Source organism: Bacillus sp. FSL K6-2861, from assembly GCF_038630725.1.
GTDB classification, from domain to species: Bacteria; Bacillota; Bacilli; order Bacillales; family Bacillaceae; genus Bacillus; species Bacillus velezensis.
The window spans coordinates 3,829,655-4,060,340 of record NZ_CP152037.1; the positions used below are offsets into that span (position 1 = coordinate 3,829,655).

The following is a 230,686-nucleotide window of genomic DNA, read 5'->3' on the forward strand; positions in this document are numbered from 1 at the left end:
GAACGATTTCTCCTTCGACTTTCATATGTGTGTCCCGCCAAAAGCCGACATCTTGGTCTTTGCCGATATACTCCTTGCCGACATTCAGCCCGCCGACAAAACCGACTTTCCCGTCAACGATGACGATCTTGCGGTGATTTCTGAAATTGAATTTTTGGTTGAAAAAACCGTATTTCAGCGGCAGAAACGGGACGATGTTCACACCCGCGCGTTTCAGTTTTTTAATATCTTTTCCGGCCAGCTTCAGGCTGCCGGCCGCGTCGAACAAAAACCGCACTTCCACGCCTTGACGCGCCTTTTCCATCATAATGTCCATCATCTTGTGCCCGAGCATGTCTGATTTGAACATGTAATACTCAATATGTATAAATGACGCGGCCTCCCGGAGCGCCTCAAACAGCTCCGGAAATGTTTCGTCCCCGTTTTTGAGCACCTTCAGCCTGCTTTTTGTATTAATATTCATATGGGACGCCTTGATTGAATATTGAAAGAAACGCTTCTGATTTCCTTTCAGCCCGGACAGGTCGGGAGTTTGTTCCATATCAAATATCGTTCTCAGCTTTTCCCGGTTGTATGTCCGTTTCGACCTGAACAGCTTGCCTTTTTCATAAAGCTGGCCGGAAAAAAGGTAAAATAAGTACCCGGCGATCGGAAAAAACACAAGAATATGAATCCATAACAGCGTGTGCTGCGAGGTGCGGTTTTCAAGAATTAACGAATAGATGCTGAACAAAATAATGCTTGCATAGCAAAGCACCCCTCCGTAAAACTCAAGCCTGGAAACCGGAAAAAACCATATGACATATGCTCCGATAAGCATCATATATAAAAAGCAAAATTCCAGTCTCCTTTTCAGCATCCCGACTCTCTCCCATCTGATCCGATATCTCTGTATACCCTCTGTTTTCCGGCTTGTAAACATATGAAAAAGCCTCTCCGCACGAGCGGAAAGGCTTATGATGAAGCTTCCTGTGATTGGCCGGGTGTGATGTTCTGAAGCAATGCCGGATTGAGCGAGCAGCTGCCTTTGATTTTATTTTTGAAGATGCCGATGATCAGACCGGTGACCGCTATCGACACTAAGGAGAAGAGCCCTTTCAGCAGCCCGACGGAAAAAATGCCGGCCAGCACGACGCCAAAATCGAAGAGGAAATTAACGGCACCCGGATTCCATCCGCAGCGCTTTTGCAGAAATAAAGCGAGGATATTGGCGCCGCCGAGCGATGCCTGATGATAAAACATGAGCGACAGGCCGAACCCGATCAGCGCCCCGCCGCAAATCGCCCCGGCAAGCGGTGAAACAGAGACCGGCGGCAGCCAGTGATCCGCGCCGGTAAACAGAGTCAGTACTGTGACTGCAAAAACGGTGGATAGAGTGAATTTGATTCCCATTCTGATGAGAGAAAATATATAAAACGGGATATTGATCAGAAAGAAGATAATCGCAAACGAGGAATGAAACAAGTATGACAGGCTTAGTGACAGTCCCGCTGTGCCGCCGGTTAATACTTGAGAATGTCTGAGTGTCAGGACGCCGGCGCTTGTCATCAGACAGGCGGCTAAAATGAGGAAAATCCGCTTCATTCTTCACTCTCCTTTTGTTGCTGTTATTTCCAAATAAAACATAACAGGAATCCCGCCGCCCAGCCATTACCTTGGCAGAAAATATCTTATGTTTTTATTTTTTCACCATAAAAAATCCCCCTCTCTTGCAGGGGGGATTTTTACGTGCGTTTCCGATAGACAACATAGCTGCGGGTCAAATACTTGAGGGGCAGGCTGAACACGTGAACCAATCTTGTAAACGGCCAAAGGATAAAAACGACGTACCCTATGATGATATGAAACTTAAACCATAGCGGGACACTCTCCATCAAAGAAGCGTCAGGCCGGAACAAAACAATTTCCCTGAACCAAGGCCCGACTGTTGCCCTGTAATCAAATCCTTTCGAGTCAATGTTGAGAAATGTGGCCGCAACGCCCGACAGCATCATGAACAGCAGCAGAATAAGCGTCAGGATATCCGATGGCGAGCTGGTTTTGCGGATTCTTTTGTCAAACAGCCTTCTGTATGTCAGGATGACAAGTCCGGCACATGCCGCGATCCCCGCCGGCAGGCCTGCGCCGATCGCCATTTTATGATACATATGCTCGGAAATGCCAAGAGAAGCATACACGCCTTCCGGGATCAAAATTCCCATGATATGTCCGCCGACAACGCATAGCAGTCCCCAGTGAAAAAGTGTGCTGCCAGCGGCGAGTTTTTTCTTTTCTAACAGCTCGCTTGATTTCGCCGTCCAGCCGAATTGGTCATGCTGATAGCGGTAAATATGCCCGCCGATAAAGATCGTCAATACAATGTATGGCATAACGCCCCACAGGATCTGCCCGCTCATGCCTGAACAGCCCCTTCTTCAGTGCTTGCATGTACACCGATGTTTTCCAGTGCGGCCTGCAGCACGTGCAGCAGCTCAGCATAGATGCTGTTATTTTTTTCGAGGCGGGAAGCCAGCTCCCTCACGTTGGACAGGTATTTTTCAAACACGCTTCTCGCCGCTTCAATCTCCGCAACCGCGGCGAATTCCAGCATCAGCGGCAGGTAATCAGGCAGTTCTTTCTCTGTCGGCAGGAAACCGGATTGCTGGTAGGTGTTTTTTAAATGCAGCAATTCAATGCCGCGCTCCCTTTGTTCGCCTGAGTTAAAGTAGGTGACGTACATATTCGTTTTTTTTCCGAAATCGAACGTATACACATAGTGTTCAATCAGCGCTTGCGGAGAAAAGCCGGCTGCCGCCTCTAAAAAGTGCAGCAATTTCTCCCGGATTTGCTGATTGGTGATGTCATGGATAAGAGCCTTCCAATCGGGAATCTCGGCTCTCCACTCTTCATCCGGATAAGAGAGAAGAACGGAAAGAGCGGAGAACGTCATTTGCCGGTCTGTGGTGTTCATGTTATTACACCTCATTTATGAAAAATTAGAAACAAGAGCCCGGGCCGCCTGAAAATGATAAGCCGCAGCTCCCTTGTTCAGCATATAAATCTGACACTTCTTCTCGATGGCTGCTCGGGATCACAAAACGGTCATCATATTTGGCGATTGCCAGCAGCCGATACATGTCTTTAATTTGCTGTTCTGTTAAGCCGACACTGGAGATCAGTTCCGGGTCGATTGATTTATTCGTCTGGATCGCTCTCATATACTGGCGCATGACAGACATTTTCTTTAACGTTGATCGAATATGATCCGTATCCCCCGCCGTTAACAGCTGCGCCAAATAGTCAATCGGAATTCTCATTTGGTCGATAGCCGGAAAAATCGCTTCCGCCGTTTGCCGGCTTCCTTTTCCTTCAAAGAGATTCATAATCGGGCTGAGCGGCGGAATGTACCAAACCATCGGCAGCGTACGGTACTCAGGGTGAAGCGGAAGCGCAATCTTCCAGTCAATGATCATTTTATAGATCGGCGATTGCTGCGCCGCTTCTATCCATTCAGCCGGGATGCCTTGTTCTTTTGCCAGTTTGGCAATCTCAGGATCATTCGGATCAAGAAAAACGTCCAGTTGGGAATGGTAGAGATCCTTTTCATTTTCAACCGATGCCGCTTCCTCCACTTTGTCCGCGTCATACAGCATGACGCCGAGATAGCGGATTCTGCCGACACACGTTTCGGAGCAGATGGTCGGCAGCCCCGCCTCCAAGCGCGGAAAGCAGAGTGTGCATTTTTCCGCTTTGTTCGTTTGCCAGTTAAAATAGACTTTTTTATAAGGACAGGATGAGACGCAATATCTCCATGAACGGCATGCGTTTTGATCCACAAGCACAATGCCGTCCTCCTCACGTTTGTACATGGCGCCGGACGGGCAGGAGGAGACGCACGCCGGATTAATGCAGTGCTCACAAATACGCGGAAGATACATCATAAAGACTTCATCGAATTCTGTTTTGATCGATTCCTCCATCTTTTGCACGTTTGGATCTTCAAGCCCTGTAATGTGGCCGCCAGCGAGATCATCCTCCCAGTTCGGGCCCCATTCGATATTCATGAAATCCCCCGTTAAGGACGATTTCGGCCGCGCCACCGGCTGGTGCTTTTTTTGCGGGCTGTTTGTTAATGTTTCATAATCATAGTTCCAAGGTTCATAGTAGTCATCAATCGTCGGCTGATTCGGATTATAGAAAAGGCCTGCAAGCCGGTTTGTTTTCGGGCCTGATTTCAGTTCAAGCTTTCCTTTTTTCAACGTCCAGCCGCCTTTATATTTGTCCTGGTCCTCCCATTGCTTCGGGTAGCCGATGCCGGGCTTTGTTTCTACATTATTAAAATACATATATTCCGCACCGGAACGGTTTGTCCACGTGTTTTTGCAGGTGACGCTGCACGTGTGGCAGCCGATGCATTTATCCAAATTCATGACCATCCCGATCTGCGCTTTAATCTTCAAGCCAATCGACCTCCTTCAGCTTGCGGATGACGACATTCAGATCGCGCTGATTCCCCGTCGGACCGTAATAGTTAAAGCCGTAACTGAGCTGTGCATAGCCCCCGATCATCTGGGTCGGCTTGACGTGAATCCTTGTCGGGCTGTTATGGGTGCCTCCGCGGTTATTCGTCAGTTTTGTGCCGGGCACATTGATGTGGCGGTCCTGGGCATGGTGCATAAACGCCATTCCTTTAGGAATCCGGTGAGACAAAACCGCTCTCGCGACGACAACGCCGTTTCGGTTAAAGCATTCAATCCAATCGTTGTCTTTGATATCCGTATCCGCAGCATCATCTTTATTCATCCACACGGTCGGCCCGCCGCGGAACAGCGTCAGCATCGGCAGAGAATCAAAATACATGCTGTGGACGGACCATTTATTATGCGGCGTCAAATAATTAAGAACGATTTCTTTGCCCTCTTGATCAGGCCGCTTGCTTAGGAACGGACGGTGCTGGAGGATCGGTTTAAATGTCGCCATCGTTTCACCGAATTCCATCATCAGTTCATGATCGACATAATAGGATTGTCTGCCTGTCAGCGTCCGCCACGGAATTAATTTTTCCACATTCGTCGTAAACGGCGAGTACCTGCGCCCTCCTTTTTCTGAACCGGTAAAGGCCGGAGAGGTGATGACCGTTTTCGGCTGGGCTGTAATTTGCTCGAACGTAAAGCATTCTTCCTCGCGCTCTTCCGCCAGGTCTTTCAGCTCCAGATTGGTAATGTTTTCAAGTGATTCCCATGCTTTCACGGCGACTTTTCCATTTGAGGTGGACGACAGGGTTAAAATCGCTTCCGCCGCCTGCTTCGCTTCACTTATATTCGGACATCCTTTGGCAACGCTGTTTGAATCGGTTTCTCCCAGTCTCTGTTTGAGTGATTCATATTCATCCGCAATCGACCAGCTCATCCCTTTTGTTCCGCTCGGTTTTAAAGCCGTATGAGGGCCGAGCGCGGTCATTTTATGAAAAATGTGTTTGTAATCCCGTTCAACGACATGGATGTTCGGCATCGTTTTTCCCGGAATGGCTTCACATTCGCCTTTGCTCCAGTCATTGATTTTGCCGAATGGCTGCGCCAATTCCTGCATGGTGTCGTGGAGGAGCGGCGTTGCGACTACCTCTTTTACCGGCTCCATATCGACTTCTTCCGCCAGATCGGAAACGGCTTTTGACAGCGCCTTAAAAATATCCCAGTCTGACTTCGATTCCCACGGCGCCGAGATGGCCGGAGCAAATGGATGAATAAACGGATGCATATCCGTACTGCTGAGATCGTGTTTTTCATACCATGTCGCCGCCGGCAGCACGATATCGGAATACAGCGCCGTACCCGCCATTCGAAAATCAAGATTGATTAACAAGTCGAGCTTGCCTTCCGGCGCCTGCTCCCGCCATTTGATTTCTTCAGGGCGGATGCTGTCGCTGTCGTCATTCATCAGACCGTTCGTCGTCCCCAGCAGATGCTTGAGAAAATATTCATGCCCTTTCCCTGAGCTTGAGATCAGATTTGCCCGCCATACGAAGAGATTCCTTGGGAAATTCACTTCATTGTCAGGGTCTTCAATCGCGAATTTCAGTTTTTTCTCTTGAAGCCGTGAGGCCACGTACGCACCTACGTCTTCAGGTGTCGCCGCCCCCGCTTTCTCAGCTTCTTTGTACAGATCAATGCCGTTTTGATTGAATGTCGGGTAAGACGGAAGCCACCCTAATCGCGCCGCCAGCACATTGTAATCGGCGTGATGCCTGTAGCGGGATGACGCGGCGATCGGTGAAGCCAAGTCACTGATCGGCTGGTCTTCATAACGCCACTGGTCTGTCGCAAAGTAGAAAAACGAGGTGCCGTTTTGAAGTTTAGGCACGCCTTCCCAGTCCTTTGCGGTTGCAATCGTCTGCCACCCTTCAGCCGGACGGAGCTTTTCCTGCCCCACGTAATGGGCCCAGCCTCCGCCGTTTACGCCTTGGGCGCCTACGAGTAAAACAAGATTTAACACCGCACGGTAAATTGTGTCGGAGTTGAACCAGTGGTTGATCCCCGCCCCTACGATAATCATGGATCTGCCGTCTGTATCAATCGCATTTTGGGCAAACTCCCTGGCAATCTGTATAACGGCTTCTCTTTTAATTCCCGTAATCTTTTCCTGCCAGGCAGGTGTGAACGGACGGGGATCATCATAAGATGCGGCTGATTGTCCGCCGATGCCCCGGTTCACGCCGTAGTTGGCCAATATCAAGTCAAACACGGTCGTGACGTACGTCTCCTCACCATTCAGATCCAATTTTTTAATAGGAAGATTCCGCTCCAGCACTTTGTTTCCGTCATTTGAAAAATACGGAATGCGCACCATGCCGATTTCGTCCTCTATTCCGAGCACGGAGAGACGGGGCTCAATCTGTTCCCCGGTGTCTTCGTCGATCATGTGCAGATTCCATTTCTGCTGCCCGTCCCAGCGGGAGCCCATTGTTCCTTGCGGTATGGCAAACGCACCTGTCTGTTCATTCCAGACCGCCGGCTTCCACTGATCATTTTTTGTCTGCCGCCCGATGTCTTTCGCATGCAGAAACCGTCCCGCTGTGTATACGCCATTTTCTTTTGACAGAGTGACGAAGAATGGAAAATCGGTGTATTGCTTCGCGTACTCAATAAAACGTTCAGTTTCTTGGTTCACGTAAAATTCCTGCAAAATGACGTGCCCCATCGCCATCGCAAGCGCCCCGTCAGTCCCCTGCCGGATGCTCAGCCAGTCATCCGCGAATTTAGAGGATTCCGCAAAATCGGGACTGACCGAAATGACCTTGGCGCCTTTATAGCGGGCTTCCGCCAGAAAATGCGCATCAGGCGTTCTCGTTAACGGCACGTTGGAGCCCCATGTGATGATATAGCCTGAATTGTACCAATCACTGCTTTCCGGAACGTCCGTCTGGTCGCCCCAAATTTGCGGGGACGCCGGCGGAAGATCCGCATACCAGTCATAAAAACTGAGCATTGGGCCGCCGATTAAAGACATGAATCGCGAACCTGATGCGTGGCTGATCATGGACATCGCCGGGATCGGAGAAAAACCGACATTCCGGTCAGGCCCGTATTTCATCACTGTATACAGCAGAGAGGCCGAAATCAGCTTCAGCACCTCCGGCCATTCCGCGCGGACAAAGCCGCCTTTCCCTCTTGCCTGTTTATAGGACTTCGCTTTTTCAGGGTTTTCGACGATCGATTTCCAGGCATCCAGCGGATTTTGATGCGTCTGCAATGCTTCCCGCCACAAATTGATCAGCACACCTCGCACATATGGATATTTCACACGGAGCGGGCTGTAGATGTACCAAGAAAAACTGGCCCCCCGCGGGCAGCCTCTCGGTTCGAAATCAGGCATATCCGGGCCTGTTGATGGATAATTCAAGTTTTGTCCTTCCCACGTGACAATTCCGTTTTTCACATAAATATTCCAGCTGCAAGAACCCGTGCAGTTGACGCCGTGGGTGGAGCGAACGACTTTGTCGTACTGCCATCTGTTTCTGTATACATTCTCCCAATCACGATCTTCGCTTGTCGTTTGGCTATGGTTATTTGAATGATGTTCGATAGGAGAAAAATAGTTTAATCTCCTGAGCAACGGACTCATTTTCTTTTTCTTCATGATCGTTCACTCCTTCCGAGTCAGGTGATGCTATGTACACTATAAACAGAGACGGCGCGTTTTCTTGTGAACTATGTCACACACTCTGCTTTTTTCACAAAACGTTCACACTGAGCAGCAGGAAGGATTTTCAAACGATATGGGGACGCCCGGCGTCATCAAAAAACCGGTTCTGTTTAAGAACCGGGTTCGGCGTTTTCATCCCGTGATGTATGCAGGTACCGCAAAAACAACTGATAGGAACAGAAGACATTTTGCTGAAGCATCGCCAAAAAGTTCATTTGCAGCCGCGGATGGTAAGACATCATTTGCTTAAATACGGAATATGGAATATGAAGTACCAGAATATCCGGTGAGGCATTGACTGAGATAAAAGGCGATAAATAGAGCCCGCCTTTTTCATCAATCGGAAACACATCGCCTTTTTCCCACAGCGCAACGGTTTGCGACCCTTCAGGGAGCCTGCTGTCCGTAAAACGGATATTGCCTTTTAATACAATATAAACGGATTGTGAATGAAGAAAGGATGGAGATTGGTCAGATGAGCCGCGGATAAACGTCCCGTTTTTCAGCAAGGTTTCGACAATGGACAGAGGCACTTCATTAAACATAGGAAGTTGTTTCAGAAATAATAAATAGTCACACTGATTCATAGGAAAGCCTCCTGTGCTAAGGATAGCTTTAGTGTAGCCCGATTGAGCCTGCACGGCAGTGATGTATTTCACAGCTTGTATGATAAAAGTCACTTATCAGGAGAGTGTATGTACTTATAATGAAATAAAAAGGAGGGTTTCGATGAAGGCGATGATTCCGAAGCAGCACGGCGCATGGGCGATGCTGCTGATTCCATTTTTACTCGGCATGATCAAGGGAGGCCCGGTTTTCTGGCATATTCCGCTCTTTCTGGGCTGGCTGTTCCTTTACTTGACGGTTTATCCCGTTTCGCTCGCTTTGAAAAAAAAACAGCTTCAGCCCTATCAAAAGTGGATATGGTATTACGGTTTTCCGGCCTGCTGCTTTTTGATCATTTCTGTCTATCATAGGCCGCAGCTCGTCTGGATCGGCGTTTTTTTATTGCCGCTGTTTCTCATACATACACATTATGCCCGCCGAAAAAACGAACGGGCGCTCACGAATGATATTGCGGGTGTTCTGTTCTTTTGTTCAGGCGGGCTTGCGAGCTGCTGGCTGGGAACGGGAACCCTTGACAGCTGGGCTTGGTTTCTATTCTTGCAATCCGCTTTATTTTTTGTCGGGAGTTCTTTTTATGTGAAATCGGTCATACGGGAGAGAAAAAACAGAAGGTTTGCATACTGGTCGTGGGGATATCACCTCTTGCTCCCCTTTTTATCGGCTCTTCTCGGGGCAGGATGGGCGTTTCTCGCTTTTATCCCAAGCAGTCTGCGGGCCTGGTTTTTTCACGGAAGAGACTGGCCGGTGAAAACGATCGGCATTCTGGAAATCGTAAATGCCGGCTTCTTTTTCGCCGTCATGTGTATATGTATCACAAGCTGAAAAACAAGGACACCGGCTGCCCTTGTTTTTTTCAGTCAATATTGCAGATCTCCAGCGGACAATTTTCACACTCGATCTCGAATCGTAAATAGTCCCGCTTGTGCAAAATAATTTTTCCGGTTTCGTCTATCGAAATAACCCCTTGTTTGCGGAGGTCTCCCAGCATGCGGTTGACACTCTCCCTTGCCGCCGCGCAAAACTTAGCCAAATCCTGATTTGTCAGCACAATGTTAATCAGAATCCCGTCGTTTCGCACTACCCCGTAGCTGTTTGATAAGCGGATAAGAGTAGAATAGAGCGCCCCCTTTTTGCCGTGAAGAAGCAGGTCCCTGATCTTGGACTGGATTTTTCGAAGATGGGTGCTCATCCATTTCATAAATTCAAACGTCAAAACACCGTTTTGGATCAATTCCTTTTCCAGCTTGTTTTTATTAATGACGAGCACCTCGCCATCCTCTAACACTTTCGCACTGAGCATATATCTCGGCTCATCTGTGAATAGCGTCAATTCCCCGACAATATCGTTTTTTTGGCAGATTCTAAGCGTCAGGTCTTTTCCGTCAGACGTCAGTTTGCCGATTTCAATGAGTCCTGACTGAATCAGATAAAGCTCTTTTGCATCCATTCCTTCTTGAAACAAATAAGTATGTTTTTTCATTTTCCTTTTCGTACTGATCGATTCCAGCAATTCATGCAGTTCGCGGGAAAGAAGTTCTTTATCAGATTTTCGGACAGAGAGAATATTCATGAGCTCACCTCGAAGAAAGTCACGTTGCGTATGTATATTGTAACGTGACTTGATTTGCACTCACCCAGAAAAAACTAACAATCTTGTGAATGGATCATTATGAATTGAGGCTCTGACTGTTTCTCTCCGTATGTGTTTTCATTCTTTCCTGCCAATACATCCAGATCACAAGAACAAAGCTGGCTAACGCGACCTCTGAAAGCGCCATAAACCCGATCGCGTATTGGCCTGTTGCCTGAAATACACTTGCCAGAATCAGCGGAGGGAAAAAACCGCCCAGTCCGCCCATGGCAGACACAATCCCGTTGGCAATCCCCGCTTGCTTCGAAAAATAGAAAGGCACCAGTTTAAATACCGTCCCGTTTCCAATCCCTGAGCAGACTGCCACCGTCAGCGATCCGAACGCATAAAGGCCGATCGTCGGGGAGAATGACAGCATGACCCCTGACAGCGTAAGCCCTGCGAAAACGAACATCAGAATGCGGAGCGGGCTCAGTTTATCTGCAAGAAACCCTCCCACAGGCCTGAGCAGCGTAGAGACCGCAATAAAGCCGGCCGTCCGCAGACCGGCGTCCGCAGGGCTCAGCCCAAAATGCTCAACCAAAAAATTCGGAAGATAGATGGTAAAGGCGACAAAGGCGCCGAACGTAATAAAATAAAACAGGCTCAACATCCACAGCACATGATTTCGGTAAACGGCTTTCATTTGTGTCTTTATGGAAATTTTGACTTTCTTCTCATGCCGGTCGCCAAGCAAAACGTGCAGTAATGCGAAAACAGCCAGCAAAACAAGATACAACTGCACGGTTGCTTTCCATCCCGCGGCTTGAGCGATAACCGGCGCCGCAAAGGTAGTAACGGCGGTCCCGATGTTTCCGGCACCGTAAATCCCATTGACGACACCGTGCTTTTCTTTCGGATAATATTTCGGGAGGGACGTCACTCCGATGGAGAATACCGCTCCCCCGATCCCTAAGAAAAAGCCGCCCGCGATTAAATCAAATAAAGAATCCGCGATACTGATCCAAAATACAGGAAACAAAAGCAGGATGAAGCTGATCATAAACATCAGCCGCGCGCCATACCTGTTCGTTAAATATCCTAAAGGAATACGGAGAAGCGATCCGAGAATAACGGGAATCGCCGTCACCAATGAAATTTCGCCTTTGCTTAAATGAATATCTGATGTCATTTGAGAAATGAGCGATGAAATCAGCACCCACACCATAAACCCTGCCACTAAGCTTAATGACTGCAACGATAATTGAATATGTTGACGATTGATCATTCGGCTTGCCCCTTTCACTGATTCAATATCAGTCTTATCATACAAAAACTCAGTGTGCGGGATTGTGAATTACATCACACGCTTTATATACAAAAAAAGAACAAAGCCCGAAGACTTTGTCCTTTGATCATCATTACATTTTTTCCGGAGCGGATACGCCGATCAGCTGAAGCGCATTGTTCAGCGTAATTTGCGTCGCCTTCATTAAAGCGAGACGCGCGCGGCTCTTCTCTTTATTTTCCGGATCGATGACTTTCTCCGCATTGTAGAAGCTGTGCAGAGCGGAAGCCAGATCATAAATATAGTTTGTGACACGGTGAGGAATGCGTTTTTCCGCCGCTTCTGCCACTGCCTCAGGGAAGCCGCCGATCGTTTTCAGCAGGTCATATTCTTTTTCTGATTGAATATGGCTGAAATCAAGATCTGCCGCCGGTTTAAGTCCCTGCTCCTCCCCTTGGCGAAGCATGCTGCAAATACGTGCATGTGCGTATTGTGCATAATACACAGGGTTTTCGTTAGATGTGGATACAGCAAGATCCAAGTCAAAATCCATGTGCGTATCAGCGCTGCGCATCGCGAAGAAATAACGCACGGCATCCAAGCCGACTTCTTCAATCAAGTCGCGCATCGTTACGGCTTTCCCCGTACGTTTGCTCATCTTCATTTTTTCGCCGTTTTTGTATAAATGAACGAGCTGAATGATCTCAACTTCCAATGTGCCTTTCTTGTAACCGAGCGCTTCAATTGCCGCTTTCATACGCGGAATATACCCGTGGTGATCCGCGCCCCATACATTGATGAGTTTGTCGAATCCGCGGTCAAGTTTGTCTTTATGGTATGCGATATCCGGCAGCAAATAAGTGTATGAGCCGTCTTTTTTGATCAGCACACGGTCTTTATCGTCGCCGAACGTTGTGGAGCGGAACCATGTCGCGCCGTCCTCTTCGTATACATGGCCCTTTTCGCGAAGCGCCTCAAGCGCCTGATCAATTTTTCCGTTTTCGTACAGTGACGTTTCAGAATACCATACGTCAAACGGCACGCGGAAATTTTCCAGGTCGGAGCGAAGTTTATCAAGCTCGTACTTTAAGCCGTATTCACGGAAAAACGCCTGACGTTCGCTCTCCTCTTCGTGTACGAAACGGTCGCCGAAATCTTCGGCAAGCTTTTTCCCGATGGCGATAATATCCTCGCCGCGGTAGCCGTCTTCCGGCATCGGTTTCTCGAGACCGAGCGCTTCAAAATAACGGACTTCAACGGAAAGCGCCAGGTTGTTAATCTGGTTGCCCGCATCATTAATATAGTATTCGCGGCTCACATCATAGCCCGCTTTAGAAAGCACGCTGCACAGCGCGTCACCTACCGCCGCGCCGCGCGCATGGCCTAAGTGAAGATCTCCCGTCGGGTTGGCTGATACGAATTCGACCTGAATCTTTTCGCCTTGTCCGATGTTTGTCTCTCCGTAATGTTCACCCGCTTCAAGCACGGACGGAATCAGTTTTGTTAAGTAGCTGTTGTTCATGTAAAAGTTGATAAAGCCAGGTCCCGCAATATCCATCTTTTCAATGGAAGCTTTGCCTTTATCAAATGATGCCACGATCTCCTCAGCGATTTGGCGCGGCGCTTTTTTTGCGATTCTCGCCAGCTGCATCGCCATGTTTGTGGAATAATCACCGTGTGTTTTTTCTTTCGGCGTTTCTAACAGTACGCTTGGAATCTGGCTTTCGTCCGCCAGGCCCGCTTTCAGAACGGCCGCTTTGATTTCTTCCTTCAGCACGTCCTTCATTTGTTCCGCAATGTTCATGCGTGAGTTCCTCCCTCATACGTGATCGTCATATTATGTAAATGCTGCTGCCCGTCTCCGACATGCATGTCATATGCGATGCTGATTCGGCCTTTTTCTTCACCGAGATCAGATTGAATCGATTTTGTGCTTGTTTCCAGCTCAAGCTCACCAAATGACATTTTATATTTCGCAATTGTGGAAGCTCCCGTTATGAAACGCTGATTCATTTTAACAGCGCCTGACCTCATGATCAGGACTTCGCCTTCGCTCACCTTCACAATCGTTTTTACTTTGCCTAGGTCGTGTTCTTCATAATAAGATAGATACACTTTATGTTGTTTTACATAGTAAAATCCGGTAGTACGGAATTCGATGACTTCATCATTTCCGTCATCCTCGATCACAGACTTCACATGGAGTGTTATCGGTGTCTCTTGCTTCATTTTGACACGTCCTTTTCATCATTCCACTTTGACTTGAATAGTATAATCATTCAGCTTGTAAACTTCAACTGCTTCTATCTTACCATCATTGCTCATTAGATTTGAAGATAAACCTCATAAAAAGCAGTTCCTTATGAGAAGAGAAAATCATATCACTATGTCACCCAATCCGTAAAAAACATGACAGCAGCTTTTCAGAAACTCACACAGTCTCATCGAAGCTGCTGCGACTTCCAGCAACATAGATTGTGCAGCAGAAATGCCAACGATGTCAAAGCGCTGCGTGACAGCTATAAAAACGTCCGCCAAACACACGTGATGGCTGCTGTATTATGCCAAGTCATCATATTCGGCTGCGTGTTCGAAATCGTCAAAGCCGTCCCTTTCCGCTTTCACACGCCCCTTGCCGTATCAATGGGACTCGCGGTGTTACTGATTTTGTATTTATTGTATTTTATGCGGACGTACTTGCTGCAGCTTTTCCAGCATGTCAGCCTGTTCAGAAAAGTGTTTGCGGGAGCGCTGGCAGCAGCAGGGATTTGGTGGATGCTCAGCTTCTCTATAAGTGAACTTCTGTTTCTGATTATCCTGGGTGCCATCCAACAAATCGGATCATTTATTTATAAACGACTTTTTTATCGCAGCTCTGCTTCTCTCAACCTGTGAAATAAGCTACATCGCAATCGCTGACGGACCAGTCCCAACCGGAATCACCGTCATGGCTGTATAATCACTCGTGCGGTACACGGTTACGGTATTGTCGTCGGGCTGTGCTGCATAAATGTACTGATTATCAGGTGTTACGGCGAGGTCAAAGGCGCCGGGCAGAGACACGTTTGCAATGATCCTCTGTCCAGCCGTATTAACTACGTATAAGTTATTAATGAGAAACGGTTCACTATATGGCTCTAGAAAATAAGCCCTAGTGCTATCGCGAGAAAATACAATCGTCCTCAGCGTTTCAAATAAACGGTTGAAGTCGCCTCCCCTGCTTAATGGTGACAAACTGATCTCCGTTACACCTTTCGGCAGCAGCTCACCATTCAACACATACGCAAAATTTCCAGCGTAAGGAGTGGCAATTAAACTGGGAAATTCAAATGTATCTATGATACTTTCTACCAACTGCCCAGTATTTACATCATATTTATCAACCGACCAACTGCTTCCATTAGCGGTATAGACATACTGTCCATTCGGATCAAGAGCAAAGTCTAAAGCGCCGGGTATCGGAATGACATCAATGACCGATTGAGAGGCCATGTTGATCATATATATAGATCCGGCGGCCATCACGTACGCGAACTCATCTGTTGAATCAAATTTAACCTTTCTCGGCCCTCCTCCAACAGTGATGGTATTTATGATGGTTAATGTTTTATTATCTAGCACTGAGACAAGGTTGGTATTCCCATGGAGGACATACGTGAAAGCTTTATCGAAAGTAACGCCTAGATTAGTTGGCACGTCAGAAAAAGGGATTGTTTTTACAACAGTGTTTAAATCTGAATCAATAACCGAAACCGTGCTGTCTCCTGAATTGGCTGTAAACACATACGATTGAGGGTCTGGCGGTGGCGGTAAAACAAGCGTCCCGGTCACCGTAAGCGGACTGCCGTAGAAAGGCGGTACAATGAGAAGATCTTCCACTGTTATTTGACTGAAATCAGGACAGCGGCCAGACTGCGCTGCATAATAAACAACTTGATCAATCTCTTCAGTATGAATCACAGAAACAGACCCGTCCCCTTGTCCATATTGATTTCGTACAGGCGACACACTGACAAGAAGCGTAACGGTCCCTTTTACTCTCACGGCATATCGAACACCGATATCTTCTGGTTCCGGCCCAGTCTGGATTAAGCAAGGCTCACTGATACATAATAAATGATCAGTACTCCATGTAACTGTCGCAGCTGCTTCGGCAGAATCAATGGTGAACCCCTCGGGAATGTCAATCGGCACTTGAAACGGCGCTTCTCTGCTAATTTCCTCATCACAAAAACAGAAACAATTTTCCTGTAAAGCAGACAGATCATTCTTTTTCATGAATTCACGTCCTTTTAGAAATGCACAGCATGCAGTTGGTTAAATCACAATATCTCCCGGTGAAACCCCAAGAGATATCACAGTTTCCACAGAATAATCATCCGTGTTGTAAACAGTGATGTTCTGCTCTAAAAAATGAGCAGCATACAGAAATTCGCCATTCGGAGTAAACGCAAAGTCTCTTGCCGATTGCGGAACATTTCCTATAACGCCTGCACCATTCGGACTGACAGCATATAAATTGCCAGTGAAGCTGTCATGTAAATACACCTCTGATCCACTCGTAAACATTACATATTGGCCATCAGGCTCCAGCTCTTGGGTAATGCTGATCGTAAACGTATTTAAGTCAATAACCGTCAAATAATTGAATAAGAATTCTTGTTCTAACACATACGCATACCTCTCCAGAGAATCTGTTTCTATGGATGATACGATAAGATCTCGTTCAATCGTTCCTGTGACTTCACCGGTGAATAGGTCCACTTTTTGCACTAAACCAAAATCAAGAACATAGGCGAATAACCCATTGGGATCAATTGCAAAATCAAATCCTTCCACAGGAATCGACCTATCCACAGTTAACGTATCAATTCCAATCACATAAATCGCAGTATCGCCGAGAACATAAGCAAACTCATGATTTGGGATACATTTTATCGATCCAGGCGGCTGATCCAGCAGTATGGATGCTGTCACTGTTAAAGTGTCATAATCGATGACAGAAATCACATTATTGTTGAAGTGCAAAACAAACACAGCACTTTTATCCGGAGTTATTTCAATACCTGTCGGCCGGTACGGTAGAGCAATCGTTGTCACAACAGTATGAGTGTTTGTATTAATCACAGAAACTGATTGATCATTTGGATTCGCTGTAAACGCATAAACGGGTTCCGGCTCAGGAACAAACACAATCGTGCCCGTCACCGATAAAGGACTGCCATAGAACGGCGGAACGACAACAAGGTTCTCGATCGTAATGTCACTGACATCCGGGCAATCATCGGGTTCATCAGAATAATAGACGACTTGGTCAATCTCTGCATTGCGGATGACAGAAACAGACCCGTTCCCTTGTCCATATTGATTTCGCACTGGTGAGACACTGACGAGAAGCGTAACAGTTCCCTGCAGGCGCACTGCGAATTGAACACCGATTTCATCAGGCTCTGGCCCCGTCTCAATGAAACAGCGTTCAATGACACAAGAAAGGCCGTCTGCATTCCACGTCACGCCTGCAACAGCTTCAGCCGGATCAACGACAAACCCCTCAGGCAATTCAATCGGCGCTTGAAACATCGCTTCACGGCTTGCTTCTTCCTCGCAAAAACATAAACATTCTTCTTGTGCGGCTCCTGCTTTTTCTTTAAAGGAAAGCTTGTTATTTCTCATATCTTCACTTCCTTTTCAGACATACACTGCTCACGCAGATACAACAGAATATGGGAAGGTGTATTTGTTTGCTTGTACAAATTGTGGGGATAATAGTGGATTTTTGAAATGATATCCGCAGACATGCGGTTTTAACGAAAGAAAACATTGCGGTATTTTTGCGCTATCCTTCCGAATGAAAATGATAAAATATGTCATATACATAACGTGGAAGGGAGGGATTCGGAATAGTGGCGAGTGTTTTATCATCTTCAGCGGTTGGAGAAAAAATCAACGAATGGTATATGTACATTCGAAGGTTCAGCATCCCGGACGCCGAGTACTTGCGGAGAGAAATCAAAGAAGAACTTGCAGGTCTGGAAGATGATCAGGATCTTCATCTATACTATTCTCTCATGGAATTCCGCCATAATCTGATGCTCGAATACCTCGAACCGCTGGAATCGCAGCGGATAGAAGAACAGCCGAGACTATCGGATCTGCTCGCGGATATTGATAAAAAGCAGGCCCGGCTGACCGGACGTCTTGATTATTATTTTAATTTTTTCCGGGGGATGTATGAGCTGGAATGCCGTGAATATCTTTCAGCGATTCAGTTTTTTAAGAAAGCTGAATATAAGCTTGATTTTGTCAAAGATTGTATCGAGAAAGCTGAATTTTATTTTAAGATGTCAGAGTCCTACTATTATATGAAACAGACTTATTTTTCTATGGATTATGCCCGGCAGGCTTATAAAATTTATCATAAGCAGGAGGCATATAATATAAGGGTGCTTCAGTGCCATTCATTGTTCGCTACCAACTTTCTTGACTTAAAGCAATATGATGAAGCAATTCAGCATTTTAAAAAGGCTTATGCCATGGCAGAGGCAGAACAGCAGCCTCAATTAATGGGCCGGACTCTATATAATATCGGACTTTGTTTTAACAGCCAAGAAAATTACAAACCAGCCATTGACTACATAAAACGGGCAATAGCTGTTTTTGAAGATGGGAACATCATCACTTCTCTCCCGCAAGCCTATTTCTTAATCACACAAATACATTATAAAATCGGAAATATGGCCATAGCCAGACAATATCATGACAAAGGGGTATCTTATGCAGAGGAGGCAGAAGATTCCTTATATATAGTGGAGTATGAATTTTTGGAATCTTTGTATGTCGGTGAGCCTGATGAAGAAGCAATCATGGAATGTTTTGACTTTCTCAGAGATAAATCGATGTATGCTGATCTTGAAGATTTTGCCTTAGATGTGGCAAAATATTATCATGAAAGAGAAAATTTCGAGAAGGCTTCCGCATATTTTTTAAAGGTGGAAGAAACAAGACAGCAGATTCAAGGAGGTGTGAAGTTGTATGAAATTGAAGTATAAATTAGCACTTACTTGCTTGGCAATAAGCACTGTTTTTGTTTCAGCCGACATCGCAAGTGCACCGAAACATCAATTTGAAGTTGCTCAGCGCGGAATGATTTAAATGATGATTACTTTTAGGCTTGCAGGTTAAACTGCAAGCCGTTTTTTATATAAACAACTAATTTGCAAAAACAAAAATCATACCTTAAAATTCAAATGTGTAAAAAGTATTTGACACACATACATATATTATTTAAAATAAATATATATAAATTTGAAAATTTAAAATAAAAACAAAAATATTTAAGGAGGGTTTTAGTGGATAACAATATTAAAAAACTTAGAACAGCAGCTGATATTTCACAAAATGATCTGGCTAAGCTCTGCAATGTGACCAGGCAAACCATCAATGCAATTGAAAATAATAAATATGACCCGACATTAAGTCTGGCTTTTTCGATAGCTCACGCATTAAATACGGGAATAGATAAAGTATTCAACTATAACGCCAAAAAAAAGTAAGGGAGCGGTTCTTATGAAGAAAATGGATGAGATGCAAAAACACCAATCGGGTATAGCCGCCAGAATAGCATTTAGTTTTTATACTGTCGCTTTACTGATATGGTCATTAATAGATTATTTTAAAAACGGAAATACAGGATGGCAATTTCCAATACTTTTAATAGGCTGCGCGCTCTATTTATGGATTCAAGTTTATCATAATCGAAAAACAAGGTAACAATTCCAATACACTTCCGGAGGATTATACAGCAATGTACGAATATAAGTTCATAAAAGTAGAAGTAAACCGATGGAAAGGAAATCCTAAAGAAGACTATAAAGAAATTATTGAAAAGTATTCGCAGCAAGGATGGAAGCTGGTTCAAATATTTGCTCCTCCTATTTCAGGTTATGGGGCAGCCGATTATTTTGATATTATTCTTGAAAAAAAAGTATAAATGTTTCAGTACAAAGAAAGCCGGATCATACATATGGTCCGGCTTTCTTTGTACTGAAATAAGTCAGCAAATACCTTAACGGATTTCACCTCTTAAATATTTTTTCGGAAATCCGCAATTCAAATAGCTTCCAATATATTTTATTATTTAACTTGCTGGGGATATTGAAAAAATTGGAGGAAAAAATGAGTCTACTTTTAAAAACACAAAATAGTAAAGCGATTTTTACATTAGTAGCATCAGGAATCATTGTTCTCGCTCTTTTCAGTATAAAACATAATCATTTAAGCATGGATGTCATCGATATTTTAAACAGAGCTGGAATAATAGCTCCTAGTTGGATTGTCAGTGCTATCACCGCAACGGGTTCAGTCCTGGCTATCATTACTGTTTTAGGATCTCTTGGTGCAGGCTTGCCTTTAGCCGTTTTAGAACAATTGGCTGCAGCAAGTACAGCAGCAGCTTAACATAAAACATTAAATTCAATATCCCTGGCAGTCCCTTAAACGAATGGATGAAAATACTTTGTTTAAAAAGAACGTTTTAGTCAAATTGTACATACTCTGTCTGATCTTATTTTTAATTGCTTTATTTACAGCATATTTTTATACAGATCCCGCTTCAAATGTAAATAATCTAAATCGAAATATCCGTCCGGATTTTTTTCAGATTTTCTTTAATAATATTAAAGTAGCGAGTCTGCTTGTTTTTTTAGGCCCGTTGACGCTGTCACTCGGCACGATTGCAGTTTTAATTATTAATGGATTCATTTTAGGAAATGCCATAGGAAACATCAAAGACAATTTAAACCTTTTACTGCTTGTTATACCCCATGGAATAATTGAAGTCCCGGTATTGCTTCTTGCAGCTTCTGTAGGAATGAAATTAACTTTGGATTTATTACTCCTCAAAATAAATTTAAAATTCACTTTTAAATATATTGGTATTATATTTCTCGGTTTAATGATAGCAGCTATGTTAGAAACATTTCTTACACCTATCTTTATAAAAGGAGTCTCTTAGGATTATGCAAATTGAATTATCTTCATTTAAGGACCGAAACATTAATTTTTTGTCCTCATTTTTGTTTTATATTATCGGGTTAGCTTTTTATTTAAGTTCCCTATTACCTTTTATGAAAAGTTTAATTCCCAAAAACATCCCTATACAAGTTGTTGAGCAAGTAAAACATTTAGATTATATCATTGCGATAGCCGCACTGTTTCTTTTAATGTTCGGGGTGATTTTTGAAGGATTTGTATTATTTCTCATTATAAATTTTCTTGGCGCTCAAATTAAGATTAAAACCTTTTATTCTCTATTTATGTTTTCTAACATCCCGGTCGCAATTAAGTTTTTTCTTATATCATTCAAAAACATTTTCGCAGAACATCCAAACACTAGTTTATTTTTCACAAGTAATCATTTGATTTTTTCTATCTTTGATTTGTTCAATATTGCATACTTATTTCTTTTGTTTATTCTTCTGAAATGGAGAACAAATTTGAACTACCTGACAATCTCAGTTTTTATTTTTACGGCATTCCTGTATAGAATGTTTTTTTAGCATATATAAATAAACCCCCTCAATAGGGGTTTTTCTTTCATTTCGTTCACTGTATACAATTCCTTTTATATGCTTCCGAAACAATACCGACTCTAGTACTCACATTCCACTTTTTACAGAGACCGGCTATGATATATTCGACATTACGCTGCGAGTAGTTTAATGACTTAGCGATCTCTTTATTAGGTTTTTCAGCAATTATCAGTTTAATTACTGAAATTTCAATCTTTTTTAATTCCAATTCATTTTCTACTGCTGTTTTCATTCTAACTTCCTTTCTAAAAATGTATTTACTAAATAATACCCTATTATATAATTTTTATCAATAACATCAATTATTAATGGTAAAATAATATGTTGCTTTTACTAACTTCTAAGTAGTTTATATACAATATAAAAATCCCCCGCGTGTTTCAAGCGGGGGAAATTCTTTTATTTCACAAACCCAAGCAGCATTTCACGAATCATCTTGCTTGCCGTGTTTGCGGTTTGTTCTGAGTGGTCATAGACCGGCGCGACTTCTACGAGGTCAGCGCCTTTTACGCTGACTTCTGAGCGCGCGATTTCATGGATGGACGCGAGCAATTCTTTAGACGTGATGCCTCCTGCGTCAACCGTGCCCGTTCCCGGCGCATGAGCGGGATCAAGAACGTCGATATCGATCGTGACATAAACAGGGCGTCCCGCAAGCTGCGGCAGCACTTTTTTCAGCGGCTCGAGCACTTCAAACTTAGAAATGTGCATGCCGTTTTCTTTCGCCCATTCAAATTCTTCCTTCATTCCGGAGCGGATGCCGAATGAAAATACGTTTTGCGGCCCGATGAGCTCGGCCGCTTTGCGGATCGGAGTAGAGTGGGAAAGCGGTTCGCCTTCATAATCCGTGCGCAGGTCGGTGTGCGCGTCAAAATGAATGATGGCAAGGTCCGGAAATTTCTTATACATGGCTTTTATGACAGGCCATGATACAAGGTGCTCCCCTCCCATGCCGAGCGGGAACTTTCCTTTTTCTAAAATGCTGTCCACGTATTCTTCAATCATATCAAGGCTTCTTTGCGGATTGCCGAACGGAAGCGGAATGTCGCCGGCGTCAAAGAAATTCAAATCAGCCAAGTCACGGTCGAGATACGGGCTGTATTCTTCAAGACCGATAGACACCTCGCGGATTCTCCCCGGGCCGAAACGCGAACCCGGACGGTAGCTGACCGTCCAATCCATCGGCATGCCGTAAAGGATAGCGTCCGCCTCTTTCCAGTCGGGGCGGCTTGCGATAAATACTTTTCCTGAATATGCTTCATCAAACCTCATGATAAAACCCTCGCTTTCCTGTAAAAAAGCGCAAGATTCGCTCCTGCGCCGTACGTTTTTATTTGATTAAGTCGCTCACAAATTTCGGAAGAACAAATGCCGCTTTGTGAAGCTCTTTCGTGTAATATTTCGTGTCGATGTCAAAGAAACGGCTGTCCTCCACTTCAAGCGGATCGTACTTTTTAGAACCGATCGTAAATGTCCACAGGCCGCTCGGGTACGTCGGGATATTAGCCGTATACAGGCGGGTGATCGGGAAGATTTCTTTCACGTCACGCTGAACGTTTGTAATCAGTTCCGGTGTAAACCACGGGTTGTCCGTCTGCGCGACGAAGATGCCGTCTTCTTTTAACGCCTTGGAAATTCCGGCATAGAAGCCTTTTGAGAACAGATTGACGGCCGGTCCGACCGGTTCTGTTGAATCAACCATGATGACGTCATACTCATTCTCTGATTTCGCGATGTGCATGAAACCGTCATCGACTCTCACGTCGACGCGCGGATCATCAAGCTTGCCCGCAATGGACGGAAGGAATTTTTTAGAGTATTCAATAACCTTGCCGTCAATGTCGACCAGCGTCGCTTTTTTTACGCTTGGGTGCTTCAGAATCTCTCTGATGACACCGCCGTCTCCGCCGCCGACAACGAGGACGTTTTCCGGATTCGGGTGCGTAAATAACGGGACGTGCGCAACCATTTCATGATAGACAAATTCGTCTTTTTCAGAAGTCATGACCATTCCGTCTAAGAACAGCATGTTGCCGAATTCTTCTGTCTCCACCATTTCCAGATGCTGAAATTCCGTCTGTTCCGTATGTAATGTTTGATTCACCTTTAATGTAATGCCGAAATTCTTCGTCTGCTTCTCCGTATACCAAAGCTCGCTCAATTGTCATCTCCCTTTCAAGGCTTATTTCATTTATTGTAAGCGTCTGTATCGCTTTTATTCCGGTTAAAATCTCATTTTCACCTAAGGAAAAAGTATAGAGGATGGAGGGGAAAAAGTAAAGAAGTGTCCGGTTTGATATGTTTAAAAAACCCCCTTTTTTCACATAATAATAGAATCATGAAAAAGGGGGTCCCCAAAAGTGGATAAAGTATCTGGAAAACAGCTCAGAATCACATTCAAAATCATCCGCGCCTGCATCTTTCTGACACTGATCGGCGGAATGCTGGCCGGCGTCTGCTTCACATCCGTTCTTCTTGCAGCGAAATGGCAGGGGGCCCCCTCCGTCCGGGTTCCTCAGTCTACGATTCTTTATGCAAATGACGGCTCAAAGCTAGGTGAGACCGATTTCGGGGAAAAGCGCTACTGGGTCCGGTTAAAAGATATCAATCCGATAGCGGTGCAGGCCGCCATTGCGGTGGAGGATCAAAACTTTTACAATCACCACGGTTTTGATTACCGGCGGATGGCCGCCGCCGCGCTGGCTGACATAAAGGCAATGGCCAAGGTTCAGGGCGCAAGCACCATCACCCAGCAATACGCGAGAAATCTCTACCTTGAGCATGATAAGACATGGAAACGAAAATGGAACGAAGCATTTTACACGATCCGCCTTGAACAGAACTATTCTAAAAACGAGATTTTAGAAGGTTATGTAAATACGATATATTACGGCCACGGCGCATATGGAATTGAAGCCGCCTCGCGCCTGTATTTCGGCAAACACGCCAAAGATCTGAACGATGCGGAAGCCGTGCTTTTGGCGGGCATACCGAAAGGCCCGTCCGGCTATTCGCCATATGTCAGCGAAAAGAAGGCCAAACAGCGCCAGGAAATCATTCTCCGACTGATGATCGGCCAAAAAATGATCTCAAAAGAAAAGGCGGAAAGGCTTAAGAAAACGCCGCTTGCCTATCAGCCGCTGAAAAACAGGACCGCAGCGAAAACGGCGCCTTATTTTTACGATGATGCGATGAAAGAACTCGAGAAAAAGCTCGGCATGACGCGCGAACAGCTCGCAACGAGCGGATTGCGTGTTTATACGACGCTTGATAAGCGCATGCAGCGGATTGCGGAAAACACTGTGGCACATACGATCCGTACCGGCTCTGACATTCAGGTCGGCTTTTCCGCGATTGATCCGGCAACAGGGCGCGTGCTTGCGCTTCTCGGCGGACGTGACTACGAAAAAAGCCCGTTTGACCGGGCGACACAGGCGAAACGGCAGCCGGCTTCCACGATCAAGCCGCTTTTGTACTACAAAGCGATTCAAAGCGGCTTTACACCGGTCACGCTGATGAAAAGCGAAGCCACAGAGTTCAAGATTGACGACAACGGAGATACTTATTCTCCAAGCAATTACAACGGCTACTACGCCAATAAACCGATTACGCTGCTTCAGGCGCTTGCATTATCAGACAACATTTATGCGGTGAAGACCCATCTCTTTCTCGGCATGAATAAGCTCGTGTCGGCGGCAAAGGAATTCGGCATCAGCGAACATTTAAAGCCTCTTCCGTCTCTGGCGCTCGGAACTGAACCCGTGCGCCCGATTGAGATGGTTAATGCCTACGCGATGCTCGCAAACGGGGGAAAACAAATCACCCCTTCCTTTATCACAAAAGTGACGGATACCGCCGGCAACGTCTTGTATGAACAGCCGCGCGGACATCAGCAGACGCTTGATAAAAAAGCCGCTTTTGTGACGGCGAGCATGATGACGGGCATGTTTGATCAGGATTTAAACGGCTATACTTCCGTCACGGGACGCACCATTTCGGACCGGCTGACCCGAACCTATGGCGGTAAATCAGGCACGACAAGCGCAGACAGCTGGATGATCGGCTTTAACCCTGCTCTTGCCGCCGGTGTATGGACAGGTTATGACAAAAGCAGCACGATTGATTCAGTAGAAGAAAAAAGCTATGCGAAGACGATTTGGGCGGACTTTATGGAGAAGGCGCTCGAAGGAGAACCGGAAATAGCGCTTAAACCGCCGAAGGGCGTCACGGGCGTCTATATCGATCCCGCTTCCGGCTACACTTCGGGACCCGGCTGCGCCGCAAAGCATTATACGTATTTCATCGCAGGCACTGAGCCCGCGGATGTGTGCTACGGACCGGAACCTTCTAAAAAAGAAAAGGAACACGCCCCCGCCCGCAAAGAAGCTCCGCGCAAAAAGTGGTGGGATAAGTGGCTCGGCAAAAAAGACTGAGCCCGGTGCATTGCGCGCCGGGCTTTAATCCGCGTCTTCCTCAAGCACCCACGGGAGCAAGAGTGAAAAGTCGAGATGGATAATAGGGTCAGGAAAACCCTTCGGTATAAAAAATGTTGTACTCGGCAATGAAAACGAAAAGCGGATATCTCCCGCCCTCTCGATATGAAACTTTGGCCAGCCTTCCCTAAGCCTGCCGACAATCGGATAGCTGCCCGCATAATGATGCAGGCCGTTTTCCTTTCCATGCTCCCCCAAGTCGTGACAGACAGCCGGACGAATCCCAAACTGCGTAAACAATCTTGTTTTCTCGGCGGGAAGGAGATTCACCGCCTCGGAAAAGTTCCGGCAGCTCCCGCAATCGCAAGGATCAGGCCATGATTTTTCGTATTGTTTTCTCGTTTCCGCCGCATCTGCTTCAATGACCCATGGCCCGATGTCAAAGACGGTGAACATGATGAAACCTCCGCGTAAACATGAAAAACCCCGAGTCTTGGTTCGGCTCGGGACTTTCCATGTCCTGATTCTGTATCAACAGTTTACTCAGTACAATTGCAAAATAGTGCAAATATTTATAAAGTTCACAAAAAGTTCACAAATTATTTTTCTTCCGGAAGCAGACCTGTTTTCAATTCATCGGATGAACGTTCCCAGAGCCCTTGGTCATGCTTCTGCAGAAATTCAGCAAGCACCTGCTTTGAGCTGGCGTCCATTTTGTCCACGATAATGCAGCGTTTCATTGATTTATCCATTAAATTCACATGCTCCGGCAATGACTTATAGCCTCTGCGGATACTTCTGTCCACGGTCATTTCACAAGCCGTCACACCCGCGTAATAAGGGCCTTCTTCTTTTCTGTCGATGGTGACCCACACGAGCCAGTACGGTTTTCCGTTCGGCACTTCATCTTTGTTCGGCAGGAATTTGATGCCTTTTTCAACGACACTGCGGGCATGCATGGCGCCGATGTCAACGAAGGCTTCCTTCTCTTCCACATCGACAAATACCGGAGAAATATTGTCAAGGCTCAGCGCCCCGGCGCCAAAACCGCCATGTCCGTCGGTCGGATCACTTTTAATAATATTAAATCCGATTGTTTTCTTCTTTTTTTCTTCCATGAAAATACCCTCCTACAAAAGCGGTTGAAATATAATGGCAAATACCTTGAGAATCCAGTCTCTCCCCTCGCTTAACAGCGGCCACACGACATAGGAGCCGACCGGTGTCACAAACAGCACGAGAAACACGATAATCCCGTAGCTCTCAAACTGAGTCATTTTGGCGCGCACCCGCGGCGGCACGAGATCCTCAATAATCCGGTAGCCGTCAAGCGGAGGAAGCGGCAGCAGGTTGAATAAACACAGCGCGAGATTCAGCTGAATCCAAATAGAGAAAAAGCGGTCAAGCCCCATGCTGAATGCAGAAAGCAGCTCCATTCCGTAAGCATGCATCAACACTAGCAAAAAGAAACCGATAAAGGCAAGAAGCAGGTTGCTTACAGGCCCGGCGACGGAAACCAGCACTCCCGCCAGCCGCGGTCTTTTAAAGGCGCGGCGGTTCACCGGCACCGGACGGGCCCAGCCGAAACCCGCGACCAAAATTAGAATCGTTCCGAAAACATCAAGATGTTTAATCGGATTGAGCGTTAATCTGCCCTGTCTCGCCGCGGTATCGTCTCCGAACCGATACGCGACATACGCGTGCGCCAGTTCATGCATCGTAAATGCCACAATCAGCGTAATCACGACATAGGGCATAAGCTCCAGCGGATAATATAAAAATCTGTCCAAATGTAAAAATCCCCTTTTTTAAAAAATGCAAGATTGTCCTTCATTCAGTATACTATAAGTGACCTCTCTTCCAAAGAGAGGAAACGATAAAGGAGGATCAGCACCATGCCGCTCGTAACCGTTAAAATGCTTGAAGGCCGCACAGATGAACAAAAACGGAATCTGGTTGAAAAAGTGACAGAAGCCGTAAAAGAAACGACAGGCGCAGCCGAAGAAAAGATCATTGTCATGATTGAAGAAATGAGAAAGGATCATTACGCCGTCGCCGGCAAACGGATCAGCGATACGGAGTAATCCTTGATAATGGCCGGCGCTGCTATGTCAGGCCGGCTTATTTCATTACTTTTTCAACGAGGCTGAAAAAGGTATTCTTTTCTTCTTCTGTTAATGCCTCGAACAGCTCGTCAATGAGCATCTGCCGGTTTTCAATCATTTGCATGGCCGCCATTTTCCCCGATTCGGAAAGCGTCATCCATACCGTGCGTCGGTCTTCGTTATTTCTCGACCTTTCCACGAAACCCTCTTTTTCTAAGTGATTCAGAGCGGTTGTCGTGGCTGAAGGCGATAATGTGACTTCCTGCAATATATCTTTAATCGTGCACGTGCCGTGCCGGTAAATAATCCTGAGAATAAATCCTCTGATATTGTTTATACTCTTCGGAATTGTCGCCTCATCAAGCTTTTTCGTGCTCTTTAAATATTTCGTGAGCGCGTAATCCAGTACATTTGCTTGCAATATATCGTACTCCATGCAGAAACTCCCCATTTCAAGATGCATCCATCATCATTTGATTGTTTTTTATTACATTTTACTGATACCTCGCGGGGAAAGTCAAAATTTCGGCCGGAAAGCCCGCAACTTTTATCCTGCCCTATACAGACTATTATCTCCTGCTTTTTCACCCATCCCTTTTATGCAATGCTGGTTTTATAGACATGATTCAGGTAAAATCATTAAGGGTGACTGCGTTTGACGGAAAGGATAATCTGATCGGATGCGGCAGACAATATGACTGGAAAAGAAACGGAACAGACGGGGAAACAGAACACAGGATTGTCGATTACACAGAAGATGTGACACGGGTAAAAGCCAAAGAGCCCCTCTTGGCTTTTGCTTTTGGATGGAGGGATGCGTGTTGCGGAATATCCTACAAAAAAAAGACATCACCCAGCTGCTTGAACAAAGCAGAAACAGGCAGACTGCCAAAACGATGGGTGGATTTGATTTAACATTACTGGGCATCGGCGCCGTCATCGGGACGGGCGTCATGGTTCTTACAGGCATTACGGCCGCGAAAAACGCCGGACCTTCCGTAATCTTTTCTTTTATCATTGCAGCCGTTGTCTGCAGCCTTGCAGCATTATGTTACGCCGAAATCGCTTCTGTTCTCCCGGTTTACGGAAGCGCCTATATTTACTCTTATACCACCATGGGAGAAATTGTCGGCCATTTAATGGGCTGGACGCTCTTATCCGTTTATATGGTGACGGCGTCGGCGGTGGCAAGCGGCTGGTCAAGTTATTTTAATAATCTGTTAGCCGAAATCGGCATGCCTTTGCCGGACAGTCTGCTGCACGTGCCGAGCCAGGGGGGCATCGTCAACCTTCCTGCCATCATCATTACTCTATTAATTGCCGTCGTTCTGTCACGCGGCTCTAAAGAGAGCAAAACCTTTAATAATATAATGGTTCTCGTAAAAATCGGAATTGTTTTGCTGTTTATCATCACAGGAAGCTTTTTTGTAAAGCCGGGCAATTGGCATCCTTTTATGCCTTTTGGAATCAAAGGCGTCATTACGGGGGCTTCTGCCGTCTTTTTTGCGTTTCTCGGATTTGACGCGATTTCCGCTTCTGCTGAAGAAGTCAAAAAACCGCAGCGCAACCTGCCGATTGGTATTATCGGTTCACTGGTGATCTGTACATTGGTATACGTCATCGTCTGTCTCGTCATGACGGGGATGGTTCCGTATTCACAGCTTAATGTGCCGGAAGCCATGTCTTATGTGCTGCAGTCTGTCGGACAAAACGCGGTGGCGGGCGTTATCGCTGCCGGTGCGGTGATCGGACTGATGGCCGTCGTTCTCGCCCATACATATGCGGCGACCCGTATATCTTTTGCGATGGCAAGAGACGGAATGCTGCCGAAAGTCTTTACCATTGTCGGAAAGAAATCGGGAGCGCCGATCTTTAATACGTGGCTGATCGGACTGATCAGCGCCTGCATCGCGGGTTTTGTTGATCTGAAAGAGCTGTCAGATCTCTCAAACATCGGCGCATTATTGACATTCGCCATGGTCAGTCTGTCCGTGCTGATTCTGCGCCGCACCCATAAGGATCTGCCACGGGGATTTAAAGTGCCTTTTGTACCCGTACTGCCGATTTTGGCCATTATCTGCTGTTTGTTTTTAATGGTCAATCTGCCGCTGAAAACGTGGTTTTATTTTGCCGTCTGGCTGATCATCGGCGTGATCGTTTACTTTTTATATTCGTACAAGCACAGCAAATTGAGACAATAAACAAAACCAGGCCCGCTTTATGTGCGGCCTGGTTTTTTCATCAAAAAAGACGAAAGCCATCGCCTTTAACAAATGTGTTTCAGCTCTTCTATGTAGTGAAGCGCCTCATCATATTCTTCATCCGTATATTTCTGTTTGCTTTTTATCGTAAACACTTTCTCTTTCTTTTCCTCAGCTTCAAGGCCGTCAAAATACAAAATCGTAGACACCAGCTCCAAAAACCGGGATGAGCGGCTGTTGACGCTGTCGATGTACTTCTTCATATCCGGCATCGTAAGCTCCGCATGATGTAAAAACTCGGCTCCCGTCTCCGTCAGCGAGTACCGGTATTGAAAGTAGCCGCCCTTTTTTTCCTTCACCTCATCCAGAAACCCAAGATTGCACAGCTCTTCAATTCGAAGCGTCAGTTCTTCGGAATACGGGCCGTAAAAATGAAAATCATATTTTTCGTAGAAAGGATACTGCATTTTCTTCGCGATATAAATGATTTTCTGCAGCTTTTTCCGCCCGATGATTTCTCCAGAATCCGAGAACACCTTCATCAGTTTTGCATGTTCTTTCAACAAATTCCCGACATCTCCTTTTCCTTCTTTACCAAAATCCTTCTATGTCAGTCCCAGCAGCTGCCGGATTTTTAATTTTGCTTCAGGGTTTTCTGAATCGTCACAAATGAGGTCCATCGGATAGTAGAGCTTATGGTCCGTCCGGCGTTTGCCCGAAATGGATTCGACAATGGCGGACTGCCTGGACAGCTCTTTGATCTGGCCGTTCTGCGTTAACAGATGAATCGGCAGACGCTCCTCCTCTTCACCCGGCCGGTAAAAATCATACGGCAGATCCGATGAAGAATCGACCACTAAATAATAATTGGGATCAATTCCCGCCTCTTTAAACAGAGCGGTCAGTTCAAAATAAGCCGACATTTCCTCATTGGGGTTAAATTCGGCGTATTGAAACAGCTGGCGGTTAATGAAGCGGCGGCACAAGTCGGACAGAATCGGGTCCTCTTCTTCTTCCCAAGCCTGGAAATAATATAAAATGATGGCTTCATCAAGCTTCAGATAATCCGCAAGCGTCAGCTTCCCTTCAAAAATGGAATAAAAATGAACGGGAGCATGAGTGAAGATATACCCTTCTTCATGGAGCTGCTTCGCACGGTGGAGAATTTTCGTCAAAATGACTTCAGCGCTTCTCGTCACGGGATGAAAATACACCTGCCAGTACATTTGATAGCGGCTCATAATATAGTCTTCGACGGCGTGCATGCCGCTTTGCTTAATGACGATTTGGTCCTCTCGCGGACGCATCACCCTTAAAATCCGTTCCATATCAAAATGTCCGTAGCTGACGCCCGTATAGTATGCGTCCCGCTGAAGGTAATCCATCCTGTCGGCGTCAATCTGGCTCGAAATCAGGCTGACCACCTGTTTGTTTTTATATGTTTTGGCAATGACTTCGGCAACATCCTGCGGAAATCCCGGTCCCGCCTTTCTGAGAACCTGATTCACCTCGGTGTCGCCGAGAATGATTTCCCTCGTATAGTCTTCATGATCCAGATGAAAAACCTTTTCAAAGGAATGCGAAAACGGCCCATGTCCCAAATCGTGCAAAAGCGCGGCGCTGAGACAGAGTTCGCGTTCATTGTCATCCCATTCAGGACGCCCTTTAAAAACATCATCAACCATTCGTCTGACAATCTCATAGACGCCGAGAGAATGGTTAAAACGGCTGTGTTCCGCGCCGTGAAACGTCAAATACGTCGTACCGAGCTGTTTGATCCGGCGCAGCCGCTGAAATTCACGGGTGCCGATCAAATCCCAGATCAGCTTGTCCCGCACATGAACATAGCGGTGAACGGGATCTTTAAACACTTTTTCTTCTGATAATTTTCCGTTTGGATACGCCATCGTCATTCCCTCTTTTTTTTAGCCGTGATTCTATTATATCGGCTCTGTAATTTGAAAACATCCTTGAATTTGTCCGGCGTTTTGTTCCAGTTTTCCGACATTGATTTTTTGAAGCAAAAAAGCCTGACCCATCGGGCGAGGCTGTCGTAAAATACACATTTACTTTTTGATCTTCTTTTTCACTTTCTCAATCAGCTCATCCTCAGTCGGCGCCGACAGCGGGCGGTTGTTTACGAAAGCAAACGATTTTTTGCGTCCGGGCCCGCAATATGACTGACATCCGACCTCCACTTTTGCATCCGGGTCAGCTTCTTTCAAACGCGGCAGCAAAGTCTTAATATTGGTGGCCTGGCAATCATCACACACTCGGAATTCATTAGCCATGATGTACGCTTCCCTTCATTCAATGTTCCTCTATGTTAAATCTTAATTTTAAAAACGAAAAAAATCACATCACATCTCATTGTACAAGGATTCATCTTATCCTGCAAGGCTCTGCGTATCTCTCATTCTTTCAGCCAATTTGTATAAATATTTTCCAATCTGGACATTCTAATACCATCAAAGATATTGGGGGTTGAGAACATTGACAAAACAAAGACAGGACGCCTGGTCGGAGGAAAATGACCTGCTGCTTGCGGAAACCGTGCTTCGGCACGTTCGGGAAGGAAGCACGCAGCTGAACGCCTTTGAAGAGGTAGGCGATAAATTAAACAGAACGTCGGCAGCGTGCGGTTTCAGATGGAATGCCGTCGTCCGCCATCAATACGAAAAAGCGCTTCAGCTCGCCAAAAAACAGCGCAAACAGCGGATGCGCGCGCTCGGAAACGGCCAGCCGGCCAAGAAGAAACTATTATATCAGCCGCCTGCACCGGATGCGGACATCATGCAGGAAACCGCAGCCGAAGAGACGGTTCAAACGGAAGCGCCAAAAGAGGATCGGCAAGCCGTCATGTCCGGCGAACATATGCCTTATGTCGATGAAAGCTTCAAGGAAGAGTTAGCTAGTTTATCACATTTGCTGGCGCCTCAGCAGCCGAGCCAAAAGGCGGAGCTCACAATGGCAGACGTCATTCAATTTCTGAAGAGCTATGAAGGCAGCGGAAAGCAAACTTCCGCCCTGCAAATGGAAAATGACCGTTTAAAACGGGAAAACCAAGAACTTCAGTCTAAAACCGAGCAGCTGGAAGCGGCCGTCGAAAAGCTTGAAAAAGATCAAAAAACCATTCAGGAAGACTACGAAACCTTGGTGAAAATTATGAACAGAGCCAGAAAACTAGTTTTATTTGAAGACGACGAACATGCCTCTCCGTCCTTTAAAATGGACCGGAACGGCAATTTAGAAAAAATGGCCGAATAACGGAAAAACCCCTTTCCTTGTCATGGAAAAAGGGGTTTTTGCCATTTGTCAATGACGCGCATCCTGATCTATATTAATGTAAACATTGTTCAGGAGGCCTTCTTCCCGCAAGGGCTGCGCATCTCGGTCCCCGCCCGCACATAAGCATAAAGATTCAATTCCTCATCCCAAATGGTTCTTGGGAATTATTGATCGATTAGCTACTGTGCAATACACTGTATAGAGAATACAATTATTAGATATGATGGGAATGATAGTAAATGAGTAGCCAATTACGAAAAGGAGCGTTGGAACTTTGTGTGTTGTCCCTGCTTCTTTATGAAGATTTATATGGTTATGAATTAATCAAGATCATAAGTGAAACGTTCCCTGTATCGGAGGGCACCATCTACCCCATATTACGAAGACTTACAAAAAACAACTATTTAAAAACGTATACAGCAGCTTCCGATCAAGGCCCGTCACGCAAATATTACAAGGTAACAGAAGAAGGCGCCTTTTATCATCAAACATTAAAATCGGAATGGCTTGACCTGTCCGAAAAAGTGAACAGCATCATTAAGGAGGGAAAATGAATGTGTAAAGACCAATATTTAAAACATCTCCGGCGGGAAATAAAAGATCTGCCGGAACTTGAGCAAAAAGAGATACTCGCCGATATCGGCGAAATATTCCAAATGGGCGGCGCTGAAGGAAAAAGCGATGAACAAATCGCCGACAATTTAGGAAACCCCAAAACACTTGCGCGCGCCTTAAAAGCGGATATTTTCATCAGTGATGCCGAGGAGCAGAAAACATGGCGCTCCTTTTTCAAAGCATTCGGCCTGATGCTGGGGATGGGCATGTTCAACTTCATGTTTATGCTGACACCATTTCTTTTTGCCTCTGTTGCGGTGTTAAGTTTGATGGCGATCGGCCTGATGCTGATGACCGGATCATTCTTTCTCCTCGTAAAAGTGCCGATTGTAACAGCCATTTTTAACGGATGTATGGTTCTTGGAGCGGGTATGGCGGTGTTTATGGCCGGATTTGATCTTTCGAAACTGATATTCCGCATCTTTTTGCGCTATTTCAAATGGAATGTCAGCGTTGTAAGGAGGGAAACCATTGAATCGAAAAATGTGGTATAGCATTGCTCTCATTTTAATCGCTGCCGGCCTGATCGGAAGCATGTTCTTCGGTTTTGACGGCTTTTACCCTAAATAATAAGGAAGGTGTGCAAATATCATGACTGAACCAGCCCTGATATTAAAAGATGTCTCTAAAACAATCAATCATACCCCTATTGTACAGTCAATTTCTTTCGATGTGAGAAAAGGCGAGATTTTCGGCCTTTTAGGGCCGAACGGCTCAGGAAAAACCACTATTTTCAGAATGATCGTACAGCTTATTAAAAAAACAGAAGGAGCCATTTCATTCAGAGGCAGACCGGACAGCGACTTTGAATATTTTATGAGACATATCGGGGTTATCATTGAAGGCCCGGATATGTATCCGAATATGACCGCTTTGCAAAACCTAAAATATTTTACTAAACTGCGCAGCACCTCGCTGCGAACGGATGACCTTATGAATACCCTTGCAAAAGTCGGACTAGAGCAGGCTGCCCGCAAAAAAGTGAAACATTTCTCATTAGGCATGAAACAGCGCTTGGGGCTCGCTTATTCTCTTCTTCACAATCCCGGATTATTAATTCTGGATGAACCGATGAACGGCCTCGATCCTAAAGGAATGAAAGAATTGCGCACCATTCTTTCCGATTTATCGAAGCAAGGGGTTTCCATTTTATTATCAAGCCATTTATTGTCGGAAATGGAGGAGATTTGCGATAGGGTTGCCTATATTAAAAAGGGACGGATTTTAGGAATTGAAGACATGAAGAACAGACATGACCTTGGTCAGAAAAAGCTGTTTACCGTCACGGTCGATCATCCGGCAAGGGCGAAAGAAATATTAGAGCAGGACGGTATTCTTCAAGTACAGCAAAAAGACAGCCGCATCATTGAATTGGAAGCGGAAGAAGATACCATCCCGTATGTCATTAAATCTTTGGCAGAGAAAGAGATTCTGATTTCCCGCGTTTCTGCAAGAACTTTGTCATTGGAAGAGAAATACATGATGATTACAGATCAGGAGGACGCGGTATGAGCATATTTCATCTGGCGCAGAATGAATTCATAAAAATAACCCGAAAAAAAGGCACACTTTTATCTCTTTTTTTCCTGTTTCTCATCGTTTTGCTGGCCGGCCTTATTATGAATCATGAGTTAGATGCTTCCTCGGATAACAATTGGAAAGAACGGCTTCTCGCCGAAAAAAAACAGGAAGAAATTGATAAACCCGCTGAAACAACAGGCGTTTATTATTCTGCTGATGTTAAGAATAAAGACTATTATTTGGAGCATAACATCAACCCTTATGAATGGAACGGCTGGAGGTTTTTCGGCACGGTTACTTCAAACGGGCTTGAGATTTTCGTCAGCTTGACCGCGATTTTAACCGTCAGCGGGGTTGTTTCTAAAGAGTTTGCCCTTGGGACGATTAAATTTATCGCTACAAGCCCGAACCGAAGATGGCGGATTTTAACATCGAAATTTCTGGCCTCCCTTCTGTTTACCGGTATGATTTACTTATTTTACTGTGTGAGCTGTTTGCTGATCGGCGGCGTGTTATTCGGTTTTTCCAATGCTTCATATCCGCTCGTCTATACTCATTTAAATGACAGTCTGTATACCATCAGTTCAATCAAAGCATCCGGAATCATTTTGCTTTTGCGTTTCATATCAATTATTAGCATTGTCACCATTGCGTTCACTTTGTCAGTATTGTGCAAAAGCCAGGCGCTCTCCCTTTGCTTATCCATTTTACTGCTGTTTGCCGGCAGTATATTGGGCGGAACTGATTTGCTTGCCCAATTTACGTGGTATAAATTTACGCTCTTTCCGCATTTAAACCTCGTTGCTTATGTAAATAAAAGCGCGGGTGATGCGATTTCAACGTTAAACATCCCCTATTCCGTGACAGTTATAGCGATCTACTTTCTTATTTGTTTATTGATTTCTTTTTCCGTCTTTCAAAAGAGAGACATTACAGCATAGACAGAGAGGCGGCGGCATAATGAGCGGACGGCAGGAAATACTGACGGTCCAGCAATTTGCCGCTGACCGCCCCTCGATCCATCGCTAATGGATTCAAATAACCGAAGCTCCCGCTGCTTCGCTGCTGAAAGCGTAGAAATTCCCGCCCTTCCCGTATAAAAAGCGCCTCATCGAATCGGAGAAATTTCATAATGGCAGTGTATTTTGCAACGGCGTCAATGTGATACTTTCTGCACTCGGCTAACATTAAACCTGAAAAAGCAAAGTCTGATGTTTTGTACCATTCCGTGAGAAAAGGCTGCAATTCATTCATTTGCAAATAAGTGACGGCATAAAGGGCATCCGCCTGTTCTTGCTGGATGCTGCCCGGTGCCATGAGCAAATCGGCCTCACGTTTCATCCCGGTTTCTAAGAACACGATTAGTTCTTCCGGAGTCACCGCCCCAAAATAAGCCCCTAACACCATGAGGATCATAGAGGAGGGCTCTGATTTCAGTTCCTCTTGTAAACCGCGGACCATTTGTTCAAGTCCGTTATGAAAAAAGATGCTTTTTGCGGCATCTATCCTGCGGTACACATGATACGCATACGCGAACAGGACCGGATGGCATTCGTGTGTTTTTTCTCCGAAATAACGGTCTAGGAATAGAATAACTTCTTCTGTATCCTTTCTGCTTTCAAAACGATGACATGCCGCTAAACCGCAAAACAGGTGCATGAGATCATCTGCTTCCATTTCTTCCGGCTGCAGCTGAATGTTCTTCCAAAAACCCAGCAGCCATTCTTCTGTTTTTTTTATATTAAAATGTTCCTTGACTATCTGCATGTTCCACACTCCAGATTCAGGATCTCAATCGCCGGCAGAAGAGCCGGAGCACAATGAATGGATGGATTCTCGTTATTTATATGATGAAGAGCCGCTTGACAGCCATAAAAAAATGGATCGATACATGATTGGATAAATAACATATTGCACAGCTGTTTCATTTTTCGGCTGCCGAGACAAAACACAAGCCATTTTTGAATGGACGCCTTCAAGCCGGGATGAAGCAGATGCTCTCCCTCATTCAAATGAAGAAGACAGTACTCGACAAACTCCAGCTCGTTTTCAGCTGTTCTTTTCCATGCGTCATGGAGCAAAGGCTGAAACATCGAATTCTTGTAAAAGCGCACTTTTTCATGGTCAGTTGACATTCCCAGCTCGCTCAGCAAACCGACGAATTCGGCGTATTTAAAATAAGGCCATTCTTTTTTTATAAGATAGCCGTTTTGCAATCCGTGACGTATGACCTGATCATCCGAATCCATTCCCTGCTTCTTTTTATAAGCTTTTGCCGTTAAATAGATATGAATCAACTCATTGACAATGGCCGTGTTACAGTGAAACAGATCTTCCCAGCATGACTTATCAACGAAAGCGGAGGCAATCCTTTCAGTATGTTCTTTTACAGCGGAAGAATGGCTCGTCTTCCTGTAGTACTTGCAGAAGCCGGCAAACAGCTGAATGCTCTTTTGATCCGGAAGCGATTGTTCAGCAAAAGATAATAAAAATTGATCTGTCTCTTCAGCTAATCTATTCAAGTTAATCGTTCCTTTCTGCTCTAAGACAGGCATGCGCGGCACCAGCGGCGACAAGTGTTGTATGATAGCAATGTTTGAACACATCTTCTCTTCGCTGTTCACCTGTCAAACCGGGTTTATGTTGATAGGTGATGCTCGGGACATTCCCCTCTTTCATTCGGCCCTGATAGATTTTATTCCAGGCTGCTTCATAGAGCGGTTTATGGTTGTCCTTATCCATGTTGATATGTAAAAAAGAGCTGCACATCAATAATTCACTGGTAATATCTAAATTCTCAAGACAGATATAGATCCCGAGAAATTTCAGGACCTTTTCTTTTAAGGACGGCAGATGATACTCTTTATCCGTAAGCGAAGAACATCCCATGTCTGTTATATAAAAAATCGTATGAGTGATGCTGTACGCATCATGATCCGTCATATATGTATTTGGGATATCCTGACCAGCTGCTGTGTAGTGATATAAGTCAGAAAAATCCGTTATTTCCGAGGTTACGCCTGCTCTTTGCAGACTGTACTTCAGATCCATTTTCCGAAAGGGAACTTTAGCAAGGCTGCAATCAAAACGCGCTGCCGTGAATTTTTCCAGCTCCCATATCACCGAAGCCCGTGACGGATGATCAGTCAAGGTAAGAAATTCACCCGCAATAGCCAATCCGGCGAGACCGTCCGGATCAAAATGAATAAATTCTTCAAGCTGATCATTACGGAGCCTTTCTGTAATAAACTCCGTTAAAACAGCAACTTCCTTATCATCTGCCTGATTTCTGATCAGGTAATTGGTAAGAAAAATGAGTTCTATAAATGTTTTAAGGCGCCACCTGAAATCATTTGCTACTTTATGATTCATATCGAAATAATGGATATTTTTAACAATCCATGACAGTGCTCCCCGCTTAATTTCTGTTATATACTCTTGTGTCACACTCTCACCGCCTCGTCTCAGATGTGTAGGCTCCAAACAGTGATTATCCTACTTTTGAGCGGCTAAATCAGAGAAATTCAAATTCGGGTTTTGATTGTCTTCTTGGCTCGGCACTACAAGCACCCAGCCGCTCCAAGCGAAAGAATTGCCTGATTGTTCCGCATCTCCGGCTAACAAATGTGTCGGGATCGTGATTCTTTTTTCTTCTTTTATTTTTTTAAAGTTCATATCTCCATCTCCTTCAGTTTATAGAATTATTTGGAACCTACATAAATATATTAATCAAATAAGGTATATAATGTAAACTAGTTTTCATATAACACTTCTTTTTTCACTATAACTAAATAGTATATAATTACCAAAAACAAAAAAAGCCCGGACTTAGTCCAAGCTTTCCTGCGTGCCGAACACCTTCTCATTCCGTTCCAGCATTCGGGTCAGATTTTTTTCAAATACCATTTCCTCTTCCGGCGATAACCCGGCTGCATACAGACGTCCGCTGAGTTCCTTCAGTTCAGTCAAAAGCGCCAGCATTAAGTCTTGCACGGTAATGTCCGTTTGCAGCAATTCGCTTAATGAAGCCATCGTTTCGGGCCGGATATCGGGATATACGCCTTTTGTATCGTTGCTTTTGTCTTTTAAAGCGGCTTGATAGAAACGTCTGATCAGATCGGCGCGTTCGCTTCCGCTTTTATCGGCGCAGAGGTAAATCTGAACCGCGGTTCCGCCCCGCAGGCGTCTTTGTGAGATTCCCGCGAATTTTCGTCCGCCGATGCTGAGATCATAGCTGCCCGGACAGTACGATCCTTTAATTTCATATGCTTCAATTTCGGCATGGTGCGGACGCAGCACCCGCCGCACCAGCTCTGTCATCGCCTCGTAGCCTCTGTCGATGTCGATGCCTTTTTTCTCGTCTTCAAAAATAAGCGAGATATTCAATACGCCTTCGTCCAGTACGACGGCGAGGCCTCCGGAATTGCGGACAATGACACGGTAGCCTTCGTCCTCCAGCAATTTCACGCCGTCCTCTAAAAACGGCAGGCGCGTGTCCTGAATGCCGAGCACGATCGTCCGGTGGTGCACCCAAGAGCGTGCCGTCGCAGGCGATTCCCCTTTGCCTACGGAGGCGCACAGCGTATCATCCATTGCGAATGACTGCTTCGCATCAAAATAAGGGCCGAGGCTGGATTGGTCAATGATTCTCCAGCTCGGCTGCATCAGTAAATCAATCGGTTGCTTTCCCATCTATATTAAATCCCTTTCGTCATAGGCTTTCCATGCATTTATTATATCACTCCGCTTGTGATGATTGAAATTGGCTTTTCAATAGAGCGATGAAGATTTCTTTGTTTTTTGTGTTCTCCATAATGGAAGATTGGATGATAGACAGTTTCCGTTTTAAGGAGAACCCTTTTACCTCAAGCACGGAAATGCTGCCGTGAAGCAGATCCTTTTGCAGCACGCTTTTTGACAGAACGGAAAGACCCATTCCGCTGATCACGGCTTCTTTGACGCCCTGGTTGCTGCTGATCGTCATCATGGATTTCGGCCGCAGTCCGTTTGATTGAAGGACATGGTCTAAATATTCCCTCGTTCCCGAACCCTTCTCCCTCGTCACCCACGCTTGATTTTGCAATTCTGCAGCCGGGATGTTTTTTCTGCCGGCGAGCGGGTGTCCGTTCGGTGCGGCAATGCACAATTCATCCTCCATAAACGGCTGAATGTCCAGCTCGTTTTTCCCCGTATGCCCTTCAATTAATCCGATATCGGCTTGAAGCATCCGAACCGCTTCGCTGACCTCCTCCGTGTTTCCGATCATGACGTCCAGGTTCAGCTCGGGATACTCGTTATGAAGCTTTGCGAGAAGCGGCGGCAGAATATATTCGCCGATGGTAAAGCTCGCGGCGATTTTGAGCTTCCCTTTGACATAATGATGATGGGCGTAAATTTCGGATTTCGCCTGTTCGTACAAAAAGACCATCTGCTTGGCGCGCTGATAGAGAATGTCCCCCGTCGGCGTAGTCGTAAAGTGCTTCGGAGAGCGGTTCAGCAAGGCGGTTTGAAATTCTTTCTCCAGGTTTTTAATGTGAAGGCTGACGCTCGGCTGAGAAATCATCAGCTTCTGCGCCGCCTTTGTAAAGTTTTTTTCTTCCACGACGGCAATGAATGTTTTCAGTTCCCCATAATACAAAAAGCATCGCCCCTAATCATTATTTTTCCTAATCGTTTAGATCATATAAATATATTTTACTAATGATTAAGACCGCAGTAAAGTGGAGTTATCAAGATAATGGGAAGTGACTGAGATGAAGATGGTAAAAGGTGTTTCAGTTACCGCAGGAATTGCGTTTGCGGCTTTCTATGTCAGCCGCCTGCCGTTTTTGCATATGTTCGGAATGCTTGTCCTTGCAATGCTGATCGGCATGCTCTGGCGCGCCGTATTCGGACAGCGGGCGGCATTAGAGCCGGGGATCGCGTTCTCAAGCAAATACTTGCTGAAAGCAGGCATCATCCTGCTTGGCATGAGACTGAATCTGGCGGATATCTATCATGCGGGCTGGCACGTATTTGCAATTGCCGTCTGCTGTATGATGTTTGCGGGTGCCGTTGTATACGGACTGTCCCGGCTGTTCCGTATAGATCAGACACTCAGCACGCTGACAGCCTGCGGCACAGCGATCTGCGGAGCGGCTGCCATTGCCGCGATCGCGCCGCAGATCAGATCAAATGAAAATGCAGCCGCCATCAGCGCGGCCGCCGTTTCGTTATTAGGAACCGTTTTTACTGTTGTATATTCTCTTGCTTATCATGGATTGGGCTTTTCTCCTGCGGCTTACGGAGCCTTTTGCGGGGCAACGCTTCACGAGGTGGCGCATGCGGCGGCGGCCGGCAGCGCCGGAGGAAAAGCAGCCGTCGAGATGGCGGTGATCGTCAAACTGACCCGGGTCGCGCTGCTCGTCCCGGCCGCATTCATGCTCGGAATGCGGGCGCGCCGCAGCGGAAAGTCAAAGACGGCTTCTGCCGCTTCGCTCCCCATCCCTTGGTTTATCTTCGGATTTCTCGGAATGAGCGCCATCCATACATCAGGCGTTATTTCAGCTTCGTTTTCCGCGTTTCTTGTTCAAGTGTCTTATGTTTTAATCGGCATGGCGATGGCGGGTCTCGGTTTGAAAGTCCATATATCGGCGTTTCGTCATAACGGCTGGCGGGCGCTCGCAGCAGGCTTGATCGGTTCTCTCTGTTTGTCCCTGTTCGGCTGGGCCGCAGTGACGTTTTTTCTATAAAAAAAAGCCGGCCCTCGTAAAGGCCGGCTTTTGCGGATTACAGCGCTTGAGCAGCCGTAATTAACGCAAGATTGTAGACGTCTTCCGCATTACATCCTCTGGAAAGATCGTTTACAGGCATATTTAATCCTTGCAGAATCGGTCCGACCGCTTCAAAGCCGCCTAAGCGCTGAGCGATTTTGTAGCCGATGTTTCCTGCTTCAAGGCTTGGGAATACAAATACATTCGCGTCTCCTTTAATGTCGGAGTCCGGCGCTTTTTTCTCCGCGACAGATGGCACAAATGCAGCGTCGAATTGGAATTCGCCGTCAAGCGTAAGCTCAGGCGCTTTTTCCTTCGCAATTTTCACGGCTTCAGCCACTTTGTCCGTCTCGTCTGATTTCGCCGATCCTTTTGTAGAGAAGCTGAGCATGGCAACGCGCGGGTCAATGTCAAACATTTGAGCCGTATTGGCGCTTTCAATGGCGATTTCGGCAAGGTCCTGGCTGTCAGGAGCAATGTTGATCGCGCAATCAGCGAACACATACTGCTCGTCACCGCGGGCCATGATGAAGACGCCTGATGTTTTTTTCACGCCTTCTTTTGTTTTGATGATTTGCAGTGCAGGGCGCACCGTATCAGCAGTAGAATGTGCAGCTCCGCTGACAAGTCCGTCTGCGAGACCTTTGTACACAAGCATCGTGCCGAAATAGTTTTCGTCCAGCAAAGCTTTGCGGGCCTGTTCTTCCGTCGCTTTGCCTTTGCGGCGTTCTACGAAAGCCTGAACGAGTTCTTCCATGCCTTCATATGTATGCGGGTCAAAAATGTCCACGCCGTCAAGCGTAAGATTTAATTCTTTCGCTTTTGCTTGAATGTCTTCTTTATTGCCGACTACGATCGGCTTTAATACCTTGTTGCCCGCCAAGTTGTTGACCGCAACCAGGATACGTTCGTCCAACCCTTCAGGAAATACGATTTTCACATCTTTTCCTGCGACTTTTTCTTGTACTTTTGTAAATAAATCTGCCACGATATACCCTCCTCTATGTTGACAAAAAACGCTTACTTTTACAGCATACTCTTCTTCCAGCTAAATTCAAATAACCAACTTCCATTATAGCGCTTTCAAAAAGAAATCTTATTTTTCTAACTAATTTAATTGACCGTTTGTTCACGGCATAGTTTCTGACACAAGGCTTCGGATTATTCAAGGTTTCTCCACAGCCGAAACGGTTAAACTGTGATATAGTGAAGGCATCAATGTAATGAAAAGATATAGGAGTGAAGATACATGAGTGAGCAGCAAAAAACGAACGAAGCCGCCCAAACGCTTGACGGCTGGTACGCGCTTCACGATTTCCGCACAATGGACTGGACGTCATGGAAGATGTTATCCAGCGATGAGCGCCTGTCGATTATTCACGAATTTACGGGACTGCTTGAAAAATGGGGCGTCGCCCAAAAAGAAGGCAAAGGCTCGCAAACCATCTACAGCATCGTCGGACAGAAAGCTGATTTTATGCTGATGATTCTTCGCCCGACAATGGAAGAGCTGAACGAAATCGAGCTTGAATTTAACAAATCAAAGCTTGCTGAATTTACAATCCCGGCTTATTCATACGTGTCGGTGGTTGAGCTGAGCAACTACCTCGCAAGCGGAGAAGGCGATCCGTATGAAAATCCGCATGTCCGCGCCCGCCTGTATCCTGAGCTGCCGGAAGCGAAATACGTCTGCTTCTACCCGATGGATAAAAGAAGAAGCGGCAATGACAACTGGTACATGCTTTCTATGGATGAACGCAGAAACCTGATGAAAAGCCACGGCTTGATCGGACGGAGCTATGCCGGCAAAGTCAAACAGATTATCACGGGATCTGTCGGTTTTGACGATTACGAATGGGGCGTCACGCTCTTCAGCGATGATGTGCTTCAGTTCAAAAAACTTGTGTACGAAATGCGCTTTGATGAAGTCAGCGCGCGCTACGGCGAATTCGGTTCATTTTTTGTCGGAAATCGCTTGTCTCTCGACACGCTTCCGAAGTTTTTGCACGTGTAACAACCACCCGCCTGTCCGGCGGGTTTTTTCTTTTTCAGAATTTAAATAAAATTTGCTATTTTTATCATTTTTTTTTACGATGTAAAGGAGATTCCATTTTGGTAAAGGGGTGCAGACAGTTGTCAAAACGAACCGCGTTTATTATGGGAGCCAGTCAGGGGATCGGCAAAGCGATCGCTCTGAAACTGGCGGACAATGGCTTTCATACCGTCATTAATTCACGAGTTCCCGAAAATATCGAATCGGTAAAAGAAGAGATCCTCGCCAAACATCCGGATGCGGGCGTCACCGTTCTGGCCGGGGATATGTCGGACCAGAAAACAAGAGCCGGCATTTTTGAAGAGATCAGATCACAATGCGGACGGCTTGATGTATTGATCAACAACATTCCGGGCGGCTCGCCGGATACCTTTGAAAACTGCGATATAGAGGATATGACAAATACCTTTACGAATAAAACGATCGCCTATATCGACTCTATGAAAACGGCCGCAGCAATCATGAAACAGCACGAATTCGGCAGAATCATTAATATCGTCGGAAACCTATGGAAAGAACCCGGCGCCAATATGTTTACCAACAGCATGATGAACGCCGCTTTAATTAATGCCAGCAAAAACATCGCCATTCAGCTTGCGCCTTTTCACATTACTGTCAACTGTCTGAATCCCGGGTTTATCGCCACAGACCGTTATCACCAATTCGTGAAGAATGTCATGAAGCAAAACGGCATTTCTAAAGCGGAAGCGGAAGAACGGATTGCATCAGGCGTCCCGATGAAGCGTGTCGGAACTGCGGAAGAAACCGCGGCGCTGGCTGCCTTTCTTGCCTCTGAAGAAGCCTCCTATATTACCGGACAGCAAGTATCAGCCGACGGCGGCAGCATGAAAAGCATATAATAAAAACATCCCGCTCTCAGCGGGATGTTTCTTGTAATGAAGGAAAGGATAAACCGAGCTTTTGAATCCGCAGCACGAATTCCCTTAAATCGCCCTGCTTGGCCACCATTGATATTCTGACATAACGCTTTCCGCCGCTGCCGAAAATCTCGCCGGGCGTCACGACAACATGGGCATGCTCCAGCAGATAGTCCGAAAACTGGTGTGAAGACTCGAATTCATTCGGAATTTCAGCCCATACATAAAAAGTCCCTTTCGGTTTTTCAATGCTCCAGCCTAATTCCTTTTCACATAACGCCGTGAAAAAGTCAATCCGTTCTTTATATGTGCGCTTCAGACGCTCGGTATGCTCAGGATTTCCTGACAGCGCCGCCGCTGCCGCCTGCTGAAGGCCGCCGAACATGCCGACGAAGACGTGATCCTGAAACTCATTGACCGCCTGAATGATTTTCTCATTCCCCACGGCAAATGCCATTCTCCAGCCTGCCATATTGAAGGTTTTCGAAAATGAATAAAGCTCCGCGCCGACCGTTTTCGCTTCTTTCGCCTGAAGAAAGCTGGCCGGGTTCTGATCAAATTCGAACGCGCCGTATGCAAAATCGTGAATAAGGTGGATGTCATGTTTTTTTGCAAACGCAGCCGCTTTTTCATAAAACGCCTGATCTGCAGTCGCGCCCGTCGGGTTATTCGGGTAATTCAAAAACATCAGCTTGGCTTTTTTCAGGACGGCGGGATCAATCCGCTCAAAATCCGGCAGATAGCCGTTTTCCGGATGAAGCGGCATCTCATGCAGCTCCGCTCTGGCCATTGTAATGCCCGATAAATACTCAGGGTAGCCGGGGTTCGGGACTAAGGCGATATCGCCGGGATTCAGCAGGCATTGCGTCAAAACGTACAAACCAGCTTTCCCTCCGCCGAACAGCGCGACTTCTGTCTCCGGATTGACCGATACCCCGTACTCTCTCTCATAAAATTCCGCGATGGCTCCTTTCAGAAACGGATAGCCTCTGAACGGGCCGTATCCGTGATACGAAGGATTCAGCGCAGCCTCCCGCAATGTTTCAACGATATGCGGCGGTGTGGGGAGATCGGGATTCCCCTGCCCGAGGTTAATGATCTGGGCTCCCGTTTTCTCCATCTCTTTTACCTTTTGAAAAACGAGCGAAAATTCCTGTTTCGGAAGTGTCTTGATGACGTCGGACGGTATGATTTCCATCTGAAAGGCTCCTTATAAATGAATTTGCTCTGATTCGTTATTCCGTTCTGAAAAGGATTTATTGACCAGTTTTGTATGCAGAAACAGCCCGCTGACCAAAAGGACGATAAACGCCATGATGACTGTCGCGTCTACAATGTTGATCAGCATGGAACCGACGGCGATGCACAATCCGATGGAGGCCTCCGCCACCGAAAAAATCCGGCCCTGAATCTGGTTCGCCGCGTTCTCCTGAACTTTGACCTTCGCCAGCACCTCACCGTATTCCATTGCGATAAAGAAAAGAATGGCGGCAATGACTGACACGGCGAAAATCGGGGTAAACAAAAACAGCGCAAGCGAGACGATCGATAACACTGTAAAATACACCAGCCCTTTATTGTTGTTAAAGCCCCATTTGCTGACAAGAGCGGCGCCGATAAAGCCGCCGAAGCCGATACAGAACGTCAGGATGAAATTGCCGATTTCACCGTCCCCTAAAAAGCGGCTGACAATCGGGAAATAGCTGTAGACGACACCCCACAAAAGCGCCATCGTAATCATCGTGAACATGGCGTTTAACACAAAAGCATTTGTTTTGATTTCCTTCAGGCCTTCTTTAAACGACTGAAAAGCTTCTCTCACGTTTTCTGACTGAATCGGCACGTATTGAAGCTTAATGCGGCTGATGAAAAACGCGGAGACAAGATAGGTCACCCCGTTAAACGCGACGGCAAGCTCCACAGAACCGCCTAACAGAAAAAGTCCGCCGGCTGCAGCGCCGACAATAATCGAAATCGTCGTGGCTTTTGCAAACAAAGTGTTGATATTTTTAATATCCGCTTCTAAAGACGACATGACCGCGAGACGTGCCGGGTTAAAAAACACGCCGCTTCCGTAAGAAACAAACAGCAGCGCCAGAAAAAGCAGCGGATATTCGCCTTTCGGGAGAAATGTCAGCCCCAAAAAGATGACACCTCTGATCACATCCGTCCACAGCATGATTTTCACCCTGTCGAGCCGGTCCACGAGCACGCCTAAAAACGGCTGAAACACCATCGGAATGCTGCGGACCGCGATAACGCCGGACGTCACCCAGTAGTCATGATAGTATGTAGACAAAATGAGCAGAGCCGGGAGAACGCAATAGTCTCCCATAAACGAAAGCGCCTGCCCGAAAAGCAAATACTTCGAGTTCGGTTTCAGCTGTTTCATACCGGTAACGCATACTTTGCAGTCAGCTTCGCCTGCTGCTGAATTTGTTTGATTGATTCGGCCACGTCACCCGAATTGCTTCCTTTCAGTTCGAACGCCGCAATGCTGTTGAACGCTTCGAACAGCCGCAGATCCACGGATGTACCCGCCTCGGCCGCCGAGAAAGAAATGATTTCGGTGTCTCCCTTTAAGACGCCGTCCGGAATGTCAATGCTTTCAATGACGAAATCGACAGCCGTCTCAGGCAGCTGGCCGTTTTCTTTGAAATGCTGAGGATACAAGTGGCAGTCGGCGACATAGCATGGCTCCTGCTCCAATAATCCTTTCGGCAGATCGGCTTCTTTTCCGAAACAGAGAACATCCAATAACAGCTGCGCCATATCGACGCCGAAGACCTTTTTAATATTCGGAATCATGTTCCAGCCCGCAAATCGTGCCGCTGATTCAATCAGTCCGGCTTCCCGGTTTTTCATTAATTTAATCTCTGTATGGGTTGCGCAGTTTTCGAGGCCGAGTCCTTCATTCGCCTTTTTGGCTGCTTCGACGATTTTCCGCTTCGCGTCATCATCCAGGATGGACGGCGTAATATGCGATGTCTCCGTGAATCCGATTTGCGGTGTTTTATCATGAATCGCGACAGGGAAGTATTCTCCGTCGGCCATGATGCCTTCTATGCTGATATAGTCGGAATAACCGCTTGTTTCGTACCAGTCGTCATACTCGCCCTGCAAAAATTCTTCCGCGATAAACGGCGCTTCAAACGTGACAGCTTTCGGTACGTTAATCGACTTCAGGTATTCATTGACTCTGTTAAATTCGGCTTCTGCCGTTTCCCTCTCTTTGATGAGCGTCACGCCGATGGAGCTCGCCAGATATGTAGGCTTCAGAATGAGCGGCGTTCCGATTTCCTGAAGCGCGGCGCGGAAATCTTCCAGCGTCGTCACCCGTTTGTTTTTGATAGACTTGACGCCGGCCCGGTTGAAGGCGGCTCTCATTTTGTTTTTATCTCTGGCATTTTCAGCGGCCTGTACGCCCGCTCCCCGCAGGCCGAGACGTTCACACGCTTTTGCCATCGGAGCGATAAACAGTTCATTGTTGGTCGTAATGGCGTCAACCGCGAACATGCCGGCCACCTTGACGATTTCTTCGACTACTTCTTCCTCAGGTTTGTCATGATCTTCATGAGCCCAGTAAATCGAATCGGGATGCTCAAAATCAGCCAGACTCTTAAAATAGTCTTTATCTTTTATGACCGCGACCGAGTATTTTTCAATTAATGCCGCATGAGAGGCTGTAATTGCAAAAGGTCTCGGAATAAAGCTGACGAGGTTGTATTTTTCGGCTGCGCTTTTGTAAAACATATGCGGCGGGCATCCCCCAAGGTCAGCGATAACCAATACTGTTTTTCTCTCCATATGTAAACACTCCTTCTCTATTGTGCGGTGTATCCACCGTCTGCGGTGATCGCGCTTCCGGTCATATAGCTTGATAAATCCGACGCGAGAAACAGCATGACGTTCGCTATTTCTTCAGGCTTGCCGAGTCTCAGCAGCGGATTGACTTTCGCTTTTTCTTTTTTGATTTCTTCAAGCGTGCCTTCGTTGTTTTCAAGGAACGACTTTTCATTCAAAGGTGTATCAATGATTCCCGGGCACACGCAATTGACGCGGATGTTGTGTTTGGCGTAATCGACGGCCATCGAACGCGTCAGCTGCAATACGCCGCCTTTAGAGGCGTTATATGCGGGAATGTCGGGCCATGCAACGACTCCTCCGACGGAGCACGTATTAATGATGTTGCCCTTGCCGCTTTTGAGCATATACTTGAGCGCGTGCTTGCTCATAAGAAACATGCCCGTCAGATTGACGTTGAGCACCTTGTTCCAATCGCTCAGCTCCATCTCATGAATCGGGGCGACAATTTCGATGCCGGCGTTATTGATTAACACGTCCAATCCGCCGAACTTGTCCGCCGCTGACCGGATGGCGTTTTGACATGCCGGCTCATCTGTAATATCCGTCTGCACAAAATGCAGCCTGTCATTGTTTTCTTTCCTGATCATCGCTTCTCCCTGCGCCTCATCAATATCCGCGACGACCACATTCGCCTGCTGATTCAGAAACGCCTGAACCGCGGCATAACCGATGCCTGATGCGCCCCCTGTGATGAGGACGGTTTTATCCGTCAGGTTCATGACTCTTTCGCCTCTAATTTTTTCGCTTTTGCTCTGTTATAGCGCGGAGGGAAAAAGATATTGACTGATTTTGAATCTTTTTCAAATCTGTTGATGGCGCCGTGATCTTCTCTCGGATCGCAGAAATAAGCTGTGCCGAATGTCATATCCACTTTGCAGCCTTCAATGGTCATATCATAGCCGCCGCCGATGCAGATGCCGATCTGTTCATTGCGGTGTTTATGGAACGGCATTTCTCCCCCGTTGCCCGGAATGTTGGCAAGCATGATTTCCACCCAGTCTTCCACGAAGAACGTGACTTCCATACCGGGCAATAAGTCTCTCGTTTTAAAAATATTCAAAAAATAATCTTCAGGGCTTGTGTAGGTCTCACCGGCTTTCAGGCGTTTAATATCAATGGCGATCACTTCTTGATCCGTCTCATTTCTTGCTCCGTGAGGCACATTAGGAGGCGCGATATAGGCTGATTCCAGCGCTGTCATCTTTCTTGTGACATCTCCGACAGTCATGGACAGCTCGCCGGAAACGACAAGGCCGATTTGGACTTCCTTATGCTGATGCGGTTCCACGTTTGTATGCGGCGGAACGTAAGAAAGCAGAACTTCCGTATCTCCTCTGACGGACGAATATTGTCTTACTCCGTTATCCCATTCTATTAATTTAGGCGTCGGGAAATAAAGTTCCTGCAAATCTTGTTCAGTTTTCATCATGAATCTCTCCTTTTCCGAATAATGACCAGCTCATGGGAATGCTTTTAAATGTTTTGACAAAGTGAAGGCCGTACTTTTGTCTGGCCAGCTCATTTGTCAGCGCGATGTCGGACAAACCGTCCTTCACTCTTTTCGCGGCTGCGCTCGTTGAGTTCACCAGATCAAACGTGACATCTTTACGGGTAAAATACTTAATCAAATTGATAGGAGACGGGTGGGATACGATGACAGTCTGATCAAGCATGTCATCCGTATATTCAAAACCGGGCCGGACAGCCAGGCCGTACATCGGGGTGTCGCACCTGAAAATTTGCAGAAGCTGCAGATCCGGTCTCATGTAGAAGTGCTTAATGCCGTCATACGCGTGAGGCACAATTGTGTATTCCAGCGGACTTTGAAGCGTTTTTTCAATGCACGATTCAAATGTATCATGCAGTGATAATTTGCTGTTCACCCCTTGGAGAAGGGTAAAATTGGTGATGAAGTTTTTTGCTGCGTACTCACTGCTTGTCCCTTCAGGACCGAGCGTGTTGATCGTAATCAGTTTAGATATTGAATAAGCCTTGCTTTTCGTTTGAATGCTATTATCCAATATAATCATGAGCACCAACCAATCTGTTAAATTTTAAGTAAATATTATCCATAGACGTTCAAGCTGTCAATATTATTTGAAAATATTGATAATTATTCCTATATATTAAAAAACACCTTAAGATATAAGGTGTTAAAAATTAACATTTGCAAAATTATAGAAACTTTATTTTACCGATACAATGATTGGTCGGCCTGATGCTCATATTTCCCATACCTTCTGTATGCGAAAACGCTGAGGACAAAGCCGATGAGGGTGACGGCCGCACAAATAAATCCGACAGCTGCATATCCGTATCCGACATAGACCGGACCCATGACAGCAGAACCCAAGGTGACGGCCAAATTGGACGCCAGGCTGTAAAATGCCATGATTTTGCCCCGGCGGCTCTGTGAGCAATCACTTAAAATGGTGCTGAGCAAGGTCACCGTCAGGCTTTGCATCAATCCCCAGACGAATAACCCGATGACCAAAAACGGCATTGATGACGGCGCATAGGCGAGACAGGAAAGCCATATGCTGATCACGGCCAATGCCGCCATCAAAGAGCGCATTTTCCCCGCCTTATCTGCGATTTTTCCGGTGAACACGCTCATGGAAAAACCGATTCCGTACACCATGATCAGCAGCCCTGAAGCTGTATTCCCCCCCGGCAGCACGCGGTGAAGATATGTGCCGAGAAAGGAATACATGCCGTAAAAACCGATCATGTTGCAAAAAGTGATCGTGAGGTATACAGGGACACGGGGCACCTTCAGCGCATCCCGGAAAGTGCCTGCCTGCCGTCCGTTTTCCTCTTCTGTTTTATCCCCATCCGTCGTGCTGCGGCGCGCCTCAATGAAAATGAGCGAAGCAACGAGGACAGACATGAGGGCGAAAATCCAAAACGTCCACCGCCAATTTAAAACGCCGCCGATAAAAGAGCCGATCGGAACGCCGAAAATCAAAGCGAGCGACCAGCTTGACACGATCAGACCCATCACCTTGCCGCGGTACGCATAAGGCACACGGTCGCCGACCACCGCATAAGCTGTCGGCACAAACGCACCCGCCGCAAGCCCGGAAAGCGCCCTGCCCAGAAAGAAGAAAAAGAGATTGTGCGCCAGCGCGCAGATCACCGTGCCGGCCGTAAATATAAGGAGCCCCGTCATCAGGCTGAGTTCCCGGGAATATTTATCTCCCAGCGGAACGAGAAGCGGCGCGCCGATAAAAATCATCAATCCGTAAATACTGATGGAAAGCGCCAGCACACTGACATCCGAGCTGAAAGCCCGCGCTAAATCCGGAAGCAGCGGAGAAATCACCAGCTCTTCAGAACCGGCGGCAAATACGCCTAATGTCAAAGCAAGCGCGAGACAGATCGGAAATCGGCGTTTCGTTTCGATGTGATCGGTTTGTTTGCTGTTCATGCTCTTTGAACACCTCTTCCGTAAAACTTTTCTACCTTTTGTTGTTTTATAGTTTAGCATCCTTATATTTCATTTTACATTTCACATGAAAACTAATTCCAATTTTTTATTTACATTCAGATTTTAAATAAAATATTTAGTTTGTATTCAATAAATGATATAAAATACGCCGTCCGGTTATGCTATAGTGATAGAATCATTTGTTAAGGTGGGGGTCATGGAATGAATAACGCTGATTCAAAGGCCGCCCGCGCAGGCCTCGGCATGGTACTGATTCTCGGGACGCTCGCTTCATTCGGGCCGCTTTCGCTCGATATGTATCTGCCCGCTTTGCCTGAAGTGGCGGCCGATCTTCATACGACAGCGTCACTTGCGCAGCTGAGCCTGACGTTTTGTCTTTTGGGGCTGGCGGTCGGGCAGATCGTTGTCGGGCCGTTCAGTGATATGATCGGGCGCCGGAAGCCGCTCATTCTGTCATTGCTGCTTTATACGCTGTCTTCTTTATTATGCGCCTTCAGCCCTTCTGTTTCGTTTTTAATTGTCATGAGGTTTATTCAAGGATTCACCGGGGCGGCCGGAATCGTCATCGCACGGGCGTCCGCACGCGATATGTATTCCGGAAAAGAATTGACGGCTTTTTTCTCATTACTGATGCTCGTCAATGGGGCGGCACCGATTTTAGCGCCGATTACAGGGGGATTTATCCTTCAGTTTGCCGGCTGGAAAATCGTATTTGTCGTGCTGGCGGTGATCGGCTGTATCATTACTGCCGCCGTGCTTACGGCGTTGCCTGAATCACTCCCGCCGGAAAAGCGGACAAGCGGCGGACTCCGGGAGACGCTGATGACGTTTCGGGGCCTGCTTGGCGACCGGATGTTTATGGGATTTGCGCTCAGCCAGGCATTTGTGATGACCGGCATGTTCGCATATATTGCCGGGTCGCCGTTTGTACTGCAAAACATCTACGGCGTATCGGCGCAAATGTTCAGCCTGCTGTTCGCCGTAAACGGTGCGGGAATCATATGCGCCACCCAAATCACCGGACGGATGGCCAAAACACATGATGAACGGAAGCTGTTTGTCTCCGGGCTGTTGATCGCCGTCATCGGAAGCATCGCTTTGCTTTTATCACTTGCGTTTGGTTTAGGCCTGACGGCGGTCTGCATTTCTTTATTCATCATTGTTTCTTCTGTCGGGATCGTCACGACGACGGGATTTTCTCTGGCTATGCAGAAACAGGAGAAAGGCGCGGGAAGCGCTGCGGCTCTTCTCGGACTCCTGCCCTTTATCGGCGGTGCGGCTGCCGCTCCCCTTGTCGGGATTGCCGGAGAAGAAAATGCCTGGCCGATGGCCGTCAGCATTTTCGGTTTTGAGTTCTTTGCCGTTCTATCCTATGTGCTGTCGGCCAAACGAAAAACAAAGTAAAGCCCGCCGCTTTTTGCGGAGGGCTTTTTTTCTTATCCGGCAGCGCCTTTTTTCGAAGAAGCCGGCTCACGATTCAGGCGTTTTTTAATACCGAAGTGATAATACGCGTAACAGATGATCATCAGCGGGACGCCGCAGTACAGACCGATACGCTGGTCGGGGATAAAGATGAGACTGATTAAGATAAGACCGTAAACCGAAAATCCGAGAATCGGCACGATCGGATAAAGAGGCGTTTTAAATGCCAGGTCTTTCAGATTTCCTCCTTCAGCGAGAAAGCGTCTCCGGAAAACGAATTGTGAAGCGCAGATTGACATCCACGCGACGACGGTAATCATACCGGAGATGGAAATGAGCCACACATACACCGTTTCAGCCGCGAATACACTTGTCAGCAGGGATAAACCGGAGATAGCGATGGTGATGGAAAGAGCTTTCAGAGGCACGCCTTTTTTCGTCAGTTTCGTTAAGGAAGCGGGACCCATCTTAGTTTTTGATAGGGACCACATCATTCTGGACGAAGCGTACAGCCCGGAATTCGCCACCGACAGCATGGCGGTCAGGATGACAAAGTTCATGATATCAGCCGCATAGGGAACGCCGATTTTATCCAGCACAGCCACAAACGGGCTTTCGATGACGCCTGCCGTTTGGTACGGCAAAATGGACACGAGAACAAACATCGCCAGCACGAAGAAAAACAGCGTCCGCCATATGACGTTTCGGATTGAGCGGGGAAGCGTCTTTTCCGGATTTTCGCTTTCTCCCGAGGCGATTCCGACCAGCTCGGTGCCCTGGAATGAAAAATTCACCATGACAAGGGTAAACAGCACGGCTTGGGCACCGTTCGGGAAAAGCCCTTTGTCCGTCGTAAAGTTTGACAGATACGGAGCCGTCTGCCCGCCGTTAAAACCGACAAAGCCGAATACCGCAGCGCAGCCGAGAATAATAAACAATACAATGGCCATGACCTTAATGCTGGAAAACCAAAATTCCATTTCCGCAAAACTCCGCGCAGACAGCGCGTTAATGGAAAAAATGACGACGCCGAATACAAGGCACCACACCCAAATCGGAACGGCCGGAAACCACCGCTGCATTAAAATCCCCGCCGACGTCAGTTCAAGCCCCACTGTATTGGCCCAGCTGAATGCGTACATCCATCCGATCGTAAAACCCGTCGACGGCCCGAGAAACTTTGCCGCATACGCCTGAAATGATCCTGCGACCGGCATGGCGACCGCGAGCTCCCCCAAACAAAGCATCACCAAATACATTAAAAATCCGCCGATCACATAAGCCAATATCGCGCCGATCGGTCCCGCTTCACTGATCGTAAAACCGGAGCCCAGAAAAAGCCCCGTCCCGATCACGCCGCCGAGGGCGATCATAAACAAATGCCGGCCCTTCATCGTGCGCTGCAATTCAGTTTGATTGGTATCTCCCTGCATATACATCCCCCTTATTCTGTTATGTCAGCCATTTGTGCGTATGTCTAATCGGTAGCTGTGCAAAAGGTGCATTGTTGTCTGTTGAATGAGTTCCGGCAGCACATGGAATGTGTACGGCTTGTACACGCGTTCCGTCCATTTATGGCCGTCCTTTCCGTATACCCCTATATTGACCGACGGAATATTCAATTCCCTGATTTCTTTAAAAGGAATCGTCCCGATGACATCCCAGCCCGGAAAATTATCGGTAAAGGCGGAGACCTCCTCGTCTGTTTCATGCAGCGATAAAAAGCTTCCGTCCGCTAAATAAGGGAAAAACTTTTTAAAGGCGAATGTTTCTCCGGTTGACGCCGCTGTTTTATCGACCGCTTCTTGAATGACATGCTGCAAAAGCCGGTCCCGTGTGCTCTCTTCTTTCAGATAATTGTGCGGAAGGTAAGGCGGCGCATAGAAAATAATGACCTTGGCTCCCTGCTCAGGATCGAGTTTTTGCAGTTCCTCGACGGCTTTAAAGCATCTCATCCGCAGTTCAAGATGTTCATATGTTTTAAATGCCTGCCCGATACACTGTGCAGGGTCTATCCCGCGGCTTCTCAGCCTTTTCAGGTAATCTTCCAGACTGTACACTTGAACGTTCCATGACATCTCTTTTTTCGGCAGGCTCGTTCTCTCACAGTATTCGTCGTAATAATCAGATAATTTTCGTTCTGTCTCTTTGCAGGCTTCGTCAGCCACGGCGGTCAGCTGATCCATGACTTCTTTGGCGGTTTTCTCGTAAATAAAATAATTAAAATAGACATAGCTGCTGACGGCGGTCTGCACGTTATACGCTTCCTTGTTGTCACGCTGGTAGAGGCAGGTCGGCGGAAGCACAAGCTCCCCTTCAATGTTTTCCGCCATATGAATATTGTTGTGAATTCTTCTGGTGATTTCTGACGCGATCAAATTCGGGTCGATGCCGGACAGCGTATCACCGACATGCACCTCCCGCCCGTAAATCGCAAAGCAAGGCAAAAGCTTCCCTGCCGCGCCCGTGTAGATGTACCTTGTCGTGTCACCCTCATACAGCGGGGTGATAAAATCGTTATTAATCGCTGCTAAATAACGAAGCTGCTTTTCTTGTTTCAGCCGTTTTAATTCAGAAATGCTGGTTAAAATGCCGGAATGCTGACTTTCTTCATCCGGGTTTGCCATGAACAGAATATGGCCCGGCAGCTGATCACGCCGTTCAGAAAAGTGAAGCAGATTGGCGAGATGAACGGCAATACCGCTCTGCATATCAACCGAACCCCTTCCGAACATCCACTCGCCTGAGCGGGCGTCCCGCTGCACATCCCGATCAAATTCATAGTTTGAGAAATACTCCGCGAGACGGTCGGAATCAAAAGCGATATCTTTTAAAGGGCCGAAATCCTCGATGCCGACCGTATCAAGATGAGCGTGATAAATGACCGTATTCAGGCTTTCGCCGTTTCCCTCAATAAATGCGAAAATATTTTTGCGGCCGTAAGGGTCCTCAGGAATCGCCTGCTCCCACACATGTGACGGATTCTCTTGAAAGTAGGGAAAGCTCTTGATCATATCTTTGATATAGTCGGCTTTTTTTCCTTCTCCCAATGTGCCGTTGATGCTGTTTAACGCCACCAGTGATTTTGTAATGGCTTCTATTTTCTCCTCCGGAAGCATTTTGCTGAGCTGCTGATACATGTTCCATCCTCCTTACCCTCATATAGAGAAAATAGCGCGACTCTCTTTTTCATCGCGCTATTTCCGAAAGATTAATAGGCTTCAGACGTTGTTTTTGCCTGCATATGAAGAATCAGATAGTCAGGTCCTCCGGCTTTTGAATCGGTTCCTGACATATTGAAGCCGCCGAACGGCTGGTATCCGACAATCGCTCCCGTACATCCGCGGTTGAAGTATAGATTCCCGACGTGAAAATCTTCGCGGGCGCGTTCAATGTGCGCGCGGGTTTTCGATAACAGAGCGCCCGTCAGTCCGTAATCGGTATTATTGGCAATCTCAAGCATATGGTCGAAATCACGGGCTTTTGAGATCGCGACGACCGGCCCGAAAATTTCCTCCTGCATCAGGCGGGCGTTTTCATCAACATCCGCAAAAATGGTCGGCTGAATAAAGTATCCTTTTGAATCATCACCTTCGCCTCCCGTCAGGAGTTTTCCTTCTGTTTTGCCGATTTCGATATAACTCATGACTTTATTATAAGATGCTTCGTGGATGACTGGCCCCATGTATGTATCAAAATCTTCCGGACTTCCGACGGTGAGTGATTTTGTTAAAGCGACGGCTTTTTCAACAACTTCATCATAGACGTCCTGATGGATGACCGCACGGGAACCGGCTGAACATTTTTGGCCTGAGAATCCGAAGGCGGAATACACGATTGAGGAAGCGGCAAGATCAAGATCAGCATCTCTGTCTACAAGCACCGTATCTTTCCCTCCCATTTCGGCAATGACCCGTTTCAGCCACTTTTGGCCCGGCTGTACTTTTGCGGCGCGTTCATAAATACGGCATCCAACCGCGCGGGAACCTGTAAACGACACAAATCTCGTCTTCGGATGCTCAACCAGATAGTCGCCGATTTCTCCTCCGTCGCCCGGTATGAATTGGAGCACGCCGTCCGGCAGGCCCGCTTCTTTCATCACTTCAACGAATTTCGCCGCCACGACAGGCGCCGCATCCGCCGGTTTCAGCAGTATCGTGTTGCCTGTTACGATGGCTGCCGCCGCCGTTCCCGCCATGATCGCAAGCGGGAAGTTGAATGGAGAAATGACGATTCCCACCCCAAGCGGCTCATAGTGATACTGATTATATTCTCCGTCACGGCTCTTTACAGGAGAACCGTCTTTCAGTTTCAGCATCTGACGGGCGTAATACTCTAAAAAGTCGATCGCTTCCGCCGTATCCGCATCCGCTTCCTTCCACGGTTTTCCCGCTTCTTTCACTAGATACGCGGAGAATTCGTGCTTTCTTCTGCGGATGATCGCCGCCGCTTTAAACAGCACATTCGCGCGGTGTTCCGGCCGTACTTTTTTCCATGTTTGAAATGCCTGCAGCGCAGCCTGCATGGCCTTTTCCGCAAGTTCTTTTCCGGCGGCCGATACAGAACCGATCACTTCTTTTTTATCTGCCGGATTGACGGAAATGATCTTTTTATCCGTTTCAATCGCTTCACCGTTGATAATAAGCGGATAATGCTTGCCGAGCTGTGAATTCACATAAGCCAGCGCTTCCTGAAACGATTGTTTATTTGTCTCTTCCTGAAAATTTGTAAATGGTTCGTGTGCGTATGAAACTGTCATTAGAATTCCTCCCCGTATTTTGTAATGTGTGCTCACGCTTTATGATGATGCAAGAAGCATACCAGCATAGCAATTTGTGATAAAAATAAGAAAATCTTTGCCGAAAGCGGACGAAGCTTGTCCGAATCTGTCAGCTGTAATCTGAAAACGCAAAGAAATTTTGCGATCCGCTATATAACTGATGCAAAATCTCTTTGCGGATAACACTTATACCCAGCCGCGGAACCGGGCCGCTTCAGCCGACTTTCTGATGCCCGTCATATAGGCGGCTAAACGCATATCGACTTTGTGGGTATGCGCTGTCTGATAAATGGATTCAAACGAATTCACCATGACGCTGCGCAGTTTTCCGGCGACTTCCTCCTCAGACCAGTAAAAGCCTTGATTATTTTGCACCCATTCAAAATAAGACACCGTCACGCCGCCGGCGCTTGCCAAAATATCCGGCACGAGAAGCACGCCTCTTTCATTCAGAATTTTCGTGGCATCTATCGTTGTCGGGCCGTTTGCCGCCTCCACAATGATTGAGGCTTTAATGTGATGGGCGTTTTCAGCCGTAATCTGATTGGAGATTGCGGCGGGCACGAGAATATCACAGTCCTTTTCCAGCAGCTCCCTGTTCGTTATGACATCCGAGAAGAGATTCGTCACCGTGCCGAAGCTGTCCCGCTTATCCAGCAGGTAATCAATGTCAAGGCCGTCAGGGTCATACAAAGCGCCGTGGGCGTCTGAGATGCCGATCACCTTGGCACCGGCGTCATGCATAAATTTAGCGAGAAAGCTCCCCGCATTTCCGAACCCCTGAATGATGATCCGCGCATTTTCCAATGGAATCCCTTTTTTCTTAACGGCTTCCTCAATACAAATCGTGACGCCTTGCGCGGTCGCCGTCTCCCGCCCCTGTGAACCGCCGAGAACGATCGGTTTGCCCGTAATGAATCCCGGTGAATCAAATTCTCTCAGGCGGCTGTATTCGTCCATCATCCATGCCATAATCTGCGAGTTGGTATATACGTCGGGAGCCGGAATATCCTTTGTCGGACCGACGATCTGGCTGATCGCACGCACATATCCGCGGCTCAGCCGTTCCAGCTCTCCGAATGACATCGTCCGCGGATCACAGATGATGCCGCCTTTTCCGCCCCCGTAAGGAAGATTTGTGATGCCGCATTTTAAAGTCATCCAGATGGAAAGCGCCTTAACCTCTTCTTCACTGACTTCCGGATGAAACCGCACGCCCCCTTTTGTCGGGCCGACTGCGTCATTATGCTGTGAGCGGTAGCCCGTGAAAACCTGTACTGAGCCATTGTCCATTTTGACAGGGATGCGGACGGTTAAAAGCCGCATCGGCTCTTTCATCAGTTCATACATATTGTCAGGATAGCCCAGTTTGCGCAGGGCTTCTTTTATGATCGATTGTGTTGACAAGAACAAATTAAGAACTTCTTTTTCTTCATCTTTCTGATTGCTTTTAGAAAGCGGGTTGGCTGACATGTTTTATCACCTCATCGTATTTTACGTGTAAGCTTCAATTACCGGCAGAACAAAATGTAAGCGCTTTTACACCAAAACCCATCAATCCCTTTCACATTGTCGTTACGCCCTTTTTATATGCAAGATTCATGCCAGGTTTTTTGCGCATAAAAAAAGAGGCTGTTGTCAGCCTCTTTCATCCTGGATTAACGCGGGTCAATAACCAGCTTTGTTTCGGCATAAAGACTGCCGGCCCCCAAACCGTTTACGTAATCGCCTTTAATTGTATACGCGCCCGCGCGCGGAAGGTTTTTACGCACCAGGACGAGATTGTATTCAGACGCGCCCAATAAGTCAAGGGTAAGCGGAAGTCTGACCGTTTTTCCGTAGTTGAGAATTTGCGTTTCTTTCAGTGTTCTTCCGTTTACAGAGTCCCTCACAGTGGCGTTGAACCCGTCAGGAAATTGAAATTCAACGGCGCCGACGGCAAGCAGCGCATTCGGCTTGTATGTGACTTCAATATCAGACGTCGCGTATTCTTTCGTACTATTGACGGTTTTCGCTTCAATAACGGCAGATTGGGCGTTCGCATGAAAAGATGGCAAGAACACAGATGAAAATACCGCAGCACTGATGAGAAAGGCCGAAAATGATTTTCTTTTTAACATCATGAATTCCTCCAGATCATATGGGATTCAGAGCGTCCTCTGCCGGAAAAGCGTGTCTGATGATTCCATTCGCGAATTGGGTTTCTCTTTTCCTGAGAATAATCTACCACCTTTATCCATGGAAGTAAATTATTTTTTGGAATATTCTATCATTTATTTTTCACGAGATGAATCAGCACAAAAAACGAAGACATCCGCTGTCTTCGTCTTGTGCGCTATCGGTGAGCCGTCTGCCAGTCAAATCCGATGGTGTCATCATTCCACGGGATTCTTTTTTCGTCAGGCTGATCCGGATTGTAGGACATTGTCGTGAAATAAATAATGGTCAGCGGGGTTTCACCCAGCACTCTGTACCCGTGTGCGACGCCTTTGGGAATGAGAAGGAGCATCGGATTGTCTTCTCCCATGTAGTAGACATCCGTTTCTCCCTTGGTTGCAGACTCTTCGCGAAGGTCATGCAGCACGACCTGGGCGTGGCCCGTCGGAAAAAACCATAGGTCATCCTGTTTCTCATGATAGTGAAACGCTTTAATGACGCCGGGATAGCTTTTGGACCAGGAAGCCTGCCCGAAACGCTCTAAGAGATGTTCATCGTCACGGACGAGTTCTGAGAAAAAACCCCGGTCATCGCTGTGTTTGATCAGCTTTTTGATTTTTACGCCTTCGATCACTTGCACTGTCCCTCCCTTTGTAAATAATCATGCAGCGCTTCCCGCCAATGCCTCATGCCGAGCCCCTGCCGTTCAATCGACTCAAGACTCAACACCGAGTAAGCGGGGCGCGGCGTCTCATTTCCGTATTCCTCCGTCGTGACGGGCAACACGGCGGCGGTTCTGCCGCTTTCTTCAAAAATAGCCTTGGCAAATTCATACCAGCTGCACACTCCGCTGTTTGCGGCGTGGTATAAGCCCGGCGGCCTGTCAAACAGACCGATCACCGTTTCGGCTAAATCTTTTGTGTACGTCGGCGCCCCGACTTGATCGTTAACGACACGCACCTGATCATGTGTATCCGCAAGTTTCAGCATCGTATTGACAAAGTTGTGCCCGCCGCTGCCGTACACCCACGATGTTCTGATAATGGTGTGGTTTTTCCCCGTTAACCGGATCAGTTCTTCGCCGAGTTTTTTGCTTTTTCCGTAAATCGTGCCCGGATCTGCGGGATCATCGGTCTGGTATGGCCGTGTTCCTTTGCCGCTGAAGACGTAATCGGTGCTGATGTGAATGAATTTCGCGCCGGTGTTTTCAGCCTCAAGCGCGGCATAATAAGCGCCGATTCCGTTTATTAAATACGCTTTGTCGAGCTCCGTTTCACATTTGTCAACGGAGGTGTATGCCGCCGTATTGACGACGATATCCGGCTTGTAATGGCTGAACGAGTGCCGCACCGAACGCTGGTCAGATATGTTCATCATCGCTTTTGTCAAGGCGATCACTTCATACCCTTCCTGCTTCAGCTGGCGGCATAACTCCCGCCCCAGCTGGCCGGCCGCTCCGGTTACTAATACCTTCGTCAATCGGATCCCCTTCTTTCCGATTAGTCTTGGCTGTCTGTATACCAGCGAATGGTTCTTCTCATTCCTTCTTCAAATGTGACGTCCTGCCGCCATCCCAGCTCATTTTTCAGCTTTGAAGCATTGATGGCGTAACGGCGGTCATGCCCTTTTCTGTCTTCGACATGAGCAAACCGTTCCTCGACACCGAGCTCCTTCATGATAAATGACGCAAGCTCTTTATTCGTCCGTTCATTTCCTCCGCCGATATTGTAAATGTCACCGAGTGTTCCTTTTTCCAGCACGAGCTTAATGGCGCGGCAATGATCTTCGGCAAACAGCCAGTCTCTGATCTGCATCCCGTCGCCGTACAGCGGAACCGGCGTGCCGTTTACGGCATGCCTGATAATGGTCGGAATCATTTTCTCGTGATGCTGGTACGGCCCGTAATTGTTGCTGCATCTCGTAATGATGGCTGGAAGCTTATGGGTTCTCACATAAGACATGACGAGCAGGTCTGAGCTTGCCTTGCTGGCCGAATACGGGTTGTTCGGAGAAAGCGGCGTCGTCTCCGTAAAAGCGGGATCATCCGGCGCCAAATCTCCGTACACCTCATCTGTGGAAATGTGAATCAGCCTGCCGGCTTTTCCCTGTAACACCGCGTCCGCCAGTCGGTATGTGCCCATCACATTTGTTGTGATGAACGGCTCTGCCTGATTTATGCTTCTGTCCACATGGGATTCAGCCGCAAAATGAATGACAGCGTCATACATTTGGGAAAAGACTTTGTCAATGTCCTCTTTTTCAGAAATGTCACCTTTGATAAAACGGAAACGGCCGTTCTTTTTTAAGGCTTCTATTTCAAGCGGCCTGCTTGCATACGTGAGATTATCCAGGACGGTAATCTGCGCGTCCGTTTCTTTCAGCATCATCTTTGTAAAGGTAAGGCCGATAAATCCGGCGCCCCCTGTAATTAAATATGATTTTGGCATGATTAATGCTCCTGTCCTTTCTGTAATGCCTGATGCGCCAGGCTTCCGGCGAGGTAGAGCGATTCATGCGTGCCCGCATCCACCCACCAGCCCGTTAACACATCATACGTCAGCTCACTGTGTTCAATGTATAAATTATTGACATCCGTAATTTCCAGTTCGCCGCGTTTTGAAGGGGAAATTTGTTCAATATAGGAAAACACTTCTGCGTCGTACATGTAGATCCCTGTGACGCATAGTCTGGTCGGCGGCTGCTCCGGCTTTTCAATGATCGACTTGATCCGTTTGTTTTTCTCATCAATCTCGGCGATGCCGAAGCGCTCCGGATCGTCCACTTCTTTCAGCAGCACTTTCGCTCCTTTTCCCTGCTTTGCGAAACGCTCCGTATAAGGTTTTAATGAATCTTCAAAAATATTATCTCCCAAAAGCAGAACGAACGGATCGCGCCCGGTAAACCGCTTTGCGTATGATAAACCGTCGGATATGCCGGAGGCGGCTGGCTGAACCTGATATGTGATTGAGACGCCGAGCTCTTCTCCGTTTTCGAGAAGTTTATGAAATTGAGGAATATATTCTTTTTGCGTAATCAGCAAGATATCTGTAATCCCCGCTTCTTCCAGCTTCATGATCGACCAGTAAATCATCGGATATGGACCGACAGGGAGTAAATGCTTATTGACCGCTTTTGTCAGCGGCATAAGGCGTGAGCCGGTGCCTCCGGCTAAGATAACACCTTTCACATGAACACTTCCTTACGTGTGGTTTTATCACAAATCATAAAGAATCGCCGCCGCCCGTTTGATGCCCCTGCCGTCAACCAGCGGCTTTCCGTTTTGATGAAGTCCGGTCCGCATCGGATAATCAGCGGCCATGTCAGACATATGCCGTGCGAGAACGTCCGCTGATATGCATTCACCAAGGCCGAGATGAACGGCGGCCCCCCGTGCGGCGAATTTTTCCGCCGTCTCAGTTTGATGCTCCACTTGAGAAAGTACGATGCAGGGCACACCTGTACAAATGGTTTCATATAAAGTGATCCCGCCGGACACGACGGCCATATCAGCCCTCGAAAGAAGCGCGGCCATGTCATTTGTCTGCCTTACCAGCTCGGCATAAGGCATTTGTGTAAGATGCGCGCGCACGTCGTCAGCATGAGGCGCGGCGCCGCCCATGACGATGATCACTCGTTTTCGCTGAATGTCGGGGATGCGGCGGCATGCTTCCATCACTTTAAAGACAAGGTTCTTCGGGTCGCTTCCTCCTAATGAAACCAATATGGTCCGGCATTCTTTTCTCAGCTGATAAAGCTGTTTGGCTTTTTCAAAACCCGGATGAAGAATCATATAATCCGGGCCTTCATATACCGCGGCGCTGCCCATTTGGACCGTCCGGCTTTTCAGCCCTCCGTAAATGCCGTTTATAACGGCATCGCATAAATGAATGACATGTTCCCGTTTTTCTTCAAATAAGACGATGCGTGCCGATGAATGCTTTTTGACTTCCTCTAACCAGTCACACGGCATATCGAGCAGATCGAATATGAGAAGGTCAGGAGCCTGCCTGTTTATTTCCCGGACAATAAATTCCTTCTGTCCCTTGTCAGGCTTGATGATCACTTCCCATTGATCAGATGACAGATAAGAAGAAGCCTCTTTATTTGTGCAGAACGTTATTGAGCAATTGTTCTTAATGGCACCGGCAAGCAGCTTCATCCGCACCGCGTGCCCCATGCCGATGTCACGGCCCCCGTCCGCGAAAATCAAAACCCGCATGCTAATCAGCCTCTTTTTGCCGGATCATTTGATTAATGGCCCTGAGCTCCGGATCACTATTCAGCAGATGGATCAATTCTCTTGCCGGAATATCAGGACGCGAGCCCGCTTTTACGTACAGCTCGCGGGCCAGCCTGTAGTCCTCTTCTGTATCGACGGTCATCCGCAAGTGAGGAGCCCGGAGTTCCTGCGGGGGCTCAGGAAAGAGAAGCCGGTACCTCTCAGGAGATTCTCTTATTAAAAGCGTGACATGTTCCTGGTATTTGTCCGCCAGCGTTTTGTCGGCATTGATCTCCGTTAAAAGTCGCGCGCTTACCGCCTCGCCGCCGATGCCAAGCGGTGTACCGCAGATATACGTGTAGTCCGCGTGCTGATCTAAATGCGATTGAATCAGAAAATCAAGCAGCGAAGGGTCGACAAACGGGTTATCCCCCGTCAGTCTGACTGCGATGTCCGGTTTTACTCGTTCGATGACTTGTGCAAACCGGTCAAGCACGCGCTGCTCGCTACCGCGGTGCACACGGTAGTTCTTGCTGAGGCAGTGCGCAGACAGAATGTCGTCGGTCTTGCTGTCAGACGCGGCGACGATCAGATTATCCCGCGATTGATCATAATACGCGCTTTGCCGAACCCTTTTGACAATCATATCGAGAATCGTATACCCGCCGATCGGTTTCAGCACTTTGCCGGGAAGACGCCCGCTTCCCATCCGCGCCTGAATGATAAACAAAATGTCAGTCATCATATGGGCTGCCTTTCGTCAAAAGGTCATCCCAAGTGATGCCCGTGTCAGCGGGGATATCCCTGACCGCACGCGTCCCGTCAGTTAAAAGTTCAAAATATCTCGGGTGGAGCCCCTGCGGTTTTTGGCCGGGACGAAGGACGGCAAGGTTTTCCGCCGTAAAACATTCGCCTTTTTGAATCGGCGCTGTTGAAAAAATGCCTCTGTAAGCGAACCTTCTGATATCTCCTTCAATCGGTGTCGTGGTTTTATGGGAGCTTCCCGACAGCACTTCCGGCACCGAAGCGTGATGCCCCTGCCGCAGCTCCGCTTCAACTGAGCGGATCGCCGCAACCATTTGTTTTAATTCATCCGGATTGAGGGCGAAGGAGTGATCAGCACCGGGCAGGTTTTTATCGATCGTAAAATGCTTTTCAATCAGTTTCGCTCCGAGCCTGACCGCCGCGCACGGCACATCATACGGATGGGCGCTGTGATCGGAGAAACCGATCACTGCATCCGGGAATGCGGCGGCAAGCATGGGAATGACGCTCAGATTGCTGTATTCAGGCGGCGCGGGATATTTCGCTACACAATGCATGATCGCAATTTCTTTGTTCCCCTCGCCGGTAATGGTTTGATAAGCCTCCTGAATATCTGAAATATCAGCGCCCGCGGTGGAAAAAATAATCGGGGTCTTCAGCCCCGCGACATATTTCAATAACGGCAGATGGTTCAGCTCGTAGGAGGCGATTTTAAAGGCTGAAGGCGAAGTCGCATACAGTAAGTCGGCAGAGCCTTCGTCACAGACCGTGCTTAAAAAAAGCACGCCTTTTTTCTTACAATATTCAAGCAGCGGTTCGATCCACTCAGCGGGCATTTCCATTGATTGCACTAAAGAAAATATCGAGACGTCTTTTCCCGCAGCGGTTTTGTACAAGCCGGGGTCTTTCTGATACATTTTGTCAGCCTGAAACATTTGGAACTTGACCGCGTCCGCGCCGGCCTCACTGGCCGCATCTATCAATTCAAACGCCTGGCTCAGTTTTCCGTCATGATTAATTCCGGCTTCGGCGATGATGAATACGGGCGAACCTTCGCCGATTGACTTCGTTCCGATTTGGCATGATGCCATCAGTCCGCCTCCTTCCCGGGCCACACATGATAGTAGTAATAGGACGCATCCGCTTTAAATCCCATTCTTTCATACAGGCGGATGGCTCTTACATTGTGGAGCTGCGTTCCCGCTGATACAGTCTTATGCTGAAAGCGCAATGATTGTTCAATAATGTGCGCCGCTAAATGGAATCCCGCTCCTTTCCCTTCAAAGCCCGGCTTTACCGCCATCAGATCAAGGACGAATTCATCGCCTTTAGACAGCCCCTGAATAAAGCCCACGGTCTCTCCCTTATATGTGGCGGCGAATTGTAACGAAGCTCTGCCTTCCGCGTTATTCCGCGCCCACTCTTCAAACAGGCGGTTTGCACTTTCATAGCTGAGGCGGGGATCTTGGTAATACCTGCTTTTTGTAAAGGCGTCGCGGGCCAGCCGGCTGATCGCTTCCGTGTCGCCGGGTCCGGCTTCTGTAATCTCAAACGGCGGTGTGCTGTTATATACACGCACAGGACTGACGAGCTTGAGCAGACTCCCTACAAAATAAGCGTTCGGAAGCTGCTGAACGACCTGCATCGCGCCGATATCTTCAGCCGGTATTTTAATAAATATAAAATCAGTGCCTGCCGCCCGCCTTGCCGCGTAAAATTCCTGAAACAGCCTTTTAAGCTGACCGGCGCTGTTTGCGGCTGCAAGCTTCACATTGATGATATTTTTTCGGAACAATTGACTTTCCCACGAAGAGTTTTCATATAAAATTACGCCTTGAAGGCTGTTTTCTTCCAATAAACAGAGCGACGATTCATAGGCTTCCGGCTGAATGCCCTTCTGATGCAGGAAGGTATGAATCATGTCCTGCGCAAGATTTTCCCTCAGTCTGTACACCTAATCAGCCCCTTTGACGATATCCGTAACGGCTGCAATGACGTATTCAACGTCGTCATCTGTCATTGACGGATAAAGAGGGAGTGACACGGTGCGGTGATAATACGCTGCAGCGGCCGGAAAGTCAGTTTCCTTATACCCGTACGTTTTTTGATAATACGGATGGAACGGAACCGGAATAAAATGAACACTTGTGCCGATATTATATTGGTCTTTTAAAGCGGAAATCAGATCGTTCCGGCTGACCCCGGCCTCCTGCTCCTCTATTTGAAGAACATACAGATGCCATGCATGCCGCCCGTCATCACTGACATGCGGGATGGTCAGCCCTTTCATGTGTCTGAAGGCGTCCTGGTAGCGGCTCGCAATGTCGGCTCTTCTTTGCTGCATGCTGTCAATCCGTTTCAGCTGATGAAGCCCAAGCGCTGCCTGAAGATCATACATATTCATTTTATAGCCGGGCGTTTCGACCTCGTAGTACCAGCTTCCGTTTGAAGAATAGCGGTTCCACGCGCCTTTGCTCATGCCGTGAAGGCTGAGCACCCTGATTTGATCGGCAAGCCCGTCATCGTCCGTCGTCAGCATGCCGCCTTCACCGGTTGCCAGGTTTTTTGTCGCGTAGAAGCTGAATGCCGTCGCATCACCGATTGATCCGATCATTTTCTGTTTGTACGTGGTATACACGGCATGTGCGGCATCCTCTAAGACAAATAACTGATGCTTTTCGGCAATGGCCAGAATCTGATCCATATCACACGACTGGCCGGCGAAATGAACGGGTACAATCGCTTTTGTCCGCGGGGTGACGGCCGCCTCAATTTTTTCAGAGTCCGCATTCAGCGAAAGCGGATCGATGTCAACAAACACCGGAACGGCGCCTGTGTGCACGATTGTATTGGCCGTTGAACTGAACGTCACGGCAGACGTGATGACCTCGTCGCCGGGACCGATCCCTTTCGCTTTCAGGGCCAAAAACAAAGCGGCGGTACATGAGTTCAGCGCGATCGCGTGCTTTGCCCCCGTCCAGGCGGCAAAGGCTTTTTCAAACGCCTCTACTTTCGGTCCCTTTGAAAGCCAGCCCGATTCAAGCGTATCAATAACCTCCTGAATTTCGTCCTTCCCGATCATGGGCAATGAATAGGGAAGAAAAGCTGATCTTTTTTGCACCATTTTCTTTGCGCTCCTATCTTTTTTATGAAGGGTCAACCCGTCTGAAGCTGACTCCGGTTTTTTCCTGAAGCACTTGGCATAAAGCGGCAAGCGAATCCTGAACCGGGTAGTTCGCGGCGACAAAAGCACGGCGCGCCTGTTCCGCTTTTTGATATTCTGCGGGGCTTTCGCATATCCGGATTAATTCCTGAGCGAGTGCCTGCGGGTCCTCAAAGACAAATTCTCCAAGTGAGTGATAATAAGGGTATCTGCGGGTTCCCGCTGATTTTCCGATCAGCACGGGCTTTTGAAACAGCATCGCTTCAAGACCGACCGTTGATGTCTGTGTCACCGCAGCGTCAACATACGGGAGAATATCATACAGCTCCATCTCTTTTTTGATGATTTTGCCTGCTTTATATTTCCGCAGCACCTGATTGTAAGCATCCAGCTTGTTTTTGCCGATTTCCCACGGATGCGGTTTAATAATGAGCTGCATGTTCTTTTGGCCGGCAAGCTCTTCAAGCACTCCCGTATAAAATTCATCAGAAAACGGCTGCGTGGCGATCAGCGCCGTCCGCTGTGACGGGAGAAAAGAAAGTTTGCGGTAAAACGTGTCCTGATCTATCGGCTCTCTTGAGAAAATCTCGTCGAAACGGGGATGCCCCGTGATGATGATTTGTTCATCCCTGCAGCCTTTTGCTTTATACCACTCCGCTTCATAAGCCCCGAATACGGCCTGATAGTCCGTAAATACGGGCAGAAACGCTTCATCTCCCATGAGCGCTCCGTGCTGCAGACAGATGCTGACGGCGTTTTTTTTCGAGCACGTCAGCGCCAGCACACGGCTGTAAATATCCTCCGTCGTGCCGACTACAACGGCGGAAATCTTTTCGGCCGTAAACAAAATATCAATGGCGTCAATCGCTTCAATAAATAACGGGATGTCTTTATACAAACGTTCCTGAAATTCTCTGTTTCCGAAAGCGGGATGGCTGTGAAGCTCTTTCAAAATGGAATGGGCTTTTTCAATATAAGGGACGGGGTTCCCTTTTTGCCCCATTCCCGTCAGCTCCAATTTGCAGATAACGGGCAGCCCGTAATGGTCAGGCAGACTCCATCTGGCCAGTACTGCTGTTTTTGCCGGGTCAAACTGCCGGTAGTTTCCCTCGGTGAACCGAAGATGATCGAAATGCAGAATGACCTTTCCGTTTACCGGTTTCTCATCTGTTTTCTTAATGTTTTGCCTTTTTTGATCATAATATGGCTGTATACCGGCTTCAGGAATATGCTGATCAGCCGGACCGAAAAGCTCTGGGTTCTGCTCCATGCTCTCCCGAAGCGCCGGACTGATATATTGATAAAAATTACTGATCAATGCGAGCGGGATGTCTTTGTAGCGAAGTGACTGAAAAAGGTCAATATACTGCCGGTACAGCACCCAATAGTTCGCTAAGTATGCCGACAAGCCCTCACCCCTTTCCAAGCTTTTTTAATGATTCCCTCAGCTCCCGGCACGTGGTCTGCTGCGGAAGGCTGTTCACAAACTCGTTTTTCTCCGCCGCGAAAAGCTGATAATGGATGGATTGATCGGTAATATAATTGATATCAAGCTCCTCAGAAATCGGGTAAAACGGATAAAAATGATTCACTCTCCAGAAGAAACGGGCGTCACCAATCCGGTAAAACGCCGGGCTTTCATCCCAATAGGAACCGAATGCCGATTTGACCTGTTCCAGCACGGAAAACCGGTGCATGACCGAACAATGGTCAATGGCGCACGGCGCGTTCCACACGATCCGTTCGGCGGGCCTGGCCGTCTCCTTCACCGTCTCTTTCCGCTGATTCAGATGATAGGTTTTGGAACTTGAATACACGACGGCTTTTTCCGGGTCTTCATCAAGCTCTTTCACCATTTTCTCAAGCCGTTCCGGCACATACGTGTTGTCGTCGGTCGCATACGTCACGTACTCGCCCTCCGCCATTTCTATTGCCTGATTAATCAAGGCGGCGTAGCGTGTTTTTTCCGTTCTTTCTTTGACGCCCGATACATCGCTTTGATAAAACCGGATGCGGTCATCCGTGAGAAAAGGACGTATTTCCGCCAATGTCGCTTCATTTGAGTTGTCATCCATAATGAACAGCTCAAAGTCCGTAAACGTCTGAGACAAAATACTTTTAATAGAGCGGGCCACATAGTCACTTTTGTTATAGCTCGTCATGATCACTGACACTTTAGGCAACTCGTCACCCCCTTTTCGCACCTGAAACTACCGCTATCATATGTTCCTTATGCGGAAGATGCGCTAGGAATACAGACTATTATGTGAAAAGTCAGCATTGCGCACACAAAAAAAGCCGGCTCTGATGTCCGGACTTATTGGAGCGTATTTTCTTTTTTCGCATAAATCTTTCTTTGGGCTCATATGGTGGAATAGATAAAAACAGCAGCCGCTCTGTCGGCTGTCTGATACTTGTCAGGAGGTTTCAGCATCAAGAGGTTTTCATCAAAGGAGGAACAATATGAAACCGAAAAAGAATCAATATCAGCAAATGCAAGGGATGGGGATGGGAATGGATATGCAAGGATACCAGCCGCAGCTCGGGCCTAATCCTTATCCGCAGCCTCAGGGCCAAGGATCACAAATGATGCCGATGCAGCAGCAAATGACAATGCCGATGCAGCAAGGCCAGCAGAGCTTCGGCGGGGGGTTCCCCGGCCAGCCGCAGCAGCAGGGCGGCGGCAGCTTTCAGATTCCGTCAGGTCCATCATCGTCACAAAACGTTCCCGGCATGCTGCCGATTGAAGAGTCATACATTGAAAATATTCTGCGGTTGAACCGGGGCAAAACGGCGACGATTTATATGACATTTGAAAACAGCAAAGAATGGAATTCAAAGATTTTCCGCGGTGTGATTCAGGCGGCGGGACGTGACCATATCATCATCAGCGATCCGAAAACGGGCACCCGCTATCTGCTTCTGACCATTTACCTTGATTACATCACGTTTGATGAGGAAATCGCTTATACTTATCCGTACTCCATGTCTTCTTATTCTCCGAGATAAATCAAAAAGCCAATCGCTCACTTGACAGAGGATTGGCTTTTTTTCTTTATAAATATTTGACGGCCGCGACGATAATCATAATCCAAGAGATGATAAACGCCACGCCGCCGAGCGGTGTAATCGCGCCTAGAATGGAAATCTGCGTCACGCTCAATACGTACAGGCTTCCTGAAAACAGAACGATGCCCGCAAACATCAGCCAGCCCGCAACAGAAACACTGCCTGCGCCAGAAAGCTTTTCGGCCAAAAACGCGACAGCCAGAAGACCGAGCGCGTGATACATATGATATTGCACACCTGTGTGCCACACCTGTAAATATTTATCGGGGATTTTCCCTTCAAGCCCATGCGCGCCGAAAGCGCCCAGCGCCACGGCCAATAAAGCGTTAATCGCACCAAGAATAATAAACACTTTCATCTATTTTTCTCCCGCCTTTTCGTTAAAGTTTCCAATTCAATCATAACCCAACATCGGCAAAATTCAACGTCCGTCATCCGATGACACGAGATTGTCGGATTTTTTCTTTTTGATAAGCTGGATTCGGTCAATCGCTATCGCCAGCAGCGTCCCGAGCACAAGGCCGTTGCTTAAGAGCGAAATCAGGATCGGGTGCATCCCTGATAACGCGCTCTCCGGCACAAACATTACGCCGACCCCCGTCAGGAGCGCCAGACCGATAATGGAGCGGATTCGTTTTTGCTCCGCTTTCTCATAAGAGTCAAACTCCGTAAAGGCAAGACCCGCCATCGTGGAAAAAACGACGAAGTTTACCGCAAAGCCGACCGGTGAGGGCAGACTCGCAAACGCATTCATAAATAGCGGGATCATACTGATGATCATGACAAATACACTTCCCAAAAGAAACGGCTTTTTCGAAGGAAGCTTCGTCGTCTCAATAAAACCGGCCGCCCCTGAAATCGGCACAGGCGCAATGCCCCCTGACAGTCCGCTCAAAAGGTGGCTGATCGAAGCCGCAAACCCTGCCGGACGCTCACGCCGCTTCCCGACGGTGCCGCCGAATTTTTTCACCGCCGCTTCTACAACCCGGATGCTCGCGAGCATGTTGACAATCAAAAGCACGGTAATGAAGAGTGACGTAATGATCAGGCCGCTGTCAAACACGGGTTTTCCAAACGGAAAAAGAGACGGCAGCTGAATCACGCGGTCCGGTATTTGAATCGGTTTGGCAGCGCCGAAGACGGCGAATAAGATCCATCCGCCGGCAAGCGAAAGGAGAATCGCATACTGTCTTAAGAACGTAACATTCGATCGGGACATGATGAACATCGCCGCCGTCACAACCATGGCGAGCCCGAATACAAGGCCGTCGACGCTGTTTTTTAAATAGCCGATGCCCAAAAGGCCTTTCACAATCGGCTGACTCAGCTGCATGACCAACAGTAGCAGATACACACCGGTCACAACCGGCGTAAACAGCACGGCCAGCCGTTCAATCACTTTAAAAAGGCTGAACAAAAAGAAAAAGACAGCGCTTAATAACAGCGCCCCCTGCAGCGCCCGCAGCGTCTCGCCGAATGTCGCGAACACCGTGCCAGTCAGTCCGCCGTAAATCGTGTATACGCCCCACCATAAGCCTGCCGGGCTTTCATTAATCGGCAGACGATGTCCCTGGAGACATTGGATGACCGCGGCGACGCCAAGCACAAAAAATGTGCTCTGAATCAATGCGGCAGAATCGGCATGGTTCAAGTGAAATGATTGTGCGATGGCGACAGGAACTACAATCGCAGCCGCAATCATAAATGCCGTCCATTGCAAACCCCCGAGTATCAGTTTCAAGTCAATCAACCTCTCCTGTTAAAAATCGAAAATGGAATCCCCGTTTCCGTCTTCCTCACGTTCGTCTTTCGCTTTTTTCTGATATTGGTTCAGCCCGGCGCTGCCCATCATTTTTTCAAGCAGCAGCGGATCTGTCGAAGGAGACGCGGAAGGTTTCGGCGCCGCTTTCGGAATCGGATTCTGCACAGGCGCCGGAGCGGTGTGCGTCTGAGTGCCGAGCACGACATCACACAGAGAGCGGATGGCGGCCGCGTGCATTTTGACCTCCTCGGTGCGGGTCGCCGTTTTCGCCTGCCTCAGTTCTTCTTCCATCTTCTGAATCAAAGCAGAGATATGTATGTTCATGAGTAAATCCTCCAGCAGTAATTTGTCTTCTTCCTGCATTTTATCAAATTTCTGAGCGAATCGCAGAATTGAGTTTGTTATTTTTTCTGACGGCATACCGCCCGGAACGCCAAAAAAGGCGCTTTCCGCCGGGCGGAAGCGCCTCAAAAAAACCGTTTATTGCGGCAGGTCGGGGATGCACCAATCGATGGGCTGCTCCCCCATTTTTTCAAGGGCGGCGTTTGTACGGGAAAACGGTCTGCTCCCGAAAAAACCGTTCCTTGCCGAAAACGGGCTCGGATGAGTCGATTCAATAATAATGTGTTTCGATGTGTCAATGCGCTCTTTTTTCATCTGCGCGTGACGCCCCCATAGGATAAAGACAATCGGCTTCTCTCTTTCATTCACCACATCAATGATGCGGTCAGTGAGCCGCTCCCATCCCTTGCCTTTGTGGGAATTGGCCTGACCGCGGCGAACCGTAAGCACTGTGTTTAACAAAAGCACTCCCTGCTTCGCCCAGCTGACGAGCGATCCGTGGTTCGGTACGGAGCAGCCGATATCGTCCTGAAGCTCTATGAAAATATTTTTCAAAGACGGCGGCTGTCTGACCCCGGGCTGAACGGAAAAACTAAGCCCGTGCGCCTGTCCTGGCCCGTGATACGGGTCCTGTCCGAGAATGACTGCTTTTACATCCTCATAGGGCGTATAATGCAAGGCGTTAAAAATATCATGGCTGTCAGGATAAATCGTTTGGCTGCTGTATTCTTGTTTCAGCATCTCTCTCAGCTCTTGATAATACGGTTTGTCAAATTCATCTTTCAGCTGATTCCACCAGCTGTCTTTTAAAAGCTGTTTCAAACTGTCCGTCCCCCTTATGAACTGTGCAGTCTTGAATGGACGGGCTTTCCGTCCCACACAATGTCAGTCGGCGCCTCCCGCCTCTTCATGTCCGGCTCTTCAAGAAGAACCGCGAAGTTTTTCGTCGGGAGTTCTCCAAGCCCGTGCTTTTCGCTTAACCGGTCTAAGTACCGCTTCCGTTTGCCGCCGAGATCCGCGGACTGATTGCCGCCTCCCTCAAAAAACGCATATATGACGCTCGCGCAAGGAACACGCTTCACACGGTGCTGTTTCGCGGCGCGCAAATAAAAGTCCCAGTCCCAATAATTATGGACATCCGGATCAAAATACCCTAACGTGTCATGCAGAGAACGCCTGTACATGCTGCCTGACGGAACGTACGTGGAAAATACCCGCATATCCGCATAATCCGCCGTATAGGCGAACGGCTTTCGTGACACCGGGTATCTCGTGCCGCCCCGTTCTTCAAATGACACAATTTCCGCGTCAGAATGGACAAAATCCGCATCAGCAAGTGCAGCCGCCATTCTTTCCAAATGGCCCGGCGTAATGAAATCATCATCATCGCACAGCATGATACAATCACCCGACGCTTTTTTCACACCTGCGTTCCGAGCTTCCACATGTCCGGCATTCTGTTCTAAATCAATAATCTGAATCGGCAGATCGCTGTACAGCTGCTTCGCTTGTTCGACCGATTCCCCGGCATCATTTACAATGATCACTTCATAAGGCTTTATGGTCTGCATGGAAATCGACTCCAGCAGCTCACACAAAGCCGGAATCCGATTATACGTGACTATGACAATTGATATATTCATGATCCGCTCCTTCTGCTTTTTCTCATGTTCTATTAAAACATAAAGCGGCGGAGAGATCAGGGGGGATTTTTGATTTCGGCCCATTCAGAAACAAATCCAGGTCATGCCCGCCAGCAAAACGAGAATGATCAGAAGGTCTCCCCAAACAGTGCAGACCGCCTTGGCATTAAGTCTGCCCGCCTCCATGGCGTTCCAAAGTTTTGATTGATAAACAGGCACCAACACCATCGCATAGCATGTGCACAAACAGACGAAAGCCGGCGGGACAAGCGCACATCCATCCTCATCCCAATCATGAATCAGTTCCGGTATACTCACCCCGCTGTCAATGTACAAGTATAATATACCCGCCAGCGGAATGAGCGAACTGATCTGCAGCTCGAAAAGTTTCACTTTCCACTCCCGTGCAAATGAAACAGCCCAAAGCCACCCCAGCGCATAAAATAAGAGAAGGAACAAAATCCCGAAAACAGCAAAAAAAGCGTCTTGCAGCGTGTTCATTACCATAATAAAAAGACTCACAACAGGCAATACGAGAAGCAAGCTGAAAACGGTAAACACGGTAACGGCTATTTGGGCGCACGCGCCGTATATCCACGAACCCAGTCTCATTTCATCACTCCTATATAGAAATTCTATGTATATAGTGAAAAAAATCAGGCAAGTCTCTGCCTGCCTGCGTAAAAACCCAATTTTCCGCAAAACGGAAAACAGACCGTCACAACGGCGCATACTGCCGCAAAACTCGGTGTGACCGCCGAAGGAAACAGCCCAGCCGGAACCAGATTGAACAAAAAGACAAACATAAAACATAGATTCGGCACCATTGAAGCCCATACCGTCCGCTCAGCAAGCTTTTTGCCGCCAGCCCCGAACTCTTTGCCAGCTTGATAGCCGATTTGGAACCAATACAGCACATAACCGATCATGATCAGCCATACTGACACGGAAATCCCTTTCCACAGCGCGTCAACAGCGGGATGAATTCTCCACGCGTGCATCATCGTAATCATCGCCCCCATCACAAAAAGACCGCAGTTGCAGAACAGATAAAAGAGCATAAAAGTCCGCGCGGGCACCGCCGAAGCTTTTTGAAAAGCAGAGATAATCTCAGACGGAGTCCCCACTTCCCGCAGAATAAGCGCCATCGCTTCGCTTTCGGTTTTGCCTTTTTCCAGATGATCACAAATGGCATGATGAATATGGCTTTCGATTTCCTTTAATAATTCACGGCTTCCGGCCTTGCCTTCCAGCCCTTTTCTGATTTCCTGCACATAAAGGTCCTTATCCATTCTGCCCGCCCCGCTTCAGCATCCGGTCCATCAAAGCAGAGAACAGATTCCATTCCTTCGTCCGTTCGGCTAGAATGGTTTTTCCTTCATCGGTGATCCGGTAATATTTTCGGTCCGGCCCTTTGGTCTGCTTTTCCCAGTAAGAAGAAATATAGCTTTGGCGTTCAAGCTTATGAAGCGATGGGTACAGCGTGCCTTCCTTCATTTGCAGTTCATTCCCGCTTCTTTTCTCCATTTCTTTCACAAGTTCATACCCGTACATGGGCCGTTCATTCAGGAGCGTCAGCACCAGAATGACCGTGCTTCCCTTTACAAGCTCCCTGTTGAGCATTTATTTTCTCACCCTTACCTAGTAATCTTATGTAGGTATTGTACGCACATCCCCTGCGGCTGTCAAATCATTCCTCCAAGCCTTCCGTATTGTGATTGGGAGAAAATCTAACTATAATGAGATATAAAACACTGATGGAGGCCATTGATATGTCAATGCACAAAGCACTTACTATTGCCGGTTCTGATTCCAGCGGCGGCGCGGGAATTCAGGCCGATTTAAAAACATTTCAAGAAAAAAACGTATACGGAATGACGGCTTTGACCGTGATCGTAGCGATGGACCCGGAGAACAGCTGGGATCATCAAGTATTTCCGATCGATGCCGATACGATTCGCGCACAGCTGGCGACGATTGTTGACGGAATCGGCGTAGACGCCATGAAAACGGGAATGCTCCCTACCGTGGAGATCATAGAGCTTGCGGCGAAAACGATTAAAGAAAAACAGCTGAAGAATGTCGTTATCGATCCTGTCATGGTCTGCAAAGGAGCGAACGAAGTGCTGTATCCGGAGCATGCCGAAGCGCTTCGCACCCAATTGGCGCCTCTGGCAACCGTCATCACGCCAAACCTGTTTGAAGCAAGCCAGCTGAGCGGTATGGATGAATTAAAAACGGTGGAAGACATGAAAGAAGCGGCCAAGAAAATTCACGAACTCGGCGCGAAATATGTATTGATTACAGGCGGAGGCAAATTGAAACATGAAAAAGCGATCGACGTGCTGTATGACGGAAAAACCGCGGAAGTATTAGAAAGCGAAATGATTGATACACCTTACACGCACGGAGCCGGATGCACATTCTCCGCCGCCGTGACGGCAGAACTGGCCAAAGGCGCTGAAGTGAAGGAAGCCATCTATGCGGCAAAAGAATTTATCACTGCGGCAATCAAAGAATCCTTCCCGCTGAACCAATACATCGGACCGACTAAACATTCGGCGATGCGTCTTAGCGGAAAATAAAATAAATATCCCCCTCATTACCCGAGGGGGATTATTTCATTTTTTTCGCGGATGACCGCAAAAACATCTCAATAGACTGCACAAACAGCGCATATTCCTTCATCTGTTCATATGTATGCATCAGCCGAGCACTCCATTCATTGTGCGGCTCAGCTCTCTTGAGCATGCGATTGAGCTGAAGCAATACTTCTTTATATTCTTCCCGCTTATCTTCCACTTGCTCTGCGGCTTTGACAAGTAAACATTTCGGCGTCATCTTCTGATTTTTCAAAACTGAGAAAACAACTCCTTTTATTCCTGGAATCATAGTCTTTCGTTTGAAGAATAGCACAGATGGCATAGGTTTCACATAAGAAAAAAGAACGATTTTCTACAAAAGTGTCCAAATTGAGCCATTTATTTCCGTTTTCCCTGCCGAAGTGACGGTTACGTCATCATTTCCCGGGAAAGGAAAATATCTGGCGCTGAATACCTCTTCTCCATCATTCAAAAACAATTCGATGGAGGATGAATCCAGAAAGAGCTGCACGGAATGCACCTCGCCGATAGCGCAGCTTCTCTTTTCTTTTTCTTCTCCGCTGAAAGCGGTGCGCTCCAGCACAGCCAGCCCCTCTTCCTGATGAAATACAAACCGGGCCGCACCCCGAATTGAGATTTCAAAACCGGATTCGCAAGTAATGTCTTCCAGCAGCACTTCAGCCCGGGACGCATCTTTCACCGGGAGGCTTACAGACGAACAATTCAATTGAAGCCGGCGCTTTTGTTCATCCGTGCGGCGTGATTTCATTTCCGAGAGCGGGCGCTGTATGATTCTGCCGTTGGACAGTGACAGCTGTCTCGGCATCGTTAAGCAGTGAATCCAGTGATACGCATGTGTCGGATGTTTGTCCTCATGCTGATCCGGAACGCCCATCCACGCAAACAGAATCCTCCGTCCCTTATCATCTTCCAGCGTCTGCGCCGCATAAAAATCAAATCCTCTGTCAAGCTCCGTAAATTCACCGTGCTTAAACTCTGGCGGCTCTGTATGCAGCCTGCCGAGGAAATAGCCCGCCTGGTGGCTGTTATGATATTTTATCCCGTCGGCTTCAAGCCCCTGCGGACATACGAGCAGCACGTCGATTCCGTCAAGGGAAAACAGGTCGGGACATTCCCACATATAGCCCAATGACCCGAGACCGCCGGAGTCCGCCCCCGCAATCGCACCGAGAAACGTCCAATCCGTCAAGTTCTCTGATGTGAACAATACAGCGCTTCCGGTGAGCTTTTCTGTCTGCGCGCCGAGCACCATGTAATACGCTCCGTCTTTCTTCCAAACCTTCGGATCACGGAAATGAGCGGTATAGCCTTCCGGGAGACGCGCGACGACTCCTTTTTTTTTAAATACGATCCCGTCTTCGGATACGGCGAGGCATTGATACGTTTCCCGATTGCCTTCTCCGTCACGGACATTGCCTGTGTACATCAGGCAGAGCCGCCCGTCTTTTTCGATGGCGCTTCCGGAATAACAGCCGTTTTTGTCATACCACTCACCCGGCGCAAGCGCGATTTCTTCCTCTTTCCACTCAACGAAATCCTTCGTCGTCACATGCGCCCAAAATTTCGCGCCGTGCCCCGTATGAAATGGCTGCCATTGAAAAAACAAGTGATATACGCCGTTCCATTGGATTACGCCGTTCGGATCATTTAAAAGCCCGACCGGCGGCATAATATGGTAGTTCTGGCGGTATGGATCTGACGCGGCTGTTTCCCCCCGCTTCTTTTTCGCTTCCTCAGCCTGCAGGCGCAGCTCTTGATCCGGTGTCCTCATTTGACGGCCTCCTTTTCTTTAGCTCCCATAATGTAAGCGGCAATAAACGCTGAGACAGAGGCGATGCCCATTCCGATCAGATAGTTTATAAGATTTCCTAAACCGAGCGGAGCCGTGATGGCAATCATCGGAATTCCGGTCAGACCGTAGGCATTGGCGGCGACACCGGTCACCACGACATAGGCTCCTCCCAGCGCTCCGCCGATCATTCCCGCGATAAACGGCTTGCGGTACCTTAGATTCACACCGAAAATGACTGGTTCGGTTACGCCGAGAAAAGCGGAAAATGCGGCCGGCAGAGCGATTTCTTTCATTTTCGCTTTTTTCGTCAGGAAAAATACAGCCAGTCCCGCCGCGCCCTGAGCGACATTCGCCATCGACCAGATAGGAAGGATATAGTTTCTGCCTAAATCAGCGATGAGGCCGGCCTCAATCGCATGAAAGCTGTGATGCACACCGGTAAGCACAATAAGCGGATAAAGACCGCCGAAAAGCAGTCCGGCAACAATGCCCGCATGATCATACACATATGTCAGCGAGACGGTAATGCCTGATCCGATCGTCCTGCCAAGCGGACCGATTGCGATAAAGGTGATAAATCCTGTGACAATCACCGTGACAAACGGCGTGACCAATAAATCGAATGCGTGAGGCACAATTTTTCTCGTGCCCTTTTCCACTTTGCTCATAATGTAAACGGCTAACAGTACGGGGATGACCGTCCCTTGGTAGCCGAGCAGCGCAATGTCGAAGCCGAAGAGCTGCATAAAATCAGGCGATGCATCCGCAAGCCCCCACGGATTCAAAAGCGCCGGATGGATCATAATTCCCCCGAGCACGGCACCGAGATAGGCATTACCGCCAAATTCCTTCGCCGCGCTGAACCCGATGAATACGGGCAGGAAGATAAATGCCGCGCTTGAAAACATGTCTAAAAGCTTAAACAGCGATGATTGTTCAGACACCCAGTGAAAAGCCTTCATCATGCCGAGCAGCCCCATTAAAAGTCCGCTTGCCACGATAGCCGGAATGATGGGAACGAATATGTTAGACAGTGTCTTCGCAAATCTTGCGGCCGGATTCAGCTTTTTTTTCGCTGCGTCCTGATGTGTCTCACGATCCTCCCGCCCCAAATCGGCTTCTTTTGAAAAAGCGTCATACACTTTATTCACGAGGCCGGTGCCGAATATAATCTGATATTGCCCCGAGCTGCTGAAAGCCCCTTTTACGCCTTCTATTTCTTCAATGCCGGCCTGGCTGATCTTCTGTTCATCTTGAATGACGAGCCTGAGCCGCGTCGCGCAATGTGTCGCGCTGATGATATTTGATTCCCCTCCGATATGTTTGATAAGCTGTTTTGCCGTTTCTTGATAATTCATGATGTATCCCCCTTTCTAAAATCAAAAAAGACCTAAAATTCGCCAACGAAAAAGGTCAGCATGATCCCTTTTTCATGTACGCAAATTTTAGGTCTTGCCTGCATTACCAGTCACAATCCCGCCGGATTCAGTTTTTTAATGCGCTTTCATTTTATTTCATGATAGCGCTTTCGTCAATATGTTTTCAAAAAAAAGTCTGTTTCTCGAAACAGACGCGTTATTCCGGGTTTTTTTGCAGACGCTGGACATGCAGCGTAATATAGCCGGCCTCGGATTCCGGCAGTTCCAAATCATATTCAGTTCTTAAAAACGCCGCCAGCTCAAGCGCACACCGATAAGCAAACGGATACTTTTTTTGGATGAAATAAAGCATCTCCTCGTCCATGGAATGGAGTGCTTCATTTGAGTCCAACCGGCTGACCGCATACCGTAAGTGCGTGACGAGGCGCTGATAGGAAATACTGTCTTCATCCACCTTCTGTTCGAAAAAGGATTCGATCTTTTCGATCATTTCTTTGATCATGGTTGTATGCTTCATCGCCGAATACATGCTTTTGGCATCCGCCTTGGCAGTGTGGATATGAAGCGCGATATACCCCGCCTCATCATCAGGCAATGATATACCGAGGGTTTGTTTCACGTGTTCAACCGCCCAGCGGCCGATCTCATATTCTTTTTTATAAAGCGCCTTAATTTCATGAAGCAATCGGTTATGCACCTGAAGGCCGTTTTGAATCCTTTCGATCGCAAAGGATAAATGGTCCGCCAGCGCAATGTGGATGTGATCGCTCAAAGGTGCCGCAAGCTCTCCCTCCGCATGGCTGATGATATCTTCAGCCGCCTCTATATGCTCTTCGGGAAGCGTTTCTAACACTTGTTTGAACTTTTCATTTTCGTCGTGCACGACAAATATTTTTTCAATTTTATGTTTTTGAATCACATCATTTTTTCTCTTTTGAAAAGCGATTCCGGGACCCATTACGATCTTTTCCCGTCCGTCTTCTTTTATTAACGCCGCATTGTTATTTAATACTTTGTCTATTCTCAAGAGGCTCGCTCCCGTTCTTATGTTTAGTGGGATTGTACCCTCTTTTTCATATGATGTAAAGGTGCCGGACCCGCGCGCTCCCGTTTCGGCAATTCTTTGCGGACAGGCATCCATCGGTTTTTATCCAGCCCGCCGCAGGCCGATTTCGTTTCATCGGTCAAATCCGCCGATCGGACACGGCTCACAAACGAAAAAGCCCCAGCCGTCCGCTTCGCTTTCTTATAATAAGCCGCTTGGTTTCCGTACACGGCGGCTAATGGATATCTTCCGTTACCCGGCGCCATCCAGTTCATCAGAAAGACCATCCACACCCGTAAAGATACTAGCAAACGTTTCATTGCAAATCATCCCTCCGCTTCTTTTTGACAGACAGCTTGTTCGCAGGCCTGTTTTTCTCTCCGCTTTAACGGAAAAGGCGGCCGATCCTTCTCCGCTAAAAACTAGCGGGTCTAGCAACCCTATGACTCTATGATAGACGCGGCCGGGCGAATTGTTTGTCACAATATGAGTGAAAAAACAAACTAGTTTTCAGAAGTTTTGTTGAAAGCTGATGGAAATGACCTGAAAAATGGAAAAGCCGATAAAAAAGTTATACACACCTTATCCCTTGGTTAAGCACAGCTTAAACACAGGGTATATCCACATATCCACAAACTCGATCTATATTTTGTATAGGAACACTCGTTCCCAACAATATATATACACAAATTTATTCAGTTATACACAGGATTCTGTGTATAACTCCCTCCTTATTCACAGACCAATTTCCATAAATGAGTCATATGTCACAAGGATTATTTTGAATTTTCAAGAAATATATACTAGATTTCTAATTTAGATAAAGAAAAAGGGGGAAACACGATTGAAAAAAGGAATCATCCGTTATCTGCTTCCGGCTTTTGTCTTATCCTTTACCTTATCCACAAGTTCACAGGCTGCGCCGGCTTCAAAACCGCAAACTCCTGATCTTGAAAAGGCTGAGGTGTTCGGTGACATTGATATGACCACCGGCAAACAAACGACAGTCATCGTGGAGCTGAAGGAAAAGTCACTGGCGGAAGCAAAGGAACTCGGCAAAGCACAGACAAAAAGCAAGCTGAAAAGCGAACGCGCAAAAGTGAAAAAGAAAGCGCTCAAAACTATTAAACACGGAAAAATCAACAGGGAATATGAGCAAGTGTTTTCCGGCTTCTCCATGAAACTCCCGGCAAATGAAATCCCCAAACTGCTGAGTGATCAGGATGTCAAAGCGGTTTATCCGAATGTCACCTATCATACCGATCAGCTCAAAGATAAAGACATCACCCTATCTAAGGATGCCGTGTCTCCGCAGATGGATGACAGCGCGCCTTATATAGGGGCAAATGACGCGTGGAAGCTCGGCTATACGGGTAAAGGCGTCAAGGTTGCCATTATTGACACCGGTGTCGAATATAAACACCCTGACTTAAAGAAAAATTTCGGACAATATAAAGGATACGATTTTGTGGATAACGATTACGATCCTGAAGAAACGCCGTCCGGTGATCCAAGAGGCGCGTCGACTGACCACGGAACCCATGTCGCGGGCACGGTAGCGGCAAACGGAACGATCAAAGGCGTCGCGCCGGATGCTACACTCCTTGCCTACCGTGTGCTCGGTCCGGGCGGAAGCGGAACAACGGAGAACGTCATCGCCGGCATCGAACGCGCCGTACAGGACGGAGCGGATATCATGAACCTTTCTCTCGGCAATTCTGTGAATAACCCAGACTGGGCGACAAGCACGGCGCTTGACTGGGCTATGTCAGAAGGCGTCACGGCCGTTACATCAAACGGAAACAGCGGGCCGAACAATTGGACCGTCGGCTCTCCGGGAACGTCCAGAGAAGCCATCTCCGTCGGAGCGACCCAGCTGCCGCTGAACGAGTACGCCGTGTCCTTCGGTTCCTATTCCTCAGCGAAAGTAATGGGCTACAACAAAGAAGATGACATAAAAGCACTGAATAAAAAAGAAACAGAGCTCATAGAGGCGGGTATCGGCGAGCAAAAGGATTTTGAAGGCAAAGATCTGAAGGGAAAAGTCGCTGTCGTCAAACGGGGCAGCATCGCCTTTGTGGATAAAGCAGACAACGCCAAAAAAGCGGGCGCGATAGGTATGGTTGTGTATAACAATGCCCCGGGAGAAATTGAAGCCAACGTACCGGGCATGTCCGTGCCGACGATTAAGCTTTCATCAGAAGACGGCGAAACACTCGTCAGCCAATTAAAAGCGGGCGGCACAAAAGCGACATTCAATTTATCCGTGGCTAAATCGCTCACTGAACAAATGGCAGACTTTTCGTCACGCGGTCCGGTTATGGACACGTGGATGATTAAACCCGACGTCTCCGCTCCCGGCGTAAACATCGTCAGCACCATTCCGACCCATGATCCGGCCGACCCGTACGGCTACGGATCGAAGCAGGGAACGAGCATGGCTTCCCCGCATGTAGCCGGCGCAGCTGCCGTCATCAAGCAGGCCAAACCGAAATGGAGCCCGGAACAAATAAAAGCCGCTCTCATGAACACGGCCGAAACCTTAACGGACGCGGACGGTGACGTATACCCGCATAATGCGCAAGGCGCCGGAAGCATCAGAATCATGAAAGCGATCAAAGCAGACTCCCTTGTCACCCCGGGAAGTTATTCTTACGGAACGTTTATGAAAGACAAAGGCAATGAAACGAAAAAAGAAACCTTTACGATTGAAAACCAATCGTCCATCAGAAAATCATATCAGCTCGAGTACTCTTTCAACGGCACGGGCATTACCGTTTCGGGCACAGACCGGGTCGTGATCCCCGCTCATCAAACCGGAAAGGTCAATGCGAAAGTAAAGGTCAATGCCAAAAAAGTAAAGGCAGGCACCTATGAGGGAACCGTCACAGTGCGAGAAGGCGGAAAAACAGTCGCAAAAGTGCCGACGCTGCTGATTGTAAAAGAGCCGGACTATCCGCGCGTGACGTCAATCGACGTGCAGGACGGCACAACGCAGGGAACCTACCAAATTGAAACCTATCTTCCGGCGGGAGCCGAAGAGCTTGCCTTCCTTGTATATGACAGCAATCTTGACTTTGTCGGCCAAGCCGGCATCTACAAAAAGCAGGATAAAGGCTATCAATATTTCGACTGGAACGGCAAAGTCAATGGTGACAGCGCACTGCCGGCAGGAGAATATTATATGCTGGCCTATGCCGCGAACAAAGGGAAATCAAGCCAGGTGCTGACTGAAAAACCTTTTATCATTGAATAACCGAACAACCCTGCTGGAGCATCAGCAGGGTTTCTTTCTGATCATTCGGCAAAAGCTTCACGAAGCAGCCGGTATGACTGAAGTTTATCTTCAAAATGATGAGTAATGGTTACAGCCATCACTTCTTCCGTTCCGTATGCTTTACTGAGAGCCAGAATCTGTTCTTTCACTTGCGGCTTCGTTCCGATGATCATTCGATTCCGATTATCGGCAATTCGTCTTTGTTCATACGGTGTATACGTATTTCCGCGGACGGTTTCGTAAGACGGTACGCCGTGAAGCGGAATCCCCTGTTCACCCGCAAGCAGCGTATAATCCATGACGGCCGCGAGTTCCTCCGCTTTCTCCTCCGTGTCCGAGCACAGCACAAACACAGCCACGGCCGTTTTTGGTTCTTTTCCTAATGCGGAAGGTTTAAATCTGCGCTTATATTGTGCTGTCGTGCTTTCTCCGCCTTCTCCATTAATAAAATGGGCAAACATATAGCCTGCTCCCATTTCTGCGCTCAGAAGCGCGCTTTCCCCCGAAGAACCGAGAAGCCAGACTTCCGGCGCCGTCTTAATAAGGGGTGATGCGGTCAGATTCGGAAAACGGTGATTGTCATCAGCTGTATCATGCAAATACATCGCCAGCTCACGAAGCTGCTGCGGATATTGATCAGCATTCCGCTTCCCGCCGTCATTCAGCGCCCATGATGCGATCGGCATTCCGCCCGGCGCCCGTCCCAATCCGAGATCGATTCTGCCCGGCGTCAACCCTTCAAGCACGCGGAAATTCTCCGCCACCTTATATGCGCTGTAATGCGGAAGCATGACACCGCCCGAGCCTACACGAATCTCATTCGTTTTCGCCGCAATATGGCTGATCAGCACTTCAGGGCTTGAACCCGCCAACCGCTCTGAAAAATGATGCTCTGACACCCAAAACCTCTTATATCCGAGCTTTTCCGCCTCCTGCGCCAGTCTTACTGTATTCCGCAGCGCGCTTTCCGCGGAACTCCCTTCTGATACAGGAGATTGATCTAATATGCTTAATGAAATCATCACTGTCACCTCATCAACATCGTACCACTGCTAAGCCGTTTTTTCTTTCTGTATGCTTATAAGCATCCCTGATGATAAACATATATATACCTTGTTCCATTTTGTCGAAATATGTTACACGTGAAACATAAAAACCTCTCCCGGTCAGGAGAGGTTTTTTCTTAATTCTTTTGAAAACCTTTATCTTTTACATATTGATTTAAATAGGTTCTCGGTTTTTGTTTCATGAACTGCAGGATTTGATCAGACCACGTTTCAACCCGCTTGCCGTTTGTCCGTTTATCATAATAAGCGGAAATGGTTTCATCATATTCCTTCATATAACTGCGGAAGTGTTCTTCATTCGTATCGTACGTGTTTTCATGATATACGGCTTGTTTCGGCAGGCGCGGCTTTTGACCGGACGGATGAGCGGGATGACCGACTACCAAGCCGAACAGCGGCAGCACATGGTCAGGTGTACCAAGCACTTCTGTCACCTGATCAAGTTCATTTCGAATGCCTCCGATATAACAAATGCCAAGTCCCATTGATTCCGCGGCAACACTTACGTTTTGTGCGGCAAGTGCGGCATCAATGACGCTGACCATAAACATTTCCGTATTCTCAAGAAGCTCGGTAATATTTTCGCCTTTTTCCTCAGCAAGTTTTTTATGGCGGTACAAATCAGCGCAAAACACAAACAAGTGCCCGTTATTCTCGACATAAGGCTGGTTTCCGGCCAGTGCCGCCAGCTTCCGCTTTTTCTCCTTATCGGTTACGCCGATGATGGAGTAAGCCTGCACGTAACTGGACGTTGACGCCGCCTGGGCGCTTTTCACTAATGTATCTATCTCTTCTGCTGTCAGAAGCTCGTCAGTAAATGATCGGATCGACCGATGATTAAGTATGGTTTCGATGGTATTGTTCATATAAAAGCCTCCTTCTCTCTATATCATATCCGAAAGGGAATCATGTCAAAAGCGAAATGCTCTAAACAAAAAAAGACAGCCCGAAAAACGAGCCGTCTCACATTAAGAATTGAACAAGTAGCTTTTATATTTCGTCAGCTGCACACTTGCGTTATATACGATCCCGAAGCTGATTAATGTAGAAAGCACCGAGCTCCCCCCATAGCTGACAAACAGCAGCGGAATACCGGTAACCGGCATAATGCCGATATTCATCCCGATGTTCTGGAAGGTGTGAATCACGATAAGTGCAGTAAATCCTACGCAAAAAAACGCACCAAATCGGTTAAACGCATGCAAGCGGTCAATCAGCACCACAAGTCTGTAAATTAAAAAGAAAAACATGACAACCGCAATGGCGCAGCCTAAAAATCCAAAACTTTCACCCAAAATCGCAAAGATAAAGTCGGTCTGTCCCTCAGGTACGTACACCTTCAGATTATGAATGCCGTTTCCGGTAATGCCGCCCGATCCGATCGCCATAACGGCCTGATCCACCTGCCAGCTTTTATCGCTCTCTGCCTGAGTCGTTGCCGCACTGGAGTCAGACATCCACGATGTAATCCGGTTAATTTGATAATCCGCAATGCCGATTGAATTCGCCACATGGGGAAATTCAATCACGAGAACTAAGAAAAGGCCAAGCACAAGTGCTGCCGAACCGCCGATAATGGTGATCAGCTTCCAGTTTACACCTGACATAAACACCATCACCATAACGATAAACAGACAGATCGCACCCGTTCCGGCATCCTGTAAAACGATCAGCCCGATCGGAATGACCGTCCATGCCGCAATTTTCAAAAGCAGATTGACATCTTCCCGAAGTGATCTTTGATCTTTCGGGCCCGCCTTCGATATAATGGACGCGACCATCATCATAATTCCTATTTTCGTAAACTCAGAGGGCTGGAGGGTAAAGCTGCCGATTTTAAACCAGCTCTTCGCTCCGTTTTTAATCGGCGCGATGGATTCCGGCGCCACACGTAAAAGGAGCAGCGACAGCACGCCGGCAATTAACACGTACAGACTCAGTTTTTCAAGCTGCTCTAAATCAAAATACATGATACTGACCATGAGACCGGCTCCGATGACATAAAAGACGATCTGTCTCATCCAGGCATCACTTCCGTACTGCCCGAACTGTCCGGCCGCATAAATCGCCGCAACACTAATTATTAAAAACACACCAAATATAAAAATCAAATCCCCCTGATAATAGGGATTTTGCTGTTTCTTATATCGACTCATTCTATCCCGCCTTACATTTTCATCGGAAGTCACTATTGTTTATTATACATGAACACCGTTCAAGAAAACATGATGAGGTTGCTTCCTTTTTATTTTTTACGGTTTGGGGACTACACGACATATGACGTGTCAGAAAAGGAAATGTTTCGGTCATGATGAAACTTTTCCGATAAAAAACCCCTTCTCGTCAGAAAAGGGGTTTCAGCCTATGTTTAACGTCATAAACAAGCTGTTCGGGTCCTCTTTATAATGTGCAAACGGATCACAATATTGAAACCCGGCTTTTTCATACAGGCGTCTGGCGGGGAGAAAAGCCTCCATAGAACCGGTTTCCAAGCTGATCCGCTGATAGCCCCGCCGCCTTGCTTCTTCAATCATATGGCGGAGGATCCGGTTGGCTGCACCTTTTCTGACATGATGCCGAGAGGTTTTCATTGATTTGATCTCACCGTGCCGGCTGTTTAGCTCCTTTAAGGCACCGCAGCCGAGCAGGATGCCGTTTTCCCTCGCACTCCAAAACGTAACGTCAGGCTGACGCAGCCGGTCCGCATTGAGCGCATGTATACTTTCCGGAGGAGAATGCATGGTCATGCTCTTCAGATGATCCTGCAAAAGCGCAATGACATCCGGCGCTGTGACATCTTCTTTCCTTACGTCCACTTCAAACCACCCTTGCTGTGCATGTTTCTTTGACCATAGCAAAGGTTCACAGCCTGCGCCATTCCATTGTCCGGAAATGTGACAGGGTATTTGGCCTTTCCGGTTTCTTGTACCTATCCAAAAATGAGGCAATAGTTGCAATACATTTCTCGAAAAAGCGGTATCAAAAATTGGAAAACATGGTATAATAATTGTAACAAAATGTTCAAAAAACGACCACAAAACAGACACATTTCATTCTCTGTATTTCATTTTGGAAACGCTCCCATAAAATGAAAGGAGACATGTAAGATGGACATGTTTTTTGCTTATTTACTGGTCGCAAGCGCAACACCCCTCTTTATCTGGCTGGATAACAAAAAAGTCGCTCTTTCGGCCATACCGCCAATTATTCTCATGTGGGTTTTCTTCTACTTTTACGCAACCAGCAGCCTATCCCCTCTCGGCCACACACTCATGATCATCCTGTTTGCCGTCAACGTCATCGTTGCCCATATCGCTGCCTTTATCATTTACGGCCTTCCGCGCTTGCGCCGGAGAAGAAGCCAATAAAGGCACAAAAAACCCTCTTCGCCTGAACGAAGAGGGTTTCTTTTTATTCCTGATGTTCGGAATGATGCTTCGCACCGCCAGGAGGGTTTCCATCCATATGGTCACCGTGATGGTAGTGCGCCGCAAAGATCCAGATGGAACCAAGGATGATAACAATCGCTCCGAAAAATCCGAAGAGCGTGTTTCCGACTTGAATTCCGCCGTTTTCGCTTTCTGTCATGTGCATGAACATGAGAAGCTGAAGACCGGCTTGGATAAATGCGAATCCGAAAATGATCCAGAGTTTTGCTGATGGGCTTAATTCCGTATATACTGCAACCCAAAGGGCCAGCAGGGTCAGAATAATAGACAACGCAAAACCTACGATATGCTTCCACGGAAAGTGGCTGTGTTCAGCAGATTTGTTTGCCATATTATAGTCCCCCCAATCCGATGAGATAGACGCCTGTAAAGATGAAGATCCAAACAACGTCTAAGAAGTGCCAGTATAAACTTGAGATAAAGATTTTTGAAGACGTCTGCGGCGTTAATCCGCGTTTCTTCAATTGCAGTAAGATGCCGGCAATCCAGAAGATACCGATCGTTACGTGCGTTCCGTGCGTTCCCAGAAGGACGAAGAATCCAGACCAGAAAGCACTTGTACCGAGAGATGCTCCTTCATGTACATAGTGGATGAACTCGTTAAGCTCACATCCGACGAAGCCCGCGCCGAGAAGAAGCGTAATGATCGTCCAAATGACGACGCCTTTTAAACTTCCGCGACGCATTTCATGAACAGCGATCCCGCAGGTGAAACTGCTGATCAGAAGCAGGAATGTCATGATCATGACAAGCTTCACTTCAAATAATTCAGCCGGTAAGACTCCTCCTGCTGTTCTTCTTTGAAGAACGAAGAAGGTTGCAAATAGTGTTGAGAACAACACAATCTCTGCCCCTAAAAAGATCCAAAACCCGAGAATATTGAGTCTGCCGGTTTCAGATTGATATTCCATAGGCGCGTTAGAATTGCCGTGTTCTGCATGTTCCATAAATCACGCCTCCTTTATTCGGAAATCTTTCTTTCCGTCTCTTTTATTTCTTCAACAGGTATATAGTAGCCATTGTCATATTCAAATGAACGAAGCACCATGCAAAGCAGAATGCCGATCAAGCCGACAATGCCCATCCAGAACCATTCAAATACAAGTCCGAAGCCTGCAATACCGAACGCCACTGACATAATAAGCGGTCTTCCGGAGTTGTGCGGCATATGGATTTTCTTGAACTTGCTTTCCGGATGAATATCCGTTTTGTCTTCTTTCAATTGCAGGTACGCATCTTGAGATTTCACTTCAGGAAGCACCGCAAAGTTGTAATGCGGCGGAATCGCAGATGAAGTCGCCCACTCAAGCGTACGTCCCACGCCCCATGAATCTCCGCTGATCTCGCGAGTAGAGTAGCGGAAGCTGTAGTAGATGTTGTAGCAAAGGATTAAGAATCCGACACCCATCATGAAGGCTCCGACAGTTGAAATAAAGTTTAATGCAGTCCATCCGTCATTCGGTCCGTAAGTGTAAATACGGCGAGGCATACCTTGCAGCCCCAAGAAGTATTGAGGGAAGAAACATACATTAAATCCGATCATAAAGATCCAGAAGAACCATTTTCCGATTCTTTCGTTCAGCTTGTGGCCGAACATTTTCGGATACCAGAAAATAAATCCTGCGAAACATGCAAATACCGTACCCGCGATCAGCACATAGTGGAAGTGAGATACGAGGAAGTACGTATTATGGTATTGATAATCGGCTGCAGCCATCGCAAGCATAACCCCTGTTACCCCGCCGACAACGAAGTTCGGGATGAACGCGAGCGCCCACAGCATCGGTGTTGTAAAACTGATCCGGCCTTTATACATCGTAAAGAGCCAGTTAAAGATTTTAACCCCGGTCGGAACCGAAATCGCCATCGTTGTAATCGAGAAGAAAGAGTTAACAGACGCACTGTTCCCCATTGTGAAGAAGTGGTGAGTCCATACAAGGAAACTCAGGACGGAAATGGCGATAATTGAGCCGACCATCGCTTTGTAACCGAATAACTGCTTTCTTGCAAACGCTGAAATAATTTCAGAGAAAATACCGAATGCCGGTAAGATAACGATATATACTTCAGGGTGTCCCCAAATCCAGAACAAGTTAGCCCAGAGCATCGGCATACCGCCGGCTTCCAGCGTGAAAAAGTGAGCGCCGAACAAACGGTCAAATGATAACAGCGCCAATGCCACTGTCAAAACAGGGAAGGCGAATACGATAATAACCATTGTAATCAGCGTCGTCCATGTGAACATCGGCATACGCATCAGCGTCATGCCTTTCGTACGCATTTTCAGGATCGTCACCATAAAGTTGATACCCGTCATCAGCGTACCGATACCGGCAATCTGAAGACCGAGCAGGTAGAAGTTCTCACCAGGCCCGGGACTCATGTCGTTGCTTGCCAGCGGCATGTAACTCGTCCAGCCTGCGTTCGGAGAACCTCCGATAACGAAAGAAATATTGAAAAGCATCGCACCTACGAAGAACGTCCAGAAACTCAGGTTGTTCAAGTAAGGGAATGCTACGTCGCGCGCACCGATCTGCAAAGGTACGACAACGTTGATCAGACCGATTAAAAACGGCATCGCCATGAAGATAATCATGATCGTACCGTGAGTCGTAAAGATCTCATTATAGTGGTTTGAGTCTAAAAAACTGTTATTAGGAAGCGCTAACTGGGCGCGCATCATCAAGCCGTCGACCCCGCCGCGGAACAGCATGATAACAGCAGAGATAATGTACATGATTCCAAGTTTCTTATGGTCTACAGACGTAAGCCATTCAGACCAGAGCCACTTCCACTTTTTGAAGTATGTGAGTACAACGATGATAGCAATAGTGGAAAGCGCAATGGAAACTTGTGCGCCCAGAATTAATGGGTCACCTGTTACAAAAAATTCATCCCATCTCAATTTCATTCGGGCTTCCTCCTTTCTTGTTCAATTTCAATCTTGTTTATCGTCGGATACTTTAAATTCGTTTTTCTTTACATTTTCCCACGGATCTGTTTTAGAGTGCGGTGATACGGCTTTGTAGCCAAGGCGTTTGCGCGCCTCCATCGCATATTCGGCATCTTGGCCGTGGTCAACGTATTTTAAGTGTGTAGAAGAGAACGTTAATTTACCGACATTCTCCGGAAGCATCAGTTCGTCATACTTCTCTTTCGTCAGCTTTGGAGAATCGCTTTGGGCTTTTTTCACCCAGCTGTTAAAGTCTTTTTGCGTAACAGCTTTTACGTTGAATTTCTGGTCGGCAAAGTGTTCGCCGGTGAAGTTCGCGTTGCGGCCTTCATATGTTCCCACTTTGTCAGCCTGTAAGTATTGATCCATCAGCATTCCCGCCATCGCGTATTTTTGTCCCCCAAGCTGAGGAATCCATAGCGATGCCATTGAATCGGCTGAAGAAATTTTAAATAAAACCGGACGGTCTACAGGAATGTTCAGGTAGTTAACCGTCTCAATATCCTGCTCTGGGTAGCTGAATACCCATTTCCAGTCTACCGAAGTAGCATAAACAACAAGAGGCTCTTTATCCTTTGTCGCTTCAGGCGCTTTTTCTAACGAATATATCGTCTGTACGGTAGGCACAGAAAGTGCAATAACAATTAAAATTGGGATCACTGTCCAGACTACTTCTAAGAACGTGTTGCCGTGCATCTCGGGCTTGTAATTTCCGCTGTCTTTGCCTTTGCGGTCGCGGTATTTCACTAAAATGATTGTAAATAGTACGAAAACGACGCCGACAATGAACAGCATAAATCCGATTGACAAGAGAATCAGATCTTTCTGCTGGTCTGCTACAGGTCCTTTCGGATCTAAAACGGAAATGTCGCTGCATCCGCCCAGTACGAAAACAACAGCCAACATCGCTAATAAAAGTAACGGTTTAAATGCTCTGAACAAGAAGATCACCATCCTTCCTATTGATGTAGTGAATCTGAAATGTACTTTCTCAAAATCTTTTCTCTATCTACCTTGTTATGCTATCAAAATCTGCCCTTATTAGCTTTATTTTTTTCTAAAGTTCATCTTTTTTTCGACCTAATGTCACAAAATCGTCAAAAAATGCATGAACTTTTTCCACTTGCGCAAACCAAACATAAAAAGTTTTAGATCATTTAGCATATATAGAGAAAAAAGATAGTGAGAACGAATAATACCAAATAAAGGTTTACCATAATAAAAAACGCTGGTCAACAAAAAGTTTCATTTTGTTAAACATTCTACAAAAGAAATATTTTTTCCTTTGCTCACACCTTTTCACACGGTTTCCATTTTAACGCAACGCATTATGAAAAAAAAGACCGGAACGCGCCTTGATATGTTCATTATAAAAAACGCATTCATATGTTTAATATGGACAAAACGAAGGAAACATATAGGCATAAATAATAAAAAATAGGAAGTGATATTTATGGGTTTTATCGTATCTCTGATTGTCGCTATTATTATCGGCTGGATCGGAAGTTTATTTGTAAAAGGCAGTATGCCCGGAGGAATCATCGGGTCAATGATAGCCGGTCTGATCGGCGCATGGATCGGGCACGGACTGCTCGGCACATGGGGTCCTCACCTTGCCGGCTTTGCCATCATTCCGGCAATCATCGGAGCTGCGATCGTGGTATTCTTATTCAGCCTGATCGCCAGAAGCAGAGGATAAAAAAAAGCCTCGTCCCTTATGGGATGAGGCTTTTTTCCGGTAGAGCGCCCAAATGGCGGATAAGGCGCCGGAAAGCCGCTCTGCCTTCTTCTGTCTGTTTAAAGACGCCGGCATGCTCCAGTATCCGCGCAAAGGCATGGCCGATTTCCTCTTTCAGAATCTGTTCCGCGTTTTCTTTCGTTACCTTCCGCTTATGCAGCACACTGAGCGCCCAATCTTTATGCTTTGCCGCAGAAGGGTCTGCCGTTAAGACCGCTTCCGGGTCCGGTGAGCACAGCGCTTCAGCCGTGTATTTCATTTCTTGTTCAAGGCGGCCCGGCAGAATCGCAAGCCCCATTACCTCAATCAGTCCGATATTTTCTTTTTTCAGGTGATGAACTTCCTGATGGGGATGAAAAATTCCCAGCGGATGCTCATCAGAGGTGCGGTTATTTCTGAGGACGAGATCTAATTCGAATAAACCGTTTCTCCGCCGGGCAATCGGCGTAATTGTATTGTGCGGTGTTTCTCCTGAACAGGCGAGGAGATCAGCCGCCTCATCGGAATAACCGCGCCATGCCCGCAGGATGGCATCCGCCGCGCCGGAAAGCTCAGACGCGCTCTCGCTTTGCAGGCGGATGACCGACATCGGCCACTTCACAATTCCCAACACCGTTTTCGGATAGTCAGGCAGCTTGTACCGGCTTTCTGTCTCCGCCCGCGCCATCGGGAATTCATAATTGCCCCCCTGAAAATGGTCGTGGCTTAAAATACTGCCGCCGACAATCGGCAGATCAGCATTGGAACCGAGAAAATAATGAGGATACTGGCTGACGAACGACAGCAGCCGGTCAAACGTTTTTTTGCTGATCTTCATCGGTTCGTGCCGGTCTTTCAAAACGATGCAATGCTCCCGGTAATACACATACGGAGAAAATTGCAGAAACCACTGCTCATCGCCGAGAATTACCGGAATGACACGAAGGTTTTGACGCGCCGGGTGATCCGGTCTCCCCTCGTACCCGACATTTTCTTTACAAAGAACACATCTCGGATAATCGGATTGAGACTGCTCTTTGGCAGCGGCAATTGCTTTCGGATCTTTTTCCGGTTTTGAAAGGTTGATCGTGATGTCCAGCTTTCCGTAAGCCGTCTCAGCCGTCCACCCGACATTCCGCTGTATTCTATCCGAACGGATATAATACACATCCTCTGAAAATCGGTAAAACGCCTTTGTCGCCTGCTCCGGCCCGTGCACCGCCTTTGTTTCTTCAAAACGACGGACAATCTCGGACGGCTGCGGGGCAAAGCAGCCCATGATCTTCGCGCTCAGCAGGTCGCGATAGGTGTCTGTATCGGCTGCAATCCGGCCCGTTTCTGCCGCCCATTCATAAATCGGGGCCAATATGTCCGGCAATGATGCCGCCGATTCATTTTCTTTCTGTTCTGAAACCTCCGGATGGGTGATATGCAAAGCTTCATATAAACGGTTTCTTGTATATTCAATATCAAGATAGGAAATCAGCTCTTTTTGCAATCCGTACCGGATTAAACGTTCCACGTGCCGCTCAATTGCCATCGTCATCCCCCTTTAGTTCTCTCGCTCCGGCTCCGACATCCGCCGTGTAAAAGTCAGCTTTTCTCCCTGTCTTTTCCTCATAGCGGGCCCCTGCCGTTTCAATAAAATCCGAAACCGCATCGTCCTTGACGATACTGACCGTACAGCCGCCGAAACCGGCTCCCGTCATCCTTGATCCGATCACCCCGCCGTGGCGCCAGGCCGCTTCAGCCAGTGTATCCAGCTCATGACTCGTCACCTCGTAGTCATCGCGTAAAGAGAGATGCGAATCCCTCATTAATTCACCGATATGATGAAGCTGATTGTTACTGAACATGTCGGCGGCCTCTATTGTGCGGTGATTTTCATAGACGGCGTGTTTCGCTCGGCGTCTGTTCACTTCATTCTGAATCAGCTCCGCATGGGCGTCAAAAGCGGAAGGGGTCAGATCTCCCAGTGATTGAACGGAAAGATGCTTCTGAAGATCACAAAGCCCTTCCCCGCACTCCTTGAGCCTCGTATTATAGCCTGAGTCTGCAAGCGTTCGTTTTTTATTGGTATTTGCAATAACGATCGACAGCCCCGACAGCCCGAGTTTTGTATATTCAAAGCTGAGCGTCCCGCAATTCAGCAGAATCGCATGATGTTTCTTTCCCATTCCGATGGCGAATTGATCCATCATTCCGCAGCTGACGCCGATAAAGGAATTTTCTGCCGTCTGAGCGAGCTTCACCAAGTCGAGCATATCCGCCTCAAGCTCATGGCATTCCTTGAGAATGACCGCCGTGACAAGTTCAATCGAAGCCGAAAATGACAGCCCCGCGCCGTTCGGGATGTTTCCCCAGAACACAATATCGAAGCCGTGCGGAAGGGAAAAACCGCTGCCGAGACATTCCGCCATGACCCCTTTCGGATAATTGGCCCACCCGTCCTCTTTTTGATAACGGATATCATCGAGACTGCATTCCTTTATGCCTGCCTCTTTAAAATTATGAGAGTACATTCTGACGAGCCTGTCCCCTCTCTCCCGGACGGCTGCATATGTACCGATCGTCAGCGCGCACGGAAAGACGTGGCCCCCGTTATAATCCGTATGCTCTCCGATGAGATTCACTCTGCCAGGCGCAAAGAAAATGCGCAGGTCCTCCGATTCCCCGAATACATCAGCAAACGCTTTCTTTATTTTGTGCTTCATACGCATCCCCTTTCACCATTACACTTTCCCCCGGGGCGCGGAAAGAAACCGTTATGACACGCCCTCTTCTTTCGCTTTTCTGAAGACAATCCACTTGCTGGCCGCATAGTTGACGACTACGATAATGACGTTATCGGCGATTTTCGCCAACGTTTCGTTCATATGAAATTGACTGACCAGAAGAATCATCATGGCGAGATCGATGGCGAGAGACAATACCCGCACGCTGAAAAAGGCCGTCAATTCTTTCATCAGACTCCGCATCCCCGCGGTCTTTTGCTGAAATACATACAGTTTATTCGTAACATAAGCAAATAGAACGGACAGAATCCAAGCAGCGACGGTCGCCGCCTTGTAATCCATCTCAAATGCCGACGTCAGAATGTAAAAACTGACGATATTCACGATGGTCGTGAATATCCCCATAATGATATACATCATAATTTCTCTGTAGCGCATGGCAGTTCCTCGCTTTCTGAAAGACTTTTCTAAACCTTTTGTCAAATCAAGAAGAACGTTACCCTGATTTTCTGCCGCTGACAAAAACATAGAGCGCTTCAAACATGCTGCGGAAAGTAACCGGCCTTCCGAGCACATTGGATTGCTTAATCATCCCGTCGATGAGCGCGCACATCATTTTAGCGGTATGCTCGGTATCTATATGGTCTTCTATTAAATTTCTCGATTTGAGCCAATTTATGTACATGGTGCTTTCTTCTATCCATAACTTATAAAGACGGATATAAGCTTCATATTCACTGACGACTTTGTAATTGGGCATATGAACGGCAAAAGACACAACATTCCAGGCAGGCTTGCTGTTTACAAACCGCATCAACAGGCTGGCCGCGCTTACCGCAGCTTCACAAAGCGTCAACGGCCGCGCTGTTTGCTTTTCTAATTCGTCGAGATAGCCAGTGATAATCCTTTTTTTAATCTGACGCCTGTCTAACAAATGCTTCAGAAAATCTTCCTTACTTTCAAAATGAACGTAAAACGCGCCTTTGCTGAAACCCGCCGCTTTACTGATGTCATCGATTGAGACTGAATCGTAAGCTCTTTCAATCAGGAGATGAAGGCCTGCGTCAATAAAACTTTCAAATGTTTCTTCTCTCTTAATTTGAAATTTGTTTTTTTTCATTTTTTACCCCAGCTGTTTGATCATTCACTTTATCTTACACCGAATCATTCTTTTGCGGTATTTTTTATGCAAAAAGAATATGCTAGTCGACGCTTTGAGGGTAAATATTAATAGGTCATATGATTTATTTTTATTTGCATACTATCCAGTCAGTATTTATTTGTTTATTATTATATGTAAGAATTCTTGAAGGATTTTGGTTATTTCAGTCATTTTCTTAGGGAATAGGTAGGTGAATTCATCTTCAATTTGGGATTACCGGCCAACTATGTGTGATATTTGTTATACATTGGCTGCTGTAGTTGGGCAAATCAATTTTTCAATTGGAGGTTCTTATGAAAACTCATGTAATGAAAGATATAGATCAAGATTGGCAATTGTTAATTCAAGAGGCTAGAATCATGGGTTTGCACATTGACGATGTGAGGCGCTTCTTAAATACTGAAAAAGCGGTGAAGAAAAAAACACCAATGAAAAACACCATCCGCCAGCGGTAAGATTACAGGCGGATCCTTTTACTATATGACCTGCCACAGTCCGCCCGCACCCGAGTTTTCAAAGGAACATCCGCAATAAGAGGGGAATCAGAGAACAAACCGTATACCGGATAACCATTCCCGTCCGCATTCCGCAATTGAACAGCCAAACATGGTGATATGAGATCCCCCCGCTGCATATCTTGTGTATATGCCCATTTATGAGGTGATACACAGATGGATACGAATCCCTATTATGATGAAAAACAACAGAACTACTACGAAGGCCTGAATCCTTATTTATTGAACAAAATAGACGAAAACTGGCGGACAGTGCTTGATGTCGGCTGCGGCACAGGCAATTTAGGAGCGGCGATCGAAGACCGCGGAATAACGGTTTACGGCATTGAAGCGTATCCCGAAGCCGCAAAAAAGGCGGAAAGCAAATTGAGCCACGTGCTTTGCGGCGACATTGAATCCGCCATTCTTCCGTACGATTCAGAGCAATTCGACTGCATGCTGTTCGGAGACGTTCTGGAGCATCTTGTCGACCCGTGGTCCGTGCTGAAAAAGCTTCGTCCTTATGTAAAAAAAGACGGCACGGTGCTTGCATGCATACCGAATGTCGGCCACATCTCAGTGGTGCTGGAGCTTTTAGCCGGCAAATGGACTTACAGTGACGCCGGATTAATGGATCAGACCCACCTGCGTTTTTTTACCCGTGAAGAGACGCTTTCATTATTTAAAGCCGCCGGCTATGAGGTGAAACGCATTGAGGCGATCCGCGTTGATCACCCCTCTTATCACAAAGCCATCGCATCATTGCACGAAGTATGCGTACAGCTTGGCATAAGGCATGACTTTATGACAGAAGCATCGGCGTATCAATATGTGATTGAGGCCGAGAGGAGCATGTAATGGATTCACATTCATTTCTGTTTGTCGTCTGTGTGAATGACGAGCCGCTCTACTCCCGGTGCAAGAGCCATATCATGCAGCTTACCGTCCCCCCTTCATACTCCGTTGATATCATGCCGATATACGATTCAGCAAGCATGGCCTCGTCCTACAACAAAGCGCTGAGACATCCCTCCAAATATAAAATTTATCTGCATCAGGATACCTTTATCATTCATCAGCATTTCCTTCATGACATGCTTCATATCTTTCAATCTCATCAGGAGCTCGGCCTTCTCGGTGTCGCCGGCTGCAAAACCCTGCCGCCGAACGGCATTTGGTGGGAAAGCGGACAGCGGATGGGAAAAGTGATTGAATACCGGGGGAATGCTTATCACCCCTTGGACTTTGAGCACGGTGATGAAGACGGCCTGTTTATGCCCGCTGCCGCCATTGACGGCTTGTTAATGGCGGCTCAATATGACGTGGAGTGGCGGGAGGATTTGTTTCGCGGCTTTCATTTTTACGACACATCACAGTCGCTTGAATTTCAAAAACACGGATATCAAGTCGGCGTCGCCTGCCAAAAAGACCCTTGGTGCCTTCATTTTTGCGGCGACTCATTTGACGCCGCGGCATATGAAGCGGACAGACAAACATTTGTCAAACACTATATGGCAAAGCCCTCTCGCTGATCGAGAGGGCTTTTTTCGGGTTAACGTTTATTCAGTTTCCGCTCAATGATTTGTTCAAAGGTTTCCTTTCCCGCCGCGCCAGGGATTCTCTCATCGCCGATGATAAACGTCGGCACTGCCGTAATGCCGGCTTCCTCATAAGCATGGCGGAGCGCTTCCCGCTGTACGTGTCTGTACGCTCTTGTCTCAAGCGCCTCTTTGAAGGCAGCGCCGTCAAGTCCTGCTTCTTCCGCAAGCTTTGTCAGCACGCCAACGTCACCGATATTTTGTTCTTCCTGAAAGAACGCCTGAAAAACGCGTGTATGGTATTCGCTTCCTTTCCCATGTTCCTTTGCGAAATGAAAGCCTTCAAATGCCAAATCCGTGTAAGGATGCGGTGATACGCGGGGGAATGTGATTTCAACGCCTAACGACTGCGCCATCGGCTCAATGGAGTTTTTCCACATCTGCTGCTTGGCGGGATCATTCACCGGATCAAGTTTCGGCGAGGGGCTCGGACGCAATTCAAACGGCATCCATTCCACCTGTACGTCCTTGTCCTTGATTGCTTCTTCAAACGCCGCTTTGCCGACAAAGCAAAACGGACATACATAATCAGAATATACTTTAATCTGCAGTGTCATTGTAAGTCTCCTTTCCTTTTCATTTTAAGTTGTAACACATATAGTTACAAGTGTTTTTTTTAAAACACCCTCCATATGGAAGGTGTCACGATTCCAGCAGCCTTTGGGCGATATATTCTCCTTTTTTACAGCCGCCGGGACAGGCGAATAAGGAAGAGCCGATCGTTTGTGTGTATTCATTCAGCGCATCCTTTGCCGCCAAAGCCTTCAGCATCGGGACAAATTGGCGGTCCGGGTCTTTTTGAAAGCAGATAAACAGCAGGCCTGCGTCAACATAGCCCGTCTTCTGATCAATTCCGTCCGTATAGGAAAATGCCCGGCGCAGAATCTGTCTGCCGGTTGATTTTGCCACGCTGACATGCGAGTCGGCGGGAATTTGATTCAGCTTCACGGGATCGGTTTCCTTTTTTTGTCCGAAAGGCGCGCCCGAGCTTTTCACCCGCCCGAACGTGTCCTCGTGCTCCTTCAAGGATGAACGGTCCCATATATCTAAAAACATCTTAATTTTCCTAAATGCCATGTACGTGCCGCCCGTCATCCAGTCAGGCTCTCCTGATTGAACCCAAACGATCGAATTCATCAGGTTTTCATCCTTCGTGCTTTGGTTGCCGGTGCCGTCTTTAAACCCGAAGAGGTTGCGCGGTGTTTCTCCGTTTTTCCCGCCGCTTAAGAAACCTTTATTGAGAAAGCGGACTTCGCACACCCCCGATGCCTGTTTCATCAGGTTGCGCACCGCGTGAAACGCCGTTTGTTCATTATCCGCGCAGACCTGTATGACGATATCACCGCCGCCTTGTTTCTTATCGAGCTTGTCGTTAGGCATCGGCGGAATATCGGCGAGGTGCTTCGGTTTTTTATCTTTCAGTCCGAAGCGGTCCTTCCCGTCTTTCTCGAAAAACCCGGGGCCGAGGCCGAAGGTAACGGTCAAATTCGCCGGTGCCAGATCCTGCGACTCCCCGGTATCCTGCGGAGGCATATAGTTATTTTTCTGTTCGCCCGACGGGACGGCGCCTGAAGTCAGCAGCTGCGTCAGGCTTGTCCATTGTTTGAAAAGGGAGATGACATCGGCTTTGTCGCTTGACATGACATCAAGCGCTGCAAAATACACATACGTCTGATGCGCCGTTGTGATTCCTGCTTGGTGCTTTCCGTAAAAAGGAACGATTTGATCACGATCACTTTTTTTCATCATTCTTCTTTGAAGCGGTGGCCGCCGGTTTGAAGAGCGGCGCGAGTCCTCCGAGGCCGCTCGCTCCGACAGCGACAGCGGCGCCCGCGACGGCGCCCCACTTCAGGACATCCCGTCTGTGGATCTGTTTTTCCTTGTTTTGTTCATCGCTCATGCTGTGTCTTAACTCCTTTTAAAGCACACCGGCAATCTTCGACATGGTTTCAGAAAGGGCCGTCAGCTTCGTGCTTATCTCTCTGATTTGATCTGTACTTAATGTATCACAAGACGTATACGATTGATCGCACGTTTTGTATTTCGACATCAAAACTTCAAATTCGCTGAATTCCGCATCAAGTTTTTCCGTGACGTCGAAATGATCTCTCACTGCGCGCTTTTCACTGTTTCGCCGAGGGCTTTTGAGCCCTCGGCGCCGGCGGTGATTGGTTCAGGCGTCACTTTGAGAGAAGCGATAGAGCCGTCAAACGTTCCGGTCGATATTGCAAGCTGATTGTCCTGTTCTTGACATACGGCTTATATTCTCCAAGTCCGTCACTGCCTTTTTGCGCACACAGAAAAAGGGCCGCCCTATCGGGACAGCCCTGCTTTGGAGCGCTGAATTTCCTCTGAAAACTTCCGCGCCGCCGCTTTTGGATCTTCGGCTTGGCTGATGGCGCTGATCATGCTGACGCCGTCTGCACCCGCTTCAATGACGGGCGCCGCGTTGTCAGCCGTAATGCCGCCGATTCCTACAATCGGAATGGTGATGCCCTGACGTCGCACCTCTTCAATCAATGTAACGCCCTGCACGGCTTCAGCATCTTTTTTTGTTTCGGTCGGATAGACCGGGCCCATTCCGACGTAATCGGCTCCGGCTTCTTCCGCCCGCTTCACCTCGGAGACGTTATGTGCTGACACACCGAGTATCATATCGCCGATTGCCGCTCTCGTTTCTTCGGCGTCTGCGTCATCCTGCCCGATATGCACTCCGTCCGCCTCAAGGCGCAAGGCCAATTCGACATCATCATTAATGATGAAAGGAATCCCGGCCTGCCTGCAGACATCCTGCACCTGCTTCGCGAACAGGACACGTTCCTCCCCTGTTAAAGAACCGCTCCCCTTTTCCCGAAATTGAAAAAGCGTAGCGCCGCCCTCAATGGCTTTTTTCACCACGGAAACGGGGTCTGCGCTTGTATTGTTTGATCCCATAATAAAATAAACCGATAACATATCCTTCATCATTTCCCGAGAAATACGCGTCATTTTTCTGTCACCCTTTCAATTGCAGCAAGCTCGGCCGCTTCTTGTTCTGAGATGCTTGCCAGCTTGTTTAAAAGCTCAATCTGGAAGCTGCCCGGCCCCTTATGGGAGGTGTCCAAAGCGGCAAGCTGAGCGGCGCTTCCGTATACAGAAACGGCTGAAACGGCCGCTTGCAGAACGTCCTGCCCCGCTGCGCAGAAGGCTCCGATTACAGACGTCAGCAGGCATCCCGTCCCCGTCACCTTCGTCAGCAGTTTATCACCGTTATGTACGGCGTATGTGTCGGTGCCGTCGGAGATAACGTCGGTTTTTCCGGTAATCGCAATGACCGTCTTCAGCCCGCTTGCAGCCGTCTTAGCGAGCTGAACCACATCTCCTCCGGCTTCCCCCGCATCCACGCCTTTTATCTTCCAATCAGGGGCGCCGGCAATATTGGCGATTTCCGCGGCATTTCCGCGAATGACGGACAAGCGGACCTCCTGTATGATCTTGCGGGCTGATGCCGTCCGAAACGGCGTGGCGCCGGCGCCTACCGGATCAAAAATGACCGGAACACCGTTTTCATTGGCCGATTTTCCGGCTGCGATCATAGCTTCAACCGACGCCGAACTGAGGGTTCCTATATTCAGGACGAGCGCTCCTGCGATTTTCGCCATGTCGGCTGCCTCCTCAATTGCATAAGCCATAACGGGCGATGCGCCGAGCGCGAGCAGTCCGTTAGCGGTGAAGTTCGTGACGACATTATTGGTGATACTGTGAACGAGCGGGTTTTGATCCCGCACTTTACTCAAGTGTTGAGCTGCGGTTTGTGCGTCCATGCTTAATCATCCTTTTTTCTCTTTTTCGGATTCCATAAATACGATTTCGTATGCTCCAGCCAGGCTCTGGCGGCAAAGGACATATAGCGGTCTTTCCGCCAAATGATGGCTAAATGCCACGGAATAACCGGATGAACGAGCGGAATGGTTCTGACTTTGTCAGGATCAAGACCGCGGCAGATTCTTTCCGGCAAGAGGCCGATACCGAGATTGGCGGATACCATTTCGCTGATAAAGTCCCACTGTGACGTTTCATAAATGACGTGAGGCCTGAATCCGGCTTTCACGCATTCCGTCATAATTCGATTATGAAGGACAAAATCCTCCCTGAAAAATATGAACGGCTCTTCTTTCAATTCGTGAAGACTGCATTCTTTCTCGTCAGCGAGCCGATGTGACGGATGGACGACGAGCATAAGGGTTTCCTTGACGATTGTGAACGTATGAAAAATTTCTTCATTCGCGGGAAGCACGACGACCCCGATATCAAGCGAGCCGTCCTCCACCCCTTGCTGCACTTTAATAGAGCCGTCCTCAACAAGCTGAAACGTCACATCGGGATATGTGACGCGAAAGTCACCGAGCACTCTCGGAAAAAAGCCGGACCCGATCATCGGCGGAAGACCGATGCGGACGTGCCCTTTCTTCACTTCCATAATATCGTTCAGCTCTGACGTCAGGTTTTGGAATGACTTTGTAATTTCCTGCGCCTGCACATACATGCTCTGCCCGGCGTCAGTCAGTTCAACTTGCCGGCCATTGCGGTAAAACAGCTTAATGCCGAGCTCCGTCTCCAGGTTTTTAATCATTTTTGAGATTGTCGGCTGTGAAACATACAGAGACTGTGAGGCCTTCGTAAAGCTTTTCAAACGGGCAACTTCCAAAAAATACGTTAAGTGCCGAATATCCATTACATTTCATCCTTTCTATAGACAAAAGGAATACACATTATTCTTTATATGTATTTTACCTATAGCAAAACCTTCTGTACAATATAAATATAAGGGAGGCATCATTATGAAAAAATTGCTGCTTACCGTTATTCAAATCGCTCTGCTGTTTATATTTGCGCGTCTGATCAATTGGGTCACGGCGGCTCTTCATATAAATATTCCCGGCAGTATAATCGGGATTGTGATTCTTTTCACATTATTGCATTTCAAGATTATCAAACTTGAATGGATTGAGCTTGGCGCAGCATGGCTCCTCGGTGAGCTGCTGCTGTTTTTCATCCCGTCTGCCGTCGGAGTGATTGAATACGGAGATATTATGTCTAAATTCGGCGTAAGCATTTTACTTGTCGTCGTCATCAGCACATTTGTCGTGATGGTTTCAACAGGTACGCTTACACAGCTGATAGCAAAAAGAAAGGAGAAAAAACAAACGTGTTCATCGGAATCATAAGTTTATTCTTAACTGTCTTAGTATATTTGGGCGCGAAAAAACTCTACATTCGTTTTCCGCGGGTCTATACGTCGCCGCTTCTGATTACGCCCGCTGTTTTGGTCGTACTGCTGCTTCTTGTCAATGTCCCGTATCAGACATACAATCTCGGCGGCGGACTGCTGACCGATATGCTTCAGCCGGCAACAGTGGCGTTCGCCATCCCGCTTTATAAATATTTCCCGATTTTAAAGAAATACGCCGTGGAAATTATTTTGAACGTAGCTGTCGGTTCATGTATCGCCATTCTGTCAACGGCCTTTATCGCGAAATGGTTCCATCTCGGCAGCAGCTTAGTCGACAGTCTCGTGCCGCGATCCGTGACGACGCCGATTGCCATGAACGTTTCAGAAATGATCGGCGGGATGCCGGCCGTTACAGCGGTTTTCGTCATTTTAACGGCTTTATTGGGAACGATCATCGGGCCGATGGTCATCCGCTATTTCCGCATTGATAACGAAATTGCCCGGGGCGTGCTGCTCGGAACTAGCGCGCACGGAGCGGGAACATCTAAAGCATTTGAGCTCAGCTCCGTATCAGGAACGATCTCAAGCGTGTCCATGATTCTCGCCGCAATTATGACGCTGTGCGCGGCCCCGATTTTGCTTTCGTTTATGTCATAAAAGACTGCTCCTTACAGAGCGGTCTTTTTTTATTTTCCACGCAGATTGATTTGTCTGTCCTTCATAAAAAGACGAAAACACGATATGATAAGATATGAAGTGAAAAGACTGAAGAACGGATGTGTCATATGAACGGCCAGCAGCGAAGCAGCATCAGAAAAGGACTTGAAGTCGATATCGTCCTGAAAGCCGATCAGCGTTCAGGAAAGCTGACAAGAGGAATCGTGAAGGATATTTTGACGAACTCAAGCTTCCACCCGCGCGGCATTAAGGTCCGCCTTGAAGACGGGCGAATCGGCCGGGTGCAGCACATTATTGAATAGAAAAGAGCCGGAGCTTCACGCCCGGCTTTTTTTCTTTAATTTTAGCAATGAAATCCTCATATGTTCTCCCTTTATATACAAAAAATCTTTAACCAACTATTGACTTTTACGTTGCGTAATACTTTAGAGTAGCCATTAAGGAGGCGGCAAACGTGATGGGTATGAAAGTAAAAGAAGTAGCTGAACTGATTGGAGTAAGCATACGTACTCTCCATCATTACGATCAAATTGGATTATTGACTCCTCAGGAAACGACCGATTCCGGTTATCGGCTTTATTCTGAAGAGAATCTTGAACAGCTGCAGCAGGTACTATTTTTCAAGGAGCTCGATTTCTCCTTAAAAGAGATTAAAGAAATCATTAATAGTCCTTCATTTAACCGAAGGGAGGCATTAATTTTACAAAAGAAAATGTTGATTGAGAAACGGAATAGAGTCGATAAAATGATTGAAACCATCGATAAATCAATCAAACATTTGATGGGAGAGATTTGCATGACGAACAAAGAGCGGTTTGAGGGAATGAACTTCAATCATAATCTTTATGAACAAGAAGCTCGCAAACGGTGGGGTGATCAACCTGTCGATAAGGTAAATATTAGATTGAAAAACATGACTGATGGTGAGCAAAAAGATTTATCTCATAAGTGGACTGCAATGTTCAATAAATTTGCACTCCTTATTAACCAATCTCCCAAGTCCCCAGACGTACAAAAAGCTATCAAAGAGTGGTTTGATTTTCTCAATGAAAATTTTGGTGAATATTCTTTTGATGCCTTTTACGGATTAGGTCAACTCTATATTGAAGATAAACGCTTCACTAAGAACATCGACCAGTATGGTGAAGGGTTGGCGAAGCTCATGAGTGACGCCATTACAATTTATATAGATCATCAAAAAAAGGGTGGTACCCATTAAAATCATTATCGAGGATACAATCCGGCAATACGAAACGTTATTTTCAATGATTGAAAATAGAGAAGATTATTATCGGTATTCAATGATGAAACCTTTTGAAGATATGTGGAAAAAGATTAATGTTCCCTTAAAGGCAAAGCAGCCTAACGGATATGATGTAATCATGGCTGCAAATATGCTGGGCTATCTGAGCATATTTGATACGGAAACCGGAAGAAAAGCATTAGAGAAACTAAAAGAAATTCAAGCTCTTCAAATTGCATATGGCACTTTAACTCATTGTGTAGAATTTATCCAGCAAAACCGCTTAAAAATAAATGCTGATGAAATAAGGTTTGGGATGTATCTGGCCAATCAAAAAAAGCTTGAGTTACATAGAGGGTATTGTGGATTCGGAGGAATTCCGGGATTTATTCAAGTTTCAATATTCCCCAATTCTTATAACATACCGAGACTGCCTGCTGTAATCGCACATGAATTTCATCATAATATTCGTTTTTCGTATTTCAATTGGGATTATGGGAACGTAACGGTTGGTGATTACTTAATTATAGAGGGGTTGGCAGAATCGTTTGCCAAAGAACTTTACGGAGAAGCTCTGTTAGGTCCCTGGGTTACTTCTTTTGAAAAAGAAGACTTAGAATACTCAAAAGAAATCATCAAAGACTCATTAAATATGAAAGGATTTGCTGAGGTCAGCAGTTACATGTTTGGTGACACCTTTGCAGCCGAACAAGGTTATCAGCCTGTCGGCTTATCACCGTTTGCAGGTTATGCGGTTGGCTACCAAGCGGTGCAATCCTTCATGAAAGCCAACAATGTGGGGATTAGTGAGGCCACTTTACTTAGCACAGATGAGATACTAAGTAATAGCGGGTTGTTTCTTTAAGATATGAAGATTATTTTATCCCGTATTAACGCGATGAAAGAGGGTTTTCTTTTCCCCTCTTTCCACGCTATAAATGATCATTCTATTTTTTCCGCAAGAAAACAACCTTCAAATAGTTCCCTTCTTTAAACGCGGGAATCGTTTTGAAATCTTCCGGAAGCGTGTATTCTTCCAAAATGTCGTAACGCTCATTTGTTTCTTTAAAGGCGGTCTCTATAAAGCCTTTAAATTTCTTCATATTGAAGGCGCTGCTGTTTGTCGAAGCGACGATGATGCCGTTTTTTGCGGTGATGGCGATCGTTTCCTTCAGCAGATTTTTATAATCTTTCGCCGCGCTGAACGTCCGTTTTTTTGTGCGGGCGAAAGAAGGCGGATCAAGGATGATGAGGTCAAACTCCAGCCCTTTTTTCTCCGCATAGCCGAAGTATTTGAAAACATCCATGACTTTAATGTCATGCGCCTCATAATCAATTCCGTTGGCGCTGAACTGTTCAATCGTTTTTGCGAGACTGCGGTTGGCGACATCGACGCTGGTCGTTTTCTCAGCTCCGCCAAGCGCCGCCGCAACGGAAAATGCCCCTGTATAAGAGAACGTATTCAGCACCCGTCTGCCATTTGCATACTTGTCCCGAATCGCTTTGCGCACATGACGCTGGTCTAAGAAAATGCCCGTCATCGCCCCGTCGTTTAAATCCACCGCGTACCGTATGCCGTTTTCTAGAACAATGACCGGAAAATCTCCTCTTTCGCCTTTGACAAAATCGTCGTCTTCCACGTATTGCCCGGCAGTATCGAATCGTTTCTTTTCATAGATCGCTTTATAAGAAAGCTCCAGTCCGTCAATCGCCTCAATCATGCTGTCCTTATAAGCGTAAATGCCTTTACTGTACCATTGAATCAGCAGATAACCGTCATAAAAGTCAATCGTGACGCCGCCGATGCCGTCGCCCTCACCGTTGAACAGCCGGAACGCCGTCGTGTCGGGCGCCTTAAACAGATGAGCTCTCGCTTCAGCCGCTTTTTTCAGCTTGTCCAGAAAGAAACGTCCGTCGATCCGTTCATCTCTCGCGCGGGACAGCACCCAGCCGACTCCTTTATTCTGCAAACCGTAATAGCCTTTTCCGATAAACTCACCCTTCTCGGATGTCACATCAAAAAGATCGCCCTCTGTTAAATGAGCCGAGCTTCCGGACAGAGCGTCTTTTTCAATCAGGGGGAATCCTTTTTTCAGCTTTCCGGCAAATGTATCTTTCACTGTAAGTAGCTTCATTGTGCATTCCTCTTTCGTTTTGCTTTCTCTTATCGTACCATAAAACATGATCAACACCGCATTGTCCCGAAAAATTCAAAACAGGGGGAAAACCATGACAGCCAAAAGAATCGACCATACAGGCATTATGGTCAAAGATATTGAAACATCCATCGCCTTTTATCAAGACGTTCTCGGTATGCAGTTAAAGGATCGTATCACTCATACGAACGGCATTATTGAACTTGCCTTTCTCGGCTTTCAGGAAGGGCCGGAGACAGAAATTGAGCTGATCCAGGGCTACAGCAGCGAGCTTCCCGCAGAAGGAAAAGTCCATCATGTCGCTTTATTAACTGAAGATATCGCGGCGGAGTTCACGCATGCGAAGCGTCAGGGCGCCGTATTTATCGATGAAGAAATCACGACGCTTCCGAACGGGTACCGCTACTTTTACATTGAAGGACCTGACGGCGAATGGATCGAATTTTTCCAGCGTTAAAAAAACGGGCGAAAGCGCCCGTTTTTTTTATGTTTCTTCAGTGACGTTTTGTTCCGCCGCCCGTTCCTCTCTCCATTTTTGAAGATCCCAAATTCGGAAAAACGGATAATAGATGATAAATGTAATCAGGAGATTGATCAGCTGCATGACCGAACCGGAGATTTTCCCGCCCGTCGCCAAATAACCGGAAATCAGCGGCGGCATCGTCCACGGCACGGCGATTCCCGCCGGTTTTGCCACCATCCCCGTGCTCATCCCGATGTACGTCGCCGTAATGGTCAAGAGCGGCGCAATGATAAAGGGCACGATTAACAGCGGATTCATGACGAGCGGCATCCCGAAAATAATCGGTTCGTTAATGTTAAAAATCGCGGGCCCGATGCCGAGACGGCCGAGCTGTTTCATCTGTTTGCTTCTGGAGCGCACAAGCATGGTCAGCACAAGGGCAAGCGTCGCTCCGCTTCCGCCGACATTAATCCATATTTGAAAGAACTGTGTCGTAAAAATGCTCGGCAGCGCTTCTCCCGCCTGAAAAGCCAAACGGTTGGCGTCCATCGCCCCGTACCAGATCGGCGACATGACGCCGCCGATAATGGACGCGCCGTGTATGCCGCACGACCAAAGCAGCATTTGCACGAATTCGGCGATAAGACTTCCGCCGAGACTCCCGCCCAAAATAGACAGCGGGGTGCCCAGCAGATCGCCTACGACATTGTGGAGGCTTTTAAAAGGAGTTATTTCAATAAACAGACGGGCCAGCCATACAAGCGTAATAATAATGAAACCGGGGATGAGCGCAACGAACGATTTGCTGACCGCAGGCGGCACTCCGTCAGGCATTTTAATGACGATATTTCTTTGTATGATAAACCGGTACACTTCCGTAGACAGCATTGCAATGATCATCGCGACAAACAGACCTTTGCTTCCGAGCAGCGAAATCGGAATGCCGCCTCCCACCATAATCTCTGTTGCCGAGCCGTCAGGAATAAACGGAATCTGATACGGCGTCGCCAATAAAAAGGCGGCAAGGGCAATGGCTCCCGACGACAGGGCATCCACCTCATAGCTTTCCGCAAGCCGGTAGGCAATCCCAAAGGCGGCGACAAGCGCCATAATGTCAAAGGACGCATTCACGGGATACCCGAGCTTTTCAACCCAATTTTCACCGAAAAGACCAGCCATAAAATCGGCATAACCGGGAATCGGAAGACTCGTCAGAATCAGAAAAACCGATCCGATGATGATAAGCGGCATAGTCAAAATAATGCCGTCCCGCAAAGCTCTTAAGTGCCTTTGGCCGGCGACTTTTCCGGCGACAGGCATGATTTTTTCTTCCATGACCCGATTGAACGTACTCATTTATCAAAAACCCCCTTTTTGAGTTCATTGCGCAGATGTCTTAAAGCATTTTCTCCATCATATTTTGGAAACGCTTACATTTGCATACAGAAATTTTCCTTATCCCTCAGGAAAAAAAGAATTCCGCACTGCCGATATATAAAGAAAAAGGGGGAATTGCAATGTATCACACCCTGAAACCGATAATGGCCGCGGCCTTGTGCGCCGGCCTGTTCTCCGCCGCGGCGCCCGCGCACGCCGAGACGCACGACCGGGACGTTATCGTGGTGTACAAAAATCAAAACGGCAAGGAATCCGCCATAGACAGCGGAGCGGATGTGGAACAGACCTATCAGCATCTCCCGGCAGTCGCCGTGTCAGCCGATTCACAAACGGTGAAAGACCTGAAACAGGACCCTGACATCTTATATGTAGAAGACAATGTATCCTTTCAGGCAGCAGGCGGTTCTGATATCCGCCCGTTATCAGCGGCCCAAAGCAGCAGTGACGCGCTGCCGCAATGGGATATAGAACCGACTCAGGTCAAGCAGGCGTGGAAAGAAGGCTTGACGGGAAAAAAGGTGAAAGTGGCTGTCATTGACAGCGGCATTTACCCTCATGATGACCTTTCCATTGCCGGAGGCTATTCCGCAGTCAGCTATACTTCTTCATACAAAGATGACAACGGACACGGGACGCATGTCGCCGGAATCATTGCGGCAAAACATGATGGATACGGCATTGACGGCATCGCGCCGGATGTCCGGTTATATGCGGTTAAAGCATTAGACAGAAAGGGTGCAGGGGATCTTAAAAGCCTTCTTAAAGCGATCGACTGGTCGATCGCCAATAAAATGGACATCATCAATATGAGCCTCGGAACTAACGCAGACAGCAAAATTCTTCACGACGCCGTAGACAAAGCATACAAAAAAGGAATCGTGATCGTAGCCGCCGCAGGAAACGACGGCAACAAAAAACCCGTCAATTATCCGGGTGCCTACAGCAGCGTAACGGCAGTCTCAGCGTCAACTGAAAAAAACGGGCTCGCGGCTTTTTCCACGACCGGAAAACAAATTGAGTTTGCCGCACCCGGCACCAATATTACGAGCACGTATCTGAATCAAATGTACGCCACGGCTGACGGCACATCTCAAGCCGCGCCCCACGTCACCGGCATGTTCGCGCTGCTCAGGCAGAAATATCCCGAGGAAACAAATACACAGCTCCGGCAGCAGATGCAGCAAAACGTCAAAGATCTGGGCGCTCCCGGACGTGACAACCGATTCGGGTACGGCCTGGTGCAATATCACGTAAAGCAAAAGAGCTTTGCCGAACGGGCCGTAATAAAAGCGGAAAAGACGAAAAAACAGGCAGATATCAATCAAGCAAAAACGGCCGTCAGCAAGCTGTCCAAGTCAAAGGGAAAAACCGCTCTCGAGTCCCGGATCAATAAAGTTCAGACGGCAAGAAATGTGACGGACGCAAGAGACAAAGTCCGGACTGCCGAAAAACAAAAGAAAAAAACCGCCGTTAATGCCGCACAAAGCGCCATTCGCAAATTACCGGCCGGTTCAGAGAAAAAAGGGCTGCAAAAGCGGCTGAACGCTGTCAACTCAAGCCTTTTGAAAACAGCTGAAGCCAGCGTCAAACAGGCGGAAAAAAAGACCTCCGAGGCCAGCACCGCAAAAGCCCAAAAAGCAGTCAGCGAAATCCAGCCGGGAAAAGAAAAAACCGCTCTGGAAAAACGGCTTGAGAGGATAAAAGATAAACTCAACCGGCAGCAGGCTAGAGACAAAGTAAAAACGGCTGAAAAAACCAAGACGAAAAAAGCAAAATCAGCGGCGCAAACGGCAGTCAGCCGATTGCAGCCGTCTGCCGAAAAGACCGGCCTGCAAAAACGCGTGCGTGCGATTCGGGTGAAATAGCAAAAAAACGCTTATGAGCCGGATAACGGCTTCACAAGCGTTTCATCACACCTGCCTATTGGTTCATGGCCGGGCGGTCGATCGTGTTCCATTTCGTAAAGGACATATATCGGAAATAATGATCACGATACGGGTGCGAGGTGCCTGTATTCCAAGGCTTGTCGCTGCCGCAGAAATGGACGATGGCCGGTTCGGCACGTGTTTCTCTGTAACGTATACGGTCGATCAGTTCAGGAGGCGTTTTCTCATTCATGATAATATGCGTCTGCGCGTTCCAGCGCGGATGCAGTTCATGCCATTGATCATATAAGATCGCGTTAAGCGCGTCCTGATCATGAAACACGAGAAAATCCTCCGAGCTGTTTTCGTTGATAAAATCAATCACCTTTTCGGAAATATTTTGTTTTCTCCAAGGTTCGAAATCTATAATCATAATGCCGGAATTAAAATACTTGGCAGTTTCGCTGATATTCATTTTTTTCAGCCTTTCATGCTGTCCGGCGTCTTCTACCGCCGCAACTATTGCCGGGGAAATATCCAAATCCCATAAAGCCGAAATATCTTCCATCACAATTGCATCGCAATCAATGTAAATCATCCGTTTTACGGACTCATCCTTTATTAAATCAGGGATGGAAATGCGGTAATAAGCCGCTTTTGTAATGTGGCTGCTTTCGACTGCATGCTTGTATTGATCAGCGTCTACTTCTAAAAATTCAAGCGGCGTCCCGAATGACATCGCGGTCTGTTCAAGCTTGTCCTTGTTTTCGGCAGTAATTCCGCCGTCGATTACATATAATTTCGCATCCCTTGTTTTATCCATATTCATCAATAAAGAAGCGAACATCCCACCCAAATGACGAGCATAATGATCATCGGCACATGATACGATATGCATTGTTTCATTCTTTCCCACTGATATTCATCTCCCTTTTTGTTGTACAAATGTCTTTCCCTTTTTTTAAAAAGTAAACCTCGATCTTACACATTCTTTCTGCGGGAATGTGCTGTTTACGATTTGATATCTATTGCATTCTCTGTTAAAATTCATTTCATAGCTAATGATTCTGACAATAATAAGGAGCATGACGCCATTGACGAATCGCAACGATGCCGGATCAGACAATAAGAAGCCGAACAGGCCTTTTTCCGATCTATCCGGCCGAAACAAAGAGGCGGCCTATATTGCCGCTGCACTCTATCGGTCCGCCCAGCAGCTCCGTGTAAAAATGGAGAAAGAGGTGCTGTCGGCACACAAATTATCATGGACGGCGTTTTCTATCCTGTATGACCTTTGTGAATGGGAAACGCTTGATACAAGAAGGATAGCCGCTCTATCCGGAATTACCGCGGCGACGGCGAGCAATGTCCTGAAGACTTTGGAGAAGAAGGGCTTATGCAGCAGACAAACGAACAAAAGAGACCGCAGGCTTGTATTCGTCAATATTACCGATGAGGGCAGAAAGGTTATTGAAGACCTTTACCCCGACTTTCATCAGGGGGAAATTGAACTGACGGCCTGTCTGGATAAACAGGAACAAAAAACGCTGTCCGCCCTGCTGCAAAAAATCGCTGACAATTTCATAACATAGCAGCTATGACGGGAATCAGTAACGGATTGTCTCCCTGTTTCAGAGAGCCGGCGGATGGTGCAAGCCGGCACAAAGACAAACGTGAATTACCTCCCTGAGCTTTCTTTGTGAACTTCAGTAGCAAAGAACGGGAAACCGTTATTCGAATGAGCGGAAGACGTCGTCTTCAATCAGGGTGGTACCGCGTGCATACAGCCACGTCCCTTTTGGGATGCGGCTTTTTTGTTTGGCTAAAAAAAGGAGGATGTAAAAGATGGAATCAATCACTTTAACGAATGATCAGGAAAAAGAAGTGCAAAGGCAGCTGGATTTGTACATGACCGGCGCCGCGGACGTCATACCGCCTGAAGAATTGAGAAATAAAATCGCCAAATCAGTGGCATCCGGCAAGCCGCTGAACATTAAACTCGGCCTTGATCCGTCCGCACCCGACGTCCACTTGGGCCATACCGTCGTGTTAAACAAACTGCGCCAATTTCAAGAAAACGGCCATATTATACAGCTTGTTATCGGGGATTTTACCGGAAAAATCGGTGATCCGACGGGGAAGTCGCAAGCCAGAAAACAGCTGACTGATGAAGAAGTCCAACACAATGCCAAAACCTATTTTGAACAGTTTGGCAAGGTGCTGGATCAAGACAAAGTTGAACTTCACTGCAACTCAAAATGGCTGAAGACATTGAATCTGGAAGATGTGATTGAATTAGCGGGGAAAATTACTGTCGCCCGTCTGATGGAGCGCGACGACTTTGAGGAGCGCATCGCCATGAAAAAACCGATCTCACTTCACGAATTCTTTTACCCGCTGATGCAGGGTTACGATTCTGTCGTTCTCGAAAGCGATATCGAACTCGGCGGTACGGACCAGCATTTTAACGTGCTGATGGGCCGCCATTTCCAAGAACGCTACAAAAAAGAAAAGCAGGTCGTCATCCTCATGCCGCTTTTGGAGGGTCTTGACGGAGTTGAAAAAATGTCTAAATCAAAAAACAACTACATCGGTATTGACGAGCATCCGAACGACATGTACGGCAAAACGATGTCATTGCCGGACAGCCTGATGAAAACATATATTCATTTAGCGACAGACTTAGAGCCTGCGGAGAAAAAACAGATGGAGAAGGATTTGGAATCAGGAAAGCTTCATCCGAGAGATGCCAAAATGATCTTAGCGGGTACAATCGTCAGAATGTACCACGGCAGGAAAGCGGCGGATGCGGCAGAACAGCATTTCAAGCGTGTCTTCCAGCAAAACAGCCTGCCTGAAGATATGAAAACCGTCATATGGGACGGAGAAAAGACCGTGCCCCTTATTGAGCTGCTCGTCACGATTGGACTCTTTTCTTCAAAAAGCGAAGCACGCCGTATGATTCAAAACGGCGGAGTCAAAGTGAACGGGGAGAAAACGGATGCCCTTCATACCGTCATTACCGCAGAAGACGGCATGACGATTCAGGTGGGCAAGCGAAAATTTGTACAGCTGCGCGTAAACGGATAAATAAACAGCCGGACTGCACATAAAAGCGGTCCGGCTGGTTGTGATGCGTCAATCGTTTAATCGACTTCTTTCTTAATCCCAAGCATCTTTTCGTCTAAATAATGGGCGATGTCCGCCGCTTCCTTCAGCTCGTCGGTCAGATGCTTTGGGACTTCGTTATTTAATTTGTAATAAATTTTATGTTCAAGGCTCGCCCAAAAATCCATGGCAATGGTGCGGATTTGAATTTCCGCCTTCACATATTCCACACGATTCGTCAAATAAACGGGAATTTCAATAATCAAATGCAGGCTGCGGTAGCCGTTCGGCTTCGGGTGTTTGATATAATCCTTCACCTTTACGATCTTCAGGTCCTTATGCTGCTTCAAAACCTCAGCGACATTATAAATATCGGAAATAAAGGAACAGATAATCCTGACACCCGCAATATCATGAATATGCTCTTTCATTTCCTGCGTCGTCACATCACAGCCTTTGCGCATCAGTTTATTGACGATACTCTCGAAACTTTTTACGCGTGATTTTGTATGCTCGATCGGGTTATGCCCGTGAATCAGATTATATTCCTGGCTGATGATAGAAAACTTCGTATCCAGCTCATCTAAAGCGAATTTATAAACTAATAATTCATTTTTCCAATCTTCCATGACCGTTTTCAAATCATCCATATGGGCTGTTGACAAGTCCATTTTTTTCATCTCCTTGCTTTGCTGTCCGTATATAAGACGGATCAGTCCGCGGTCAGGTTCTTTACAAAATCGTGAAGATTATGTCATAAAAAAAAGCAAATGCCGGTTATGGCATTTGCCTTTTCATTTGATCAGCGGAAATAACTGATCAGGAGTCCGATGGAAAGCAGGAATCCGAAAAATGTATTGGTTTGCGCCGTTGATTTCATCGCAATAATCATGTTCATCGGCATTTCGTTTTTCACAAAGCCTTTCACGGCCTGAACGGGTTTCGGCACGCTCAGGAAGACCAGGAACAGCCACGGGCTTGTGTAACCCATGATGACAAGACCGATGATCCAGATGTAAGCGATGGCAAAAGATGCGGCCAGTATCATGACGGCCCCTCTATGCCCCATCAAAATGGCCAGGGTTTTACGTCCGCCCTTTTTATCTTCCTCAATATCACGGATATTGTTGGACAGATTAATGGCTCCGACCAAGATGGCGATCGGGATGGAAATCAAAATGCTCTGTTCATTAATTCTGCCTGTCTGAATGAAGAAAGAAATAAGGACAAATACAGAGCCCATGCAAATGCCGGAGAACAGTTCCCCGAACGGTGTATACGCAATCGGCAACGGGCCGCCCGTATACAGATAGCCGATCAGCATGCCGGCAAGGCCGATAGCCGCAAGCCACCAGCTGCTGCTCATGCAGATATAAACACCGAGCACGAGGGCAATCGCATAAGAGCCGAGCGCCAGCTGCAGAATTGTTTTCGGCTTCATGCCGTGGCGGACGATCGCTCCGCCGATACCGACGGAATCCTCCGTATCTAAACCGCGTTTAAAATCGTAATATTCATTGAATAAGTTCGTGGCGATCTGGATCCAAAGGCAGGAAAACAGCATGGCCAAAAACAGCAGGAAATCAACCTTTACGTAAAACATCGCCAATACGGTGCCGAGAAGTACGGGCACAAACGATGCCGTCAATGTATGAGGGCGGGTTAGCTGCCACAAAATGCGGCCCATGCTTTCTTTCTCGGGCGTCTTTTGGCTGCCCCCCATATTGTTTTGATTCATTTTCCTCTTCCTTTCTATTAAAAGGCTTTCACAGTCAGCCGATAACAGTAGTGTTGAATTGGGGTTTTCACGTTTTCTGCTACCTTATCTATCATAATAATTTCTTCCTCATTTCACAAGATGCGGCGCTTTATCGGCTATCCTGCCGGAAACGGCTTTTCGCCCTTCTCCATTGGGGTTCGGCACAAGCCTGCTTAAGAAAAAGCCGCCAAAATTTTTTTACCTCGTTTATATTTACGATAAGTTAAAAATCCCGCCTGAACAGCGCCTTTTTAGTATGATCATTTGCCAATTTATACATGCGTGTTTTCCATCCTTTTGTTTCTCATTCATTTTTAAGGAAATTTTAAGCTTAGGATATTAGACATATTTTGAAACTTTTTGTTAATCTAATCGTCATATACTGGTGTAATTATTGAATACGCGGGGAAGGAATTTTGAATATGATGCAAAAATTAAAACGTGCTTATGAAAATACATTGATCAAATGGACGTTTCATACGGGCTTTTATTTTCTGATATTAGTATTGCTCTTTTGGATGTATGGATTTCATACAGCGAATACCGGCACTTATATTTACAACGATTTCTAATCGGGGAGGATAACTATGAAACTACTTGATGCTATAAAAACATACGCAGACGCCAAGCCGCAGGCCGAAGCGTTTCGTTCCTTAGATCATTCCCTCACTTACGGGGAATTATGGGATTTGTCGGAGCGGGTTGCGTCCGGCATTCAAAAACATACAGCTGACGGTTCGAAAGCGCCTGTCCTGGTTTACGGACATATGGAGCCGAATATGATCGTTTCTTTCTTAGGAAGCGTCAAAGCGGGCCGCCCTTACATCCCTGTCGATGTTTCCATTCCGGCGGAGCGGATCGTCAAAATCATTGAAAGCTCAGGCGCAGAGCTGCTTATCAGCGTATCGGGCGATGCAGTCGATACGGGAAGCAATCTGATTAAAACCGTTACGCCCGAAGAGCTTGCAGCTGACGGAGATGCAGACCTCAGCCGTGAGAACTGGGTAAAAGAGCTGGACACGTTTTACATTATTTACACGTCCGGCAGCACGGGAAATCCGAAGGGCGTGCAGATATCGGCTGATAACCTGCAAAGCTTTACTGACTGGATCTGCAGGGATTTTCCTGTGGGCGAGGGTAAGACTTTCTTAAACCAAGCTCCGTTTTCTTTTGATTTATCTGTCATGGACATTTTCCCGTCGCTTCAAACGGGAGGTACGCTGCACTGCGTAACGAAAGACAAAATCAATAAACCGAAAGTACTATTTGAAGAGCTGGAGAAATCCAAACTGAACGTCTGGACATCGACGCCGTCTTTCGTCCAAATGTGTCTGATGGACCCCGGCTTTACGCAGGAGCTCCTGCCTGAGGCAGAAGTATTTATGTTTTGCGGAGAAGCGCTTCCGGCTGCCGTGGCACAGGAGCTGTTAAACCGTTTTCCGAAGGCCCGCGTATTCAATACATACGGCCCGACTGAAACAACGGTTGCCGTCACCTCCGTTGAAATTACGCAGCAGATCATCGATGAAAATGAATCCCTGCCCGTCGGTTTTGCAAAACCCGATATGGATATCTTCATCATGGATGAAAACGGGAATAAGCTTCCGGACGGAGAAAAAGGGGAAATCATCATCGCGGGCCCGAGCGTAAGCAAAGGCTATCTCGGAGAACCTTCTCTGACGGAAAAAGCGTTTTTCCCGATCGACGGCCAGTGGGCATATCACACGGGTGATGCCGGTTATGTTCAGGATGGTCAGATTTTCTGCCAAGGACGCCTTGATTTCCAGATTAAGCTTCACGGCTACCGCATGGAGCTGGAGGAAATCGAAGTACATGTAAGGCAGTCTCAATATGTGCGCACGGCGGTTGTCATCCCGTATCAGCCTAACGGACCTGTCGAATATTTAATTGCCGCCATCGTGCCTGAAAAACATGATTTTGAAAAAGAATTCCAGCTGACAAGCGCCATTAAGAAAGAACTGGCCGCTTCGCTTCCGGCCTACATGATTCCGAGAAAATTCATTTATCAGGATCACATTCAAATGACTGCGAACGGAAAAATCGACCGTAAACGCATTGGCGAAGAGGTTCTTGTATGACGCCTTACAGCTCGTTTTTCTTCTTTATCTTACTTGGAATCCTTCTTTTGCCGACGATTATTTTAGGGCTGAACGGCAAGAGATTCCAAGGATACAACATGTTTATATCCATCATCGTATTGGCTTTGATTTTCGCGCATGATCTGCACGGCGTGATCGCACTATGTATCTTTACACTGTGGCAGGTGCTTTTAATCAGGGGTTATCTCGCTTACAGACTGAAAGCCAACAGCGGCTTTGTCTTCAGTATGGCCGTGATCGCGTCCATTTTACCCCTGTTTTTATCTAAATTATGGCCGTTTTTCTTTCCGCCGGCGCCTCATCACCCGGTTCATAACCTGATCAGTTTCTTAGGAATTTCTTATTTGACATTTAAAGGCGTCCAGCTGATCATGGAAACGAGAGACGGACTGATTAAAGAAAAAATGCCGCTTCACCGCCTTTTGTACTTTATTATGTTTTTCCCGACCATTTCTTCCGGTCCGATCGACAGATACCGCAGATTTGCCAAGGACGAACAGAAAGTATGGACAAAGGGAGAATACGCTGATTTACTGTATACCGGCATTCATAAAATTTTTATCGGTTTCTTATACAAATTCATTATCGGATATGCGATTAACACGTATTTCATTATGAATCTGTCTCATATCACCCACAGCAAACTGTGGGGTAATGTGCTGTACATGTACGGATACAGCTTGTACCTGTTTTTTGATTTTGCGGGTTACACGATGTTTGCCGTCGGTGTAAGCTATATCATGGGTATCAAATCTCCGGAAAACTTTAATAAGCCGTTTATCAGCAAAAACATTAAAGACTTCTGGAACCGCTGGCACATGTCCTTATCCTTCTGGTTCAGAGACTACGTATTTATGCGCTTTGTTTTCTGGATGACAAAGAAAAAATGGATAAAGAACCGGATGGCCGTCTCGAACATCGGGTATTTCCTGCTGTTCATGCTGATGGGCGTCTGGCACGGACTCGCTCTGCAATATATTGTATACGGCCTGTACCACGCCGTATTAATGACCGGGTATAACTTTTTTGAGAAATGGAATAAGAAATACAAGTGGCTGCCCGCCAATCGTTTTACGGCCTTTTTAGCCATCGTCATCACATTCCATTTCGTATGTTTCGGATTTTATATTTTCTCAGGAAAACCATTTCATCACTAAAGGAGATTGAAAACACATGGAATTTAAACAGGAAGTATTAGACGTATTAGCTGAAGTTTGTCAGGAGGACGCTGTGAAAGAAAATCCTGATATTGAAATCTTTGAAGAAGGACTGCTTGATTCTTTCGGAACTGTAGAACTGCTGGTCGCCATCGAAAACCGCTTCGGCATTACAGTGCCGATCACTGAATTTGACCGTGACGAGTGGAATACGCCAAACAACATTGTAAACAAACTGACTGAGTTGAAGTAAATGAAAAAGCGTTTCTTTGGACCAATTATTTTAGCGTTCGTCCTGTTTGTCGGAGCTATCGCAGTTCCGGCTTCATGGCTTACGCGCTTCATTCCTGAAAAACGTGTCGAAGAGTCGGCGGCAGCCTTAAATCCGAATATGTTCCAGGGGCTCTATCTTCAAAACAAAATGTTCGAAGACTCGAAGTATCTGCCGATTTTCGGTTCTTCCGAGCTTTCAAGACTGGATGAGTTTCACCCGTCCAACTATTTCCAAGTGAACAACCAAGGCTTTACGCCTTATCTTGTCGGAAAAGGCGGGGACCAATCCTTGATACACGCCGTGAACTTTGCGGCGCATTATCAGCAGCTGAAAGGCAAAAAGCTGGTATTCATTGTTTCTCCGCAATGGTTTATCAAAAAAGGTTCTGATGAACAGCACTTTGCGCCGAATTTTTCATCACTTCAGGCATTGGATTTAGCATTTAATAACCAGATTGATCCCGCGGTCAAAAAGAACATGATGAAGCGCATGCTCCGTTTTAAAGTCGTTCAGCATGATGCCGTCCTTTCTGAATTGTACAAGGGAATGGTCAACGGACAATCATGGAAAGTGAAAGCGGTCATGCCGGCCGCCAAAGCTTATTATTCTCTGCTTGAGAAAAAAGATCTTTATTATTCAATGGGAGAAAACAAGGGCCCTGAACGGACGATCTCTGAAAACCTGAAAGGGAAATCGTGGTCAGAGTTAAAAACAGCCGCCGCTCAATTAGGAGAACGGAGCTCCAAGTCCAATCCTTTCTATATCGATGATGCTTCTTATAAAAAGATTAAGAAGAAAGTAAAGAGAGTGAAAGGAATCAACAAAGGAAGAACATACGCCAAATCAGTCGAATATCACGACTTTGAGGATATGCTGGACATTCTGAAAGATGCCGGCGCTGAACCGATGTTCGTGGTTATTCCGGTCAACGGAAAATGGTATGACTACACCGGCTTCCCGAAAAAAGGCCGGACTGATTACTACAAAAAAGTCACTAAGCAAATTAAAGCGAAGGGCTTTCAGGTTGCCGACTTATCCGGGCACGAATATGATCCGTACTTTATGAAAGACACCATCCATATCGCCTGGAAGGGCTGGGTGTACGTCGATAAAGCAATGGAGCAGTTTTACAAAACCGGCAAGGTGACGGTTCACTGAGCACGGTGATGACAGAATACGTAAAAACGAACACGCAGGGGGCATTCTCTCCCCTGCTTTTTATGTGATTTGATTTTTTCACAAATTTGAGGAAAACTATTGCGAATATTTGTTGAAGGTATACAATAGAATATAAATTATTTTCAAATAAGTTTGACAATAACACCAATAGGGAGACAGAACATTATGAAACAAGATATTCGTGTTGAATTGACTTCAGCCAAAAAACCGAAACCGGACCCCCATGACCTTGCATTCGGCAGAATTTTCACCGACCATATGTTTGTTATGGATTACGACGCCGATCAAGGCTGGTATGATCCGAGAATTATCCCTTATCAGTCCATCTCAATGGATCCTGCGGCCATGGTTTATCATTACGGCCAAACCGTTTTTGAAGGGCTTAAAGCGTATGTAACGAAGGATCAGGAAGTGCTTCTGTTCAGACCGGAGAAAAATATGGAGCGCCTGAACCAGTCAAATGACCGCCTTTGCATCCCGCTCATTGATGAAGAGCTTGTTCTTGAAGGCCTGAAACAGCTCGTAGCCATCGACAAAGACTGGATTCCGAAAGCGGAAGGCACTTCCCTTTATATCCGTCCGTTTATCATTGCGACTGAGCCTTTCCTCGGTGTAGCGGCATCCCATACGTACAAGCTGTTTATCATTCTTTCCCCGGTCGGCTCTTATTACAAAGAAGGCATTAAACCGGTAAAAATCGCCGTGGAAAACGAATTCGTGCGCGCCGTCAAAGGCGGCACCGGAAACGCGAAAACCGCCGGCAACTACGCATCAAGCCTGAAAGCGCAGCAGGTTGCGGAAGAGAAGGGATTTTCCCAGGTTTTATGGCTTGACGGCATTGAGAAAAAATACATCGAAGAAGTCGGCAGCATGAACATCTTCTTCAAAATCAGCGGCGAAATCGTGACGCCGGAGCTGAACGGAAGCATTCTTGAAGGAATTACGAGAAATTCCGTCATCACCCTTCTCAAACATTGGGGACTGACTGTGTCTGAGCGGAAGATTTCGATTGATGAAATCATCCAGGCGCATCGTGACGGCCGATTGGAAGAAACATTCGGAACCGGTACGGCGGCGGTCATTTCTCCGGTCGGCGAACTGATCTGGAATGATGAAAGTCTTGTCATTGGCAGCGGTGAAACCGGAGAGATCTCGAAGAAATTGTATGATACCATTACAGGCATTCAAAAAGGCGCGGAAGCCGACGTGTTCGGCTGGACGACGGAAGTCGCCTCACTAAGCGAATCAAAATAAGCAAAAAACCCGGAAGCGAATCCGGGTTTTTTTACTGCTCCTATGCTTCAATCGACTTAAAGAAATGAGGCAGATGTTCTTTGTGGGCCTCAAGCATTTCATCCAGAATGGCCTTTGCCACGGAGTCTGACGGGACGAGAGGATTGATCGTCATCGCAAGTAGCGCCGTTTGATAATCTCCCGTGACGGCTGCTTCAGCGGCGACACGCTCAAATGATTTGATTTGCTGGACGAGTCCGCGGACAGACACCGGCAGATCACCGACGGCGATCGGTTTCGGACCGTCTTTCGTCATGACACAGTTCACTTCGACCGCTGAGTCATTCGGAATGCTGGCGATCGCGCCGTTGTTTATCGTATTGACGGGCTGGATATCATGTTTGTCGTTATAGATGGAGCTGATCAGGTTGCAGGCCGCGTCACTGTAGTACGCTCCGCCCCGTTTTTCAAGCTGCGGCGGTTTGATGGCGAGATTCGGATCTTTGTACAGTTCGAACAGTTCTTTCTCAACCTTCTGTACGACCTCGGCGCGTGTGCCCTCCGTCTGTGACGCTTCTATTTCATGCTCGAGCATTTCTTTCGTTTTGAAATAATAGCGGTGGTAGCCGCAAGGAATCAGATCGAGCGCCTTCAGGAATTCAGGCTCCCATTCCGCCCCTGAAATATTTTTCATCGTCATGGCGTTTTCCGGATCTCCCATGGCTTCAATGACTTGATCTTTCACGCTGACGCCGTCTAAGAAAACATCTAATCCGAAGACCATGTGATTCAGCCCGGCAAATTGCACTTCGATCCGGCTGACATCCACGTCCAATGCTTTTGCGACGCCCATTTTAATGCCGATCGGCACATTGCAGAGGCCGACGACTTTTGTGAGATTCGAGTAGCGGAGCAAGGCCTCGGTAACCATGCCGGCAGGGTTTGTGAAATTCACGAGCCATGCATTCGGACAAAGCTCTTCGATGTCTTTCGCGATTTCCAGAATAACCGGGATGGTGCGCAGCCCTTTGAATAAACCGCCCGGACCGTTTGTCTCCTGGCCGATTACGCCGTATTTTAACGGAATCCGTTCATCTTTGGCGCGGGCCTCAAGAAGGCCGACGCGGAATTGAGTCGTTACGAAATCCGCATCCTTCAAGGCTTCTCTCCGGTCAAGCGTCAGGTGAATCTCTATCGGAACACCCGCTTTTTCGACCATGCGTTTTGCAAGCGTGCCGACGATATTGAGTTTTTTCTCGCCTTCGGGAATGTCGACGAGCCATAATTCTCTGACAGGCAGTTCCTCATAGCGTTTAATGATGCCTTCCACAAGCTCCGGTGTATAGCTTGAGCCTCCGCCGATCGTTACAATTTTAATTCCTTTTGTCATATTTTCGCTCCCCCTTGCAGACTCACTTTTTCGTAAATCTCAACTAACTCAGCGGCCAAGTCTTTCACGGTCATGGCATTCATTAAATGATCTTGCGCATGCACCATTAAAAGCGTCATGTCTGTTTTTTCTCCGCCGGCTTCATTTTGGATCAGTTCTGTCTGATAATGATGGGCTTCCGTCAGTTCCCTTGCGGCTTCCTGAAGCTTTTCTTCCGCCATGGCTCTGTCCCCCCGCTTTGCGGCGGCAATGGCTTCCATTGATGCGCTTCTGCCGTTGCCGCCATGCAGGATGATCTGAAAAATGGTCTGTTCCATTTTTTCATTCATGTGTTTCACTCCCTTTCTCTACAGCACGGCTTTTTCGTCTCCCTGTACGGCTGGCGCCTGCGATTGTTCAAGTTCGTTTTCTTCTTTCAGCTTTTGCGAATCCCACATTCTGAAGAACGGATAGTACACGATAAAGGCTGTGATGATGTTAATCGCCTGCATGACAGCCCCTGATATTTTTCCGCCCGTGGCAAGATAGCCGGAGAAAATCGGCGGCATCGTCCATGGGACGGCAATGCCGGCAGGTTTGGCGACGAGGCCAGTGCTCATGCCGATATAGGTAAGGACCAGTGTGACAAGCGGTGTGATAATGAACGGAATGAGAAGCATCGGGTTCATGACGATCGGCATTCCGAAAATAATCGGCTCATTAATATTAAAGACGGCCGGCCCGATGGCGAGTTTCCCAAGCTGCTTCATCTGCTTGCTTCGCGAACGGAGAAACATGGTGACCACGAGCGCCAGTGTCGCGCCGCTTCCGCCGATGTTGATCCAGATTTCAAAAAACTGCTGGGTGAAAATATTCGGAAGCGCATCGCCCGCCTGAAACGCAATCCGGTTGGCATCCATCGCTCCGAACCAGATCGGCGCCATGACGCCGCCGACTATGTTCGCCCCGTGTAATCCGCACGCCCACAAGAGCATTTGAACCGCTTCGGCTATCAGGCTTCCGCCGAGACTTCCCCCAAGAATCGAGAGCGGTGTCCCCAGTACAACGCTTACAATGTTATGAAGGCTTTCAAACGGCGTCGCTTCGACAATTAAACGCGCGCCCCAGATCAGAAAGATGACCGCAAAGCCGGGAATTAAAGCGACAAATGATTTGCTGACCGCCGGAGGCACGCCGTCCGGCATTTTGAAGACGAAATTCCGCTGGATGATCAGGCGGTAAATTTCCGTCGACAGCATGGCGATGATCATCGCGACAAACAGCCCTTTGCTTCCCATGAGAGACAGCGGGATGCCGCCGCCCACCATGATTTCCTCTTTGGCGCCGGAAGGCAGAAACGGAACTTTGTACGGCGTTGCCAAGAGAAACGCCGCCAAAGATATCGCACCGGCCGATAATGCATCCACCCCGTATTTTTCGGCCAGGCGGTAGGCGATTCCGAAAGCGGCGACAAGACCCATGATTTCAAAGGTCGCATCAACCGGATATTGCAGTTTTTGAGACCAGGCGCTTCCGAACGTTTTTGCCATGAAATCCGCATATCCCGGAATCGGCAGGTTGCCGATGATCAGAAAAAACGAACCGATGATGATAAGCGGCATGGTGAGGATGATCCCGTCACGCAATGCTTGCAGATGCCGCTGGGAGGCAATTTTTCCGGCAATGGGCATGACTTTCTCTTCTAAAAACTGGTTCACCTTATTCACACGGCCCGCCCCTTTCTACGATGCGTTTCCGAGCTGTTCCGCTGATTTCAGAACCTCCGCTCCGTTGCATGTGCCGTAATGGACGGTATTGATGACTTCAACCGGCACTCCTTTTGATTCACCCAATTTTTTCAGCTGCGGAAGCAAATAACGGACTTGAGGCCCAAGCAGCAATACGTCCGCTTTATCAATATGCTGGTTGACTGAATCGCCTGACACCGCCCAGATTTTATATTCTTTTCCTTGTTCCTGTGCGCTTTTTTCCATCTTGGTGACGAGTAAGCTTGTTGACATCCCTGCTGCACAAACGAGTAATATATTCATGTAAAAGACCTCCTGAAAGTTTGATATTTTGTATGTCTCGTTGTTAGTACCATCATATTATGAAATCGCTTTCATAACTACTCAGGCTTTTTCCGCTGTTAACGGAAAAAAGGTGTATCCAGGTCTTTCTCTGATCGTTTGTCTCTGAATACTCGTAAAACCTCCTGATAGGTTGTGCATTTTAAGAGACGGCTTACCGCGGCCGGATCATCTAACATGCCGCCGAGCCATTTGTACATATGCTGGAGGTCGGCTTTGCTTTCTTTCTCGACGCAGAGCAGGCAGACAAATTGGACACGCTTATCCGCCCAGTCAATCGGCTTCTTCAGCGTGCATACCGCCCAAAACGTCGTGTCTGTCTGCGGAACGAGCGGGTGCGGAATCGCCGTAAGATTGCCGAAACTCGTAGGAGAAATCGCTTCCCTTTCAAAAATAGAATCGGTCAGAGAATCAGAAGCGAGGCCGGCTTCTGCAACCTGCTGTCCGAGAAAACGGATGACGTCCTCCTTCGTCTCCAGATCCTGCTGCAAAAATACCAGCTCCGGTTTCAGAAAGTTCAATTGTTCCCGCTTTTCTTCCAGCATGGCGTCGATTTTTGTAAAATCCCCGCCGCCCAACAGCGTATGAACCTTTAATACGGGAACGGGCAGGTCTTTTTTGATCGGAACTGTGCTGACCACAAAATCAATCGACTCAAAGGAAAGCTGGTCAAGGCTGCAGTAATCAGCCGTTCCGACGATTTCAAGACGCTTTGCGAACCGGGAACGGAGCTTTTCTCTTAAAAGCTGTGCGCTGCCGGCGCCGGACGCACAGACAATCAGACAGCGCTTAGGCGGCCGTTCCGTCTTTCTCCTTTCGATGGCGGCTCCGAAATGAAGCGCCAAATATCCGATCTCATTCTCATGAATATCAATGCCGGTTTGCTCCTTGATCACGATTCCCGCAATCACTCCCGCTTCAAATGCGAGCGGATAATTTTCCTTTATGGCGGAGAGCATCGGGTTTCTCAGGTTCATTCCGTACCGGTTTCGGTTAATCGCCGGCTTGATGTGGAGCGCAAGACCCGCTTTCAGCTCATTGTCGTCCGTGATTCCGAGCTTCAGCTCCCGCTCAATGGCTTCAATCATGGCCTCCGTCAAACGGCTGGTTTCCCCGTCTATCAGCCTTGTAAGCTCTTTTCCTTCCAATTGTGACTGGGTCATGCGCTTTGTCCCGAGCAGGTGAATGGCGATATAGGCGGTTTCCTGTTCGGGAAAGGTGACCGAAAGCGCCGATTCAAGCTCTTTTACGATGGCTTCCGCTGACTGATATTCTGTTTCAAGCTTAATATCATGAAGATCTTCCGGAATGAGAGATACATAGTTTTCTGTCCGGATTCGTTTGCAGGCAATGGCGATATGGATGATGAGATTGTTCAGGCCGAAGAAAGAAAGCGGGATCTTATGGTTTCGAACCTGCTTCATAATGGCTGTGCGGATCACATGAATGTCGTCTTTCGGCAGAATACCGGCCTTTTCACTCAGGAGATCAGGCTCAGGCTCGCGGTCGTCCACTAAGTATTCCGCCATACAATAACGGAGGCGGAGCTCTTCGCCGCGCAGCTTAAAGCCGTAGTTCGGCCTTGTTTCCAAAATGATGTCATAGGGGCGGAGCCGTTTTTTGACTTCTTTTAAATCAGATTGAAGTGTGGATTTACTGATGAACAGTTCTTCCGCCAAGTCATCCAGCTTGAGGTAGCCGTCGGCCAGAAGCATTCTTTTCATAAGGTAATCTATCCGTTCATCGGGAAAAATCGGCACGGTGCTGTTCTGCTGGAAATTGTCCTGAAGCCAGTTTTTAAACGGCTGCTCATTCCGGATCAGCAGCTTATAGCCGCTCCCTCTGACAGATTGAATGGATGCGCCGTGTTTTTCTACAATGGTTTGCAGTTCCTTTATGTCATTGCGGACCGTCCGCGTCGTTACCTTTACATTTGCAGCGATGACTGAGCTTGTAACCGGTGTTTCAGCAGCTAAAAGCAAGCGCAGAAGTTCACGAAGCCGCCCATGAAGCATGAGAAAAACCTCCTATCAGATCAGATGCAGACGTGAAAAATGGGCAAAAAGAATGAGGAAGGGGTAAATGTATGTAAATTCTATAATGGGGAGGATTTCAAGTCAATGCGGCAATCCGATGCCAAGCCCGTAAAAAAACAGCCGGATCAGCCGGCTGTTCGGGATGCGGACATGCGGTTCCGCTTAGATGCCTTCCGTTCTTTTATGATTTTTCTGATGATCGGATAGATGACGGGCGCCCATTTGATAATCGTTTTGAAAAATTTTTTCAATGTCTGAATCCCCTTTCTTTTACCTTGTCTTTCCCCTGTTATCAGCGTTTATAAACATGGTCAGCGTGAGACATACCGGTTCCCTGTCACCCAATAGCGCCACGGATAATCCCGGGCTTCTCCGCTGTTGTCAATCCCGATTCTCGGGCCTGTTGATATATGCTCAGGCGTAAAGCCCTCCGTAATATACAGCGGCGGTTCCGTGATCATGCCGCCGTAGTCGTTCATTGAAATGCCCATCGCCTTCGTCAGTTTTCCCGGGCCGTTTGTCCACTCTCTCGGGGGTCTGCCCGGTCTCCTGCTCTCCATCAGGAACTGTCCTTCATGAGGCTCCGCCGCCCTGATTAACACGGCCTGCGGAATGCCGATGTCCGCGGCGACGACGTTCATTAATGTATGAGTGTGCATGACGTATGTATAAATGCGGCCCGCCTCATGGAACATAATTTCCGTCCGTTTCGTGCGCCGGTTGCCGAAGCTGTGCGCCGCCCGGTCTTCCGCTCCCATATAAGCTTCCGTTTCCACGATAAAACCTGAAGCCGTTCCCTCATCCGTCTCCTTCACCAATAGACAGCCGAGCAATAAAGGGGCAAGCTCCACTGACGGTCTCTGGTAAAATTCAATCGGCAAAGGCTTTTGTTCTCCCGCCATTTGCCTCCCTCCTTTCTGAATATAGCGATTTCCTCTTTCACGTTTTTCACTTCTTTTTTACAATATAAACATGAGAGAAAAAAAGGACATCATTGTTGAACGCTCTATTGCGTTTTGAAAATCGGCTCGGTATAATGTGATGGTTCAAATGAAAATGATTCTCATATTCAATAAATACCGGATAATGATCATAAAAGTAGGTGAATTGATTTTTGAGCGATTCTGTCACGTCCGCAAACCGTCTGATCAGCATCTTAAAAAACGGGGTTTTCTTCCTGATCGCGGTGATCGGGCTGCTTGTATCTATTTTTTTCGCCGTCTCATTCGGCGCGAAAGACATTACTTTACATACGGTTTGGTCGGCTGTTGCTGATTACAATCCGAATATAACAGGCCAGCAGATCATTCATGAATTGCGTCTTCCGAGGGTGCTCGGGGCGGCCGTTACAGGAGCCGCTTTTGCCGCAGCCGGCGCCCTCATGCAGGGTGTCACGAGAAACCCGCTTGCCGATTCGGGTGTCTTAGGCGTAAACGCGGGCGCCATGTTTGTTGTTGCGCTCAGTTTTGCTTTTTTCCCTCATTTGTCATACGCCCTGCTGATGGTGATGTCATTTTTGGGAGCATTGGCAAGCACCGGCTTGATTTTCTTTATCAGTGCGGCGGGAAAAGGCAGCATGACACCTTTAAAAGTGACGCTTGCCGGGGCGGTCGTGGCCGCTCTTTTACATTCACTCAGTACCGGTGTGGCGATTTATTACGATTTAAGCCAGGATTTGGCCTTCTGGTACGCCGGCGGGGTGTCAGGGATCAAGTGGGCTCATCTACAAGTCCTTGTTCCCGTGATTGCGGTCTTCATCATTCTCGCGACATTCATGGGCCGGTCCGTCACCCTTCTCTCAATGGGAAATGACGTGGCGGCGAATTTAGGGGTGAACACGGCTCTGACGCGTGCCGCCGGATTAATGATCGCCGTCGTTCTTGCCGGTGTGTCTGTTTCCGCTGCCGGCGCGATCGGCTTCGTCGGGCTGGTCATTCCCCATATCGCGCGAAAGATCGTCGGCGTTACGTACAGGCTGATTATTCCGATGTCCGCGTTACTCGGCGCGATTCTATTGATTTTGGCTGATCTGGCCTCACGCACGGTCAGTCCTCCGAGAGAATTGGCGATAGGCATCATGGTCGCACTTGTCGGTGTCCCTTTCTTTCTTTATATTGCCCGCAAGGAAGGGAGAGACTTATAAATGAAAGTGCAGAAAGAAACAAAAAAAGCGGCGGCGGCAGGAATCATTCTGCTGGTCATCGCCGTTTGCATTATTCTGATCGGGCTGCATACGGGCTCATTCCGGCTTTCTCCTCTCACGGTGGGAAAAACGCTGTTCGGATACGGCACGTTTCAAAGCACAACCGTTTTATTCGATTACCGGCTTCCCCGGATTCTGGTGACGATGCTGGCCGGCATCGGTTTAGGAGTGTCGGGCGCTATTCTGCAGGGTGTATCCCGAAATCCGCTTGCCGATCCGGGCATTCTCGGACTGCATGCCGGCGCTTCCTTCGGTTTGATGATGTATATCACGTTCTTTCATTCCCTGGAGGCGCAGGCGTCGATGTTCATCCCGCTGTTTACGTTTGCGGGCGGAACACTCGCGGCCCTGCTGATCGTAGTGCTTACGTACGACAGGCTGAACGGTTTTTTAACGATCCGCATGCTGTTAGTCGGGATCGCCGTTTCCGCGGGCTTCAGCGCCGTTACATTGTTTATGTCGCTGCGCCTGAATGAAGAAACTTATACATTCGCTTCCCGCTGGCTGGTGGGAAACGTCTGGGGCAGGGATTGGATTCACGTGTGGTCGCTATTGCCCTGGATCGGCATTCTCGCACCGCTTGCATGGCTTAACGCCCGCTCTTTGAATATTTTAATGCTCGGTGACCAGGCAGCCGCGGGGCTCGGCGCACACGTGCAGAGAAAAAGGATCATGCTGATCGCCATAGCGGTCGGCTTGTCCTGCGCGAGCGTCGCGATGGCCGGCGGAATCGGCTTTATCGGTTTTGCCGCCCCTCACTTGGCAAGACGGCTCGTCGGCACCATGCATCAGCATATTATCCCGATTGCGGGATTAATCGGACTTGTCATTCTTGTCGCGGCAGACACCATCGGCCGGTCTTTGTTTCAGCCGAACGCCATTCCGGCCGGCGTGGTTGCGGCAGCCATCGGCGCGCCGTATTTTCTCTATCTCGTCATGAAAATCAAATCATAAAACAAGGAGTATTCCCATGAAAAAAATAATTGCGCTCGTCAGTTTCATGTGTATTTTCTTATTGGCTGCCTGCCAATCCGATTCAACACAGCCAGAGTCAAAAAAGAAATCAGGCGATCATAAAATCGCTTCGATGTCCATTCACCTGACAAATGATCTGCTGGCTCTCGGCGTTACACCTGCCGGTTCCGTCGTGGGCGGAGAATTAAAAGATTTTCTCCCTCATGTGAAAAATCAGCTGAAAGACACGAAAAAACTCGGACCTGCCTCAGACCCGGATATGGAAGCTTTACTTGAGCTGAATCCAGACAACATTTATCTTGATAAAGAATTTGCGGGAAAAGATGTGTCAAAATACAAGAAAATCGGAAACACACACGTTTTCGACCTTGATAAAGGCACTTGGCGCGATCATTTAAAAGACATCGGAAAAATCGTCAACCGTGAAAAAGAAGCGAACACATTTATTCAAGATTACGAAGATGAAACAAAACAAGTCAGATCCATGATGAATAAGGAATTAGGGAAAAACGCCAAAGTCATGGCGATCCGCGTGAACGCAAAAGAGCTTCGCGTCTTCAGCACACGCCGCCCGATGGGACCGATTCTGTTTGACGATCTGAAGCTGAAACCGGCTGACGGCATTAAAGAAATGAACACCTCCCGCCCTTATGAAGTCATTTCTCAAGAAGTGCTGCCTGATTACAACGCAGATGCGATTTTCGTCGTCGTTAACAGAGACGACAAGTCACAGCAAGCCTATAAAGAATTGCAAAAAAGCGCTGTATGGAAAGGGCTGAAGGCCGTGAAAGCAAACCACGTCTATAAAATTGCCGATCAGCCTTGGCTTGATTATTCAGCACTGGGAAATAAATTAGCAATGGATGAAGCGAAAAAACTGTTCCAAAAATAAACACGAGCCGGTTTTGCAAAAAGTGCAAGGCCGGCTTTTTTATATTGTCGTTTACTTATATAAACATCTGCTTATATAATAGTGTAAAAAAGGAGTGAGCGCATGGAACGGAGGCATCATGCTTTAAGTTCCGAAGGGATCAGCCAGTGCCTCAAACTTCTAAGCGACCCGACGAGGCTTTTGATGCTGAAGCTTCTGAAGGATAAGGAATATTGTGTCTGCGAGCTGACGGCTATTTTTGATATAAGTCAGCCCGGCATCAGCCAGCACTTGCGGAAATTAAAGAACGCCGGCCTTGTGCGGGAAAGACGCGAGGGTCAGTGGCGGTACTATGCCATTCATCCGTCCGGTCCGGAATACGCGCTGGTTTGCTCGATTCTGCAGCAGATAGATGAAAAGGACGAAGTTTTACAGACATTGCGGCAAAAAGAAGTCACTGTTACATGCCGGTAAGGGGGATATATTCTTGGGAGTTGCGGTTTTATCAGCGCTGATTTTTGTGCTGACACTTGTGTTTGTCATATGGCAGCCGAAACATATATCAATCGGCTGGTCTGCCTGCGGCGGGGCGGTCCTCGCTTTGATCGCCGGAGCAGTCAGCCTGCACGATATCGCGGAAGTGACGGGAATCGTCTGGAATGCGACACTTGCCTTTATCGCCATTATTATCATTTCATTGATTCTTGACAGTATCGGTTTTTTTGAGTGGGCCGCGCTGCATATGGCCATGGCGGCCAAGGGCAGCGGGCTGCGGATGTTTCTCTATGTGTCGGTCTTAGGGGCTGTTGTCTCCGCCCTGTTTGCCAATGACGGAGCGGCGCTCATTTTGACCCCGATCGTACTGGCGATGGTGCGGGCTTTGAATTTACCTGAAAAGCTGGTTTTTCCTTTTATTATCGCCGGAGGATTCATCGCCGACACCACCTCGCTCCCGCTCGTTGTAAGCAATTTGGTCAATATTGTATCCGCCGATTACTTTCATATCGGATACATTGAATATGCATCACGCATGCTGGTGCCCAACCTTTTTTCTCTGGCGGCAAGCATTTTGGTGTTGTATCTCTATTTCAGAAAAAACATTCCGAAACGGTATGACACCGGTCTTGTGAAACATCCGGCATCCGCAATTAAGGATGAACGCCTTTTCCGGTTATCGTGGGCTGTGCTGGCCGTTTTATTGATCGGATATTTCGTCAGCGAACTGCTGTCGATACCCGTTTCCTTCGTTGCCGGCTCCATCGCGGTCATTTTTCTCATTCTGGCGCAGCGAAGCCCCGCCGTCCCTGCGAAACAAGTCATCAAGGACGCCCCGTGGGCCATCGTGTTTTTTTCTGTCGGCATGTATGTTGTCGTGTACGGCTTGCGGAATGCCGGACTGACGGATCTTCTTTCTCAGCTTATACAGAAAGCGGCGGATCACGGTTTGTTTGCGGGCACACTCGGAATGGGGTTTATCGCGGCGATCCTCTCCTCCGTTATGAATAACCTGCCGACGGTGATGATTGACGCCATAGCCATCAGCGGAACGGACACTCACGGGCTGATGAGAGAAGCATTGATTTACGCGAATGTTATCGGTTCGGACCTCGGGCCGAAGATCACGCCGATCGGGTCGCTGGCGACGTTGTTATGGCTCCACGTGCTGAGCCGGAAAAACGTGAAAATTTCCTGGGGAATGTATTTCAAGACAGGTCTGATATTAACCATTCCGACGTTATTCATCACCCTGATCGGACTTTATTTATGGCTGTTATGGCTCGCTTGAGATGAAAAACCTTTTAAGTTGAATCTTAAAAGGTTTTTTTGTGTCAAAAATCCGAAAAGTAAAACTTTATATTTTAAAAGTATAGACATTTAGTTTCAAAAGATTATAATATTCATGAAAACGGTTTAACTTTATGAAAGAAGGGATTCCTCATGAAAAGAATTTTATTAGCCTGCAGCTCAGGCATGTCCACCAGCCTTCTTGTTACGAAAATGCAGAATTACGCCCGCTCCATCGGTGAGGAAGCCGAGATTTGGGCAGTCGGACAGGATAAAGCAAAAGAAGCGATGAAAGATGCAGACGTCGTACTGATCGGCCCGCAGATGAGTTTTTTAAAAGGTGAGCTTCAGAAAGAGGCGGACCCGCTTCACATCACCGTTGATGTGATTGATATGATGGCATACGGCATGGGAGATGGCAAAAAAGCATACGAACAGGCCGTTGCCTTGATTGAGAACAAATAAAGGAGGCGATAAGCATGGAAACGTACACGGATGAACAGATCAGTTTTCAGCTGATTCTTCACAGCGGCAATGCCCGCAGCAATATTATTCAATCGATACGCGCATATAAAGACGGCCGGACAGATGAGTCAGACACCTTTCTGACAAAGGCTGAAGAAGAACTGGGGAAAGCGCACGACATCCATTTTCAGATGATTCAAAAAGAAGCCGGCGGCGCCAAAACGGATGTCTCTCTGCTTTTTATGCATGCTGAAGACCACTTAATGTCAGCGCTTTCAATGAAAGAGCTCGTCAAAGAAATGCTCGACTTATTTCAATCAAAGAATTTATAAAAAGCCGGGGGTGAAGACGTGTTTGAGAAAATCAGCCAATTCCTTGTTCCGATCGCGGGCAAATTAAACAATAACCGCTACTTGCAAGTCTTACGGGATGCTTTTATGCTGGCGTTTCCGCTGACCATTTTCGGTTCGGTGTTCGTCGTGCTGACGAACCTGCCGTTTTTAAACAAAATCATGAGCAGCTCCGCCCTGTCTGTCTTTCAATCCGGGTTTGGCGGCGCTTCGACGGCGACGATGGGGATTATGTCCATTTTTGTCGTCTTCGGGATCGGCTATTACCTTTCCAAAAGCTACGAAGTGGAGGCCGTATTCGGCGGAGCGATCGCATTGGTTTCTTTTCTGCTGCTCACCCCGTTCGTTTTAGAGCCGGAAACGGGCAAAGCGGTCGCAGGCGTCATTCCGGTTGACCGGCTTGGAGCAAAAGGGATGTTTCTCGGCATGATGACCGCGTTTTTGTCAGGTGAAATCTACAGAAGAATCGTTCAGAGAAACTTAACGATTAAGATGCCTGCCGGTGTTCCTCCGGCTGTTGCTAAATCGTTCGCCGCATTGATTCCGGCTTTTATCACGCTTACCGTCTTCCTCTTGATCAATGCGGCTGTCACCCAAATCTTTCACACCAATCTGCATGATGTCATTTATCATACGGTTCAAGCACCGCTTGTCGGACTTGGAAGCGGCATCATTCCTACATTAATCGCTGTTTTCTTTATTCAGATTTTATGGTTTTTCGGACTTCACGGACAAATCATTATCAATTCCGTGATGGACCCGATTTGGAATACATTACAGGTCGAAAATTTGGCAGCGTATACAGCGGGAAAAGAGATTCCCCATATTATTTCTAAGCCGTTTATGGAGATTTACACCGTCGGAATGGGCGGAACCGGAATGACATTGGCCATAGTGATCGCCATCTTGCTTTTTATGAAAAGCAAACAGATGAAACAGATATCCAAACTCGGTCTCGCGCCAGGCATTTTCAACGTCAATGAGCCGGTTATTTTCGGTTTGCCGATCGTGATGAACCCGATCATTATCATTCCGTGGGTGATCGCGCCGATGGTTGTCACCCTCGTCACCTACCTGGCCATGTCGGCGGGGATCGTGCCCCCTCCTACCGGCGTGACCGTGCCTTGGACCGTCCCCCTTTTCATTAACGGGATTATGGCGACCAATTCCGTCATGGGCGGCATTATGCAGCTGGTCAACCTCTGTATTGTGTTTGTCATCTGGTTCCCGTTTCTTAAAGCGCTGGACAAATTAAACATGGCAAAGGAAAAAGAAGCTGAGACCGAGCAGCATGCCCGGGATGACAGCATGAGTATGTAATCAAAATCGCAGTAAGGGAGAGAAATCAATTGACTGAATCAAATATTCAATATCGTTTTCCGGAAGGATTCTGGTGGGGGTCTTCCGCCTCCGCCACCCAAACAGAAGGCGCCGCTGACAGAGACGGAAAAAGCCAAAACATATGGGATTACTGGTATGAAAAAGAGCCGAGCCGTTTTTTTAACGGCGTCGGCCCCGGCGACACGTCACGTTTTTACGATCAATACAAGGAGGATATCCGGCTGATGAAAGAAATCGGCCATAACTCCTTCCGGCTGTCTATTTCCTGGTCAAGATTGATTCCGGACGGAACCGGCGAGGTCAATCAGAAAGCGGTCGCGTTTTATCAGGACGTCATCGATGAAATGCTTGCCCATCGCATTGAGCCGTTTGTCAATTTGTTTCACTTTGACATGCCGCTCGCCCTTCAGCGTAAGGGGGGCTGGGTCAGCCGGAACACCGTTGACGCGTTTGAACATTACGCCAAAACCTGCTTTTCGCTATTCGGTGACAAGGTGAAAAAATGGTTCACTCACAACGAGCCGATTGTGCCGATTGAAGGCGGCTATTTATATGATTTTCACTACCCGAATCACGTTAATTTTCAAGAAGCGGTGCAGGCCGGCTTCCATACCCTGCTGTCGAATGCAAGGGCTGTCAAAGCCTACAGAGAATTGAAACAGGACGGACAAATCGGAATCATTCTGAATCTGACGCCTTCTTATCCGAGAAGCTCACATCCAGAAGATGTCAAAGCGTCCCGGATTGCCGACGCCTTTTTCAACCGCTCATTTTTAGATCCCGCCGTAAAGGGCGAATTTCCTGAGGAGCTTGTCGAGATTCTCAAGGCGGAAGGCTTTCTGCCGCATTATGAGAAAGAAGATCTCCGCCTCATTCAGGAGCATACGGTCGACCTGTTAGGCGTGAACTACTATCAGCCGAGGCGCGTCAAGGCAAAAGAACATGTTCCGAATCCGCATGCCCCTTTCCTGCCTGAGCGTTTCTTCGATCCGTATGTCATGCCCGGCCGGAAAATGAACCCTCACCGCGGGTGGGAAATTTACGAAAAAGGAATCTACGACATTCTTACCAATCTCAGAGAACATTACGGAAATATCGAGTGTTTTATTTCTGAGAACGGCATGGGAGTTGAAGGCGAGGAACGCTTCCGCGATGAAAACGGCATCATTCAGGATGATTACAGGATTGAATTTATCCAGGAACATCTCAAATGGGTGCATCGGGCCATCGGAGAAGGTTCAAATGTAAAAGGCTATCACCTGTGGACTTTCATGGACAACTGGTCTTGGACCAATGCTTACAAAAACCGCTACGGCTTTGTATCTGTCAATCTGGAAAACGGGGGCGAACGGACCGTCAAAAAAAGCGGCCGCTGGTTAAAATCCGTTTCCGATCAAAACGGATTTTAACAGATGAGGAGGGACGGCCATGCTTGGAGGTATTGAAGCCGGCGGCACGAAATTTGTCTGTGCCGCCGGACAAAGAGACGGCACCATTCTGGACAGAGTAGAGTTTCCGACGGGAGAACCGGATGACACACTCAGACAGGTCATCCGTTACTTTAAAGATTTCCCGATAGACGCCATCGGCATCGGGTCGTTCGGACCGATTGATATCCGTCCTGACAGTCAAACATACGGGTGCATTACCGCGACGCCAAAGACAGCCTGGCGGAACTGCCCTATTCTTCAAACGATCAAAAGCGCTCTGGGTATTCCCGCAGGCTTCACCACCGACGTTAATGCGGCGGCGCTCGGAGAAGCTTCTTTCGGCGCGGCCAAAAACGCGGACAGCTGCCTGTATTTGACGGTCGGCACAGGCATCGGCGCGGGCGCCATCATGAACGGCAGATTTGTTCAAGGGCTGTCTCATCCTGAAATGGGCCACATTTATGTCAGAAGACATCCGGACGACGGCTACAAAGGCAATTGCCCATACCATACAGATTGTCTGGAAGGTCTCGCGGCAGGCCCCGCCATTGAGAAACGCTGGGGGAAAAAAGCATTTTTGCTCACGGATCAGCAGGAAGTGTGGGAGCTTGAGGGCTATTATATTGCCGAAGCGCTTGTGCAGTATATTCTCATACTTTCGCCGGAAAAGATCATTCTCGGCGGGGGCGTTATGAACCAGCGGCAGCTGTTCTCTTCTATCCGTCAGCACGTGAAAAAGCGGCTGAATCAATATATTGATCTGCCTGATATTGAACACTTCATCGTTCCCCCTCAATTAGGGATTCACTCCGGCGCGGCCGGTTCGCTCGTATTGGCGGAGCAGGCCTTAGAAGCGGCAAACCGGGAGGCGGGAAAATGACGAAACTCTTATTTTTGGAACCGGTTTTTAAAGAAAGATTATGGGGCGGGACGAAGCTGCGCGATACATTCGGGTATGAGATTCCTTCTGAGCGGACGGGAGAGTGCTGGGCGATTTCAGCTCATCCGCACGGCACATCCATTGTGCGGAACGGGCCTTTTTCCGGAACATCATTACAGCGTCTCTGGAGTGAACACCCTGACCTGTTCGGACATCCGAAAGAAGACGCTTTTCCCCTGCTCACAAAAATTCTTGACGCAAATATGGACTTATCCGTACAGGTTCATCCGGATGATGCATATGCACATCGGCATGAAAACGGAGAACTCGGAAAAACGGAATGCTGGTACGTGTTGGACTGCAAAAAAGACGCGGAGCTCATTTTAGGGCATCGCGCCCAAACGAGAGAAGGCTTCGTTCGGCTCATTGAACAAAACGAGTGGGATCACCTGCTCCGCCGCATCCCCATTAAGCCCGGCGATTTTTTCTATGTCCCGAGCGGCACACTGCACGCTTTATGTGAAGGTACGCTCGTTCTTGAAATCCAGCAAAGCTCTGATGCCACCTACCGGCTTTACGACTATGACCGGACGGATGGGAACGGGAAGAAACGCGAGCTTCATCTTCAGAAAGCAATTGACGTAACAGACATTCCCCATACCGATGAAAATGTAAAAAGCACAAAGCATCGGATCGGAGATGCTCTGATTACGATACTCGCCGAAACACCTTTCTTTTCAGTTTATCAATGGGATGTGAGCGGGAAAGCATCATTCCCCGCACCCGGCCGGTATTTACTCGCAAGCGTCATTAACGGACGCGGAGAACTGGATGGATGCCCCATTCACAAAGGCGATCACTTTATCGTGCCGGCGGATTCCGGAGATTTTGTTATAGAAGGAGATTGTGAGGTTATCGTTTCACATCCTTCATCATCCTAAAAATCAGGAGGTCTTTTATATGCTCAAAAAGTTAGCAGTCTGCCTGTCTATCGTTTTATTACTCTTAGGAGCCGCCAGTCCGATATCGGCTCACACCGTTTATCCCGTCAACCCAAATGCCCAGCAGACGACAAAAGATATCATGAACTGGCTGGCTCACCTGCCCAACCGTTCAGAAAACAGGGTCATGTCCGGGGCGTTCGGCGGGTACAGCGATGTCACTTTTTCAATGACAGAGGAAAACCGCTTGAAAAACGCGACGGGACAGTCTCCCGCCATCTACGGCTGTGACTATGGGAGAGGATGGCTTGAAACAGCGGATATCACCGATTCTATCGATTACAGCTGTAACAGCAGCTTAATCTCATACTGGAAAAGCGGCGGCCTCCCTCAGGTCAGCCTGCATCTCGCAAATCCGGCTTTTCCATCCGGAAACTATAAAACAGCCATCTCAAACAGCCAGTACAAAAACATTCTGGACCCTTCAACTGTTGAAGGAAAACGGCTTGAGGCGCTGCTCAGCAAAATCGCCGACGGCCTTACTCAGCTGAAAAATCAAGGCGTCACCGTTCTGTTCAGACCGCTGCATGAAATGAACGGCGAGTGGTTCTGGTGGGGGCTGACAGGCTACAACCAAAAAGACACGGAAAGAATCTCGCTGTACAAAGAGCTTTACAAGAAGATATACCGCTATATGACAGAGACAAGAGGGTTGGATAACCTTTTGTGGGTGTATTCGCCGGATGCCAACAGAGACTTTAAGGCAGACTTTTACCCAGGCTCATCTTATGTGGATATTACCGGTCTGGACGCTTACTTCACTGATCCGTATGAGATATCAGGCTATGATGAAATGCTGTCTCTGAAAAAACCGTTTGCCTTTGCCGAAACCGGTCCGTCCGGTAATATCGGAAGCTTTGATTATGCTGCTTTTATCAAGGCGATCAGGCAAAAATACCCCGAGACCACGTACTTTTTGACATGGGATGAACAATTAAGTCCGGCGGCCAATCAAGGCGCGCAAAGCCTTTATCAAAACAGCTGGACGCTGAACAAGGGCGAAATATGGAACGGCGGGTCCTTGACGCCGATCGCGGAATAACCGCTTCTTTTGAAAATCGGTTTTAAAAAACGGCTCTGCTGGGCATATTGTTACCGTTCAAAAAGGAGGGTTCAACAATGGAAAATAACAAAAACAGCGAAGAAACGCTTTCCAGTAAGACGACCGGTAAAGGCGAGTCAGAAGACACGCTGACAAACCGGCAGGGCCATCCGGTCACTGACAACCAGAATGTCAGGACAGTCGGCAATAGAGGACCGACGACATTGGAGAATTATGATTTTTTGGAGAAAATCAGCCACTTTGACCGCGAACGGATTCCCGAGCGCGTCGTTCACGCGCGCGGCGCCGGCGCACACGGATACTTTGAGGCGTACGGAAGTTTTGGAGACGAGGAGATTTCTAAATACACAAGAGCGAAAGTGTTTCAAAAGAAAGGAACGAAAACTCCGGCGTTTGTGCGGTTTTCTACCGTCAACCACGGAAAGCATTCCCCGGAAACATTGCGTGATCCCCGGGGTTTTGCCGTTAAGCTTTATACCGAAGACGGCAACTGGGATCTGGTCGGCAACAACTTGAAAATCTTTTTTATTCGTGATCCGCTGAAGTTCCCGGATCTTGTGCACGCATTTCAGCCTGATCCCGTTACGAACATTCAGGACGGCGAGCGTATTTTCGACTTCATTTCCCAATCACCGGAAGCGACTCATATGATCACTTTCTTGTTTTCGCCGTGGGGCATCCCGGCCAACTACCGGCAGATGCAGGGCTCAGGCGTCCATGCCTACAAATGGGTCAATGAAGAAGGAAAAGCCGTGCTCGTCAAATATCACTTTGAACCGAAACAGGGCATCCGCAACCTGACACAGAAGGAAGCGGAAGAGATTCAGGGGAAAAACTTTAACCATGCGACACAGGATTTGTATGAAGCGATTGAAAAAGGCGATTACCCTGAATGGGAAGTGTATGCGCAAATCATGACTGATGACGAACACCCCGAGCTGGATTTTGATCCGCTTGATCCGACCAAGCTGTGGTATAAAGACGATTTCCCTTGGAAGCCGATCGGTAAATTGGTTCTGAACAAAAACCCGGAAAACTACCATGCCGAGGTGGAACAAGCGTCATTCGGAACGGGCGTGCTTGTGGACGGCCTTGATTTTTCGGATGACAAATTACTTCAGGGGCGGACATTCTCCTATTCAGATACCCAGCGGTACCGCGTCGGCGCAAACTACCTGCAGCTTCCGATCAACTCGCCGAAAAAGCATGTCGCCACCAACCAGGAAGGCGGGCAAATGCAGTATCGGGTCGATCGGGCAGAAGGACAAAACCCGCACGTCAACTATGAGCCGTCCATTATGGGAGGACTCAACGAAGCAAAGCAGGATGGGAAAGACCATACACCTCATGTCGAAGGCGATGTGAAGCGGGAAGCGATCGACCGGTCGAATAATTTCGGCCAGGCCGGAAAAACATACCGTCGATTTTCGGAATTTGAACGGAACGAATTGATCACAAACCTGGTCAATACGCTTTCTTCCTGCCGCAAAGACATTCAGGATCAAATGATTGAGAATTTCACAAAAGCAGATCCGGACTACGGAAAACGTGTGGCGGAAGGGCTGAAAAAAGCCTCCGAAAGCAACAGCGGCGGGCCGATCGGCACTACTGATACGGCACAAGCCGCAAAACAGGCTGAACAGGAAAGCCATCCGTCTGATCCGTATTAAATAAAAAAACAGGACAATCGCGTCCTGTTTTTTTTGAGCTAATTCAGCTCCTGTATATTCTGCTCCGCCGCGGCCGCAAATACTTTCGGCTCCGGACGGTCAAGATCTTCATGGAATAAACTTACTTTGTGAATCTGCCGGTTGTCGTACAGATGAAAGTAGTAGTTCCCGGTGTCACAGCACATGACCGACGTATACTGCGTATAATCAATTTCATTCTCCTCTGTGATCACCGCGCCTTTTGGAATATTCACATTGGACAGCACGTGAAAAGCGGCCGTAACGCCATCCGTTTCATGAGCGGCAGGCTCTAAATGCTCTTTCAGATAAGCGGCTCTGATGAATCGGGATGGCGGCGTGTAATCACCGGGAAGCCCGATCGTTCCAGATCCTTGGCCGAAAGCGGTTAATGTCATTCCGCCCAATGTTTTGCTTTCTGACTGCTGCGGCCTGATTCCGATATAATGGCGCAGATTGGTCACATGCCAAGGAAATTCCGGACTGTTGGTCATCACTCCGGGTTTGTTGTCATATACTTTCATTCCCTCCGGTGTCGGCTCGATGACAATACAGCCGCCCGTGCGGTCTGATAAAATCCAATGAAGGGGCAGCACCGTATCCAATAACATTAACTTCTTCTCTACAATCGTCAGCATTGAGAGCTTTTCCTTTATGTCTTCAAGAGATTCACAGTTTGATAAGGCCCAGGTAACAAACTCATGAGGAGCGATGTGACAGGTGCCCTCCCGTTCCGCTTTCTCGTATCCCGCAAAGCCCGGAAAATACAGCGTCGCACACGACAGCCCTTTTTCATTTACGCCGTCGGCAAACAGAACATTGCCGAGATTTCTCCCCATGCCGATAAATGCGTATTTCGTCTTATGCATCCTGCCGTCAGCTTCGCTTTTCCAGCTGTACTGACGAGGGTAAAGCACGACGTCCGTACCGAGCTGAAATGCAAAATCCATCGTTCGCGCCAATAGGTGATTACCGTCTGTCGTTTTCAATGTAAGACTTGTACACATATCATCAATCCCCTTTTCATTAATGAAATTTACACAAAGTAAACTATTCTTCCAGCTTAACGAATAATGGCTCCATTCGTCAAAAGATTGACACATTTCTCCTTAATACATATTAGTCCGTAAGCATATCCATGCCTTTTAAACCCTGGCAAATCGTTTTGGCGGCAGTGTTTGTTCCGTTTTTTCAAAAAAATTTTGAACGGCTGTCAACGAGGCTTTACATTGTTTTTCCTGCATGCTGGAATTTGTAAACGGCAGGTCAATCTGTTAAGCTATGTCTTTATGTTAAAGAAGAACATACGGAGGAGATTATCTATTGAAAGTAGAAAGGCGAACGATTGAACATATTCCGCATGACGAAAGACACGGAAAGGCTAAAGATTTATTCCCCGTCTGGTTCGGGGCTAATATGCATATTACGACGTTAGTCACAGGCACACTGCCCGTTACAATGGGACTCGATCTCTTTTGGAGTATCGCCGCCATTATTATCGGGACCTTTATCGGCGCAATCTTTATGGCGTCTCATTCCGCACAAGGACCTCAGCTCGGAATTCCGCAAATGATTCAAAGCCGCGCGCAATTCGGCGTGATCGGAGCGATTCTGCCCCTCTTTTTGGTCATGTTTATCTACCTGGGCTTCTTTGCGAGCAGTACGATTCTCGCAGCCGGTACACTGAGCAGCTTTGTACCGATTCCGGCTTCATGGTGTATTATCGGCTTAAGCGCCATCTGTTTTTTACTCACGATCTACGGTCATGATCTGATTCACAAAATGCAGAAAATCCTCTCTTGGACCTCCTTTGCCGTTTTTTTTGCTGCAACGATTCTTATTTTTCAACTGCCGATTCCTTCGGGAAGCTGGGTGCCCGGCTCATTAGACCTGCCTGTTTTCCTAGTGGCGGTCAGCGCGGTGGCCACATGGCAGCTGGCATATGCACCATATGTCGCAGATTATTCCCGTTATCTGCCGGTCAAAACACCGGCATCGCATACTTTTTGGTACAGCTACGCAGGTACGTCAGTCAGTTCCATCTGGATGATGCTTCTCGGCGCCATTTTGACGACGGCGCTCCCGGAATTTACCGCTAATGCGGGAAATGAGATTGTCCGATTGTTCGGTCCGTTTTCCTTTATTATGCTGATCATCGTCCTGTTCGGTCAAATGGCGATCAACGTCTTTAATTTATACGGAGCCTTTATGTCAACGACGACTACCTTAGAGCCGTTTTTAAAACTGAAGGTGACGCCGAAAACGAGAGTGGTAATGATCCTTTGTGTGACGGCAGCAGGTACTGTATTAAGTCTCTTGGGCCAAAGCAATTTCATGGAACTGTTTTTAAATTTCATCTTTTTCATCAGTTATTTCTTAATTCCATGGACGGCGATCAACCTCGTGGATTACTATTTTATCCGCCGCGGAAAATACCACGTCAAATCGATGTTTGACGTCAACGGACAATACGGCAGGGTCAATTGGATTACAGCGGCCGCCTTCGTTTTGTCGATTATATTAGAAATCCCATTCATCAATACATCCTTTTACATCGGGCCGCTCGCTGAAATATTCGGCGGAGGCGACATTGCCTGGGTCATCGGCCTGGCCGTTCCGTCGCTGCTGTATTATGTCCTGATGAAATCAAGGGTAAAACAACAAGAGGCGCCTTCTCTATGAAGACGCCTTTTCTTTATTCATATTCCTTCCATACACGCGGCAGCAGTTCAGAAAGTTCGTGTGCCAATAAGGTATGGGCGGAGCGCTCTTTCGTCCATAACTCCGCACATTCACCGTGAAGGCGGACGGCGTTCAATACGGCATGCTTCGGGTCTTGATGACAGCACAGCATGCCGAGAATCATTCCCGTCAGCGTGTCGCCGGTCCCGCCTTTTGCAAGCGCGCCGTTTCCTGTTGTATTCCTGCGGCATTCCCCGTCGGGAAAAGCGATAATGGTTTCGTTTCCTTTCAGGACAATCGTGGCATGAAGCCGCTCCGCCCATTCCGCGGCATATCCCGCTCTGTTCTGCTGAATCTCTTGAATCGGAAGGCCTGTCATTCTGGAAAATTCGCCGGGATGAGGCGTCAAGATCACGGGGGCTTTCCTCTTTGGATAGGTTCTTTTCGTTATGGCGCCCGCATCCAGTATGACGGGATAATCGGCAGAAAGCAGCTGATCAGCCGCCTGCTGCACTTCGTCTGTTTGAGGAAGGCCCGGCCCGATGGCAGCGGCCCGGATGGTTTCCCCGGGCTGGCCCGCCGCGGCTTTTTTCCAGCCGTCACGCCAGTACGTCGCTTCCGGCAGCACCGGGACGATAAGCGGGATGACGCCTGCCGATGTACCGATGACGAGCTTGCCGACACCGCTTCTCATCGCGCCCAATCCGGCCAGAAGGGCGGCTCCCGGCATGTCTTCGCTGCCGGCCAGCAATAACGCCGTCCCGAACGTCCCCTTATGGCTGTCTGCCTCCCGCTTCGGCAGCGTATCTTTCACATCCTGTTCCGTCCAATCCATTATATTCATCTCTGTACCTCCTCTTCTGTCTCCTATTTATATTCCAAACAAGAAGAGATTTTAAACCGCACAAAAAAAACAGCCGCTTGCTTGCGGCTGTTTATGTTCTGATCGGAACATCAAGTCGGTAAAGCTTCCGGTACCGTTCGTTTTCTGCAAGCAGCTCTTGATGGGTTCCTTCCATTTCTGCTTTTCCATTTTCTAAAAAGACGATTTTATCAGCTGTTTCCACACCCGCTAAATGGTGTGTAATCCAGAGAATCGTTTTCTCTTTAAAGACATCAAAAATCGTATCAAGCAATTCGCGTTCAGTGACCGCATCAAGGCCGACCGTCGGTTCATCAAGGATAATGACCGGCGTGTCTTGGAGAAGAATACGGGCAAGCGCGATCCGCTGCCGTTCCCCGCCTGAGAAACGAATCCCCGTCTCCTGCACGGACGTTTCATATCCGTCAGGCAGTGATTCAATATAATCATGCAGCTTCACTTGCCGAGCCGCACGCTTAACATCTTCATCACTCGCCTTGCCGTTTCCGAGCCGGATATTGTTCATAATGCTCGTGTTAAAGAGATGAGGTTTCTGATTCAAAACGGCCACCGCTGAGGAAATCTGCTCCTGCACGGCCGCAGTTTCCAGCCCATTCAGCATCACTTTGCCCGAATCGGGAACTAAGGCGCCTTCAATTAAAGCGAGAGAGGTCGACTTACCGGAGCCGCTCCTGCCGAGCAGCGCCATTTTTTCACCTTGGCGGAGAGTGAAGGAAAAACGGTCAAGCACATGACTGTGCTGATCATAAGAAAACGTCACGTTATCAAATGTAAGTGTCACATCAGATACATCCAGTTTCTCATCTGTCTGCTTCACCTCACGACTTCGCAGCTCCGGAGCCGCCTGACTCATTCTTTTGATGGAATCCTGATAAGAAGGCACTTCCGTCAGCGCATCCGAAAGGGGCAGAAACGCCTCTGTCAATGGAAATACGACAAGCACAAAGGCCGCGATCATCGTGTTGGCGATGCTGCCGTCCGCATACTGACCCGCCGTCCAGAACAGCATGATCAATATGAAGCCGCCGACAAGACATTGCGCGGCGAGATCACGCCATCTCGTAAACCGCTGACGTTTGCTTTCAAGGTCAAACCACGCCTTCTCTTTCTCTTCATAAGAGGAAATAAAGGCCGCCTGGCGTCCCGAGAACATCCAGTCGCTCACGCCGAGCACGGCATCTGTCAGCCGACTGTAGAGCGTATTCCGGCCGCTTTTCAGCCTCATGTTTTTCGCTCTCGTCACAAGAAGCGACACAACCGGAAACAATACAACCAATATAAACAGGTAAATCGCCGCAAAAGCGGCAAACGGCCAAGAAAAAAAGCCGAGTCCGATAACGGAGGCCGCATACAGCAGCAAAGCGGAAACCGCAGGGAAAATCGTTTTTAAAAACGCATCCTGCAAATGCTCAATATCCTCAGCTAAAATGCCGAGCATGTCGCCCGTCCGAAAACGGGATGAAAGCATGAGCGAGGCCGGCTCCAGCATATTGTAAAGCCGCACCCTCATGTCGGACACGATTTTCAAAATGATATGGTGCCCCGTCAGACGCTCGGCGTACCGTGAGACTGAACGGGCAATCCCGAAGGTCCGCACGGCCACAATCGGAACGTACACCAGCAGGATATTCTCAGGCCTAGTCGCCGACTTAGAGATCAAAAAACCGGAAGTGAACATGAGAAAGGCCGCCGAAAAAATCGTCACCGCGCCTAAAAAAATCACAAGAACAAACAAACGGGCATTTTGCTTCATATACGGCAGAATCCATTCTTCTTTTCTCATGTTCTTTCCCCCAGTTGCGCCTTTACAAGTTTGGCGTATACGCCTTGTTTCGCCATCAATTCGTCGTGGGTGCCGATTTCCGCCACCGCGCCGTCATCAAGCACGATAATTTCGTCCATCTCAAGCATCCAGTGAAGACGGTGAGTGGCCAGAAAAACAAGTTTGTTTTCAAACAGGTCTTTCATCGTTTCTTTTATTTCATATTCTGTTTCAATATCAAGGTGAGCGGTCGGCTCATCCAAAAGGAGAATCGGCCGGTTTCCTAAGAAGGCTCTGGCCAGCGCGACACGCTGAGCCTGCCCTCCGCTGAGCGCCCGTCCGCCCTCGCCGATCCGGCCGTCAAGACCGCCGGGCAGATCACGGATCAGTTCGGAAAGACCCGCCGATCTAGCGGCCTGCGCCGTTTCCTCACGAGAAGCATCAGGATGATAAAACCGGATATTATTCAAAAGCGTGTCATCAAAAATGTACGGGTGCTGCGGAATATAAAGCAGCTGCTTCTGCCAGCCGTCCGACTGCAGATGCGAGCGTGATTCACCGTTTACCTTGATCTCACCGGACGCAGGCTCTAAAAAGCCGCCCAGCACATCAATGAGTGTCGATTTTCCCGCACCGCTTTCCCCGATAATCCCGATTTTCTTCTTCCCTTTGAAGGACAGATGAAATTCAGACATCGATTCTCGGACGGACAAACGCATAAGCTGTAATTCATCCCCGTCAGTCCACGTATCAAGTTCGAGCGGCTTTTCTTCTTTAAAACCGGGCTGCGCCAAAATCGCTTGAATGGTTTTCCCCGCCTCCTGCCCGTTTAACGTCGCGTGGTAATCATTTCCCACTTCGCGGACCGGGAGAAAATATTCAGGCGCGAGAATGAGCGCGGTCAATGCCGGCCCGAGCAGAATTTGTCCGTCTATCAGCCGCAAGCCGAGAAACACCGCCACTGTCGCCACCGACAGCATCGTAAAGAAATCCAGGGCGAATGATGATAAAAACGCGACCCGGAGCGTGCTCATCGTCGCCTTGCGGTATCTCTCACTGACATGAAAGATGTTTTCACTGTGTGATTTGCTTAATCCTAAAAACCGCAATGTCTCCAGTCCGCGGAGCGAATCCACGAAATGATTGGAAAGCGTCTGATAGGACTTCCATTGGCGATCGGCTTTTTTCTGTGCGACAAGTCCGAGCAGAATCATAAATACAATCAAAATCGGAAGCGCAAGAATCAGAATCAATGCCGATGTTTTATCCTGAAAAAACACGTAAATGACAACGGCCGCCGGCACAATCGCCATGCTGACCATTTTCGGCAGAAACAGCTCTAAATAACGGCGGAACTGGCTGATGCCTTCCATCGCCAGCGTCACCATCCGGCCTGTCCCCTCTTTTTTCGCAAAGCGGGGGCCGAGACGGAACAATTGCTCAAGAAATCTTTTTCTTACGTCTGCGCCGGTTTGCGCGGCATATTGGTACACGATTTTCTGCCGGACCGCTGTCACCGCATGCCGGACCAAAAACGCAAGCAGGAAAAAGCCGATAACCGGATAAAGAGAAGCAATCCGCTTCCCGTTAAATAATCCGGTTACCGCCTGGCTCAGCCATTCCGCCTGCAAGATGATGGCAGCCGTTTGTATAATCGTTAATCCCGTAATGATCGCAAGAATCCGCTTCATTCCTTTATAAAGAAACAGGTCTTTTCCCATTAATAAGTCATAGGCTCCTTATGGCTGACGCGTTTCCGGAAGACATAATAGCTCCAGATCTGACTGCCGATGACAAACGGCAGCAGAGTCAGTGCGGCAATTGTCATGACCTTAAGTGAATAATCACCGGAAGACGCGTTAGCTACTGTTAAGTCATACGCGCTTTTCAGCGAGCTGACCATGACGCGCGGGAACAGAGAGATAAAAATCATCGCAACTGTCAAAGCAAGACCCGCGCCGGTCATACCGAATGCCCAGCCGTCTTTTTTCTTGCTCATGAACACAACAGCAAGAACGTTGCAGATGACAATCAGCACGAATACCGGAATCGTGATGTTTGCCCGGCGTGTAAACATGTCCGTATCGTATGCAGACATCGCAAAGAAAGCAAGTACAACAAGAAAGATAACACCGATTACGCGTTTTGCCATTTTTCTCGCACGCTCTTGTAAATCACCGATCGTGCGCAGGGTGATAAACATTAAACCGTGCAGGAATGAAAGAAGGGTGACGGCTGCTCCGCCAAGGACGGAATACACGTTCACAATATCTGAAAAACCCGCATGCATATTCATATGGCCGTCAATCGGCATGCCGCGGAACAAGCTTGTGAAGATAAGGCCGAATACAAACGGCGGGATAAGGCTGCCGAAGAAAATCACCCAGTCCCATGTTTTGACCCATTTTAAATGATTCACTTTTCCGCGGAATTCAAACGCCACGCCGCGTCCCATTAAAGCAAGAAGGATGATGATAAACGGAATATAATATCCGCTCAGCATCGTCGCATACCAGTTCGGGAATGCCGCGAAGATCGCTCCCGTACCTGTCAGCAGCCATACCTCATTCGCATCCCAGAACGGGCCGATGGTGTTAATCAGCACTCTGCGTTCTAATTCATTATGGCCAAGAAATCGGGTCGAAATGCCGACACCGAAATCAAAACCTTCTAAAAAGAAAAATCCGACAAACAAAACTGAAACGAGTATAAACCAAAGATCATGAAGTGACCCCATGGTAGACCTCCTGACTGAACGGATCCGTTGATACAGGAACATCCTTGTGATCATCATGGTCCGCACCTTTTTTAATTTCACGAACGAATAGGAAGACAAGCAGCGCGCCTAAAATCAGATACATGACGCCGAAGCCGATAATTGAAAACAGCAGAGATCCCGTCGTTACGTTAGGCGAAACGGATTGTGCGGTCGTCATTTGCCCCATGACCGTCCACGGCTGGCGGCCGATTTCAGTCATAATCCAACCGGCAGAGTTCGCAATGAACGGGAATGCGATCAGCGCGATCATGCCCCGTAAATACCACTTGCTCGTATGAAGCTTTTTGCGGCGGTTCAGAATAAAGCCGGCAATCGCGGCAAAAATCATAAGCGCGCCCGCTCCCGCCATAATGCGGAAACTCCAGAACGTCGTTTTGACAGGCGGGATATAGTCGCCTTTTCCGTACGTTTTTTCATATTCTTTTTGAAGTGTTTTCATCCCTTTCACACTGCCGCTGAACTTCTGGTAAGCCAAGTAGCTGAGTGCGTAAGGAATTGAAATTTCTGATGTGTTTTTTTCTTTATTCGTATCAATGTTCGCAAAAGCCGTCCACGCGGCAGGATCACCGCTGTCATCCCAAAGCGCTTCACTGGCAGCCATTTTCATCGGCTGCGATTCCATTAAATGCTCAGCCTGCATATGTCCGCTGAACGCAACGCCGATACCGGCGATCAGACCGACAATCATCGAAAGCTTGAAAGATTTATGGAAGAAAGGCACTTCTTTTTTCTTCAATAATTTAAATGCGCTGACACCGGCGATAAAGAAAGCACCCGTCGCAAGCGCCCCGAAAATGACGTGAGGGAATTCAACCCAAAGCTGAGGGTTTGTCAAAAGCGCCCCGAAATCATTCATTTCCGCTCGGCCGTTTTTAATCGTAAAGCCGACCGGCTCCTGCATGAATGAGTTTGCCGTCAAAATCCAGAAAGATGACATAATCGTTCCGAAAGATACAAGCCAAATGCAAAGCAAATGCACTTTTTTAGATAAACGGTCCCAGCCGAAAATCCATAATCCGATAAAAATAGACTCCATAAAAAACGCCAAAAGCGCTTCAATCGCAAGCGGAGCCCCAAATACGTCTCCGACAAAACGGGAATAATCAGACCAGTTCAATCCGAACTGGAATTCCTGAAGAATCCCTGTGACGACGCCGACAGCGAAGTTAATTAAAAAGAGATGCCCCCAAAATTTAGCCATTTTGAGATAGGTCTCTTGTTTTTTGACAACATAAAGCGTCTCCATCAAAGCAACCATAAACACAAGCCCGATAGACAAAGGCACAAACAAGAAGTGAAACAATGTTGTAGATGCAAATTGAATGCGGGCTAATACCAACTCACTCATGATGTTTTTCCTCCAATCTGGTAAATTGCTCAACATTTCACAAACATAGCGAAATCATTGCTCGGTATTTCACAAAAAATGATATATTTGCTCAATGTTTCACAAATTCGTCAAAACTATTGAAATATCAGCCTGTACACCCTGGGGGACAGCGGCTGTCATAGAAATGATTCAATATCATTACTTTACAACGATTCAGCCTAAAAAAAAAGATCAATATACCTAAAATAAGGCTGAAATTGTGACCGATTATTGTCGGATTTGTAGAGATTTTATGTCAGCACCTAGGATATTTGTCCCTTTGATATCGTACCTCTTTTTTATTCGTGTGGCGAACAAAATGCTTTTCTCGGTGAAAAAGCCCGCCAAATCGCCATTTTGAGAAAGAAAATGTGAAGAAAGCATGCCCCCTAGTAAATTCATAATATATGAACAATTTAAATTTTTTAGTATACTTTAAATGGGGATATTTTTTCACTACATAACGACTGGGGGAACAAGCATGGGAGAACTTCAACCAAAATTGCAAACGGATTCAATCCAAAAACAGGAACGGACTGATAACTGGTTTGCCAGAGCAATGAATATAAGAATCGGCATTATTCCTCTTCCTATCTATATCCTGCTTTTCTTGCTTATTACGGTGTTTGTCATGAGCCGTGATGTTAAAAGCGACATTCTGACATCAATTGCCGTCATGAGTTTTTTCGGATTTACCTTCGGCCAGATCGGAAAATCCATTCCGATTGTGCGTTCCATCGGCGGCCCTGCGATTCTCGCAACCTTTATTCCATCCGCTGTCGTCTACTACCACCTGCTTCCGAAAGACATTATTACTTCAACAACAGAATTCACAGAAAGCTCCAACTTTCTCTATTTATTTATTGCCGGTATCGTCGTCGGCAGTATTCTTGGGATGAAAAGAGAGACGCTCGTCAAAGCTTTCGTCAAGATTTTTATTCCGCTGATCGCCGGCTCGATCGCGGCCGCCATCGTCGGCTTATGCGTCGGGACGCTTCTCGGGCTCGGCTTTCAGCACACACTGCTTTATATTGTCGTTCCGATTATGGCGGGGGGTGTCGGTGAAGGCGCGATTCCTTTATCCATCGGCTACTCCGATATTATGCCGATGTCCCAGGGAGACGCCTTTGCGCTTGTGCTGCCGTCCATCATGCTCGGCAGCCTGTGCGCCATTATGTTATCGGGTTTGCTGAATGTCATCGGGAAACGCAAACCGGAATGGACGGGCAACGGGAAGGTTGATAAGTCTGATCATTCCGCTCCCGCATTGGAACAGCCGGCCAATGATAAAACGTTTGATTTGTCCTTTTTCGCTTCGGGCGGTATTTTAGCGGTTTCCCTCTATTTGGTCGGCATGCTGGCGCATGATTTCTTTCAGCTTCCGGCTCCTGTCGTGATGCTCGTCCTTGCCGTTCTCATTAAGCTGTTCAGGCTGGCGCCGGCTTCGATTGAAAACGGAGCCTTCGGCGTCTCGCGCTTTTTCTCGACAGCCGTGACCTATCCGCTCTTATTTGCGATCGGCGTTTCAATGACACCATGGGACAAGCTGATTGCGGCATTTACGATCAGCAACATCATTACCATTTTATCAATCGTCGTCACGATGATGGCCGTCGGTTTTCTGATCGGAAAATGGCTGAATCTGTACCCGATTGAGACGGCGATTATTAATGCCTGCCATTCCGGCCAGGGCGGCACCGGCGACGTCGCGATCTTGAGCGCCGCTGAACGGCTTGAGCTTATGCCGTTCGCCCAAGTGTCGACCAGAATCGGCGGAGCGATTACCGTGAGTGTCACCCTTCTGCTGCTTCATCAATTCTATTAAACTGAAAAAAAGCCTCCGCATATGCGGAGGCTCTGTTATTTCATCACATTTTGAATATAAGAGCCGAATGCCGCCCCGGACATGCCCGGCGATACACGGACGCGGTGAAGCCCGTAAAGCCCCTGATCTCTTGACGCCGCTCCCGGCTCCGTCGTAACCGCCATACGGTAGCCTGACGCGGCGGCGGCTTTTAATGTTTCCTTATTATATCGTCCGACAGGGTAGCTGATCATAGACGTCCGCTGCCCGAACATTTGATCAAATAAACGCTTAGAGTCCTTCATTTCACGTCGCTGCTGCTGCGGTGTGAGCCCGTTCAATTCGAGATGGTTCATCGTATGGCTCTGAATGGAAATGCCGTGGGCGGCCATCTCCTTCATCTGCTTCTCAGTCAGATGATTCTTATGCCCGATATAGTTTCCGATCATAAAGATTGTCGCTTTCATCTTGTATTTCTTTAAAATGGGATAGGCCGCTTTCACATTGTCGGTATAGCCGTCATCAAATGTGATCAGAACACATTTTTCACGCGGCTCCTTATCCTCCGTCAGCATCAGATAGGCCTCTTCAGGAGTCATCGTATAATAGCCGTGATCATGAAGCCACTTCATATGCTGCCGGAATTCTTCCTTCGGCACACGCAGGCTGTTTCCCTCAGAAATGCTGTGGTACATCAGAATCGGCAGTCTTGCCGTTCCTTTCGTTTGAACCCAGGCGGACGTATCCGGCTCTTTTTTGATTTGGCGCTTTACAGACTTTTTATCGTGGTGCGCTTCTGCCTTCGGAATGCTTTGTTCGGCGCTTGCCTCATGGCCCGAGCAGGCGGCAAGCGTAAACACGGCAGCCAAAAGGCACATGCACATGATCATGCGTTTCATCGTTTTCCTGCTTTCTGTCTTCTATTTACTTTTTATATCGGTTATGCGTCATAAATTGTTACATCAAAAAAGCCGGACATCCAGCTGTCCGGCTTTGCGTTATGAGCGGATTCTGATTTCTGTTTCACTGTCAAAAAAGTGAGCTTTATTCATGTCGAAAGCGACGGTCAATTCCTCACCGGCACGTATGTCATGGCGGGCGTCAATCCGGGCGATAAAATCCTGATCCCCGATCCGGGAATAAACCATAATTTCTGACCCGAGCAATTCCGCGACATTGATTTTAGCTGTGATGGATGACTTCTTATAGGATTCTACCACAATCAGCTCATCATGTATGTCTTCCGGGCGGATGCCGAAGATAACATCTTTGCCGGCATACCCTTTTTCCCGGAGCATTTTCATTTTCCCTTCCGGCACGCTGAGAGCGGCTGAACCGATCTGAATGGCGCCGTCCGTCAGCTTTCCTTTGAAAAAGTTCATCGCTGGGGAGCCGATAAACCCGCCGACAAATACGTTTTCGGGATGTTCATACACGTCTTTCGGTGTGCCGATCTGCTGAATTTTTCCGTCCTTCATGACTACGATGCGTGTCGCCATCGTCAGTGCTTCTGTTTGGTCGTGCGTCACATAGATTGTGGTTGTTTGCAGCCTTTGGTGGAGCTTAATAATTTCTGCCCGCATCTGCACCCGAAGCTTTGCGTCCAGATTTGACAGCGGCTCATCCATTAAGAACACTTTGGCGTCCCTGACAATCGCCCGGCCTAATGCAACCCGCTGCCGCTGCCCGCCGGAGAGCGCCTTCGGTTTGCGGTGCAGATACTCTGTGAGCCCAAGCATTTTCGCCGCTTCTTCGACCCGTTTTTTTATCTCAGGTTTCGGCATCTTCCTCAGCTTCAGACCGAAAGCGATATTATCATAGACCGTCATGTGCGGATATAACGCATAGTTTTGAAACACCATGGCGATATCCCTGTCTTTAGGAGCGATATCATTCACTCTCGTGTCACCGATATAGAAATCGCCCTTCGTAATGTCTTCCAGCCCGGCAACCATCCGCAATGTTGTCGACTTGCCGCACCCCGACGGACCGACAAACACGATAAACTCTTTATCTTGAATATGAAGGTTAAAATCATCGACAGCCGCTTCTTTTTGATCGTAATACTTATAAATATGCTCCAGCCGAAGTTCCGCCATGTCATCTCCCCCTTTTTGTAAACGCTTTCTTTAATAGGATTGTAACAGCGTCAGACGGCGGCGGATATAGGCAATGTTCATAAAAAAAGTCCGCTGCCTTCGTGCACATTTCCCATTTAATGTGATTTTTCATACTGCAGACAAATGAAATAAGCCAGCAGGGCGCCCCGATATGTCTTAATATCAATACCCGAGCGTTCCGCAAATTTATCAATCCGATATTGAAGACTGTTACGGTGCAAATGCAGTCTTTTCGATGTGAGCGACATGTTCGAGTTATGTTCAATAAAAGTCTGAATCGTATGCTTCAGCTCCGGTTCTTTCTGAAACAGCAGCACCGCTTCTTCGTGAAGCAAGGCTGAGAGCTTTTCTCTGCTTTCTTCCATGAGCATAGCCGGAAATACCGTTTCCGCGGTCAGCGTGCTCAGCTGCGGGAGATGACGCCGGCCAATCTGACAATATTGCTGTTCTCTCCGATAATGAAGGCGCAGACGTTCTCCCGCGCCGTAATACCTTCCGATGAAAAAACGGACACTGAAATAAAAATCGCCTTCGAGAATCTTCACAAAAGATGCGATGTCATCCGAATCTGGCGCTTCCAGCTTTTCTTCCTCCACAATCACGCCCTGATCCCTTCCCGTCCGGACAACTGTATATGAAACCGGCCAGAAATGGCGCAGCGCTTCGGTAAATGCCCCCCAGTCCCGTTCTCCCAATAAGTCATAATGGATAAAACGGACACGCGGCTCCTTGACATCAGGCACCGGGCCTTCTTCCAGCAGAAAACGCCGCCACCTCTTTGCTGCCGCCGTCTCCGGAAAAAAATCGCCTTTTTCTTCAGCGGGCGTCAAAAGTGATTCCAGAAGCAGTTTCTCCTTCGGGGTGATATCCTCCTTCGGAATGGCGACATAGACCCGCCTTTTCTCATCATAAAAGCAAAAGACATCCTCCGCCGTACAGCACGTATCAGACAACACAGCCCTCGGGTAAATTGCCAATAACGGGTTCATATGCGCTCCTCTCTATCGCTCTATCATATTTTCAGTATAAAACGTCCGGCCGATTGTATCCACTTCGTTTTAAGAAACAGCTTTCAGGCTATTTCCCGGGAAACGGATCATAACCGCTTCTGCCGGCATAAGAAAAAAACCCTCCGCGCCGGCAGAGGGTTCCTTTTTATTTAGAGATATCGACGAAGCCTTCACCAAAGACGTCACGCACATCATGAACAATGACAAACGCTTTTGTATCACAGCTTTTAATAATTTTTTTGAGCATGGAAAGCTCTTGTTTCTGGATGACGATATATAAAATTTCCTTCGACTGCCCCGTGTAATTTCCTTTACCCGACAGCAGCGTAACCCCTCTGTCCATAAGCGTGTTGACCTGTTCGGCGATTTCGTGCTTATGCTCAGATATAATCGTCACCGCTTTTTTCGTATTCAGGCCTTCAATGATAAAGTCCATCACCTTCGTTCCGATGTACAGCATGACAATGGTAAACATCATTTTTTCTGCACCGATGATGAAATAAGAACTGAAGACGACAATCAGATCAAAGAACAAAAGCGCATAGCTGATATTCCAATCGAGATATTTGTTCGCAATCCTCGCCAAAATGGCAGAACCCGCAGTCGTGCCTCCGACTCGAATAATGATCCCGATTCCGACACCGGCAAACACACCCGCAAAAATAGTATTAATAATGAGTTCATGTGAAGGCGAGTGCCAATCATGCGTCAGATGCAGAAACAGTGAGTTGGCGACAACGGTAATGATCGTATAAAGCGTTGTTTTTCCGTCTAAAAATTTATATCCGATAATCAATAAGATCCCGTTCAAAATGATATTCGTCACCCCGGGCGACCATTCAAACACATAGTACAAGATCAGGGTGATTCCCGTTACCCCGCCCTCTCCAAGATCATTCGGAATGGCGAATAAATTAACGGCCAAAGCAAAGATAAAAGCCCCAATAATCAGCATCAGCACATCCAGCAATCTCTTTTTCATCCCAGACACTCCCTTTATATAAAATCAAAAAAGCCCGGGAGAGCACTCTTCATTAAAAGAGCAGAAACTCCCGGGCTTTTATCCCAACGTGTCACAGCAGGAACCTGCTGTGTGTTTTCTCTCGGTCCAGACCAATTCAGCATTGCGGAACCCTAGAAAACCACTGTTTTTTATGTTCAGTTTTTGTATATCTTTCAAGATTATACGGGAAATCACGAACATGTTCAACCACTCTTTTTTCAATAAACGTATAAAAAATATGAGCGATCTGCCGATACTAAAAAAGGCACTAAAATACATGACTAAAAAATCATTAAAATACTTTTTTTCTCAAAATATTATTGACTGTAGGTTATTTTACAGGCATTATAGTATGTAGTTTTCAAGAAATAGTTTACATAGGAGGAAATATTATGGCAGGCAACCTGGTGTCTTGTAAGGCATGCGGCAAAGAAATCGCTAAAGGCGTTAAAAAATGCCCAAACTGCGGTAAAGATCAGAGAAACTTTTTTATGAGACATAAAATTATCACATTGCTTCTGGCAGTAGTGGTTATTATCATTCTCGTAAACATCGGCGGCGGAGGCGGATCTTCATCATCTAAAACCGCGTCTTCAAAAGCTGCGGAATCCAAGGAAAAACTGTATAACATCGGTGACACTGTTAAGACTGAGAAAACTGAAGTTACTGTTACGAAAGTGGAAAAAAGAGATTCAGTAGGCTCTCAATTTGTCGAGAAAAAAGCGTCTGACGGCGGCGTTATCGTAGCTGTTCAATACACAGTTAAAAATGTTTCAAACAAGCCGTTAAGCTCTTTCTCCATTCCAAGAGCGAAATTAGTAGATTCTAAAGGAACATCCTATGATTCAGATATTGATGCTTCTTCAAGCTATGCAACAGAAACAAAAGTAGACAACAGTAAAATTTTAAGTGACTTGAACCCGAACATTAAAGTTACGGACGTAAAAGCTTTTGAAGTTGATAAAAACGCATACTCTAAAGGCACTTGGAAATTAAAGTTCAGCAACGATGTTGAAGTGAAAATTAAATAATGACCGTAATAAAAGAGACCTTCACCATTTGAAGGTCTCTTTCTTTTTATACCTTTTGGTACCCGTTCACATTGGAGGACTGCCACTTCCAAGAGTCGGCGCACATGTCTTCAAGCCCGCGCTTTGCTTCCCAGCCTAATTCAGCCTTCGCTTTTGCCGGGTCTGCGAAGCATGCGGCGATGTCTCCCGGGCGCCGGTCGGCAAAACGGTACGGCACTTCTTTTCCTGATACTTTTTCAAACGCCTTGACCATCTCAAGAACGCTGTAGCCTTTTCCCGTGCCGAGATTATAGGCATCCGCGCCTGTTGTGTTCAGCACCTTCTCAAGCGCTCTGACGTGGCCCTCGGCAAGGTCAACGACATGGATGTAATCCCGCACGCCGGTGCCGTCCTTTGTCGGATAATCATTGCCGAACACCTGCAATTGCTCAAGCTTGCCGACAGCGACTTGTGCGACGTACGGCATTAAATTATTCGGGATGCCGTTCGGGTCTTCTCCGATCCGCCCGCTCGGGTGCGCGCCGAACGGATTAAAGTAGCGGAGCAGCGCAATGCTCCATTCAGAGTCCGCTTTATGCAGATCGCGTAAAATCTGTTCCAGCATCAGCTTTGTCTGCCCGTAAGGATTGGTCGCGCTTAATGGAAAATCCTCAGTGATCGGCGTTGTTTCCGGAACGCCGTAAACCGTCGCTGAAGAACTGAAGACGATTTTTTTCACACCGTGTGCCTGCATGGCTTCACATAAAATAAACGTTCCCGTCAGATTATTATGATAATAACGGAGCGGAACAGCCACAGACTCACCGACGGCTTTTAATCCCGCAAAATGAATGACGGCTTCAATCTCATTTTCAGCAAACACCCGGTGAACGGCATCACGGTCAAGGAGATCCGCCTCATAAAACACAAGCCCTTTTCCGGTAATGTCTTTCACACGCTCCAATGCTTCCGGTGAACTATTTGACAGATTATCCAGAACCACGATGTCATAGCCGCCGTTTAACAGCTCGACACATGTGTGGCTTCCGATATAACCCGCTCCGCCTGTCACTAAAATCGCCATGAAGAAAGCCTCCTCTATTGAATGAATTGACCATATTATATCGGTTTTTTCTTCCTCAATCATCCATTTCCAAAAAGTTTAATCGTTTAGTCATCGTTTCTTCATAATTTATTTTCATTCGTGTAAAACACAGAGCCCTCGATTCAAACGGGTTGTGAAATAGAAATCCCTCCCCCGCGCATGGTAAGATAAGACAAAGGAGATGACGGTATGAAAAATGAAATCATTGAACGCTTTACCTCTTATGTAAAAGTCGATACACAGTCTGACGAAAACAATGAAAACTGCCCTTCAACCCCCGGCCAGCTGACATTGGCCAACATGCTGGCAGATGAATTAAAGTCGATCGGCATGACAGAAATCACAGTCGATGACAATGGGTACGTCATGGCGACTCTGCCGGCGAATACGGATAAAGACGTGCCGACTGTCGGTTTTCTGGCTCACGTGGACACCGCGACCGATTTTACCGGAAAAAATGTGAATCCTCAGATTATTGAGAGCTACGACGGACATGATATCGTTTTAAATGACAAACTCAATGTCGTCCTGTCGCCTGAGCAATTCCCGGAGCTCTCCCGCTATAAAGGCCAGACGCTGATCACAACAGACGGCACGACGCTGCTCGGAGCCGACAACAAAGCGGGAATTGCCGAAATCATGACGGCAATGGCGTACTTGATCAAACATCCGGACATCAAACACGGAACGATCCGGGTCGCGTTCACGCCCGATGAAGAAATCGGCAGAGGCCCTCACAAATTCGATGTCGGCCGCTTCAACGCCGCATTCGCCTACACGATAGACGGAGGCCCACTCGGCGAACTGCAATATGAAAGCTTTAACGCAGCAGCCGCAAAGCTTACTTGTTACGGAAAAAGCGTCCACCCGGGAACGGCGAAAAACAAAATGGTCAACGCTTCAAAAATCGCGATGGAATTTCATCACGCGCTGCCGAAAGAAGAAGCGCCGGAATATACGGAAGGGTATGAAGGCTTCTATCATTTACTTTCCATGAACGGAGACGTTTCTGAAGCCGCCCTGTCGTACATCATCAGAGACTTTGACAGAGACCGCTTTGCAGAACGAAAAGAATATATGCAGAAAACCGCCGATGCGCTGGCGGCCAAATACGGCAAGGAAAGCATCAAGCTTGAACTGCGTGATCAATATTACAACATGAGAGAAAAAATCGAACCGGTCAAAGAGATAGTCGATGTCGCCTATCAAGCCATGAAAAACCTCGACATCGAACCGATTATCGAACCGATCCGGGGCGGAACCGACGGATCACAGCTCTCTTACATGGGGCTGCCGACACCGAACATTTTTACGGGCGGCCAAAACTTCCACGGAAAATATGAATACATTTCCGTCGATCATATGGAAAAGGCGGTAAACGTCATTGTTGAAATCGCCAGGCTCTTTGAAGAGCGCGCTTAAAACCAAAGCCCCCTGCTTTGGTTTTTTTCTTTCACATGAAACCTTTCCTTCTTTCTTTCCGTATATAAGGTATGAAATGGAAAGAAGGAGTGAAGACTATGGCAAGAGGGACTGTAGCGAAAGAATTGAAAAAAACCTTAAAAGACCCGCGTATTCTGGAGACGAAATCAAACCCTTTTAAAAAACTGCGGAAAATGTTCAAACGATTTTTTTAAGATAACATCTCGTTTTCTTTAAAAAAATAAAGAAAGCGCTGTCATCCTGCAGTCATCTGTTAGAAGCAGTTATTTTGCATATTATAAGATTTTTTAGGGTACTGAATAACACAAGGCAAACGAAAACACTGAAGTAGTTAATTTGATGCTTACAAAAAATAGTAAAAAAGTTATATAAACGATCATCATTCATCAGCCGATACAATCTATAGAACCACAACAAGAGCAAAACTTCTTCAACCCATAGTCATTTTTACGGAAAATGACGTTATTTTTTAAAAAAGTGACAATTGTTTGAATACTTTTCGTTTGTTTTTTCGTACAATAATAATACCAAAACTTTTTTTGGGAGGTATGTAAAATGATGCTACTTATTTTTGCTGCTTTGACAGGGTATCTTGTTTTCTCTTTCAGTAAGGACAACCGCCGGAAAACGCCAAAGACAAGCCCGCTGGTGACAGCTGCCGACACGAATAACATCATTGATTTAAATGCGATCCGTCAAAAACGCCGGATGCCGCTATCATAAAAACGACAGCTGCCGCAAAATCGGCAGCCTTTTTTTATGCACCCGGCCGATATGAAACCAACCGCCTCCTTTTTTCGTACAACATAAAAAAGGAGTTTTTTTATGTACCATTTTTACATCAAAGAGCGAATGTTTACGTTTAAGAATCGTTTTCAAGTGTTTCTTGAAAGCGGAAAAGAAGTCTACAATGTTGAAGGAAAGCTGTTTTCATTCGGTGATGAACTGAAGCTGACTGATTTGGACGGCCGCACGCACGCCAGCGTCAATCAGAAACTGATGTCGTTCGTTCCCCGTTACGAGATTTCCGTCAGCGGCAAACCCGTCTGCCAAGTCATCAAGAAAGTCACGCTTTTCAAACCGAAATTTGAAATTTCCGGACTCGGCTGGGATCTTACCGGCGATGTGTGGGGCCGGAATTTTCAAGTGACAGACGGAAAATCAAACCGGATGACTGTCACCAAATCATGGATGAGCTGGGGCGATTCCTATCATTTGCAGATTGAAAAGGAAGAGGATATCGTTCTTTGTCTCGCGATCGCCATTGTGATAGATATGATTCTATTTGAGGGTGACAAATAAAAATATTTATCGAAATATATTGACAATATGAGAAAACATACTAAGATTAATAGTAATACAGTTTATTCTGAAAAATAGCATATTTCCTTATCAAGAGAGGTGGAGGGACTGGCCCTATGATACCCGGCAACCGCTGTTCAGCAGAATGGTGCTAAATCCTGAAGATAAGGTTGAGATTTGCGGACGCAAGCTCTTCCCTATCCGAGGGAAGAGTTTTTTTATATTTCATCAGGAAAGAAGGAATCGTTCATGTCACAGCAAAACACAGAACAACCATTGCATACGCTTCTAAGAAAAAACCCGCCGTTTCGCGCGGATCAAGTCGGAAGCCTGCTGCGGCCGGCGGCTGTGAAGCAAGCCCGCCTGCAAAGAGCGGCGGGTGAGATTTCGGCAGAACAGCTGCGCGAAATCGAAAACAAAGAAATCATCCGCAGTGTGAAAAAGCAGAAAGAAACCGGCCTCAATGTCGTGACTGACGGCGAATTCCGCCGTGCCTGGTGGCATTTTGATTTTCTCGAAAATTTAGACGGCGTCGAAGCGTTTACGCCTGAAAGCGGCATTCAGTTTCACAACGTACAGACGAAAGCGCGCGGCATTAAAGTAACGGGAGACATTGATTTTTCTCAGCATCCGATGCTCGAAGATTATAAATTCCTGCACAGCATTGCCGGCGATGCTGTTCCGAAAATGACCATCCCAAGTCCGAATATGCTGTTTTTCCGCGGAAAATTGGAAAAAGCGTCCTACCAGAATGATTACAAACAATTTCAGCACGATGTGTCAAAAGCGTATAAAAAAGCGATTCAAGCTTTCTATGACGCCGGGTGCCGCTACCTTCAGCTCGATGACACCGCATGGGCCGTTTTCTTATCAGAAGCGGGGCTTCGTCAGATTGAAGCTTTCGGCACGACGCCGGATGAGCTGCGCAAGCTGTTTGCCGCTTCCATTAATGACGCCATCAAGGACCGCCCTGACGATCTGAAGGTTACGATGCATATCTGCCGCGGCAACTTCCAATCCACATGGACGGCTGAAGGCGGCTATGATGCAGCGGCTGAAACGATTTTTGACGGGCTTGACCTTGACGGATTGTTCCTGGAATATGATGATTCCCGCTCCGGCGGCTTCAAACCGCTCCGTTATGTCAAACGCTCTGATCTTCAGCTTGTGCTTGGCTTGATTACGTCGAAACACGGCGAACTTGAAGACAAGGACGCGATTAAACGCCGGATTGAAGAAGCTTCACAATATGTCAGCCTGGATCAGCTTTGCCTCAGCCCGCAATGCGGATTCGCCTCCACTGAGGAAGGAAACCTGATCACAGAAGAACAGCAATGGGCGAAACTGCGCCATGTCGTCAACATTGCCGGTGAAGTCTGGAAATAAAAAAAAGACACGCGATTAGCGTGTCTTTTCCGTTTTACAGCGGACCGGTTCCGATTAAAATATCGATATCTATCGTGACAGCAGCCTCTTTCCGGCTGATAAACCTCCGGATGCTGTCATCAGTACATTTCCATGTTAAGGGCGTCATTTTCACAAGCCGCTCGAGGTCAGGCTGCGCTAAAGTCTTTGTGTAACACAGCCGTTTGCGCTCAAAGGTTTGAAAGCCCGCTTGGAATCGTCCGGCCGCAGAATCGGCGGTGTCATTCCGCCGAGGGCTGTCTCCGAAGAAGAATTCCCTTACTTCCTTCAAATAATCACGCCGCGGCACCGCTTTAATGACTGTGCCGCCCTTTCGTAAAAGCCTGTTGCATTCCTTGTAATTCCAAGGTGATAAAACAGACATCACGACATCAAAACAGCTGTCGGCAAACGGCGCATCCGCCACATCAGCGACGGCAAACACCCTATGATTCCCGAAGGCCTTTGCGGCATGCAGCACACCTTCTTTCGAGAGATCAATGCCGATTCCCGTCACAGAAAAAGCAGGCTGAAGCCATTTGCATACGGCGGCTAAATGAGACCCTTCTCCGCACCCCGCATCCAATATCGCCGCTGATGTTTGCGGAGATTGAATATGGGTGATGATGGCGGCAATCTCCTTTTGAACCGGCGCAAAAAATTCCCGGCTGTCAAAAAGCTCGCGTCTCGCTTCGAACAGTTGCCTGTCATAGCGGGTTTTGACCGATTTATTGAGGAAATTCACATATCCTTGTTTTGATATATCAAATGTATGCCCCTGTCCGCAAATCAAGCTTCGGTATTGTGAGACCGCCATGGCCGACCGGCATAGCGGACACCTGAACACGGACTGGCATGATTGCAGTAATTCCGCGCGTTTTCTTTTTATAGACGTCAAAAAAACACCTCATTCATTCGTTATTCCGATGAAATGAAAAAGGCATAGACAAATAAACCTTGCCAAATTGGAAGGTTTAACCTATTTATCTATACCTCTCATTATCTGTAACGAATGAACTGGATGATCACGAAAATGACCCCTTTTCTGCCGTCTTTTGAAGGCTGTGCCCTCAGATCCATTTTATCAGCTGCATCCCGTCTTTACAATGAATCGGAACGGTTTTCAGGGGTTTTTTATACCTTTATTATCCAATTACTTATGCATATCCTTTATTTTCTTTATTTATAATATAAATTTATTATTTTGAAAATATCTAAAAAGGTTGATTTTCAAAAATTGAAACGATAAAATACTGCTATCTCATGTAATATCGTTATTCTTGTATATGATCAGTAATATGGTCTGATTGTTTCTACCTAGTGCCGTAAAAGACTAGACTACAAGAAAGTTTGCATAAATTTGAACGAGTGAAAAGCATATGATGCTGTCAGTCTATTCTTTTCTTTTGGCTCTTATTTATCACACTTTCTGGCTTTCAGGAATTTGTGACGAATAAGAGCTTTTTTTATTTCCATAATACCCTTATAGGAGTTGCTCACATGTACTTTTTATTGAACATTGTCGGTCTCATTGTTGTCATGGCTGTTGTTTTCTTATGCTCTCCCAACAAGAAGAAGATTAAATGGCGTCCGATTGTCATGCTCCTCGTCTTTGAGTTTCTGATTACTTGGTTTATGTTAGGGACAAAAGTCGGCGGCTTTGTCATCGGGAAGATCGGCGCGTTCTTTACATGGCTGATTTCCTGCGCCAGTCAAGGGATTGCGTTCGCTTTTCCGTCTGTCATGGCCAATTCGACGGTTGATTTTTTCTTCAGCGCATTGCTGCCGATTATCTTCGTCGTGACCTTCTTTGATATGCTGTCGTATTTCGGTATTCTGCCGTGGCTCATTGATAAAATCGGCTGGCTGATTTCTAAAATATCCCGTCTGCCGAAGCTGGAGAGCTTTTTCTCCATCCAGATGATGTTTTTAGGAAATACGGAAGCTTTAGCCGTCATCCGCCAGCAGCTTGCCGCCGTCAGCAACAATCGGCTTTTGACATTCGGGCTGATGAGCATGAGCAGCATCAGCGGCTCGATCATCGGATCATACTTGACGATGGTTCCGTCCACTTATGTGTTTACAGCCATCCCGCTGAATTGCTTAAACGCGCTTTTAATCGCCAATATGCTGAATCCCGTGGACGTTTCTAAAGAGGATGATATTATTTACGTTCCTTCAAAAGCGGAGAAAAAAGACTTCTTCTCCACGATTTCTAACAGTATGCTTGTCGGCATGAACATGGTCATTGTCATTTTAGCGATGGTAATCGGCTATGTGGCGTTAACGGCCGCGTTAAACGGCGTACTCGGGCTGTTCATGCACGGGTTGACCATTCAAAAGATTTTCTCATACATCTTCAGTCCGTTTGCCTTCCTTCTCGGGTTAGGTGTACATGACGCGATGTATGTCGCACAGCTGATGGGCATCAAGCTCGCGACGAATGAATTTGTGGCAATGGCCGATCTGAAAGGGCAGCTGAATTCACTTCCGCCGCACACGATTGCCGTGGCTACGACATTCCTGACATCATTCGCAAACTTCAGCACCATCGGTATGATCTACGGATCTTATCAATCTCTGCTTGATGGTGAAAAATCAGCCATCATCGGAAAAAACGTCTGGAAGCTGCTTGTCAGCGGAATTGCCGTTTCCTTATTGAGCGCGGCGATTGTCGGATTGTTTGTCTGGTAATAGAAAAAGCGATACCGCTCCGTTTTGGAGTGATATCGCTTTTTTTTATTGATAGACGGATGCAGGTACGAAAACGTCCCGGATTCCTGCCGCGTACGGCCCGAGATCATATTGTCCGAACACAACGGCAATGCCGTTTTTCGTAAAGAAGAAAGGTCTTTCATTATTCAGGATGATCTCCTGTTTTTTAACGTCCTGATCGAACAGATCGTCATGTTTCTTGATGTAGCCGTAAAGATAGTCTCTCGTTTTGTTAGCTTTCGTTTTTGTATTCAGCACATTATCGAGTGTGACCCGTTTTTTTGCGGCCAAGTCGTAATTAAAGGTCTGAACGGATGTCAGCCCGTGTGCGCCGCCTGTGTAACTGTAGTCTTCCGTCTGAATGCTGAGCTTGCCGTCTTGATTATACTTCACCTTGAAATCTGTTTGGTATTCCGCTTTGTAGCCTTGTTTTTCACCGTCTTTTTTGTTTTTCACATATTCTTGGTACGATTGTTCAATATAGCGCTTGAAGTCCTGATTGATTTTCTTTTCAAAAGATGCGTTTCCCGTATTTGTGACCTCGGGGTATGTCAGCTGCTTTACATGCTTATACGTATGGCTTTTGACAACGGGCTTTGCGGTTTGCGCGGCCTCGGCTGAAGGCGCGAAACCTCCGAACGGCGCGGCTGTCAGCACGGTTAAGAGCACGGCCGCCATCGTTTTGAATGCCTTTTTCATCATAACTCCTCCTTTTCATTACCGTTCCCTTTTTGAAAACGGGTTACACTCTATAGACAGCGCGGATCAGGAAATTGTTTCTGGGCCTTCTTTCACATTTTCTCCATGAAAAAAAGAGACATGGAAAATCCACGCCTCTTTTACCGTGAAGGTCTTTGCGCAATGGCTTCATAAACGGCTTCCGCCAAATCGGAGTTGCCGAACATCTCCAAAACACCGATAACGGTTTGATCAGGAATCGGTTCTGATTCCTCCTTCGGCACGACAAGCTCTTCAGCCGTTTTTCGCAGCTCTTCGTTTAAAGGCTGTCCGGGATAAGCCTTGCTGTAAATGGCCATCGGATCAAGGTCATGATTGACGCACCACTGGGCAAACACCAAAATCATCATGTTTTCGTCACGCCGGTAATATTCTTCAAGTTGTTTTTCGGTAAACGGCTTCACTATCATTCGCTCCTCCAGAAAATCTACCCCTAAGATACACAAACACAGAGCGGAAGTAAACCAAAGATCATTTCACCATCAGTCAGAACCCTTTAAATAATGCAATGCCCTGACTCTCTAAAACTGTTGTCTGAATGTCCCGGACAGCGGAAGATACGGATTTGCACGGAAGCCATTTTCGTTTTCTCCCAATATTAATGCTTCGTTCAGATATTTCACTTTCACAAGGAAAAAGCGCCCCTCTCATAAAAGGCGCTTTTTCATTCTTATATGTTTCTGTCCCAATGCCGATGCTCAGCCACGGCCTTCAGAAATTGTTCATGGTTTCCGTCCGGAACAAGGCCGGGGCTGTTTTCGGTTCCGGCGGCGAGGGCGAGAAGTTCTTTTCCTTCACCGGAGGCGCCGATCGCTTTGTAATGGCTGAAAGCTTCGCTGACGAAGTCTCTGGCCGATTTTTGGGCTTTGAGGCTGTCTGTGCTTTGTTTACCGCCCGGAATGAAAACAGCGTCGTACAGGACGGAATCCGCTGTCAGGAAAGTGGCTGACGCTTTCAGCTCCGTACCGTTTTCCCCCTTGACGGTTCCCAGCGCGGGGCTGATGATATCGGCTCTGACTCCCGCCTGTTTGCATGCCTCAAGCACTTGTTTGACTTTCTCATCAGAAAACCCGTGGTCGGTTAACACCGCGACCTGCCTTGTCGCTGCCGTTTTCACCGTGTTTTCCTGGCTTAAGGCCGGGGAAGTGAACGTTTCATCAGATTCACGGTCCTTCGGCGGCGGGTTCACGCCGATTCCTTTCGCAACACGCTCGGCAAGCCCGGCGTCGACGTGACTGAAGACATCAACCACCTGCTGCTGCACGTCCTTGCTGTTCACTTTTCCGACTTCAAAACAGAACGCGGAGATGATATGTTCTTTCTCGGCGGGAGACATGCTGTTCCAGAACATCTTCGCCTGAGAAAAATAGTCATTGAAGCTCTCGCTGCGCTGGCGGATTTTTCTGCCTTCTACTTTTTCCTGGTAATGAACGTATCCGCCTTCTTCTTCTGAAGCCGGCGACGGATCATTGTTCTGCAGGGAATTTTTATGATAGGCGACGGGACCCTTATTAATCGTCATCCGGTGGTAGCCGTCGTATTGGTTGTTATGGAACGGGCAGACCGGCCGGTTGATCGGAATCTCGTGAAAATTCGGCCCGCCAAGACGGATGAGCTGTGTATCCGTATAAGAGAAAAGCCGGCCTTGAAGAAGCGGATCATTGGTGAAATCAATGCCCGGCACGACATTTCCCGGGTGAAAGGCGACCTGTTCCGTTTCCGCAAAGACATTGTCCTGATTGCGGTCAAGGGTCATTTTTCCGATCAGCTTGACGGGAACCAACTCCTCCGGCCACAGCTTCGTCGGATCAAGGATATCGAAATCAAACTTAAATTCATCTTCTTCGTCAATCATCTGAACACCGAGCTCATACTCGACTTTGCCGCCGTTTTCAATCGTTTCCCACAGGTCGCGGCGGTTGAAATCGGCATCTTTCCCGGCAATTTTCTGCGCTTCATCCCATACGAGGGAATGAACGCCGAGCACGGGCTTCCAGTGGAATTTTACAAAGCGCGCTTTTCCTTTCTCGTTGATGAAACGGAACGTATGCACGCCGAAGCCCTCCATCATCCGATAGCTTCGCGGGATGCCGCGGTCAGACATCGTCCACATGACCATGTGAGCCGACTCAGGGTTATTAGCGACAAAATCCCAGAACGTATCATGAGCCGTCGCAGCCTGCGGCATTTCATTGTGCGGTTCCGGTTTTATGGCGTGAACGAGATCCGGGAATTTGATCGCGTCCTGAATGAAGAACACCGGAATATTGTTTCCGACGAGGTCATAGTTCCCTTCTTCAGTATAAAACTTCGTCGCAAATCCCCTGGCGTCACGGACGGTGTCGGCTGACCCCTTGGAACCCGCCACTGTTGAGAAACGGACGAAAACAGGCGTTTTGACGGACGGGTCCTGCAAAAATTTCGCCCGTGTATATTCCGTCATCGGTTCGTACACCTGAAAATGCCCATGAACGCCGTACCCGCGCGCATGAACGACCCGTTCCGGAATCCGCTCGTGGTCAAAGTGCGTCATTTTTTCACGAAAATGAAAATCCTCCATCAGCGTGGGGCCGCGGACGCCCGCTTTTAAAGAATGTTCATCCTCAGACACGCGAAGCCCCTGATTGGTCGTCATTTTTTTGCCGCTGTTATCAGACCGGTACTGCTCCAGCTGTTCGTCCTTTGAGTGTTCATTTACTCGTTTGTTTTGATCATCACTCATGTCAGTTCCCCCTTTTAAAACGAAACATTCTACAGCACATTTACCCGCGGCGTTCTTCATATAAACTGCTGATCCGCTCATTAGGATTTTAGGTCTGTATTTACATATGCGGTCATACACATTTTGAAATAAGCCATTTTCACAGAAATAAATTGTGAAAGCGCTTACCAAAATAGCTGTTGAACAGGGGAGGTCATATCGTGCTTGCCATACTCGGTTTTGTGATGATGATTGTCTTTATGTACCTTATTATGTCTAACCGGCTTTCCGCTCTTATTGCTTTGATTGTCGTTCCAGTTGTGTTTGCCCTGATCAGCGGATTTGGCAAAGATCTCGGCGAGATGATGATTCAAGGCGTTACAGACCTCGCTCCTACCGGGATCATGCTGTTATTCGCCATCCTGTATTTCGGCATTATGATTGACTCAGGTCTGTTTGATCCCCTCATTGCCAAAATTCTATCGCTTGTCAAAGGGGATCCGTTAAAAATCGCCATCGGCACAGCGGTTCTGACGATGACCATTTCGCTGGACGGAGATGGGACAACAACGTATATGATTACGATTGCGGCAATGCTGCCCCTTTACAAACGGCTCGGCATGAACCGTTTGGTGTTGGCGGGGATCGCGATGCTCGGTTCGGGCGTCATGAATATTATTCCGTGGGGCGGGCCGACGGCGAGGGTTTTGGCTTCCTTGAAATTGGACACGTCGGAAGTCTTTACGCCGCTGATTCCCGCTATGATTGCCGGCGTTCTCTGGGTGATCGCCGTTGCTTATCTCCTCGGAAAAAAAGAACGGAAGCGGCTCGGTGTCATTTCAATTGAACACGCGCCGTCTTCTGATCCGGAGGCGGCGCCGCTGAAGCGTCCCGCTCTCCAATGGTTCAACCTGATGCTCACTGTCGCCCTGATGGCCGCGCTGATCACCAGCCTGCTTCCCATCCCTGTTCTTTTTATGATCGCGTTCGCCATCGCCTTGATGATCAACTATCCAAATGTCAAAGAGCAGCAGAAACGGATTTCAGCGCATGCGGGTAATGCGTTAAACGTTGTCTCAATGGTGTTTGCGGCAGGCATATTCACAGGCATTCTCTCCGGCACAAAAATGGTGGATGCGATGGCGCATTCTCTCGTTTCCCTCATCCCTGATGCCATGGGCCCGCATCTGCCGTTGATCACTGCGATTGCCAGCATGCCTTTCACTTTTTTCATGTCAAATGACGCCTTTTACTTCGGTGTGCTTCCCATCATCGCCGAAGCCGCTTCCGCTTACGGAATAGACGCCGCTGAAATCGGAAGAGCCTCCTTGCTGGGCCAGCCGGTGCATCTGCTCAGCCCGCTTGTGCCATCCACCTATCTATTGGTCGGAATGGCGGGCGTCAGCTTTGGCGATCATCAAAAATTCACCATCAAATGGGCCGTGGGAACAACGATTGTGATGACGATTGCGGCGCTTTTGATTGGGATTATTTCGTTTTAATTAAAAAAGGATTTCCGCCAGCGGAAATCCTTTTCTGTACATTATTTTTTTGTATAGCGCACCCAGTCATAATGAGCGTATAGCGGATTTACACCATTGTAGGAACCGAGCCAGTCATCGACACCTATCCCATTCCACAAGTTCATCATGATCTTTCCCGGGTTTGTCGGGATTTGGCTTGTCGCAGTATGTTTTAATTGCCCATCGACATACCATTTAATAGAGTTTGGCTGCCAATCGAACGCATACGTATGATAGGCATTGGCCGCGTCAAATCCGAGATCCGCAACCTTCTCATGGTTTCCCGCGCCATTTGTATAATAGTTAAATTGAACCTTTGTCGTGTCTTTTCCTAAAAATTCGATATCAATCTCATCCCAAGGAGTGCCATCCGTTGGACCTGTATAAGTGAAGAACGATGAAACGATCCCTGTGTTTTTAGCCGGTTTCATTCTGACTTCATAAAGTCCATAGCCATAGGTTTGAACGGAGCGGTTCTCCCCGCAGTCAAACTTGTTATAAGACGGGCTTGTCAGCGCCAAACGCATTTCACCTGATGACGTCATTGATACATTATTTGCACGCCACGTGCAGTTGAACATATCTCCATTGGAATAACCATTTGCTTTTTGCCATAAGCCGGAGTTATAGCTGTTAAAAGGTTCAAAAAACGATCCGCCTGTTTGAGCTGATGCAGTAGAAGTGATCGCACACAAACTCAAAAACAATCCAGTGACAAGAAGCAGCAGCACTCGTTTCATACGATAAAACATGTCGGCATTCCCCTTTCTTTGACAACGATTTCTTTATCGATCATACATGATTCTGTTAAAAGGGGACATCGGTCAGAATAATGATAATAATGAATCTAAAAAAAACCTAAATTACCATCAGCACAAACAGAAATGATCAGCGCTCATTGTAATTTAGGTTTTGCCTGCTTATCAGTAACAATCCTAACAAGATCATATGTGAATGAAGAAAAAAATGCCAACGCTTTCATTATGCTTATTTGACTACCCTTTCTATGTGAATCGTTAAATACAGCAGCTCGTCACTGGTGAGCTTGTGTTCATACGTCCTCTCAATGCATGTTTGGATTTTCTTCGTGCATTCATACGCCCGATGGTACTTTTCTTTCACTGTCTCCAGCAAAAAATCGTCCTGGCTTTCCATATGTGTGCCGTTAAAAAGACGCTGCGCGAAAAACTTTAAGTGGGTGACAAACCGATAATAGTGAAGTGATTCCTCGTTGAAGTCAATCTTAAAATGGTATTTTACGATACTCAAAATCTCTTGCATGACTTTTGTAATGTTGATGATATTGGGCATCTCTTCATTCAGCTCGGCATTGACAATATGCAGCGCAATAAAGCCTGCTTCATCCTCCGGCAGAGACACGCCAGTCTTGTTTTTTACCATGGCCAACGCTTGTTTGCCGATTGCAAACTCGTCTTTATACAGCCGTTTCGTTTCCCACAGTAAGGCATTTTTGATATCCAGCCCTTTTTTATTGCGCTGGATCGCAAAGTTAATATGGTCGGTCAGCGACACATAGATGCTGTCATTGAGCTTTTTGCCGAGCTGTAATTTCGCATAGCTGATAATCTCTTCGGATACTTCCATACATTCGATCGGGATATCATACAAAAGGGTTTTGAACTTTTCGGATACATCTTTGTTATCGAGCGTGAACACTTTCTCAATGCGGGCTTCATCTACCGGGTCTCCCGTTTTCTTTTGAAAAGCAATGCCCCGGCCCATGATAACCAATTCCTGATTGCCTTCTTTGAGCACACTGACGACATTATTATTAATGACTTTCGCAATCTTCAATTCTGTCTCCCTCCCGCCTGACCATTTACCTGCTACACCTTGATTTTACATCCTTTTTGAACTAGGTCAATATCTCCAGGTCAATCAAAAAACGCCGTTCAGAAATCATTGTCCAACGATGAGGCAGCGGCGCATATAATGCAGAGAACCGGTTTTTGGGAAGGAGCGTGTGTGATGAAACGGTTTTCGAAAGAAGAAAGCAGCTGGATGCTGTATGATTGGGCCAATTCAGCTTATTCGGTCATTATTATGACGGCGGTATTCCCCTTGTTTTTTAAAGCCGCGGCGGCGGAAAACGGTGTCAGCGCAGCTGATTCCACCGCTTATTTGGGCTATACGATTGCCGCCGCGACTTTTATTTTGGCGATGCTCGGCCCCGTCTTAGGAACGATTGCCGACTACAAAGGATGCAAGAAACGGTTTTTTGCCTTCTTTTTTCTGATCGGTGTGGCGGGCACCGCCGCGCTGGCTTTGATTCCCGGTGAATCTTGGATGCTGTTATTAATTTGTTATACGATTTCCACGATCGGCTTTGCCGGGTCTAATGTGTTTTATGATGCGTTTCTCGTTGATGTGGCCGCAAAGGAGCGGATGAATATGGTGTCCGCCAGGGGGTTTGGGCTGGGCTATATCGGCAGTACGATCCCTTTTCTCCTCAGCATTGCCGTGATTCTTTCAGCACAAGCGGAGGTGATTCCGCTGTCCGCCCAGGCTGCCGGCCGCATTGCCTTTTTGATTACGGCGGCATGGTGGGGGCTGTTTTCGATCCCGCTCCTTCTCCGCGTCCGCCAGCGCTATTATATCGAGAGGGAGCCGCGGCTTGTAATCAGCAGTTTTAAACGGCTGGCCGGCACGCTGAAGCAGATCAGGAAGCACCGGGCGCTGTTTTTGTTTCTGCTCGCCTATTTCTTCTATATCGACGGGGTCGGCACCATCATTACAATGTCCACGTCATACGGGGCTGACCTCGGCATCAGCGCGGCAAATCTGCTGATTGTTTTATTTGTCACTCAGGTCGTCGCCGCGCCTTTTTCGATTTTGTACGGACGGCTGGCCGAACGGTTTAAAGGAAAAACGATGCTTTATGCCGGAATCGGCGTGTATATGATTGTCTGCACGTATGCTTATTTTATGGATTCCGCTTTTGATTTCTGGGTTTTGGCTATGCTTGTCGCCACTTCCCAAGGAGGTATTCAGGCGCTGAGCCGCTCTTACTTTGCAAAGCTTGTCCCCAAACAGAACGCCAATGAGTTTTTCGGATTTTATAATATCTTCGGCAAGTTCGCTTCGATTATCGGCCCGCTTTTGATTGCCGTCACCGCCCAGCTGACCGGAAATTCGTCAGCCGCCGTGTTCAGCCTGATTTTGTTATTTGTGATCGGCATTGCCATCCTTGCGTTCGTGCCGGAGGAGACGGCGTAAAAAAAGCCTGCGCGCGGCAGGCTTTCTTTTTTATTTCTTGGCTTTATGGACTTTCAGTTTTTTGCCTTTGACCGTCGTATTTTTCATGATGTCAAGAACGTGCGGGCCTTTGCCGTTCAGAATTTCGACGTACGATGCGTTGTCCAAAATCGTGATAATCCCGATATCATCGGCTGAAACGCCGTCGATTTTCGCAATCGTTCCGACAAAATCGACCGCTCTGAGTTTTTTCTTTTTCCCGCCGTTAAAGTACAGCTTCATGATGTCTTTGTTTAACTGTTCGCTTTTGTCTGTTTTGACATCGGGGCGGGCGTTCAGTTTTTCCGAAAAAGCCGCTTTCCGTTCCGCTGTTTCTTTCTCGGACGGCGCCTCCCGCTTTTGGATGCGGAAACCGATATATGTCTCAATGTCATTCAGGAACCGCGATTCAGAAGGCGTCACAAACGTAACGGCCAGTCCGCGGTGTCCGGCGCGCCCCGTTCGGCCGGTGCGGTGCACATAGCTTTCTTTTTCAAGCGGAATATCATAATTGATGACGAGGCTGATGTTTTCAATATCAATTCCTCTGGCGGCAACATCGGTCGCAATGAGATAGCGGAACTCGCCGCGCTTGAATTCATTCATGACGTCAAAGCGGTCTTCCTGCACCATGCCGCCGTGAATTTTATCGCAAGGGTAGCCCAGCCTGTCCAGCTCATCGGTTAACTGAATGACCCTTTCTTTTGTCCGGCAGAATATAATGCAGCTGTCCGGGTTTTCGGTGATCAGGACATCACGCAGCAAAGATGTTTTGTCCTCTTCTTCTGTTCTGGTGACAAAATGCTCAATGTCTTTCGTCGTCAGGCCTTCCGCTTTTACTTCAATCAATTCAGGGTCTTTCATATATGTGCGGCTCAGCTTCTCGACGTCATCCGGCAGCGTCGCTGAAAACAGCATGGTGACTCTGTTTTTCGGCAGATGCTGAATGATGGCTTCCACCTGTTCAATAAATCCCATATTCAGCATTTCATCCGCTTCGTCAATCACCACATACGCCAGCCGTTCAAGCGGCAGCGTCCCTTTTTCTATATGATCAAGCACACGCCCCGGCGTTCCGGCAACGACGTGGCTTTTTTGCTTCAGTTCGGTTTTCTGTTTGTCAAAAGAAGCTTTTCCGAAAACCGCCGTGGCTTTTATCCGTTTGAAACGGCCGATATTCGTGATATCTTCTTTAATCTGCGCCGCAAGCTCGCGGGTCGGCGTTAAAATCAGCGCCTGCGGTTTGTTTTCCTCCCATTCCGCAAGCTCGCAGATCGGAATGCCGAAAGCTGCGGTTTTGCCGCTGCCCGTCTGCGATTTGACGACGAGGTCTTTTCGTTCAAGGGCAGAGGGGATTACGCTCTGCTGCACCTCGGTCGGTTCTGTATATCCCAGTCCTTCCAGTGCTCGTAAAATGTCATGACTGATTTGATAGTTTTTAAAATGACTCATGTATAAACTCCTGTCTCTTGCAGATATTTTCATTATACTCTAATTGGTGAAGGCATATGTGTTTTGTCGAAAAATGACGTAGTAAGATCTCTCTCGACCAACTAGCCGCGCCAGTGCGCCGATACCCTTAGGTTTTTTTTATCTTGTAGAAAAAAGGAGGGATTTATCTTTATTTGTAGAATAGTAAGTAAGTTGTACTGTAGATATAAAGGTGGTGTAACAAATGCCTGATAGAAAAAAGCTTACTCCTAATGAGAATGCAATACTACTTGCGGAAGTTGAAAATATGTGTCCATTATGCACAAAGCCTCTAATGTATGAAAAAGGCGGAAAAAAACATAAATTGTTTGAAGGTGCACATATTTATCCACTCAATCCCTCAAAAGCAGAAATAGAGTTATTGAAAAATGAGGAAAAAATACATGAAGATGTAAACAACCTAGCAAATTACATTGCACTATGTACTGATTGCCATACAAAATTTGATAATCCTAGAACTGTTATGGAGTATAGATTGTTATTAAGCATCAAGAAAAACATATTGTCTAAGAGTGAGACAAGAGCAAAATATATTGATTATCAGATTGAATCAGAAATAAAAGAAGTAATTTCTATGCTAGTAGAAGAATTTAATGAGGCTGAGCTTAAACCTTTAGAAATGAATGCTTTAAAGTTGGATGAAAAAGCAAATGAGACATTGGCAAGAATAACAAAAATGAGGATAAGAAATGAAATAACTGAATACTATTATTATATTAAAGATCAATTTGCTCAACTAGATAGCCAATACCCTAGGTCATTTAATGCAATTGCCTCACAAGTAAGTGCATTTTATAACAGTCTAAGCAGAATTGAGCCATCTCAAGAAGTAATATATGGGCAACTTACTGAGTGGCTCTCAAAAAAGACTGGGACTAGCAATTTAGGTGCTTGTGCTATTATTGTTTCTTTTTTTGTTCAGAATTGCGAGGTGTTCTCATGATAGTGCCTAACAAAGTAATTAGGTTTAGTGACTCAGTAATTGGTAAAATGCCAATTATCCTTGAAAAAATATCTGAAAAAGAAATGACAATAAAAGAATTATTCTTTACTACACAAAATCACTTTAATGAAATTGATGAGTTTGTATATTCACTTGATGTTTTATACATACTTGATGCAATTAAAGTAGATTTTGATAAAGGAGTAGTTACATATGTTAGTAAGGATTAAAAGTGCAATTTTTAATGAAGAGTGTATTTATTTCCATGAGGGCTTAAATGTTATATTAGGTGATAATAAAGGTTCTAATTCTATTGGTAAATCAACTTTACTTATGATTTTGGATTTTATTTTTGGTGGTAATACATATATTTCTCACAATAGTGATATGATAGCAAACTTAGGACATCATGATTTTGGATACACCTTTATATTTAATAAAAGTGAATACCATTTTGTTAGAGGTACTGAAAATCCAAAAATAGTATATGAAAGTAATGAAAAATATGAAAAGCTACACAGCATAGATGTGAATGATTATACAGAGAATTTAAAGAGATTATATGAATTAAATGCAGATAAATTATCCTTTAGAAGTATTGTTAGTAACTACTCAAGGGTATGGGGTAAAGAAAATAATGATGTTAAGAAACCTTTACACAGCTACCATAAACAAACTTTTAGTCAAGCAATAACAATCTTAATTAAATTGTTTAACAAGTATAATGCTATTGAATTACAGGATAAAGAGCTAAAAGAAAAAGAAGATAAAAAACAAGTATTAAATAAAGCTGGCAGATACAAATTAATTCCAAAGATAAACAAAAAAGATTTTGAGAAAAATATAAAAGAGATACAATCACTTGATAAAGAAATTAAGAGGTTAGGTAAAAATGCATACACTCCATCAGGAGATATTCAAGAACTAATATCTGATGAAATGATTGAACTAAGGGAAAGAAAAAAACAACTCATAGAGGAAAGAGAATATTATGTTTCTAGGCTAAATAGGACAACTAGAACTATAAAAAAATCAGCAGATGCAGCATTTGAAAATCTTTTAGATTTCTTTCCAAATGTCAATCTTGAAAAATTGCAAAATATAGAAACTTTCCATAAAGGTATCAGCTCCATATTAAGTGATGAGTTAAAAACTGCACAACAAGAATTATCATTGAGAATAGATGAATTAGAGAAAGAGATTAATGTTGTAACTAAAAAGCAAGACCACTTATTAAGCCCGGATGAAGAGTATACTGTATTTATTGATACACTAATTGAATATTCATCTAAGATAAAAAACCTCAAACTAGAGAATGAGTATTATAAAAAGCTTTTAATTGCAAGGGAAGAAGCTAAATCAAAGCAAAAAGAACTTGATGAAGTAAAGGAAATAATTGTTAAAGAGCTTAACAATTCTTTGAATGCAAAACTCAAAGAAATAAATGACTTTATACATGAAGATAAAAGGACAGCCCCTGAAATATCTTTAACTTATAGTAAGTATGATTACAAAGTTTTTGATAATACTGGGACAGGGAAAGCATACACTAACCTGATAATCTTCGACCTTGCTATCTTATCACTAACAGAAATCCCTTTTATTATGCATGACTCTTTCCTATTCAAAAATATTGAAAAGGAGGCAGTTGAGCAGCTTATAGAACATTACAATTCAATGTCTAAACAAATATTTATTGCTATTGATATGATTGATATGTTTAACCAAGAAACTCAGGATATCTTACAGGATAAAAAAGTTATTCAGTTGACTGCAGATAAGCTGTTGACTAAAAAAGACTGGAGAGGTAGAAAGTAGTGTAATATTTCAAGAAAGGGGGCTGTATTCTAGCTCCCTTATTGCTAGATGAAAAATAATAGGCTGAAAAAGAGGGTGACTAAAGTAGGTATTGGTAAATATTGACACCTTTGCTAAATGGTTAGAAACTCATGCTAATTTAAAATCATCTCCATTGGAAGATACTCTAAAGCACTTGATACTATTCTAAAATAAGCATGAGTTCCAAAGACGAATAACAAAGAAAAAAGGGATATATAGCCCAGCCTTAAAACATTTTAAAAGCTACATAGAGTTTTAATTTAAAGAAGAACTATTTAAAGATGAATCGGAATATGAAAACAGCATTATTAAGAATAACTAATAAGAATACAAAGCTGATATTGTAGATAAAATACAGGTTAAACCTAATTAATCTTTTTTGCACAGACCGACCGCATTCCCTCCGCCGGCATTTTTTTAAGTTCTTTTAAATTGATTAACCATTCTCTTGTTTTTTTGTCATTTATCATTCAGATTTGTTCTAAAAAAAGCTTGTATCGCTTATTGATACAAGCTTCATATTCTACTATTTAAAAATCACCCAGCGGATTATCCCCGAAACGCTCCCACAGTTTTGGAAACCTTTCAGGCAAATCTTCTTCTTCCCAATCCAATTCAATACCGTCCGTTTCGGCAAGTCCCTTTTGTTCAAGCGCATCTAAAAGCTCGTCGTGTACTTTATCATCCCATTCATCGTCACCAGTCTTCATATATGTCAACGCCTCGATTGACACTGACAGCAAGTCTTCATTTTGCGGATAGCCTTCCTCGTCAAGCGTTTCCTCCGTGATGTACGCTGCCAAATACTCGTGATCATCCAGCACTTTTTCGAATGTCTCTTTGCCCTGGGCAATCAGCCATCCGCGGAAATAATCAAATGTATCGTCCGAGCAGCCGTCCATTAGGATGTATGCTGCGGCCCATAGCGAGGAAAGATAGCTTTTTTGCATGAATGTCTGAAGCATAAATTCAAAATCAACGATCTCATTGATTTCTTCTTTCAATAATGCATCACGCAGCCACTCATTAGGTTCTTCATGACTGCCAGCTTGGTCAATAAGCTGCCAAAAAGATGTTTCATTCATTTGGTTTTTCCCCCTCTGATATCCCTCTTATAGATCCCCGAGTCTGATAGTGCATAAATAGCATTACTTGTTAGTTTCAGCTGTTGTATCGAAAGCTCACGGCCATCCGGATCACAGCACGTTACCTCTTGCACCGGCAGACTGACATCAGCCGGAATGAGGGACAGTGAATGATCATCTTTGCATATCCAAAACCCGTCATCTGAAATCGCAAGCTGGTCATATATCCCTGAACATGCTTGATCAGAAATAATCCACACTCGTTTCACGTCGGTTTCATCAAACGCAGCAATGACTTTATATGAGTAATACAGCATGTAGATCAGTCCGTTTTTTTCTGCAAGCGCATAGCAGTCATCTACAACGGGCGCATATATTTCTGAAAGCTGTTGATCAATATGCGTTTCCTTTAATTGCCCGTCTAAAGTGAAGCACAGCACACTTTGACCATTTGAGTTTTCATCATCATAAATGCCTTCATCACTTAAACCGATCCATAGGTTTTGTTTCTCATCCAGAAGACTGCATGAAGTCCCTGAAGGCAAGTGAAAAGCACTTTCCACACTTCCCTCTTCTGAAAAAACCTTTACCTTCGGCTCATACGATTCGTAATAAACGAAGACATAGCCATCTGCACATTGTTGAAAGAGCAGAATATCGCTGCATGAAATCTGCTCTTTCACTTTAAAATTCAAAACATCATCGGAAGGATCATAGATTGAAACAGTGATATCACCTTTCTCACTCTTTTCCAATGTAGGCACATCCCTGTGGATCAGCATGAAAAAAACAATCTTGGGTGTCCATGTTTATGATTTTATTCATTTTTATTTTTTTCATTGGTTATGCTCCCAAGGGTTAGAGATTCTCTTACTCGTTAACCTTATACACATAAAATTGTTTTGAATCAAAAGAAACAGTCTCAGCCTCTACAGCTATTAATCTTCTGTTTCTGTTTATGCCAATGAGAAATTAGAATTTAACTGAACTCTAAAATCTCTAACATATCTCAGTTGGTAGTGCCCAAAGCTAGAGTTTGAAATGAATACGTATAGAGCTTAATTAAAGTGAAACATTTTATGTATTTCTTTATTTTTACAACCTAAATAACAAGTAAGTATAAAGTAAATAGGCTACCTTTGTTATTATTATCATTTTTAAAATAAAAAGTCTTGCCCAGCCAAATTTGACAAGACTTTTATATTATTAATTATTCGTATTTTCAACACCAATTACTTTATAATTCTCACAATAAAATCTAAAAGATTGTTCTTCATAATCTTCTACTATATATTTTATTTTTTCCCAACTATTGTTAATTCTTTCTATGTTAATACTTAAATAAGAATCTTGATGACCATAATCCAAGTTAGTTAACTCTACAGATGATACATTCTCAAATTTTAACTTTATTTGATATTCTTCCTTTAAATATTCGTACAATAGAGTTAACTCTATTGAACTAATTACGTCATAAAAGTCATTATATTCTCTATAATAATTAAAATTAGTAACTTGTTTTAAGTTAGTTATTTGAAAATCCTTTATTTTCTTTTCTATTTTTTCATCTAAATACCAATCCATTTTTTCATCTCCAAAAATTATGAGTTTTATTTTTTCCTTTTGGCCCATAACCTCTTCCAAAATGATATTCGTGAAGGTGTGGTTTAGAATGCGCTCTAGGCATACCATGATTCGAGTGATCTATGCGATACTTTTGACGCCCATATTTATCATATATTACAGTCGATCTCTCCTTCCTGCCTTTATATAATCTATAATGGGTAATACGGCTATTCGGTGTACCAAAATGGGAAGCTTTTCTACTCCAATAACTATCGGGTACAAAACGCTTCTTTGAATATTTACTTTTAAGCCTTCCCTTATACGTACCACCTTTTGCTTTTCGAACAAATTTGTAACTTTTAACCGCTTTATAAACCCGACTAGCACCCTTAAATATCTTCCCAGGCCCAAAGTTAGAAGCCGCTGCCCAAGCAGCACCTCTCCAGCCCTTGCCTGCCTTGTACGCCTTATACCCATCATAAGCCGCAAAGCCGGCGTTAATGGCCAGCCACACCCAATGTCCATCTGGATCAACATTCATCACTGGGTTGTTGTTTCCGTATGCATATCCATTCTGGTCTAAAGAATCCCCATCGCTGCCCGGGTCTGGGTCTAGTGATAAGAATACGCCGTTTCTTGGTTCGTAGTAGCGGGCCATGAGATAGTACAGGCCGGTTTCTTCGTCGTATTGGTAGCCTGCGTAGCGGTAGCGGTTGTCTTTTACTTCGTCGCTCGCTTCGGTTTTTGTCGGATTTCCCCACGCATCATATTGATATTTGGCAACGGTTTTTCCGGTGCTGTCTGAGATGGCGATGACGTCGCCGTGTGCGTTGTAGTGATAGAAATATTTCTTGCCGTTCTTTGTATAGGATAACAGCTGGCCGCTGTCACCGTACGTGTATGATTTTGTGACGTTGTTGACTGCGTCTGTTTCATACAGGACATTCAGGCTGTCTCCGTCGTAGAAGTAGTTCGTGATGTTTCCGTTGACGGTTTTTTGGATTCTGTTTCCTTTTTCATCATATTTGTATGTTGCGAACGGCTTGTCTTCGCCTTTTTTCGTTACGGCGGTCAGGTTGTCTTCCGCGTCCCACGTATATGTGTATTTGCCGTCGGATGTGCGGTTGCCGTTTTTATCGTAGGACAGGTCTTCGTCATTCACCTTCGTCAGCTGGTTCATGATGTTGAAGGATGCGTTGACTGATTTGCTTGCGCCGTCCTTTGTGGTGGTGACGTTTGTCCGGTTGCCGAAGCCGTCGTACGTATATTGAATGACGGTGCCGTCTTCATGAGTTTCTTTGACGAGCTGGTTGAGCTTGCCGTATTCGTACTGCACCTTTCCGCCCGCTGAGCTGTCGATGACCGTGCGGTTGCCGTTAGCGTCATATTCATAGCTTTCCCGGAAGATGCTGCCGCCGTTTTTCGCTCCGATATGAAGAGAGCTGACGAGATTCCGCTCATCATATGAAAAACTCGTGCCGACTTCATTGCCGCTGATGAATGTCTGGACATTGCCGTTTTCATCATAATCAAATGTATAGGCTGAAGTGCCGTCTTTCATTTCAATCATTTGATCAAGTTTGTTGTACGTAAAGCTGTTTGTTCCTTTTTGGCCGCCGTGGCTCCATGAGAAAGTTTTCAGCTTATCCGAATCAGCCGGATACGTCCAGCTTTGGCTGCCGCCGCGGTCGGTTAATTCGGTCAGGCGGTTTTTGTTGTCAAAGGTGCGTTTTTTCGTTGTATTTTGTTCTTTGTTTGTGACAGACGTTTCATTGCCGTTTTTGTCATAGGTAAAGTTGTATTTTTCAGTGCCGTTATACGCTTTTGACTTAACCCGGTCGGTGCCGTCATAGGTCAGCGACACTTCATTGCCGTTGGCGGAAACGGTTTTCGTCAAGTTGCTGTTGGCGTCATATTCACTCTTCAGTACATTGCCGAGCGGGTCGGTTGTTTTGACGAGCTTGCCCATGACGTCATATTCATATTGATAGGTCTGGTCCGCACCGGCCCGAATCGTTTTTGTCAGCTCATTTCCTTCCTTGTCATAGCTGTGAAGGATGGATGTGCCGTTTGACAGGGTCAGCTTTGTCAGCTGGTCGGCCTGATCGTATTCGTAGGCGGTTGTTTCGCCTTTCGCGTCGGTTTCAGACATTTTCTTTCCAGTCTCGTCATATGAAGCAGTGCTTGCATACCCTAGTTCGTCTTCTTCTTTTGTGACGTAGTTTCCTTTTTCGTCATAGGTGTTTTTCGTCAGGATGCTTCCTTCGATTAAACGGATATTATCAAACCACGCCGTTCCTGTGGCGCTTTTTTGGAACAGAATGCTGAGTTCGATTTTATTGATCGGCTTTGTTTTCGGGATGACTGCCGCCGCCCGGTTCCATTCCTGTGTCCCCTGCGGGAATTTGGCGGTGTAGACGCCCGTCGTGCCGTCCGCATAAGTGACGTCAGCCTGAAGCGCGTAACCATTGTCGTTCGTTAATTTTACGCCGTCAGCCTTGGACATCCCTGTCAGCGTGATATATACCGGCTTATCGTCCGCGCTTTGACCTAGCGTAACGGTTTGTTTTGCGGCCGCATTGGCTTGTGATGCATTTGTGCGGGACGCTTTTAATGAGCTGTCATCATCGAAGCCTTCATCAAGGTCAGCGGCGGCTCCGCTTGTGCTCCAGCCATCTGTTTTGGCCGTGAAACTGCTGTTTTGCACCGGGTTATAGCTTGAAGAGACTTCGCCTTTTTCCAGCTGAACCTGATCAAACCACGCTTTTCCTTTGCCGTCCTTGTCGTTATGATCCACTTCCATATAGACGATGGCTTTTCCTGCATTGGCCGGTGTTGTAAAGGTGATCTGCCGTTTCATCCAGTCATTCTTTCCGGCTAATGCGCCTGATTCATTGTGAATCCATTGAATGCGTTTTTGGTCTTTGTCACGCAGATCAATGTTGAAATACGCTCTTGCCTTTGTCAGATCCGTTTTGATCTGGCCGCTGAGTGTATACGTTGTATTCGGCTCTAGCTGCACTTCCTGCGTTGCGGACGCATGGCCGTGCTCTGTTCCGGCTGAAGCGGATTGTGACGAGATCTCCAATGCTTTTTGTCCGGACAGCGCGCCGCTTCTTCCTTTGACAGACGCGATGCTTCCGCTGTCTCTCGTAGCGGTGAGATTCCAGCCCAGCTTTGTTCCTTCAAAGCTGCCGTCTTTCAGCAGGCTCGCCGAAGCTGCCAGCTCTTTGCTTGATTGAATGAGATTTCCGTACTTGTCATACACGGCGGCGGATGAGGATTTTCCGCTTTGATCCGTCTCAGAAACGGCATCAAGTCCGTCGTACGCAATATCAGTGATGTTCCCCTCGGTATCCTTCATTTTCGTTACGTCATTGTTTTTGTTGTACTGATACGTTTCGGTGCCGTAGTTGTCTTTTACGGCTGTGACGTTGCCGTCTTTATCATATTGATAGCTTTCTGTCGCTTTGCCCGCATCCGCGTCGTTCGGATCGGTGTCCTGAATGACGTTGTTGCCTTCGTATACAGTGTTGGTCGTGATTTTCAGCCCTTCGGCATCATCAATCAGCTGAATCGGATTGCCCGCCTCATTATAGCCGTACTGCACTTTGCGGCCGTTCGGCTGCGTCATGAGCAGCGTTTTTTTGTCCGCGTCATAGCTGTAGTCGTACGTTTCTTTTTTCGCATTGACGGCTTTGGTCAAACGGTGGCCGCTGTATTGGTATTCAGTGAACAGCGGTTTGTCATCCGTGCTGTTTGCGGAATACTGCTTGACGAGGCGCCCTTCGGCATCATAGTCGTAGCTTGTGACGCTGCCGTCAGTATCCGTCACCTTTTTGAGAAGGTCTTTGTCATATGAATATGAAATCTTTTTGTTTTTCGGCCCTGTAAGAGATGTGACATGGCCGTTTTCATCATAGGTAAATGTCAGCTTGCGCCCTGATGCGTCTGTTATGGCGGTCAGCTGATTGCTGTCGTTATATTCGTATACGGTTGTGTTGTTGTGTCCGTCGACGATTTTTTGGAGCTTGCCGCCTTTTTTGCTGAAATAAGCGTTCGTCTGATCTTTTGTTTTTAATACAAATTGATCGCTTGTTTCCGTCAGTTCGAGATAAACGCCCGTCGGCGGCTGATACGTGCCGTCAGATTTTTTCGTGAAGACATGTGTTGTCGCGTCCTCATCAATATAAACGGCTCTACCGTCTTCAGAAAGGATCGACGTTTCCGCATCGGCATACCAGCCTTGGCCGAACATATGGTCAGAGCTGTCAAGGCTGTTGAATGTCCGGGAGAGCCCGAGCCCCGGCCCGCGTCCGTCGATTGACATATCTTCCTCATTGACGATGACATTTCCCGTCGCGCCGTTCAGCTGTCCGTCCGGAATGTCGATAATAGACCAGAATTCTTCCGTTCCGAGGAATTCCGCCCCTTCGTGGAAAACAGGGTTAAAAGGTGCCGTCGGTATGCTGTCACCGTTTGCGTCATAGGCGGTCAGCGTGAAGGAATAGTTCTTCTTCCCTTTGTAATTGCCGTTTGCGTTTTCGTAAACAGGTGAAGGGTCAAGCGCCAGTTCGCCGCCCTTTCCGTCCGTGTGAAGCTGGAATCTTCCCGCTTTCACTTCATCGGCTGAAGGCCAGATGTGTTTGTTTTGGGTCGTCCAATGATCGGTATCCCCGACATCGAATGATTGATAGTCTTTTCCGTTGTAGATGTTGATTTTGTAGCCTTTGGCGTTTTTGACCTTATCCCATATGAGATTGACATAACCCGTTTGGCTCGATTTCGTGTTCGTATAGACATAGCCTGTCAGGTTTTTCGGCTTTGCGATATCAGGCAGCGCCGGACTCGCTTCCGGTGAGGCGATCGCTTCTCCGTCTTTGTTATAGGCGATAACTTTAAATCCGTAAGTTTTCCGATTTGCATCTCCGCCGGCGTTTTTATAAACGGGGCCCGGGTTAATCGGCAATTCCGCGCCTTTTTTGTCTTTCAGGTGAAGCGCATATTTTCCGGCGCTGATTTCCGCCTTTGTCGGCCAGATGTTTTGATCTTTTGTGGACCAGGATGTTTTATTTCCGAGGTCAAGCGTTTCAAAGCCTTTGCCGTTAAAGACTTGCATTTTATACCCGGCTGCGCCTGATACGGCTTTCCAGGAAAGATCAAACCAGCCTGTGGCGTTGTTGTTATTAAAGCCTTTCGTGCTTGGTTTCTGAACTCTTCCGATATTCGGAATGACGGGCTTGGCGGCCGCAGACATGGCGCCTTCTCCCTGGTCAAACACCGCGCTGACCGCGACCCAGTAATTTTTACTTGCCGGATAGCTGCCGCCGGCGTTTTTATAGACCGGCGAAGGATTAAGCGCTAATTCACTTCCGCCTTTTCCGTCTGTATGCAGCTTATATTTGCCGGAGTCGATTTCCGCTTTTGTCGGCCAGATGTTTTTTCCTTTTGTGCTCCAAGAGGTTGCATTGCCGACCGGAATGGCCTGATATTCTTTCCCGTTATAAAGCCAGACTTTATAGCTTTTGGCGCCTTCAGCTTTTTTCCAGCTGATATTGAAAAATCCTGTCGAATCTCCGTTATGATACGCTTTGACAGACGGCGTGTCCGCCTTCGGAATTGTGTATGTCACTTCAATGTATGGTTTTTTATCGGAATTTGCTGATGACATCAGCTTCTTCCAATATTCTTTTCCGTTGCCGTTTGCGTGAAGCTTAAAGCCGTAATTGGCGCCGCCGCTGTTCCACGACTTGACTGCGGAGGTGACATCGAAGCTTGCCCATTGGCCTTTATAGACCTCGGCTTTGCCGATGTTTTTGGAGCCCGGCTTGTTCTTCCACGTAATCTTGGCATTGTCGTAATTGCTGTTAACGGTGTCGAGCCAAAGCCCCGTCGCTTTTGATCCGTAATAGGAGTGGGCTGTGTACGCTTTGAGCGTCGCTTTCGTCACCGTCATGTTTTTGATCGGCTTTAGATTATCAAACTTCATAAAAGCGTAGTTCGTTCCGGTTGTGCCGTCATAATATCCAGTTTTCAGCACGTACGCTTTCAATCCGGCATCCCATTTCTGCGATGCGGCAGAGTAGTTTGTCGTCGGGTACGCGCTCATGACAAAGGTATCGGATGACACAGATACTGATGTTGAAGGGTCAATAGATACCGGATAAACCCGTTTGGGATCTTTCAGCCATTTTTCATCGGCCGTTACATGGAGCAAGTAGCCTTCACTGTTTTTTTCAAGCTTGAAGCTGACATCTTCTGACCTGCTGACTTCACCTGACTTTTCGTCGAGATCTGAGTCGGTCATAAAGGGCTTCGGCACGGTGTAGACGACATTGTCTTTATCATCAGAAAACGCGATAGAGCCGTCTTCCTGTTCTTTAGCCTGAAGGTCGGTTTTGATTTGAAAGGTGAAGGAATTGTAGCCTTCATATTTGTGAAGCACAAGGTCTTCTTTTATGTTTTCGTTAAATGTGTAGGTTTGTAAATCAATAGCAGGAAACACTTGCTGATACGTAAGCTCGTTGCTGTCTTCCCTTACTTTTGCTGAGGCATCTGTCGGAGTGATTGCAGCCTGATCGGGGCCTTTTGCGCCGGTTAATGAGTATGTGAGCTTATGATCATTGTGTTCAAATGTAGCGTATAATCCGTTTTTCATTTGCTTCAGAAAATCGGAATTCAGCACTGTATTTTCCGTTCCGACTTCCTTTGAGCCGGTTTTCAATTCAGGAGAAACGTCTTCCCAGTCCGCATTGGCGGTTTCTTTCGTATGAATGGGGTCTGTGTAGATTTCCTGTTTGTACACACCCTCGCCTTCATAGTAAAGCTTTGAATTCTCAGTTCTTTCAGACGTGATCTCACCGTCTTGATTGATATCTTTTTGATTAAACGGCATCTGCTCGGGTGCTTTTTCCGCCGGAAGATCTTTTTCCGGGTCTGCGGCCGGAATGTCGGCGGTTTTCGCTTGATCTTGTTTTTCACGCGTTTCTGCCGCAAATACATCGGCAGGCGCAATGGAAATCATAAGCGTTGCCGCAAGAGTGCCGGCCAGCCATTTTTTCCACTTGTTCTTTTTTCCTATTTTCATAGGTTCTCCTCCTTCTTTTGTAATATAGGCTTAACAATAGTAATATTATTGAAATTGTTTATCAATATTTTCCTAGGTATTTAAGGTTATTTTAAGGATTATAGGGATTTTGAACCTTTTATTCATATAAAAAAACCGCCGGCTGCCGGCGGTTTTTCGTATTATGGATAGCGGAGATTTGTATTTTGCGCTCCCGCGTAAGATTGGGCGAAGTTTTTGGCGTCCTGGGCTGAAAGGGTGCCATAGCTGTAATTTGATCTTGGATTCCAGCCGGTGCGCGGTGATTTCGGGGCTTTGAGCGACGGGAATGAACCGGTGTCGGTGAATTGGGCCGTCCCGTAGTCGTCTATCATTCCGCCTTTTTCATTTCCGTTACCGAAATAGTTGGCTTCTGAGAAGACAGTCGCGTTTGTATGAATGGTGAATCCTAAATTGAAATTGGTCACATAGTTGTTTTTCGCGTGAAAATAGCCGTATCTCATCAGGCCCGGTGAACGCACATAGACGTTATTAAAATAGTTGTTGGTGATCGTCATATGCGGATAGCCGATATAATTGCGTCCTTCGTTATCATCATTCGGATAACCGAGAATCAGGCCGTACAGATGGTCTGTGAATTTAGAGTTAGACAGCGTCACAAAATCCGCTTTGGCGCCGACATACAGAAGCTTTCCCAAATCACTGTGGCTGTTCGGATTGTAGCTGTGTCCTTCAAACCAGACGTGGTCAATCCAGTAATTCTGTCCGTTCGCTATGTACATCGGAATGTCGTTGTTGCCCGTAATGGCGGCACTATGGCTGATAATGAGATTTTTGAAAATCACATTGTTTGAGCCGGAGCCGGTGGTCAGATAGATGTTGGTCAGCCTGTGGCTGGTATAAGAGCCGACGATGGTTTTATTGGCGCCGACTGTCACAACGGCTTTACCCGGGGAAGAAATATCACTTGTGATGACGATGGTTTTGCGGTCCGTTCCGCCCGCATTGTTTTTCAGATCATTGAGATTGCTGACGTAGACGACGGGGCCGCCCTGGCCTCCCGATACGGCGGATTTTGCTTTTCCGTTATGATCCTTCGCATTGCCCGCGAATCCGGTAAGTCCCTGCATCACATCCGGATAAGCCGCTGCCGCTTCTGCCTGCTTTGATGCGGAACATACAATGGCCAGACAAAGCGCAAAGCCGAGTGCAGCCAAGAAAGCGAGATGACGCGTCTTTTTTATCATGCCCTTCACTCCTTTAATTTCTTAAATTGTAAACACAAGAAGTATTATACAATTACTATCCTCTTTTTCCATGATCTGTTTGTCTGCTTTTTCGTTATGGCTGAAAAGCCCCAAAACAAAAAAAGCAGCCGATACGGCCGCCTATATACGGGTGCTGTCTGCCTGAGCTTCCGAAGGCACGGCTTTTTGCTTTCGAATCAGGGACAGCGCCATTCCCGCAAAAATCAACACTATCCCCAAAGATTGATAAAGGTCGGGGCGAAATCCCGTAAATACGGTGTCGAGCACAATCGCCACCGCCGGATCAAGAAATACGATGATTGAAATAAACCGGGTGGATAAAAACCGCAAGCTGTCAAAAAAGAGCAAATACACAATTCCCGTATGAATGATACCGGTCGACACAATCATGATCCAGTTCACATGCGACAAATCAGAAAAAGCGCCGAAACGGACGAACGGAAGAAGAATGATAACGCCCAATCCGGTCTGCAAACAGGTGACGGCGTATGGGCTGAGGCTGTTGATGCCTTTCCCGGCCAGTGTCGTAAAAGCATAAAAAAGGGCGGCCAGCACGGCCCAAATAATACCCGATCCCATCAGCTGAGAAAATGATGTATTTCCGTTGATGCCGGAAATCAGGGCGGTGCCCAGAAAACAAATCACGATGGAACTGACGGACACAATATGCAGTTTCTCCCGGTATATAAGGCTCCCCAGAAGAAGGACGAGAACCGGAGCCAGATGATAAACGGAAATCGCTATCGTCACTGATGTCTCCTCAAATGATTTAAATAAAAACACCCAGTTCAGCACGAGAAAAAATCCGCAGGCCAGTGTCTGCAGCACCTCCCGCCGGTTCCATTGTTCGGTGCGGTACCGTCCGGAACCAAACCAGCAAACGCCCAGAAACAATGAGGCGCACAGACATCTCACAAAGACCAGTTCAATTGAAGGCACATTCGTATGTTCTGAGAAAAAGCCGATTGATCCGAAAATGACCATGGAAATGACCATTTTGATGACGGCATTTGATGTTTGTTCAGCTTGCATTGATTTGCTTCCCCCATATCATTGACTGTTTATTCAGACAAATACTAACAGCCATTTTACTTGATTCAGAGGAAGATTTCACCCTATTTTTCGAAAGCCGGCGGTCTTTTCTCATGAAAAAAACCCCGCATCAGCAGGGTCTTCTGTTTAATGAACGATCAGTACAGGACAAGGAGACAATTGTGAGACCTTATGGCTCACGCTTCCGAGCATCATTTCTTTAAATCCGCTGATTCCGCGGCTTCCGACGACAATCAGATTGAAATGCTGTTCTTTCGCTATGTTTAAAATTTGATGCGCAGGTTCGCCTTGGACGTACAGGCTTTCCGCATTTACTCCGCTTTCTGCCGCTTTCTGCTTGGCATCTTCCAGAATGGCCGTTCCTTTTTGCTCGACTTCATGTTTGATGTCTTCAATGAAGTTTTCCGGAACATAGACAATCCCTGTTAAGGCTGATGTGGAGACAACGGCTTCACGTCCCGCATAGAGAATGGTGAGTTCAGCCTGCTGTTCTTTCGCCAGATGGATGGCTGCGTCCAGGGCTTTATTGCTCATGTCTGAACCGTCTACTGCTGCAAGAATTTTTTTAAACATATGAATCCCGCCTTTCTGCTTTTATTGTCCTCCTCTCTTTGCTGAATGTCAATTTTGCCGGCTTTCTCCGGAACATTGCGCTTACAGACTTTCTCCGTTTGTGGCGATGACGTCTTTATACCAATAAAAACTTTTCTTTTTCTTTCTTTCAAACGTGCCTTTTCCGTCATTGCCGCGGTCGACATAGATATAGCCGTAGCGTTTTTTCATTTCTGCCGTTGAGGCGCTGACGAGGTCAATCGGCCCCCACGATGTGTAGCCGATCAGGTCGACGCCGTCTTCAATCGCCTCTCTTGCCTCTATTAAATGATCACGCAGATAATTGATGCGGTAGTCATCCTGAATGGTTCCGTCCTCCTCCGGCTGATCAACCGCGCCGAGTCCGTTTTCGACGATGAAGAGCGGTTTCTGATAACGGTCGTACAGCGTGTTTAAGGTGATGCGCAAGCCCTTCGGATCAATCTGCCAGCCCCATTCGGAAGATTTCAGGTACGGGTTTTTCACGCCGCCGAGAAGATTTCCCTTAGATTGCGCCAGATCCTCAGGCGCCGTGCTGGCCGTCATCGACATGTAGTAGCTGAAGCCGATGTAATCCACTGTATGTTCTTTCAGGAGCGCCTCGTCTCCTTCCTTCATCTCGATCGTAATTCCGTTTTCTTTAAAGAAGCGTTTCATATAGCCCGGATAGCTGCCCCTCGCCTGTATATCAGAAAAGAACAGCGTGCTCCGCTCTTTTTGCAAAGCCGCATATACATCCTCCGGCTTTGGCGTCATCGGATACGTCGTCGTCGCGGCGATCATGCAACCGATCTGTGAATCCGGGATGATCTCATGGCCGGCTTTTACCGCCAGCGCGCTCGCCACAAATTGATGGTGGGCCGCTTGGTACATCGTATTTTGTTTATTTTCGCCTTCCCGGAATTTAAGGCCGCCGCCAGTAAACGGAGCGTGAAGAACAACGTTGATCTCATTGAAGGTCATCCAATATTTCACCTTGTCTTTATAACGGGTGAAAACCGTGCGGGCGTACCGCTCATAGAAATCGACCGTCCGGCGGTTTCTCCAGCCGCCGTAGTGTTTCACAAGACCGAGCGGCATCTCATAGTGAGAAATCGTGACAACCGGTTCGATCTGATGTTTTCTCAATTCGTCAAACAAACGGTCGTAAAATTGCAGCCCTTCTTCATTCGGCTCTGTTTCATCGCCGTTCGGAAAGATTCTCGTCCACGCAATGGAGGTGCGGAACGCTTTAAAGCCCATCTCCGCAAACAGGGCGATATCCTCTTGATAGCGGTGATAAAAATCAATCGCGTCGTGATACAGATTCAGCGCGTCGTCTGTCTCATGAAACGGAGACATAATGCCGTCCGGGGAGACATCCGCCGTAGAAAGTCCTTTGCCTCCTTCTTTATAAGCTCCTTCAATCTGATTGGCAGCCGTTGCGCCGCCCCATAAAAAACCTTCCGGAAATCTCTTCATGTTTTCTCCACCTCTTTTTCAGGATAACGCCAGAAGCGCTTCGTTCGGTTTGACCATTCCGCTTTTTTTCACGTCTGTAAATGAATATTGATCCGTATTTGTAATGATGACCGGCGTGATCACGTCAAAACCGGCAGCCTTTATCTCGTCGATATCAAAAGTAATCAGCAGATCTCCCGGCGCGACAGTATCGCCTTCTTTGACGTGCATCTCAAAATGCCTGCCATCCAGCCGGACGGTATCAAGCCCGATATGAATGAGAACCTCGGCTCCCCGGGTGCTCGTAATGCCGATGGCGTGCTTTGTTTTAAATACGGCTGTCACCCTCCCTTCTACGGGAGAAACCGCTGCGCCCTCTTCAGGCAGAATCGCAAAACCTTTTCCCATCATTCCGCCGGAAAAGACGCTGTCGTTCACTTCGCTTAATGCTTTCACTTCGCCTTTAATCGGGCTGTGAATGATTTCTCCGCCTGCCGTCACCCCCGGCGCTTCAGACGCTTTGCCCCGTTCGGACTGTACATCCTCAAACCCGATCAGCAATGCCGCCGCAATACCGGCCGCAAACGAGATAAAAAGCCCGATCAGCGCGTATAGAAATGTCGGCCCGATAAAGACCGGAATGCTCGGCAGACCGGCGTTTCCGCCGACAATGTAGGAAGCGACGCCCGTTACACCGTAAAAAGCTCCGCCTGCCGCGCCGCCGATTAATGCTGCCGCGAACGGTTTTTTCAATCTCATGTTGACGCCGTACATGGCGGGTTCGGTAATGCCCATCAATGCCGTAATGCCCGTCGTAAACGCCAGCGATTTGAAGGTTTTGTTTTTTGATTTTAAGAAAACCGCAAATGACGCGCCGGCCTGCCCCATATTCGCCAAAAACATCGCAGGCAGAATGTAATCATGTCCGTTTTGGGCAATGTTATTGATCATGATCGGGACAAGCGCATAATGCATCCCCGTCATAATGATGAGGGAAAATGTGCCGGCAAGCAGAATCATCGCGGCAACACCCGCATGATTGAACAAATCATTGACGCCGACAGACAGGTAATTCCCGAGAATCGCGCCGAGCGGGCCGACTGTAATCAGGGTGACAGGCACGACGATCACAAGCGTAAGCATCGGAACGGCAATCAATTTCAAAGATGAAGGCGTGATTCGGTCAATTCCTTTCTCTACAAAGGACATCAGCCATATCGCCAGCAAAATCGGGATGACTGTCGATGAATACGTGGCAGCGGTTACAGGAAGACCGATAAAGGAGATGCTTTTCCCTGCCCCAAGCAGGGCCGTTAAATCCGGATGCAGAATCGCACCCGCCACAGCGGCCGCCACGTACGGATTACATCTGAATTTTCTTGCCGCGCTTACCGCAAGCAAAAGCGGCAGAAAATAAAACGCACCGTCACCGACAGCCGTGAGAATGCTGTGAGTCTGGCTCTTCTCCGACATCCAGCCGAATGTCACCGCTAGCGCGACAAGCCCTTTTATCATGCCGGCTCCGGCAATGGCCGGCAGAATCGGTGTAAACACACCGGAAATCACGTCAAACATGGCGCTCAGCACATTTTTCTTCTGCTTCGAAGTTTTGTTTGCGCTTTCATCGTTGAGCCCGCTGTTCTCCATTAAAGCCTGATACACCTTCGGCACATGATTGCCGATAATGATCTGAAATTGCCCGCCACTGATATTTGTCCCCATCACGCCTTCCGTCTGTTCCAGCCCGCTCCGATCTGCTTTCGCATTGTCATACAGATTAAAACGAAGCCGCGTCATGCAATGGATGACACTCTGAACATTCTCCTCGCCGCCGACAAGTTGTAAAATCTCTTTTGATATTTTATGATAGTCCATGAGTATACCTCCTTAAAAATGGGGGAACCGCCGGACGAAAGGTGCCCGCCTTTCTCCGGCTTTTTTTGTTATGAAATCAGCATCACCTCCGAAAAAAGGGTATAAAAAAAACCCAAACTGCACAGAACACGGGGGTCTCCCCCTGTCTGACGCAATTTAGGTTTTGCCTGCGGTTTGCAGTAACAATCCTGGGTGAATGATATTGGGTTGATATGTATACTTTAGCACTGGATTTATTGGGTGTCAACGCTTACATTTAAATATTGCTCCAACTACCATTTAATGCTTTATTTATAAAATAATTTGTTTATTTCTATTATAATCAAAAATCTATTCCATATCCTTATAGAACAATTTAACATTAAGTTTGTCCATAAATCAGCGTGGAGTAAAGAAAGTATAATTTATAACAATAGTCCGTAGCTGTTCTAATCACTACGGACTTATAGCAATTTAAACTTTTAGTCTTCAACAACTTGTAAGAATTCAAAGTTCATTTCGTTAATCAATTCGTTCATAGCTCGAGCATTTGTAGAAGAAGCGTTAAACTTAGGATCTTCTAAATACGAATTTTTTAAAGCATCAGATATATAAGTGAGAAAGTTATCTATTCCAGCTTTTTGTTTTAATCTAGATAGTGAGATACCTTCTTTAATCATTTTGTGAATAACACCAGAAAGTATCATTGCTATAGTTATCTGAAACCTATAACCTTTGCTTGAGACACCATAAATTTCTTTAGAAAAGGGGTGCTCAATCCTTTCTCCAATTACTTCAATTATTTCATTAAATGTATTAAATCTATTTATGATCTCATCATATTCCTTTTGTGATTGTTGTGGATTACGTACTTCTAGTTTAGATTTATGTTTCATATACTCTTCAGCATAAACTGATGATTTCGCGTATCCTGTATTGAGTCCATTTTCAAGTATACTCATTATCACAAAAATATTTTCTTGTATTTTCTTCTTTTTCACCCTATCTGTTGTTGCATTGTAAGCCCTTTGAATCTTACTAGAAACCTTTTTATCATTCATTTTTTGAGCAAATTTATTTACAAAACTATTCAATTTAGAATTATAAACAGCATGCCGTATATCCTGCGGTGTTAATGGCTTAGTACCTTTATTATATCTACTGAAAATCTCCAATTCTAATTCGAGACCAGGGAAATCAGTAAAAACGATAGAGGCAAGTTTGTGCGATAAAATTTTCTCTTTAATTTCAAATTCGCAATCACTAAATTTTTTTCCATTTAACTCCACCATTATATTTAGTCCTGAAAGTTTAAATTGATTTTCTTTAAACCTATGAAATGCTCTCAGTCGATGTTGTCCATCTACTACGTTTAAAACTTTAACTCCCTCATAACGATCATTAGCTAAAAAAACAGGTGGTATTGGTATACCAAGAAGAATTGACTCAATTAAAGAACTTTCGTCAGCAACTGATGCTCTGTAATCTCTCTGATAGTCAGGGGCAATTATAATTGAATCAGTATAATCAAGTTTGAGTTCATCATCTAGCTCTTCCTCTTTATCTAGTTTTTGAAGTTTATATCCATTTGTAATCATAGATATAATATCTTTTATAGCGATATCCTGAGGTTTATAATTTATTTTAGCTAGCAAGTTACTCACCATCCCTTACATATTCTAAAATACTCTTTTTCATTATTATATCTTTTGTAACAGATTCCAATTCTGGATAAAGTGTTGTATAACCTATTCCCATAGAATAAAGAGAGGACAGTATATCTTTTTTGCACTCTCCTTTGATCACTAATCTTCTAATTATATTTTCATCTTTCAAATCTGATAAAGGTTGGCAGTTATCTTGAAAATATACAAAAAGCCCATTTTGTGCGTTAATTCTTTCATTTAACTTTCTAGCTTTGAATGCTATCGGCCCATCAAAATTGTCTAAGTTTATTCTTTCACCATTAGAAATATTAATTATATCTGAACGTGATGCAAACTTATAATTCAATTCTAAAGGATTTAGAAACCATACTTCTGCATCACATTCTTCATTTTCATGGAAGGAGTTTTCAACAGCAAACATTAAAGAAACTACATGCGAATGAGTAAAATCTAACAATTTAGTTGGGATACCGTAATGTTGTGCATAAACCATCCACTCATAGTCATCTCTGATATCTATAGGTTGCTTCACATAATTGTGACAATTCACTTTAAACTCATTTAAAAAATATTGAATTGATCCTCTCGAATATTTCCTCTTTTTGTTATTATCCAATCTAAGGGCACCAGGTAACAATTCGTATTCTTTTTCCTGTCCTCTTGATAAAATAAACTCTTTAGGTAGCGCTTCTACAAATTCAGTAAATTGACTTAGCCTTTCAATAGGTTCATCTAACAATATAAATTTCCTCCTATTTTTTAACGTGTCATTTATTTTATGTTGTAGTCTAATAAATTTATCGGCTAACTTTCTTTTTTATTTAGTTGAATATTACGTATCTGTAAAGGTTTAACTATATAAAAAACGAATCTCTTCTTCAGATAATAATAAAGAAGAGATTCATTCCTTAGAGATTTATAACATATATTAAACTTTAATTGGTTTACTTCACTCCCCAAACAGCCTCCCCATCACCGCTCAGCACACTAAACGTCACAACTTCTTTCTCTCTCGCCGAGTCCCATTCTTTCAGGAAGACGCCGTCATAATTTGTGCCGTTCAGGCTGATTCGGGCTTTGCTGCTGTCCGTTATTGTCCAAGTTCCGGTCATTTCCCCGGAAATGGTGCCGTCGTTGTTAAGCCGGATGTTTTTTGGGGTTTTGATCGTAGCTGTGATGTCTTTTCCGTGCTGGATGAGTTTGTAGGTTCCGGATGCGGCGGCCGCCGGAATGTGTGTATCCGGTTCTCCCGCATAGCGGTATGGCGCTGCAACGGGCCATCCGTCTTTGTTCATGTACAGCCGATGTACTCTGACTTCGTGCTCTTCGCCTCTGTTCGGGAAACGGGTGTGGAAAATGAGGTATGATCGTTTCGTTTTCCCGTCGTAAAACACGGAGTTGTGTCCCGGCGATACATAGCCCGTGCCTTTTTCAGATTGTGAGGCGAAGCTGTAGCCGCCCATGAGTTTGACCCCGTACGGTTCAATTGCTTTGTCGTCGAAGAAACTGCCGTCTTTTCCTTTGGCATCAAGCATGTTATGGCCTGCGGCGTCATAGTACGGACCGTCCGGATTTTTAGAGCGCGCCACACGCATATGATAACCGCCGGCTGCGTCAAGTCCGCCGAATGACAGATACAGATAGTAATATTTCGTTTCCGGATTGTAGCTGATGTACGGGCCTTCGATTCTGCTGTGATTTCCGCCGAGCAGTTTTTTTCCGTAGCCTTGGTTCGGGAGCGGGAAACCGGTTTTCGGATTCATTTCCAGTATAAAAATCCCCCCGGAGTAAGAGCCGTACACCATCCAGAGCTTGCCTTTATGGTCAAAAAACGTTTGCGGATCTACGACGTTCGGGTGAACGTTTGCATGATACGTCGTGCCGTCTTCGCTTTTTCCTTCCATGCCCGATTTCAAAAAGATGCCTTTGTTTTTGTAGGGTCCTTCGATCTTGTCACTCACGGCGACACCGAGAGCGGATCGCGGCGAGTCTCCTTTACAGGCGTTATAGTACATGTAATATTTCCCGTCAGACAGCTGGGCGACGTCCGGCGCCCACAGCGTATCAGACTGGGCCCAGTCGAATGTCTCTTTTAATTCGGTGTAGACGTTCGGGATCAGGGGATTATTGGGATTGACGCTTGAAGATATCTGCTGCCACTGCATCAGGTTTTTCGACTTGGCGGAAGCCAAATGCGAGCCGAATACATAATATGTATCTCCTGTTTTGATGACGGACGGATCATGCACGCTGACCTCTGAAAAAACCGGATGCTGGGCTTTTGCCTGCGGCAGAGTGAATCCGATGACCGCTGCTGAGACCAGGCACACACGAAAGAAACTGGTTTTCATTTTCTGAAATCTCCTCGCTCTCTTCTTTTCTTAAAACGCTTTCAAGGCAACGCTCTATTTTATGACGCGGATGGCGGAAATATGTGATCAACAGCGCCGGCTTCGCGATGTACCGCTTTACTTCGATAACAATCTGATTTGTGAAAGACTGGAAAAAAAGTTTTGACTTCTGATTCGCAAACACTTAATATAAAAAACAGTTACTAGTTATCAGAATATTTGAGAATTGAGTGAAGCATATATGACCTTACACAAAGACCGCCGCATTGGGCGATTGTCCGTCCTTCTTCTGCTTCATGAGACTGAAGAAAACCAGCAGATCAGCCGGCTGGAACGGGACGGCTGGAAAGTCTGTCTCGGCAGGGTGGGTTCAATGGATGCGCATAAGGTGGTAGCCGCAATTGAAACCGCTTCCAAAAAGAGCGGCGTCATTCAATCTGAGGGTTATCGCGAATCACATGCGCTGTATCATGCCACAATGGAAGCTTTGCACGGAGTGACGCGGGGCGAAATGCTGCTTGGCTCGCTGCTTCGTACCGTGGGCCTGAAGTTCGCCGTCTTGCGGGGAAATCCGTATGAAAGCGAAGCGGAAGGCGATTGGATCGCCGTTTCACTTTACGGCACGATCGGAGCTCCGATTAAGGGGCTTGAGCACGAAACATTCGGAGTCGGAATTAATCACATATGAATCAGCCCATAGATTTCAGATGATAGGGGGCTATGCGTGAAACATCATTTTCATGGCATAGCTCCTTTTTGTATGGGCGCTTTACCAAAGTAAAGGAAAAGGGGTTGAAATGATGGTGACGTTAGACGGTTCCTCACTGACAACCGCAGATGCCGAGCGTGTGCTGTTTGATTTTGAAGAGGTTCAGGCATCTGCCGAAAGCATGGAACGTGTGAAAAAAAGCAGGGCGGCGGTTGAACGGATCGTTCAGGAAGAGAAGACCATTTACGGGATTACGACGGGATTCGGCAAGTTCAGCGATGTGCTGATTCAAAAAGAAGACGCCGCGGATCTGCAGCTGAATCTGATTCTTTCTCACGCGTGCGGCGTCGGTGATCCGTTTCCGGAATCTGTATCGCGGGCCATGCTGCTTTTGCGAGCCAATGCCCTGCTGAAAGGCTTTTCCGGCGTGCGGACTGAGCTGATTGATCAACTGCTCGCGTATCTCAATCATCGCATTCACCCGGTCATCCCGCAGCAAGGGTCACTGGGGGCGAGCGGAGATTTGGCGCCGCTTTCTCATCTCGCACTGGCGCTTATCGGGCAAGGCGAAGTCTTTTACGAAGGGGCCCGGATGCCGACAGCTCATGCTTTAGAAAAGACAAACCTTCAGCCGGCCGTCCTGACCTCTAAGGAAGGGCTCGCGCTGATCAACGGAACGCAGGCCATGACCGCGATGGGGCTGATCGCTTACCTCGAAGCCGAAAAACTGGCCTATCAGTCGGAACGGATCGCGAGCTTAACGATCGAAGGCCTTCAGGGCATTATCGATGCGTTTGACGAGGACATTCATGCCGCCCGCGGTTATCAGGAACAGATGGATGTCGCCGAGCGAATCCGCTATTACTTGTCAGACAGCAAACTGACGACCGTCCAAGGGGAGCTGCGTGTCCAGGACGCCTATTCGATCCGCTGTATCCCTCAAGTCCACGGCGCATCATGGCAGACATTAGCGTATGTAAAAGAAAAATTAGAAATTGAGATGAATGCCGCGACAGATAACCCGCTCATTTTCGAAGACGGCGCCAAAATCATCTCAGGCGGAAACTTTCACGGACAGCCGATCGCATTTGCCATGGATTTTCTCAAAGTGGCGGCGGCCGAACTTGCGAATATTTCTGAACGCCGTATCGAACGGCTTGTGAATCCGCAGCTGAATGACCTGCCGCCCTTTCTGAGCCCTCAGCCCGGCTTACAATCCGGAGCGATGATCATGCAATATGCGGCGGCCTCCCTCGTGTCAGAAAATAAAACCCTGGCCCATCCCGCCAGTGTCGATTCCATTCCTTCATCGGCAAACCAGGAGGATCACGTCAGCATGGGAACCATTGCCTCAAGGCACGCCTACCAGATCATCGCGAATACGAGACGGGTGCTTGCCGTTGAAGCCATTTGCGCGCTGCAGGCCGTGGAATACCGGGGTGCGGAACATTGCGCCTCGTACACAAAACAGCTCTATCTCGAAATGAGAAACATCGTGCCGTCCATACAAGAAGACCGCGTGTTTTCTTATGACATCGAGCATCTGAGTGACTGGCTGAAGAAGGAGTCTTTTCTGCCGAATGAGCATCACCAAAAACTGATGACCAATGAAGGGGGACTGACAAGATGACTGATGTAAAGAAATCAATCCGCGCCGGCCGCGGCACCGAACTTGAATGCTTAGGATGGGAGCAGGAAGCCGTGCTCCGCATGCTCCGAAACAACCTTGATCCGGAGGTTGCAGAAAAGCCGGAGGATCTGATCGTATACGGCGGCATAGGCAAGGCCGCGCGAAACTGGGATGCTTTTCATGCGATTGAACGTTCCCTCAAAACGTTAAAAGATGATGAAACACTGCTGATTCAATCCGGGAAACCGGTCGGACTGTTCCGCACGCACAGCCGCGCCCCCCGCGTCCTATTGGCCAATTCAGTTCTCGTGCCGAAATGGGCGGATTGGGAGCATTTCCACGACCTTGAGAAAAAAGGGCTGATGATGTACGGGCAGATGACGGCGGGCAGCTGGATTTATATCGGCTCACAAGGTATTTTGCAAGGCACCTATGAAACCTTTGCGGAGCTTGCGAGACAGCATTTCGGCGGCAGTCTGAAAGGAACCCTTACGCTGACGGCCGGACTTGGCGGAATGGGAGGCGCCCAGCCGCTGTCCGTCACGATGAATGATGGCGTCGTCATCGCCGTTGAAGCGGATGAAACACGGATTGATAAACGGATAGAAACAAACTATTGCGACCGTAAAACCGCATCAATTGACGAAGCGCTGCGCTGGGCCGAAGCAGCCAGACAAGCCGGAGAACCTTTATCGATCGGCCTTCTCGGCAATGCGGCTGAGGTGCATCATGAGCTTTTGAACCGCGGCGTCCATATTGACATCGTGACCGATCAGACTTCCGCTCACGACCCGCTGATCGGCTATATTCCGGCAGGATACTCACTTGAAGAGGCCGACCGCCTGCGCCGGGATCAGCCTGAATTATACGTAAGGCTTTCCAAGCAGAGTATGAAAAAGCATGTGGAAGCCATGCTCGCCTTCAAGAAAAAAGGGGCTATCGTCTTTGATTACGGCAACAATATCCGCCAGGCTGCCAAAGATGAGGGGCTCGCCGATGCTTTTGATTTTCCGGGATTCGTTCCCGCCTACATCCGGCCTTTATTTTGTGAAGGAAAAGGGCCGTTCCGCTGGGCTGCGCTGTCGGGAGACCCTGAAGATATATACCGCACGGACGCTTTATTAAAAGAGCTGTTTCCAGAAAATCAAGCCCTTCACCGCTGGATTGACATGGCACAGAAAAAAGTCACATTCCAAGGCCTGCCGTCCCGTATTTGCTGGCTCGGCTACGGTGAACGGGAAAAGATGGGGCTCGCCATCAATGAATTGGTCAGAAACGGCGAGCTGAAAGCCCCGATCGTCATCGGAAGAGACCATTTAGACTGCGGATCTGTCGCCTCTCCGAATCGGGAAACAGAAGCGATGAAAGACGGAAGCGACGCGGTCGGCGATTGGGCGGTGCTGAACGCGCTGATCAACACGGCCTCAGGCGCAAGCTGGGTTTCTTTTCACCACGGCGGGGGCGTCGGCATGGGGTATTCCCTTCACGCGGGAATGGTCGCGGTCGCTGACGGCAGCATCCTTGCGGAACAGCGGCTTTCCCGCGTTCTGACAAGCGATCCGGGAATGGGCATCATCCGCCATGCGGACGCAGGTTATGAAAAAGCGGCTCAAGTCGCCGAGGAACAAGACATTATGATACCGATGAAAAAGGAGCGGTAACATGCCGAAACAAATAGATACCTTACTCACCAACATCGGCCAGCTGCTGACGATGGAATCCGGCGGTCCCCGATCAGGCGGAAGCATGCAGGATCTTCGTGTCACGGAAGATGCCGTCATCGGCATTTCCGACGGGCGCATTGTTTTTGCCGGACATCAAGGAGCGGAGGAAGGATACGAGGCAAGAGACATCATCGACTGCGGGGGACGGCTCGTCACCCCCGGCCTCGTCGATCCCCATACCCATCTTGTATTCGGAGGGTCCCGGGAAAAAGAACTGAATTTAAAAATTCAGGGCATGTCCTATTTGGATATTCTGGCGCAAGGCGGCGGTATTTTGTCAACGGTCAAAGACACGAAAGCCGCTTCCGAAGAAGAACTGATTGAAAAAGGGCTTTTTCACCTCGGACGCATGCTGTCATACGGCATCACGACGGCAGAAGTAAAAAGCGGCTACGGACTCGACAAAGACACGGAGCTGAAACAGCTGACCGCGGCGAAGAAACTGGGCGAACGCCAGCCGGTCGACCTTGTCACAACTTTTATGGGGGCACACGCCATTCCGCCTGAGTACCGGAACAGCCCTGACGAATTTCTGAATCGCATGCTGCAGCTTTTGCCTGAAATAAAAGAAAAAGGCCTCGCGCAATTTGCCGATATATTCACAGAAACAGGCGTCTTTACCGTCAGCCAGTCACGGGACTACCTGAAAAAGGCGTCTGAAGCTGGTTTCGGCCTGAAAATCCATGCTGATGAGATTGACCCGCTCGGCGGCGCGGAATTGGCGGCAGAGCTGCATGCTGTTTCTGCCGATCATTTGGTGGGGGCGTCTGACGAAGGCATCGAAAAGCTAGCGGCCTCCGGAACGATCGCCGTCCTGCTGCCGGGCACGACTTTCTATCTCGGCAAACACACTTATGCGAGAGCCCGGGAGATGATTGATGCGGGCGTACGGGTCAGTTTGGCGACTGACTTCAACCCGGGCAGCTCACCGACGGAAAATCTCCAGCTCATTATGTCGATTGCCGCGCTTCATTTAAAAATGACCGCAGAAGAAATCTGGCACGCTGTCACCGTTAATGCCGCGTATGCGATCGGAAAAGGCGAAGAGGCCGGACAAATCAAAGCCGGACGGGCGGCTGACATTGTCATTTGGGAAGCGCCGAATTACATGTATATCCCGTATCATTACGGCGTCAATCATGTCCGCCGTGTCATCAAGAACGGAAAGACGGTCGTTTCAAGGGAGGGAGCCGCTCTTGGATAAGTATCCGTTTCTGCAAAAAGCCGGCTCCCTCTTCAACGACCGCCATGTGACAAGGGTCGGCGATGTGACGGAAGCGTGGGCGGGACAAATGATCAAAGGGCCGGCTTTGATCGGCGTTCCGCTTTCTAAGTCGTCAATCAGCCATTCCGGCGCCTGCTTTGCACCCGGTGCGATCCGCCGGGCGCTCGGCGGGATTTCCGCTTATTCCGCGGAGCTGCGGGAGCATGTCATTGACCATCTTTACGATATCGGCGATATTCAGATTCACGTCACGGATGTCGTCACATCTCACGAACACATTTATCGGACCATTCATGACATTCTGACGGACCAGCCTGACTGGGTGCCCGTCATTCTCGGCGGCGACAACTCCATCAGTTATTCCACCATTAAAGCCATTGCGGAAACGAAAGGAACAACGGCCGTCTTTCAATTCGACGCCCACCACGACGTCCGCAACACAGAAGACGGAGGACCGACAAACGGCACGCCATTCCGCCGGCTGTTAGATGAAAATATCATAAGCGGACAAAACCTGATTCAGCTTGGAATCAGGGAGTTCAGCAACAGCTTGGCATACGAACAATATGTAAAAGAGCGGCAGGCAGACGTGCATACAATGGAGATGATCCGGGAGAAAGGGCTCCTCCGAACGATACAAGAGGTCTTGCCGGCCGTTCAAAAAAGAGCCGACGCCATCTTTATTTCGGTTGATATGGATGTGCTGGATCAAGCTCATGCGCCCGGCTGCCCCGCGATCGGCCCCGGAGGCCTGTATACCGAAGAACTGCTTCAGGCGGTCCGGTTTTTAGCCAGTGAGGCTGACATCTCGGGTATTGAGATCGTTGAGGTTGATCCGACACTTGATTTTCGCGATATGACAAGCCGGGCAGTCGCACACGTCATTTTACATGCATTAAAGGGATTTAAATTGTCACGTTAAAGTCAAATCCGGCACGCGTGCTCTCGGCTGCCGGAAGATTCTCACGCCACGCAAAAAGGGGGAGATCACGATGGATGTTGATCAAGGCGGCAATCAACTAAAGCGCACGATGAAAAGCAGGCACTTATTTATGATTTCATTGGGAGGGGTCATCGGCACGGGGCTGTTTTTGAGCACAGGGTATACATTGAGCCAGGCCGGGCCGGGCGGGACGATCGCCGCTTACCTGATCGGCGGCTTGATGATGTATCTTGTCATGCAGTGTCTCGGAGAATTGTCAGTAGCCATGCCTGTGACCGGTTCATTTCAAACGTATGCGACAACGTTTATCGGGCCGTCCACGGGTTTTATGGTCGGTATCATGTATTGGGTGAATTGGGTGGTGACGGTAGGATCGGAGTTTACAGCTTCCGGTATCCTCATGCAGCGCTGGTTTCCCCACAGCAGCGTCTGGATGTGGAGCGCGATTTTCGCGGCTCTCCTTTTTGCCGCCAATGCATTCTCCGTTAAATTGTTTGCAGAAACAGAGTTTTGGTTTTCAAGCGTCAAAATCGTTACCATCCTTTTATTTATCATCTTAGGCGGCGCCGCGATGTTCGGTTTGATTTCATTGCACGGTTCGGGTGAAGCTCCGATGCTGTCGAATTTTACCTCACACGGCGGACTGTTTCCGAACGGCTTTCTTGCGGTTTTCATCGCAATGATTTCCGTAAGCTTTGCCTTTTCAGGAACGGAGCTGATCGGCATTACCGCTGGTGAAACCGCCAATCCGGCAAAAGATATTCCGCGTTCGATCCGAAATGTCGCCTGGAGAACGGTCATCTTTTTTATCGGCGCCATTTTTGTGCTGTCCGGACTGATCTCCTGGAAGGAAGCCGGTGTGATTGAAAGTCCGTTTGTCGCGGTCTTTTCCCAAATCGGTATCCCATACGCCGCAGATATCATGAACTTCGTGATTTTAACGGCTTTGCTTTCGGTCGCCAACTCCGGGCTGTATGCTTCCACCCGGATGCTGTGGTCTCTTGCGAATGAAAACATGATCAGCGCCCGGTTCAAAAAAGTCACGCCGAAAGGCATTCCGCTGAATGCTCTGCTCGCCAGCATGGCCGTTTCCTGCATATCCTTGATCTCAAGCATCGCCGCCCCGGGCACAGTCTACGTGGTGCTCGTGGCAATAGCCGGATTTGCCGGCGTCGTGGTGTGGATGAGCATCGCCCTGTCTCAGCTGTTATTTCGAAAACATTATGTGAAAAACGGCGGACGCGTCTCGGATCTGACCTTCCGCACACCGTTATACCCTCTCGTTCCGATCGCCGCTGTGATCTTATGTTTCGCTTCATGCGTAGGCCTTGCATTTGATCCCAATCAAAGAATCGCCCTCTTCTGCGGAATTCCTTGTATGATCCTGTGCTATCTCATTCGTTTTTTGAGAAAGAAACAGCCGAAACAATCCGTCCGTGACATTCATTTGGATAAAACCATGCCATAAAAAAAGGCACATACTGATGAGGTATGTGCCTTTCTTCTCTTATTCCGTAATCAGCGTATGAATCAGTTTCGGCGCTTCCGCTTTTTCTGAGATGCGGATGTTGTCATAGACTTTGGCGGTCACGTCTTCAACGTTTTCGCGGTTGGCGTAAAGGGTGACGAGCGGCTCGCCTTTTTCGACGTTGTCACCGACTTTTTTGCGGAGCATAATGCCGACGGCAAGATCGATTTCGTCCTCTTTTGTCGCACGTCCCGCGCCCAACAGCATCGCTGCGACGCCGATTTCGTCAGCGACGATTTCTGAAACGACACCCGCTTCTTTTGCCGGAACGTCAATTTTGTACGCCGCCTGCGGAAGTTTGGACGGATCGTCAACGACAGAAGCGTCTCCTCCCTGATTGCTCAGGAACTCTTTGAACTTTTCAAGCGCTTTGCCGTTTTTCATGACTTCCTGAAGCTTTGTTCTCGCTTCTTCCAATGTCTCAGCTTTTTTCGCCAATACGACCATTTGGCTGCCGAGCGTGAGGACGAGTTCGTTTAAGTCTTCAGGCCCTTCCCCTCTTAATGTATCAATGGCTTCTTGTACTTCCAGAGCATTCCCGATCGCAAAACCGAGCGGCTGCGACATGTCAGAAATCACGGCCATCGTCTGGCGGCCGACGTTGTTTCCGATGCGGACCATTGCTTTGGCGAGGTTCACGGCGTCTTCATCCGTTTTCATAAACGCGCCGGCTCCCGTTTTGACGTCAAGCACGATGGCATCTGCTCCGGCGGCGATTTTTTTACTCATAATTGAGCTTGCGATCAGCGGGATGGAGTTCACCGTACCCGTTACATCACGCAGCGCATAAAGCTTTTTATCGGCAGGCGTCAAGTTGCCGCTTTGTCCGATGACGGCTACCTTGTCGCGGTTCACAAGCTTGATGAATTCATCTTTTGACAATTCCACGTGGAAGCCTTCGATCGCTTCCAGCTTATCAATGGTTCCCCCCGTATGGCCAAGACCGCGGCCGGACATTTTAGCGACGGGAACGCCGAGCGCCGCGACGAGCGGTGCGAGTACGAGAGTTGTCGTGTCGCCGACCCCGCCCGTAGAGTGCTTGTCGACCTTAATGCCTTCAATGGCGGAAAGATCAATCGTTTCCCCTGAATTCACCATCGCCATTGTCAGATCGGCGCGCTCCTGATCTGTCATATCCTGAAAGTAAATCGCCATAGCCAGCGCGCTTGCCTGATAATCAGGGATACTTCCGTCCGTATATCCTTTTACGAAAAATTGAATTTCTTCTGTTGTCAGTTCTTTTCCATTTTGTTTTTTTACAATAAGATCTACCATTCTCATGATCTATCACCTGTCCTTTATTTATGTTCAGTGAATCAATCCGACGATCGCCGCTGTCAGGAAGCTGACGAGCGTTGCGCCGTACAGCAGCTTCAGCCCGAACCGCGCGACGACGTTTCCTTGTTTTTCATGCAGCCCTTTCACCGCACCGGTAATAATTCCGATAGAGGAGAAATTCGCGAATGAGACAAGGAATACAGATACCACTGCCTGTGTATGCGCACTGAAATGGAAATCGCCGGATGAGAGTGTCTGCATCGCCACAAATTCATTCGATACCATTTTCGTCGCCATAATGCTTCCGGCGCTCACCGCTTCATTCCACGGAATACCGGTTAAAAACGCAAACGGCGCGAATACATATCCGAGCAGCGCCTGGAATGTAATGCCGAAGACCGCATTAAAAACGCCGTTGACCAGGGCAATGAGTGCGACAAATCCGATCAGCATCGCCGCTACGACGACGGCGACTCTGAATCCATCCATTATATACTCACCGAGCACTTCAAAAAAGGATTGCTTTTCTTCTTCAGGAACGACGATCAAATCCTCTTCTTTGCTGACGGTGTACGGGTTGATGATAGAAGCGATGATAAATCCGCCGAATAAGTTCAGCACAAGCGCCGTCACGACGTATTCAGGCTTCAGCATCATCATGTAAGAACCGACGATCGACATTGAGACCGTCGACATTGCGGACGCGCAAAGCGTATATAAGCGCTGTTCAGTAAGATAACCGAGCTGTTTTTTCAAACTGATAAAGACTTCTGATTGCCCTAAAATCGCGGATGCGACAGCGTTGTAAGATTCGATTTTCCCCATTCCGTTCACCTTGCTTAACGCAAGACCGATATACTTCGTGATGAAGGGGAGGACCTTCCAATGCTGCAGAATTCCGATTAAAGCGGATATAAAGACGATCGGCAGAAGCACGCTCATGAAGAACGTCGTCTGTTTCGCATTCACAAGCCCGCCGAATACAAAGTTAATCCCTTCTGATGCATATTCCAGCAAGTAGTTAAATCCTTTTGCAAAACCGCCGACAAGAAAATTCCCGATACCGGTGTTGAGGAGAATATAACCGAGAATCAGCTGCAGCACGAGCATGACGGCGATCGGCCGGATTCTGATTCTTTTTTTGCCGTTGCTGGCAAGCCAGGCAAGACCTAAAAACACAATGATTCCGATAATTCCGATGAGATACTTCATATGTGTTCTCCTTTTATTTGTATTCGCTTACAATTTTTTATGCATCAACAAAGAAAGAGGATGGCGGAAGCTTTCAGCTTCCGCACTGCTGATTAATAGTCGCTGCTGCCGCTGTCTCCGCCGCTCACGATAGAGACGCCCGCACTTGCGCCGATCCGGCTCGCGCCCGCAGCGATCATGCTGTCAACATCAGCTTTTGTTCTGATGCCGCCTGATGCTTTGACCCCGATGTCCGGTCCGACTGTTTTTCTCATGAGAGCGATATCTTCAGCCGTTGCCCCGCCTGTAGAAAAACCGGTAGACGTTTTGACGAAATCTGCGCCTGCGGATACCGCCAAGCGGCACGCGCGCTCTTTTTCTTCATCTGTCAAAAGGCATGTTTCGATGATCACTTTGACGAGCGCTTTTTTATCAGCTGCTTCAACTACCGCGCGGATATCAGCTTCAACCGCTTCATCATCGCCGTCTTTTAATGCGCCGATATTGATGACCATGTCAACCTCAGTTGCCCCTTTTGAGATGGCATCCTTCGTTTCAAATGCTTTTGTTTCCGATGTCGTTGCGCCGAGAGGAAATCCGATAACGGTGCAAACGTCAACTCCAGTGCCTTTCAGTTCCTCCGCTGCGAGTTTGACCCAAGTCGGGTTTACACAAACGGAAGCGAATTTATATTCTTTTGCTTCTTTTATCAGTTGTAAAATATCCGCTTTTTGTGTATGCGGTTTCAAAGCAGTATGGTCTATTTGACTTGCAATTGACATTGTATGCACTTCCTTTTTCCTAGGATACGTTTAGAATAACCGAATTTTGAACATATGTAAATTGGTAATTGAAATTATGTTCAAGAATTGTCACAATTCTTGAATGAGTTTTTTGGCCGTATGCTGATCAGTAATCAAAACGTTGGCGTACTTTCCTTTCAGGGCACCGTGAATGGCCTTGCATTTTCTGCTGCCGCCCGCCACCAGAATCGAACGCTCTTTCATTTTCAAGTCGCTGAGCTCGACTCCGATCGTCCTGCCGTTAATGCTGCTGCTGCAAATCCTGCCTTCCTCGTCAAAAAAGCGTGAACAAATATCGCCGACTCCGCGTGCTTTCAGCAATTGTTTCTCTTCTTCCCGGAAATAGCCGAGTCTGAAAAGCAGCGCCTCATCCCGGACGGTTCCGACCGTAAACAGGGCGATATTGGCTTGTCTGCCCATTTCAATGATCCGCTTAATATGTCTGTCCCGCTCGACCATCTGTTTCACATCGGCGCTGTCAAATATAACCGGCAGCGGCAAATACCTCGGCATCGTCTGAAATGCTTCGGCGAACAGCTGAATCGTTTCTGACGAATACGTATTGACATTGGAATGACTGATGCCGCCTTTCAGCTGCACGACTTCAACGCTCTTTACCTGCTTCGGCTCCATGCGGCTTGCGATCTGGTACATCGTCGTCCCCCAGCTTACGCCGAGTATATCGCCGTCCTTTACGGTTTTATGCATATAGTCTGCGCCATAGCGGCTTAAGTAATGTGTAATGGCCTGGTAATCGTCACTTGGAGAAAAGACGACGTGCGCCTCAAGCAGCCCGTATTTTTCTTCCAGCTTCGCGCCGAGATCGTCCAGATCCTCAAACGGGTCCATGACGCGAATTTGAACATACCCTTTTTCCTTTGCGTACTGAAGCAGCCTTGAAACGGTGGGGCGTGACAGATTAAGCCGTTCGGCGATCTGCTGCTGGCTGTAATCTGATTGATAATATAGTTTTGCCGCTTCTATGCTGAGCTGCTGTTTTTCACGATCCATGTCGCGCCTCCCCTCTCCGCTTATCATATCACCAAAACACGCGGTAAAAAAGCACCCTCTGATGGGGTGCCTATTTTTTCAGCACAAGCTCCTGAATCGCATGCGCCACGCCGTGTTCGTTATTTGATTTCGTTTCAAAATCAGCAATCTCCCTTACTTCCGGGATGGCATTGGCCATTGCCACACCGCAGCCGGCCCACTGAATCATGGACATGTCGTTGCCGTTATCGCCGATTGCCATGACGTCTTTCTGTTCAATGCCGAGTTTTTCGGCCAGCAGCTTGACCGCGTTTCCTTTACTGACTTTCGGGTGAAGAATCTCATGGAAGAATGGCGCGCTTTTGACCATTGTGTATGTTTCCCTGAATGATTCCGGAATGGAAGCGACCGCTTTCTCCAGCTTGTCCGGATCGTCAATGAACATGACTTTCGGAATCAGAATATCCTTCGGCACTTCATCGATCGTGCGGAAATGAAGCGGCACTTTCGTAATGTATGATTCGTATACCGTGTATTCACTGATATCCCGGTTCGGCGTGTACAGATTGGCTGTGTCAAAGTAATGCATCGGAGTATCCAGCTGTAAGCTCAGCTCGTAAAGCGACTTCAAATCTTCAAAGCCTAATGACTGCTCGGCCACGACACCGTTTGTATACGTATTTTGGACGAGTGCGCCGTTATAGGCAATCACAAAGTCGCCTTCTTCCTGTAAGTTCAGCTCTTCCAAATACCGACGCACGCCGCCGATCGGCCGGCCCGTGCACAGGACGATATTGACCCCTTCCGCTTTGGCGGCATCAAGCGCCCCGCGGACTTCAGCCGTCACTTCATGATGATCGTTTAGTAGTGTTCCGTCCATATCTATTGCGATTAACTTGTACATCCTGCATCTCCTTTGTATCCTTTTCTTCTTATGCTTTCATCATATCGTTTTTTCGTTTCAATGAAAAATCAAACGGACAAGTTTCTCCGCCTTCTCTTCGTATACCGGACCTGCCTCCGGATGCGGGGCCGTCTTTTCCCCTTGTCAGCTTGTTCGCCGCCGTCATCTGTTTTCTGCTTCAAGAGCATCAGCCCCGCCGCAAAGAAAGGGACGGCCGCTATGTCCAGAAGGGCAAGCTTTATTCCCATCGCTGCGGGAAAGTATGCCCATAATGAACGGCTGTTCCGCCTGATCATGGTATAAGAAACGATTTCCAGCAGGATAAACAGAGCGTTCACCCACAAGTAAATGAGCATTGCCGCAAACAGAAACAGCAGGAGCGTATTCCGCAGCGTGCCGGAAAACAGAAGAGCGCGCATCATATCAAAGAATGAAAAAGACTGCATGCTTCCGTTGACGACATTGGGATTGTAAATGGTAAAACGCCCGAACTGATCAAAAAGCATAAAAAATAACCATAACAGTGAAAACCATTGAATGATATGTACGATGACACCCGTCAAAACGAGTCTGTCGGCAGCCTTATTTCTCATGTGCATCCTCCCCGCCGGTTTTTATTCTTGTCATTGTTTTTGTTTCTCCGTATATCTTCCAAATGAGCGTACCGTTTTTTCCTCTTTTCAACGTGCTTTTGACGGGGTGCGGATGGCCGAGGTATTCAATCTCGATCGTCCCGTCCGTGTTCTGAGAGATCACCTTGTACACATCTGAGGGCATGGCAACCTCGCCGCGGCCTTGAATGACCTGCTTTGTCAGCACGCTGTCTTTCGTAAACGTGACGGTTTCAGATCTGACCCCGTCCATCGGGCCCGGTTTCAGCCCTGCATCCCATGTCCCGTAATAAAAAGGGATATCGTCTGCTTTCTTTTGCGAGCAGCCTGTTATCATGACGCATCCGAAAACAAGAACCGTCATGATGAAAATCCGTATGTTCCGCAACATGATCACCTTCCTTTGAAGCTTTTTTACGCCTGTAACTTAGGCGGATGCCGTGGCACTGTGCAATTGACTACATAGTGTATAAAGACTTCACTAGATAAGGAGAATGATGAATGAACCCATATCAGTACTACACCCCGCCTGCCTATTTCCCTCAGCAGCAGGAATACGAAGTGAACCGCGTTGAGTATGAGCCGTATCAGCAGCAGGAAAGCTATTATTATGCGCCCCCTCAGTCCGAAGAGCGGCAGCCGACAGGTTTAGAACGGAGAGTCGCCCAGCTTGAAAGACAAAACGCCGAGCAAACGAGAGAGCTCACCCGCCTCTCACAAGAAGACCAGCGCCAAAACCGGGAAATCACGCGTATGAATGAGCAGATCAGACGGCTGAGCCAGTCCATTGAAATCCATACCCGCCGCTTAAACCGTTTGAATCAGCGCCTGCGCGCAGTCGAAAACAGACTCAATATTCCTTTTCACGCTACAGAAGGCGGCTTCTGAGAAAAAGGGCCGGAATACAAAGCTCAACAGGCCATCCCGAGCCTTGTATTCCGCTCTGTACATAACAGGTAAATATTTGAATCCTCTTCTTCCATGAATGCCTCTCCTATTCTTTCACATGATAAATGTGTAAAATCAATCACTCCAGGAGGTCTTCATGATGTATCAAAACCAATACAGCGGAAATCAGCTGCAGCAATGCCGCCAAACAGCACAGCAGCTTATTCAGCAGACACAGCAAAGCAGTCAGCAGTACAAGCAAATGCTTCAGCAGGAACAGCAAAACATTCAAATGCTTCAGCAGATGCTTAACCATGAACAGCATGCCGTTCATACCATTCAGCAAGCGCTGCAGGGGCATGAAGCGGCCATTCAGAAATGCCAGCAAATCGTGAATGTGTGCAATCAGCTTCAGCAGGAAGTAAGCGGACACATGCCTGCACCGATGGCAAACGCTAATGTTTCTTCATTCCCGCAAACACAGCATCACACACCGTTTCAGCAGCATTCATACCAGCAATAGGCCGGTCATGCAAATGACAAAGCGCGAGATACCGGCTTTGTCATTTGTTTTTATCTCTGTTTTGTCAGATCAATGCGATGAGCGGGTTTTCCGCCGAATTTTGCTTCAGCCTCATGCCTTACCGCTTCAAACGCTCTTGCTTCGACGTTTTGTTTAAACACATCAAGCTGTATCAAATAAGCCGCCCGCACTTTCAGCCCGTGGATGATGGAGATGACCCATAAAGGCAGCACGATATACACGCCCGGCGTGCTCGGCAGCACAAAAGCAATTGCTAAAATAATAAAATAGATAAGTCCGTATTTCAGCCATTTTTTGTTCTTAGCCCGGTAGCCGATATAGAAAAAGGCCAAGAAAGCGGTCAGCGCAAACGGCGCGAAAGTCAGCAGCAGCCACCAGCTGTGCAGCACTTCCCACCAAGTTCCTCTTTTCGTAATCAACATTCATTCCTCCTCCTTTACTACTATAACATGGATAATCAAGGAAGGTTTTCTATAAAAAACATAGACGGAATGACGTCTTCCTGCTATATTAATAATGATAATCATTATCACTGAAATAGGGGGATCATTATGAAGAAACAATCATGGCTGATCGGCCTGGCACTTCTGCTTGTTTTCGCATTAAGCGCTTGCAGCGGCGCGAAGGAAAACAACGGATCGGCATCAGGCAAAGGAAAGACAGACATGCGTACATATGAATCAACAAAAGGGAATATTGACATACCCGCACATCCGAAGCGGATCGTCACTGACTTTTATGCAGGTGAGCTGCTGTCCGTTGACGCAAATGTCGTGGGGGCGGGCTCATGGACTTTCAAAAATCCGTTTATCAAAAAACAGCTGAAAAACATTACTGACATCGGCAATCCCGTCAATGTGGAGAAAGTGATGCAGCTGAAGCCTGATTTAATCGTGCTGATGAAGGATGACCAATACGAGAAACTATCAAAAATCGCGCCGACGATTGTCATTCCTTTTAACACCGCAAAGAATACGAAAGATACGGTCAGCCTATTCGGCGACATTGCCGGGGCGAAGGATAAAGTCAAAAGCTTTATGGCAGACTTCAACAAAAAAGCCGAAGCCAATCAAAAGCGCCTCAAAAACGTGATCGGCAAAGACGAGACAGTCGGCCTTTATGAAACGACGGATAAAGGCGAAATCTGGATTTTCAATGACAATTCCGGCCGCGGCGGCCAAGCCGTTTATAACGCGCTCGGATTGAAAGCGCCGGCCAAAATTGAAAAAGACATCATGAAAACGGGCGCCATGAAACAGGTTTCCCAAGAGGTCATCCCTCAATATGCGGCTGATTATATGTTCATTACCGATTACAATCCGAATGGAGAAAGCAAAACATTTGAGCGTCTGAAAGATTCATCCGTTTGGAAAAATCTCGATGCCGTAAAAAACAATCGTGTCTTTATCAACGATTTCAACACTTTCTATCCTTATGACCCGATTGCCGTCAGCAAACAGATGGATATCATCACCGACATGCTGATCAAACGGGCTGAAGAAAATAAAAAATAAAAAAAGCGGCACAGTCATGACACTGTGCCGTTTTTCCTGTTCACTTTAATTTTGACTGTACGGAGCCCGGCATATCTTCAAATCTGATTTCTTCCCAGGTCTCGACATATTTTCCTTTCGCCTTCACTTTCAAATACGCGTTCTTCCGAAGATCTTTCCCGGCGAAAAAGGTCACTTCTTCTTTTTTCCCGGATGCATTATATCCGTCTAATGTATACTCAGTACCGCCCGGGCTAAGATGTTTGCCATCTCGATCAATCTGTACATAAACATCTTGCTGGTGAATAAACGGATTAAATCTGTCTGTAACATCATTATGAAAAAAGAGAAGTCCGTATATGACGGCAGCGGCCGCCAAGACGGCCAGGATTGCCAATGCTTTTTTCATCTGTGCACTCCCCTTACTTGTTCATTTTTTTCAAATAGCTTGACCGCACTGTGAGGAAGAACAGAAGCTGAAAGATGAAAAACCCTCCGATGGTCAGACTGAGCGGCCCCGCTACATCGGAATAGCCTTCCACGGCCAATGTTCTCAAGGCAAACAGCGTATGCATGACGGCAATGACGAAAGGAAAGAAAAAGAGAATCGCCAATTGTATCGTCACGCTTTGTGCCATTTCACGCTCACTCAGGCCGATTTTAGCCAGTGAACGATAGCGCTCCCGGTCCTCATCTAAATCAGTGAACAGCCTGAAATATAAGAAACTTGCTGCCGCGACAAAGAATACAATTGCGATAAACAGGCCGATAAATAAACTCAGGCTCGGCAGCTGCACCGTATCATAGTACGTCCCGGCTTTTGCCATAAAATCAGAATGCACGTCGATATAGTTGCCGTAAATCTCATTTTTCAAGGATTGGCTGATCCCAAGACTGTCTTTCCAATGATCATAGCTGTAGCCGTATAATGACGCTTTTTCACCGAGTGATTTAAGCTGATCAAAGGTTTGATCGTTCACCGCGATGACGGCATTTAATGAAATCAGCGGTTTTTCGACTTCTTTTACCGTCAGTTTTTGTTCAGACGGCTTGCCTTTTTGGTTCAGCAGCTTCAGCTGATCCGGCGCTTCGTTTTTGAAATTGCGGTCATACGTGCCCGGGAAATAGACAGCCTCATCATGTTTCAGGCCGCTCAGCTTAACATGGAAGTATGTTGACACATCCGATTCGCTGATCATGTAAACAGGCGGAACAGTATCTCCTTCCTGATAGCGGACATAGGAAACATTTATTTTGTCTTTCTTATACGTAAAGCCGTGTGTTTTCAGTTCATGGTCAATATCTTTCAAATGAGTCTTTTCTTTTGGATTATTGCTGTAAGATACATACTCCATCTCATAGGCGGACTCTTCCGCCCCGACAGTCGATTTGTACATTGCGAGCACGCCTGTCGCAGTAAACGCAACCGCAGAAATAATGCTGACGATAAAGAACAGGCGGGCGTTGTCTTTTAAACGATAAACAAGATCAGAAACCCAAATGACATTTTTCCCGCGCAGATAAAAGGTTTTCCACTTCTTCAGCGCGCGCAGAATCCAGATGCTGCTTTGGCTGAAAAAGAAATACGTGCCGATGACGGTAAGCAGTAAAATGATAAACGGTTGAGTCCCGTGGACATTGCCTTTTAAAACCATGCTGTACCCGCCGCACAGGCAGGCGATGCCGAATATAGACAGAAGCACGGACGGCTTCGGCTCCGGCTTGATCTTGTCAGTGCCCTTTATTAATTTGATCACCGTATTTGATCTGACAAAAAGGATCGTGAACTGCGATAAAAGGAAAAATAAGAGCAGGAATCCGCCGGCCGTAATGCCGAGCGCTTTCCAAGGCATGTACAGAGGCAGCGCGTCCATTTCTAAAATATAAGCGCCGACCGTAAAGAACGTTTTCGAAAAAATGAAGCCTCCGATAATCCCGGCTGCGATCGACATAACGCCGATGATCATGTTTTCCGCCGTAATGAGCTTTCTCAGCTGCCCCGGCGTAATTCCCTGCATCAGCAGGATGCCGAATTCTTTATTTCTCGATTTCAAAAATGCATTAACCGAATACAGAACAAATAAGAAAGAAAAAACAAAGATCATCCATTCCGCGGCGGTTAAGCCTTTTCTGGCGATGTTATTCAGGTAGCCTTCCTTTAAAGCCGGATGAAACAGGAACATCGCAAAGGTAAAGAAAATCAAAACGGAAAAAGCGCTGCTTAAAAAGAAGGCAAGATAGGCCCTTTTGTTTCTCGTGACGTTTTTATAAGCGAACTGAAGAAAGGTCATTTGCGTTTCCCCCCAGCATAGACAGCACATCGAGAATCTGCTCATAAAAGACTTGGCGGTTTTCCCCGCGGTAAATCTCATTAAACAGTTCGCCGTCTTTTATAAAGATGACGCGGCGGCAGTAGCTTGCCGCAACCGGATCGTGGGTCACCATCAAAGCCGTGATATGATCATCCTGGTTCAGGCTCTGCATCGTTTCCATGACGTCTTTTGACGCTTTGGAATCAAGGTTGCCCGTCGGTTCATCGGCCAGAATGAGTGACGGCTTATGAATGACCGCTCTTGCGATGGCGGCCCGCTGGCGCTGTCCGCCGGATACTTCAAACGTCCGTTTGTTGAGCAGGTCTTCGATTCCGAGCTTTGCCGCGATGCCGTGCAGTTTTTCTTCCATGACAGACGGCGCTTCTTTTTCAAGCGTTAACGGCAGCATGATATTTTCACCGATTGTCAGTGTGTCCAGAAGGTTGAAATCCTGAAACACAAATCCGAGCTGCTTGCGGCGGAAATGAGCGAGCTTTGTCCGCTTCAGGCGATGCGGGTTTTCTCCGTGAATCAGGATATCGCCTGAATCCGGACGGTCGATCGTTGAAATGATATTCAAAAGCGTTGTTTTTCCGGACCCGGACGGCCCCATCACCGCCGTAAACCCGCCTTCTTCTATTGAAAATGAAATTTGCTTCAAAGCTTGATAGGACACTTGTCCTTTATAGGTTTTATTTATATGTTTGACTTCAAGCATATTCGCCATGAAAATCCTCCTTATGGTTTTATTCTTGTTGATCTGGACTGCTTTCATGTAGTGCCGGGGCGTTCAGCATAAAAAATCCCCTTGACATAAATCCATGTTATCAAGGGGAAACAGAATGAGCTATGTTGTTTTCTTAACGCAGTCTTACATTTTTGTAAGAAATGAAAATCGGACCGATGTCCCTTCACCCGGGGACGAGCTGATGTCCACCGTATGATTGAGCTTGCCCGTAATTTCTTTGACGAGATGGAGGCCGATTCCCGTAGATTCTTGGAAACGCCGCCCGTTTTCGCCGGTGTAATAAGGGTCAAACACCCGCTTGATATCTTGCGAGGGAATCCCGACACCGTAATCTTTGACTTCAAGCACCGTCCTGTCTTCATCGCGGAAGACATTCAGCTCAAGTCTGTCACTCTTGCCCGCTGAATACTTGACCGCATTTGTGACCACTTGGCCGATCGCAAATTTGAGCCATTTTGCATCGGTGTAAATCTGATGATCATCGCGAATGTCCATTTTCGGATAGACGCGGTATTGAATAAAGAATCGTTTATAGCTTTGAATGACCGATTGGAGAAGCTCTGATAAGGAAACCGCTTCAATTTTAAAATCCCTTTCAAACAGGTCGAGCCTGGAAGAATAAAGAAGCGTCTCCAGCCCGAATTCAATCTGCCGGACTTCTTTTTTGATTTGTTCAAAAACGGGCTCATCCTCTTCTTGAATGATTAAATTAATGACCGACAGCGGCGTCTTTACTTGGTGCACCCATTGATTCATATACGTCACCCGCGCGTCGAGTTTGGCTTCGGTCTCATGGAGCTTCTGGTGCTGCAGCCGGGTCAGCTCCATCTGCTTTTCATACAGCTCTGAACAAAACACTGAAGAACCGAGATACGGGATGTCCGTCCCTTCCTGCTCCGAGCTGAGCCAATGATACACGCCGCGGTCTTTGTACCAGCGATAGGCAAGATACCCCGCCAAAATAAGAAGCTGCACGCCCAATATGTAAAACAGGTGGGAAAAAGAATGAAGACCCGCAAACCAGTAATAAAAGAAGACAAACAGCCCTTGAAGGAGAAAAAGCAGAATCAGCACGGCATGAGACCGGAGAAACAGCTTCATGACAGCGCCCTCAGCTGGTAGCCTTCGCCCCGCACCGATTCAATCGAAATAGGCGCATTCAGCTCCCGCAGTTTTTTTCTGAGCCGCGTGATATACACGTTAAGTGTATTATCATCGACGAAAATGTCTGTGTCCCACGTTTTTTCCATGAGCCGGTCTCTTCCCGTCACCTTTTCTCCCCGCTCCAGCAGCACTTCCAAAAGCTTGCTTTCTTTTTTAGAAAGCTCGCTTTTTTCGTCCTGAAAGCGCAGTTCAAACCGTTCTACAAAGAGCTGCACACCGGCATATTCAACCACTTTCTCTCCCTGCTTTGCGGCGTACTCTCCGTATGCCCTGCGGATCTGGCTTTTGATTTTCGCCAGCACAATATCGTAGGAAAACGGTTTTTCGATATAATCATCTCCGCCGTTTTCAATCGCCATCACTTGATCCATTTCCCCGCTTCTGGCTGAGATGAAAATGATCGGGCTTGTAGAATGCTGGCGGATCTGGCGGCACCAATAATAGCCGTCATAAGACGGCAGATTGATATCAAGCAGCACCACATCAGGCTTTTCCCGCAAAAAAACATCAAGAACAGCCGTGAAATCCGCGGCGGCCACTGTTTGATATCCGTATTTTTCAAGGTAATTCTGCAATAGTCCGCGAATGTCTTCACTATCTTCCACAATCATGATTTTATTCAAACTGAACCACTCCCGTTTCTTACACTGCTGCCATCATCATAATCGTTTCGGGCGTACGGGCGCAACACCGCACAAAAAAACCGCCATCTTGGCGGTTCTGTTCCCATCAGCCGACCTGCTGTTTTATGGCTTTACCGGCTGATCCGAACTCTCTCATTTTGCTTCGCACCGTCTCTTCCACGGCTTCAATGCCGGGTGTCATGTAGCCGCGCGGTTCGTACAGATCGCCGTTTTCCTGAAACATGCGGCGTGTTTCGTCTGTCCAGGCTACCATACATTCCGTGTTGATATTGATCTTCGCGTGGCCGAGCGTGATGGCTTTTTTGACCTGATCCTGCGGAATCCCGGATGCTCCGTGAAGAACGAGAGGAATATCAGTCATGCGGGAGATAGCCTCCATTTCTTTAAATCCGAGATTCGGCTCGCCCTGATATTTGCCGTGGACGGAGCCGAGGGCGGCGGCCAGCGCATCGATATTGGTTTCTTTGACGATCCGCTCACATTCGGCGATATCGGCATAGCGGACCCCGCCGACCAGCCCGTCTTCCATGCCGCCGACCGTGCCGACTTCTGCTTCTACTGAGACGCCGTGCTTTGCGGCATAGTCGGCGACTTCTTTTGTCATCGCGATGTTCTCATCAATCGGGTGATGGGAGCCGTCAATCATCACTGAGCTGAATCCGGCGTCAATGGCCTGTCTGCAGCGTTCCGCACTGCTTCCGTGATCAAGATGGAGCACGACGGGAACGGTAATCGCCATTTCTTCCATTAACGCGCCGACCATGGCGGAAATCGTTTTAAATCCGCCTAAATAGTCGACCAGACGATCGGAAGCCGCGGCGATGACCGGCGATTGCTCCTTTTGCGCCGCCTGCAGAATCGCCTTCGTCCATTGGAGGCCGTTGATATTAAATTGGCCGACTGCATAATGCTCCCGTTTCGCTTCTGCAAGAAGATGTTTCATGGTGACAAAAGCCATGTTCACGCCTCCTTCATGAAGTATTTTGATACGACGGCTTCCGTTGTTTCCTTTGCCGTTTTGATCGTTTCCTCCGCAGTCAGCTTATAATATTCAGGTCTGAACAGCTCTACGGAGACAACATCATTGAATCCGATTTCTTTTAACGCTGATAGATGGGCGTCTAAGTCAATCGCACCCTGACCAGGCCAGACGCGGTCTTCATCCGTTAAAAAGCCGATCGGGAAGTCTTCTGTATCGTCGATATGATAGATGAAAATTTTCTTTCCGTCCGCCTGCTTCAAACTCTCAATATTGGAGCCCATCGCGTGGAAATGGAAGCTGTCAAACACCAGTCCGACATTATCGCGGCCGACAGCGTTCACGATGTCATACGCCTGTTCAAATGTATTGACCGTACATTGCGGGTGGCCGACAAATTCAAGGGCAATGTTTACGCCGTACGGCTCCGCGATGTCCGAAAGCTCAGTCAGCACCTCTGCGCTGCTCTTTTTGATCTCTTCTTTCAAGATTTTCCGCTCTGTCACAAGCGGCACGGCCACCACATATTTCACACCGAGCGTCCTGCAGGTTTCCATCATGCTTTTGAATTCCGAAATGATCTCCCTATAGCCCTTCTCATCACGGTTGTTGAAGAAAACCAGTGCGTTCAGGGCAAGCGGTTTAATGTGATGGGTTCGAAAATATTCCGCCAGATCGGCCAGTGAATGGTCTTTTAAGTATTCCGGCAGCTTATCCATTGTGCGGATTTCAATATAATCATAGCCGTGCTTTTCGCACAGTTCTAAATCCTGTTTCAGGTTTGAATTCTCCAGCGTAGTCGCTTCATTAAAGCAAAGTTTCATGTCAGCCTCTCCCATCCGCGTTTTCGATATGAAGGGAGTCCGGCTGAAGGGCTTTTTTGCCCCGTTCCGCCGAACTCCATACTCAGCTTATGCCATACCCAGTTCTTCCTTTAATTTCTTAAGCGTGGTCCGGCTTGATTCATCCGCTCTTTCGCCGACCCAAGCAAAAACAGCGTTCGTCGCAATTCCGTCGAATTTCATCTCTCTCATCTTTCTGAAAATCGTCTCAAAATCGACCTCGCCTTGCCCGATGTCCAAATGCTGGTGAACCGTTACTTTCGCATCAGGCGGATTGACGATGTAACGCAGGCCATGCGCCGCTTTATGATTAAAAGTATCTGCAAATAAAACATGTGTGAGGCGGTCGGCGGCTTCATCAAACATAGTCGCAATATCGCCTTTTCCGTCATCATAGAAGAACGTATGCGCAGTCGAGTAGACAAGATTGATCCAATCCTTGTCAAGCGCGCGGATCATATCCATCGCGCCTTTGTGCGTTTCGATAAAATCATACGGGTGAGCCTGAAGATTGAGTTTAACGCCTTCTTTTTCAAAGACGGGCAGCAGCTCATCCATGGATTTGATGAATTTTTCTTCACTTGTCAAAGGATCATATTTTGAACCGCTGAATTCACTGTTCATCAAATCCACTTCAAGTTCAACCGCAATTTCGATCGCCCGTTTCCAGTTGCGCACGGCGGCCTGACGACGGTCTTCATCAGGACCCGCCCAGTGGTAAAGCGGAAGAAGAGAGGACAGCTTCACACCTGTATCCTTTAAAAGGCGCTTCAATTGTTTGATTTTTGCTGAATCGACTTTCGGATATTTATAGAAAGGACAAAAATCCTCGCGCGGAGACAGTTCGATATATTCGTATCCGAGTTCCGCCGTTTTATAGACCATTTCTTCTAACGTTAAATCATCGCGGTACATGGATGGATCTAAGGCCAGTTTCATTTCTTTCACTCCCGATCTATTATTTGTTCACAGTCGTAAATGATTGGTAGAATGCCGGTTTCTCTTGCAGCGCCACAGGCTCTTTCTGCCCGGATTCCTGAGCTTTTACGCACGCGTCAGTTGTCACCGCGGCTATATAACCGTCCCATGCCGTCGGACCGCTGACTTCGCCTTTATTCCGGATCGAATCAATGAAGTCCTGAATTTCCACATCATACGCAGCCACAAATCGGCGCTGCCAGTCCATCAGGATATCGGTGCTGAATTTCCCTTCTTTTCTCAAGCTGATGCTTGATGGTTCCGGAAGCTTGATAACGCCGTCTTCCCCGACGATTTCACATTGAATGTCGTAGCCGTATTTACAGTTCACGTAGATTTCGGCATTGATGACGATGCCGCCTTTTGTTTCGATGATGACCATCTGCGGATCTTTCAGATGCGGCAGCGCATTTTTTGATTTTTTCGGATAGATGACCTGTACGAATTCATAGTCGTCATTGACGAGCCAGTGGAGGACATCAATTTCATGAACGAGCGTATCGACGACGGCCATGTCTGTTGAATAATTCGATGCGACTGTCGGGTTGCGGTGCGCACAGTGAATCATCAGCGGCTCGCCGACCACGCGGTTGTCAATCGCTTCTTTCAGCTGAACGTAACCGCTGTCATATCTGCGCATGAAACCTACCTGCACCAATCGTTTTCCCGTCTTCATTTCTTCCTCGACAATGCGCATACAGCCTTCTGCCGTTGTCGCAAGCGGCTTTTCACAAAACACGTGCTTGCCGTGCTGAATCGCTTTCAAAACGCTGGACTCGTGAGCCGGGCCCCAGCTTGTCACTAAGACGGCATCCACATTTTCAGCAGCGAGGAGGCTGTCGTCATCAGGATAAACGGAGGCGTTCAAATTGAAATCCTGAACGGTCTGCTGCGCGGCCTCCTGATTCACATCTGTGACAGCGGTAATTTCCGCTCCGGACAGCTTATTTGTGATGCGGTTGATGTGCTCTTTTCCGATAGCACCGGTTCCGATAACACCTATACGTAAATTCATTGATCGCCACTCCTTCTGATAATCAAATAATGGTTCTCGTCTTTCTTTTCCCGCTGCCGTCCTGAGGAGCGCCGTACAGTTCCTCCTGTATCTGTTCAAGCGACTTGCCGGACGTATTCGGCGCGAAGACAAGCCCGATGATCATACTGGCCGTCACACATATGAGCAGAATACCGGCCATAAAACCGATGCCGAATTGTGACATGATGACCGGCACAAATAAACTCCAAATTCCGATTGAAATACGGACGAGAAAGAACATGAGCCCTTGTGCTGACGCTCTGTGTTCTGTCGGGAACAGCTCGCTTGCCCACAGCTGGTAGTTCGCCTGCTGGCCGGCTCCGTTATTGATGCCGATCGCTAAAACAAACAAAAGCAGCATCGGGAGCCCCTGAAACGGCAGTAAAAACAGCGACCAGCCGACAACGGCCATACATGCGCAGATTCCAAATACCGTTTTCCGATATTTATCTGCAAAAGGCATGAAGATACAGGCGACGCCGAGCCCGGTGAAGATAAACAGGGCCATCTGCAGAATGTTGGCCGTATTTGCGGATACGCCGCCGACCTGCTGGTAGATGTACGGCATGAAGAATCCCATGACGCCCGCTGCGAGATTCCATACGAGAAACACACCCATTAAAAACAAAATGTTCTTGAAAAATTTCGGCTGAAGCAGGTCAAAATAAGATGTTTTTTTCACGGCGGCAGGCCGCTCTTCACTGTTTTTCCAGGCATCCGACTCAGGTAAACGCTTTCTTATCACATATGTGATCAGGGCAATCACCAATAGATGCGCAAAGACAATTTTATTTCCTAAAAGCCCGAGGTCACCGACCAAAACGGATAACAGCAGAACCACAACGGCTCCTGCGGCCCACGCCACCTGCGCCACTCCGCAATGCCTCGCCCGGTTTTTCTCAGGGGCGTTTTCCGCGATAATGGTCCATGAAGCTGTAATATCCGCGCCTACAGAAATCCCGATAATCATGTATCCGCATAACAGCATGGGAAAGTTAAATCCAAACAAAACCAAACAAATTCCTAAGGCGTAGACGAGCATACTGTTTGTGTATACAGCTTTTCGGCCGACCTTATCAGCCAAATACCCGCCGAGCAGCGCTCCGATGGCCGCTGATATCGCGTTTGCGCTGAAGGCGCCGAGCAATCCGATCTGGCTGTCGGACAGCTTCAAGTAGCTGACCCACATAGATAAACCCGCTGATCCTGCCACGATGGAACCCGCATCAATGTAATTTGCTAATGCTGCGGCGATGGTCCTTTTGCTGAAAGCTGATTCCGCCTTGGCACTATTCATATAAGTCCCCCTCTAATTTGCAGGATCAAGCAGTTCACTGTCGATGTACTTTCTTGCAATCAGCGCGTACTCAAGCGGATTGGCGACTGCCGGGTCTTGTTCGGCTTCGATGACGATCCAGCCTGAATAATCATGACGGACGAGCGTTCGGTATACTTCGGTAAAATCGATGCATCCGTCTCCGGGAACCGTAAAAATGCCCTGTAAAAACGACTGCCTGAATGACTTGCCTTCCTGTCTGCACCGCTCCATAATGTCAAACCGCGCGTCCTTGAAATGAACGTGTCTGATCCGATCCATATACTTGTTGAGAATCGTCATATAGTCTCCGTCCGAGATATAGGCATGGCCGGTATCATAAAGTAAATGGACATACCGCGGGTCCGTTCCATCCATCAGCCGGTCAACTTCTTCCGCCGTCTGGACGCCTGTGCCGAGATGATGATGAAACGTGAGGTCCAGCCCGTATTCGCCAGCGATTTCCCCGAGACGGTTCAAGCCTTGGCACAGCGTATCCCATTCTTCATCTGAGAAATGCGGTTTTTCCTTAAATACATCAATGTCCAAGCCCTGAACGCTGTACGTCTGTTCAGAAACGATGGCGACATCCGCTCCGACTTTCTGCAAATAATCACAGTGTTCTGTAAATTGTTCAGCCGTTTTTTCAATACCGTCATGTATGATAAAGCTGCTGAACCATTTCCCCGCAATCCGCAAGTTCCGGAGAGCCAGCTCTTTATTGAGGACGGCAGGTTCAGGGAAAAACCCTCCCACTTCCGTACCTTGAAAGCCGGCGACAACAATATCACTTAACAAATGCTGCAGCGTATTCCCGGCTCCGATTTCCGGCATATCGTCATTGCGCCACCCAATGGGAGCGATGCCCCACAGAATATCTTGTTTGCCCATCGTGATGCCTCCCCTCTAGTACTGCTTTGCAGACTTCAGCTTCGTCTCTTTCGCTTCGTATGCCCGCTGAACGCTTTCCTGCTCCGACACTTCCGCCACGCCGACATGCCACCAGCTGTCATAGCCGTCCGTCATCGTTTTCGGCAGAACTTTCATTTCAATTAAAGTGGATACGTCTTGCGTTTTCGCATCTTCAAGCGCCGCTTTCAGTTCTTCAACTGTATTGGCTCTGTATGTTTTAGCGCCGTAGCCCTCTGCCACCTTCGCGTAATCAACGTTTAAAATCTGATTGTCCTCTGTGCGGAACTCGCAAAAATAACTGCCGCTCCCGTGATCCATCTGCAGGTTGTTGATACAGCCGAATCCGGAGTTGTCAAAAAGCAGGACATTGATTTTTTTGTTATATTGAAGCGCGGTAATCAGCTCTGAGTGCAGCATCAGAAAGCTTCCGTCACCGACGAGTGAATAGACTTCTTTGTCGGGATGGGCCAGCTTGAGGCCGAGCGTGCCTGATACTTCATACCCCATGCAGGAATAGCCGTACTCGAGGTGGTACGTATTCGGGACATTGGAATGCCACAGCCGCTGCAGATCCCCCGGAAGAGATCCCGCCGAACTGATGACGACGCTGTCTTCAGGAATCGTGTCATTGATGGTCAACAGCGCCGTTGTCTGCGGCAGCTCAGTCCCGAGCGCGTCGGCATACTCGTTTAACACGTCCTGTGAAAAATGGTTCTTAATTTCCGGTTCAAACGCGTCACGTGTAAAAGTGACCTTGCCGAGCCGGTCCCGTTCAGCAAGCCATTCATCTTTCCAGTCTTTAATCGCCGTGCCGAATGCACTTTTATATCCGTCTAATAAGCCGTGCAGCCTGCCGAGCGTCACTTTCGCATCGGCTACAACCTGAAACGCGTCAAGCTTGTAAGCCTGCATGCGGCTGACGTTGATATTCAAAAATTTTGCTTTGTCAAAATCAAACGCCGTTTTCGAGGATGTCGCAAAGTCCGTGTACCGTGTGCCGACACCGATGATCAGATCAGCCTGGCGGGCGGCTTTGTTTGCGGCGAGGGTGCCCGTGATGCCCATGCCGCCCAGATTGTTGGCGAAATCGGCTTCAACCGTTGACTTGCCGGCCTGCGTTTCGACAAGCGGAATGCCGTATGTTTCAGAAAGCGCGATTAATTCCTCACGCGCGCCGGAGTACTTCGCGCCGCCGCCCACTAAAATGACGGGACGGCTGCTCTGCTTAATTCTTTCCGCGGCGCCTTTCAGTTCACGCTCGCTCGGCTGCATCCGGTCAATGTAATGAACGCGTTTTTCAAAGAAGCTTTCATCAAAATCAAATGCTTCTCCCTCTACATCCTGAGAAATGCAGATGGTCGCCGGGCCCGCTTTTGCCTGATCTGTCATCACTTCAAACGCCCGGATTAAGCTGCTCATCAGCTGCTCAGGTCGGGTAATGCGGTCCCAATAGCGGGACACGGGCTTTAACGCATCGTTTGTTGTGACGGCGGCACTGTATTCCTGCTCCACCTGCTGAAGCACCGGGTCAGGCTGCCTCGTCGCAAAGGTATCGGCCGGAAGCAGCAGCACCGGGATATGATTGGCCAGCGCCGTACCCGCGGCAGCCGTCAAGTTAGCGGCACCCGGACCGACCGATGTCGATACCGCGTAAATTTTTCTTCTCAGCATCTGCTTGCTGTATGCCATCGCGGCATGCGCCATGCCTTGTTCGTTTTTGCCTTGATAGACTTTCAGGTGCCCGGCGTCCTGCTCAAGCGCCTGCCCGATCCCCAACACATTTCCATGGCCGAAAATCGTGAAGATGCCCTCAACGAACGGCTCTTCTTTTCCGTCAACATGAATGTACTGCCGGTTCAAGAATTTAATCAGCGCTTGTGCTGTCGTTAAGCGAATTGTCTTACCCACAAACGATCCCACCTTTTATACGTTCTATTTACCGTTAAGACTGTGCTGCGCTTCAATCAGTTCGATGATTTCACCGGCAGCCGGCATTGCTTCTGAGGAGCTGTGTTTGCTGACGACGATGGAAGCGGAAGCGCTCCCG

The 230,686-nt window shown here is 47.3% G+C and carries 222 protein-coding genes, 4 pseudogenes, 3 riboswitches and 1 other annotated feature (2 of these 230 cut by a window edge); of the genes and pseudogenes, 79 read left to right on the top strand and 147 right to left on the bottom strand.

Annotated elements, in window-relative coordinates; genetic code table 11:
* The 7 genes from cls to NYE62_RS19050 form a co-directional block, all read right to left on the bottom strand.
* On the bottom strand, positions 1 to 859 hold the 5' portion of the coding sequence (gene cls / locus NYE62_RS19020; RefSeq protein ID WP_021494799.1) for a cardiolipin synthase. Its footprint begins 644 nt before the window's first position; only the first 859 of its 1,503 coding nucleotides appear in the window; it begins with the start codon at positions 857 to 859; the stop codon falls past the left edge of the window.
* A 95-nt stretch (positions 860 to 954) separates the two neighbouring features.
* Entirely contained in the window at positions 955 to 1,584 is a 630-nt protein-coding gene (locus NYE62_RS19025; protein WP_015418430.1) for a YitT family protein, read from the bottom strand.
* A gap of 140 nt (positions 1,585 to 1,724) precedes the next feature.
* Entirely contained in the window at positions 1,725 to 2,396 is a 672-nt protein-coding gene (narI, locus tag NYE62_RS19030) for a respiratory nitrate reductase subunit gamma (RefSeq protein WP_012118678.1), read from the bottom strand.
* Positions 2,393 to 2,950 carry a nitrate reductase molybdenum cofactor assembly chaperone gene (narJ, locus tag NYE62_RS19035; RefSeq protein WP_122504244.1) on the bottom strand — a complete coding sequence of 186 codons (558 nt, stop codon included), beginning with the start codon at positions 2,948 to 2,950 and terminating at the stop codon, positions 2,393 to 2,395. The genes narI and narJ overlap by 4 nt, the downstream gene beginning before the upstream one ends.
* A 25-nt stretch (positions 2,951 to 2,975) precedes the next feature.
* Positions 2,976 to 4,439, bottom strand: coding sequence for a nitrate reductase subunit beta (gene narH / locus NYE62_RS19040; RefSeq protein WP_031379126.1), 1,464 nt, complete (start codon positions 4,437 to 4,439; stop codon positions 2,976 to 2,978).
* Entirely contained in the window at positions 4,429 to 8,115 is a 3,687-nt protein-coding gene (locus NYE62_RS19045; protein WP_342497124.1) for a nitrate reductase subunit alpha, read from the bottom strand. The genes narH and NYE62_RS19045 overlap by 11 nt, the downstream gene beginning before the upstream one ends.
* 176 nt (positions 8,116 to 8,291) lie before the next feature.
* Positions 8,292 to 8,768: a Crp/Fnr family transcriptional regulator gene (locus NYE62_RS19050; RefSeq protein ID WP_022553929.1), complete on the bottom strand. Its 477-nt coding sequence runs from the start codon at positions 8,766 to 8,768 to the stop codon at positions 8,292 to 8,294.
* A gap of 142 nt (positions 8,769 to 8,910) precedes the next feature.
* Between NYE62_RS19050 and NYE62_RS19055 the strand changes: the two genes are divergently transcribed.
* Positions 8,911 to 9,630, top strand: coding sequence for a YwiC-like family protein (locus tag NYE62_RS19055; RefSeq protein WP_342497125.1), 720 nt, complete (start codon positions 8,911 to 8,913; stop codon positions 9,628 to 9,630).
* Positions 9,631 to 9,661: 31 nt separating this feature from the next.
* On the opposite strand, the gene NYE62_RS19060 is transcribed toward NYE62_RS19055, so the two are convergent.
* From NYE62_RS19060 to NYE62_RS19075, 4 genes are all read right to left on the bottom strand, one after another.
* Positions 9,662 to 10,378, bottom strand: coding sequence for a Crp/Fnr family transcriptional regulator (locus NYE62_RS19060; protein ID WP_144463841.1), 717 nt, complete (start codon positions 10,376 to 10,378; stop codon positions 9,662 to 9,664).
* A gap of 97 nt (positions 10,379 to 10,475) precedes the next feature.
* Positions 10,476 to 11,666 carry a nitrate transporter NarK gene (narK, locus tag NYE62_RS19065; RefSeq protein ID WP_342497126.1) on the bottom strand — a complete coding sequence of 397 codons (1,191 nt, stop codon included), beginning with the start codon at positions 11,664 to 11,666 and terminating at the stop codon, positions 10,476 to 10,478.
* A gap of 133 nt (positions 11,667 to 11,799) precedes the next feature.
* Positions 11,800 to 13,470 (bottom strand): arginine--tRNA ligase, encoded by a 1,671-nt coding sequence (argS, locus tag NYE62_RS19070; protein ID WP_007407633.1) that lies wholly within the window; start codon positions 13,468 to 13,470, stop codon positions 11,800 to 11,802.
* Positions 13,467 to 13,895, bottom strand: a complete 429-nt coding sequence (locus NYE62_RS19075) for a DUF1934 domain-containing protein (RefSeq protein ID WP_251257220.1) — start codon at positions 13,893 to 13,895, stop codon at positions 13,467 to 13,469. The genes argS and NYE62_RS19075 overlap by 4 nt, the downstream gene beginning before the upstream one ends.
* Positions 13,896 to 14,048: 153 nt before the next feature.
* Between NYE62_RS19075 and NYE62_RS19080 the strand changes: the two are divergent.
* Positions 14,049 to 14,561: pseudogene (locus NYE62_RS19080) on the top strand (bacteriocin biosynthesis protein AlbG); the annotation flags it as partial.
* Between the two features lie 6 nt (positions 14,562 to 14,567).
* On the opposite strand, the gene NYE62_RS19085 reads toward NYE62_RS19080, so the two are convergent.
* Positions 14,568 to 15,944: a YncE family protein gene (locus NYE62_RS19085; protein WP_342497127.1), complete on the bottom strand. Its 1,377-nt coding sequence runs from the start codon at positions 15,942 to 15,944 to the stop codon at positions 14,568 to 14,570.
* 39 nt (positions 15,945 to 15,983) lie between these two features.
* Positions 15,984 to 17,339 carry a YncE family protein gene (locus NYE62_RS19090; RefSeq protein ID WP_144463839.1) on the bottom strand — a complete coding sequence of 452 codons (1,356 nt, stop codon included), beginning with the start codon at positions 17,337 to 17,339 and terminating at the stop codon, positions 15,984 to 15,986.
* 230 nt (positions 17,340 to 17,569) lie between these two features.
* On the opposite strand from NYE62_RS19090, the gene NYE62_RS19095 reads away from it, so the two are divergent.
* The 7 genes from NYE62_RS19095 to NYE62_RS19125 all read left to right on the top strand — a co-directional run bounded on the left by NYE62_RS19095 (position 17,570) and on the right by NYE62_RS19125 (position 20,679).
* Entirely contained in the window at positions 17,570 to 18,715 is a 1,146-nt protein-coding gene (locus NYE62_RS19095) for a tetratricopeptide repeat protein (RefSeq protein WP_033574379.1), read from the top strand.
* Positions 18,699 to 18,818: a PhrC/PhrF family phosphatase-inhibitory pheromone gene (locus tag NYE62_RS19100; protein ID WP_015240778.1), complete on the top strand. Its 120-nt coding sequence runs from the start codon at positions 18,699 to 18,701 to the stop codon at positions 18,816 to 18,818. The genes NYE62_RS19095 and NYE62_RS19100 overlap by 17 nt, the downstream gene beginning before the upstream one ends.
* 197 nt (positions 18,819 to 19,015) lie before the next feature.
* Positions 19,016 to 19,219, top strand: coding sequence for a helix-turn-helix transcriptional regulator (locus NYE62_RS19105; protein WP_007407640.1), 204 nt, complete (start codon positions 19,016 to 19,018; stop codon positions 19,217 to 19,219).
* A 13-nt stretch (positions 19,220 to 19,232) separates the two neighbouring features.
* A complete protein-coding gene (locus NYE62_RS19110; RefSeq protein ID WP_007407641.1) occupies positions 19,233 to 19,436 on the top strand; it encodes a hypothetical protein in 204 nt (67 codons plus the stop codon).
* A 34-nt stretch (positions 19,437 to 19,470) separates the two neighbouring features.
* On the top strand, positions 19,471 to 19,656 hold the full coding sequence (locus NYE62_RS19115; RefSeq protein WP_342497128.1) for a DUF4177 domain-containing protein: 186 nt from the start codon (positions 19,471 to 19,473) through the stop codon (positions 19,654 to 19,656).
* A 185-nt stretch (positions 19,657 to 19,841) separates the two neighbouring features.
* Positions 19,842 to 20,123: a hypothetical protein gene (locus NYE62_RS19120; protein ID WP_007407643.1), complete on the top strand. Its 282-nt coding sequence runs from the start codon at positions 19,842 to 19,844 to the stop codon at positions 20,121 to 20,123.
* A gap of 43 nt (positions 20,124 to 20,166) precedes the next feature.
* Entirely contained in the window at positions 20,167 to 20,679 is a 513-nt protein-coding gene (locus NYE62_RS19125) for a stage II sporulation protein M (protein WP_031378560.1), read from the top strand.
* Between the two features lie 590 nt (positions 20,680 to 21,269).
* Here NYE62_RS19125 and NYE62_RS19130 read toward each other — a convergent pair.
* From NYE62_RS19130 to speE, 3 genes are all read right to left on the bottom strand, one after another.
* Entirely contained in the window at positions 21,270 to 21,488 is a 219-nt protein-coding gene (locus NYE62_RS19130; RefSeq protein ID WP_003151056.1) for a LuxR C-terminal-related transcriptional regulator, read from the bottom strand.
* Between the two features lie 167 nt (positions 21,489 to 21,655).
* Positions 21,656 to 22,528 carry an agmatinase gene (gene speB / locus NYE62_RS19135; RefSeq protein WP_007407646.1) on the bottom strand — a complete coding sequence of 291 codons (873 nt, stop codon included), beginning with the start codon at positions 22,526 to 22,528 and terminating at the stop codon, positions 21,656 to 21,658.
* Positions 22,529 to 22,586: 58 nt separating this feature from the next.
* The gene (speE, locus tag NYE62_RS19140; protein WP_144664824.1) at positions 22,587 to 23,417 is read right to left on the bottom strand and encodes a spermidine synthase; all 831 of its coding nucleotides are present in this window, start codon (positions 23,415 to 23,417) and stop codon (positions 22,587 to 22,589) included.
* 199 nt (positions 23,418 to 23,616) lie between these two features.
* On the opposite strand from speE, the gene NYE62_RS19145 reads away from it, so the two are divergent.
* Positions 23,617 to 25,689 (top strand): transglycosylase domain-containing protein, encoded by a 2,073-nt coding sequence (locus tag NYE62_RS19145; protein ID WP_144664823.1) that lies wholly within the window; start codon positions 23,617 to 23,619, stop codon positions 25,687 to 25,689.
* Positions 25,690 to 25,713: 24 nt separating this feature from the next.
* Here the strand turns inward: NYE62_RS19145 and NYE62_RS19150 are convergent, their stop codons facing one another.
* The 3 genes from NYE62_RS19150 to NYE62_RS19160 all read right to left on the bottom strand — a co-directional run bounded on the left by NYE62_RS19150 (position 25,714) and on the right by NYE62_RS19160 (position 27,479).
* On the bottom strand, positions 25,714 to 26,145 hold the full coding sequence (locus NYE62_RS19150) for a hypothetical protein (RefSeq protein WP_040238746.1): 432 nt from the start codon (positions 26,143 to 26,145) through the stop codon (positions 25,714 to 25,716).
* A gap of 143 nt (positions 26,146 to 26,288) precedes the next feature.
* Positions 26,289 to 26,807 (bottom strand): YwhD family protein, encoded by a 519-nt coding sequence (locus NYE62_RS19155; protein ID WP_007407649.1) that lies wholly within the window; start codon positions 26,805 to 26,807, stop codon positions 26,289 to 26,291.
* 12 nt (positions 26,808 to 26,819) lie between these two features.
* Entirely contained in the window at positions 26,820 to 27,479 is a 660-nt protein-coding gene (locus NYE62_RS19160; protein WP_003151043.1) for a site-2 protease family protein, read from the bottom strand.
* A 105-nt stretch (positions 27,480 to 27,584) separates the two neighbouring features.
* Here NYE62_RS19160 and NYE62_RS19165 point away from each other — a divergent pair, with 105 nt between their 5' ends.
* Entirely contained in the window at positions 27,585 to 27,773 is a 189-nt protein-coding gene (locus NYE62_RS19165; RefSeq protein WP_003151042.1) for a 2-hydroxymuconate tautomerase, read from the top strand.
* Between the two features lie 37 nt (positions 27,774 to 27,810).
* On the opposite strand, the gene NYE62_RS19170 is transcribed toward NYE62_RS19165, so the two are convergent.
* Positions 27,811 to 28,230, bottom strand: a complete 420-nt coding sequence (locus tag NYE62_RS19170) for a MarR family transcriptional regulator (protein WP_020957978.1) — start codon at positions 28,228 to 28,230, stop codon at positions 27,811 to 27,813.
* Positions 28,231 to 28,615: 385 nt separating this feature from the next.
* On the opposite strand from NYE62_RS19170, the gene NYE62_RS19175 reads away from it, so the two are divergent.
* On the top strand, positions 28,616 to 29,995 hold the full coding sequence (locus tag NYE62_RS19175) for an amino acid permease (protein ID WP_269845041.1): 1,380 nt from the start codon (positions 28,616 to 28,618) through the stop codon (positions 29,993 to 29,995).
* Between the two features lie 65 nt (positions 29,996 to 30,060).
* Here NYE62_RS19175 and NYE62_RS19180 read toward each other — a convergent pair whose 3' ends face one another.
* The 3 genes from NYE62_RS19180 to NYE62_RS19190 form a co-directional block, all read right to left on the bottom strand.
* A complete protein-coding gene (locus NYE62_RS19180; RefSeq protein WP_007407653.1) occupies positions 30,061 to 30,561 on the bottom strand; it encodes a YwgA family protein in 501 nt (166 codons plus the stop codon).
* Between the two features lie 39 nt (positions 30,562 to 30,600).
* The gene (locus tag NYE62_RS19185) at positions 30,601 to 31,902 is read right to left on the bottom strand and encodes an HD domain-containing protein (protein WP_003151035.1); all 1,302 of its coding nucleotides are present in this window, start codon (positions 31,900 to 31,902) and stop codon (positions 30,601 to 30,603) included.
* Between the two features lie 159 nt (positions 31,903 to 32,061).
* Positions 32,062 to 32,286, bottom strand: a complete 225-nt coding sequence (locus NYE62_RS19190) for a DUF1450 domain-containing protein (RefSeq protein WP_003151034.1) — start codon at positions 32,284 to 32,286, stop codon at positions 32,062 to 32,064.
* 202 nt (positions 32,287 to 32,488) lie between these two features.
* On the opposite strand from NYE62_RS19190, the gene NYE62_RS19195 reads away from it, so the two are divergent.
* The 5 genes from NYE62_RS19195 (at position 32,489) to NYE62_RS19215 (ending at position 36,360) form a co-directional block, all read left to right on the top strand.
* Positions 32,489 to 33,262: an RsfA family transcriptional regulator gene (locus NYE62_RS19195; protein WP_007407656.1), complete on the top strand. Its 774-nt coding sequence runs from the start codon at positions 32,489 to 32,491 to the stop codon at positions 33,260 to 33,262.
* A gap of 260 nt (positions 33,263 to 33,522) precedes the next feature.
* Positions 33,523 to 33,837 (top strand): PadR family transcriptional regulator, encoded by a 315-nt coding sequence (locus NYE62_RS19200; protein ID WP_007614461.1) that lies wholly within the window; start codon positions 33,523 to 33,525, stop codon positions 33,835 to 33,837.
* Positions 33,838 to 34,392, top strand: a complete 555-nt coding sequence (locus NYE62_RS19205) for a DUF1700 domain-containing protein (protein WP_007407658.1) — start codon at positions 33,838 to 33,840, stop codon at positions 34,390 to 34,392.
* A gap of 97 nt (positions 34,393 to 34,489) precedes the next feature.
* Complete coding sequence (locus NYE62_RS19210) at positions 34,490 to 35,410, top strand: ATP-binding cassette domain-containing protein (RefSeq protein WP_007407659.1); 921 nt, start codon at positions 34,490 to 34,492, stop codon at positions 35,408 to 35,410.
* On the top strand, positions 35,407 to 36,360 hold the full coding sequence (locus tag NYE62_RS19215; RefSeq protein ID WP_014419138.1) for an ABC transporter permease: 954 nt from the start codon (positions 35,407 to 35,409) through the stop codon (positions 36,358 to 36,360). Before NYE62_RS19210 ends, NYE62_RS19215 begins: the two co-directional genes overlap by 4 nt.
* Here the strand turns inward: NYE62_RS19215 and NYE62_RS19220 are convergent.
* From NYE62_RS19220 to NYE62_RS19245, 6 genes are all read right to left on the bottom strand, one after another.
* A complete protein-coding gene (locus NYE62_RS19220; RefSeq protein WP_251257218.1) occupies positions 36,350 to 37,186 on the bottom strand; it encodes a hypothetical protein in 837 nt (278 codons plus the stop codon). The genes NYE62_RS19215 and NYE62_RS19220 overlap by 11 nt on opposite strands.
* Positions 37,177 to 37,974: a hypothetical protein gene (locus NYE62_RS19225; protein ID WP_020957984.1), complete on the bottom strand. Its 798-nt coding sequence runs from the start codon at positions 37,972 to 37,974 to the stop codon at positions 37,177 to 37,179. Before NYE62_RS19225 ends, NYE62_RS19220 begins: the two co-directional genes overlap by 10 nt.
* Positions 37,943 to 38,866: a hypothetical protein gene (locus tag NYE62_RS19230; RefSeq protein WP_085341587.1), complete on the bottom strand. Its 924-nt coding sequence runs from the start codon at positions 38,864 to 38,866 to the stop codon at positions 37,943 to 37,945. Before NYE62_RS19230 ends, NYE62_RS19225 begins: the two co-directional genes overlap by 32 nt.
* A gap of 48 nt (positions 38,867 to 38,914) precedes the next feature.
* Positions 38,915 to 39,094 carry a hypothetical protein gene (locus NYE62_RS19235; RefSeq protein WP_003151018.1) on the bottom strand — a complete coding sequence of 60 codons (180 nt, stop codon included), beginning with the start codon at positions 39,092 to 39,094 and terminating at the stop codon, positions 38,915 to 38,917.
* A gap of 153 nt (positions 39,095 to 39,247) precedes the next feature.
* Positions 39,248 to 40,111, bottom strand: a complete 864-nt coding sequence (locus tag NYE62_RS19240) for a biotin/lipoate A/B protein ligase family protein (RefSeq protein WP_105322151.1) — start codon at positions 40,109 to 40,111, stop codon at positions 39,248 to 39,250.
* 46 nt (positions 40,112 to 40,157) lie between these two features.
* The gene (locus tag NYE62_RS19245) at positions 40,158 to 41,057 is read right to left on the bottom strand and encodes a LysR family transcriptional regulator (RefSeq protein WP_020957985.1); all 900 of its coding nucleotides are present in this window, start codon (positions 41,055 to 41,057) and stop codon (positions 40,158 to 40,160) included.
* Between the two features lie 115 nt (positions 41,058 to 41,172).
* Between NYE62_RS19245 and NYE62_RS19250 the strand changes: the two genes are divergently transcribed.
* Positions 41,173 to 42,150 (top strand): putative sulfate exporter family transporter, encoded by a 978-nt coding sequence (locus tag NYE62_RS19250; RefSeq protein ID WP_020957986.1) that lies wholly within the window; start codon positions 41,173 to 41,175, stop codon positions 42,148 to 42,150.
* A gap of 37 nt (positions 42,151 to 42,187) precedes the next feature.
* Here the strand turns inward: NYE62_RS19250 and pta are convergent, their stop codons facing one another.
* A complete protein-coding gene (gene pta, locus NYE62_RS19255; protein WP_003151012.1) occupies positions 42,188 to 43,159 on the bottom strand; it encodes a phosphate acetyltransferase in 972 nt (323 codons plus the stop codon).
* 261 nt (positions 43,160 to 43,420) lie between these two features.
* On the opposite strand from pta, the gene hemQ reads away from it, so the two are divergent.
* Both hemQ and NYE62_RS19265 read left to right on the top strand, forming a co-directional pair.
* Positions 43,421 to 44,185: a hydrogen peroxide-dependent heme synthase gene (hemQ, locus tag NYE62_RS19260; RefSeq protein WP_199022231.1), complete on the top strand. Its 765-nt coding sequence runs from the start codon at positions 43,421 to 43,423 to the stop codon at positions 44,183 to 44,185.
* Positions 44,186 to 44,304: 119 nt separating this feature from the next.
* A complete protein-coding gene (locus NYE62_RS19265; RefSeq protein WP_007407669.1) occupies positions 44,305 to 45,084 on the top strand; it encodes an SDR family oxidoreductase in 780 nt (259 codons plus the stop codon).
* Positions 45,085 to 45,100: 16 nt separating this feature from the next.
* Here the strand turns inward: NYE62_RS19265 and NYE62_RS19270 are convergent, their stop codons facing one another.
* The 7 genes from NYE62_RS19270 to NYE62_RS19300 form a co-directional block, all read right to left on the bottom strand.
* Positions 45,101 to 46,300 (bottom strand): pyridoxal phosphate-dependent aminotransferase, encoded by a 1,200-nt coding sequence (locus NYE62_RS19270; protein WP_064108081.1) that lies wholly within the window; start codon positions 46,298 to 46,300, stop codon positions 45,101 to 45,103.
* 12 nt (positions 46,301 to 46,312) lie between these two features.
* The gene (locus tag NYE62_RS19275; protein WP_335389898.1) at positions 46,313 to 47,494 is read right to left on the bottom strand and encodes an MFS transporter; all 1,182 of its coding nucleotides are present in this window, start codon (positions 47,492 to 47,494) and stop codon (positions 46,313 to 46,315) included.
* Positions 47,491 to 48,909: an ATP-grasp domain-containing protein gene (locus NYE62_RS19280; protein WP_123117498.1), complete on the bottom strand. Its 1,419-nt coding sequence runs from the start codon at positions 48,907 to 48,909 to the stop codon at positions 47,491 to 47,493. Before NYE62_RS19280 ends, NYE62_RS19275 begins: the two co-directional genes overlap by 4 nt.
* Before the next feature lie 17 nt (positions 48,910 to 48,926).
* Positions 48,927 to 49,688 (bottom strand): dihydroanticapsin 7-dehydrogenase, encoded by a 762-nt coding sequence (bacC, locus tag NYE62_RS19285; protein WP_007407673.1) that lies wholly within the window; start codon positions 49,686 to 49,688, stop codon positions 48,927 to 48,929.
* Positions 49,685 to 50,395, bottom strand: a complete 711-nt coding sequence (locus tag NYE62_RS19290) for a cupin domain-containing protein (protein WP_003151000.1) — start codon at positions 50,393 to 50,395, stop codon at positions 49,685 to 49,687. The genes bacC and NYE62_RS19290 overlap by 4 nt, the downstream gene beginning before the upstream one ends.
* A complete protein-coding gene (locus NYE62_RS19295) occupies positions 50,385 to 50,999 on the bottom strand; it encodes a bacilysin biosynthesis protein BacA (protein ID WP_015418458.1) in 615 nt (204 codons plus the stop codon). Before NYE62_RS19295 ends, NYE62_RS19290 begins: the two co-directional genes overlap by 11 nt.
* Positions 51,000 to 51,160: 161 nt before the next feature.
* Positions 51,161 to 52,399, bottom strand: a complete 1,239-nt coding sequence (locus tag NYE62_RS19300) for an MFS transporter (RefSeq protein ID WP_085341589.1) — start codon at positions 52,397 to 52,399, stop codon at positions 51,161 to 51,163.
* 222 nt (positions 52,400 to 52,621) lie between these two features.
* On the opposite strand from NYE62_RS19300, the gene NYE62_RS19305 reads away from it, so the two are divergent.
* Entirely contained in the window at positions 52,622 to 53,824 is a 1,203-nt protein-coding gene (locus NYE62_RS19305) for a multidrug effflux MFS transporter (RefSeq protein WP_033574367.1), read from the top strand.
* A 32-nt stretch (positions 53,825 to 53,856) separates the two neighbouring features.
* Here the strand turns inward: NYE62_RS19305 and NYE62_RS19310 are convergent, their stop codons facing one another.
* The 16 genes from NYE62_RS19310 to NYE62_RS19385 form a co-directional block, all read right to left on the bottom strand.
* Positions 53,857 to 55,275, bottom strand: coding sequence for an amino acid permease (locus NYE62_RS19310; protein ID WP_032868187.1), 1,419 nt, complete (start codon positions 55,273 to 55,275; stop codon positions 53,857 to 53,859).
* 24 nt (positions 55,276 to 55,299) lie between these two features.
* A complete protein-coding gene (locus NYE62_RS19315) occupies positions 55,300 to 56,982 on the bottom strand; it encodes a M20/M25/M40 family metallo-hydrolase (protein ID WP_007407678.1) in 1,683 nt (560 codons plus the stop codon).
* Positions 56,983 to 57,053: 71 nt separating this feature from the next.
* Positions 57,054 to 58,601 carry an L-glutamate gamma-semialdehyde dehydrogenase gene (gene pruA, locus NYE62_RS19320; RefSeq protein ID WP_003150992.1) on the bottom strand — a complete coding sequence of 516 codons (1,548 nt, stop codon included), beginning with the start codon at positions 58,599 to 58,601 and terminating at the stop codon, positions 57,054 to 57,056.
* A 207-nt stretch (positions 58,602 to 58,808) separates the two neighbouring features.
* On the bottom strand, positions 58,809 to 60,095 hold the full coding sequence (locus NYE62_RS19325; RefSeq protein WP_003150991.1) for a Glu/Leu/Phe/Val dehydrogenase: 1,287 nt from the start codon (positions 60,093 to 60,095) through the stop codon (positions 58,809 to 58,811).
* Positions 60,096 to 60,280: 185 nt separating this feature from the next.
* Positions 60,281 to 60,742 (bottom strand): biofilm surface layer hydrophobin BslB, encoded by a 462-nt coding sequence (gene bslB / locus NYE62_RS19330; RefSeq protein ID WP_022537147.1) that lies wholly within the window; start codon positions 60,740 to 60,742, stop codon positions 60,281 to 60,283.
* Positions 60,743 to 60,957: 215 nt separating this feature from the next.
* Complete coding sequence (locus tag NYE62_RS19335; protein ID WP_003150986.1) at positions 60,958 to 61,413, bottom strand: dTDP-4-dehydrorhamnose 3,5-epimerase family protein; 456 nt, start codon at positions 61,411 to 61,413, stop codon at positions 60,958 to 60,960.
* The gene (gene rfbD / locus NYE62_RS19340) at positions 61,410 to 62,258 is read right to left on the bottom strand and encodes a dTDP-4-dehydrorhamnose reductase (RefSeq protein ID WP_012118721.1); all 849 of its coding nucleotides are present in this window, start codon (positions 62,256 to 62,258) and stop codon (positions 61,410 to 61,412) included. The genes NYE62_RS19335 and rfbD overlap by 4 nt, the downstream gene beginning before the upstream one ends.
* 20 nt (positions 62,259 to 62,278) lie before the next feature.
* On the bottom strand, positions 62,279 to 63,226 hold the full coding sequence (gene rfbB / locus NYE62_RS19345; protein WP_007407684.1) for a dTDP-glucose 4,6-dehydratase: 948 nt from the start codon (positions 63,224 to 63,226) through the stop codon (positions 62,279 to 62,281).
* A 2-nt stretch (positions 63,227 to 63,228) separates the two neighbouring features.
* Positions 63,229 to 63,966: a sugar phosphate nucleotidyltransferase gene (locus NYE62_RS19350; RefSeq protein ID WP_342497129.1), complete on the bottom strand. Its 738-nt coding sequence runs from the start codon at positions 63,964 to 63,966 to the stop codon at positions 63,229 to 63,231.
* A 27-nt stretch (positions 63,967 to 63,993) separates the two neighbouring features.
* On the bottom strand, positions 63,994 to 64,998 hold the full coding sequence (locus tag NYE62_RS19355) for a glycosyltransferase (RefSeq protein ID WP_144664814.1): 1,005 nt from the start codon (positions 64,996 to 64,998) through the stop codon (positions 63,994 to 63,996).
* Between the two features lies 1 nt (position 64,999).
* Positions 65,000 to 65,740: a spore coat protein gene (locus NYE62_RS19360; RefSeq protein WP_186314448.1), complete on the bottom strand. Its 741-nt coding sequence runs from the start codon at positions 65,738 to 65,740 to the stop codon at positions 65,000 to 65,002.
* Complete coding sequence (locus NYE62_RS19365; RefSeq protein ID WP_047936283.1) at positions 65,733 to 66,854, bottom strand: N-acetylneuraminate synthase family protein; 1,122 nt, start codon at positions 66,852 to 66,854, stop codon at positions 65,733 to 65,735. Before NYE62_RS19365 ends, NYE62_RS19360 begins: the two co-directional genes overlap by 8 nt.
* Positions 66,854 to 67,717, bottom strand: coding sequence for a GNAT family N-acetyltransferase (locus NYE62_RS19370; RefSeq protein ID WP_015418470.1), 864 nt, complete (start codon positions 67,715 to 67,717; stop codon positions 66,854 to 66,856). The genes NYE62_RS19365 and NYE62_RS19370 overlap by 1 nt, the downstream gene beginning before the upstream one ends.
* Positions 67,718 to 68,887: a DegT/DnrJ/EryC1/StrS family aminotransferase gene (locus NYE62_RS19375; protein ID WP_342497130.1), complete on the bottom strand. Its 1,170-nt coding sequence runs from the start codon at positions 68,885 to 68,887 to the stop codon at positions 67,718 to 67,720.
* Between the two features lie 22 nt (positions 68,888 to 68,909).
* Positions 68,910 to 70,334 carry a CDP-glycerol glycerophosphotransferase family protein gene (locus NYE62_RS19380; RefSeq protein ID WP_144664811.1) on the bottom strand — a complete coding sequence of 475 codons (1,425 nt, stop codon included), beginning with the start codon at positions 70,332 to 70,334 and terminating at the stop codon, positions 68,910 to 68,912.
* A gap of 4 nt (positions 70,335 to 70,338) precedes the next feature.
* Complete coding sequence (locus NYE62_RS19385; RefSeq protein ID WP_015240806.1) at positions 70,339 to 71,109, bottom strand: glycosyltransferase family 2 protein; 771 nt, start codon at positions 71,107 to 71,109, stop codon at positions 70,339 to 70,341.
* Between the two features lie 280 nt (positions 71,110 to 71,389).
* Here NYE62_RS19385 and gerQ point away from each other — a divergent pair, with 280 nt between their 5' ends.
* On the top strand, positions 71,390 to 71,935 hold the full coding sequence (gene gerQ / locus NYE62_RS19390) for a spore coat protein GerQ (RefSeq protein ID WP_007614539.1): 546 nt from the start codon (positions 71,390 to 71,392) through the stop codon (positions 71,933 to 71,935).
* Between the two features lie 46 nt (positions 71,936 to 71,981).
* Here the strand turns inward: gerQ and NYE62_RS19395 are convergent, their stop codons facing one another.
* The 8 genes from NYE62_RS19395 to NYE62_RS19430 form a co-directional block, all read right to left on the bottom strand.
* Complete coding sequence (locus NYE62_RS19395; RefSeq protein WP_003150969.1) at positions 71,982 to 72,353, bottom strand: DUF423 domain-containing protein; 372 nt, start codon at positions 72,351 to 72,353, stop codon at positions 71,982 to 71,984.
* Positions 72,354 to 72,416: 63 nt separating this feature from the next.
* Positions 72,417 to 73,736: a purine/pyrimidine permease gene (locus NYE62_RS19400; protein WP_144664810.1), complete on the bottom strand. Its 1,320-nt coding sequence runs from the start codon at positions 73,734 to 73,736 to the stop codon at positions 72,417 to 72,419.
* Between the two features lie 18 nt (positions 73,737 to 73,754).
* Entirely contained in the window at positions 73,755 to 74,177 is a 423-nt protein-coding gene (locus NYE62_RS19405; protein ID WP_015387535.1) for a YwdI family protein, read from the bottom strand.
* A gap of 60 nt (positions 74,178 to 74,237) precedes the next feature.
* The gene (locus NYE62_RS19410) at positions 74,238 to 74,921 is read right to left on the bottom strand and encodes a uracil-DNA glycosylase (RefSeq protein ID WP_012118732.1); all 684 of its coding nucleotides are present in this window, start codon (positions 74,919 to 74,921) and stop codon (positions 74,238 to 74,240) included.
* Positions 74,922 to 74,935: 14 nt separating this feature from the next.
* Positions 74,936 to 75,742 (bottom strand): glycosyltransferase family 2 protein, encoded by an 807-nt coding sequence (locus NYE62_RS19415; protein ID WP_007407698.1) that lies wholly within the window; start codon positions 75,740 to 75,742, stop codon positions 74,936 to 74,938.
* Positions 75,743 to 75,826: 84 nt separating this feature from the next.
* On the bottom strand, positions 75,827 to 76,354 hold the full coding sequence (locus NYE62_RS19420; protein WP_144664808.1) for a hypothetical protein: 528 nt from the start codon (positions 76,352 to 76,354) through the stop codon (positions 75,827 to 75,829).
* 44 nt (positions 76,355 to 76,398) lie between these two features.
* Positions 76,399 to 77,034: a permease prefix domain 1-containing protein gene (locus tag NYE62_RS19425; RefSeq protein WP_132105616.1), complete on the bottom strand. Its 636-nt coding sequence runs from the start codon at positions 77,032 to 77,034 to the stop codon at positions 76,399 to 76,401.
* On the bottom strand, positions 77,027 to 77,365 hold the full coding sequence (locus tag NYE62_RS19430; RefSeq protein ID WP_007614551.1) for a PadR family transcriptional regulator: 339 nt from the start codon (positions 77,363 to 77,365) through the stop codon (positions 77,027 to 77,029). Before NYE62_RS19430 ends, NYE62_RS19425 begins: the two co-directional genes overlap by 8 nt.
* A gap of 149 nt (positions 77,366 to 77,514) precedes the next feature.
* Here NYE62_RS19430 and NYE62_RS19435 point away from each other — a divergent pair, with 149 nt between their 5' ends.
* Positions 77,515 to 78,327 carry a bifunctional hydroxymethylpyrimidine kinase/phosphomethylpyrimidine kinase gene (locus NYE62_RS19435; protein ID WP_199022237.1) on the top strand — a complete coding sequence of 271 codons (813 nt, stop codon included), beginning with the start codon at positions 77,515 to 77,517 and terminating at the stop codon, positions 78,325 to 78,327.
* Positions 78,328 to 78,358: 31 nt separating this feature from the next.
* Here NYE62_RS19435 and NYE62_RS19440 read toward each other — a convergent pair whose 3' ends face one another.
* The 5 genes from NYE62_RS19440 to NYE62_RS19460 form a co-directional block, all read right to left on the bottom strand.
* Positions 78,359 to 78,583 (bottom strand): hypothetical protein, encoded by a 225-nt coding sequence (locus NYE62_RS19440; RefSeq protein WP_032863870.1) that lies wholly within the window; start codon positions 78,581 to 78,583, stop codon positions 78,359 to 78,361.
* Positions 78,584 to 78,697: 114 nt separating this feature from the next.
* Positions 78,698 to 80,137: a sucrose-6-phosphate hydrolase gene (locus NYE62_RS19445; RefSeq protein ID WP_342497131.1), complete on the bottom strand. Its 1,440-nt coding sequence runs from the start codon at positions 80,135 to 80,137 to the stop codon at positions 78,698 to 78,700.
* A complete protein-coding gene (locus NYE62_RS19450) occupies positions 80,134 to 81,516 on the bottom strand; it encodes a sucrose-specific PTS transporter subunit IIBC (protein ID WP_342497132.1) in 1,383 nt (460 codons plus the stop codon). Before NYE62_RS19450 ends, NYE62_RS19445 begins: the two co-directional genes overlap by 4 nt.
* 217 nt (positions 81,517 to 81,733) lie before the next feature.
* Positions 81,734 to 82,564 (bottom strand): transcription antiterminator, encoded by an 831-nt coding sequence (locus NYE62_RS19455; protein ID WP_015418481.1) that lies wholly within the window; start codon positions 82,562 to 82,564, stop codon positions 81,734 to 81,736.
* Positions 82,565 to 82,587: 23 nt separating this feature from the next.
* A complete protein-coding gene (locus NYE62_RS19460) occupies positions 82,588 to 82,902 on the bottom strand; it encodes a hypothetical protein (protein WP_342497133.1) in 315 nt (104 codons plus the stop codon).
* Between the two features lie 524 nt (positions 82,903 to 83,426).
* On the opposite strand from NYE62_RS19460, the gene NYE62_RS19465 reads away from it, so the two are divergent.
* Positions 83,427 to 85,838: a S8 family serine peptidase gene (locus tag NYE62_RS19465; RefSeq protein WP_342497134.1), complete on the top strand. Its 2,412-nt coding sequence runs from the start codon at positions 83,427 to 83,429 to the stop codon at positions 85,836 to 85,838.
* A 41-nt stretch (positions 85,839 to 85,879) separates the two neighbouring features.
* Here NYE62_RS19465 and NYE62_RS19470 read toward each other — a convergent pair whose 3' ends face one another.
* From NYE62_RS19470 to NYE62_RS19485, 4 genes are all read right to left on the bottom strand, one after another.
* Positions 85,880 to 86,881, bottom strand: a complete 1,002-nt coding sequence (locus NYE62_RS19470) for an LLM class flavin-dependent oxidoreductase (protein ID WP_342497135.1) — start codon at positions 86,879 to 86,881, stop codon at positions 85,880 to 85,882.
* A 161-nt stretch (positions 86,882 to 87,042) separates the two neighbouring features.
* On the bottom strand, positions 87,043 to 87,792 hold the full coding sequence (gene nfsA / locus NYE62_RS19475; protein ID WP_007407708.1) for an oxygen-insensitive NADPH nitroreductase: 750 nt from the start codon (positions 87,790 to 87,792) through the stop codon (positions 87,043 to 87,045).
* Between the two features lie 102 nt (positions 87,793 to 87,894).
* Positions 87,895 to 89,082 (bottom strand): FtsW/RodA/SpoVE family cell cycle protein, encoded by a 1,188-nt coding sequence (locus tag NYE62_RS19480; protein WP_144664800.1) that lies wholly within the window; start codon positions 89,080 to 89,082, stop codon positions 87,895 to 87,897.
* A 201-nt stretch (positions 89,083 to 89,283) separates the two neighbouring features.
* On the bottom strand, positions 89,284 to 89,742 hold the full coding sequence (locus tag NYE62_RS19485) for a GNAT family N-acetyltransferase (RefSeq protein WP_144664799.1): 459 nt from the start codon (positions 89,740 to 89,742) through the stop codon (positions 89,284 to 89,286).
* 291 nt (positions 89,743 to 90,033) lie between these two features.
* Here NYE62_RS19485 and ywcE point away from each other — a divergent pair, with 291 nt between their 5' ends.
* Positions 90,034 to 90,294 carry a spore morphogenesis/germination protein YwcE gene (ywcE, locus tag NYE62_RS19490; protein WP_003150937.1) on the top strand — a complete coding sequence of 87 codons (261 nt, stop codon included), beginning with the start codon at positions 90,034 to 90,036 and terminating at the stop codon, positions 90,292 to 90,294.
* 43 nt (positions 90,295 to 90,337) lie between these two features.
* On the opposite strand, the gene qoxD is transcribed toward ywcE, so the two are convergent.
* Genes qoxD through qoxA form a run of 4 tightly spaced genes read right to left on the bottom strand, consistent with a single transcriptional unit; the run spans position 90,338 to position 94,279 of the window.
* Positions 90,338 to 90,706: a cytochrome aa3 quinol oxidase subunit IV gene (gene qoxD, locus NYE62_RS19495; protein ID WP_007407711.1), complete on the bottom strand. Its 369-nt coding sequence runs from the start codon at positions 90,704 to 90,706 to the stop codon at positions 90,338 to 90,340.
* A gap of 1 nt (position 90,707) precedes the next feature.
* A complete protein-coding gene (gene qoxC / locus NYE62_RS19500; protein WP_003150930.1) occupies positions 90,708 to 91,322 on the bottom strand; it encodes a cytochrome aa3 quinol oxidase subunit III in 615 nt (204 codons plus the stop codon).
* 14 nt (positions 91,323 to 91,336) lie between these two features.
* Complete coding sequence (gene qoxB / locus NYE62_RS19505; RefSeq protein WP_012118743.1) at positions 91,337 to 93,286, bottom strand: cytochrome aa3 quinol oxidase subunit I; 1,950 nt, start codon at positions 93,284 to 93,286, stop codon at positions 91,337 to 91,339.
* Between the two features lie 27 nt (positions 93,287 to 93,313).
* Complete coding sequence (qoxA, locus tag NYE62_RS19510; RefSeq protein ID WP_012118744.1) at positions 93,314 to 94,279, bottom strand: cytochrome aa3 quinol oxidase subunit II; 966 nt, start codon at positions 94,277 to 94,279, stop codon at positions 93,314 to 93,316.
* A 502-nt stretch (positions 94,280 to 94,781) separates the two neighbouring features.
* On the opposite strand from qoxA, the gene NYE62_RS19515 reads away from it, so the two are divergent.
* A complete protein-coding gene (locus NYE62_RS19515; protein ID WP_003150926.1) occupies positions 94,782 to 95,027 on the top strand; it encodes a GlsB/YeaQ/YmgE family stress response membrane protein in 246 nt (81 codons plus the stop codon).
* A 16-nt stretch (positions 95,028 to 95,043) separates the two neighbouring features.
* On the opposite strand, the gene galT is transcribed toward NYE62_RS19515, so the two are convergent.
* The 4 genes from galT to NYE62_RS19535 form a co-directional block, all read right to left on the bottom strand.
* Positions 95,044 to 96,585 (bottom strand): UDP-glucose--hexose-1-phosphate uridylyltransferase, encoded by a 1,542-nt coding sequence (gene galT / locus NYE62_RS19520; RefSeq protein ID WP_144463824.1) that lies wholly within the window; start codon positions 96,583 to 96,585, stop codon positions 95,044 to 95,046.
* Positions 96,575 to 97,759 (bottom strand): galactokinase, encoded by a 1,185-nt coding sequence (locus NYE62_RS19525; RefSeq protein WP_342497136.1) that lies wholly within the window; start codon positions 97,757 to 97,759, stop codon positions 96,575 to 96,577. The genes galT and NYE62_RS19525 overlap by 11 nt, the downstream gene beginning before the upstream one ends.
* Positions 97,760 to 97,810: 51 nt before the next feature.
* Positions 97,811 to 98,197 (bottom strand): GtrA family protein, encoded by a 387-nt coding sequence (locus tag NYE62_RS19530; protein ID WP_029325749.1) that lies wholly within the window; start codon positions 98,195 to 98,197, stop codon positions 97,811 to 97,813.
* Positions 98,198 to 98,276: 79 nt separating this feature from the next.
* On the bottom strand, positions 98,277 to 98,900 hold the full coding sequence (locus tag NYE62_RS19535; RefSeq protein WP_144463822.1) for a TetR/AcrR family transcriptional regulator: 624 nt from the start codon (positions 98,898 to 98,900) through the stop codon (positions 98,277 to 98,279).
* Positions 98,901 to 99,235: 335 nt separating this feature from the next.
* Between NYE62_RS19535 and NYE62_RS19540 the strand changes: the two genes are divergently transcribed.
* The 3 genes from NYE62_RS19540 (at position 99,236) to NYE62_RS19550 (ending at position 100,968) form a co-directional block, all read left to right on the top strand.
* A complete protein-coding gene (locus NYE62_RS19540) occupies positions 99,236 to 99,397 on the top strand; it encodes an anti-repressor SinI family protein (protein ID WP_003150917.1) in 162 nt (53 codons plus the stop codon).
* Between the two features lie 216 nt (positions 99,398 to 99,613).
* A complete protein-coding gene (locus NYE62_RS19545; RefSeq protein ID WP_085341605.1) occupies positions 99,614 to 100,294 on the top strand; it encodes a class I SAM-dependent methyltransferase in 681 nt (226 codons plus the stop codon).
* On the top strand, positions 100,294 to 100,968 hold the full coding sequence (locus NYE62_RS19550) for a glycosyltransferase family protein (protein ID WP_095352554.1): 675 nt from the start codon (positions 100,294 to 100,296) through the stop codon (positions 100,966 to 100,968). Before NYE62_RS19545 ends, NYE62_RS19550 begins: the two co-directional genes overlap by 1 nt.
* 20 nt (positions 100,969 to 100,988) lie before the next feature.
* On the opposite strand, the gene NYE62_RS19555 is transcribed toward NYE62_RS19550, so the two are convergent.
* The 6 genes and pseudogenes from NYE62_RS19555 to NYE62_RS19580 form a co-directional block, all read right to left on the bottom strand.
* Positions 100,989 to 101,591: a DsbA family oxidoreductase gene (locus NYE62_RS19555; protein ID WP_144664796.1), complete on the bottom strand. Its 603-nt coding sequence runs from the start codon at positions 101,589 to 101,591 to the stop codon at positions 100,989 to 100,991.
* Positions 101,592 to 101,676: 85 nt separating this feature from the next.
* Positions 101,677 to 102,934: pseudogene (gene efeB, locus NYE62_RS19560) on the bottom strand (iron uptake transporter deferrochelatase/peroxidase subunit).
* A gap of 18 nt (positions 102,935 to 102,952) precedes the next feature.
* Positions 102,953 to 103,242, bottom strand: a pseudogene (locus NYE62_RS19565) (Efem/EfeO family lipoprotein); the annotation flags it as partial.
* Positions 103,243 to 103,347: 105 nt separating this feature from the next.
* The gene (thiE, locus tag NYE62_RS19570) at positions 103,348 to 104,022 is read right to left on the bottom strand and encodes a thiamine phosphate synthase (RefSeq protein ID WP_095352550.1); all 675 of its coding nucleotides are present in this window, start codon (positions 104,020 to 104,022) and stop codon (positions 103,348 to 103,350) included.
* Positions 104,019 to 104,837, bottom strand: a complete 819-nt coding sequence (thiM, locus tag NYE62_RS19575; protein ID WP_095352549.1) for a hydroxyethylthiazole kinase — start codon at positions 104,835 to 104,837, stop codon at positions 104,019 to 104,021. The genes thiE and thiM overlap by 4 nt, the downstream gene beginning before the upstream one ends.
* A 2-nt stretch (positions 104,838 to 104,839) precedes the next feature.
* On the bottom strand, positions 104,840 to 105,748 hold the full coding sequence (locus tag NYE62_RS19580; RefSeq protein ID WP_003150908.1) for a LysR family transcriptional regulator: 909 nt from the start codon (positions 105,746 to 105,748) through the stop codon (positions 104,840 to 104,842).
* 106 nt (positions 105,749 to 105,854) lie between these two features.
* On the opposite strand from NYE62_RS19580, the gene NYE62_RS19585 reads away from it, so the two are divergent.
* From NYE62_RS19585 to NYE62_RS19605, 5 genes are all read left to right on the top strand, one after another.
* Positions 105,855 to 106,241, top strand: coding sequence for a CidA/LrgA family holin-like protein (locus tag NYE62_RS19585; RefSeq protein ID WP_007407725.1), 387 nt, complete (start codon positions 105,855 to 105,857; stop codon positions 106,239 to 106,241).
* Complete coding sequence (locus NYE62_RS19590; RefSeq protein WP_012118753.1) at positions 106,223 to 106,903, top strand: CidB/LrgB family autolysis modulator; 681 nt, start codon at positions 106,223 to 106,225, stop codon at positions 106,901 to 106,903. Before NYE62_RS19585 ends, NYE62_RS19590 begins: the two co-directional genes overlap by 19 nt.
* 128 nt (positions 106,904 to 107,031) lie before the next feature.
* On the top strand, positions 107,032 to 107,226 hold the full coding sequence (locus NYE62_RS19595; RefSeq protein WP_003150901.1) for a YwbE family protein: 195 nt from the start codon (positions 107,032 to 107,034) through the stop codon (positions 107,224 to 107,226).
* A gap of 155 nt (positions 107,227 to 107,381) precedes the next feature.
* Positions 107,382 to 108,143: a MerR family transcriptional regulator gene (locus NYE62_RS19600; RefSeq protein ID WP_095352558.1), complete on the top strand. Its 762-nt coding sequence runs from the start codon at positions 107,382 to 107,384 to the stop codon at positions 108,141 to 108,143.
* 46 nt (positions 108,144 to 108,189) lie between these two features.
* Positions 108,190 to 109,032: a DUF2268 domain-containing protein gene (locus NYE62_RS19605; protein WP_225045680.1), complete on the top strand. Its 843-nt coding sequence runs from the start codon at positions 108,190 to 108,192 to the stop codon at positions 109,030 to 109,032.
* Between the two features lie 82 nt (positions 109,033 to 109,114).
* Here the strand turns inward: NYE62_RS19605 and NYE62_RS19610 are convergent, their stop codons facing one another.
* Entirely contained in the window at positions 109,115 to 110,302 is a 1,188-nt protein-coding gene (locus tag NYE62_RS19610) for a class I SAM-dependent rRNA methyltransferase (RefSeq protein WP_095352547.1), read from the bottom strand.
* Positions 110,303 to 110,396: 94 nt separating this feature from the next.
* Between NYE62_RS19610 and NYE62_RS19615 the strand changes: the two genes are divergently transcribed.
* On the top strand, positions 110,397 to 110,780 hold the full coding sequence (locus NYE62_RS19615; protein ID WP_003150894.1) for a VOC family protein: 384 nt from the start codon (positions 110,397 to 110,399) through the stop codon (positions 110,778 to 110,780).
* A 27-nt stretch (positions 110,781 to 110,807) separates the two neighbouring features.
* Here NYE62_RS19615 and celB (NYE62_RS19620) read toward each other — a convergent pair whose 3' ends face one another.
* Positions 110,808 to 112,142 carry a PTS cellobiose transporter subunit IIC gene (celB, locus tag NYE62_RS19620; protein WP_007407728.1) on the bottom strand — a complete coding sequence of 445 codons (1,335 nt, stop codon included), beginning with the start codon at positions 112,140 to 112,142 and terminating at the stop codon, positions 110,808 to 110,810.
* A gap of 161 nt (positions 112,143 to 112,303) precedes the next feature.
* Here celB (NYE62_RS19620) and NYE62_RS19625 point away from each other — a divergent pair, with 161 nt between their 5' ends.
* Positions 112,304 to 114,049 (top strand): S8 family peptidase, encoded by a 1,746-nt coding sequence (locus tag NYE62_RS19625; protein ID WP_095352557.1) that lies wholly within the window; start codon positions 112,304 to 112,306, stop codon positions 114,047 to 114,049.
* Between the two features lie 55 nt (positions 114,050 to 114,104).
* Here the strand turns inward: NYE62_RS19625 and NYE62_RS19630 are convergent, their stop codons facing one another.
* Positions 114,105 to 114,965: a glycosyltransferase family 8 protein gene (locus NYE62_RS19630; RefSeq protein ID WP_095352546.1), complete on the bottom strand. Its 861-nt coding sequence runs from the start codon at positions 114,963 to 114,965 to the stop codon at positions 114,105 to 114,107.
* Between the two features lie 178 nt (positions 114,966 to 115,143).
* On the opposite strand from NYE62_RS19630, the gene NYE62_RS19635 reads away from it, so the two are divergent.
* Positions 115,144 to 115,641: a MarR family transcriptional regulator gene (locus NYE62_RS19635; RefSeq protein ID WP_144664733.1), complete on the top strand. Its 498-nt coding sequence runs from the start codon at positions 115,144 to 115,146 to the stop codon at positions 115,639 to 115,641.
* Positions 115,638 to 115,849: a binding site (T-box leader), on the top strand. (Overlaps the previous gene by 4 nt.)
* Positions 115,850 to 115,894: 45 nt before the next feature.
* Positions 115,895 to 117,139, top strand: coding sequence for a tyrosine--tRNA ligase (gene tyrS, locus NYE62_RS19640; RefSeq protein WP_144664734.1), 1,245 nt, complete (start codon positions 115,895 to 115,897; stop codon positions 117,137 to 117,139).
* A gap of 56 nt (positions 117,140 to 117,195) precedes the next feature.
* Here tyrS and NYE62_RS19645 read toward each other — a convergent pair whose 3' ends face one another.
* Both NYE62_RS19645 and NYE62_RS19650 read right to left on the bottom strand, forming a co-directional pair.
* Positions 117,196 to 117,828 carry a GTP pyrophosphokinase family protein gene (locus tag NYE62_RS19645; protein ID WP_007407732.1) on the bottom strand — a complete coding sequence of 211 codons (633 nt, stop codon included), beginning with the start codon at positions 117,826 to 117,828 and terminating at the stop codon, positions 117,196 to 117,198.
* Between the two features lie 131 nt (positions 117,829 to 117,959).
* Positions 117,960 to 118,895: a 1,4-dihydroxy-2-naphthoate polyprenyltransferase gene (locus NYE62_RS19650; protein WP_007407733.1), complete on the bottom strand. Its 936-nt coding sequence runs from the start codon at positions 118,893 to 118,895 to the stop codon at positions 117,960 to 117,962.
* A gap of 443 nt (positions 118,896 to 119,338) precedes the next feature.
* Between NYE62_RS19650 and NYE62_RS19655 the strand changes: the two genes are divergently transcribed.
* The 6 genes from NYE62_RS19655 to NYE62_RS19680 all read left to right on the top strand — a co-directional run bounded on the left by NYE62_RS19655 (position 119,339) and on the right by NYE62_RS19680 (position 124,900).
* Positions 119,339 to 119,488, top strand: a complete 150-nt coding sequence (locus NYE62_RS19655; RefSeq protein ID WP_003150882.1) for a teichoic acid D-Ala incorporation-associated protein DltX — start codon at positions 119,339 to 119,341, stop codon at positions 119,486 to 119,488.
* A gap of 15 nt (positions 119,489 to 119,503) precedes the next feature.
* On the top strand, positions 119,504 to 121,015 hold the full coding sequence (gene dltA, locus NYE62_RS19660; RefSeq protein ID WP_012118761.1) for a D-alanine--poly(phosphoribitol) ligase subunit DltA: 1,512 nt from the start codon (positions 119,504 to 119,506) through the stop codon (positions 121,013 to 121,015).
* Positions 121,012 to 122,193 (top strand): D-alanyl-lipoteichoic acid biosynthesis protein DltB, encoded by a 1,182-nt coding sequence (gene dltB, locus NYE62_RS19665; protein WP_012118762.1) that lies wholly within the window; start codon positions 121,012 to 121,014, stop codon positions 122,191 to 122,193. Before dltA ends, dltB begins: the two co-directional genes overlap by 4 nt.
* A 16-nt stretch (positions 122,194 to 122,209) precedes the next feature.
* Complete coding sequence (dltC, locus tag NYE62_RS19670) at positions 122,210 to 122,446, top strand: D-alanine--poly(phosphoribitol) ligase subunit 2 (RefSeq protein WP_003150875.1); 237 nt, start codon at positions 122,210 to 122,212, stop codon at positions 122,444 to 122,446.
* On the top strand, positions 122,447 to 123,625 hold the full coding sequence (gene dltD / locus NYE62_RS19675; RefSeq protein WP_012118763.1) for a D-alanyl-lipoteichoic acid biosynthesis protein DltD: 1,179 nt from the start codon (positions 122,447 to 122,449) through the stop codon (positions 123,623 to 123,625). It begins immediately after the preceding gene.
* Between the two features lie 183 nt (positions 123,626 to 123,808).
* A complete protein-coding gene (locus NYE62_RS19680) occupies positions 123,809 to 124,900 on the top strand; it encodes a branched-chain amino acid aminotransferase (protein WP_025650062.1) in 1,092 nt (363 codons plus the stop codon).
* A gap of 40 nt (positions 124,901 to 124,940) precedes the next feature.
* Here the strand turns inward: NYE62_RS19680 and licH are convergent, their stop codons facing one another.
* From licH to NYE62_RS19715, 7 genes are all read right to left on the bottom strand, one after another.
* Positions 124,941 to 126,269 carry a 6-phospho-beta-glucosidase LicH gene (gene licH / locus NYE62_RS19685; protein WP_003150870.1) on the bottom strand — a complete coding sequence of 443 codons (1,329 nt, stop codon included), beginning with the start codon at positions 126,267 to 126,269 and terminating at the stop codon, positions 124,941 to 124,943.
* Complete coding sequence (gene licA / locus NYE62_RS19690; protein ID WP_003150867.1) at positions 126,266 to 126,598, bottom strand: PTS lichenan transporter subunit IIA; 333 nt, start codon at positions 126,596 to 126,598, stop codon at positions 126,266 to 126,268. Before licA ends, licH begins: the two co-directional genes overlap by 4 nt.
* A gap of 18 nt (positions 126,599 to 126,616) precedes the next feature.
* Positions 126,617 to 127,975, bottom strand: coding sequence for a PTS cellobiose transporter subunit IIC (celB, locus tag NYE62_RS19695; RefSeq protein ID WP_007407740.1), 1,359 nt, complete (start codon positions 127,973 to 127,975; stop codon positions 126,617 to 126,619).
* Positions 127,976 to 127,990: 15 nt separating this feature from the next.
* Positions 127,991 to 128,299: a PTS lichenan transporter subunit IIB gene (gene licB / locus NYE62_RS19700; RefSeq protein ID WP_003150863.1), complete on the bottom strand. Its 309-nt coding sequence runs from the start codon at positions 128,297 to 128,299 to the stop codon at positions 127,991 to 127,993.
* 98 nt (positions 128,300 to 128,397) lie between these two features.
* A complete protein-coding gene (licR, locus tag NYE62_RS19705) occupies positions 128,398 to 130,353 on the bottom strand; it encodes a transcriptional regulator LicR (RefSeq protein ID WP_094032011.1) in 1,956 nt (651 codons plus the stop codon).
* A 146-nt stretch (positions 130,354 to 130,499) separates the two neighbouring features.
* Positions 130,500 to 130,625 carry a hypothetical protein gene (locus tag NYE62_RS19710; protein ID WP_003150859.1) on the bottom strand — a complete coding sequence of 42 codons (126 nt, stop codon included), beginning with the start codon at positions 130,623 to 130,625 and terminating at the stop codon, positions 130,500 to 130,502.
* Positions 130,626 to 130,685: 60 nt separating this feature from the next.
* Complete coding sequence (locus NYE62_RS19715; RefSeq protein WP_052827992.1) at positions 130,686 to 131,276, bottom strand: DNA-3-methyladenine glycosylase; 591 nt, start codon at positions 131,274 to 131,276, stop codon at positions 130,686 to 130,688.
* A gap of 242 nt (positions 131,277 to 131,518) precedes the next feature.
* On the opposite strand from NYE62_RS19715, the gene NYE62_RS19720 reads away from it, so the two are divergent.
* From NYE62_RS19720 to katX, 13 genes are all read left to right on the top strand, one after another.
* On the top strand, positions 131,519 to 132,517 hold the full coding sequence (locus NYE62_RS19720) for an iron ABC transporter permease (RefSeq protein WP_042635747.1): 999 nt from the start codon (positions 131,519 to 131,521) through the stop codon (positions 132,515 to 132,517).
* Complete coding sequence (locus NYE62_RS19725; RefSeq protein ID WP_064107978.1) at positions 132,518 to 133,531, top strand: iron ABC transporter permease; 1,014 nt, start codon at positions 132,518 to 132,520, stop codon at positions 133,529 to 133,531.
* Positions 133,532 to 133,547: 16 nt separating this feature from the next.
* Positions 133,548 to 134,444: an ABC transporter substrate-binding protein gene (locus NYE62_RS19730; protein ID WP_342497137.1), complete on the top strand. Its 897-nt coding sequence runs from the start codon at positions 133,548 to 133,550 to the stop codon at positions 134,442 to 134,444.
* Positions 134,445 to 134,546: 102 nt separating this feature from the next.
* Positions 134,547 to 134,897: a metalloregulator ArsR/SmtB family transcription factor gene (locus tag NYE62_RS19735; RefSeq protein ID WP_059367547.1), complete on the top strand. Its 351-nt coding sequence runs from the start codon at positions 134,547 to 134,549 to the stop codon at positions 134,895 to 134,897.
* Positions 134,898 to 134,910: 13 nt separating this feature from the next.
* A complete protein-coding gene (locus NYE62_RS19740; RefSeq protein ID WP_015418509.1) occupies positions 134,911 to 136,209 on the top strand; it encodes an arsenical efflux pump membrane protein ArsB in 1,299 nt (432 codons plus the stop codon).
* Positions 136,210 to 136,361: 152 nt separating this feature from the next.
* Positions 136,362 to 136,673, top strand: coding sequence for a PTS sugar transporter subunit IIB (locus NYE62_RS19745; protein WP_007614670.1), 312 nt, complete (start codon positions 136,362 to 136,364; stop codon positions 136,671 to 136,673).
* A 14-nt stretch (positions 136,674 to 136,687) separates the two neighbouring features.
* Positions 136,688 to 137,005, top strand: coding sequence for a PTS lactose/cellobiose transporter subunit IIA (locus NYE62_RS19750; RefSeq protein WP_007407750.1), 318 nt, complete (start codon positions 136,688 to 136,690; stop codon positions 137,003 to 137,005).
* 18 nt (positions 137,006 to 137,023) lie between these two features.
* The gene (celB, locus tag NYE62_RS19755; protein WP_012118772.1) at positions 137,024 to 138,343 is read left to right on the top strand and encodes a PTS cellobiose transporter subunit IIC; all 1,320 of its coding nucleotides are present in this window, start codon (positions 137,024 to 137,026) and stop codon (positions 138,341 to 138,343) included.
* Positions 138,344 to 138,372: 29 nt separating this feature from the next.
* Positions 138,373 to 139,773 carry a glycoside hydrolase family 1 protein gene (locus NYE62_RS19760; RefSeq protein ID WP_085341613.1) on the top strand — a complete coding sequence of 467 codons (1,401 nt, stop codon included), beginning with the start codon at positions 138,373 to 138,375 and terminating at the stop codon, positions 139,771 to 139,773.
* Between the two features lie 19 nt (positions 139,774 to 139,792).
* Positions 139,793 to 140,674, top strand: a complete 882-nt coding sequence (locus tag NYE62_RS19765; RefSeq protein WP_342497138.1) for an ROK family protein — start codon at positions 139,793 to 139,795, stop codon at positions 140,672 to 140,674.
* Positions 140,671 to 141,615, top strand: a complete 945-nt coding sequence (gene manA / locus NYE62_RS19770) for a mannose-6-phosphate isomerase, class I (protein WP_342497139.1) — start codon at positions 140,671 to 140,673, stop codon at positions 141,613 to 141,615. The genes NYE62_RS19765 and manA overlap by 4 nt, the downstream gene beginning before the upstream one ends.
* A gap of 19 nt (positions 141,616 to 141,634) precedes the next feature.
* Positions 141,635 to 142,717: a glycosyl hydrolase gene (locus NYE62_RS19775; protein ID WP_342497140.1), complete on the top strand. Its 1,083-nt coding sequence runs from the start codon at positions 141,635 to 141,637 to the stop codon at positions 142,715 to 142,717.
* Positions 142,718 to 142,794: 77 nt separating this feature from the next.
* Positions 142,795 to 144,408 (top strand): catalase KatX, encoded by a 1,614-nt coding sequence (gene katX, locus NYE62_RS19780; protein ID WP_144664739.1) that lies wholly within the window; start codon positions 142,795 to 142,797, stop codon positions 144,406 to 144,408.
* Between the two features lie 38 nt (positions 144,409 to 144,446).
* On the opposite strand, the gene NYE62_RS19785 is transcribed toward katX, so the two are convergent.
* A complete protein-coding gene (locus NYE62_RS19785) occupies positions 144,447 to 145,433 on the bottom strand; it encodes a choloylglycine hydrolase family protein (protein ID WP_003150840.1) in 987 nt (328 codons plus the stop codon).
* 316 nt (positions 145,434 to 145,749) lie between these two features.
* Between NYE62_RS19785 and NYE62_RS19790 the strand changes: the two genes are divergently transcribed.
* Positions 145,750 to 147,108, top strand: coding sequence for a cytosine permease (locus NYE62_RS19790; protein WP_015240847.1), 1,359 nt, complete (start codon positions 145,750 to 145,752; stop codon positions 147,106 to 147,108).
* A gap of 13 nt (positions 147,109 to 147,121) precedes the next feature.
* Here the strand turns inward: NYE62_RS19790 and NYE62_RS19795 are convergent, their stop codons facing one another.
* From NYE62_RS19795 to NYE62_RS19815, 5 genes are all read right to left on the bottom strand, one after another.
* Positions 147,122 to 147,952, bottom strand: coding sequence for an NAD(P)H-hydrate dehydratase (locus NYE62_RS19795; protein WP_052827997.1), 831 nt, complete (start codon positions 147,950 to 147,952; stop codon positions 147,122 to 147,124).
* A 91-nt stretch (positions 147,953 to 148,043) separates the two neighbouring features.
* Complete coding sequence (gene cydC / locus NYE62_RS19800; RefSeq protein ID WP_059367535.1) at positions 148,044 to 149,774, bottom strand: thiol reductant ABC exporter subunit CydC; 1,731 nt, start codon at positions 149,772 to 149,774, stop codon at positions 148,044 to 148,046.
* Positions 149,771 to 151,474, bottom strand: a complete 1,704-nt coding sequence (gene cydD, locus NYE62_RS19805; protein WP_342497141.1) for a thiol reductant ABC exporter subunit CydD — start codon at positions 151,472 to 151,474, stop codon at positions 149,771 to 149,773. Before cydD ends, cydC begins: the two co-directional genes overlap by 4 nt.
* A complete protein-coding gene (gene cydB / locus NYE62_RS19810; RefSeq protein ID WP_032869368.1) occupies positions 151,474 to 152,490 on the bottom strand; it encodes a cytochrome d ubiquinol oxidase subunit II in 1,017 nt (338 codons plus the stop codon). The genes cydD and cydB overlap by 1 nt, the downstream gene beginning before the upstream one ends.
* The gene (locus NYE62_RS19815) at positions 152,474 to 153,880 is read right to left on the bottom strand and encodes a cytochrome ubiquinol oxidase subunit I (RefSeq protein WP_007407763.1); all 1,407 of its coding nucleotides are present in this window, start codon (positions 153,878 to 153,880) and stop codon (positions 152,474 to 152,476) included. The genes cydB and NYE62_RS19815 overlap by 17 nt, the downstream gene beginning before the upstream one ends.
* A gap of 502 nt (positions 153,881 to 154,382) precedes the next feature.
* Between NYE62_RS19815 and NYE62_RS19820 the strand changes: the two genes are divergently transcribed.
* Complete coding sequence (locus NYE62_RS19820; RefSeq protein WP_061890893.1) at positions 154,383 to 155,726, top strand: 2-hydroxycarboxylate transporter family protein; 1,344 nt, start codon at positions 154,383 to 154,385, stop codon at positions 155,724 to 155,726.
* A 35-nt stretch (positions 155,727 to 155,761) separates the two neighbouring features.
* Here NYE62_RS19820 and NYE62_RS19825 read toward each other — a convergent pair whose 3' ends face one another.
* The 4 genes from NYE62_RS19825 to NYE62_RS19840 all read right to left on the bottom strand — a co-directional run bounded on the left by NYE62_RS19825 (position 155,762) and on the right by NYE62_RS19840 (position 159,817).
* On the bottom strand, positions 155,762 to 156,604 hold the full coding sequence (locus NYE62_RS19825) for a polysaccharide deacetylase family protein (protein WP_012118785.1): 843 nt from the start codon (positions 156,602 to 156,604) through the stop codon (positions 155,762 to 155,764).
* A gap of 99 nt (positions 156,605 to 156,703) precedes the next feature.
* Positions 156,704 to 157,804, bottom strand: a complete 1,101-nt coding sequence (gene ugpC / locus NYE62_RS19830) for a sn-glycerol-3-phosphate ABC transporter ATP-binding protein UgpC (protein ID WP_095352556.1) — start codon at positions 157,802 to 157,804, stop codon at positions 156,704 to 156,706.
* A 116-nt stretch (positions 157,805 to 157,920) separates the two neighbouring features.
* A complete protein-coding gene (locus tag NYE62_RS19835; RefSeq protein ID WP_053104107.1) occupies positions 157,921 to 158,814 on the bottom strand; it encodes a helix-turn-helix domain-containing protein in 894 nt (297 codons plus the stop codon).
* A gap of 166 nt (positions 158,815 to 158,980) precedes the next feature.
* Positions 158,981 to 159,817, bottom strand: a complete 837-nt coding sequence (locus tag NYE62_RS19840; protein ID WP_003150818.1) for a YitT family protein — start codon at positions 159,815 to 159,817, stop codon at positions 158,981 to 158,983.
* A 65-nt stretch (positions 159,818 to 159,882) separates the two neighbouring features.
* Positions 159,883 to 159,984, bottom strand: a riboswitch (guanidine-I (ykkC/yxkD leader).
* Positions 159,985 to 160,329: 345 nt separating this feature from the next.
* On the opposite strand from NYE62_RS19840, the gene NYE62_RS19845 reads away from it, so the two are divergent.
* Positions 160,330 to 160,869: a DUF4352 domain-containing protein gene (locus NYE62_RS19845; protein WP_119834765.1), complete on the top strand. Its 540-nt coding sequence runs from the start codon at positions 160,330 to 160,332 to the stop codon at positions 160,867 to 160,869.
* 46 nt (positions 160,870 to 160,915) lie between these two features.
* Here NYE62_RS19845 and galE read toward each other — a convergent pair whose 3' ends face one another.
* Entirely contained in the window at positions 160,916 to 161,932 is a 1,017-nt protein-coding gene (gene galE, locus NYE62_RS19850) for a UDP-glucose 4-epimerase GalE (RefSeq protein WP_144464770.1), read from the bottom strand.
* A 210-nt stretch (positions 161,933 to 162,142) separates the two neighbouring features.
* Here galE and pepT point away from each other — a divergent pair, with 210 nt between their 5' ends.
* The 4 genes from pepT (at position 162,143) to NYE62_RS19870 (ending at position 166,084) form a co-directional block, all read left to right on the top strand.
* Positions 162,143 to 163,375 (top strand): peptidase T, encoded by a 1,233-nt coding sequence (pepT, locus tag NYE62_RS19855; protein WP_014419238.1) that lies wholly within the window; start codon positions 162,143 to 162,145, stop codon positions 163,373 to 163,375.
* 576 nt (positions 163,376 to 163,951) lie between these two features.
* Positions 163,952 to 164,119, top strand: a complete 168-nt coding sequence (locus NYE62_RS19860) for a hypothetical protein (RefSeq protein WP_003150808.1) — start codon at positions 163,952 to 163,954, stop codon at positions 164,117 to 164,119.
* A 102-nt stretch (positions 164,120 to 164,221) separates the two neighbouring features.
* Entirely contained in the window at positions 164,222 to 164,698 is a 477-nt protein-coding gene (locus tag NYE62_RS19865) for an LURP-one-related family protein (protein WP_095352531.1), read from the top strand.
* 84 nt (positions 164,699 to 164,782) lie between these two features.
* A riboswitch (SAM riboswitch) is annotated at positions 164,783 to 164,869 on the top strand.
* 78 nt (positions 164,870 to 164,947) lie between these two features.
* A complete protein-coding gene (locus tag NYE62_RS19870; RefSeq protein ID WP_095352530.1) occupies positions 164,948 to 166,084 on the top strand; it encodes a 5-methyltetrahydropteroyltriglutamate--homocysteine S-methyltransferase in 1,137 nt (378 codons plus the stop codon).
* Between the two features lie 34 nt (positions 166,085 to 166,118).
* Here NYE62_RS19870 and NYE62_RS19875 read toward each other — a convergent pair whose 3' ends face one another.
* On the bottom strand, positions 166,119 to 167,000 hold the full coding sequence (locus tag NYE62_RS19875) for a methyltransferase domain-containing protein (protein WP_095352529.1): 882 nt from the start codon (positions 166,998 to 167,000) through the stop codon (positions 166,119 to 166,121).
* Between the two features lie 362 nt (positions 167,001 to 167,362).
* A riboswitch (purine riboswitch) is annotated at positions 167,363 to 167,463 on the top strand.
* A 139-nt stretch (positions 167,464 to 167,602) separates the two neighbouring features.
* On the opposite strand from NYE62_RS19875, the gene NYE62_RS19880 reads away from it, so the two are divergent.
* Entirely contained in the window at positions 167,603 to 168,796 is a 1,194-nt protein-coding gene (locus NYE62_RS19880) for a NupC/NupG family nucleoside CNT transporter (protein WP_136803218.1), read from the top strand.
* A 45-nt stretch (positions 168,797 to 168,841) separates the two neighbouring features.
* Here NYE62_RS19880 and NYE62_RS19885 read toward each other — a convergent pair whose 3' ends face one another.
* The 3 genes from NYE62_RS19885 to NYE62_RS19895 all read right to left on the bottom strand — a co-directional run bounded on the left by NYE62_RS19885 (position 168,842) and on the right by NYE62_RS19895 (position 172,277).
* Complete coding sequence (locus NYE62_RS19885) at positions 168,842 to 169,516, bottom strand: DUF3298 and DUF4163 domain-containing protein (protein ID WP_136803217.1); 675 nt, start codon at positions 169,514 to 169,516, stop codon at positions 168,842 to 168,844.
* Between the two features lie 140 nt (positions 169,517 to 169,656).
* On the bottom strand, positions 169,657 to 169,965 hold the full coding sequence (locus tag NYE62_RS19890) for a hypothetical protein (protein ID WP_015418528.1): 309 nt from the start codon (positions 169,963 to 169,965) through the stop codon (positions 169,657 to 169,659).
* A 260-nt stretch (positions 169,966 to 170,225) separates the two neighbouring features.
* Positions 170,226 to 172,277: a catalase gene (locus tag NYE62_RS19895; RefSeq protein WP_342497142.1), complete on the bottom strand. Its 2,052-nt coding sequence runs from the start codon at positions 172,275 to 172,277 to the stop codon at positions 170,226 to 170,228.
* Between the two features lie 200 nt (positions 172,278 to 172,477).
* On the opposite strand from NYE62_RS19895, the gene citH reads away from it, so the two are divergent.
* Complete coding sequence (citH, locus tag NYE62_RS19900) at positions 172,478 to 173,758, top strand: citrate transporter CitH (RefSeq protein WP_007407781.1); 1,281 nt, start codon at positions 172,478 to 172,480, stop codon at positions 173,756 to 173,758.
* A 41-nt stretch (positions 173,759 to 173,799) separates the two neighbouring features.
* On the opposite strand, the gene NYE62_RS19905 is transcribed toward citH, so the two are convergent.
* Together NYE62_RS19905 and NYE62_RS19910 are read right to left on the bottom strand one after the other, a co-directional pair.
* Positions 173,800 to 174,531 carry a glycoside hydrolase family 16 protein gene (locus NYE62_RS19905; protein WP_007407782.1) on the bottom strand — a complete coding sequence of 244 codons (732 nt, stop codon included), beginning with the start codon at positions 174,529 to 174,531 and terminating at the stop codon, positions 173,800 to 173,802.
* Between the two features lie 235 nt (positions 174,532 to 174,766).
* A complete protein-coding gene (locus tag NYE62_RS19910) occupies positions 174,767 to 175,594 on the bottom strand; it encodes a PRD domain-containing protein (protein WP_015418531.1) in 828 nt (275 codons plus the stop codon).
* A gap of 171 nt (positions 175,595 to 175,765) precedes the next feature.
* Here NYE62_RS19910 and NYE62_RS19915 point away from each other — a divergent pair, with 171 nt between their 5' ends.
* On the top strand, positions 175,766 to 177,016 hold the full coding sequence (locus NYE62_RS19915; RefSeq protein WP_094032049.1) for an MFS transporter: 1,251 nt from the start codon (positions 175,766 to 175,768) through the stop codon (positions 177,014 to 177,016).
* 30 nt (positions 177,017 to 177,046) lie between these two features.
* Here the strand turns inward: NYE62_RS19915 and NYE62_RS19920 are convergent, their stop codons facing one another.
* Positions 177,047 to 178,486, bottom strand: coding sequence for a DEAD/DEAH box helicase (locus tag NYE62_RS19920; RefSeq protein WP_342497143.1), 1,440 nt, complete (start codon positions 178,484 to 178,486; stop codon positions 177,047 to 177,049).
* 223 nt (positions 178,487 to 178,709) lie between these two features.
* Here NYE62_RS19920 and NYE62_RS19925 point away from each other — a divergent pair, with 223 nt between their 5' ends.
* From NYE62_RS19925 to NYE62_RS19935, 3 genes are read left to right on the top strand one after another with little or no spacing between them, the layout of a single operon-like run.
* The gene (locus tag NYE62_RS19925) at positions 178,710 to 179,468 is read left to right on the top strand and encodes an ABC-three component system protein (RefSeq protein ID WP_136803212.1); all 759 of its coding nucleotides are present in this window, start codon (positions 178,710 to 178,712) and stop codon (positions 179,466 to 179,468) included.
* A complete protein-coding gene (locus NYE62_RS19930; protein WP_136803211.1) occupies positions 179,465 to 179,698 on the top strand; it encodes an ABC-three component system middle component 7 in 234 nt (77 codons plus the stop codon). The genes NYE62_RS19925 and NYE62_RS19930 overlap by 4 nt, the downstream gene beginning before the upstream one ends.
* Positions 179,682 to 181,286 carry a DUF2326 domain-containing protein gene (locus NYE62_RS19935; protein WP_136803210.1) on the top strand — a complete coding sequence of 535 codons (1,605 nt, stop codon included), beginning with the start codon at positions 179,682 to 179,684 and terminating at the stop codon, positions 181,284 to 181,286. Before NYE62_RS19930 ends, NYE62_RS19935 begins: the two co-directional genes overlap by 17 nt.
* 551 nt (positions 181,287 to 181,837) lie before the next feature.
* On the opposite strand, the gene NYE62_RS19940 is transcribed toward NYE62_RS19935, so the two are convergent.
* From NYE62_RS19940 to NYE62_RS19995, 12 genes and pseudogenes are all read right to left on the bottom strand, one after another.
* Positions 181,838 to 182,392: a DUF4240 domain-containing protein gene (locus NYE62_RS19940; RefSeq protein WP_065982695.1), complete on the bottom strand. Its 555-nt coding sequence runs from the start codon at positions 182,390 to 182,392 to the stop codon at positions 181,838 to 181,840.
* A gap of 512 nt (positions 182,393 to 182,904) precedes the next feature.
* Positions 182,905 to 183,232, bottom strand: a pseudogene (locus tag NYE62_RS19945) (DNA-binding protein); the annotation flags it as partial.
* A 366-nt stretch (positions 183,233 to 183,598) separates the two neighbouring features.
* Positions 183,599 to 183,976, bottom strand: coding sequence for a hypothetical protein (locus tag NYE62_RS19950; protein WP_136803209.1), 378 nt, complete (start codon positions 183,974 to 183,976; stop codon positions 183,599 to 183,601).
* Positions 183,977 to 183,980: 4 nt separating this feature from the next.
* Positions 183,981 to 191,045 carry a DNRLRE domain-containing protein gene (locus tag NYE62_RS19955; protein WP_342497144.1) on the bottom strand — a complete coding sequence of 2,355 codons (7,065 nt, stop codon included), beginning with the start codon at positions 191,043 to 191,045 and terminating at the stop codon, positions 183,981 to 183,983.
* A gap of 161 nt (positions 191,046 to 191,206) precedes the next feature.
* A complete protein-coding gene (locus NYE62_RS19960) occupies positions 191,207 to 192,271 on the bottom strand; it encodes a pectin lyase (protein WP_020958055.1) in 1,065 nt (354 codons plus the stop codon).
* Between the two features lie 141 nt (positions 192,272 to 192,412).
* Positions 192,413 to 193,324: a DMT family transporter gene (locus NYE62_RS19965; RefSeq protein ID WP_144664753.1), complete on the bottom strand. Its 912-nt coding sequence runs from the start codon at positions 193,322 to 193,324 to the stop codon at positions 192,413 to 192,415.
* A 147-nt stretch (positions 193,325 to 193,471) separates the two neighbouring features.
* Positions 193,472 to 193,918 (bottom strand): universal stress protein, encoded by a 447-nt coding sequence (locus NYE62_RS19970; RefSeq protein ID WP_342497145.1) that lies wholly within the window; start codon positions 193,916 to 193,918, stop codon positions 193,472 to 193,474.
* A gap of 81 nt (positions 193,919 to 193,999) precedes the next feature.
* A complete protein-coding gene (locus NYE62_RS19975; RefSeq protein ID WP_342497146.1) occupies positions 194,000 to 195,397 on the bottom strand; it encodes a 6-phospho-beta-glucosidase in 1,398 nt (465 codons plus the stop codon).
* Between the two features lie 18 nt (positions 195,398 to 195,415).
* Positions 195,416 to 197,251: a beta-glucoside-specific PTS transporter subunit IIABC gene (locus NYE62_RS19980; protein ID WP_342497147.1), complete on the bottom strand. Its 1,836-nt coding sequence runs from the start codon at positions 197,249 to 197,251 to the stop codon at positions 195,416 to 195,418.
* Positions 197,252 to 197,712: 461 nt separating this feature from the next.
* Positions 197,713 to 198,885, bottom strand: coding sequence for a DUF262 domain-containing protein (locus NYE62_RS19985; protein ID WP_015418547.1), 1,173 nt, complete (start codon positions 198,883 to 198,885; stop codon positions 197,713 to 197,715).
* Position 198,886: 1 nt separating this feature from the next.
* Positions 198,887 to 199,636, bottom strand: a complete 750-nt coding sequence (locus NYE62_RS19990; protein WP_015418548.1) for an FRG domain-containing protein — start codon at positions 199,634 to 199,636, stop codon at positions 198,887 to 198,889.
* 205 nt (positions 199,637 to 199,841) lie between these two features.
* Complete coding sequence (locus tag NYE62_RS19995; protein WP_342497148.1) at positions 199,842 to 201,248, bottom strand: glycoside hydrolase family 43 protein; 1,407 nt, start codon at positions 201,246 to 201,248, stop codon at positions 199,842 to 199,844.
* A gap of 241 nt (positions 201,249 to 201,489) precedes the next feature.
* On the opposite strand from NYE62_RS19995, the gene hutP reads away from it, so the two are divergent.
* From hutP to NYE62_RS20025, 6 genes are all read left to right on the top strand, one after another.
* A complete protein-coding gene (hutP, locus tag NYE62_RS20000) occupies positions 201,490 to 201,936 on the top strand; it encodes a hut operon transcriptional regulator HutP (RefSeq protein WP_004393292.1) in 447 nt (148 codons plus the stop codon).
* 112 nt (positions 201,937 to 202,048) lie between these two features.
* Complete coding sequence (gene hutH, locus NYE62_RS20005) at positions 202,049 to 203,587, top strand: histidine ammonia-lyase (protein ID WP_256683826.1); 1,539 nt, start codon at positions 202,049 to 202,051, stop codon at positions 203,585 to 203,587.
* The gene (hutU, locus tag NYE62_RS20010) at positions 203,584 to 205,248 is read left to right on the top strand and encodes a urocanate hydratase (RefSeq protein WP_342497149.1); all 1,665 of its coding nucleotides are present in this window, start codon (positions 203,584 to 203,586) and stop codon (positions 205,246 to 205,248) included. The genes hutH and hutU overlap by 4 nt, the downstream gene beginning before the upstream one ends.
* Before the next feature lies 1 nt (position 205,249).
* The gene (gene hutI, locus NYE62_RS20015; protein ID WP_342497150.1) at positions 205,250 to 206,515 is read left to right on the top strand and encodes an imidazolonepropionase; all 1,266 of its coding nucleotides are present in this window, start codon (positions 205,250 to 205,252) and stop codon (positions 206,513 to 206,515) included.
* Entirely contained in the window at positions 206,508 to 207,458 is a 951-nt protein-coding gene (gene hutG, locus NYE62_RS20020) for a formimidoylglutamase (RefSeq protein ID WP_327973222.1), read from the top strand. The genes hutI and hutG overlap by 8 nt, the downstream gene beginning before the upstream one ends.
* Positions 207,459 to 207,528: 70 nt before the next feature.
* Positions 207,529 to 208,947, top strand: coding sequence for an amino acid permease (locus tag NYE62_RS20025; protein WP_007407815.1), 1,419 nt, complete (start codon positions 207,529 to 207,531; stop codon positions 208,945 to 208,947).
* Between the two features lie 39 nt (positions 208,948 to 208,986).
* Here the strand turns inward: NYE62_RS20025 and NYE62_RS20030 are convergent, their stop codons facing one another.
* From NYE62_RS20030 to NYE62_RS20060, 7 genes are all read right to left on the bottom strand, one after another.
* The gene (locus NYE62_RS20030) at positions 208,987 to 210,288 is read right to left on the bottom strand and encodes a pyrimidine-nucleoside phosphorylase (protein ID WP_007407816.1); all 1,302 of its coding nucleotides are present in this window, start codon (positions 210,286 to 210,288) and stop codon (positions 208,987 to 208,989) included.
* Positions 210,289 to 210,315: 27 nt separating this feature from the next.
* Positions 210,316 to 211,497, bottom strand: a complete 1,182-nt coding sequence (locus tag NYE62_RS20035) for a NupC/NupG family nucleoside CNT transporter (protein ID WP_004393280.1) — start codon at positions 211,495 to 211,497, stop codon at positions 210,316 to 210,318.
* Positions 211,498 to 211,589: 92 nt separating this feature from the next.
* A complete protein-coding gene (gene deoC / locus NYE62_RS20040; RefSeq protein WP_004393277.1) occupies positions 211,590 to 212,258 on the bottom strand; it encodes a deoxyribose-phosphate aldolase in 669 nt (222 codons plus the stop codon).
* 90 nt (positions 212,259 to 212,348) lie between these two features.
* On the bottom strand, positions 212,349 to 213,290 hold the full coding sequence (locus tag NYE62_RS20045) for a sugar-binding transcriptional regulator (RefSeq protein ID WP_094032035.1): 942 nt from the start codon (positions 213,288 to 213,290) through the stop codon (positions 212,349 to 212,351).
* 70 nt (positions 213,291 to 213,360) lie between these two features.
* The gene (yidA, locus tag NYE62_RS20050) at positions 213,361 to 214,173 is read right to left on the bottom strand and encodes a sugar-phosphatase (protein WP_094032036.1); all 813 of its coding nucleotides are present in this window, start codon (positions 214,171 to 214,173) and stop codon (positions 213,361 to 213,363) included.
* Positions 214,174 to 214,241: 68 nt separating this feature from the next.
* Positions 214,242 to 214,766 (bottom strand): hypothetical protein, encoded by a 525-nt coding sequence (locus NYE62_RS20055; protein ID WP_342497151.1) that lies wholly within the window; start codon positions 214,764 to 214,766, stop codon positions 214,242 to 214,244.
* Positions 214,756 to 215,175, bottom strand: coding sequence for a DUF3255 family protein (locus tag NYE62_RS20060; RefSeq protein ID WP_094032038.1), 420 nt, complete (start codon positions 215,173 to 215,175; stop codon positions 214,756 to 214,758). Before NYE62_RS20060 ends, NYE62_RS20055 begins: the two co-directional genes overlap by 11 nt.
* Positions 215,176 to 215,285: 110 nt before the next feature.
* Between NYE62_RS20060 and NYE62_RS20065 the strand changes: the two genes are divergently transcribed.
* Together NYE62_RS20065 and NYE62_RS20070 are read left to right on the top strand one after the other, a co-directional pair.
* Positions 215,286 to 215,672, top strand: a complete 387-nt coding sequence (locus tag NYE62_RS20065; RefSeq protein ID WP_007407822.1) for a hypothetical protein — start codon at positions 215,286 to 215,288, stop codon at positions 215,670 to 215,672.
* A 160-nt stretch (positions 215,673 to 215,832) separates the two neighbouring features.
* A complete protein-coding gene (locus tag NYE62_RS20070) occupies positions 215,833 to 216,195 on the top strand; it encodes a hypothetical protein (protein ID WP_007407823.1) in 363 nt (120 codons plus the stop codon).
* Between the two features lie 50 nt (positions 216,196 to 216,245).
* Here NYE62_RS20070 and NYE62_RS20075 read toward each other — a convergent pair whose 3' ends face one another.
* Positions 216,246 to 216,638: a hypothetical protein gene (locus NYE62_RS20075; RefSeq protein ID WP_007407824.1), complete on the bottom strand. Its 393-nt coding sequence runs from the start codon at positions 216,636 to 216,638 to the stop codon at positions 216,246 to 216,248.
* 129 nt (positions 216,639 to 216,767) lie between these two features.
* Between NYE62_RS20075 and NYE62_RS20080 the strand changes: the two genes are divergently transcribed.
* Complete coding sequence (locus tag NYE62_RS20080) at positions 216,768 to 217,730, top strand: iron-hydroxamate ABC transporter substrate-binding protein (RefSeq protein ID WP_342497152.1); 963 nt, start codon at positions 216,768 to 216,770, stop codon at positions 217,728 to 217,730.
* A gap of 40 nt (positions 217,731 to 217,770) precedes the next feature.
* Here NYE62_RS20080 and NYE62_RS20085 read toward each other — a convergent pair whose 3' ends face one another.
* From NYE62_RS20085 to iolC, 13 genes are all read right to left on the bottom strand, one after another.
* Positions 217,771 to 218,118, bottom strand: coding sequence for a YxeA family protein (locus tag NYE62_RS20085; RefSeq protein WP_094032042.1), 348 nt, complete (start codon positions 218,116 to 218,118; stop codon positions 217,771 to 217,773).
* A gap of 13 nt (positions 218,119 to 218,131) precedes the next feature.
* A complete protein-coding gene (gene yxdM / locus NYE62_RS20090) occupies positions 218,132 to 220,000 on the bottom strand; it encodes an ABC transporter permease YxdM (RefSeq protein ID WP_094032043.1) in 1,869 nt (622 codons plus the stop codon).
* Positions 219,975 to 220,748, bottom strand: a complete 774-nt coding sequence (yxdL, locus tag NYE62_RS20095; RefSeq protein WP_007614823.1) for an ABC transporter ATP-binding protein YxdL — start codon at positions 220,746 to 220,748, stop codon at positions 219,975 to 219,977. The genes yxdM and yxdL overlap by 26 nt, the downstream gene beginning before the upstream one ends.
* Before the next feature lie 144 nt (positions 220,749 to 220,892).
* Complete coding sequence (gene yxdK, locus NYE62_RS20100; RefSeq protein ID WP_144664761.1) at positions 220,893 to 221,870, bottom strand: two-component system sensor histidine kinase YxdK; 978 nt, start codon at positions 221,868 to 221,870, stop codon at positions 220,893 to 220,895.
* Positions 221,867 to 222,556: a two-component system response regulator YxdJ gene (gene yxdJ / locus NYE62_RS20105; protein WP_044802357.1), complete on the bottom strand. Its 690-nt coding sequence runs from the start codon at positions 222,554 to 222,556 to the stop codon at positions 221,867 to 221,869. Before yxdJ ends, yxdK begins: the two co-directional genes overlap by 4 nt.
* A 106-nt stretch (positions 222,557 to 222,662) precedes the next feature.
* Entirely contained in the window at positions 222,663 to 223,535 is an 873-nt protein-coding gene (iolJ, locus tag NYE62_RS20110; RefSeq protein WP_242750494.1) for a 6-phospho-5-dehydro-2-deoxy-D-gluconate aldolase, read from the bottom strand.
* A gap of 2 nt (positions 223,536 to 223,537) precedes the next feature.
* Positions 223,538 to 224,380: a 2-keto-myo-inositol isomerase gene (gene iolI / locus NYE62_RS20115; protein WP_012118841.1), complete on the bottom strand. Its 843-nt coding sequence runs from the start codon at positions 224,378 to 224,380 to the stop codon at positions 223,538 to 223,540.
* Positions 224,381 to 224,467: 87 nt separating this feature from the next.
* Positions 224,468 to 225,337: a sugar phosphate isomerase/epimerase gene (locus NYE62_RS20120; RefSeq protein ID WP_144664763.1), complete on the bottom strand. Its 870-nt coding sequence runs from the start codon at positions 225,335 to 225,337 to the stop codon at positions 224,468 to 224,470.
* Positions 225,338 to 225,356: 19 nt separating this feature from the next.
* The gene (locus NYE62_RS20125; RefSeq protein ID WP_122504289.1) at positions 225,357 to 226,391 is read right to left on the bottom strand and encodes a Gfo/Idh/MocA family oxidoreductase; all 1,035 of its coding nucleotides are present in this window, start codon (positions 226,389 to 226,391) and stop codon (positions 225,357 to 225,359) included.
* Positions 226,392 to 226,413: 22 nt separating this feature from the next.
* Complete coding sequence (locus NYE62_RS20130) at positions 226,414 to 227,709, bottom strand: MFS transporter (protein ID WP_039063850.1); 1,296 nt, start codon at positions 227,707 to 227,709, stop codon at positions 226,414 to 226,416.
* 12 nt (positions 227,710 to 227,721) lie between these two features.
* Positions 227,722 to 228,618 (bottom strand): myo-inosose-2 dehydratase, encoded by an 897-nt coding sequence (gene iolE / locus NYE62_RS20135; RefSeq protein WP_064108010.1) that lies wholly within the window; start codon positions 228,616 to 228,618, stop codon positions 227,722 to 227,724.
* 15 nt (positions 228,619 to 228,633) lie between these two features.
* Complete coding sequence (iolD, locus tag NYE62_RS20140; protein WP_342497153.1) at positions 228,634 to 230,547, bottom strand: 3D-(3,5/4)-trihydroxycyclohexane-1,2-dione acylhydrolase (decyclizing); 1,914 nt, start codon at positions 230,545 to 230,547, stop codon at positions 228,634 to 228,636.
* A gap of 24 nt (positions 230,548 to 230,571) precedes the next feature.
* On the bottom strand, positions 230,572 to 230,686 hold the 3' end of the coding sequence (iolC, locus tag NYE62_RS20145; RefSeq protein ID WP_033574309.1) for a 5-dehydro-2-deoxygluconokinase. It continues 878 nt past the right edge of the window; the window shows 115 of its 993 coding nt (coding positions 879-993); its start codon lies off the right edge, out of view — the gene reads right to left on this strand; its stop codon occupies positions 230,572 to 230,574.

Bases quoted from the DNA above. Each gene is read 5' to 3' on its own strand.
- NYE62_RS19950 (WP_136803209.1), bottom strand. From the start codon at position 183,976: ATGGATTGGTATTTAGATGAAAAAATAGAAAAGAAAATAAAGGATTTT.
- NYE62_RS19445 (WP_342497131.1), bottom strand. From the start codon at position 80,137: ATGAGGACACCGGATCAAGAGCTGCGCCTGCAGGCTGAGGAAGCGAAA.
- NYE62_RS19360 (WP_186314448.1), bottom strand. From the start codon at position 65,740: ATGACTGACATTTTGTTTATCATTCAGGCGCGGATGGGAAGCGGGCGT.
- NYE62_RS19960 (WP_020958055.1), bottom strand. From the start codon at position 192,271: ATGATAAAAAAGACGCGTCATCTCGCTTTCTTGGCTGCACTCGGCTTT.
- NYE62_RS19615 (WP_003150894.1), top strand. From the start codon at position 110,397: ATGACAGCCAAAAGAATCGACCATACAGGCATTATGGTCAAAGATATT.
- NYE62_RS19735 (WP_059367547.1), top strand. From the start codon at position 134,547: ATGGAACGGAGGCATCATGCTTTAAGTTCCGAAGGGATCAGCCAGTGC.
- iolJ (WP_242750494.1), bottom strand. From the start codon at position 223,535: ATGGCTTTTGTCACCATGAAACATCTTCTTGCAGAAGCGAAACGGGAG.
- thiM (WP_095352549.1), bottom strand. From the start codon at position 104,837: ATGGACGCACAAACCGCAGCTCAACACTTGAGTAAAGTGCGGGATCAA.
- NYE62_RS19215 (WP_014419138.1), top strand. From the start codon at position 35,407: ATGAGCATATTTCATCTGGCGCAGAATGAATTCATAAAAATAACCCGA.
- manA (WP_342497139.1), top strand. From the start codon at position 140,671: ATGACGAAACTCTTATTTTTGGAACCGGTTTTTAAAGAAAGATTATGG.
- NYE62_RS19525 (WP_342497136.1), bottom strand. From the start codon at position 97,759: ATGAAGCACAAAATAAAGAAAGCGTTTGCTGATGTATTCGGGGAATCG.
- NYE62_RS19420 (WP_144664808.1), bottom strand. From the start codon at position 76,354: ATGAGACTGGGTTCGTGGATATACGGCGCGTGCGCCCAAATAGCCGTT.
- NYE62_RS20075 (WP_007407824.1), bottom strand. From the start codon at position 216,638: ATGTTGATTACGAAAAGAGGAACTTGGTGGGAAGTGCTGCACAGCTGG.
- NYE62_RS19975 (WP_342497146.1), bottom strand. From the start codon at position 195,397: ATGAAGAGATTTCCGGAAGGTTTTTTATGGGGCGGCGCAACGGCTGCC.
- NYE62_RS19955 (WP_342497144.1), bottom strand. From the start codon at position 191,045: ATGAAAATAGGAAAAAAGAACAAGTGGAAAAAATGGCTGGCCGGCACT.
- katX (WP_144664739.1), top strand. From the start codon at position 142,795: ATGGAAAATAACAAAAACAGCGAAGAAACGCTTTCCAGTAAGACGACC.
- deoC (WP_004393277.1), bottom strand. From the start codon at position 212,258: ATGTCAATTGCAAGTCAAATAGACCATACTGCTTTGAAACCGCATACA.
- NYE62_RS19025 (WP_015418430.1), bottom strand. From the start codon at position 1,584: ATGAAGCGGATTTTCCTCATTTTAGCCGCCTGTCTGATGACAAGCGCC.
- NYE62_RS19225 (WP_020957984.1), bottom strand. From the start codon at position 37,974: ATGCCTGTCTTAGAGCAGAAAGGAACGATTAACTTGAATAGATTAGCT.
- iolI (WP_012118841.1), bottom strand. From the start codon at position 224,380: ATGAAACTTTGCTTTAATGAAGCGACTACGCTGGAGAATTCAAACCTG.
- NYE62_RS19085 (WP_342497127.1), bottom strand. From the start codon at position 15,944: ATGAAAAAGAATGATCTGTCTGCTTTACAGGAAAATTGTTTCTGTTTT.
- galE (WP_144464770.1), bottom strand. From the start codon at position 161,932: ATGGCGATTTTAGTGACAGGCGGAGCGGGTTATATCGGAAGCCACACA.
- dltC (WP_003150875.1), top strand. From the start codon at position 122,210: ATGGAATTTAAACAGGAAGTATTAGACGTATTAGCTGAAGTTTGTCAG.
- licR (WP_094032011.1), bottom strand. From the start codon at position 130,353: ATGCTTCATGGGCGGCTTCGTGAACTTCTGCGCTTGCTTTTAGCTGCT.
- NYE62_RS19055 (WP_342497125.1), top strand. From the start codon at position 8,911: ATGAAGGCGATGATTCCGAAGCAGCACGGCGCATGGGCGATGCTGCTG.
- NYE62_RS19155 (WP_007407649.1), bottom strand. From the start codon at position 26,807: ATGGAAGAAAAAAAGAAGAAAACAATCGGATTTAATATTATTAAAAGT.
- NYE62_RS19920 (WP_342497143.1), bottom strand. From the start codon at position 178,486: ATGAGTCATTTTAAAAACTATCAAATCAGTCATGACATTTTACGAGCA.
- NYE62_RS19130 (WP_003151056.1), bottom strand. From the start codon at position 21,488: ATGAAAACAGCAGTAGAAAATGAATTGGAATTAAAAAAGATTGAAATT.
- gerQ (WP_007614539.1), top strand. From the start codon at position 71,390: ATGAAACCGAAAAAGAATCAATATCAGCAAATGCAAGGGATGGGGATG.
- NYE62_RS19655 (WP_003150882.1), top strand. From the start codon at position 119,339: ATGATGCAAAAATTAAAACGTGCTTATGAAAATACATTGATCAAATGG.
- NYE62_RS19120 (WP_007407643.1), top strand. From the start codon at position 19,842: ATGAGTCTACTTTTAAAAACACAAAATAGTAAAGCGATTTTTACATTA.
- nfsA (WP_007407708.1), bottom strand. From the start codon at position 87,792: ATGAACAATACCATCGAAACCATACTTAATCATCGGTCGATCCGATCA.
- NYE62_RS20055 (WP_342497151.1), bottom strand. From the start codon at position 214,766: ATGAGAAATAAGGCTGCCGACAGACTCGTTTTGACGGGTGTCATCGTA.
- NYE62_RS20070 (WP_007407823.1), top strand. From the start codon at position 215,833: ATGTATCAAAACCAATACAGCGGAAATCAGCTGCAGCAATGCCGCCAA.
- NYE62_RS19450 (WP_342497132.1), bottom strand. From the start codon at position 81,516: ATGAATTATCAAGAAACGGCAAAACAGCTTATCAAACATATCGGAGGG.
- NYE62_RS20060 (WP_094032038.1), bottom strand. From the start codon at position 215,175: ATGTTGCGGAACATACGGATTTTCATCATGACGGTTCTTGTTTTCGGA.
- bslB (WP_022537147.1), bottom strand. From the start codon at position 60,742: ATGTTAAAAAGAAAATCATTTTCGGCCTTTCTCATCAGTGCTGCGGTA.
- NYE62_RS19625 (WP_095352557.1), top strand. From the start codon at position 112,304: ATGTATCACACCCTGAAACCGATAATGGCCGCGGCCTTGTGCGCCGGC.
- NYE62_RS19240 (WP_105322151.1), bottom strand. From the start codon at position 40,111: ATGGGAAAGCAACCGATTGATTTACTGATGCAGCCGAGCTGGAGAATC.
- NYE62_RS19750 (WP_007407750.1), top strand. From the start codon at position 136,688: ATGGAAACGTACACGGATGAACAGATCAGTTTTCAGCTGATTCTTCAC.
- NYE62_RS19470 (WP_342497135.1), bottom strand. From the start codon at position 86,881: ATGATTTCATTAAGCATATTAGATCAATCTCCTGTATCAGAAGGGAGT.
- NYE62_RS19100 (WP_015240778.1), top strand. From the start codon at position 18,699: ATGAAATTGAAGTATAAATTAGCACTTACTTGCTTGGCAATAAGCACT.
- yxdL (WP_007614823.1), bottom strand. From the start codon at position 220,748: ATGGCGAATATGCTTGAAGTCAAACATATAAATAAAACCTATAAAGGA.
- galT (WP_144463824.1), bottom strand. From the start codon at position 96,585: ATGGCAATTGAGCGGCACGTGGAACGTTTAATCCGGTACGGATTGCAA.
- NYE62_RS20085 (WP_094032042.1), bottom strand. From the start codon at position 218,118: ATGAAAAAAGCATTGGCAATCCTGGCCGTCTTGGCGGCCGCTGCCGTC.
- NYE62_RS19270 (WP_064108081.1), bottom strand. From the start codon at position 46,300: ATGGAAATCATACCGTCCGACGTCATCAAGACACTTCCGAAACAGGAA.
- NYE62_RS19785 (WP_003150840.1), bottom strand. From the start codon at position 145,433: ATGTGTACAAGTCTTACATTGAAAACGACAGACGGTAATCACCTATTG.
- NYE62_RS19125 (WP_031378560.1), top strand. From the start codon at position 20,167: ATGGATGAAAATACTTTGTTTAAAAAGAACGTTTTAGTCAAATTGTAC.
- NYE62_RS19440 (WP_032863870.1), bottom strand. From the start codon at position 78,583: ATGACGCCGAAATGTTTACTTGTCAAAGCCGCAGAGCAAGTGGAAGAT.
- NYE62_RS19555 (WP_144664796.1), bottom strand. From the start codon at position 101,591: ATGACACTGCAGATTAAAGTATATTCTGATTATGTATGTCCGTTTTGC.
- NYE62_RS19865 (WP_095352531.1), top strand. From the start codon at position 164,222: ATGTACCATTTTTACATCAAAGAGCGAATGTTTACGTTTAAGAATCGT.
- NYE62_RS19645 (WP_007407732.1), bottom strand. From the start codon at position 117,828: ATGGACTTGTCAACAGCCCATATGGATGATTTGAAAACGGTCATGGAA.
- NYE62_RS19765 (WP_342497138.1), top strand. From the start codon at position 139,793: ATGCTTGGAGGTATTGAAGCCGGCGGCACGAAATTTGTCTGTGCCGCC.
- NYE62_RS19315 (WP_007407678.1), bottom strand. From the start codon at position 56,982: ATGTATCAGCAGCTCAGCAAAATGCTTCCGGAGGAGAAAATAGAAGCC.
- NYE62_RS19210 (WP_007407659.1), top strand. From the start codon at position 34,490: ATGACTGAACCAGCCCTGATATTAAAAGATGTCTCTAAAACAATCAAT.
- pepT (WP_014419238.1), top strand. From the start codon at position 162,143: ATGAAAAATGAAATCATTGAACGCTTTACCTCTTATGTAAAAGTCGAT.
- speB (WP_007407646.1), bottom strand. From the start codon at position 22,528: ATGAGGTTTGATGAAGCATATTCAGGAAAAGTATTTATCGCAAGCCGC.
- NYE62_RS19190 (WP_003151034.1), bottom strand. From the start codon at position 32,286: ATGGCTAATGAATTCCGAGTGTGTGATGATTGCCAGGCCACCAATATT.
- NYE62_RS19425 (WP_132105616.1), bottom strand. From the start codon at position 77,034: ATGGATAAGGACCTTTATGTGCAGGAAATCAGAAAAGGGCTGGAAGGC.
- NYE62_RS19365 (WP_047936283.1), bottom strand. From the start codon at position 66,854: ATGGCATCATGCCAAATCGGAACGAAGTCAATCGGCGAAGGTTCGCCC.
- NYE62_RS19595 (WP_003150901.1), top strand. From the start codon at position 107,032: ATGAACGGCCAGCAGCGAAGCAGCATCAGAAAAGGACTTGAAGTCGAT.
- NYE62_RS19940 (WP_065982695.1), bottom strand. From the start codon at position 182,392: ATGAATGAAACATCTTTTTGGCAGCTTATTGACCAAGCTGGCAGTCAT.
- NYE62_RS19835 (WP_053104107.1), bottom strand. From the start codon at position 158,814: ATGAACCCGTTATTGGCAATTTACCCGAGGGCTGTGTTGTCTGATACG.
- NYE62_RS19045 (WP_342497124.1), bottom strand. From the start codon at position 8,115: ATGAAGAAAAAGAAAATGAGTCCGTTGCTCAGGAGATTAAACTATTTT.
- NYE62_RS19375 (WP_342497130.1), bottom strand. From the start codon at position 68,887: ATGGTGCAAAAAAGATCAGCTTTTCTTCCCTATTCATTGCCCATGATC.
- NYE62_RS19860 (WP_003150808.1), top strand. From the start codon at position 163,952: ATGATGCTACTTATTTTTGCTGCTTTGACAGGGTATCTTGTTTTCTCT.
- NYE62_RS19205 (WP_007407658.1), top strand. From the start codon at position 33,838: ATGTGTAAAGACCAATATTTAAAACATCTCCGGCGGGAAATAAAAGAT.
- qoxD (WP_007407711.1), bottom strand. From the start codon at position 90,706: ATGGCAAACAAATCTGCTGAACACAGCCACTTTCCGTGGAAGCATATC.
- NYE62_RS19405 (WP_015387535.1), bottom strand. From the start codon at position 74,177: ATGCCGTCAGAAAAAATAACAAACTCAATTCTGCGATTCGCTCAGAAA.
- NYE62_RS19775 (WP_342497140.1), top strand. From the start codon at position 141,635: ATGCTCAAAAAGTTAGCAGTCTGCCTGTCTATCGTTTTATTACTCTTA.
- NYE62_RS19165 (WP_003151042.1), top strand. From the start codon at position 27,585: ATGCCGCTCGTAACCGTTAAAATGCTTGAAGGCCGCACAGATGAACAA.
- NYE62_RS19305 (WP_033574367.1), top strand. From the start codon at position 52,622: ATGAATAACGCTGATTCAAAGGCCGCCCGCGCAGGCCTCGGCATGGTA.
- NYE62_RS19050 (WP_022553929.1), bottom strand. From the start codon at position 8,768: ATGAATCAGTGTGACTATTTATTATTTCTGAAACAACTTCCTATGTTT.
- NYE62_RS19235 (WP_003151018.1), bottom strand. From the start codon at position 39,094: ATGAACTTTAAAAAAATAAAAGAAGAAAAAAGAATCACGATCCCGACA.
- cydD (WP_342497141.1), bottom strand. From the start codon at position 151,474: ATGGGAAAAGACCTGTTTCTTTATAAAGGAATGAAGCGGATTCTTGCG.
- NYE62_RS19150 (WP_040238746.1), bottom strand. From the start codon at position 26,145: ATGTTCACCGTCTTTGACATCGGGCCATGGGTCATTGAAGCAGATGCG.
- yxdK (WP_144664761.1), bottom strand. From the start codon at position 221,870: ATGAAGCTGTTTCTCCGGTCTCATGCCGTGCTGATTCTGCTTTTTCTC.
- NYE62_RS19795 (WP_052827997.1), bottom strand. From the start codon at position 147,952: ATGAATATAATGGATTGGACGGAACAGGATGTGAAAGATACGCTGCCG.
- hemQ (WP_199022231.1), top strand. From the start codon at position 43,421: ATGAGTGAGCAGCAAAAAACGAACGAAGCCGCCCAAACGCTTGACGGC.
- NYE62_RS19480 (WP_144664800.1), bottom strand. From the start codon at position 89,082: ATGAGTCGATATAAGAAACAGCAAAATCCCTATTATCAGGGGGATTTG.
- NYE62_RS20120 (WP_144664763.1), bottom strand. From the start codon at position 225,337: ATGAAACTGGCCTTAGATCCATCCATGTACCGCGATGATTTAACGTTA.
- NYE62_RS19935 (WP_136803210.1), top strand. From the start codon at position 179,682: ATGTTAGTAAGGATTAAAAGTGCAATTTTTAATGAAGAGTGTATTTAT.
- NYE62_RS19725 (WP_064107978.1), top strand. From the start codon at position 132,518: ATGAAAGTGCAGAAAGAAACAAAAAAAGCGGCGGCGGCAGGAATCATT.
- NYE62_RS19110 (WP_007407641.1), top strand. From the start codon at position 19,233: ATGAAGAAAATGGATGAGATGCAAAAACACCAATCGGGTATAGCCGCC.
- NYE62_RS19650 (WP_007407733.1), bottom strand. From the start codon at position 118,895: ATGAATCAAAACAATATGGGGGGCAGCCAAAAGACGCCCGAGAAAGAA.
- NYE62_RS20125 (WP_122504289.1), bottom strand. From the start codon at position 226,391: ATGAATTTACGTATAGGTGTTATCGGAACCGGTGCTATCGGAAAAGAG.
- NYE62_RS19930 (WP_136803211.1), top strand. From the start codon at position 179,465: ATGATAGTGCCTAACAAAGTAATTAGGTTTAGTGACTCAGTAATTGGT.
- licH (WP_003150870.1), bottom strand. From the start codon at position 126,269: ATGACAAAAGGAATTAAAATTGTAACGATCGGCGGAGGCTCAAGCTAT.
- hutH (WP_256683826.1), top strand. From the start codon at position 202,049: ATGGTGACGTTAGACGGTTCCTCACTGACAACCGCAGATGCCGAGCGT.
- NYE62_RS20045 (WP_094032035.1), bottom strand. From the start codon at position 213,290: ATGGATCGTGAAAAACAGCAGCTCAGCATAGAAGCGGCAAAACTATAT.
- NYE62_RS19290 (WP_003151000.1), bottom strand. From the start codon at position 50,395: ATGAAAACTGAACAAGATTTGCAGGAACTTTATTTCCCGACGCCTAAA.
- NYE62_RS19200 (WP_007614461.1), top strand. From the start codon at position 33,523: ATGAGTAGCCAATTACGAAAAGGAGCGTTGGAACTTTGTGTGTTGTCC.
- NYE62_RS19170 (WP_020957978.1), bottom strand. From the start codon at position 28,230: ATGGAGTACGATATATTGCAAGCAAATGTACTGGATTACGCGCTCACG.
- NYE62_RS19515 (WP_003150926.1), top strand. From the start codon at position 94,782: ATGGGTTTTATCGTATCTCTGATTGTCGCTATTATTATCGGCTGGATC.
- NYE62_RS19460 (WP_342497133.1), bottom strand. From the start codon at position 82,902: ATGAAACGTTTGCTAGTATCTTTACGGGTGTGGATGGTCTTTCTGATG.
- NYE62_RS19815 (WP_007407763.1), bottom strand. From the start codon at position 153,880: ATGAGTGAGTTGGTATTAGCCCGCATTCAATTTGCATCTACAACATTG.
- NYE62_RS19115 (WP_342497128.1), top strand. From the start codon at position 19,471: ATGTACGAATATAAGTTCATAAAAGTAGAAGTAAACCGATGGAAAGGA.
- hutP (WP_004393292.1), top strand. From the start codon at position 201,490: ATGACCTTACACAAAGACCGCCGCATTGGGCGATTGTCCGTCCTTCTT.
- NYE62_RS19840 (WP_003150818.1), bottom strand. From the start codon at position 159,817: ATGAAAAAGAGATTGCTGGATGTGCTGATGCTGATTATTGGGGCTTTT.
- NYE62_RS19395 (WP_003150969.1), bottom strand. From the start codon at position 72,353: ATGAAAGTGTTTATTATTCTTGGTGCGATTAACGCTTTATTGGCCGTG.
- thiE (WP_095352550.1), bottom strand. From the start codon at position 104,022: ATGACGCGTATTTCTCGGGAAATGATGAAGGATATGTTATCGGTTTAT.
- NYE62_RS19825 (WP_012118785.1), bottom strand. From the start codon at position 156,604: ATGAAACGCATGATCATGTGCATGTGCCTTTTGGCTGCCGTGTTTACG.
- narK (WP_342497126.1), bottom strand. From the start codon at position 11,666: ATGATCAATCGTCAACATATTCAATTATCGTTGCAGTCATTAAGCTTA.
- NYE62_RS19970 (WP_342497145.1), bottom strand. From the start codon at position 193,918: ATGTTTAAAAAAATTCTTGCAGCAGTAGACGGTTCAGACATGAGCAAT.
- NYE62_RS19585 (WP_007407725.1), top strand. From the start codon at position 105,855: ATGAAAAAATTGCTGCTTACCGTTATTCAAATCGCTCTGCTGTTTATA.
- NYE62_RS19295 (WP_015418458.1), bottom strand. From the start codon at position 50,999: ATGATTATATTGGATAATAGCATTCAAACGAAAAGCAAGGCTTATTCA.
- NYE62_RS19540 (WP_003150917.1), top strand. From the start codon at position 99,236: ATGAAAACTCATGTAATGAAAGATATAGATCAAGATTGGCAATTGTTA.
- NYE62_RS19895 (WP_342497142.1), bottom strand. From the start codon at position 172,277: ATGAGTGATGATCAAAACAAACGAGTAAATGAACACTCAAAGGACGAA.
- NYE62_RS19435 (WP_199022237.1), top strand. From the start codon at position 77,515: ATGTCAATGCACAAAGCACTTACTATTGCCGGTTCTGATTCCAGCGGC.
- NYE62_RS20035 (WP_004393280.1), bottom strand. From the start codon at position 211,497: ATGAAGTATCTCATCGGAATTATCGGAATCATTGTGTTTTTAGGTCTT.
- NYE62_RS19355 (WP_144664814.1), bottom strand. From the start codon at position 64,998: ATGCGGGTTTTGATTTTCGCGGACGGGGGCCGTGACATCGGCATGGGG.
- NYE62_RS19885 (WP_136803217.1), bottom strand. From the start codon at position 169,516: ATGAAAAAGGCATTCAAAACGATGGCGGCCGTGCTCTTAACCGTGCTG.
- NYE62_RS19580 (WP_003150908.1), bottom strand. From the start codon at position 105,748: ATGGATATTCGGCACTTAACGTATTTTTTGGAAGTTGCCCGTTTGAAA.
- licB (WP_003150863.1), bottom strand. From the start codon at position 128,299: ATGAATATATTACTCGTTTGTGCAGCAGGGATGTCAACAAGCTTACTC.
- NYE62_RS19980 (WP_342497147.1), bottom strand. From the start codon at position 197,251: ATGGACTATCATAAAATATCAAAAGAGATTTTACAACTTGTCGGCGGC.
- NYE62_RS19610 (WP_095352547.1), bottom strand. From the start codon at position 110,302: ATGAAGCTACTTACAGTGAAAGATACATTTGCCGGAAAGCTGAAAAAA.
- narI (WP_012118678.1), bottom strand. From the start codon at position 2,396: ATGAGCGGGCAGATCCTGTGGGGCGTTATGCCATACATTGTATTGACG.
- NYE62_RS19545 (WP_085341605.1), top strand. From the start codon at position 99,614: ATGGATACGAATCCCTATTATGATGAAAAACAACAGAACTACTACGAA.
- NYE62_RS20065 (WP_007407822.1), top strand. From the start codon at position 215,286: ATGAACCCATATCAGTACTACACCCCGCCTGCCTATTTCCCTCAGCAG.
- tyrS (WP_144664734.1), top strand. From the start codon at position 115,895: ATGGAATCAATCACTTTAACGAATGATCAGGAAAAAGAAGTGCAAAGG.
- NYE62_RS19185 (WP_003151035.1), bottom strand. From the start codon at position 31,902: ATGGCGTATCCAAACGGAAAATTATCAGAAGAAAAAGTGTTTAAAGAT.
- NYE62_RS19535 (WP_144463822.1), bottom strand. From the start codon at position 98,900: ATGAAAAAAAACAAATTTCAAATTAAGAGAGAAGAAACATTTGAAAGT.
- NYE62_RS19730 (WP_342497137.1), top strand. From the start codon at position 133,548: ATGAAAAAAATAATTGCGCTCGTCAGTTTCATGTGTATTTTCTTATTG.
- licA (WP_003150867.1), bottom strand. From the start codon at position 126,598: ATGAATGAAAAAATGGAACAGACCATTTTTCAGATCATCCTGCATGGC.
- NYE62_RS19905 (WP_007407782.1), bottom strand. From the start codon at position 174,531: ATGTTTTATCGTATGAAACGAGTGCTGCTGCTTCTTGTCACTGGATTG.
- NYE62_RS19600 (WP_095352558.1), top strand. From the start codon at position 107,382: ATGGGTATGAAAGTAAAAGAAGTAGCTGAACTGATTGGAGTAAGCATA.
- NYE62_RS19325 (WP_003150991.1), bottom strand. From the start codon at position 60,095: ATGTCAGCCAACCCGCTTTCTAAAAGCAATCAGAAAGATGAAGAAAAA.
- NYE62_RS19220 (WP_251257218.1), bottom strand. From the start codon at position 37,186: ATGCAGATAGTCAAGGAACATTTTAATATAAAAAAAACAGAAGAATGG.
- qoxB (WP_012118743.1), bottom strand. From the start codon at position 93,286: ATGAAATTGAGATGGGATGAATTTTTTGTAACAGGTGACCCATTAATT.
- cydC (WP_059367535.1), bottom strand. From the start codon at position 149,774: ATGAGAAAAGAAGAATGGATTCTGCCGTATATGAAGCAAAATGCCCGT.
- yidA (WP_094032036.1), bottom strand. From the start codon at position 214,173: ATGTACAAGTTAATCGCAATAGATATGGACGGAACACTACTAAACGAT.
- NYE62_RS19745 (WP_007614670.1), top strand. From the start codon at position 136,362: ATGAAAAGAATTTTATTAGCCTGCAGCTCAGGCATGTCCACCAGCCTT.
- qoxC (WP_003150930.1), bottom strand. From the start codon at position 91,322: ATGGAACATGCAGAACACGGCAATTCTAACGCGCCTATGGAATATCAA.
- NYE62_RS19550 (WP_095352554.1), top strand. From the start codon at position 100,294: ATGGATTCACATTCATTTCTGTTTGTCGTCTGTGTGAATGACGAGCCG.
- NYE62_RS20080 (WP_342497152.1), top strand. From the start codon at position 216,768: ATGAAGAAACAATCATGGCTGATCGGCCTGGCACTTCTGCTTGTTTTC.
- NYE62_RS19310 (WP_032868187.1), bottom strand. From the start codon at position 55,275: ATGCAGGGAGATACCAATCAAACTGAATTGCAGCGCACGATGAAGGGC.
- dltD (WP_012118763.1), top strand. From the start codon at position 122,447: ATGAAAAAGCGTTTCTTTGGACCAATTATTTTAGCGTTCGTCCTGTTT.
- NYE62_RS19430 (WP_007614551.1), bottom strand. From the start codon at position 77,365: ATGCTCAACAGGGAGCTTGTAAAGGGAAGCACGGTCATTCTGGTGCTG.
- NYE62_RS19250 (WP_020957986.1), top strand. From the start codon at position 41,173: ATGAAGATGGTAAAAGGTGTTTCAGTTACCGCAGGAATTGCGTTTGCG.
- NYE62_RS19890 (WP_015418528.1), bottom strand. From the start codon at position 169,965: ATGATAGTGAAGCCGTTTACCGAAAAACAACTTGAAGAATATTACCGG.
- NYE62_RS19060 (WP_144463841.1), bottom strand. From the start codon at position 10,378: ATGAATATTCTCTCTGTCCGAAAATCTGATAAAGAACTTCTTTCCCGC.
- NYE62_RS19715 (WP_052827992.1), bottom strand. From the start codon at position 131,276: ATGGCGGGAGAACAAAAGCCTTTGCCGATTGAATTTTACCAGAGACCG.
- celB (WP_007407728.1), bottom strand. From the start codon at position 112,142: ATGAGTACGTTCAATCGGGTCATGGAAGAAAAAATCATGCCTGTCGCC.
- ywcE (WP_003150937.1), top strand. From the start codon at position 90,034: ATGGACATGTTTTTTGCTTATTTACTGGTCGCAAGCGCAACACCCCTC.
- dltB (WP_012118762.1), top strand. From the start codon at position 121,012: ATGACGCCTTACAGCTCGTTTTTCTTCTTTATCTTACTTGGAATCCTT.
- hutI (WP_342497150.1), top strand. From the start codon at position 205,250: ATGCCGAAACAAATAGATACCTTACTCACCAACATCGGCCAGCTGCTG.
- argS (WP_007407633.1), bottom strand. From the start codon at position 13,470: ATGAACATTGCGGAACAAATGAAGGACGTGCTGAAGGAAGAAATCAAA.
- NYE62_RS19415 (WP_007407698.1), bottom strand. From the start codon at position 75,742: ATGAATATATCAATTGTCATAGTCACGTATAATCGGATTCCGGCTTTG.
- cydB (WP_032869368.1), bottom strand. From the start codon at position 152,490: ATGGGGTCACTTCATGATCTTTGGTTTATACTCGTTTCAGTTTTGTTT.
- NYE62_RS19090 (WP_144463839.1), bottom strand. From the start codon at position 17,339: ATGAGAAATAACAAGCTTTCCTTTAAAGAAAAAGCAGGAGCCGCACAA.
- NYE62_RS19965 (WP_144664753.1), bottom strand. From the start codon at position 193,324: ATGCAAGCTGAACAAACATCAAATGCCGTCATCAAAATGGTCATTTCC.
- NYE62_RS20030 (WP_007407816.1), bottom strand. From the start codon at position 210,288: ATGAGAATGGTAGATCTTATTGTAAAAAAACAAAATGGAAAAGAACTG.
- hutU (WP_342497149.1), top strand. From the start codon at position 203,584: ATGACTGATGTAAAGAAATCAATCCGCGCCGGCCGCGGCACCGAACTT.
- NYE62_RS19280 (WP_123117498.1), bottom strand. From the start codon at position 48,909: ATGGAGAGAAAAACAGTATTGGTTATCGCTGACCTTGGGGGATGCCCG.
- NYE62_RS19075 (WP_251257220.1), bottom strand. From the start codon at position 13,895: ATGAAGCAAGAGACACCGATAACACTCCATGTGAAGTCTGTGATCGAG.
- NYE62_RS19820 (WP_061890893.1), top strand. From the start codon at position 154,383: ATGGGAGAACTTCAACCAAAATTGCAAACGGATTCAATCCAAAAACAG.
- NYE62_RS19925 (WP_136803212.1), top strand. From the start codon at position 178,710: ATGCCTGATAGAAAAAAGCTTACTCCTAATGAGAATGCAATACTACTT.
- dltA (WP_012118761.1), top strand. From the start codon at position 119,504: ATGAAACTACTTGATGCTATAAAAACATACGCAGACGCCAAGCCGCAG.
- NYE62_RS19845 (WP_119834765.1), top strand. From the start codon at position 160,330: ATGAGACATAAAATTATCACATTGCTTCTGGCAGTAGTGGTTATTATC.
- NYE62_RS19605 (WP_225045680.1), top strand. From the start codon at position 108,190: ATGATTGAAAATAGAGAAGATTATTATCGGTATTCAATGATGAAACCT.
- NYE62_RS20025 (WP_007407815.1), top strand. From the start codon at position 207,529: ATGGATGTTGATCAAGGCGGCAATCAACTAAAGCGCACGATGAAAAGC.
- narJ (WP_122504244.1), bottom strand. From the start codon at position 2,950: ATGAACACCACAGACCGGCAAATGACGTTCTCCGCTCTTTCCGTTCTT.
- NYE62_RS19275 (WP_335389898.1), bottom strand. From the start codon at position 47,494: ATGAAACAGCTGAAACCGAACTCGAAGTATTTGCTTTTCGGGCAGGCG.
- NYE62_RS19530 (WP_029325749.1), bottom strand. From the start codon at position 98,197: ATGTATATCATTATGGGGATATTCACGACCATCGTGAATATCGTCAGT.
- NYE62_RS19880 (WP_136803218.1), top strand. From the start codon at position 167,603: ATGTACTTTTTATTGAACATTGTCGGTCTCATTGTTGTCATGGCTGTT.
- yxdM (WP_094032043.1), bottom strand. From the start codon at position 220,000: ATGACCTTTCTTCAGTTCGCTTATAAAAACGTCACGAGAAACAAAAGG.
- pruA (WP_003150992.1), bottom strand. From the start codon at position 58,601: ATGACAGTTTCATACGCACACGAACCATTTACAAATTTTCAGGAAGAG.
- ugpC (WP_095352556.1), bottom strand. From the start codon at position 157,804: ATGGCGGAACTTCGGCTGGAGCATATTTATAAGTATTACGATCAAAAA.
- iolE (WP_064108010.1), bottom strand. From the start codon at position 228,618: ATGGGCAAACAAGATATTCTGTGGGGCATCGCTCCCATTGGGTGGCGC.
- NYE62_RS19870 (WP_095352530.1), top strand. From the start codon at position 164,948: ATGTCACAGCAAAACACAGAACAACCATTGCATACGCTTCTAAGAAAA.
- NYE62_RS19995 (WP_342497148.1), bottom strand. From the start codon at position 201,248: ATGAAAACCAGTTTCTTTCGTGTGTGCCTGGTCTCAGCAGCGGTCATC.
- bacC (WP_007407673.1), bottom strand. From the start codon at position 49,688: ATGAACCTGACGGATAAAACCGTCCTCATCACAGGGGGCGCATCAGGC.
- rfbB (WP_007407684.1), bottom strand. From the start codon at position 63,226: ATGCCAAAATCATATTTAATTACAGGGGGCGCCGGATTTATCGGCCTT.
- NYE62_RS20130 (WP_039063850.1), bottom strand. From the start codon at position 227,709: ATGAATAGTGCCAAGGCGGAATCAGCTTTCAGCAAAAGGACCATCGCC.
- NYE62_RS19300 (WP_085341589.1), bottom strand. From the start codon at position 52,399: ATGAACAGCAAACAAACCGATCACATCGAAACGAAACGCCGATTTCCG.